Annotated in this window: 191 protein-coding genes, 1 tRNA gene and 9 pseudogenes (2 of these 201 cut by a window edge); 108 read left to right on the top strand and 93 right to left on the bottom strand. The window is 74.1% G+C overall.

Annotated elements, in window-relative coordinates:
* Positions 1-62: the beginning of a dihydroxyacetone kinase subunit DhaK gene (gene dhaK, locus ACFQ9Z_RS01830; protein ID WP_383009564.1), read on the bottom strand. It extends 931 nt beyond the left edge of the window; the window shows 62 of its 993 coding nt (coding positions 1-62); the start codon lies at positions 60-62; its stop codon lies off the left edge, out of view.
* A gap of 278 nt (positions 63-340) precedes the next feature.
* Here dhaK and ACFQ9Z_RS01825 point away from each other — a divergent pair, with 278 nt between their 5' ends.
* Positions 341-1,210 (top strand): NAD(P)H-binding protein, encoded by an 870-nt coding sequence (locus ACFQ9Z_RS01825; protein ID WP_383009562.1) that lies wholly within the window; start codon positions 341-343, stop codon positions 1,208-1,210.
* Between the two features lie 286 nt (positions 1,211-1,496).
* Positions 1,497-1,859, top strand: a complete 363-nt coding sequence (locus ACFQ9Z_RS01820) for a DUF3040 domain-containing protein (protein ID WP_383009560.1) — start codon at positions 1,497-1,499, stop codon at positions 1,857-1,859.
* Between the two features lie 187 nt (positions 1,860-2,046).
* Here ACFQ9Z_RS01820 and ACFQ9Z_RS01815 read toward each other — a convergent pair whose 3' ends face one another.
* Together ACFQ9Z_RS01815 and ACFQ9Z_RS01810 are read right to left on the bottom strand one after the other, a co-directional pair.
* Complete coding sequence (locus ACFQ9Z_RS01815) at positions 2,047-2,610, bottom strand: hemerythrin domain-containing protein (protein WP_383009558.1); 564 nt, start codon at positions 2,608-2,610, stop codon at positions 2,047-2,049.
* Between the two features lie 102 nt (positions 2,611-2,712).
* A complete protein-coding gene (locus ACFQ9Z_RS01810) occupies positions 2,713-3,606 on the bottom strand; it encodes a polysaccharide pyruvyl transferase family protein (protein WP_383009556.1) in 894 nt (297 codons plus the stop codon).
* Between the two features lie 317 nt (positions 3,607-3,923).
* Between ACFQ9Z_RS01810 and ACFQ9Z_RS01805 the strand changes: the two genes are divergently transcribed.
* From ACFQ9Z_RS01805 to ACFQ9Z_RS01730, 16 genes are all read left to right on the top strand, one after another.
* Positions 3,924-4,982 carry an NAD-dependent epimerase/dehydratase family protein gene (locus ACFQ9Z_RS01805; RefSeq protein WP_383009554.1) on the top strand — a complete coding sequence of 353 codons (1,059 nt, stop codon included), beginning with the start codon at positions 3,924-3,926 and terminating at the stop codon, positions 4,980-4,982.
* A 33-nt stretch (positions 4,983-5,015) separates the two neighbouring features.
* Entirely contained in the window at positions 5,016-6,650 is a 1,635-nt protein-coding gene (locus tag ACFQ9Z_RS01800; protein WP_383009552.1) for a carbamoyltransferase, read from the top strand.
* A complete protein-coding gene (locus ACFQ9Z_RS01795; RefSeq protein ID WP_383009550.1) occupies positions 6,647-7,648 on the top strand; it encodes a glycosyltransferase family 2 protein in 1,002 nt (333 codons plus the stop codon). The genes ACFQ9Z_RS01800 and ACFQ9Z_RS01795 overlap by 4 nt, the downstream gene beginning before the upstream one ends.
* On the top strand, positions 7,645-8,220 hold the full coding sequence (locus ACFQ9Z_RS01790) for a D-glycero-alpha-D-manno-heptose-1,7-bisphosphate 7-phosphatase (RefSeq protein WP_383009548.1): 576 nt from the start codon (positions 7,645-7,647) through the stop codon (positions 8,218-8,220). Before ACFQ9Z_RS01795 ends, ACFQ9Z_RS01790 begins: the two co-directional genes overlap by 4 nt.
* Positions 8,217-9,227 (top strand): glycosyltransferase family 9 protein, encoded by a 1,011-nt coding sequence (locus ACFQ9Z_RS01785; RefSeq protein ID WP_383009546.1) that lies wholly within the window; start codon positions 8,217-8,219, stop codon positions 9,225-9,227. Before ACFQ9Z_RS01790 ends, ACFQ9Z_RS01785 begins: the two co-directional genes overlap by 4 nt.
* Positions 9,224-10,186: a glycosyltransferase gene (locus tag ACFQ9Z_RS01780; RefSeq protein ID WP_383009544.1), complete on the top strand. Its 963-nt coding sequence runs from the start codon at positions 9,224-9,226 to the stop codon at positions 10,184-10,186. The genes ACFQ9Z_RS01785 and ACFQ9Z_RS01780 overlap by 4 nt, the downstream gene beginning before the upstream one ends.
* Positions 10,183-11,421 carry a glycosyltransferase gene (locus ACFQ9Z_RS01775; RefSeq protein ID WP_383009542.1) on the top strand — a complete coding sequence of 413 codons (1,239 nt, stop codon included), beginning with the start codon at positions 10,183-10,185 and terminating at the stop codon, positions 11,419-11,421. Before ACFQ9Z_RS01780 ends, ACFQ9Z_RS01775 begins: the two co-directional genes overlap by 4 nt.
* Positions 11,422-11,434: 13 nt before the next feature.
* Positions 11,435-12,220, top strand: a complete 786-nt coding sequence (locus ACFQ9Z_RS01770; RefSeq protein ID WP_383009540.1) for an SIS domain-containing protein — start codon at positions 11,435-11,437, stop codon at positions 12,218-12,220.
* Positions 12,217-13,653, top strand: a complete 1,437-nt coding sequence (locus ACFQ9Z_RS01765; RefSeq protein WP_383009538.1) for a PfkB family carbohydrate kinase — start codon at positions 12,217-12,219, stop codon at positions 13,651-13,653. Before ACFQ9Z_RS01770 ends, ACFQ9Z_RS01765 begins: the two co-directional genes overlap by 4 nt.
* A gap of 37 nt (positions 13,654-13,690) precedes the next feature.
* A complete protein-coding gene (locus ACFQ9Z_RS01760) occupies positions 13,691-14,695 on the top strand; it encodes a glycosyltransferase family 9 protein (protein ID WP_383009536.1) in 1,005 nt (334 codons plus the stop codon).
* A complete protein-coding gene (locus tag ACFQ9Z_RS01755) occupies positions 14,685-15,611 on the top strand; it encodes a glycosyltransferase family 2 protein (protein ID WP_383009534.1) in 927 nt (308 codons plus the stop codon). The genes ACFQ9Z_RS01760 and ACFQ9Z_RS01755 overlap by 11 nt, the downstream gene beginning before the upstream one ends.
* Positions 15,608-16,528 (top strand): glycosyltransferase family 2 protein, encoded by a 921-nt coding sequence (locus ACFQ9Z_RS01750; RefSeq protein WP_383009532.1) that lies wholly within the window; start codon positions 15,608-15,610, stop codon positions 16,526-16,528. Before ACFQ9Z_RS01755 ends, ACFQ9Z_RS01750 begins: the two co-directional genes overlap by 4 nt.
* A gap of 196 nt (positions 16,529-16,724) precedes the next feature.
* Positions 16,725-17,144, top strand: a complete 420-nt coding sequence (locus ACFQ9Z_RS01745) for an STAS domain-containing protein (protein WP_383009530.1) — start codon at positions 16,725-16,727, stop codon at positions 17,142-17,144.
* A gap of 135 nt (positions 17,145-17,279) precedes the next feature.
* On the top strand, positions 17,280-18,530 hold the full coding sequence (locus ACFQ9Z_RS01740) for an ANTAR domain-containing protein (RefSeq protein ID WP_383009528.1): 1,251 nt from the start codon (positions 17,280-17,282) through the stop codon (positions 18,528-18,530).
* Positions 18,531-18,612: 82 nt separating this feature from the next.
* Positions 18,613-18,807: a hypothetical protein gene (locus ACFQ9Z_RS01735; protein WP_383009526.1), complete on the top strand. Its 195-nt coding sequence runs from the start codon at positions 18,613-18,615 to the stop codon at positions 18,805-18,807.
* Positions 18,808-18,997: 190 nt separating this feature from the next.
* Positions 18,998-19,453, top strand: coding sequence for an RpiB/LacA/LacB family sugar-phosphate isomerase (locus ACFQ9Z_RS01730; RefSeq protein WP_383009524.1), 456 nt, complete (start codon positions 18,998-19,000; stop codon positions 19,451-19,453).
* 91 nt (positions 19,454-19,544) lie between these two features.
* Here ACFQ9Z_RS01730 and ACFQ9Z_RS01725 read toward each other — a convergent pair whose 3' ends face one another.
* Positions 19,545-19,910 (bottom strand): DUF6479 family protein, encoded by a 366-nt coding sequence (locus ACFQ9Z_RS01725; protein ID WP_383009522.1) that lies wholly within the window; start codon positions 19,908-19,910, stop codon positions 19,545-19,547.
* Between the two features lie 165 nt (positions 19,911-20,075).
* On the opposite strand from ACFQ9Z_RS01725, the gene ACFQ9Z_RS01720 reads away from it, so the two are divergent.
* From ACFQ9Z_RS01720 to ACFQ9Z_RS01690, 7 genes are all read left to right on the top strand, one after another.
* Positions 20,076-20,447: a ferredoxin gene (locus ACFQ9Z_RS01720; protein ID WP_383009520.1), complete on the top strand. Its 372-nt coding sequence runs from the start codon at positions 20,076-20,078 to the stop codon at positions 20,445-20,447.
* A 331-nt stretch (positions 20,448-20,778) separates the two neighbouring features.
* Complete coding sequence (gene kdpF, locus ACFQ9Z_RS01715) at positions 20,779-20,868, top strand: K(+)-transporting ATPase subunit F (RefSeq protein WP_037775329.1); 90 nt, start codon at positions 20,779-20,781, stop codon at positions 20,866-20,868.
* A gap of 32 nt (positions 20,869-20,900) precedes the next feature.
* Positions 20,901-22,562: a potassium-transporting ATPase subunit KdpA gene (kdpA, locus tag ACFQ9Z_RS01710; RefSeq protein WP_383010289.1), complete on the top strand. Its 1,662-nt coding sequence runs from the start codon at positions 20,901-20,903 to the stop codon at positions 22,560-22,562.
* Positions 22,562-24,697: a potassium-transporting ATPase subunit KdpB gene (gene kdpB / locus ACFQ9Z_RS01705; RefSeq protein ID WP_383009517.1), complete on the top strand. Its 2,136-nt coding sequence runs from the start codon at positions 22,562-22,564 to the stop codon at positions 24,695-24,697. The genes kdpA and kdpB overlap by 1 nt, the downstream gene beginning before the upstream one ends.
* Before the next feature lie 5 nt (positions 24,698-24,702).
* Entirely contained in the window at positions 24,703-25,371 is a 669-nt protein-coding gene (locus ACFQ9Z_RS01700; RefSeq protein ID WP_383009515.1) for a potassium-transporting ATPase subunit C, read from the top strand.
* A gap of 84 nt (positions 25,372-25,455) precedes the next feature.
* Positions 25,456-27,015: a phytoene desaturase family protein gene (locus ACFQ9Z_RS01695; RefSeq protein WP_383009513.1), complete on the top strand. Its 1,560-nt coding sequence runs from the start codon at positions 25,456-25,458 to the stop codon at positions 27,013-27,015.
* A gap of 58 nt (positions 27,016-27,073) precedes the next feature.
* Entirely contained in the window at positions 27,074-28,576 is a 1,503-nt protein-coding gene (locus ACFQ9Z_RS01690; protein WP_383009511.1) for an acyl-CoA synthetase, read from the top strand.
* A gap of 190 nt (positions 28,577-28,766) precedes the next feature.
* Here ACFQ9Z_RS01690 and paaK read toward each other — a convergent pair whose 3' ends face one another.
* Positions 28,767-30,062 carry a phenylacetate--CoA ligase PaaK gene (gene paaK / locus ACFQ9Z_RS01685; protein ID WP_383009509.1) on the bottom strand — a complete coding sequence of 432 codons (1,296 nt, stop codon included), beginning with the start codon at positions 30,060-30,062 and terminating at the stop codon, positions 28,767-28,769.
* Between the two features lie 196 nt (positions 30,063-30,258).
* Here paaK and ACFQ9Z_RS01680 point away from each other — a divergent pair, with 196 nt between their 5' ends.
* From ACFQ9Z_RS01680 to ACFQ9Z_RS01665, 4 genes and pseudogenes are all read left to right on the top strand, one after another.
* On the top strand, positions 30,259-31,167 hold the full coding sequence (locus ACFQ9Z_RS01680; protein WP_383009507.1) for an alpha/beta fold hydrolase: 909 nt from the start codon (positions 30,259-30,261) through the stop codon (positions 31,165-31,167).
* A gap of 37 nt (positions 31,168-31,204) precedes the next feature.
* Positions 31,205-31,447 (top strand): DUF397 domain-containing protein, encoded by a 243-nt coding sequence (locus ACFQ9Z_RS01675; RefSeq protein ID WP_383009505.1) that lies wholly within the window; start codon positions 31,205-31,207, stop codon positions 31,445-31,447.
* A gap of 36 nt (positions 31,448-31,483) precedes the next feature.
* Positions 31,484-31,624: pseudogene (locus ACFQ9Z_RS01670) on the top strand (universal stress protein); the annotation flags it as partial.
* Positions 31,625-31,805: 181 nt separating this feature from the next.
* Positions 31,806-32,303, top strand: coding sequence for a hypothetical protein (locus ACFQ9Z_RS01665; protein WP_143628576.1), 498 nt, complete (start codon positions 31,806-31,808; stop codon positions 32,301-32,303).
* Positions 32,304-32,312: 9 nt separating this feature from the next.
* On the opposite strand, the gene ACFQ9Z_RS01660 is transcribed toward ACFQ9Z_RS01665, so the two are convergent.
* Together ACFQ9Z_RS01660 and ACFQ9Z_RS01655 are read right to left on the bottom strand one after the other, a co-directional pair.
* Positions 32,313-34,283, bottom strand: a complete 1,971-nt coding sequence (locus ACFQ9Z_RS01660) for an N-acetylmuramoyl-L-alanine amidase (RefSeq protein ID WP_383009502.1) — start codon at positions 34,281-34,283, stop codon at positions 32,313-32,315.
* 300 nt (positions 34,284-34,583) lie between these two features.
* A complete protein-coding gene (locus tag ACFQ9Z_RS01655; RefSeq protein ID WP_383009500.1) occupies positions 34,584-35,729 on the bottom strand; it encodes an aminoglycoside phosphotransferase family protein in 1,146 nt (381 codons plus the stop codon).
* Between the two features lie 265 nt (positions 35,730-35,994).
* Here ACFQ9Z_RS01655 and ACFQ9Z_RS01650 point away from each other — a divergent pair, with 265 nt between their 5' ends.
* Positions 35,995-37,488 (top strand): hypothetical protein, encoded by a 1,494-nt coding sequence (locus tag ACFQ9Z_RS01650; RefSeq protein WP_383009498.1) that lies wholly within the window; start codon positions 35,995-35,997, stop codon positions 37,486-37,488.
* 21 nt (positions 37,489-37,509) lie between these two features.
* Here the strand turns inward: ACFQ9Z_RS01650 and ACFQ9Z_RS01645 are convergent, their stop codons facing one another.
* Entirely contained in the window at positions 37,510-38,940 is a 1,431-nt protein-coding gene (locus ACFQ9Z_RS01645) for a PP2C family protein-serine/threonine phosphatase (RefSeq protein ID WP_383009496.1), read from the bottom strand.
* A 352-nt stretch (positions 38,941-39,292) separates the two neighbouring features.
* Here ACFQ9Z_RS01645 and ACFQ9Z_RS01640 point away from each other — a divergent pair, with 352 nt between their 5' ends.
* Positions 39,293-39,706 (top strand): SsgA family sporulation/cell division regulator, encoded by a 414-nt coding sequence (locus ACFQ9Z_RS01640; RefSeq protein ID WP_383009494.1) that lies wholly within the window; start codon positions 39,293-39,295, stop codon positions 39,704-39,706.
* Positions 39,707-39,714: 8 nt separating this feature from the next.
* On the opposite strand, the gene ACFQ9Z_RS01635 is transcribed toward ACFQ9Z_RS01640, so the two are convergent.
* A complete protein-coding gene (locus ACFQ9Z_RS01635; protein WP_383009492.1) occupies positions 39,715-40,740 on the bottom strand; it encodes a Gfo/Idh/MocA family protein in 1,026 nt (341 codons plus the stop codon).
* Between the two features lie 111 nt (positions 40,741-40,851).
* Positions 40,852-41,278: pseudogene (locus ACFQ9Z_RS01630) on the bottom strand (hypothetical protein); the annotation flags it as partial.
* 389 nt (positions 41,279-41,667) lie between these two features.
* Here ACFQ9Z_RS01630 and ACFQ9Z_RS01625 point away from each other — a divergent pair.
* The 5 genes from ACFQ9Z_RS01625 to ACFQ9Z_RS01605 all read left to right on the top strand — a co-directional run bounded on the left by ACFQ9Z_RS01625 (position 41,668) and on the right by ACFQ9Z_RS01605 (position 62,603).
* A complete protein-coding gene (locus ACFQ9Z_RS01625; RefSeq protein WP_383009490.1) occupies positions 41,668-43,389 on the top strand; it encodes a fatty acyl-AMP ligase in 1,722 nt (573 codons plus the stop codon).
* Positions 43,390-43,534: 145 nt separating this feature from the next.
* Entirely contained in the window at positions 43,535-57,892 is a 14,358-nt protein-coding gene (locus ACFQ9Z_RS01620; protein WP_383009488.1) for an SDR family NAD(P)-dependent oxidoreductase, read from the top strand.
* Between the two features lie 33 nt (positions 57,893-57,925).
* Positions 57,926-60,472 carry a thioester reductase domain-containing protein gene (locus tag ACFQ9Z_RS01615; RefSeq protein ID WP_383009486.1) on the top strand — a complete coding sequence of 849 codons (2,547 nt, stop codon included), beginning with the start codon at positions 57,926-57,928 and terminating at the stop codon, positions 60,470-60,472.
* On the top strand, positions 60,469-61,608 hold the full coding sequence (locus ACFQ9Z_RS01610; RefSeq protein ID WP_383009484.1) for an alpha/beta hydrolase: 1,140 nt from the start codon (positions 60,469-60,471) through the stop codon (positions 61,606-61,608). Before ACFQ9Z_RS01615 ends, ACFQ9Z_RS01610 begins: the two co-directional genes overlap by 4 nt.
* Positions 61,609-61,703: 95 nt before the next feature.
* On the top strand, positions 61,704-62,603 hold the full coding sequence (locus ACFQ9Z_RS01605; protein ID WP_383009482.1) for an alpha/beta fold hydrolase: 900 nt from the start codon (positions 61,704-61,706) through the stop codon (positions 62,601-62,603).
* Positions 62,604-62,767: 164 nt separating this feature from the next.
* Here ACFQ9Z_RS01605 and ACFQ9Z_RS01600 read toward each other — a convergent pair whose 3' ends face one another.
* On the bottom strand, positions 62,768-63,286 hold the full coding sequence (locus tag ACFQ9Z_RS01600) for a DUF4232 domain-containing protein (protein WP_383009480.1): 519 nt from the start codon (positions 63,284-63,286) through the stop codon (positions 62,768-62,770).
* A 105-nt stretch (positions 63,287-63,391) separates the two neighbouring features.
* Entirely contained in the window at positions 63,392-65,062 is a 1,671-nt protein-coding gene (locus ACFQ9Z_RS01595; RefSeq protein WP_383009478.1) for an alpha/beta hydrolase, read from the bottom strand.
* 283 nt (positions 65,063-65,345) lie between these two features.
* Between ACFQ9Z_RS01595 and ACFQ9Z_RS01590 the strand changes: the two genes are divergently transcribed.
* Positions 65,346-66,029 carry a chaplin gene (locus tag ACFQ9Z_RS01590; protein WP_383009476.1) on the top strand — a complete coding sequence of 228 codons (684 nt, stop codon included), beginning with the start codon at positions 65,346-65,348 and terminating at the stop codon, positions 66,027-66,029.
* Between the two features lie 211 nt (positions 66,030-66,240).
* Positions 66,241-67,095 (top strand): GNAT family N-acetyltransferase, encoded by an 855-nt coding sequence (locus ACFQ9Z_RS01585; protein WP_383009474.1) that lies wholly within the window; start codon positions 66,241-66,243, stop codon positions 67,093-67,095.
* A gap of 199 nt (positions 67,096-67,294) precedes the next feature.
* On the opposite strand, the gene ACFQ9Z_RS01580 is transcribed toward ACFQ9Z_RS01585, so the two are convergent.
* The gene (locus ACFQ9Z_RS01580; protein ID WP_383009472.1) at positions 67,295-67,777 is read right to left on the bottom strand and encodes a nucleoside deaminase; all 483 of its coding nucleotides are present in this window, start codon (positions 67,775-67,777) and stop codon (positions 67,295-67,297) included.
* Between the two features lie 118 nt (positions 67,778-67,895).
* On the opposite strand from ACFQ9Z_RS01580, the gene ACFQ9Z_RS01575 reads away from it, so the two are divergent.
* Positions 67,896-68,672 (top strand): GNAT family N-acetyltransferase, encoded by a 777-nt coding sequence (locus ACFQ9Z_RS01575; protein ID WP_383009470.1) that lies wholly within the window; start codon positions 67,896-67,898, stop codon positions 68,670-68,672.
* 8 nt (positions 68,673-68,680) lie between these two features.
* On the opposite strand, the gene ACFQ9Z_RS01570 is transcribed toward ACFQ9Z_RS01575, so the two are convergent.
* Positions 68,681-68,944, bottom strand: coding sequence for a GlsB/YeaQ/YmgE family stress response membrane protein (locus ACFQ9Z_RS01570; protein ID WP_383009467.1), 264 nt, complete (start codon positions 68,942-68,944; stop codon positions 68,681-68,683).
* Between the two features lie 214 nt (positions 68,945-69,158).
* Here ACFQ9Z_RS01570 and ACFQ9Z_RS01565 point away from each other — a divergent pair, with 214 nt between their 5' ends.
* Positions 69,159-70,607 carry a hydrolase gene (locus tag ACFQ9Z_RS01565; protein WP_383009465.1) on the top strand — a complete coding sequence of 483 codons (1,449 nt, stop codon included), beginning with the start codon at positions 69,159-69,161 and terminating at the stop codon, positions 70,605-70,607.
* A 39-nt stretch (positions 70,608-70,646) separates the two neighbouring features.
* On the opposite strand, the gene ACFQ9Z_RS01560 is transcribed toward ACFQ9Z_RS01565, so the two are convergent.
* Positions 70,647-73,373: an exo-beta-D-glucosaminidase gene (locus ACFQ9Z_RS01560; RefSeq protein WP_383009463.1), complete on the bottom strand. Its 2,727-nt coding sequence runs from the start codon at positions 73,371-73,373 to the stop codon at positions 70,647-70,649.
* A 241-nt stretch (positions 73,374-73,614) separates the two neighbouring features.
* Here ACFQ9Z_RS01560 and ACFQ9Z_RS01555 point away from each other — a divergent pair, with 241 nt between their 5' ends.
* Positions 73,615-75,078 carry an APC family permease gene (locus tag ACFQ9Z_RS01555; protein WP_383009461.1) on the top strand — a complete coding sequence of 488 codons (1,464 nt, stop codon included), beginning with the start codon at positions 73,615-73,617 and terminating at the stop codon, positions 75,076-75,078.
* Between the two features lie 352 nt (positions 75,079-75,430).
* On the opposite strand, the gene ACFQ9Z_RS01550 is transcribed toward ACFQ9Z_RS01555, so the two are convergent.
* Together ACFQ9Z_RS01550 and ACFQ9Z_RS01545 are read right to left on the bottom strand one after the other, a co-directional pair.
* The gene (locus ACFQ9Z_RS01550) at positions 75,431-76,807 is read right to left on the bottom strand and encodes a cryptochrome/photolyase family protein (protein ID WP_383009459.1); all 1,377 of its coding nucleotides are present in this window, start codon (positions 76,805-76,807) and stop codon (positions 75,431-75,433) included.
* Between the two features lie 85 nt (positions 76,808-76,892).
* A complete protein-coding gene (locus tag ACFQ9Z_RS01545; protein ID WP_383009457.1) occupies positions 76,893-78,425 on the bottom strand; it encodes an SDR family oxidoreductase in 1,533 nt (510 codons plus the stop codon).
* 178 nt (positions 78,426-78,603) lie between these two features.
* Between ACFQ9Z_RS01545 and ACFQ9Z_RS01540 the strand changes: the two genes are divergently transcribed.
* The 6 genes from ACFQ9Z_RS01540 (at position 78,604) to ACFQ9Z_RS01515 (ending at position 82,973) form a co-directional block, all read left to right on the top strand.
* Positions 78,604-78,771: a hypothetical protein gene (locus ACFQ9Z_RS01540; protein WP_383009455.1), complete on the top strand. Its 168-nt coding sequence runs from the start codon at positions 78,604-78,606 to the stop codon at positions 78,769-78,771.
* 227 nt (positions 78,772-78,998) lie between these two features.
* Positions 78,999-79,904: an aldo/keto reductase gene (locus ACFQ9Z_RS01535; RefSeq protein WP_383009453.1), complete on the top strand. Its 906-nt coding sequence runs from the start codon at positions 78,999-79,001 to the stop codon at positions 79,902-79,904.
* A 142-nt stretch (positions 79,905-80,046) separates the two neighbouring features.
* On the top strand, positions 80,047-80,418 hold the full coding sequence (locus ACFQ9Z_RS01530) for a BlaI/MecI/CopY family transcriptional regulator (RefSeq protein ID WP_383009451.1): 372 nt from the start codon (positions 80,047-80,049) through the stop codon (positions 80,416-80,418).
* Positions 80,415-81,344 carry a M48 family metalloprotease gene (locus ACFQ9Z_RS01525; RefSeq protein WP_383009449.1) on the top strand — a complete coding sequence of 310 codons (930 nt, stop codon included), beginning with the start codon at positions 80,415-80,417 and terminating at the stop codon, positions 81,342-81,344. Before ACFQ9Z_RS01530 ends, ACFQ9Z_RS01525 begins: the two co-directional genes overlap by 4 nt.
* Before the next feature lie 119 nt (positions 81,345-81,463).
* Positions 81,464-81,856, top strand: a complete 393-nt coding sequence (locus tag ACFQ9Z_RS01520) for a VOC family protein (RefSeq protein WP_383009447.1) — start codon at positions 81,464-81,466, stop codon at positions 81,854-81,856.
* Between the two features lie 46 nt (positions 81,857-81,902).
* Complete coding sequence (locus tag ACFQ9Z_RS01515) at positions 81,903-82,973, top strand: adenosine deaminase (RefSeq protein ID WP_383009445.1); 1,071 nt, start codon at positions 81,903-81,905, stop codon at positions 82,971-82,973.
* Here the strand turns inward: ACFQ9Z_RS01515 and ACFQ9Z_RS01510 are convergent.
* Positions 82,955-83,470, bottom strand: coding sequence for a DinB family protein (locus ACFQ9Z_RS01510; RefSeq protein ID WP_383009443.1), 516 nt, complete (start codon positions 83,468-83,470; stop codon positions 82,955-82,957). The genes ACFQ9Z_RS01515 and ACFQ9Z_RS01510 overlap by 19 nt on opposite strands.
* 67 nt (positions 83,471-83,537) lie before the next feature.
* Entirely contained in the window at positions 83,538-84,428 is an 891-nt protein-coding gene (locus ACFQ9Z_RS01505; RefSeq protein ID WP_383009441.1) for a LysR substrate-binding domain-containing protein, read from the bottom strand.
* Between the two features lie 111 nt (positions 84,429-84,539).
* On the opposite strand from ACFQ9Z_RS01505, the gene mgrA (ACFQ9Z_RS01500) reads away from it, so the two are divergent.
* The gene (gene mgrA / locus ACFQ9Z_RS01500) at positions 84,540-85,532 is read left to right on the top strand and encodes an L-glyceraldehyde 3-phosphate reductase (protein WP_383009439.1); all 993 of its coding nucleotides are present in this window, start codon (positions 84,540-84,542) and stop codon (positions 85,530-85,532) included.
* A gap of 333 nt (positions 85,533-85,865) precedes the next feature.
* On the opposite strand, the gene ACFQ9Z_RS01495 is transcribed toward mgrA (ACFQ9Z_RS01500), so the two are convergent.
* Entirely contained in the window at positions 85,866-86,258 is a 393-nt protein-coding gene (locus tag ACFQ9Z_RS01495) for a nuclear transport factor 2 family protein (RefSeq protein ID WP_383009437.1), read from the bottom strand.
* Between the two features lie 311 nt (positions 86,259-86,569).
* Between ACFQ9Z_RS01495 and ACFQ9Z_RS01490 the strand changes: the two genes are divergently transcribed.
* Both ACFQ9Z_RS01490 and ACFQ9Z_RS01485 read left to right on the top strand, forming a co-directional pair.
* Complete coding sequence (locus ACFQ9Z_RS01490) at positions 86,570-86,980, top strand: hypothetical protein (protein WP_383009435.1); 411 nt, start codon at positions 86,570-86,572, stop codon at positions 86,978-86,980.
* A 97-nt stretch (positions 86,981-87,077) separates the two neighbouring features.
* Positions 87,078-89,462: an FHA domain-containing protein gene (locus tag ACFQ9Z_RS01485; protein ID WP_383009433.1), complete on the top strand. Its 2,385-nt coding sequence runs from the start codon at positions 87,078-87,080 to the stop codon at positions 89,460-89,462.
* Between the two features lie 4 nt (positions 89,463-89,466).
* Here the strand turns inward: ACFQ9Z_RS01485 and ACFQ9Z_RS01480 are convergent, their stop codons facing one another.
* The gene (locus ACFQ9Z_RS01480) at positions 89,467-90,780 is read right to left on the bottom strand and encodes a streptophobe family protein (RefSeq protein ID WP_383009431.1); all 1,314 of its coding nucleotides are present in this window, start codon (positions 90,778-90,780) and stop codon (positions 89,467-89,469) included.
* Positions 90,781-90,996: 216 nt separating this feature from the next.
* On the opposite strand from ACFQ9Z_RS01480, the gene ACFQ9Z_RS01475 reads away from it, so the two are divergent.
* A complete protein-coding gene (locus ACFQ9Z_RS01475) occupies positions 90,997-91,449 on the top strand; it encodes an ATP-binding protein (RefSeq protein ID WP_383009429.1) in 453 nt (150 codons plus the stop codon).
* Between the two features lie 143 nt (positions 91,450-91,592).
* Here the strand turns inward: ACFQ9Z_RS01475 and ACFQ9Z_RS01470 are convergent, their stop codons facing one another.
* Positions 91,593-92,480 (bottom strand): RNA polymerase sigma factor SigF, encoded by an 888-nt coding sequence (locus ACFQ9Z_RS01470; RefSeq protein ID WP_383009427.1) that lies wholly within the window; start codon positions 92,478-92,480, stop codon positions 91,593-91,595.
* Between the two features lie 228 nt (positions 92,481-92,708).
* Here ACFQ9Z_RS01470 and ACFQ9Z_RS01465 point away from each other — a divergent pair, with 228 nt between their 5' ends.
* Positions 92,709-93,119: a helix-turn-helix domain-containing protein gene (locus tag ACFQ9Z_RS01465; RefSeq protein WP_383009424.1), complete on the top strand. Its 411-nt coding sequence runs from the start codon at positions 92,709-92,711 to the stop codon at positions 93,117-93,119.
* Between the two features lie 29 nt (positions 93,120-93,148).
* Here the strand turns inward: ACFQ9Z_RS01465 and ACFQ9Z_RS01460 are convergent, their stop codons facing one another.
* On the bottom strand, positions 93,149-94,354 hold the full coding sequence (locus ACFQ9Z_RS01460; RefSeq protein WP_383009422.1) for an epoxide hydrolase family protein: 1,206 nt from the start codon (positions 94,352-94,354) through the stop codon (positions 93,149-93,151).
* Between the two features lie 174 nt (positions 94,355-94,528).
* Here ACFQ9Z_RS01460 and ACFQ9Z_RS01455 point away from each other — a divergent pair, with 174 nt between their 5' ends.
* The 3 genes from ACFQ9Z_RS01455 to ACFQ9Z_RS01445 all read left to right on the top strand — a co-directional run bounded on the left by ACFQ9Z_RS01455 (position 94,529) and on the right by ACFQ9Z_RS01445 (position 96,656).
* On the top strand, positions 94,529-95,011 hold the full coding sequence (locus tag ACFQ9Z_RS01455) for a VOC family protein (protein WP_383009420.1): 483 nt from the start codon (positions 94,529-94,531) through the stop codon (positions 95,009-95,011).
* A gap of 105 nt (positions 95,012-95,116) precedes the next feature.
* The gene (locus tag ACFQ9Z_RS01450; RefSeq protein WP_383009417.1) at positions 95,117-95,911 is read left to right on the top strand and encodes a VOC family protein; all 795 of its coding nucleotides are present in this window, start codon (positions 95,117-95,119) and stop codon (positions 95,909-95,911) included.
* Between the two features lie 46 nt (positions 95,912-95,957).
* Positions 95,958-96,656: a ribonuclease H gene (locus ACFQ9Z_RS01445; RefSeq protein WP_383009415.1), complete on the top strand. Its 699-nt coding sequence runs from the start codon at positions 95,958-95,960 to the stop codon at positions 96,654-96,656.
* Between the two features lie 28 nt (positions 96,657-96,684).
* On the opposite strand, the gene ACFQ9Z_RS01440 is transcribed toward ACFQ9Z_RS01445, so the two are convergent.
* Complete coding sequence (locus ACFQ9Z_RS01440; RefSeq protein WP_383009412.1) at positions 96,685-97,515, bottom strand: tyrosinase family protein; 831 nt, start codon at positions 97,513-97,515, stop codon at positions 96,685-96,687.
* A gap of 34 nt (positions 97,516-97,549) precedes the next feature.
* Entirely contained in the window at positions 97,550-97,969 is a 420-nt protein-coding gene (locus tag ACFQ9Z_RS01435) for a tyrosinase cofactor (RefSeq protein ID WP_383009410.1), read from the bottom strand.
* A 343-nt stretch (positions 97,970-98,312) separates the two neighbouring features.
* On the opposite strand from ACFQ9Z_RS01435, the gene ACFQ9Z_RS01430 reads away from it, so the two are divergent.
* The 5 genes from ACFQ9Z_RS01430 to ACFQ9Z_RS01410 all read left to right on the top strand — a co-directional run bounded on the left by ACFQ9Z_RS01430 (position 98,313) and on the right by ACFQ9Z_RS01410 (position 103,388).
* Positions 98,313-99,530 carry an FAD-dependent monooxygenase gene (locus tag ACFQ9Z_RS01430; protein ID WP_383009408.1) on the top strand — a complete coding sequence of 406 codons (1,218 nt, stop codon included), beginning with the start codon at positions 98,313-98,315 and terminating at the stop codon, positions 99,528-99,530.
* Between the two features lie 84 nt (positions 99,531-99,614).
* On the top strand, positions 99,615-101,105 hold the full coding sequence (locus tag ACFQ9Z_RS01425; protein ID WP_383009406.1) for an MFS transporter: 1,491 nt from the start codon (positions 99,615-99,617) through the stop codon (positions 101,103-101,105).
* Positions 101,106-101,181: 76 nt separating this feature from the next.
* The gene (locus ACFQ9Z_RS01420) at positions 101,182-101,754 is read left to right on the top strand and encodes a TetR family transcriptional regulator (protein ID WP_383009404.1); all 573 of its coding nucleotides are present in this window, start codon (positions 101,182-101,184) and stop codon (positions 101,752-101,754) included.
* Between the two features lie 103 nt (positions 101,755-101,857).
* Positions 101,858-102,841 carry an aldo/keto reductase gene (locus ACFQ9Z_RS01415; RefSeq protein ID WP_383009402.1) on the top strand — a complete coding sequence of 328 codons (984 nt, stop codon included), beginning with the start codon at positions 101,858-101,860 and terminating at the stop codon, positions 102,839-102,841.
* Between the two features lie 52 nt (positions 102,842-102,893).
* Entirely contained in the window at positions 102,894-103,388 is a 495-nt protein-coding gene (locus ACFQ9Z_RS01410) for a DUF6328 family protein (protein WP_383009400.1), read from the top strand.
* 29 nt (positions 103,389-103,417) lie between these two features.
* Here the strand turns inward: ACFQ9Z_RS01410 and ACFQ9Z_RS01405 are convergent, their stop codons facing one another.
* The 9 genes from ACFQ9Z_RS01405 to ACFQ9Z_RS01365 form a co-directional block, all read right to left on the bottom strand.
* The gene (locus ACFQ9Z_RS01405; protein WP_383009397.1) at positions 103,418-104,074 is read right to left on the bottom strand and encodes a DUF2238 domain-containing protein; all 657 of its coding nucleotides are present in this window, start codon (positions 104,072-104,074) and stop codon (positions 103,418-103,420) included.
* Between the two features lie 107 nt (positions 104,075-104,181).
* Positions 104,182-104,607 (bottom strand): SsgA family sporulation/cell division regulator, encoded by a 426-nt coding sequence (locus tag ACFQ9Z_RS01400; protein ID WP_383009395.1) that lies wholly within the window; start codon positions 104,605-104,607, stop codon positions 104,182-104,184.
* 114 nt (positions 104,608-104,721) lie between these two features.
* Positions 104,722-105,693, bottom strand: a complete 972-nt coding sequence (locus tag ACFQ9Z_RS01395; RefSeq protein ID WP_383009393.1) for an LLM class F420-dependent oxidoreductase — start codon at positions 105,691-105,693, stop codon at positions 104,722-104,724.
* Positions 105,694-105,741: 48 nt separating this feature from the next.
* On the bottom strand, positions 105,742-107,328 hold the full coding sequence (locus tag ACFQ9Z_RS01390; RefSeq protein ID WP_383009391.1) for a serine/threonine protein kinase: 1,587 nt from the start codon (positions 107,326-107,328) through the stop codon (positions 105,742-105,744).
* 221 nt (positions 107,329-107,549) lie between these two features.
* On the bottom strand, positions 107,550-108,518 hold the full coding sequence (locus ACFQ9Z_RS01385; RefSeq protein WP_383010287.1) for a threonine/serine dehydratase: 969 nt from the start codon (positions 108,516-108,518) through the stop codon (positions 107,550-107,552).
* 87 nt (positions 108,519-108,605) lie between these two features.
* Entirely contained in the window at positions 108,606-109,634 is a 1,029-nt protein-coding gene (locus ACFQ9Z_RS01380) for a polyprenyl synthetase family protein (RefSeq protein WP_383009389.1), read from the bottom strand.
* Positions 109,631-110,671 carry a tetratricopeptide repeat protein gene (locus ACFQ9Z_RS01375; RefSeq protein ID WP_383009387.1) on the bottom strand — a complete coding sequence of 347 codons (1,041 nt, stop codon included), beginning with the start codon at positions 110,669-110,671 and terminating at the stop codon, positions 109,631-109,633. Before ACFQ9Z_RS01375 ends, ACFQ9Z_RS01380 begins: the two co-directional genes overlap by 4 nt.
* Before the next feature lie 152 nt (positions 110,672-110,823).
* The gene (locus ACFQ9Z_RS01370; RefSeq protein WP_383009385.1) at positions 110,824-111,501 is read right to left on the bottom strand and encodes an AIM24 family protein; all 678 of its coding nucleotides are present in this window, start codon (positions 111,499-111,501) and stop codon (positions 110,824-110,826) included.
* A 100-nt stretch (positions 111,502-111,601) separates the two neighbouring features.
* Positions 111,602-112,810, bottom strand: coding sequence for a serine hydrolase domain-containing protein (locus ACFQ9Z_RS01365; RefSeq protein WP_383009383.1), 1,209 nt, complete (start codon positions 112,808-112,810; stop codon positions 111,602-111,604).
* 308 nt (positions 112,811-113,118) lie between these two features.
* Here ACFQ9Z_RS01365 and ACFQ9Z_RS01360 point away from each other — a divergent pair, with 308 nt between their 5' ends.
* On the top strand, positions 113,119-114,903 hold the full coding sequence (locus ACFQ9Z_RS01360; RefSeq protein ID WP_383009381.1) for a M4 family metallopeptidase: 1,785 nt from the start codon (positions 113,119-113,121) through the stop codon (positions 114,901-114,903).
* A gap of 188 nt (positions 114,904-115,091) precedes the next feature.
* On the top strand, positions 115,092-116,327 hold the full coding sequence (locus tag ACFQ9Z_RS01355; RefSeq protein ID WP_383009379.1) for an SGNH/GDSL hydrolase family protein: 1,236 nt from the start codon (positions 115,092-115,094) through the stop codon (positions 116,325-116,327).
* Positions 116,328-116,349: 22 nt separating this feature from the next.
* On the opposite strand, the gene ACFQ9Z_RS01350 is transcribed toward ACFQ9Z_RS01355, so the two are convergent.
* Genes ACFQ9Z_RS01350 through ACFQ9Z_RS01340 form a run of 3 tightly spaced genes read right to left on the bottom strand, consistent with a single transcriptional unit; the run spans position 116,350 to position 119,845 of the window.
* Positions 116,350-116,700, bottom strand: coding sequence for a UBP-type zinc finger domain-containing protein (locus ACFQ9Z_RS01350; protein ID WP_383009377.1), 351 nt, complete (start codon positions 116,698-116,700; stop codon positions 116,350-116,352).
* Positions 116,697-118,172, bottom strand: a complete 1,476-nt coding sequence (locus ACFQ9Z_RS01345) for an ATP-binding protein (RefSeq protein ID WP_383009375.1) — start codon at positions 118,170-118,172, stop codon at positions 116,697-116,699. Before ACFQ9Z_RS01345 ends, ACFQ9Z_RS01350 begins: the two co-directional genes overlap by 4 nt.
* A complete protein-coding gene (locus tag ACFQ9Z_RS01340) occupies positions 118,169-119,845 on the bottom strand; it encodes an FAD-dependent oxidoreductase (protein WP_383009373.1) in 1,677 nt (558 codons plus the stop codon). Before ACFQ9Z_RS01340 ends, ACFQ9Z_RS01345 begins: the two co-directional genes overlap by 4 nt.
* A gap of 234 nt (positions 119,846-120,079) precedes the next feature.
* On the opposite strand from ACFQ9Z_RS01340, the gene ACFQ9Z_RS01335 reads away from it, so the two are divergent.
* Positions 120,080-120,946, top strand: coding sequence for a universal stress protein (locus ACFQ9Z_RS01335; protein WP_383009370.1), 867 nt, complete (start codon positions 120,080-120,082; stop codon positions 120,944-120,946).
* A gap of 1 nt (position 120,947) precedes the next feature.
* Here the strand turns inward: ACFQ9Z_RS01335 and ACFQ9Z_RS01330 are convergent, their stop codons facing one another.
* The gene (locus ACFQ9Z_RS01330; RefSeq protein WP_383009368.1) at positions 120,948-122,183 is read right to left on the bottom strand and encodes a DUF4032 domain-containing protein; all 1,236 of its coding nucleotides are present in this window, start codon (positions 122,181-122,183) and stop codon (positions 120,948-120,950) included.
* A gap of 68 nt (positions 122,184-122,251) precedes the next feature.
* A complete protein-coding gene (locus tag ACFQ9Z_RS01325) occupies positions 122,252-122,881 on the bottom strand; it encodes an alpha-ketoglutarate-dependent dioxygenase AlkB (protein ID WP_383009366.1) in 630 nt (209 codons plus the stop codon).
* Between the two features lie 129 nt (positions 122,882-123,010).
* On the opposite strand from ACFQ9Z_RS01325, the gene ACFQ9Z_RS01320 reads away from it, so the two are divergent.
* Both ACFQ9Z_RS01320 and ACFQ9Z_RS01315 read left to right on the top strand, forming a co-directional pair.
* Complete coding sequence (locus tag ACFQ9Z_RS01320) at positions 123,011-123,652, top strand: TetR/AcrR family transcriptional regulator (protein ID WP_383009364.1); 642 nt, start codon at positions 123,011-123,013, stop codon at positions 123,650-123,652.
* 35 nt (positions 123,653-123,687) lie between these two features.
* On the top strand, positions 123,688-125,361 hold the full coding sequence (locus tag ACFQ9Z_RS01315) for an FAD-binding dehydrogenase (protein WP_383010285.1): 1,674 nt from the start codon (positions 123,688-123,690) through the stop codon (positions 125,359-125,361).
* Positions 125,362-125,393: 32 nt separating this feature from the next.
* Here the strand turns inward: ACFQ9Z_RS01315 and ACFQ9Z_RS01310 are convergent, their stop codons facing one another.
* Positions 125,394-125,744: a DUF488 domain-containing protein gene (locus ACFQ9Z_RS01310; RefSeq protein WP_383009362.1), complete on the bottom strand. Its 351-nt coding sequence runs from the start codon at positions 125,742-125,744 to the stop codon at positions 125,394-125,396.
* 168 nt (positions 125,745-125,912) lie between these two features.
* Here ACFQ9Z_RS01310 and ACFQ9Z_RS01305 point away from each other — a divergent pair, with 168 nt between their 5' ends.
* Positions 125,913-127,340 (top strand): M1 family metallopeptidase, encoded by a 1,428-nt coding sequence (locus tag ACFQ9Z_RS01305; RefSeq protein ID WP_383009360.1) that lies wholly within the window; start codon positions 125,913-125,915, stop codon positions 127,338-127,340.
* Between the two features lie 141 nt (positions 127,341-127,481).
* Here ACFQ9Z_RS01305 and ACFQ9Z_RS01300 read toward each other — a convergent pair whose 3' ends face one another.
* Both ACFQ9Z_RS01300 and ACFQ9Z_RS01295 read right to left on the bottom strand, forming a co-directional pair.
* Positions 127,482-127,733, bottom strand: a complete 252-nt coding sequence (locus tag ACFQ9Z_RS01300; protein ID WP_383009358.1) for a WhiB family transcriptional regulator — start codon at positions 127,731-127,733, stop codon at positions 127,482-127,484.
* 118 nt (positions 127,734-127,851) lie between these two features.
* The gene (locus tag ACFQ9Z_RS01295) at positions 127,852-129,072 is read right to left on the bottom strand and encodes a saccharopine dehydrogenase family protein (protein WP_383009356.1); all 1,221 of its coding nucleotides are present in this window, start codon (positions 129,070-129,072) and stop codon (positions 127,852-127,854) included.
* Between the two features lie 147 nt (positions 129,073-129,219).
* Between ACFQ9Z_RS01295 and ACFQ9Z_RS01290 the strand changes: the two genes are divergently transcribed.
* Complete coding sequence (locus ACFQ9Z_RS01290) at positions 129,220-129,927, top strand: TetR/AcrR family transcriptional regulator (protein WP_383009354.1); 708 nt, start codon at positions 129,220-129,222, stop codon at positions 129,925-129,927.
* Positions 129,928-129,957: 30 nt separating this feature from the next.
* Here the strand turns inward: ACFQ9Z_RS01290 and ACFQ9Z_RS01285 are convergent.
* Positions 129,958-130,446 (bottom strand): annotated as a pseudogene (locus ACFQ9Z_RS01285) (LysR substrate-binding domain-containing protein); the annotation flags it as partial.
* Positions 130,447-130,635: 189 nt separating this feature from the next.
* Here ACFQ9Z_RS01285 and ACFQ9Z_RS01280 point away from each other — a divergent pair.
* A complete protein-coding gene (locus tag ACFQ9Z_RS01280; RefSeq protein WP_383009352.1) occupies positions 130,636-132,009 on the top strand; it encodes an MFS transporter in 1,374 nt (457 codons plus the stop codon).
* A 124-nt stretch (positions 132,010-132,133) separates the two neighbouring features.
* On the opposite strand, the gene ACFQ9Z_RS01275 is transcribed toward ACFQ9Z_RS01280, so the two are convergent.
* Together ACFQ9Z_RS01275 and ACFQ9Z_RS01270 are read right to left on the bottom strand one after the other, a co-directional pair.
* Entirely contained in the window at positions 132,134-132,589 is a 456-nt protein-coding gene (locus ACFQ9Z_RS01275) for a cyclic nucleotide-binding domain-containing protein (protein WP_383009350.1), read from the bottom strand.
* A 257-nt stretch (positions 132,590-132,846) separates the two neighbouring features.
* On the bottom strand, positions 132,847-133,089 hold the full coding sequence (locus ACFQ9Z_RS01270) for a hypothetical protein (RefSeq protein WP_383009348.1): 243 nt from the start codon (positions 133,087-133,089) through the stop codon (positions 132,847-132,849).
* A gap of 120 nt (positions 133,090-133,209) precedes the next feature.
* Here ACFQ9Z_RS01270 and ACFQ9Z_RS01265 point away from each other — a divergent pair, with 120 nt between their 5' ends.
* Both ACFQ9Z_RS01265 and ACFQ9Z_RS01260 read left to right on the top strand, forming a co-directional pair.
* Complete coding sequence (locus ACFQ9Z_RS01265; RefSeq protein ID WP_383009346.1) at positions 133,210-133,644, top strand: ATP-binding protein; 435 nt, start codon at positions 133,210-133,212, stop codon at positions 133,642-133,644.
* A 230-nt stretch (positions 133,645-133,874) separates the two neighbouring features.
* Positions 133,875-134,732 carry a SigB/SigF/SigG family RNA polymerase sigma factor gene (locus tag ACFQ9Z_RS01260; protein ID WP_383009344.1) on the top strand — a complete coding sequence of 286 codons (858 nt, stop codon included), beginning with the start codon at positions 133,875-133,877 and terminating at the stop codon, positions 134,730-134,732.
* 52 nt (positions 134,733-134,784) lie between these two features.
* On the opposite strand, the gene ACFQ9Z_RS01255 is transcribed toward ACFQ9Z_RS01260, so the two are convergent.
* From ACFQ9Z_RS01255 to ACFQ9Z_RS01235, 5 genes are all read right to left on the bottom strand, one after another.
* Positions 134,785-137,001 (bottom strand): FUSC family protein, encoded by a 2,217-nt coding sequence (locus ACFQ9Z_RS01255; RefSeq protein ID WP_383009341.1) that lies wholly within the window; start codon positions 136,999-137,001, stop codon positions 134,785-134,787.
* A 96-nt stretch (positions 137,002-137,097) separates the two neighbouring features.
* Positions 137,098-137,307 carry a DUF4287 domain-containing protein gene (locus ACFQ9Z_RS01250; RefSeq protein WP_383009339.1) on the bottom strand — a complete coding sequence of 70 codons (210 nt, stop codon included), beginning with the start codon at positions 137,305-137,307 and terminating at the stop codon, positions 137,098-137,100.
* Between the two features lie 95 nt (positions 137,308-137,402).
* Positions 137,403-138,773, bottom strand: a complete 1,371-nt coding sequence (locus ACFQ9Z_RS01245) for an NAD(P)/FAD-dependent oxidoreductase (RefSeq protein ID WP_383009337.1) — start codon at positions 138,771-138,773, stop codon at positions 137,403-137,405.
* Positions 138,774-138,978: 205 nt separating this feature from the next.
* Positions 138,979-139,413 carry an ATP-binding protein gene (locus ACFQ9Z_RS01240; protein ID WP_383009335.1) on the bottom strand — a complete coding sequence of 145 codons (435 nt, stop codon included), beginning with the start codon at positions 139,411-139,413 and terminating at the stop codon, positions 138,979-138,981.
* 177 nt (positions 139,414-139,590) lie between these two features.
* Positions 139,591-141,495 carry an AMP-dependent synthetase/ligase gene (locus ACFQ9Z_RS01235; protein ID WP_383009333.1) on the bottom strand — a complete coding sequence of 635 codons (1,905 nt, stop codon included), beginning with the start codon at positions 141,493-141,495 and terminating at the stop codon, positions 139,591-139,593.
* A 151-nt stretch (positions 141,496-141,646) separates the two neighbouring features.
* Between ACFQ9Z_RS01235 and ACFQ9Z_RS01230 the strand changes: the two genes are divergently transcribed.
* The gene (locus ACFQ9Z_RS01230; protein ID WP_383009331.1) at positions 141,647-141,880 is read left to right on the top strand and encodes a DUF6480 family protein; all 234 of its coding nucleotides are present in this window, start codon (positions 141,647-141,649) and stop codon (positions 141,878-141,880) included.
* A 65-nt stretch (positions 141,881-141,945) separates the two neighbouring features.
* On the opposite strand, the gene ACFQ9Z_RS01225 is transcribed toward ACFQ9Z_RS01230, so the two are convergent.
* The 6 genes from ACFQ9Z_RS01225 to ACFQ9Z_RS01200 form a co-directional block, all read right to left on the bottom strand.
* Positions 141,946-143,034 carry a glutamate--cysteine ligase gene (locus ACFQ9Z_RS01225; protein WP_383009329.1) on the bottom strand — a complete coding sequence of 363 codons (1,089 nt, stop codon included), beginning with the start codon at positions 143,032-143,034 and terminating at the stop codon, positions 141,946-141,948.
* A gap of 91 nt (positions 143,035-143,125) precedes the next feature.
* The gene (gene glgB, locus ACFQ9Z_RS01220; RefSeq protein WP_383009327.1) at positions 143,126-145,327 is read right to left on the bottom strand and encodes a 1,4-alpha-glucan branching protein GlgB; all 2,202 of its coding nucleotides are present in this window, start codon (positions 145,325-145,327) and stop codon (positions 143,126-143,128) included.
* A 4-nt stretch (positions 145,328-145,331) separates the two neighbouring features.
* Positions 145,332-146,702: a maltokinase gene (locus tag ACFQ9Z_RS01215; RefSeq protein ID WP_383009325.1), complete on the bottom strand. Its 1,371-nt coding sequence runs from the start codon at positions 146,700-146,702 to the stop codon at positions 145,332-145,334.
* A gap of 31 nt (positions 146,703-146,733) precedes the next feature.
* Complete coding sequence (gene treS / locus ACFQ9Z_RS01210; RefSeq protein ID WP_383009323.1) at positions 146,734-148,452, bottom strand: maltose alpha-D-glucosyltransferase; 1,719 nt, start codon at positions 148,450-148,452, stop codon at positions 146,734-146,736.
* Positions 148,449-150,440 (bottom strand): alpha-1,4-glucan--maltose-1-phosphate maltosyltransferase, encoded by a 1,992-nt coding sequence (locus ACFQ9Z_RS01205; protein ID WP_383009321.1) that lies wholly within the window; start codon positions 150,438-150,440, stop codon positions 148,449-148,451. The genes treS and ACFQ9Z_RS01205 overlap by 4 nt, the downstream gene beginning before the upstream one ends.
* 107 nt (positions 150,441-150,547) lie before the next feature.
* On the bottom strand, positions 150,548-150,847 hold the full coding sequence (locus tag ACFQ9Z_RS01200) for a DUF5133 domain-containing protein (RefSeq protein ID WP_143634047.1): 300 nt from the start codon (positions 150,845-150,847) through the stop codon (positions 150,548-150,550).
* 302 nt (positions 150,848-151,149) lie between these two features.
* Between ACFQ9Z_RS01200 and ACFQ9Z_RS01195 the strand changes: the two genes are divergently transcribed.
* Positions 151,150-151,662, top strand: coding sequence for a pep a2 (locus tag ACFQ9Z_RS01195; protein ID WP_383009318.1), 513 nt, complete (start codon positions 151,150-151,152; stop codon positions 151,660-151,662).
* Positions 151,659-153,803, top strand: coding sequence for a glycogen debranching protein GlgX (gene glgX / locus ACFQ9Z_RS01190; RefSeq protein ID WP_383009316.1), 2,145 nt, complete (start codon positions 151,659-151,661; stop codon positions 153,801-153,803). Before ACFQ9Z_RS01195 ends, glgX begins: the two co-directional genes overlap by 4 nt.
* Before the next feature lie 62 nt (positions 153,804-153,865).
* Here the strand turns inward: glgX and ACFQ9Z_RS01185 are convergent, their stop codons facing one another.
* Positions 153,866-154,675, bottom strand: coding sequence for a VOC family protein (locus tag ACFQ9Z_RS01185; RefSeq protein ID WP_383009314.1), 810 nt, complete (start codon positions 154,673-154,675; stop codon positions 153,866-153,868).
* 127 nt (positions 154,676-154,802) lie between these two features.
* On the opposite strand from ACFQ9Z_RS01185, the gene ACFQ9Z_RS01180 reads away from it, so the two are divergent.
* On the top strand, positions 154,803-155,153 hold the full coding sequence (locus ACFQ9Z_RS01180; protein WP_383009312.1) for an ANTAR domain-containing protein: 351 nt from the start codon (positions 154,803-154,805) through the stop codon (positions 155,151-155,153).
* Between the two features lie 3 nt (positions 155,154-155,156).
* Here the strand turns inward: ACFQ9Z_RS01180 and ACFQ9Z_RS01175 are convergent, their stop codons facing one another.
* Positions 155,157-155,951: an RNA polymerase sigma factor SigF gene (locus tag ACFQ9Z_RS01175; RefSeq protein ID WP_383009310.1), complete on the bottom strand. Its 795-nt coding sequence runs from the start codon at positions 155,949-155,951 to the stop codon at positions 155,157-155,159.
* A gap of 249 nt (positions 155,952-156,200) precedes the next feature.
* Between ACFQ9Z_RS01175 and ACFQ9Z_RS01170 the strand changes: the two genes are divergently transcribed.
* The 4 genes from ACFQ9Z_RS01170 (at position 156,201) to ACFQ9Z_RS01155 (ending at position 159,054) form a co-directional block, all read left to right on the top strand.
* Positions 156,201-156,653 (top strand): MarR family winged helix-turn-helix transcriptional regulator, encoded by a 453-nt coding sequence (locus ACFQ9Z_RS01170; RefSeq protein ID WP_383009308.1) that lies wholly within the window; start codon positions 156,201-156,203, stop codon positions 156,651-156,653.
* The gene (locus ACFQ9Z_RS01165) at positions 156,650-157,495 is read left to right on the top strand and encodes an ABC transporter ATP-binding protein (RefSeq protein WP_383009306.1); all 846 of its coding nucleotides are present in this window, start codon (positions 156,650-156,652) and stop codon (positions 157,493-157,495) included. Before ACFQ9Z_RS01170 ends, ACFQ9Z_RS01165 begins: the two co-directional genes overlap by 4 nt.
* A complete protein-coding gene (locus ACFQ9Z_RS01160; RefSeq protein ID WP_383009304.1) occupies positions 157,455-158,300 on the top strand; it encodes an ABC transporter permease in 846 nt (281 codons plus the stop codon). The genes ACFQ9Z_RS01165 and ACFQ9Z_RS01160 overlap by 41 nt, the downstream gene beginning before the upstream one ends.
* A 229-nt stretch (positions 158,301-158,529) precedes the next feature.
* Positions 158,530-159,054, top strand: a complete 525-nt coding sequence (locus ACFQ9Z_RS01155; RefSeq protein WP_383009302.1) for a hypothetical protein — start codon at positions 158,530-158,532, stop codon at positions 159,052-159,054.
* 6 nt (positions 159,055-159,060) lie between these two features.
* Here ACFQ9Z_RS01155 and hemC read toward each other — a convergent pair whose 3' ends face one another.
* From hemC to ACFQ9Z_RS01135, 4 genes are all read right to left on the bottom strand, one after another.
* Positions 159,061-159,996: a hydroxymethylbilane synthase gene (hemC, locus tag ACFQ9Z_RS01150; protein WP_383009300.1), complete on the bottom strand. Its 936-nt coding sequence runs from the start codon at positions 159,994-159,996 to the stop codon at positions 159,061-159,063.
* A gap of 86 nt (positions 159,997-160,082) precedes the next feature.
* A complete protein-coding gene (locus ACFQ9Z_RS01145; protein ID WP_383009298.1) occupies positions 160,083-160,853 on the bottom strand; it encodes an NPP1 family protein in 771 nt (256 codons plus the stop codon).
* A gap of 112 nt (positions 160,854-160,965) precedes the next feature.
* On the bottom strand, positions 160,966-161,919 hold the full coding sequence (locus ACFQ9Z_RS01140; protein ID WP_383010283.1) for an ATP-dependent DNA ligase: 954 nt from the start codon (positions 161,917-161,919) through the stop codon (positions 160,966-160,968).
* A gap of 122 nt (positions 161,920-162,041) precedes the next feature.
* Positions 162,042-162,284 (bottom strand): hypothetical protein, encoded by a 243-nt coding sequence (locus tag ACFQ9Z_RS01135; protein ID WP_383009296.1) that lies wholly within the window; start codon positions 162,282-162,284, stop codon positions 162,042-162,044.
* A gap of 118 nt (positions 162,285-162,402) precedes the next feature.
* On the opposite strand from ACFQ9Z_RS01135, the gene ACFQ9Z_RS01130 reads away from it, so the two are divergent.
* From ACFQ9Z_RS01130 to ACFQ9Z_RS01120, 3 genes are read left to right on the top strand one after another with little or no spacing between them, the layout of a single operon-like run.
* Positions 162,403-162,783 carry a hypothetical protein gene (locus tag ACFQ9Z_RS01130; RefSeq protein ID WP_383009294.1) on the top strand — a complete coding sequence of 127 codons (381 nt, stop codon included), beginning with the start codon at positions 162,403-162,405 and terminating at the stop codon, positions 162,781-162,783.
* Complete coding sequence (locus ACFQ9Z_RS01125; protein WP_383009292.1) at positions 162,780-163,247, top strand: peroxiredoxin; 468 nt, start codon at positions 162,780-162,782, stop codon at positions 163,245-163,247. The genes ACFQ9Z_RS01130 and ACFQ9Z_RS01125 overlap by 4 nt, the downstream gene beginning before the upstream one ends.
* A gap of 54 nt (positions 163,248-163,301) precedes the next feature.
* On the top strand, positions 163,302-165,638 hold the full coding sequence (locus tag ACFQ9Z_RS01120; RefSeq protein WP_383009290.1) for a SpoIIE family protein phosphatase: 2,337 nt from the start codon (positions 163,302-163,304) through the stop codon (positions 165,636-165,638).
* Here ACFQ9Z_RS01120 and ACFQ9Z_RS01115 read toward each other — a convergent pair whose 3' ends face one another.
* Together ACFQ9Z_RS01115 and ACFQ9Z_RS01110 are read right to left on the bottom strand one after the other, a co-directional pair.
* Entirely contained in the window at positions 165,639-166,073 is a 435-nt protein-coding gene (locus ACFQ9Z_RS01115) for a cupin domain-containing protein (RefSeq protein ID WP_383009288.1), read from the bottom strand.
* Between the two features lie 94 nt (positions 166,074-166,167).
* Positions 166,168-166,701 (bottom strand): DNA polymerase ligase N-terminal domain-containing protein, encoded by a 534-nt coding sequence (locus tag ACFQ9Z_RS01110; RefSeq protein WP_383010281.1) that lies wholly within the window; start codon positions 166,699-166,701, stop codon positions 166,168-166,170.
* A 55-nt stretch (positions 166,702-166,756) separates the two neighbouring features.
* On the opposite strand from ACFQ9Z_RS01110, the gene ACFQ9Z_RS01105 reads away from it, so the two are divergent.
* Both ACFQ9Z_RS01105 and ACFQ9Z_RS01100 read left to right on the top strand, forming a co-directional pair.
* The gene (locus ACFQ9Z_RS01105; RefSeq protein WP_383009286.1) at positions 166,757-167,014 is read left to right on the top strand and encodes a hypothetical protein; all 258 of its coding nucleotides are present in this window, start codon (positions 166,757-166,759) and stop codon (positions 167,012-167,014) included.
* A gap of 142 nt (positions 167,015-167,156) precedes the next feature.
* A complete protein-coding gene (locus ACFQ9Z_RS01100; RefSeq protein WP_383009285.1) occupies positions 167,157-168,140 on the top strand; it encodes a TauD/TfdA dioxygenase family protein in 984 nt (327 codons plus the stop codon).
* A 40-nt stretch (positions 168,141-168,180) separates the two neighbouring features.
* On the opposite strand, the gene ACFQ9Z_RS01095 is transcribed toward ACFQ9Z_RS01100, so the two are convergent.
* Positions 168,181-169,683, bottom strand: a complete 1,503-nt coding sequence (locus ACFQ9Z_RS01095; RefSeq protein ID WP_383009283.1) for a metallophosphoesterase family protein — start codon at positions 169,681-169,683, stop codon at positions 168,181-168,183.
* Between the two features lie 380 nt (positions 169,684-170,063).
* Here ACFQ9Z_RS01095 and ACFQ9Z_RS01090 point away from each other — a divergent pair, with 380 nt between their 5' ends.
* Positions 170,064-172,454, top strand: coding sequence for a M4 family metallopeptidase (locus tag ACFQ9Z_RS01090; RefSeq protein WP_383009281.1), 2,391 nt, complete (start codon positions 170,064-170,066; stop codon positions 172,452-172,454).
* A 60-nt stretch (positions 172,455-172,514) separates the two neighbouring features.
* On the opposite strand, the gene ACFQ9Z_RS01085 is transcribed toward ACFQ9Z_RS01090, so the two are convergent.
* The 3 genes from ACFQ9Z_RS01085 to ACFQ9Z_RS01075 form a co-directional block, all read right to left on the bottom strand.
* Positions 172,515-173,660 (bottom strand): glycoside hydrolase family 64 protein, encoded by a 1,146-nt coding sequence (locus ACFQ9Z_RS01085; protein WP_383010279.1) that lies wholly within the window; start codon positions 173,658-173,660, stop codon positions 172,515-172,517.
* 205 nt (positions 173,661-173,865) lie between these two features.
* A complete protein-coding gene (locus tag ACFQ9Z_RS01080) occupies positions 173,866-174,621 on the bottom strand; it encodes a dienelactone hydrolase family protein (protein ID WP_383009279.1) in 756 nt (251 codons plus the stop codon).
* Between the two features lie 108 nt (positions 174,622-174,729).
* Positions 174,730-175,350, bottom strand: a complete 621-nt coding sequence (locus ACFQ9Z_RS01075) for an L-threonylcarbamoyladenylate synthase (RefSeq protein ID WP_383009277.1) — start codon at positions 175,348-175,350, stop codon at positions 174,730-174,732.
* A gap of 211 nt (positions 175,351-175,561) precedes the next feature.
* Here ACFQ9Z_RS01075 and ACFQ9Z_RS01070 point away from each other — a divergent pair, with 211 nt between their 5' ends.
* Positions 175,562-175,741 carry a hypothetical protein gene (locus ACFQ9Z_RS01070; RefSeq protein ID WP_383009275.1) on the top strand — a complete coding sequence of 60 codons (180 nt, stop codon included), beginning with the start codon at positions 175,562-175,564 and terminating at the stop codon, positions 175,739-175,741.
* Between the two features lie 239 nt (positions 175,742-175,980).
* Positions 175,981-177,510 carry a helix-turn-helix domain-containing protein gene (locus ACFQ9Z_RS01065; protein ID WP_383009273.1) on the top strand — a complete coding sequence of 510 codons (1,530 nt, stop codon included), beginning with the start codon at positions 175,981-175,983 and terminating at the stop codon, positions 177,508-177,510.
* A gap of 133 nt (positions 177,511-177,643) precedes the next feature.
* On the opposite strand, the gene ACFQ9Z_RS01060 is transcribed toward ACFQ9Z_RS01065, so the two are convergent.
* A complete protein-coding gene (locus ACFQ9Z_RS01060; RefSeq protein WP_383009271.1) occupies positions 177,644-178,111 on the bottom strand; it encodes a hypothetical protein in 468 nt (155 codons plus the stop codon).
* Between the two features lie 298 nt (positions 178,112-178,409).
* Here ACFQ9Z_RS01060 and ACFQ9Z_RS01055 point away from each other — a divergent pair, with 298 nt between their 5' ends.
* Together ACFQ9Z_RS01055 and ACFQ9Z_RS01050 are read left to right on the top strand one after the other, a co-directional pair.
* Positions 178,410-179,759, top strand: coding sequence for a transaminase (locus ACFQ9Z_RS01055; protein ID WP_383009269.1), 1,350 nt, complete (start codon positions 178,410-178,412; stop codon positions 179,757-179,759).
* 20 nt (positions 179,760-179,779) lie between these two features.
* The gene (locus tag ACFQ9Z_RS01050) at positions 179,780-180,220 is read left to right on the top strand and encodes an Lrp/AsnC family transcriptional regulator (RefSeq protein ID WP_383009267.1); all 441 of its coding nucleotides are present in this window, start codon (positions 179,780-179,782) and stop codon (positions 180,218-180,220) included.
* A 33-nt stretch (positions 180,221-180,253) separates the two neighbouring features.
* Here ACFQ9Z_RS01050 and ACFQ9Z_RS01045 read toward each other — a convergent pair whose 3' ends face one another.
* The 7 genes from ACFQ9Z_RS01045 to ACFQ9Z_RS01015 all read right to left on the bottom strand — a co-directional run bounded on the left by ACFQ9Z_RS01045 (position 180,254) and on the right by ACFQ9Z_RS01015 (position 187,160).
* Complete coding sequence (locus ACFQ9Z_RS01045) at positions 180,254-181,360, bottom strand: PP2C family protein-serine/threonine phosphatase (RefSeq protein WP_383009265.1); 1,107 nt, start codon at positions 181,358-181,360, stop codon at positions 180,254-180,256.
* A 325-nt stretch (positions 181,361-181,685) separates the two neighbouring features.
* Positions 181,686-182,576: a Gfo/Idh/MocA family protein gene (locus tag ACFQ9Z_RS01040; RefSeq protein ID WP_383010277.1), complete on the bottom strand. Its 891-nt coding sequence runs from the start codon at positions 182,574-182,576 to the stop codon at positions 181,686-181,688.
* A gap of 35 nt (positions 182,577-182,611) precedes the next feature.
* Positions 182,612-183,589, bottom strand: coding sequence for an ATP-grasp ribosomal peptide maturase (gene tgmB / locus ACFQ9Z_RS01035; RefSeq protein ID WP_383009263.1), 978 nt, complete (start codon positions 183,587-183,589; stop codon positions 182,612-182,614).
* Positions 183,590-183,606: 17 nt separating this feature from the next.
* Positions 183,607-183,798 (bottom strand): putative ATP-grasp-modified RiPP, encoded by a 192-nt coding sequence (gene tgmA / locus ACFQ9Z_RS01030; RefSeq protein ID WP_143634121.1) that lies wholly within the window; start codon positions 183,796-183,798, stop codon positions 183,607-183,609.
* A gap of 158 nt (positions 183,799-183,956) precedes the next feature.
* Entirely contained in the window at positions 183,957-184,793 is an 837-nt protein-coding gene (locus tag ACFQ9Z_RS01025) for a fructosamine kinase family protein (RefSeq protein ID WP_383010275.1), read from the bottom strand.
* Positions 184,794-185,153: 360 nt separating this feature from the next.
* The gene (locus ACFQ9Z_RS01020) at positions 185,154-186,029 is read right to left on the bottom strand and encodes a hypothetical protein (protein ID WP_383009260.1); all 876 of its coding nucleotides are present in this window, start codon (positions 186,027-186,029) and stop codon (positions 185,154-185,156) included.
* A 72-nt stretch (positions 186,030-186,101) separates the two neighbouring features.
* Positions 186,102-187,160, bottom strand: coding sequence for a hypothetical protein (locus ACFQ9Z_RS01015; protein ID WP_383009258.1), 1,059 nt, complete (start codon positions 187,158-187,160; stop codon positions 186,102-186,104).
* 345 nt (positions 187,161-187,505) lie between these two features.
* Here ACFQ9Z_RS01015 and ACFQ9Z_RS01010 point away from each other — a divergent pair, with 345 nt between their 5' ends.
* Positions 187,506-188,237 (top strand): hypothetical protein, encoded by a 732-nt coding sequence (locus tag ACFQ9Z_RS01010; RefSeq protein WP_383009256.1) that lies wholly within the window; start codon positions 187,506-187,508, stop codon positions 188,235-188,237.
* Between the two features lie 119 nt (positions 188,238-188,356).
* Positions 188,357-189,082, top strand: a complete 726-nt coding sequence (locus ACFQ9Z_RS01005) for a class F sortase (RefSeq protein ID WP_383009252.1) — start codon at positions 188,357-188,359, stop codon at positions 189,080-189,082.
* Between the two features lie 8 nt (positions 189,083-189,090).
* On the opposite strand, the gene ACFQ9Z_RS01000 is transcribed toward ACFQ9Z_RS01005, so the two are convergent.
* Positions 189,091-190,278 (bottom strand): GDSL-type esterase/lipase family protein, encoded by a 1,188-nt coding sequence (locus ACFQ9Z_RS01000; protein ID WP_383009250.1) that lies wholly within the window; start codon positions 190,276-190,278, stop codon positions 189,091-189,093.
* Between the two features lie 40 nt (positions 190,279-190,318).
* A complete protein-coding gene (locus ACFQ9Z_RS00995; protein ID WP_383009247.1) occupies positions 190,319-190,888 on the bottom strand; it encodes a TetR/AcrR family transcriptional regulator in 570 nt (189 codons plus the stop codon).
* 204 nt (positions 190,889-191,092) lie between these two features.
* On the opposite strand from ACFQ9Z_RS00995, the gene ACFQ9Z_RS00990 reads away from it, so the two are divergent.
* Positions 191,093-192,046 carry a LysR family transcriptional regulator gene (locus ACFQ9Z_RS00990; protein WP_383009245.1) on the top strand — a complete coding sequence of 318 codons (954 nt, stop codon included), beginning with the start codon at positions 191,093-191,095 and terminating at the stop codon, positions 192,044-192,046.
* Between the two features lie 429 nt (positions 192,047-192,475).
* Here the strand turns inward: ACFQ9Z_RS00990 and ACFQ9Z_RS00985 are convergent, their stop codons facing one another.
* On the bottom strand, positions 192,476-193,927 hold the full coding sequence (locus ACFQ9Z_RS00985) for a glyceraldehyde-3-phosphate dehydrogenase (RefSeq protein ID WP_383009243.1): 1,452 nt from the start codon (positions 193,925-193,927) through the stop codon (positions 192,476-192,478).
* Positions 193,928-194,093: 166 nt separating this feature from the next.
* On the opposite strand from ACFQ9Z_RS00985, the gene ACFQ9Z_RS00980 reads away from it, so the two are divergent.
* The 7 genes and pseudogenes from ACFQ9Z_RS00980 to ACFQ9Z_RS00950 form a co-directional block, all read left to right on the top strand.
* Positions 194,094-195,302: a hypothetical protein gene (locus tag ACFQ9Z_RS00980; RefSeq protein WP_383009241.1), complete on the top strand. Its 1,209-nt coding sequence runs from the start codon at positions 194,094-194,096 to the stop codon at positions 195,300-195,302.
* A 79-nt stretch (positions 195,303-195,381) separates the two neighbouring features.
* Positions 195,382-196,074 (top strand): alpha/beta fold hydrolase, encoded by a 693-nt coding sequence (locus ACFQ9Z_RS00975; RefSeq protein WP_383009239.1) that lies wholly within the window; start codon positions 195,382-195,384, stop codon positions 196,072-196,074.
* A gap of 88 nt (positions 196,075-196,162) precedes the next feature.
* The gene (locus tag ACFQ9Z_RS00970) at positions 196,163-196,483 is read left to right on the top strand and encodes a hypothetical protein (RefSeq protein ID WP_383009237.1); all 321 of its coding nucleotides are present in this window, start codon (positions 196,163-196,165) and stop codon (positions 196,481-196,483) included.
* 98 nt (positions 196,484-196,581) lie between these two features.
* A pseudogene (locus ACFQ9Z_RS00965) lies at positions 196,582-197,112 on the top strand (PP2C family protein-serine/threonine phosphatase); the annotation flags it as partial.
* Positions 197,058-197,645, top strand: a pseudogene (locus tag ACFQ9Z_RS00960) (MASE1 domain-containing protein); the annotation flags it as partial. The pseudogenes ACFQ9Z_RS00965 and ACFQ9Z_RS00960, both read left to right, overlap by 55 nt.
* Before the next feature lie 102 nt (positions 197,646-197,747).
* Positions 197,748-199,184 carry an L-seryl-tRNA(Sec) selenium transferase gene (selA, locus tag ACFQ9Z_RS00955; RefSeq protein ID WP_383009235.1) on the top strand — a complete coding sequence of 479 codons (1,437 nt, stop codon included), beginning with the start codon at positions 197,748-197,750 and terminating at the stop codon, positions 199,182-199,184.
* Between the two features lie 5 nt (positions 199,185-199,189).
* Positions 199,190-200,929, top strand: a pseudogene (locus tag ACFQ9Z_RS00950) (SelB C-terminal domain-containing protein); the annotation flags it as partial.
* Positions 200,930-200,964: 35 nt separating this feature from the next.
* Here the strand turns inward: ACFQ9Z_RS00950 and ACFQ9Z_RS00945 are convergent.
* Positions 200,965-201,057, bottom strand: a tRNA-Sec gene (locus ACFQ9Z_RS00945).
* Between the two features lie 35 nt (positions 201,058-201,092).
* On the opposite strand from ACFQ9Z_RS00945, the gene selD reads away from it, so the two are divergent.
* The gene (gene selD, locus ACFQ9Z_RS00940; RefSeq protein ID WP_383009233.1) at positions 201,093-202,103 is read left to right on the top strand and encodes a selenide, water dikinase SelD; all 1,011 of its coding nucleotides are present in this window, start codon (positions 201,093-201,095) and stop codon (positions 202,101-202,103) included.
* 44 nt (positions 202,104-202,147) lie between these two features.
* On the opposite strand, the pseudogene ACFQ9Z_RS00935 reads toward selD, so the two are convergent.
* Positions 202,148-202,363: pseudogene (locus ACFQ9Z_RS00935) on the bottom strand (hypothetical protein); the annotation flags it as partial.
* A 658-nt stretch (positions 202,364-203,021) separates the two neighbouring features.
* Here ACFQ9Z_RS00935 and ACFQ9Z_RS00930 point away from each other — a divergent pair.
* Together ACFQ9Z_RS00930 and ACFQ9Z_RS00925 are read left to right on the top strand one after the other, a co-directional pair.
* Complete coding sequence (locus ACFQ9Z_RS00930; RefSeq protein WP_383009231.1) at positions 203,022-207,272, top strand: HAMP domain-containing protein; 4,251 nt, start codon at positions 203,022-203,024, stop codon at positions 207,270-207,272.
* Between the two features lie 184 nt (positions 207,273-207,456).
* On the top strand, positions 207,457-209,910 hold the full coding sequence (locus ACFQ9Z_RS00925; protein ID WP_383010273.1) for a SpoIIE family protein phosphatase: 2,454 nt from the start codon (positions 207,457-207,459) through the stop codon (positions 209,908-209,910).
* A 47-nt stretch (positions 209,911-209,957) separates the two neighbouring features.
* Here ACFQ9Z_RS00925 and ACFQ9Z_RS00920 read toward each other — a convergent pair whose 3' ends face one another.
* A complete protein-coding gene (locus tag ACFQ9Z_RS00920) occupies positions 209,958-210,407 on the bottom strand; it encodes an ATP-binding protein (protein ID WP_383009229.1) in 450 nt (149 codons plus the stop codon).
* A gap of 182 nt (positions 210,408-210,589) precedes the next feature.
* The gene (locus ACFQ9Z_RS00915) at positions 210,590-210,763 is read right to left on the bottom strand and encodes a CsbD family protein (RefSeq protein WP_383009227.1); all 174 of its coding nucleotides are present in this window, start codon (positions 210,761-210,763) and stop codon (positions 210,590-210,592) included.
* A gap of 318 nt (positions 210,764-211,081) precedes the next feature.
* Between ACFQ9Z_RS00915 and ACFQ9Z_RS00910 the strand changes: the two genes are divergently transcribed.
* Positions 211,082-212,275, top strand: a complete 1,194-nt coding sequence (locus ACFQ9Z_RS00910) for an ANTAR domain-containing protein (RefSeq protein WP_383009225.1) — start codon at positions 211,082-211,084, stop codon at positions 212,273-212,275.
* An 81-nt stretch (positions 212,276-212,356) separates the two neighbouring features.
* On the opposite strand, the gene ACFQ9Z_RS00905 is transcribed toward ACFQ9Z_RS00910, so the two are convergent.
* From ACFQ9Z_RS00905 to mgrA (ACFQ9Z_RS00890), 4 genes are all read right to left on the bottom strand, one after another.
* Positions 212,357-213,607, bottom strand: a complete 1,251-nt coding sequence (locus ACFQ9Z_RS00905; RefSeq protein ID WP_383009222.1) for a cation:proton antiporter — start codon at positions 213,605-213,607, stop codon at positions 212,357-212,359.
* A gap of 5 nt (positions 213,608-213,612) precedes the next feature.
* Positions 213,613-214,098, bottom strand: coding sequence for a cation:proton antiporter regulatory subunit (locus ACFQ9Z_RS00900; RefSeq protein ID WP_383009220.1), 486 nt, complete (start codon positions 214,096-214,098; stop codon positions 213,613-213,615).
* A gap of 113 nt (positions 214,099-214,211) precedes the next feature.
* On the bottom strand, positions 214,212-214,394 hold the full coding sequence (locus ACFQ9Z_RS00895) for a hypothetical protein (protein ID WP_383009218.1): 183 nt from the start codon (positions 214,392-214,394) through the stop codon (positions 214,212-214,214).
* Positions 214,395-214,493: 99 nt separating this feature from the next.
* Positions 214,494-215,537 carry an L-glyceraldehyde 3-phosphate reductase gene (gene mgrA / locus ACFQ9Z_RS00890; RefSeq protein WP_383009216.1) on the bottom strand — a complete coding sequence of 348 codons (1,044 nt, stop codon included), beginning with the start codon at positions 215,535-215,537 and terminating at the stop codon, positions 214,494-214,496.
* A gap of 276 nt (positions 215,538-215,813) precedes the next feature.
* Between mgrA (ACFQ9Z_RS00890) and ACFQ9Z_RS00885 the strand changes: the two genes are divergently transcribed.
* From ACFQ9Z_RS00885 to pgm, 3 genes are all read left to right on the top strand, one after another.
* Complete coding sequence (locus tag ACFQ9Z_RS00885; RefSeq protein WP_383009213.1) at positions 215,814-217,358, top strand: MFS transporter; 1,545 nt, start codon at positions 215,814-215,816, stop codon at positions 217,356-217,358.
* A 208-nt stretch (positions 217,359-217,566) separates the two neighbouring features.
* On the top strand, positions 217,567-218,409 hold the full coding sequence (locus ACFQ9Z_RS00880; RefSeq protein WP_383009211.1) for a chitosanase: 843 nt from the start codon (positions 217,567-217,569) through the stop codon (positions 218,407-218,409).
* Between the two features lie 395 nt (positions 218,410-218,804).
* On the top strand, positions 218,805-220,445 hold the full coding sequence (pgm, locus tag ACFQ9Z_RS00875; protein WP_383009209.1) for a phosphoglucomutase (alpha-D-glucose-1,6-bisphosphate-dependent): 1,641 nt from the start codon (positions 218,805-218,807) through the stop codon (positions 220,443-220,445).
* Between the two features lie 61 nt (positions 220,446-220,506).
* On the opposite strand, the gene ACFQ9Z_RS00870 is transcribed toward pgm, so the two are convergent.
* Both ACFQ9Z_RS00870 and ACFQ9Z_RS00865 read right to left on the bottom strand, forming a co-directional pair.
* Positions 220,507-221,418 carry an SGNH/GDSL hydrolase family protein gene (locus tag ACFQ9Z_RS00870; RefSeq protein ID WP_383009207.1) on the bottom strand — a complete coding sequence of 304 codons (912 nt, stop codon included), beginning with the start codon at positions 221,416-221,418 and terminating at the stop codon, positions 220,507-220,509.
* A gap of 260 nt (positions 221,419-221,678) precedes the next feature.
* A complete protein-coding gene (locus tag ACFQ9Z_RS00865; protein WP_383009204.1) occupies positions 221,679-221,801 on the bottom strand; it encodes a DUF5133 domain-containing protein in 123 nt (40 codons plus the stop codon).
* A gap of 231 nt (positions 221,802-222,032) precedes the next feature.
* Between ACFQ9Z_RS00865 and ACFQ9Z_RS00860 the strand changes: the two are divergent.
* Both ACFQ9Z_RS00860 and ACFQ9Z_RS00855 read left to right on the top strand, forming a co-directional pair.
* Positions 222,033-222,681, top strand: a pseudogene (locus ACFQ9Z_RS00860) (1,4-alpha-glucan branching protein).
* A 107-nt stretch (positions 222,682-222,788) separates the two neighbouring features.
* Positions 222,789-223,595: pseudogene (locus tag ACFQ9Z_RS00855) on the top strand (lysozyme); the annotation flags it as partial.
* On the opposite strand, the gene ACFQ9Z_RS00850 reads toward ACFQ9Z_RS00855, so the two are convergent.
* Complete coding sequence (locus ACFQ9Z_RS00850; RefSeq protein WP_383009202.1) at positions 223,587-224,711, bottom strand: aromatic acid exporter family protein; 1,125 nt, start codon at positions 224,709-224,711, stop codon at positions 223,587-223,589. The pseudogene ACFQ9Z_RS00855 and the gene ACFQ9Z_RS00850 overlap by 9 nt on opposite strands.
* 75 nt (positions 224,712-224,786) lie before the next feature.
* Complete coding sequence (locus tag ACFQ9Z_RS00845) at positions 224,787-225,830, bottom strand: AI-2E family transporter (protein WP_383009200.1); 1,044 nt, start codon at positions 225,828-225,830, stop codon at positions 224,787-224,789.
* A 332-nt stretch (positions 225,831-226,162) separates the two neighbouring features.
* Between ACFQ9Z_RS00845 and ACFQ9Z_RS00840 the strand changes: the two genes are divergently transcribed.
* Positions 226,163-226,324, top strand: a complete 162-nt coding sequence (locus ACFQ9Z_RS00840; protein ID WP_383009198.1) for a hypothetical protein — start codon at positions 226,163-226,165, stop codon at positions 226,322-226,324.
* Positions 226,325-226,409: 85 nt separating this feature from the next.
* On the opposite strand, the gene ACFQ9Z_RS00835 is transcribed toward ACFQ9Z_RS00840, so the two are convergent.
* Together ACFQ9Z_RS00835 and ACFQ9Z_RS00830 are read right to left on the bottom strand one after the other, a co-directional pair.
* Positions 226,410-226,835: a DUF2267 domain-containing protein gene (locus tag ACFQ9Z_RS00835; protein ID WP_383009196.1), complete on the bottom strand. Its 426-nt coding sequence runs from the start codon at positions 226,833-226,835 to the stop codon at positions 226,410-226,412.
* A gap of 56 nt (positions 226,836-226,891) precedes the next feature.
* Positions 226,892-227,185: the 3' portion of a DUF1360 domain-containing protein gene (locus ACFQ9Z_RS00830; protein WP_383009194.1), read on the bottom strand. Its footprint extends 198 nt past the window's final position; only the last 294 of its 492 coding nucleotides appear in the window; its start codon lies beyond the right edge, outside the window; the stop codon is at positions 226,892-226,894.

The following is a 227,185-nucleotide window of genomic DNA, read 5'->3' as shown; positions in this document are numbered from 1 at the left end:
GCCGCCATACCCCGCAGCGCGTCCGCCACGACGGTCTCGGGGACGTTGATCAGCATCCTCATGGGGGTCTCCTCCGGAGCTCGGGGCTGGGGCTCAGGGACTGCGTCTGCTCAGGTCACCGGCGCTGAGAACGGTTTCCGGCCCGGGCGGTCCGGCACGTCCGGGGCGGGGCCGCCCGTCTACTGGAAGTATCGGCCCTGGCGAAGCGGAGGTCACCTCCAGGTACGCCTCCTTCACGGTGTGTAATGCCCTGTCACTCCAGGTGCGCGTCGGCAAAAGGAGACAACAGGTGTCCGGATCGGCTCGTAGCGTCGCGGCGGAAGCCACGAAAGGACGAGGCATGCGTATCGCAGTCACGACGCCGACCGGGAACGTCGGGCGCCACGTCGTCGCCATGCTCCTGCGGGCCGGGATCCGCCCGCGGGTACTGGCACGCGACCCCGGCCGGCTCGACCCCGGGATCCGGCGCGAGGTGGACGCCGTCGCGGTGGACCAGCGCGACGCGGAGGCGGCCGTCGCCGCCACCGCCGGCGTCGACGCCCTGTTCTGGGTCGACCCCCCGTCGGCCGGCCCGGATCCTCTCGCGGACTACGCCGCGGCCACGAAGAGCGTCGCGAGCGCCGTCGCGGCCAACGGCATCGCCCGGACGGTCTTCCTGAGCAGCGTCGGGGCGGAGAAGCGCCGCGGCGCCGGGGAGATCGACGGCCTCGCGGGAACCGAACTCGCGCTGGACGCCCTCGGCGCCACGGTCGCGCACCTGCGCTGCGGCTACTTCTTCACCAACCTGGAGTTCGAGCTCGACGCCATCCGGGCCGGCGTGATCCCCGTGGTCCTGCCCCTCGACCTGCCGCTGGCGTGGGTCGCGCCGCGCGACGTCGCGGAGGTCGCCGTGGCGCGGCTGCTGTCGGGCGGCTGGTCCGGACGCAGTGTCCAGGCCGTCCACGGCCCGGCCGACCTCACCTGGCCGCAGGCGGCCGGCGTCGTGTCGGCCGCCACCGGCCGCCCGTTGCGCGTGGAGCGCGTCGGCGACGACGAGATGCGGGGTCTGCTGCGCCTGTCCGGGATGGCGGACGGCGTGGTGGAGGCGGTCATGGGGATGTCGACCGGGCTGCGGAACGGCTTCGTGCCGGAGCAGCCCCGGACCCTGCGCAGCACCACCCCCACCACGCTGGGCTCGTGGGCCTACGACGCCCTCCGCCCCCGGCTGTGAGGGCGGGCGGCGCGTCGTGCGGGGCGTGCTCGGCCGGTCCGTGCGGCGGGCCGGAGCGTGCTCGGCCGGTCCGTGCGGCGGCCCGGAGCGTGCTCGGCCGGTCCGTGCGGCGGGCCGGAGCGTGCTCGGCCGGTCCGTGCGGCGGCCCGGAGCGTGCTCGGCCGGTCCGTGCGGCGGCCCGGTCCGTGCGGCGGCCGCTTCGGGGCGGCCGCACGGGGAACTCGGCCCCGGCATGAGCCCGGAAGAGGGGGCGGGCCGTCGGCCGGTGCGAGGAGGTGCCGTTTCCGTGGACGACTGGGAGACCCCCGAGGACGTAAGGCTCTCGCCGCGCGAGCGGCTCGCGCTGCTGGAGATCGAGGCCAACCTGCGGCAGGACCGCCGGCTCGCCCACCGCATGCACGCCGCCGCGCGCCGGATGGTGGACCGCCGCGGCACCCGCAGCCGGCGGGGCGTGTGGCTGCCGCTGTCCGTCCTCCTGCTGCTCGTGGCGTCCGCCTTCACGGCCGTCGTGGGGGCTCGCACGCTGCAACCCGCGCCGCTGTGGTGCTTCGCCCTGCTGTGGCCGCTCACCCTGATCCAGGGCTTCCGGCTGCTGTGCCGGATCACCCGCCGTGCGCGGCCCGGCCGCCGGTTCACCCGGTGGCTGTGACTCGGCCGTCGGCTCCGACCGGCCGCTGCCCGGGCCGCCGGGGCCATGGACCGCGCCCCGGAGGCCCGGGGCCGCGGACCGGCGGCGGATCACGGTCCTGCGGCACGGCCGACCTCCTGTGCCCGCCGCCCCCCGGAGGGGCGGCGGGCACAGGAGGTCACGACCGGGCCGGCTGCGGTGAGCCTGCTCAGCTGTCCTTCCCGCGCCCCGACATCGCGTCCCGCAGCCGGTCCACCATGCCCGCGCCGGGCGCCAGCAGCTTGTTGGCCGGGGGCTTGTCCGGAGCCATCGGGTGCGGGCGGGTCGGCGCGGTCTTCTTGGCCTTGCGCACCTTCTCGCCCAGCTCGTTCAGCGCCTCCGGCGAACAGGCCGCCTGGAGCCGCGGGAAGAGGTTCTGCTCCTCGTCGGCCACGTGCGAGCGGATCTCGCTCATCAGGCGGGTGATGAGCGTGTCGAACTTCGGGTCGTCCGCGCCGAGGCCCTCCAGGTCCTTCATGATCCTCTCGGCCTCGGCATGGTCCTCGAGTTCCTTGTCCGCCAGGGCGTCCCCGCCCTCGACGTGCTTGCGCACCGCCGGGTAGAGGTAGGCCTCCTCGGCCACCGAGTGACGTACCAGTTCGATGGTGGCCTGGTCGGCCAGCGTCTTGCGTTCCTCGCTGCCCGGCGGCAGCGCCTCGATCCGGCCGAAGATCTCCTCGACCTCCCGGTGATCCGTCGTCAGCTCCTGGACGACGTTTCCGCCGTGACCCATGTCGTTACCTCCTCGGGATACGTGCGGGGCCGTGCGCGGCCGCCGCTCGTCGCCGCGCCGAGTGCCCCGCCCCCGGTCCGCCACACCGCCCGCCGGCGCCGCTCAGCCCATCGAGTGGCGGTGTGCGGCCGTCCGGCCCGCCCCGGAGAGCGCCCACCCCCACCAGTGGTCCAGGATGCGCGCGGACAGCGCGTCCGCGCCGATCACCGCCGGCCACCCCACCGCCTCCGCCTGGGCGCTCACCTTGGCGCCGCCCGCCACCGGGTCGACGGCGATCACCGGGGTGCCGGTGCGCAGGGCGAGCACCAGGCCGTGCAGCCGGGTGGTGATAACCAGGTCGAGCCGGGAGACCAGGGCCAGGAACTGCTCGGCCGTGGCGCACAGCCGCCAGTCGTCCCTGGCGAGCCGGGTGTCGGCGGGCAGGCGCACGCAGTCCTTGGCGGCGAGCCAGCCGGTGAGGCGTTCGTTCACCCGCTCGTGCCTGCGGCGCTCCCCGTACTCGCCCTGGCCGTGCGACAGCAGCAGGCCGGCCACCGGGGGCAGCGCGCCCACCGGGGCCTCGGCGGCCAGGTCGCGCCGGGCGGGCGCCGGGGTGCCGTCCCGGGGCACGACCTCGTGGAAGCCGGTGACCGCCGGATCCGCCGGGTCGATCACGCTGACCCCGGCCGCGAGTCGCCGACAGCTCCCGAACTCTTGATGCAGCGCGGCGACTTGCGGCCCGTGCAGCGGGCCGCAGACGAACAGGAGGGTGTCGTACGCGCCCGGGTCCGCCGTCTCCAGGGACAGCGCACCCGGCCGGAAGCCGGGGCTCCAGGCGGTGTCGTGCCGGACGCCCGCCCGGTCCAGCACCGCCGACGCGTGCCGCTGCGCCAGGACGTCCCCGGCCGTCGCCTCGCCGTGGAGGAAGCTGAACCAGCCGGTGAGGAGCAGCCGCCGGGGTCGAGGGCTGGGCGGCCGCAGCAGGCGCAGCAGGACGTCCGGTATCTCGTCGTCCATGAGTGTCTCCCGGGGTGGGCGAGCGCTTGAGTCGCGCAAGTACCCGGAATTCAGGACAATAAGGTACAAGGTATGAAGCCAACTGGCACGGGAACACAACTGCCAGTGCCGTCCAGCCAGCGGCGGCCGATGAGGGCGGTCCTCCGGATCAGCGGGGACCCGGCCCCCACCGTCTTCCATCACAGTCCCGCTCGACGAGCCGGCGACGAGGCCGGCCGGGCCGCACACACGCGCCGAACGCCCGTTCCCCCCGGTGGCGTTCCGGGCGCACCGGCGAGCCCGGCGACGCGGATGACGTGGACTAAGGACGAGCCTCCATGACTGGTGAGACCCTCGCGGTGCCCTGGCGCCGTGCCGTCGTGACCGGCGGCGCCGGCTTCCTGGGCTCCCATCTGTGCGAACGGCTGCTGGATTCGGGCGCCGAAGTCGACTGTGCCGACAACCTGGTCTGCGGCCGGCGGGAGAACGTCGCCCACCTGGAGGGCCGGCTCGGGTTCCGCTACGTGCACTGCGACGTCAGCGCGCCCGACTGCCCCCGTCTGCTGCCGGGGCCGTACGACCTGGTCCTGCACTTCGCCTGCCCGGCGTCGCCCGCCGACTACCTGCGGCTGCCGCTGGAGACCCTGGACGCGGGCAGCCTCGGCACCCGCAACGCCCTGGCGATCGCCGGGCGCGACGGCGCCCGTTTCCTGCTGGCCTCCACCTCCGAGGTGTACGGCGACCCGCTGGTGCACCCCCAGCACGAGGGCTACTGGGGCAACGTCAACCCGGTCGGCCCGCGCAGCGTGTACGACGAGTCCAAACGGTTCGCCGAGGCGCTCGTCACCGCGCACGCCGGCGCCCACGGCACCGACGCCGGGATCGTCCGGCTGTTCAACACCTACGGACCGCGCATGCGCGCCCACGACGGACGGGCCGTGCCCACCTTCATCAGCCAGGCCCTGGCGGGTGAACCGCTCACCGTGACCGGCGACGGCAGCCAGACCCGCTCGCTGTGCTACGTCGACGACACCGTCGACGGGGTGCTGAGGGTGGCGGTCAGCCGTTCGGTGCGGCCCGTCAACATCGGCGGCGCCGACGAGATCACCATGGCGGACCTCGCCCGCCGGGTGGTCGCCCTGACCGGATCGCGCTCACCGATCGCGTTCGTCGACCGGCCCGTCGACGACCCCGGCCGGCGCCGCCCCGACACCGCCCTCGCGCGCGAACTGCTCGGCTGGTCGCCCCAGGTGCCCTGGGAGGAGGGCCTGAAGCAGACGATCGCCTACTTCACCGCCCTGTCCCCGGAGGAGCGGGCCCGGCCCCCGCGGGAGTCCGGCCCGCCACCGGGCGGACAGGCCCCGCACCCGGACGAGGAGCCGGCCACGCAGACCTGACCACGCCACCGCACGCCGCCCAGGAGACAGCGCATGCACGTCCTCGGTATCAACGCACTCTTCCACGACCCCGCCGCCGCCCTGGTGACGGACGGCAAGGTCGTGGCGGCGGCGGAGGAGGAACGGTTCTCCCGTCGCAAGCACGGCAAGCGGCCCCTCCCTTTCTCCGCCTGGGAACTGCCCGGTCTCTCGGCCCGCTGGTGCCTGGAACAGGCCGGCCTGACCCCGTCCGACCTGGACGCCGTCGCCTACTCCTACGACCCCTCGCTGGCCCGCCCCGCCGAACAGATGGGCCTGCACGACCCGTGGGACCACCTGCGCCAGGAGTACGCCCGCCGGGCCCCCGGCTTCCTCGCCGAGGCGCTGCCCGGCCTGGACCCGGCCAAGGTCCGCTTCGTCCCGCACCACGTCGCGCACGCGGCCTCCGCCGGACCCGTCTCGCCGTACCCGGACTGCGCCGTACTCGTCCTGGACGGCCGCGGTGAGTGCGGCTCCCACCTCGCCGGCCGCTACACCAACCGCGAGCTGACCGTCCTGGGCGCCCAGGAACTGCCCGACTCCCTCGGCCTGTTCTACGAGGACCTCACCCAGCACCTCGGATTCCTGCGCAGCAGCGACGAGTTCAAGGTGATGGCGCTGGCCTCCTACGGCACCCCGCGCTTCGCCGGGCGGCTGCGCGAGTACGTCGGGGCCGGCGACCGGGGCGGCTTCCGGGCCCGCCCCGTGCCCTGGGCCTCCCTCGTCCCGCCGCGCGAGGCGGGCGGAGCCTTCAGCCAGGACCACGCCGACCTCGCGGCCAGCGCCCAGCTCTGCCTGGAGGAGACCGTGCTCGCCCTGGCCCGGTGGCTGCGCGAACGCACCGGCGAGGACGCCCTCACCATGGCCGGCGGCGTCGCCCTCAACTGCGTCGCCAACACCCGCGTCTGGCGCGAGAGCGGCTTCCGGCACGTGTGGGTGCAGCCCGCCGCCGGGGACGCCGGCACCGCCCTGGGCGCGGCCGCGCACGTGGCCGGCCAGAAGGACACCCTGGAGCCGATGCCGACCGCCGCCCTCGGCCGCGGTTGGAGCGACACCGAACTGCGCGACTGGCTCGAGCGGGCCGCTGTGCCCTACGAGGAGCCCGCCGACATCGCCGAGACGGCCGCCGAGGCGCTGGCCGCCGACGGGATCGTCGCCTGGTTCCAGGGCCGCGCCGAGTACGGTCCCCGCGCGCTCGGCCACCGCTCCCTGCTGGCCCACCCCGGGCACGCAGCCAACGTGGAACGGCTCAACGCGGTCAAGGGACGAGAGGAGTTCCGGCCGGTCGCGCCCATGGTCCTCGCCGAACGCGCCGCGGAACTGTTCGACGGGCCGCTGCCCAGCCCGCACATGCTCTTTGTCCACGAGGTGGCGGCCGGCTGGAGGGACCGCATCCCGGCCGTGGTGCACGTCGACGGCACCGCCCGCATCCAGACCGTGGACCGCGGCCAGGAACCGCTGGTGGCCCGCGTGATCGACGGGTTCGAGCGGCGCACCGGCCTGCCCGTGGTGGTCAACACCAGCCTCAACACCGCCGGGCGGCCGATGGTGGACGACCCCCGGGACGCCCTGGAGTGCTTCGGCTCCGCCCCGGTGGACCTGCTGGTCCTCGGCCCGTTCGCCGTCCGCCGCGGAAAGGCCTTCGCATGAGCGCCGCCCCCGCCTACACCGTCGTCGTCCCGACCATCGGCCGTTCCTGTCTCACCGAGTGCCTGCGCGCGCTGGCCGCGGCCCAGGGCCACCCGCCGCACGAGGTGATCGTCGTGGACGACCGGCCCACCACCGACCCCGACACCGGCCTGCCGCTGGAGGCCGCCGGCCAGCTGCTGGACCGGGTACGGGCCCTGCACACCGGCGGCAAGGGCCCGGCCGCCGCCCGCAACGCCGGATGGCGCACCGTCCGCACCCCCTGGACCGTCTTCCTCGACGACGACGTCCAGGTGCTGCCGGACTGGTCCCGCAGACTCGCCGAGGATCTCCGGGCGGCCGGTGAGCACGTCGGCGGCATCCAGGGGCGGCTGCGCGTCCCGCTGCCGCCGGACCGCCGGCCCACCGACTGGGAGCGCACCACCAAGGGCCTGGAGGACGCGGCCTGGGCCACCGCCGACATGGCGTACCGGACCGCCGCGCTCATCCAGGTCGGCGGCTTCGACGAGCGCTTCCCGCGGGCCTTCCGGGAGGACGCCGACCTCGCCCTGCGCGTCGAGCGGGCCGGCTGGACCCTGCACCGCGGCACCCGCCTCACCCGGCACCCGGTCCGCCCCTCCCAGTGGTGGGCCTCGCTGCCCGCACAGCGCGGCAACGCCGACGACGCCCTGATGAGCCGCCTGCACGGACGCGACTGGTGGGCCCGCGCCCAGGCCCCCCGGGGACGGCTGCCGGGGCACGTCGCCGTGACCGGCGCCGCGCTCGCCTCCGCCGTCCTCGCGCTCGCCGGCCGCCGCCGCGCCGCCGCCGTCTGCGCGGCGCTGTGGACGCTGGGCACGGCCGAGTTCGCCCTCGCCCGGATCCGGCCCGGCCCCCGCACCGCCCGCGAGATAGCCGGGATGCTCGGCACCAGCGTGCTCATCCCCCCGCTCGCGGTACGGCACTGGCTGCGCGGAGCCGTCCGCCACCGGGGCGCCGTCCCCCTGGGAGGCGCCGCGTGAGCACGGCCCGGCCGCCCCTCTGCGCCGTCCTGTTCGACCGCGACGGCACCCTCCTCGCGGACGTCCCCTACAACGGCGATCCCGACCGGGTCCGCCCGCTGCCGGGCGCCGCCGAGGCGGTGGCGCTCGCCCGCCGCGCCGGGCTCGGCACCGCCGTGGTCAGCAACCAGTCCGGCATCGGCCGCGGCCTGCTCACCACGGAGCAGGTCCGCGCCGTCAACGAGCGGGCGGACGAACTCCTCGGCGGGCTCGGCGCCTGGGTGTTCTGCCCGCACGCCCCGGAAGCCGGCTGCGCCTGCCGCAAGCCCCGCCCGGGCCTCGTCCTCGCGGCCGCCGCCCGCCTGGGCGTCCGCCCGGACCGGTGCCTGGTGATCGGCGACATCGCCGCCGACCTGCTGGCCGCCCGGGCGGCGGGCGCGCGCGGCGTGCTGGTGCCCAACGCGGCCACCGCGCCCGCCGAGGTGTGGCGCTTCAGCGCGCAGAGCGCCCCCGACGTCCTCACCGCGGTGCGCGCGGCGCTGGGCACACCGGCGTGCGACGACCACGCCCAGGACGGGAGTCGGTTCTCGTGAAGGCGCTCGTCGTCCGGCTCGACAGCTTCGGGGACGTGCTCCTCGCCGGTCCCGCCGTGCGGGCCGTCGCCGCGCACTGCGCGCACGTGGCCATGCTGTGCGGGCCGCGTGGCGCCGAGGCCGCCCGGCTGCTGCCCGGTGTCGACGAGGTGCTGGTGTGGGAGGCCCCCTGGGAGGGCTTCGACCCGCCCCCGGTCGACGCCGCGGGCATCGGCGCGCTCATCGCGCGGCTGCGGGAGGCCGCCTTCGACGCCGCCCTGATCCTCACCTCCTTCCACCAGAGCCCTCTGCCGACCGCGCTCGTGCTGCGCCTCGCCGGCATCGGGCACATCGGCGCGGACAGCGCCGACCACCCCGGCCGGCTGCTGGACGTCCGCCACCGGCGGCGCCAGGGCCGGCACGAGACCGAGGCGGCCCTGGACACCGCCGCGGCGACGGGCTTCCCGCTCCCGCCCGGCGACGACGGCCGCCCGAGGGTCCTGCCGCCGCCGGACACCGACGCCCTGACCGGGCACGGCCCCTACGTGGTGCTGCACCCGGGCGCGACCGCCCCCGCCCGCGCCTGGAGTCCCCACCGGTGCGAGGAGGCGGTCGCGCTGCTGGCCGACGCCGGGCACCGCGTCGTCGTCACCGGCGGGCCGGACGAGACCGCCCTCACCCGCCGGGTGAGCGCCGGCCTGGCCGTGGACCTCGGCGGCCGGACCACCCCGCGCACCCTGGCCGGCGTGCTGCGCACGGCCGACGTCGTGGTGAGCGCCAACACCGGCCCGGCCCATCTGGCGGCCGCGGTCGGTACCCCCGTCGTGTCGCTGTTCGCGCCCGTGGTCCCGGCCGGCCGCTGGGCGCCCTACGGCGTCCCCGTCATCCTTCTCGGCGACCAGTCGGCGCCGTGCGCGGACACCAGGGCGCTGGTCTGCCCGGTGCCCGGCCACCCCTGCCTGGACGAGGTCACCGGACAGGACGTGGTGCGCGCGGTGCACAAGCTCATCCAGGAGCGGCAGTCATGAACATCCTCGTCTGGCACGTGCACGGATCCTGGCTCACGGCCTTCGTGCAGGGCCCGCACACCTACCTGGTCCCGGTCACCGAGGACCGCGGGCCGGACGGCCTGGGCCGTGCGGTCACCTGGGACTGGCCCGGCACGGTGCTCGAACGGACCCCCCGGGAACTGCGCGACGCCGGCATCGACCTCATGGTGCTGCAGCGTCCGCACGAGATCGACCTCGCCCGGCGGTGGACCGGCCGCCGGGCCGGTGTCGACGTGCCCGCCGTGTACGTCGAGCACAACAGCCCCGACGCCTCCCCGGAGCGCCAGCCCCACCCGCTCGCCGGGCAGACCCGGATCCCCGTCGTCCACGTCACCCACTTCAACCGGCTGATGTGGGACAACGGCAGGGCCCCGACCGAGGTCGTGGAGCACGGCGTCATCGACCCCGGCCACCGCTGGACCGGCACCGAGCGCCGCGCCGCGGTCGTGGTCAACGACCCGGTGCGCCGGGGCCGCACCACCGGAACCGACCTGCTGCCCCGGTTCGCCCGCTCGGCTCCGCTGGACGTCTTCGGGATGCGCACCGAGCCGCTCGCCGGACACCTCGGCCTGCCCGCCGAACGCTGCCGCGCCCGGGACCTGCCCCAGCGCGAACTGCACCGGGAGATGGCCCGCTGCCGGCTGTACCTGCATCCCGTGCGCTGGACCTCGCTCGGCCTGTCCCTGCTGGAGGCCATGTTCCTGGGCATGCCGGTGGTCGCCCTGGACACCACCGAGGTCCGCGAGGCGGTACCCGCCGGCGCCGGCGTGGTCTCCAACCGGCTCGACGTCCTCGAGGACGCCGTACGGACGTTCCTCGCCGAACCCGAGCAGGCCCGCCTGACCGGGCGGGCGGCCCGCGCCGCGGCGCTGGCCCGCTACGGAGAGCGGCGCTTCCTCGACGACTGGGAGCGCCTGATCAAGGAGGTCACCCGATGAGCCGCACACTGCCCCCGGCCGGACGCGTCGCCATGGTCTCGGAGCACGCCAGCCCCCTGGCCGCGCTCGGCGGACCGGACGCGGGCGGCCAGAACGTGTACGTGGCGCAGGTGGCACGGCAGCTCGCCAGGAAGGGGTACCGGGTCACGGTGTACACCCGGCGGGACTCCACCGGCCTGCCGGACCGGATGACCCTCATCGATGGCGTCCAGGTCGTGCATGTGCCCGCCGGACCGCCCGCGCCTGTGCCCAAGGACGAACTGCTGCCCCACATGGCGGAGTTCGGGGCCTTCCTGGCCCGGCAGTGGGCCGCCGACCCGCCCGACGTGGTGCACGCCCACTTCTGGATGTCGGGTCTCGCCGCCCTCACCGGGACCCGGGGCCTGGGCGTCCCCGTCGTGCAGACCTACCACGCCCTCGGCACCGTCAAGAAGCGCTACCAGGGCGCCGACGACACCAGCCCGCCCGAGCGCCTCGCGATCGAGGAGGCCGTCGGCCACGAGTGCGCGCGGATCATCGCCACCTGCTCCGACGAGGTGGCCGAACTGCGGGCCATGGGGCTGCCGGAGGACCGCGTCACGGTCGTGCCCTGCGGAGTGGACCCCGACCAGTTCGCGCCGTCCGACCGCCCGCGGACCCTGCCCGGCGGCCGCCGGCGGCTGCTCGCCGTGGGCCGGCTCGTGCCCCGCAAGGGCTTCGACCGCGCCATCCGCGCCCTCGCCGGGATACCCGACGCCGAACTCCTGGTCGCCGGCGGGCCCGAGGCGGATCTGCTGGGCGCCGAGCCGGAGGCGCGGCGGCTGCACGCCATCGCCGGCGAGTACGGCGTCACCGACCGGGTGACCCTGCTCGGCGGGGTCGGCCGGACCCGGATGCCCCGCCTGATGGCGGGCGCCGACCTGGTGCTGTCCCTGCCCCGCTACGAGCCCTTCGGCATCGTGCCGCTCGAGGCCATGGCCTGCGCCACCCCGGTCGTCGCGACCGCCGTGGGCGGCCAGCTCGACACGGTCGTGGACGGCACGACCGGCGTCCACGTACCGGCCGACGACGACCACCACCACCTCGGCGCCGTCGTCCGCGGGCTGCTGGAGGACCCGGACCGGCTCACCCGCCTCGGCGCCGCGGGCCGCGAGCGGGTGCTGGCCCACTACACCTGGGACCGCGTGGCCGACGGCGTGGCCCGGGCGTACGGCGCCGTGTCCTCGATGCCCTCGCTCTCGGGAGTCGTCCGATGAAGGGAGCCGTCCGATGAAGACCGTCACCGACACCGCTCACTGCGACGACCTGATGAAGGCCCTGGAGACCTTCCGCGACCAGGGCTCCCTCATCGAACGCTGGGGCGCCGAACTGGCCCGGCGGCTGAGCGCGGGCGGCCGGCTGCTCGTCGCGGGCAACGGCGGCAGCGCCGCCCAGGCCCAGCACCTCACCGCCGAGCTCGTGGGCCGCTACCGGGACGACCGCGCACCGTTCTCCGCGCTCGCCCTGCACGCCGACACCTCGTCCACCACCGCGATCGCCAACGACTACGGAGTCCAGGAGGTGTTCGCCCGCCAGACCGCCGCGCACGGCCGTCCCGGCGACGTGCTGATGCTGCTGTCCACCAGCGGAGCCAGCGCCAACCTGCTGGCCGCGGCCGACCGCGCGCACCGGCTCGGCATGACCGTCTGGGCGCTGACCGGCCGGGCCCCGAACCCCCTGCACCTGGCCGCAGACGACTCGCTGTGCGTGGACGCGCCGGTGGCCGCCACCGTGCAGGAGCTGCACCTGGTTGCGGTGCACATGCTCTGCGAGTCGTTCGACCAGGCGGTCGGACGCGGCGAGCCGGCCGCGGCGGAGCGTGCGGCGGACCGCCCGGCAGACGCCCGGGGCGACGGCCGGCCCGGCGCGAAGGGGCGAGTGGGCGGCCGGACGGAAGGCCAGGCGGACGGCGCCCGGCCGGACGGCCCCGGCGGCGCCGCGGCCCGCCCCGCCGGCCTGCCGGTGGGCCCGCGCACCGTGGGTACCCGGCCGCGTCGCGCGGAAGGAGACGCATGAACACCCCCCGCACCCCGCTGGTCGTCGTCGGGGACGCGCTGCTCGACCACGACCTGTGCGGCCGGGCCGAGCGGCTCGCTCCCGACGCGCCCGTGCCGGTGGTGCACGGCACCCGGCGCAGCTCCCGCCCGGGCGGCGCGGCCCTCGCCGCCTGCCTGGCCGCCGCCGACGGACGCCCGGTCACCCTCGTCACCGCCCTCGGCGACGACGGGTCCAGCGGCGTCCTGCGGGACCTGCTGGGCGGGCGCGTCGACCTGGTCGAGGTGCCGCTTGACGGCGAACTCAGCAGCAAGACACGGGTGCTCGCGGGAGACCGGCCGCTGCTCCGCCTCGACGACGGCGACGGACGCGCCCGCGGGGCGACCCGGTCCGCCGCGGCCGCGGTCCGCGCGGCGGGCGCCGTCCTGGTCGCCGACTACGGCCGGGGCACCGCCGACGTCCTGCGGGAGGCGCTGGCCGGCGCCGCCGCGCGGGTGCCCGTGGTGTGGGACCCGCACGTGCGGGGCGGTGCACCGGTCCCCGGCGTGAGGCTCGCCACCCCTTCCGCACCGGAGGCCCGGGTCCTCGCCGGGCGGCTGGACGACGGCGCCGGAGCCGAGCCCGGCGACGGGGGCGTGCTGCGCACCGCCGCCCGGGACGCCGGCGCGCTCGCCCGGGCCTGGCGCGCGCACGCCGTCGCGGTCACCCTGGGCGAACGCGGCGCGCTGCTGTCGCACGGCGAGACCCCCCTGCTGGTGCCGGCCCCGGCCACCGCGGCGGGCGACCCCTGCGGGGCCGGGGACCGGTTCGCCGCGGCCGCCGCCGGGCTGCTCGCCGACGGCGCGCTCACCGAGGCGGCCGTGCAGGCCGCCGTGCACGCCGCCACCCGGTACGTCGCCGAGGGCGGCGCCCGCGCGGTCGCCGTGCCCGAGGCGCCGGACACGCCACCGGAGCGGCCGGCCGGCGAGGATCCCGGGGCCGACGCCCGGCGCACCGCCGCGCGGGTGCGGGCCGCGGGCGGCACCGTGGTCGCCGCTGGCGGCTGCTTCGACCTGCTGCACGCCGGCCATGTAGCCCTGCTCCAGGCCGCGCGCCGGGCCGGCGACTGCCTGATCGTCTGCGTCAACTCCGACGACTCGGTGCGCCGGCGCAAGGGCGGCGGCCGCCCCCTGGTCCCGGTGGCCGACCGGGTCCGCGTGCTGACCGCGCTGGAGTGCGTCGACGCGGTCGCCGTCTTCGACGAGGACACGCCGGAACGCGTACTAGGCGAGCTGCGTCCGCACATCTGGGCCAAGGGCGGCGACTACGCCCGCACCCGGCTGCCCGAGCAGCCGCTGGTGGAGAGCTGGGGCGGCCAGGTCCTGCTGCTGCCCTACCTCGACGGCCGTTCCACCACCGGCCTGGCACGTCGCGCGGCCCTGGCGCCCGCCCGCACCGCGGGGCCCGCCCGGTGACCCGCGCGCCACGCCCGCCGTCCGGGGGGTCGCTCCGGTGAGCGCCGCCCCGTGCCCCCCGTCCGTGCTGGTGCTGCGCGCCCTGGGACTCGGCGATCTGCTCGCCGGGGTGCCCGCGCTGCGCGGCATCCGGCGGGGCTTCCCCGGGCACCGGGTGGTCCTCGCGCTGCCGCCCGGGCTGACCGGCATCGCCCTGTCCACCGGGGCGGTCGACGAGGTCTTCCCGGCCGAGGCGCCGGGCCGGGCGGTGCCGTCCCTCGCGCACTGGCCGGGGCCGCCCCCGGACGTCGCGGTCGACCTGCACGGCAACGGCCCCGAGAGCCGTGACGCGCTGGCCGCCCTGCGCCCGCGCCGCCTGCTCGCCCACGCCCTGCCGGACGCCCCGCCCTGGCAGCCGCACGTCCACGAACGGGACCGCTGGTGCGGCTTCCTGCGGGCCCACGGCATCCCGGCCGACCCCCTCGACCTGCGTCTGCCCGCTCCGGCCACGCCGTCCCCGGCACCCGGCGCGGTCGTGGTGCACCCCGGGGCCGCGTCCGGCTCGCGCCGCTGGCCGGGGGAGCGGTTCGCCGCCGTCGTACGGTGCCTGCGCGCGACCGGGCACCGCGTGGTGCTGACCGGCGGCCCGGGGGAGGACGCCCTAGTGCGGTACGTCGCCGAGCGCGGTGGCCGTCCCGCGTCCGACGTGCTGGCCGGCGGTCTGCCGCCGGCCGAGTTGTCGGCGCTGGTCGCCGGAGCGTCCCTGGTGCTCAGCGGCGACACCGGCATCGCCCACCTCGCGGTGGCCCACGGCACCCCGTCGGTCACTCTGTTCGGGCCCGTCTCCCCGCGGCTGTGGGGGCCGCCGCCCGGCGGCCCGCACCTGGCCCTGTGGAAACCGGGCCCGCCCGGAGACCCGCACGGCCGGAGCCCGGACGCCCGGCTGCTGCGCATCCACACCGGCGAGGTCGCCGCCGCCTGCCTGCTGCGGCTGCGCGGCCGGCCGGCCGGCGCCGCGGCGCCGGGAGCCTTCGGGACGGGGGTGACGGCGCGTGTGCGCTGACCGGGCCACCGAACCCACCCGCCGGACCACCGCCGGAGCGGACCCCAGGACCACGGTCGCCGTCATCACGCGCGACCGGTCCGAGAGCCTGCTGCGCACCCTGGACGCCCTGGCCGCCCTGCCCGAACGGCCGCCCGTGATCGTCGTGGACAACTCGAGCGACGACACCACCCGCAGGGCGGTGCACGGCCACCCCGCGGTCAGCCGCCTGCTGCGGCCGGCCGCCAACACCGGCGCCCTCGGCCGCAACCTGGCCGTCCGGTACGCCCGCACCCCCTACGTCGCCTTCAGCGACGACGACTCCTGGTGGACGGCGGGCTCCCTGCGGCACGCGGCCGACCTGCTCGACCGGCACCCTCGGCTCGGCCTGCTCGCCGCCCGCACCCTGGTCGGCGAGCGGGGCGCCGAGGACCCGCTGAACGCCGTGCTCGCCGCCTCGCCCCTGCCCCGCGAACCGGACCTGCCCGGCCGCCCGGTGCTCGGCTTCCTCGGCTGCGCCTGCGTCGTGCGCCGGGAGGCCTTCCTGCGCGCCGGCGGCTACCACCCGCTGCTCTTCTTCGGCGGCGAGGAGACCCTGCTCGCCTACGACCTCGCGGCCGACGGCTGGGGCCTCGTCTACGAACCCGCCCTGTGCGCCCGCCACCACCCCGGCCCCGAGGGACGCGACGGCCGCGCCGGCCTCGTACGGCGCAACCACGTGCTCACCACCTGCCTGCGCCGCCCGTGGCCCGTCGCCCTGCGCGCCGGGGCCGACCTGGCGCTGGCCGCCGTCGCCGCCCGGCCCGGCGCCCGCCGTGCCCTGCGGGAGACCCTCGCCCGGCTCCCCGCCGCCGTCGCCCGGCGCCACCCTCTGCCCCCGCACGTCGAACACGCCGCGCGCCTGCTCGACCGGCACCCCGACGGAGGGCCCCGATGACCAGCGCACACCCGCAGGAGGGCCCGGACGGCCGTACGACCGTGGTCCTGATCACCCACGACCGCCGCGAGGAACTCCTGCGCACCCTCACCCGCCTCCGGCGGCTCCCGGAGCGGCCCCGGGTGATCGTCACCGACAACGCCTCGGCCGACGGCACCGCCGAAGCCGTCGCACGCCACTTCCCGGAGATGACCCTGCTGCGGCCCGGCCGCAATCTCGGGGCCGTCGGCCGCAACCTGGCGGTGCGCCACGTCCGCACGCCCTACGTCGCCTTCTGCGACGACGACTCCTGGTGGGAGCCGGGCAGCCTGCGCCGGGCCGCCGACCTGCTCGACACCCGGCCGGGCCTCGCGGCCGTCACCGCGCGGATCGTCGTCCAGCCGGACGGCACCGAGGACCCCGTCGTGCGCGAGCTGCGCGAGTCGCCGCTGACCGGCCCCGGCTGGCTGCCGGGACCGGCGCTCGGCTCGTTCCTCGCCGCCGCCACCGTGCTGCGCACCGACGCCTTCCGGGCCGGGGGCGGCTTCCACCCCGGGCTGTGGCTCGGCGGCGAGGAGGAACTGCTCGCCTGCGACCTGCTCCGGCAGGGCTGGTGGCTCGCCTACGCCGAGGAACTCACCGTCCACCACCAGGCGTCCCGGCTGCGCGACAGCACCGCGCGCCGCGTCCTCGGGATCCGCAACACGCTGTGGTTCACCTGGCTGCGCCGTCCCCTGCCGTCGGCTCTGCGCCGCACCGCGCACCTGATGCGCACGGTGCCCCGCGACGCCGCCTCCGCACGCGCGTTCGCCCGCGCCACCGCCGGGCTGCCCTGGGTGCTGCGCCAGCGCGACCCGGTGCCGCCGGAACTGGAGCACCGGCTCGCCGCGCTGGAGCGGGCACGCCGGACGTCACCGGCCCGGCGGTATGTCGGATAGGCCCCGAGGCGGACGGGCGGGGACCGCGCGGGCGGTCCGGCAGGGGCGCCGGCGAGCACGGCGGCCCGCAGGCCCGGCGGGCTGCGACACGCCCGGGGAAGCGTCGTTGCTTCGGGCAACCCGGGGCGGCACAGTGGTCCCCTCCCCGGTCAAGAAGCGGCTGGCCGAGCCCTCCCTCCCAGGAAGTGCCCCGCGCATGGAAAAAGGCCAGCTCCCCGCTGCCCCGCTGCTGCTCCGAGCCGTCCGCGACACCCGCCCCGAGTCCGGCCCGATCACCCTCCTCAAGGCGCGCGGCACGGTCGACGCGTCCAACGCCACGGAGTTCTCCGAAGCCCTGGCCGAGCACCTGCGCCGGTCCGACCGCGCCGGGGAACACCTCATCCTGGACATGACCGAGGTGTACCTGGCCAGCGCCGTCGCGGTGCGCTCGCTGGACCGGGCCACCGGCGGACTCGCCCTGTCCGGCCGCTGCCTGCCGATCGTGCAGCCCCGGCCCCATGTGCGCGAGGCGCTGCGGCTGGCCGGGCTGCCGGGCGTCCGGGTGCACGCCACGACGGCGTCCGCCCTGGACTCCCTCCCGGCGGGCGAACCGGCCCGGCCCGGCGGCCCCCGCTGAGGCGAATCCCGGTCCCCGGCCTCCGCGCGGTGCGGTTGAGGGCCGGGCACCGAGCGTGCAAGGTGGTGGTCCAAGGTCAGAAAGAGGCCTTTGCGGATATTTCGAGGCTTTGTGACGTCCTGGTGTGGTGATGCCGTGAAATCCTCCTCCGCCCGCCCGGGCGCACCGGCCCCTCTCGTCATCGAGTCGTCCCTGGTGGAGGGGCTGCCCGCCGAGGGCGCCCTGCTCCTGCGCATGTCCGGCAGCCTGAGCCCGGACGGCGCCGAGGCCTGGGCGGACGAGCTGCGCGGCCACCTGGAAGAGGCCGACCGCGCCGGACTGCGGCCGGTTCTCGACATGGCCCACGTGCAACTCGGCGGCGCCGCCGTCCTGCACGCGCTGAGCGAGACCACCCGGGTCCGCGCCGGACGCCCCGACCTGATCATCATCCGGGCCCGTCCCGGCGTGCGCGAGGCCGTGCACCTCGCCCGCCTCGACGGCGTGCGCCTGTACGCCACCCTCGACGAGGCGCTGCGGGACCTGGCGCGGGCCACCTCGCCGGTCGAGGACCTGCCGGCCTGGCGCTCGCAGATGTCCGACCCGTGGCGCCCGTCGTACGAGGACCTGCACAAGGAGGTGCGGGCGCTGCGGGCCCGGGTGCGCACCGCTCCGGTCATCGGCATGGCGCAGGGCACCCTGATGGCCCGCTACGGCCTGCCCGACTCCGGCAGCGCCTTCCGGGTGCTGCGCGAGGCCTCCCAGCGGTTCAACGTGCCGCTGCGCGTGCTGGTGTCCGCCGTCGTGGTGGCCCGGCCCCCGGGCGGCGAGGTGTGGTTCCCCGGTCGCCGTCCACTGCCCGTGCCGCAGTTGCGGATCCTCGCCCGCGAAGGCCGGGACCCGCGTTGCCGGCGCCAGATGATCGACGCGGTGCTGCACGAGGCGCTGGCCGTCGGCCGGGCCACCGCCGGGTACGTGCGGTTCGTGGACCCCGCGGTGAACGCCCTGACGCTGGAGACGCACTACGGCTGTGACGAAAGGTTTCTGGACCACCTCGTCCGGGGCCAGGACGAGGGCATGGCCGACACCGTCGCCCGGAGCCGGGGCCGCCGGGTGAGCGTGCCCGACGTGGCGGCGGAGCAGCTGCTGTCCGACGAGGTCAGGCGCGCCCTGCTGGCCACGGACACCCGCGCCCTGCACAGCGTTCCCGTCGTCTCCGCCGCCGGGTCCTGCACTGGCGTGATCACCCTGCACTGGCCGGAGGCCGGTCACCTGCCGGCCGGCGCCCGCGCCGAGACCCTCGACGTGCTGGCCGCCGACACGGCCGCCTGGCTGAGCTGGTACCACCGCTCGGTGCTCCTGGACGCCCTGGAGCACCTGCACAGACTCCTGACCCGCCGCGCGCCCTGAACCGGCGGGGTGTGCGTCACCCGTGGACCCCTGGGAACCCGGACCCCGCACACAGCACCTACACCCGGAGGGAGCCCGGCGCATGTCCAATCCGCAGCAGCCAGAACAGCGGCGCAGTGACAAGGGGGGCGGCACCCCGCAGGACAGCGGCGAACTGAAGGCCCGCCAGTCGGCCGGACGCGGCGCGGGTGCCCGCCCGCACGGCTCGGACAAGGGCCGCAAGGGCGGAGGAGAGGGCGGCGGGGTGCCCCCGGCGCAGCGGCCCCAGCACCCCTGATCCTCCGCGAGCCCGCGAACCGTCCATCCGGCCCCGGAGGCGTCGCCGGACGCCTCCGGGGCCGCTTCCCGATCGGGGCCGTTCCCCGGCCGGGGCCGCTTCCCGATCGGGGCCGTTCCCCGGCCGGGGCCGCTTCCCGGCCGGGCTCGTCCCGGTGACCGCCGGGCCGGCAGCCGTTAGGCTCCGGAACATGCGGATCTCCGTCTCCTCCGACATGGACGAACCCGTGGCCCGCCACCTCGTCGAGGAGCTGCGCCGGCGCGGCCACGAGGTGCGGGAGCACGGCGCGCTGCGTCCCGGCGCCGACCCGCAGTGGGCGGTCTGCTCCGAGGCCGCCGCCCGGGACGTCGCCGACGGCACGGCCGATCAGGCGGTGGTGTGCTGCTGGACCGGCACCGGCGCCTCCATCGCGGCCAACAAGGTGCCGGGCGTCCGCGCGGCGCTGTGCACGGACGCGGGTACGGCTGAGGGGGCGCGGCGCTGGAACGACGCCAACGTTCTGGCGCTCGGCCTGCGGCTCACCTCCGCGCCGGTGCTGGGCGAGATCCTCGACGCCTGGTTCGCGGCCGAGCCCAGCCGGCACCCCGATGACCTGCGCAACGTGGCCCGCGTCGGCCGCCTTGACGCCGCCAGGAAGGACTCCTAGCGGCGGGTACGGCGGCCCGGCGCGGGCCACGTGCGGGGGAATCCGGTCGGGTGGGCGGATGTCGGGTCGGGTCCGGTGGTGCGGTGCGGTGTCAGTGGGCGCCCAGCCCGCCGCCGCCGAAGGAACCGCTCGACCCCTTGCTCCAGCGCGGGCGGTCCTTGGCTTCGCTCGGCCTGGTGTCGAGGTTGCTCAGTTCGTACGGTGTGAGCGGGCGGCCGCCCGGGGGAGTGACGGGAACCTCCTGCGATTCCCGGTTCTCCCGGATCTCGTGCACCGCGCCCTCGGGCGGCAGGTGCGGTTGCTCCTCGGGACGCGGCCGGGGGGACTCGCGGTACTTCACCCGGGAGTTCATCCAGAAGCCGCCGGCGAGCAGCGCGAGCAGGCCCACGGCTATGAGGAAGAGCACCAGGCTCATCAGGCCGCTCGCCGCGGCCAGCTGCATCTGTGCGGTGTCCATAGCCGAGAGATACCCACCCAGAACGGAACGAACCGGACACCTTGGGTGGCCGCCCGTCACCCTCGGCGACCCGTCCGCGCCGACGCCTCGCAACCCTTGCCGTACAGCCTCGCAACCCTTGCCGTACAAGGGTTTGCCCGCTCGGGGCCCGGCTACCCGCCGGGTGTGACGTCGCCTACGCAGCAGCAGCTCTACCGGTTCCTCGAGGACCGGTTCACGTGCGCCCAGGCGTGCGCGGAGTGCGCCAGGACCAGTGCGGTGCGCGCGAGCCTGCTGGACCCGGACGGCACCGAGCAGCAGGAACGCGTACGGCGGCTGGGGATCATGTGCGCCGAGGTGTGCGACGCGACGTGCCGCACCCTGTCCGAGCAGAACCCCCAGGACGAGGACGGGATCAGGGTGCAGCTCGAGTGGTGCCGCTCGGTCTGCCTGGAGTGCGCCCACGCCTTCGGGCGGCACCCCGGCGCCGAGTCGGCCGCGGCGGTGTGCCGCGCCTGCGCCGTTGCGTGCACCGACTTCATGGTGGCGCTCGACTGAGCCGGAGCGGCCCCGCGGCCGCTCCCGGGCGCGGCGACGCCCCTCCCGGCGCCGGTGCCGGCGCCTCCGCCCTCCGGCCCCGCCCCGTCACCGCGGGCCACGACGCGAACTCCGGAATCCAGGGCCGTCAGGGTCCCGTCAAAGCGGGACGCACTGCCGTAAGAGAGCCGTCAACGGCGGCCGCGGACGACCGCGGAGGCGGTTTCCTCTAAGCGTCCGACGCAAGACGCACCTCACTCCAGGAGTTCGCGATGGCCGATCTGGCCTTCGTCCTCACCGTGCTCGCGGGTTTCGCGCTGGTGGCCCTCGTGGCAAAGGGGGTCACGAAGCTGTGACCGCCGAGAACACGGTCGGCCTCGTCGTGGCCGTAGCCCTGCTGGGATACCTCGTCCTCGCCCTGATCTTCCCGGAGAGGTTCTGACGGTGACACCGGCTGTTGTCGCAGCGGGCGCCATGGGTCCCGTACCGGCAGGCGTGCTCCAGCTGCTCGCCCTGACGGGGGCGCTGGCGCTCGTCCACATTCCCTTCGGCACCTACATGGCCCGGGTCTACTCCTCGAAGAAGCACCTCCGGGTGGAGAAGTGGATCCACAAGGGCGTCGGCGCCGACCCCGACACCGAGATGACCTGGCCCGCGTATCTGCGCGCGGTCCTCGCCTTCTCGGCCGTCGGCGTCCTCTTCCTCTACCTGCTGCAGCGACTGCAGGGCGTCCTGCCCGGCTCGCTCGGCTTCTCCTCCGTCGGCCCGGCGCAGTCGTTCAATACCGCCGTGTCGTTCGTCACCAACACCAACTGGCAGTCGTACTACGGCGAGCAGACCATGGGGCACGTCGTGCAGACGGCCGGTCTCGCCGTGCAGAACTTCGTCTCCGCGGCCGTCGGCATGGCCGTCGCCGTGGCGCTCGTCCGCGGGTTCACCGGATCCCGCACCGGTCAACTCGGCAACTTCTGGTCCGACCTGGTGCGCGGCACCCTGCGGATCCTGGTGCCGGTGGCCGCCCTCGCTGCGGTGGTACTGGTGGCCTGCGGCGCGGTCCAGAACTTCTCGGGCATCCACGAGGTCGGCCAGTTCATGGGCGGCTCGCAGCAGTGGAACGGCGGCGCGGTCGCCTCCCAGGAGGCCATCAAGGAACTGGGCACGAACGGCGGCGGCTACTTCAACGCCAACTCCGCCCACCCCTTCGAGAACCCGACCCCGTTCACCAACCTCTTCGAGATCTTCCTGATCCTGGTCATCCCGTTCTCGCTGACCCGCACCTTCGGCGTGATGGCCGGCAGCGCCAGGCAGGGCCACGCCCTCCTCGCCACGATGGCCGCCATCTGGCTCGGCTTCACCGCCCTGATGATGTGGACCGAATTCGCGCACCACGGACCTGCGTCGCAGGCGGCCGGCGCAGCGATGGAGGGCAAGGAGGTGCGTTTCGGCGTCGGCGGCTCCTCGATCTTCGCGGTGGCGACCACGCTCACCTCGACCGGTGCGGTGGACTCCTTCCACTCCTCCTTCACCGGCCTCGGCGGCGGCATCGCCATGCTCGGCATGATGCTGGGCGAGATCGCGCCCGGCGGCACCGGCACCGGCCTCTACGGCATGCTGATCATGGCCGTGATCGCGGTGTTTATCGCCGGTCTCATGGTCGGCCGCACACCCGAGTACCTGGGCAAGAAGATCGGGGGCCGCGAGATGAAGCTCGCCGCCTGCTACATCCTCGTCACCCCCGCCCTGGTGCTGGTCCTCACCGCCGCCTCCATGGCCCTGCCGACCCCGCGGCACTCGATGCTCAACCCGGGCGCGCACGGGTTCTCCGAGGTGCTGTACGCGTTCACGTCGGCGGCGAACAACAACGGTTCGGCCTTCGCGGGCCTGAACGCGAACACCGACTGGTTCAACACCACGACCGGGCTCGCGATGCTGCTCGGCCGATTCCTGCCCATGGTGTTCGTCCTCGCGCTGGCCGGCTCCCTCGCCGGGCAGCGGCCGGTGCCGGTCACCGCGGGCACCCTGCGCACCGAGAAGCCGCTGTTCGCCGGTCTGCTGGTGGGCGCGATCCTGATCATCACCGGTCTCACCTACTTCCCGGCCCTGGCGCTCGGCCCGCTCGCGGAAGGGCTCGCGTGATGACCACCGGCACGAAGAAGTCAGAGGACCCGATGTCCACCGTCACACCCGCCCGGGCGCCGCACAGCGACCTGCCCACCCCGCACGAGCCCGGCGCGGGCCGCGTCGGAGCGGGCCTGTTCGAACCCGGGCAGTTGGTCAGGTCGCTGCCGGAGGCGCTTCGCAAGCTGCATCCGCGGGTGATGGTCAAGTCGCCGGTGATGTTCGTGGTGTGGACCGGCTCCGTGCTGACCACGGTCTTCTCCTTCACGGACCCGGCCGGCTGGTTCGGCTGGACGATCAGCGCCTGGCTGTGGCTGACCGTGGTCTTCGCCAACCTCGCGGAGGCGGTCGCCGAGGGCCGGGGCAAGGCCCAGGCCGACACTCTGCGCAAGGCCAAGACCGACACGGTCGCGCGCCGGCTCCTCGGCGACGGCGCGGAGGAACGCGTCCCGGGCGCCGCGCTCACCGTCGGCGATCTCGTCGTGTGCGAGGCCGGTGACGTCGTCCCTGGTGACGGTGACGTCGTCGAGGGCGTGGCCTCCGTGGACGAGTCGGCGATCACCGGCGAGTCAGCCCCGGTGATCCGCGAGTCCGGCGGCGACCGGTCTGCGGTGACCGGCGGGACGAAGGTGCTCTCCGACCGGATCACCGTCAGGATCACGACGAAGCCGGGCGAGACCTTCATCGACCGGATGATCAACCTGGTCGAGGGCGCCGCCCGGCAGAAGACGCCCAACGAGGTCGCGCTGAACATCCTGCTGGCCTCGCTGACGATCGTCTTCCTGCTGGCCTGCGCCACCCTGCCGCCGTTCGCCGACCGCGCGGGCGCGCACCTGACGACGGTGGTCCTGGTGGCCCTGCTGGTCTGCCTGATCCCGACCACCATCGGCGCGCTGCTCTCCGCGATCGGCATCGCGGGCATGGACCGGCTGGTGCAGCGCAACGTCCTGGCGATGTCCGGGCGTGCGGTCGAGGCGGCCGGTGACGTCTCCACCCTGCTGCTGGACAAGACCGGCACCATCACCCTCGGCAACCGGCAGGCCGCCGAGTTCGTGCCCGTCCAGGGCGCCACCGAGGCCGAGGTCGCCGACGCGGCCCAGCTGTCCTCGCTGGCCGACGAGACGCCGGAGGGCCGTTCCGTCGTCGTCCTCGCCAAGGAGAGGTACGGACTGCGCGAACGCCACCAGGGCGAGCTGGCGCACGCCGAGTGGATCGCGTTCACCGCCCAGACCCGGATGTCGGGCGTCGACGTGGGCGGACGCAGGGTCCGCAAGGGCGCCACCGCCTCGGTCATGGCCTGGGTCGAGGAACGGGGCGGCAGGACCGCCACGGACGCGGCCGCCGTCGCCGACCGCATCTCCGCGGCGGGCGGCACGCCGCTCCTGGTCGCGGTCGACGACGAGCGGGGCGCCCGCGTCCTCGGTGTCGTCCACCTGAAGGACGTCGTCAAGGAGGGCATGCGGGAGCGGTTCGCGGAACTGCGCCGCATGGGCATCAGGACGGTCATGATCACGGGTGACAACCCGCTGACCGCGAAGGCGATAGCCGAGGAGGCGGGCGTCGACGACTTCCTCGCCGAGGCCACCCCCGAGGACAAGATGGCCCTCATCAAACGGGAGCAGGCCGGCGGCAAGCTGGTCGCCATGACCGGCGACGGCACCAACGACGCGCCCGCGCTGGCCCAGGCGGACGTCGGCGTGGCGATGAACACGGGGACGTCGGCCGCCAAGGAGGCCGGCAACATGGTCGACCTCGACTCCAACCCGACCAAGCTGATCGAGATCGTCGAGATCGGCAAGCAACTCCTCATCACCCGGGGTGCGTTGACGACGTTCTCCATAGCCAACGACGTCGCGAAGTACTTCGCGATCATCCCGGCGCTGTTCGCCTCGGTCTACCCGGGCCTGGACAGGCTGAACGTCATGCGGCTGTCCTCGCCCGACTCCGCGATCCTGTCCGCCGTCGTCTTCAACGCGCTGATCATCGTCGCGCTGGTGCCGCTCTCCCTGAAGGGCGTGCGGTACCGGCCGGTCGGCGCCGACCGCATGCTGCGCCGCAACCTCGCCGTCTACGGCGTCGGCGGCCTCGTGGCGCCGTTCATCGGCATCAAGCTCATCGACCTGCTCATCTCCCTCATCCCCGGAATCGGCTGACCGCCATGACCAACTCCCTCGTGAACACCGCCCGGTTGCTGGGCGCGGGCCTGCGTGCGCTGCTCGTGCTGACCCTGGTCACCGGCGTCGTCTACCCGCTGGCCGTCACCGGCGTCGCCCAGGGTCTCTTCCGCGGCGCGGCGAACGGCTCCGAGATCGAGGCGGACGGCAGGGTCGTCGGCTCGTCCCTGATCGGGCAGTCCTACGACCTGCCGCCGAAGAAGGGCCAGGAGACCCCGGAACCGGACCTGAGATGGTTCCAGGGCCGCCCGGCCGACGGGCTCGGCGTCAACACCCTCAACACCCGGTACAAGCTGATCCTCTCCGGCGCGACCAACCTGGCCGCCGACAACAAGGTCCTGGCCGAGCGGGTCGAGGACGCCAAGGCGGCCGTCGTGAAGGACAACTCGGTCCCCGGGTACACCGTGGACCCGGCGGACGTCCCCGCGGACGCGGTGACCTCCTCCGGCTCCGGCCTGGACCCGGCCGTCTCCCCGCGGTACGCCGAACTCCAGGTCCACCGGGTCGCCGCTAGGAACGGCCTGCCGGTCGCGCGCGTCGAGAGACTGGTCGAGGACCACACCCGGGGCCGCACCCTGGGCTTCATCGGGGAACCCCGGGTGAACGTCCTGGAGCTCAACGTCGCGCTGCGGGAGCTGACGGCGAACCGGTGACGGCGGCATGCGGCCGGTGCCGGGCCCGGAACACCCGGTCGCACGCCTCTGGCCCCTGTTGATCATCGCGTGCTACCAAGGACCATGCCTGTCGACGAGGGAACCCGCAGCTACGACGCCGTCATCGTCGGCGGTGGCCACAACGGGCTGGTCGCCGCCGCCTACCTGGCCCGGGCCGGACGGTCCGTGCTGGTGCTGGAGCGGCTCGGCCACACCGGAGGCGCCGCCGTCTCGACGCGTCCGTTCGCCGGGGTGGACGCCCGGCTGTCGCGCTACTCCTACCTGGTCAGCCTGTTGCCGCGGAAGATCGTGCGCGACCTCGGGCTCCGCTTCCAGGTCCGCGGGCGCACCGTCTCCTCGTACACGCCCACCGAACGCGGCGGGCGGGCCACCGGACTGCTCGTCGGCGGCGGGGAGCGGCGCACCCGGGAGGCGTTCGCCCGGCTGACCGGCGGCGAGCGCGAGTACGCGGCCTGGCAGCGCTTCTACGGCATGACGGGCCGCGTGGCCGAGCGGGTGTTCCCCACGCTCACCGAACCGCTGCCCGGGCGCGACGAACTGCGCCGCCGCATCGACGACGACACCGCCTGGCGGGCGCTGTTCGAGGAGCCGATCGGGGCGGCCGTGGAGGAGAACTTCACCGACGACCTGGTGCGGGGCGTAGTCCTCACCGACGCGCTCATCGGCACCTTCGCCGACGCCCACGACCCCTCCCTGGTCCAGAACCGCTGCTTCCTCTACCACGTCATCGGCGGCGGCACCGGCGCCTGGGACGTGCCCGTCGGCGGCATGGGCGCCCTCACCGACGCGCTGGCCGCAGCCGCCCGAACGGCCGGCGCGGTGATCGCGACCGGGCACGAGGCGGTCCGCGTCGACACCGACGGGCGCACCGCCGAGGTCACCTACCGCACCGCCGACGGCGAGGGCGTCGCCGCCGCCCGGCACGTCCTGGTCAACGCCTCCCCGCAGGAGCTGGCCGCCCTCCTGGGAGACCCGCCGCCGGAGCCGGCCGAGGGCGCCCAGCTCAAGGTCAACATGCTGCTCACCCGGCTCCCCCGGCTCCGCGACGACGCGGTCGACCCGCGCGAGGCCTTCGCCGGCACCTTCCACATCGCCGAGGGATACCGGCAACTGGCCACCGCCCACGCCCAGGCGGCCGCCGGGGAACTCCCCGCCGCGCCGCCCTCGGAGATCTACTGCCACTCCCTGACCGACCCCACCATCCTCGGCCCCGGCCTGGCCGGACGCGGCTACCAGACCCTCACCCTCTTCGGACTGCACACCCCCGCCCGGCTGTTCGCCCGGGACAACGACGCCGTCCGCGAGGAGCTGCTGAGGGCCACCCTCGCGCAGCTCGACGCCCATCTCGCCGAACCCCTCGCCGACTGCCTCGCCACCGACGCCGACGGCCGCCCCTGCATCGAGGCGAAGACCCCGCTCGACCTCGAACGGGACCTGCGCCTGCCCGGCGGCAACATCTTCCACCGCGCCCTGTCCTGGCCCTACGCCCAGGAGGGCACCGGGCGCTGGGGCGTGGAGACCGGGCACCCGGGCGTCCTGCTGTGCGGCGCGGGCGCCGTGCGCGGGGGAGGGGTGAGCGGAGTGCCGGGGCACAACGCGGCGATGGCGGTGCTGGAGGCGTAACGAACGGGCGGCCACGGGTTCTTGACCCGCCCGTCCGGCGCACCGAGGATCGGCTGTCATGACCCAGGGACACGGCAGCACGGTCGACGGGGTGCTGCGGCGCAGCGCCCGCCGCACCCCGGCACGCATCGCACTGGAGTACGGCGAACGCGGCTGGACCTACGAGGCGCTGGACGACGCCGTCACACGCGCGGCGGGGCTGCTCCGCGCCCAGGGCCTCGCCCCCGGGGACCGGGTCGCCGCCTACGGGCACAACTCCGACGCCTACCTCATCGCCTTCCTGGCCTGCGCCCGCGCCGGCCTGGTCCACGTGCCGGTCAACCAGAACCTGACCGGCGACGACCTGGCGTACATCGTCGGCCAGTCGGGCAGCGCCCTGGTGCTCGCCGACCCGGACCTCGCCGGCCGGCTCCCGGACGGAACCCGGGTGCTGTCCCTGCGGGACGCCGACGGCTCCCTGCTCGCCCGGCTGGCGGACGCGCCGCCGTACGACGGCCCCGAGCCGCGCACCGAGGACCTGGTGCAACTGCTGTACACCTCCGGCACCACCGCCTCGCCCAAGGGCGCGATGATGACGCACCGCGCGCTGGTGCACGAGTACCTGAGCGCGATCACCGCCCTGGACCTGAGCGCCGGCGACCGGCCGGCCCACGCGCTGCCGCTCTACCACTCGGCGCAGATGCACGTGTTCCTGCTGCCGTACCTCGCGGTCGGCGCCACCAGCGTCCTGCTGGACGCGCCGGACGGGGACCGGCTCCTCGACCTGATCGAACAGGGCCGCGTGGACAGCCTGTTCGCACCGCCGACCGTGTGGATCGGCCTGGCCAACCGGCCCGACTTCGCCGTCCGCGACCTCGGCGGCCTGCGCAAGGCCTACTACGGCGCCTCCATCATGCCCGTGCCGGTGCTCCAGCGACTGCGCGAACGGCTGCCGGGGCTCGCCTTCTACAACTGCTTCGGGCAGAGCGAGATCGGCCCGCTCGCCACCGTGCTCGCCCCCGACGAGCACGACGGCCGGCCGGACTCCTGCGGCCGGCCCGTGCTCTTCGTGGACGCCCGCGTGGTGGACGAACGCGGCGAGGAGGTGCCCGACGGCACGCCCGGTGAGATCGTCTACCGCTCACCGCAGTTGTGCGAGGGCTACTGGGACAGGCCCGAGGAGACCGCCGAGGCCTTCCGGGACGGCTGGTTCCACTCCGGCGACCTCGCGGTGCGCGACGCCGAGGGCTACTACACGATCGTCGACCGGGTGAAGGACGTCATCAACTCCGGCGGCGTGCTCGTCGCCTCCCGCCAGGTGGAGGACGCCCTCTACACACACGAGGCCGTCGCCGAGGCCGCCGTCATCGGCCTGCCCGACGAACGCTGGATCGAGGCCGTCACGGCGGTCGTCGTCGCGCGCGGCGAGGTGACGGCGGACCAGCTCACCGAGCACGTACGACAGAAGCTCGCCCCCTTCAAGGCGCCCAAGCGGGTGCTGTTCGTGGACGAGCTGCCCCGCAACGCCAGTGGAAAGGTCCTCAAGCGCGAACTGCGCGACCGCTTCGGCGGCGGCTCGTAGGCCCCGCCGTCCCGACCGGGCCGGCCTGGGGCCTGTCTGACGATTCCCGCCGGGCCCGCGACGTCTGGCACCGCACCGCGCCGCGTTGCCGGTTGCGCCCAGGTGCGTCCAGTACGAGGACGGCCCTCCGCCTTGCGATGCACGGCACCGGACGCCGCGGGCTGATCCGACGCGAATGGTCGGACAGGCCCTAGCGCGGGCGCAGATCCACGATCCGGCGGATCTTGCCCACGGACCGCTCGAGCGACTCGGGCTCCACGATCTCCACGCCCACGGACACACCGACCCCGTCCTTCACGGCCGCCGTGATCGACCGGACCGCCGCCTCCCGGGCCTCGGGCGTGGCGCCGGGCCGCGCCTCGGCGCGCACCGTGAGCGCGTCGAGCCGGCCCTCCCGGGTGAGGCGCAGCTGGAAGTGCGGCGCCACACCCGGGGTGCGCAGCACGATCTCCTCGATCTGCGTGGGGAACAGGTTCACCCCGCGCAGGATCACCATGTCGTCGCTGCGCCCGGTGACCTTCTCCATCCGCCGGAACACCCGGGCCGTACCGGGCAGCAGCCGGGTCAGGTCGCGCGTCCGGTACCGGATGACCGGCATGGCCTCCTTGGTGAGCGAGGTGAACACCAGCTCGCCGCGCTCACCCTCCGGCAGCACCTCACCGGTGACCGGGTCGACGACCTCCGGGTAGAAGTGGTCCTCCCACACGTGGAGGCCGTCCTTGGTCTCGACGCACTCCTGCGCGACCCCCGGGCCCATCACCTCGGACAGGCCGTAGATGTCGACGGCGTCGATCGCGAACCGCTCCTCGATCTCGCGCCGCATGTGCTCGGTCCACGGCTCGGCGCCGAAGACGCCCACCCGCAGCGAGGTGCCGCGCGGGTCGACGCCCTGCCGCTCGAACTCGTCCAGCAGCGTCAGCATGTAGGACGGGGTGACCATGATGACCCCCGGCTCCAGGTCCTGGATGAGCCGGACCTGGCGGGCCGTCATGCCGCCGGACGCCGGGATCACCGTGCAGCCCAGGCGCTCGGCGCCGTAGTGGGCGCCCAGACCACCGGTGAACAGGCCGTAGCCGTAGGCGACGTGCACGGTGTCGCCGGCGCGCGCGCCCGCCGCCCGCAGCGAACGCGCGACCATGTCCGACCACACCGACAGGTCGCCGTCGGTGTACCCGACCACCGTGGGCAGCCCTGTGGTGCCGCTGGAGGCGTGCAGCCGGCGCACGCGCTCGCGGGGCACGGCGAACATGCCGAACGGGTACTGCTCGCGCAGGTCGGTCTTGGTGGTGAAGGGGAAGTGGGCCAGGTCGCCGAGCGAGCGGCAGTCCTCCGGGCGGACGCCCGCCTCGTCGAAGGCCGCGCGGTAGAACGGCACGTGCTCGTAGGCGTGCCGCAGCGAGGCCCGCAGCCGCTCCAGCTGCAGCACCCGCAGCTCCTCGGGTCCGAGCCGCTCGCCCGCGTCGAGCAGGTCCGTCGCGTCCGCCATCGGCACTTCTCCCTCGTCAGCAGCACACATTACGGACGACCGATCATTCGGTCGAGTGATGTCAGGCCAGTAATTCAGGCCGTCCGGCCCGCGGGCAAGAGGCGAGCGGGAATTTTCCGCGCGAGGCCGTGCCCCGGGGTCCGGGCGCCGGTCGGACGCGTTGCCGCAGAGCCGCGCGGGCTGGGATGATCCCGGCATGCCGACCTTCGCCGCAGCCGACGGGACAGTGCTCGCCTACCACCTCAGGGGTGACGGCCCGGCCCTCGCCGTCCTGCCCGGCGGGCCCATGCGCGCCTCCGCCTACCTGGGGGACCTGGGCGGACTCGCCGCGCACCGCCGGCTGGCCCTGCTCGACCTGCGGGGCACCGGCGACTCCGGGGTCCCGGCCGACCCGGAGACCTACCGCTGCGACCGCATGGTCGACGACGTGGAGCGGTGGCGGACCCATCTGGGCCTGGAGCGGATGGACCTGCTCGCCCACTCGGCGGCCGGCAGCCTGGCACTGCTGTACGCGGCCCGCCACCCCGGCCGGGTCCGGCGGCTGGCGCTGATCACCCCCAACCCCTCGGCCCTCGGCATGCGGGCCACGCCCGGCGACCGGCTCGCCGCCGCCCGGCTGCGGGCGGACGAGCCGTGGTTCGGGCACGCCCTCCCCGCCTTCGAGGCCTGGCTCGCGGGCGACACCGGCTTCGACGAGGTCTTCCTGCCCTTCTTCTACGGCCGCTGGGACGACACGGCCCGGGCGCACGCGGAGAACGAGGAGGCGCAGACCAACGACGAGGCGGCCGAGCGGTACTTCGCCGAGGGCGCCTTCACCCCGGACGCCACCCGGGCCGCGCTCGCCGCCCTGACCGCCCCCGTCCTGATCCACGCGGGCGAGTACGACGGCGGGCCCAGCCCCGCCCTGGCCCGGCGCGTCGCCGAGGCCCTCCCGAACGCCGAGGTGAGCGTCCAGCCCGGCGCCGGCCACTACCCATGGCTGGACGACCCCGGGCACTTCGTCCGGCGCGTCCTCGCCTTCCTCGGGGACGACGGTCTCCCGTCCCGGCAGGAGACCCCAAAGTCCTCCCCACGTGGCCTGTCCGCCGTGCGAACCGGTCGCTAGGCTGACTCGCGGACGACGAACCGGGAGGAGCACGGACGTGGCCGAGACCATCACCCAGCAGCAGCCGCTCATGGGCTGGAACAAGCCGGAGCTGGACCTCAGCGGGGCCGAGTGGCAGTCCAGCAGCCGAGGACTGGGCGATGTGCAGATCGCCTTCGTCGAGGGATTCATCGCGATGCGCAACAGCGGCCGCCCGGAGAGCCCGTCCCTGATCTTCACGCCCGCGGAATGGGGCGCCTTCGTCTCCGGCGCGCGCGAGGGGGAGTTCGACCTCACCTGAGCCCGCGGTCCACCGCACGCCGATCCGGGGGCCGGGGACGCCGCCCCGGTCGTCGTCGGCCGCCACCGGCGGCGTCTGCTCGCGCCCACCCGCATGATGGGCTCCGTCACCCAGGCCGTACTGCTCCACGCGGCCTGCCCGATCGCGGTCGTCCCGCCGGCCCCGCGGAAGGAGTGAGGCCCGCTCCCGCGCCACCCGCTCCCAGGGCCTGCCAGAAAGGGGCCGCCCCCCCCCGGGCGACGAGGCCGCATCCCCGGCAGGCCCTGAACGGAGGATCCAGGCCGGGCGGGGGAATCCGGGCGCTGCCGGGGATGCGCCCGCACGGCGGCGGACGCACGCGGGCACGTACCATTGCGGCATGTCGTTCCTCCGCCGCCGCAGCGCCACCCCCGCCGGTCCCGACTTCGACGTGCTGGCCATGGACCCGGGCGACTGGCCGGGCAACCTCGGCGCGGGCCTGCTGCCCGCCCCCGACGGCTCCTGCCAGGGCGTCTTCCTGCGCTACGACCTCTTCGGCGGACGCGGCCCCGCCATGATCATCGGCAATCTGCCGGAGGGCTCCCCGGCCCGCGAGGTGGCCGAGGGCGAGATCCCCTTCGAGGTGGCCCAGCTCCTGCTGGCGCTGGAGAACGACGAGGAGGTCACGGTCGTCGGCACCGAGGACACCCCGGTCCTCCAGGGCGACAACCTGCTGATCGTGCGGCGTCTGAAGCTCTCCGAGAGCCGGATCTCCTGCGTCCAGTTCGACCGCAGCGACGGCGTCCTGGTGACCATCGCCGCCTGGGACCGCCCCATCACCGACGACCTGTACGCCCTGCTGAAACCGCTCCCGGCGGAGCTGTTCCAGCAGGGCTGAGGACCGGGCCTAGCGGGCCGCTCCCGACACGGTGACGTCCGCGGCGCGCACGAACGCCACCCGGTGGCCGTACTGGATCTCGTAGTACAGGTCCTTGCCGACCACGACCCGGTGCGAGTCGGGCGTGAAGGTGACCGCGTAGTAGTACTCGCCGGGCATCAGGTCACCGACCGCGTACTTCTGCCCCGCCGGGATCGTGTACTTCAGCGGCACCACCGACTGCGCCGGCACGCCCGCCGGGTAGGCCTCCTTCTCCGGGTACGCCCTGCCGTACACCGGGATGCTCGCCGCGCCGTCCTTCGGAGTGACCACGAGACCGGAGGCGCTCACCGCCGTGGGCTGCTTGCGCGGGTCGTGGAACCAGGCCTTCTGCCCGAGGTACCAGATCGCCGTCCAGTCGCCCCAGCGGTCGGCGACGGCGAACCGCTGGCCGGTGGAGACCCGCGACGACAGGTCGTTGACCCCGTCGGTGGGTGTCGTGCCGAGGCCGACGTCCTTGATCAGCGGCGCGCTCTCGTCGTGGTCGGAGTACAGCCGCACCTCGCTGGAGCCGTGCGCGGCGCAGGGCTCGCCCTTGGTGGCGCAGCCCGTGTAGACCGGCTGGTTGGCGGCGTAGTCCGGCAGGATCGTCACCAGAGCCGAGTGCTTGCCGCCGGTGCGCTTGAAGGGGTGGCCGAGCAGCTGGAAGTAGTGCCGCCAGTCCCAGTACGGGCCCGGGTCGGTGTGCATGCCGGGGACCGAGGCGGCCGTCGGGCCGGGCACGTTGTCGTGGCCCAGGATGTGCTGCCGGTCCAGCGGGATGCCGTAGCTGCGGGACAGGTACCTCACCAGCCGCGCCGAGGACCGGTACATCGCCTCCGTGTACCAGGCGTCCGGCGAGGTCAGGAAGCCCTCGTGCTCGATGCCCACGGACCGGGCGTTGATGTCCCAGTTGCCCGCGTGCCAGGCCACGTCCTTCGCCTTCACATGCTGGGCGATCAGACCGTCGGTGGAGCGGATGGTGTAGTTCCAGGACACATAGGTCGGGTCCTGGATCAGGTTCATGACCCCGTCCCAGGAACCCTCGGTGTCATGGATGACGATGTACTTGATGCGCTGTGACTGCGGGCGGTCGCCCAGGTCGTGGTTGCCGTAGTCGTTGTCGCCGAACTCCTCGTACGGCGCCGGGACCGACTCGCAGGACACCGACTTCGGGCACTCGACGTCGTCCGCCTCGGCCGTGCGCAGTCCGGTCCGCTCCAACTGGGCCGTGTCGGGCCTCAGTCGGGGCTGGGCGGCGAGCGTCACCCGCAGGCCCTGGTCGGTGACGCGATCCTCGCCCGTGCGCAGCACGTCGTAGACGTCGTTCGCGTACGCCCCCGCGGTCGCCGTGTCGTCGGCGCCGGAGAAGCGGGCCACCGCGCCGTACCAGCCGGCCGGATCGGCGCCGAGCGGCTCGCCCAGCTCCTTCTGCGCGGCGGCGAGCAGCGCGGCACCGCCGGCGATGTTCGCCGCCGGGTCGGTGCGCAGCTCGGCCGCCGGCAGACCGGTCAGCTCGGCGGCCCTGGGCAGCGTCCGCAGACGGGCCGGCGGATTCGCGGCCGAGGGCACCCGGGCGTCGGGGCGCAGGGCCGGGCGGGCACTGTCGCCGCGAGCGTCCTCGGTGCCGTCGGCGAAGTGCTCGGACGTGGCGAGCGCGGTACGCGCGTCGGTGAGGTGCATCGGGCCGTAGCCACCGGTCACGCTGGGCGCGCCGTCGTGCGTGTCCCAGCGGGACTGGAGGTAGGAGACGGCCAGCAGGACGCTCTGCGGCACGTGGTACTCGGCGGCCGCGGTGGCGAACGCGCTCTGCAGCTCGCCTGCGGAGGACGCCGGGGCGCTCTGGGCCGGGCCCGCGCCGAGCAGCGGCAGCAGCAGGGCCGCGGAGGCCAGGGTGACGGCGGCGCGCCGCAGATGTCTGTGGCCGGGCGTGGGCGTGGGTACGGTGGCGGATCCTCGCAATGCGGACTCCTGTGACAGGCGGGTCTTGGCGGGGCGTGCGGGGCCGAGCTTGGTCAGTGGTACCGGCTTGCCGACGATCCGTCAATGATGCCTTCGGCAGGGAGATTTCCCATGTCACGGCCGGGTTCCGGCGAGTTTCGCAGCGATGGCGCACGGGCCTGCGGGGCGTCAGTGGCGTACACCAGTGGAGTGTCCCGTCGGGCCGGGGCCGCCCGCGGACAAGGCCCCGGGCGGGGGCCGGACGCGCGGAGGTCCGCGGTACGCCCGGTCACCCGGGCGCACCGCGGACCTCCGGTCCCGTCAGCGGGTGCCGACCGCCGCGCGCACGGCCCGGCGGGCCAGCTGGCAGTCGTCGTGCAGCCGTCTGAGCAGCAGCCGCTGCTCCTCGCCGGACGGCACGGCGCCCGGAAGGGCCGTGGCCGGCGCCGCCGGGGCGGCTTCGTGCATCGCGCGCTGCACCGCCGTCTCGTACGTGCGGATCTCCCGGGTCAGCAGGAGCATCAGGTTCACAAGGAAGGCGTCCCGCGCGGCGGGACCCGCCGACTGGGCGATCTGGCTGATCTGACGCCGCGCCACCGGCGCGTCCCCGAGCACCAGCCACAGCGTCGCCAGGTCGTACCCCGGCAGGTACCAGCCCGCGTGCTCCCAGTCCACCAGCACCGGACCGGTCGGTGAGAGCAGGACGTTCGACAGCAGGGCGTCGCCGTGGCAGAACTGGCCCATCCCTTGGCGGCCCGCCGCGTGCGCGATGCCGTGCAGCAGCTTCTGCAGGTCGCCCAGATCCCGGTCGGTCAGCAGGCCCAGCTCGTGGTAGCGGGCGATGCGGGCCGCGTAGTCCAGCGGGGCGTCGAACGTGCCCGCCGGCGGCCGCCAGGCGTTCAGCCGGCAGATCGCGCCGAGCGCCGCCCGGATGTCCGGCCGGGGCGGGGCCTCCACCGGATGCCGCTGGAGCGCGGCCACCCGGCCCGGCATGCGCTCGATCACCAGGGTGCAGTTGTCCGGGTCCGCCGCGATCAGCCTCGGCACCCGCACGGGCGGGCGGTGCCGGACGAACGAGCGGTATGCGGCTATTTCGTGGCGGAACCGCTCGGCCCAGGCCGGTGACTGGTCCAGCAGACACTTGGCCACGGCCGTGCTGCGTCCCGTCGTCCCGACCAGGAGCACCGAGCGTCCGCTGCGGCGCAGCACCTGCACCGGGGCGAACTCCGGGCAGATCCGCTGCACCGAGGCGAGCGCGGTGCGCAGTTGCGCGCCCTGCGGACCGGAGAGGTCCAGTCTGCCGCTGAGCGGCTGGGAACCGGGCTGCCCGGGAACGCGCCGCGGCCGGCCCGCGCCCAGCACGGGAGCCGCCGGCCGCGCCGCCGGGTCGAGGTAGGGTCCGCCGCCCGCCGGGCGGGGACGCAGCGGCCGGGGCGGAGCGGACACGGAGGACGATGCTGCGTACATGGGAGATACAGATCCCTTCGTGTGCCTGCGGTGCCTGCCTGTACTTCCACGCTGTGCTGCGCCGACCCGGCCCGGCCGCCCGGGCACACCCTGGGGAGTGGGCCCGCTCTGGATGGTGACGACCGGGGCGGGGTGGCGCGTTCCTACTCGACACCCGGCGCCCAGTGGCACACCATCTGGCGCACCCTGGCGAACCGTGGCGAATAGTCGCCCGGCAACCGGCACGGGGCTACTGTCAAGTCAGCCGAGAACCTGGGGGCTTGACGTGAGCGGACAACCCAACACCCGCCTTGCGGACCTGTTCGGCCTGGCCGGCTGGTCGAAGGGCGAACTCGCGAGGCTGGTCAACAAGCAGGCGGCGGCCATGGGCCACCCTCAGCTGTCGACCGACACCTCCCGGGTGCGGCGTTGGATCGACACGGGAGAGATCCCGCGCGATCCCGTACCGCGGGTGCTGGCGGCCCTGTTCACCGAGCGTCTCGGCCGTGTCGTGACCATCGAGGACCTCGGTCTGGTACGGCACGGGCGCGCGGGAAGACGGCAGGGCGACGGGATCGACGAACATCCCGACGGCATGCCGTGGGCGCCCGAACGGACCGCCGCGGTCCTCACCGAATTCACGGGAATGGACCTCATGCTCAACCGACGCGGCTTGGTGGGCGCGGGTGCCGCGCTCGCCGCGGGATCCACACTCAGCAGCGCCATGTACGACTGGCTGCACACCGACCCTGTCCTGAAGGCCGACGCCCCCGTCGCCGACGTTCCCCTGCACGCCGACCCCGCTGGGTTCGACCGCTACGAGGCCGCCCCCATCGGGTCGCAGGAGATCGAGGAACTGGAGCGCTCCGTAGAGGTGTTCCGGGCGTGGGACGCGGCCCGCGGCGGCGGGCTGCAGCGCAAGGCGGTCGTGGGCCAGCTCAACGAGGTGGGCGGCATACTCGCCTACCACCACCCACCCCATCTGCAGCGGCGCCTGTGGGGCGTCGCCGCCAACCTCGCCGTCCTGGCGGGCTGGATGTCGCACGACGTCGGCCTCGAGCCCACGGCCCAGAAGTACTTCGTCATCGCCGCGCACGCCGCCCGCGAGGGCGGTGACCGGCCCCGCGCCGGGGAGGCGCTGTCCCGGGCGGCCCGCCAGATGGTGCACCTCGGCCGGCCCGACGACGCGCTGGACCTGATGAAGCTCGCCCAGTCCGGGGCGGGGGAGCGGCTCCAGCCGCGCACGAAGGCGATGTTCCACACCATCGAGGCCTGGGCGCAGGCGTCGATGGGCAAGGGCCAGGCGATGCGCCGCACGCTAGGCCGGGCGGAGGACCTGTTCGTCTCCGACCGGCAGGACGTCGAACCGCCGGGCTGGATGCAGACCTTCAAGGACGAGGACCTGTACGGCATGCAGGCCCTCGCCTACCGCACCCTCGCCGAGTTCGACCCGGACGCGGCCGTGCACGCACAGCACTACGCGGAGAAGGCGCTGGCCCTCCGGGTGGACGGCCGGGAGCGGTCGAAGATCTTCGACCATCTCTCCATGGCCTCGGCCTGCTTCATCGCCGACGATCCCGAACAGGCCGACCGCTACGCACGGCTGGCCCTGATGTCGATGGGCTCGAACTCCTCCCGGCGCACCTGGGACCGGTTGCGCGAGATGTACCGGCTCACCGCCGAGTACGCCGGATACCCGAAGATCCACCAACTGCGGGAGGAGATCGAGCTCGCCCTGCCGAAGCCCCGGGGCAGAGGCGACGCCGGCGCACCGGCGTGAGGCGCGGCCCCCCGCGTCCGGTCAGCCGGTCACCCTGGCCACGAGTACACAGGCGTCGTCCTCGCGCTCGGCCGCGCCGAACTCCTCCATGACCGTGCGCACACAGTCCTGGGCGGTGCGCGCCGTGCCGAACCGGGGCGCGAGGCCGAGCAGACGGTCCACGGCGCTCGTGGAGCCGTGGCCCGCCACGAGTCCGTCGGTGTGCAGCAGTACGAGGTCGCCGGGCTCCAGGGTGACTTCGGCCTGCCCGTAGGTGGCGCCCGTGGTGGCGCCGAGCAGGACGCCGTCCGGTGCGTTCAGCGAGCGCCCCGTCCCGTCGCGGTAGAGCAGCGGGGCGGGGTGTCCGGCCTGCGCCCACACCAGGGAGCGGTCCTCGGGCCGGTAGCGGCAGCAGACGGCGCTGCCCAGGGCCGGTTGCACGGTGGCGTCCAGTAACTGGTTGAGCATGGTGAGGAGTTCACCGGGCCGGGTGCCGGCCATCGCCATACCGCGCACCGCGCCGAGCAGCGTCGCCATGCCTGAGGTGACCGCGACACCGTGCCCGGTGAGGTCGCCGACGCTGAGGAGGGTGGCGCCGTCGGACAGTTCGAGCGCGTCGTACCAGTCGCCGCCGATCAGCGCGCCGGTCGTGGCGGGCAGGTAGTGGGCGGCCAGGTCGAGGGTGCGCGGCCCCTGGTGCGGGAGGCGCAGCGAGCCCCGCCAGGGCGGCAGCACTGCCTCCTGCAGTTCGACCGCCAGCCGGCGCTCGGTCTGCGCCCGCCTGCGGTGGTGCCGCAGCGAGTCGTGGCTCTCCCGTACCGTCCGCCGGTGCCGGCGGAGTTCGCTGACGTCCCGCAGCACGGCCCACATCGAGGTGGTGCCGCCGTCGGGGCCGAGCACGGGCTCGCCCATCATGTGCACGGTCCGCACCGAGCCGTCCGGCCGTACGACGCGGAACTCGCCGTCGATGGGCCGCGCGTCCACCAGGCAGTCGGTCACCATCGCGGTCAGTTTCGGCCGGTCCTCGTCCAGGACCAGGGAGGGCAGCTCGTCCAGGGTGAGCGCCGGCGCGGCCGGATCGCGGCCCAGGATCTCGTACAGCTCACCGGACCAACTCGCCTCGTCGGTGAGGAAGTTCCACTCCGCGCTGCCGACGCGGCTGAGCAGCGAGCCGGGCGTGGCGCCGGGCGGTGCGGGCCGCGGGGCCGGGACCTCGGCCGGCTCCGCCTCGGCGGTCTCCGGCCCGTCCCGGAGCTGGGCCAGGTGCGCGTCCAGGTCGTCGAGCTGGTGCAGCGCGAGGTCGTACAGCGCTCGCTGCCAGCGGTCCTGGGGGTCCGATCCGTCGTCGTGCGTGTCCCGCCGCACGGCGACCACGTCGCCCTTGAGCCGCCGCGTCTGCTTGATCAACGCCTCGACCGAGCCGCGTCCTGGCGGCTGGGCGGCTGAGCGGTCCGCGGAGACTGGGGACGGCATGACGCACTCCGATGGGGAGGGGACGGTACGGCCGGGTAGGACGGAGGGACCGTTACGACTGTTGCACAGCCCGCGACGCCCTGTAAGGGATTTGGCAACACACGATACGGTGGTGCTTCCGGCATATGCCAGAGTCTTCCGGGAGTGTTCCGGGGGTATGCGGCGCGTACCCGAACGGGAGCCCAAGTCGTAGGCGGGCTACGGTATTTGCGGCATGGCGGCGGGTTCCCGGGTCGCGCTCATCCGTGTGTTCGACGTTCTGGTGTCCCATCGCGGCGCACGCTGTTCGACGCGCATCAATTCTGTCCGGAATTGACGTCCTGTGAAAGTCCTTCGCGGACTCCTTAATTGCATGGACCTCATCGTCGAACAGCCCGCCCACGCCCGTCTCATCACCGCCGAGGACCGGGAACTGCCGGTGTCGGCCACCCTGCGCTACACGGCGGACGATCCACTGGCCGTCTTCGTGGACTTCCCGCCGGAGGCCACCCTGGCGGGCGACGAGGTCACCTGGACCTTCGCGCGTGCGCTGCTGGAGCAGGGGCTGCGGGCCCCGGCGGGCCACGGCGACGTACGGATATGGCCGCACGGCCGCGGCCGGACGGTGCTGGAGTTCCACTCGCCGAGCGGCCTCGCCCTGGTGCAGTTCCCGACCTCGGCGCTGCGCCGCTTCCTGCTGGACAGCCACGCCCTGGTGCCGGCCGGACAGGAGGACCTGGCGGCGGTCGTGGAGCGGGGACTGAGCAGCCTGTTCGACGGGGTCTGAACGCCGGGTCAGCGGCCGGCGCCGGCGTACAGGGCCGGGCGCGGGGCGAGCCGGACGGCCACCCGGCCACCGGTCTCCAGCGCCCGCACCCCGGCCTCGGCGACGGCGGAGGCCGCGTAGCCGTCCCAGGCGTCCGGACCCGTGACCTCGCCGCGCCGGGCGGCGTCCACCCACGCCTGCACCTCGCGGTCGTAGGCGCCGGCGAACCGGACCAGGTAGTCCTGCGCCACCTCCTCGCCCGCCGCGCCCCGGGTGGTGACGACCATGGTGTGCTCGTCGCCGATCCGGGCGCTGCCCGCCTCGCACACGGCCTCGCAGCGCACCTGGTAACCGAAGCCGCAGTTGACGAACACCTCGACGTCGACCAGCGCGCCGCGCTCGGTCTCGAAGATCACGAACTGCGGATCGGCCAGTCCCACGGGCGCGCCCGCCGAAGGCGCCGGACGCAGCACGGTCACCGCCGTCAGCTCCTGCCCGAGCAGCCAGCGGGCCGCGTCGATCTCGTGCGACACGGAGCTGTTGATCAGCATGGCGCTGGTGAAATGGCCGGGCGAGGAGACGTTGCGGTGCGTGCAGTGCAGCATCAGCAAACGGCCCAGGGAGCCGCCGTCGAGGAGCGACTTCAGCCGCAGGTACTCGGCGTCGTAGCGGCGCATGAAGCCGATCTGCGCCAGCCGGCGGCCGAGCCGGGCCTCGGCCTCGGCCACCCGCAGCGCACCCGCCGGATCCGGGACCATGGGCTTCTCGCACAGCACCGGCAGTCCCCGCCGGAAGGCGGCCAGCAGCGCCTCCTCGTGCGCGGGCCCGGGGGAGGCGATCAGCACGGCGTCGACGCCGGGCGCGTCCAGGACCCCCGCCGGGTCCGTGTGCACGGTGACGCCGTCGATGCCGGCGACCGCATCCCGCGCCCGCTCGGCATCGGGATCGGCCACGGCGGCCACCCTGGCGCCGCTGACCACTCGGTCCAGTCGCCGTATATGGTCGGCGCCCATGTGCCCGGCGCCCAGTACGGCCACACCCAGCAGGTCCCCCATGCGCGCGCTCCCTGTCGCCGGCGATCACGCCGTAGCGTACGCCGCCTGATGAGCGCTGTCCGGGGCGCCCTGGCGCCCCGGCACCGCCTCGGTACCGCAGCACCGCCCTCGGTACCGCGGCACCCCCGCGATCCCGTCGGCCTCGCCCAGCGTGCCGTCGGGGACGAAGCGCACGTCGGCCCCGGTCTCCAGGCACTGCTCGACGATCTCGTCGACGATGTCGTCACGGGAGTCCAGGTCGCCGGGCTCGGCCGGGACGAGGTGGTCGCCGTCGTCGCGGACGATCGTGCGGTAGTTCTCCTCCGCCGCGAGGAGCCGCACGCGGCCCGGCGTGCGCCGGATCCACTTCCGCCGGCGCACGGTCGAATCGGGCCACGACCTCGGCGCGCCGCTCCCGGGTGACCGAGCGATCGGCTTCCAGCCGCTTCTTGGCCTCTGCGGCCATGTTGCGCAGCCGGACCGGATCCTGGCCGTTCTCGGGTTCGCGGCGGTGCGTCGGCGTCAGGACGGACACCGCCGGGTAGGGACGCGCGCGGATCGTGAGGGACCCTCGTCGCCGGCCGCTCCGCTCCGCGGGGCGGGGAGGCCGTGCGGAACCCGTGCCGCGTCGCGGTGGCGGCACGGCCCTCCAGGGGTGTCCGTTCACGCGGTCGTCGCCGCCGCCGTCCCGGCGGACGGGCTTCGATACGAAGCGTTTACGCACAGTCGGCATTTCGGCCGAACAGACTTGCTATGGTGCAACTCGTCGGTAGCAACTGCTGCGGGGGGACCGCGAGGAGCCGTCGGACCGCGGCGGCCTGTGCGGAGGATCGAGCTCAACGACACGGCAACGGCGCCGGGTTGTAGCGAGCTCTCGGACGTGCGCGTGATGCCGCGCGCCGAACTCCTGTCTCCTCGCCACCTATTCAGACAGGTGAGACTCGTCCCATGGCACGATCCCTGGTCGAATTGCTGACCACGCACGCCTCGAACCACCCGGAGCGCACCGCCTACCGTCACCTCGTCACCGGTGACTGCGACGGAGAGATCCAGGAACTCACCTATCGCCGGCTGGCCGTACGCTCCCACGCCGTCGCCGCCTGGCTCCAGGAGCGCCGACTGGCCGGCTCGCGGGCCATGCTGCTGTACCCGCCCGGCCTCGACTTCGTCAGCGCGTACCTGGGGTGCCTCGCCGCCGGCGTGATCGCCGTACCCGGAGTGCCCCCGCAGGGCCGCGCGCAGAACCACCGGGCGCTGACCCGGATGAAGCGCCTGATGGCGGACGCGGACGCCAAGGTCGTGCTGGGCGACCGCGGCGTGCTCGCCGCCCTCGACGGCATGGCGGAGCACCTGCCCGAGCTCGGCCGGATCGCCCGCGTCGCCACCGAGGACATCCCCGACGAGCTGGCGGCCGGCTGGCGCGAACCCGAACTCACCCCGGACACCGTCGCGTTCCTCCAGTACACGTCCGGTTCGACCTCCGCGCCCCGCGGGGTCGCCGTCACCCACGGCAACCTTCTGGACAACGAGGCGGTCATCACCGAGTGCATGGGCCACACGCCCGAGGCGATGACCGCTCACGACCACGAGCTGTTCGTGAGCTGGCTGCCGGTCTACCACGACATGGGCCTGATCGGACCCGTCCTGAACACGTTCTACCTGGGAGCCACCGCCACCCTGTTCTCGCCGCTGCACTTCCTGCAGCGGCCGGCCCGCTGGCTCACCGCCGTCAGCCGCTACCGCCCGCACACCAGCGGCGGCCCCAACTTCGCCTACGAACTCGCCCTGAAGCACGCGGACCCTGAGCTGCTCGACGGCCTGGACCTCAGCTCGTGGAAGGTCGCCTTCAACGGCGCCGAACCGGTGCGCGCCGCCACCCTGCGCCGGTTCGCCGACACCTTCGGCGCGGCCGGCTTCCGCCGTGAGTCCCTCTACCCCTGCTACGGCCTGGCCGAGGCCACCCTGATGGTCACCGGCGCCACCGCGGGCACCGCGCCGACCCTGCTCGCCGCCGCCGACGGAGCCCCGAACGCGGGCGAGGCGGACGCCGCCGCCGTCGGCTGCGGCCGGCCCGGCCCCGGAGTGACCATGGTGATCGTCCACCCCGAGAGCGGGCAGGAGCTGCCCGAGGGCGAGACGGGCGAGATCTGGGTCGGCGGGGCCAGCGTCGCCAAGGGCTACTGGCGCAACGCCCTCGCCACCCGCCAGACCTTCCGGGCCGAACTCGCGGGACGCGAGGGCTGGTTCCTGCGCACCGGGGACCTCGGGTTCCAGCGCGGCGGCGAGCTGTTCGTCACCGGCCGGCTGAAGGACCTCATCGTCATCGACGGCCGCAACCACTACCCACAGGACCTCGAGCTGACCGCCGAACTCACCCACCCGGCGCTGCGCCCCGGATGCACCGCCGCGTTCTCCGTGGACGCCGGGACGGACGGCGAACGGCCCGTGATCGTCGCCGAGATAGCCCCGGACGACGCCGAAGAGTCGGAGAAGATCACCGATGTGATCCGCGGCGCCGTCGGCGAGGCCCACGGCGTGTCGCTGCGCGACGTCGTGCTGGTCCGGCCCGGCACCATCCCCAAGACGTCCAGCGGGAAGATCCAGCGCCGCGCCACCCGGGCGGCGTACCTCGAGGGCACGCTCGCCGTGGTGCCCCGGCCCGCCGTGTGACACCGCCCGCCGCCGGCGCGCCCACAGCGGCGCCGGCGGCCCGGCACGCCGCCGGCCGCGCCCTTCCGCACCCTTCGCCGTACCGCGCACATGGCGCCGGTACGGAGCCCAGCCTGAGCCCGAGTTCACGAGGACACCTGCCCAGATGCCTGCGAACGAGTCCCCGAAGCACACCCCCGAGCCGTCCCTGACGACCTCCGAGGGCGTCCGGGCCTGGCTGGTGTCGGCCGTCGCCGAGGCCGCCGGGACCGACCCGGCCCACCTCGACCCGCACCGGCCGCTCGCCGAACTCGGCCTGGGATCCCGGCACCTGGTCACCCTGGCCGCCGAACTCGGCGCGCTGACCGGCCGGCCCCTGGAACCGTCCCTCGTCTTCAACCACCCCACGATCGACGCCGTGGCGGCGGCCGTCTTCGCGGCGCCCGGGGCACACCCGGCGGCCCCGGACGCCGCCCCGGGCCCCGACCGCACCGGTTCCGGCGACGACGTGGCCATCGTCGCCATGGCCTGCCGCTTCCCCGGCGGCGCCGACGACCCCGAGGCCCTGTGGCGGCTGCTGGACGCCGGCCGGGACGCCGTCGGCGAGGTGCCGCCGGGCCGCTGGGACACCAGCGGCCTGCACGACCCCGACCCGGAGGCCGCCGGCAAGGCCTACACCCTGCGCGGCGGCTTCCTCGACGGCGGCATCGACCGCTTCGACGCGGCCTTCTTCGGCATCTCCCCGCGTGAGGCCGCCGCCATGGACCCCCAGCAGCGGCTGCTCCTGCAGACCGCCTGGGAGACGTTCGAACGCGCCGGCATCGTGCCGGAGTCCCTGAACGGCAGCTCCACCGGCGTCTACCTCGGGCTGTACGACAGCGGCTACCTCGCCACCGCCTCGCTGGGCCAGCTCGACGGACACGTCGGCACCGGCACGGCGGCCAGCGTGGCCTCCGGGCGCATCGCCTACACCCTCGGCCTGCAGGGGCCCGCGGTGACCGTGGACACCGCCTGCTCCTCCTCGCTGGTCGCCCTGCACCTGGCGGCGCGCGCCCTGGCGAGCGGGGAGTGCGACCTCGCCCTGGCCGGCGGCGCCACCCTCCTGGTCACCCCGCGCGGGCACGTCGAGTTCAGCCGGCTGCGCGGGTTGTCACCGTCCGGGCGGTGCAGCCCCTTCTCCGCCGACGCGGACGGCGTGGTGTGGGCCGAGGGCTGCGGACTCGTGCTGCTCAAGCGGCTCGCCGACGCACGCCGGGACGGCGACCGGATCCTGGCCGTGGTCAAGGGCTCGGCGATCAACCAGGACGGCCGCAGCCAGGGCCTGTCCGCGCCCAACGGCCCGGCGCAGGAACGGGTGTTGCGAGCGGCCCTGCACGCCGCCGGACTCGGCCCGCACGACCTGGACTACGTGGAGGCCCACGGCACCGGCACCCGGCTCGGCGACCCCATCGAACTCAGGGCGCTGGCCAACGTGTTCGGCCCGGACCGGCCGGCCGGACGGCCGCTCGGCATCGGCTCGCTGAAGTCCAACATCGGCCACACCCAGGCGGCCGCGGGCATCGGCGGCGTCATCAAGACCGTCCTCGCGCTGGGCCACGAGCACATACCGGCGTCCCTGCACGCCGAGCGGCCCACCGACCACATCGACTGGTCCGGCACCGGGCTGCGGGTCCCGGCCGAGGGGCTCGCCTGGCCGCGCGACGCGGACCGGGTACGCCGGGCGGGCGTCAGCGCCTTCGGGATCAGCGGCACCAACGCGCACGTGATCATCGAGGAGGCGCCGCACACCCCGGCCGTTCCGGCCGGTTCCGCCGACGCCGCCTCGGCTGATCCGGCGGGCTCCGCCTCGGCCGATCGTGCCGGTTCCGCCGCGGTGGATGCGGCCGGTTCCAACGCCCCCGCCCCGGCTGATCCCGCCTCGGCTGATTCGCTCGGTCCCGTCGCGGTCGATCCCGCCGGTTCTGTCTCGGCCGAACCCGCGGCCCCCGCCTCGGCCGATCCCGCCGGTTCCGCTTCGGCTGATCCGGCGGGCTCGGCCCTTGCAGACCACCGTGCCGGTTCCGCCGCGGTGGATGCGGCCGGTTCCAACGCCCCCGCCCCGGCTGATCCCGCCTCGGCTGATTCGCGCGGTCCCGTCGCGGTCGATCCCGCCGGTTCTGTCTCGGCCGAACCCGCCGCCCCCGCCCCGGCCGATCCCGCCTCGGCTGAGCCGGCCGCTTCCGCCACGCCCGATCCGGCCGGTTCCGTCGCCCCCGCCTCGCCCGATCCGGCCGGATCCAACCCGGCCGATCCGCTCGGTTCCGCTTCGGCTGATCCGGTGGGCTCCGCCCCGGCCGATCCGCTCGGTTCCGCCCCGGCCGGACAGGCCGCCCCCGCCTCGCCCGGCCCCGCCACCCCCGCCGAGCGCCTCGCGCCCGTCCTCTTCCCCCTCTCCGCCCGCAGCCCGTCCGCCCTTCGGGGACAGGCCGCCCGGTTGCTGGAAGCCCTCGAAGCGCGGCCCGGGCTGTCCCTGTCCGAGGTCGCCGCGACCCTCGCCCACCACCGCACCCACTTCGAGCACCGCGCCGTGCTCCACGCGCCCGACCGCGCCGGACTCCTCGACGGCCTGCGCGCCCTCGCCGGCGGTCGGCCCGACCCCGACCGGGTCATGGGACCCGGGCAGGCCGCTCCCGGCGGCAAGCTGGCCTTCGTCTTCCCCGGGCAGGGCAGCCAGTGGAGCGGGATGGCCCGCGACCTGCTGGACCGGGACCCCGTGTTCGCCGACGAACTCGACCGCTGCGACGCCGCCCTGCGCCCCTTCACCGACTGGTCGGTGACGGCCGTGCTGCGGGGCGACCCGGGCGCCCCGCCGCTGGACCGCGTGGACGTCGTCCAGCCCGCCCTGTTCGCCGTGATGGTGTCGCTGGCCGCCGTGTGGCGGGCCCGGGGCGTGCTCCCGGACGCCGTGATCGGGCACAGCCAGGGCGAGGTCGCCGCGGCCTGCGTCGCCGGCGCCCTGAGCCTCAACGACGCGGCCGCCGTGGTCGCCCTGCGCAGCCAGGCCCTTACCGGCCTGGCCGGCACCGGCGGCATGGCCGTCGTCGCGCTGCCCCACACCGAGGTGGAGCCCCTGCTCGGCGACGGGGTCTCGGTCGCCGCCGTCAACAGCGGCCGGGCGACCGTGGTCGCCGGCGCCGTGGAACCGCTCGAGACCCTGCTCACCGGACTCGAGGCACGCCAGGTGTTCGTCCGCCGCCTCGACGTCGACTACGCCTCGCACAGCGACCGGGTCGAGCCCGTCCGCGAGCGGATCCTCGACGAACTCGACGGCGTCGTCACCTGCCCGACGGACATCGCCTGGTACTCCACCGTCACCGCCGAACCGGTCACCGACGAACTGGAGGCCGGCTACTGGTACACCAACCTGCGCGAGACGGTCCGCTTCGCACCCGCCGTCGAACGCATGCTCGCCGACGGCTACCGCCACTTCGTCGAACTCAGCCCCCACCCCGCCCTGCTCACCGCGCTGCGCACCCTCGGCGAGGACACCGGCCGGGAACCGGCCGCCGTCGGTTCGCTGCGCCGTGACGAGGACGGCCCCGCCTGCCTGGACCGGGCCGCCGCCGAACTCCACGTCCACGGACGCCGGATCGACTGGCGCCGCCTGGTCCCCGACGGCGCCGGCGCCGACCTGCCCACCTACGCCTGGGACCTGCTGCGCCACTGGACCGAGCCGGAGTCCGGCGCCGGCGGTCCCCTCCTGTTCGACCGCGCCGCGCACCCGTTGCTCGGGGTACAGCTCCAGTCCGCCGACGAGACCCGCTGGACCTTCCGCGGCGAGTGGTCCCCGGCCACCGCCGACTGGCTGCCCGACCACACCGTCTTCGGCCGTACCGTGGTCTCCGGCACCACCCTGCTGGAGCTGTGCCGTGCCGCGCTCGCGGTGGCCCGCCCGGACGAGCCCGCCGACATCACCGACCTGCTGCTGGTCGGCCCGCTCGTCCTGCCCGGCACCGGCACGGTCGAGGTCTCCGTCGAGGTCGTCACCGACGGACCGGTGCCCGAGATCACCGTGCACAGCCGCCCGCGCGGCCAGGACGCCCCCGGCTGGACCCCGCACGCCACCGCGTCCGCCGCCCCCTCGGCCCCGCTCACCCCGGAGCGGCCGCCCACGTGGCCGGAGACCGCCGAAGAGGCCTGGACCGAGGGGACCTACGACCGGCTGGCCGGGCTCGGCCTCGGCTACGGGCCCGCCTTCCAGGGCGTACGGTCGGCGGTCGTCACCGGCGACGGGGAACTCCTGGCCCGTCTGTCGCTGCCGGCCGACGCCCGTGACGCCGCCGACCCCTACCCCGTGCACCCTGCCCTGCTGGACGCCGCCCTGCAGGTGACGGCCGCGCTCGGCCCGGCCGGACGACGCGCCCTGCTCCCGGTCGCCGTGGGCCGCTGCACCCTGCCGGCCGCACCCGCCGGCGACCTCACCGCGCGGGTGCGGCGCACCGGCGGCACCGGCACCGACGTCACCCTGGACGTCACCCTGTGGGACGCCGACGGCCTGCCCGCCGGACGCCTCGAGGCCGTACGCCTGCGCGCCGCCGACCCCGCCGACCTCGACGCCGGCTCGGAGAACGCGCGGCACCTGTACGAGGTGGCGTGGACGGCCGCCGGCGAGCAGCCAGCCGAGCCGCCGGGCCTCACCTGGGCCGTGGCCGGCGACCCCGCCGACCCGCAGGCCGAGGCCGCCCGGCACGCCCTGCCCGGCACCGAGGAACGCGCCCACCTCGCCGTACGCTTCTGGCCGCGCCCCGCGCCGGACGCCGAACCGGTCGCCGTCGCACACGAGACGGCCGCCCGCGCCCTCGCGGAGCTGCGCCGGCTCATCACGCTCCCGCAGAGCGAGGCGCCCGCGCGGACCGTGTGGGTGACCCGCGGCGCCATCGCCGCCGCCGACGGCGACCCGGTGCCCGGGTACGCCCAGTCGGTGCTGTGGGGCATGGTCCGCAGCGCGCGCGCCGAACACCCGGACCTGGGACTGACCCTGCTCGACCTCGGCCTCGACGACGCAGCCGACCCCGCACCCGCGCTCAGGGCCGCCGCCGCTCTCGCCGACGAGCCGGAAATCGCCTGGCGGGACGGCGAGTTGCTCACGCCCCGGCTGGTCCGGGCGCGCCTGGCCGGCCCCGGGCGTCGGCCGGACGAGGGCGCGCGGGCACCGGGCCGGGACCGGACCGCCGCGGTGCCCACCGACGGAACCGTCCTCGTCACCGGCGGCCTGGGCGCCGTCGGCGGCCACATCGCCCGGCTCCTCGCCGAACGCGGTGTGCCGAGGCTGCTGTTGACGGCACGGGGCGGCGCCGGGGACCCGCGCGCCGAGGAGGCCGTCGCCGCGCTGACCGCGCTCGGCGCGCGGGCCGAGGTCGTCGCCTGCGACGTCACCGACCCGGCGGCGATCGCCGGCGTGCTCGACGCGGTGGGCGAGGAGTTCCCGCTGCGCGGTGTCGTCCACTGCGCCGGCGTCCTCGACGACGGCGTGATCGGCGAGCTGACCCCGGAACGGCTGGAGCGGGTGCTGCGCCCCAAGGCCGACGGCGCCGCCCATCTGCACCGGCTCACCGCCGGCGCCCGTCTCGACCTGTTCCTGCTGGTGTCCTCGGCCGCCGGTGTCGTGGGCAACCCGGGCCAGGGCAACTACGCGGCCGCCAACGTCTTCCTCGACCAGCTCGCCCACCACCGGCGGGCCTCGGGCCTGCCCGGCCTCTCCCTCTCCTTCGGCGCCTGGGCCGGCCAGGGCCTCGCCGCCGCCCACGCCGACCTGGACCGCATGGCCCGCCTCGGACACCGCGCCCTCACCCCGGAACAGGGCCGCGACCTGGCGGCACTGGCCCTGCGCGGCGACACCCCGCACCTGGTCGCCTGGGCTCTGGACCTGCCCCGCCTGCGCACGACGGAGGCCGCGGGCACCGCCCTGTGGCGCTCGCTGCTGCCCGCGCCCCGCACCGGCGCCGCGGCGGGCGGCGCCCTGGCCGGCCGGCTGGCCGGGTTGCCCGCACCCGAGCGGGCCGAACGCGTGCTGGCCCTGGTCCGCGAGGAGGCGGCCCGCGCCCTCGGACTGCGCTCCGCCGAGTCCGTGCACCCCGGCCGGCCGCTGCGCGACCTCGGCATGGACTCCGTCACCGCCGTCGAACTGCGCAACCGCCTCGCCGCCCGGCTGGGCGTCCGGCTGCCCGCCACCCTGCTCTTCGACCACCCGACCGCCGACCGGCTGGCCGAGTACCTGCTGGCCCACGCGCTCGGCGACGCCGCCACGGGCCCGGCGCCGGCCCCGGCGCGGACGCACCGGACCGCACCGGCCACCGGCGAACCCGTCGCGATCGTGGCCATGGCCTGCCGGCTCCCCGGCTCGGTGACCGACCCGGAGGGCCTGTGGCAGCTTGTCGCCGAAGGCCGGGACGCGGTCGGCCCGTTCCCGGCGGGACGCTGGGACGTCGACGCGCTGTACGACCCCGACCCGGACGCCCCCGGCAAGTCCTACGCCCGCGAGGGCGGCTTCCTGGACGACATCGAGTCCTTCGACGCAGGCTTCTTCGGCATCACCCCGAAGGAGGCCGCCGCCATGGACCCCCAGCAGCGGCTGCTGCTGGAGACGGCCTGGGAGGCGCTGGAGCGGGCCGGCATCGTGCCCGCCCGGCTCGCGGGCAGCACCACCGGCGTCTACGTCGGCATGTTCGGCAGCGACTACCTGGCCGGCTCCCGCCTCGACCAGCTCGACGGCTACGTGGGCACCGGTTCGGCGCTCAGCGTCGCCTCCGGCCGCCTGGCGTACGCGCTCGGCCTGCACGGCCCGGCGCTCACCGTGGACACGGCCTGCTCCTCCTCACTGGTCGCGACCCACCTCGCCGCCCAGGCACTGCGCGCGGGCGAGTGCGACCTGGCGCTGGCCGGCGGGGTGACCCTGATGGTGACCCCGCAGACCTTCGTGGAGTTCAGCCGGCTGCGCGGGCTCTCCCCGACCGGGCGCTGCCGCGCCTTCTCCGACGACGCCGACGGCGCCATCTGGGCCGAGGGCGCGGGCATGCTCGTCCTCAAGCGGCTCGGCGACGCCCGCCGGGACGGCGACGAGGTGCTGGCCGTGCTGCGCGGCACGGCGGTCGGCCAGGACGGCCGCAGCCAGGGCCTGTCCGCGCCCAACGGACCGGCCCAGGTACAGGTCGTGCGCCGCGCGCTGGAACAGTCCGGACTCGGCCCCGCCGACATCGACTACGTCGAGGCCCACGGCACCGGCACCAGCCTCGGCGACCCGATCGAGGCCAACGCACTCGCCGAGGTCTTCGCCGGGTCCCGGCCCGGCGGCCGCCCGCTGTACCTGGGATCGCTGAAGTCCAACATCGGTCACGTACAGGCCGCTTCGGGCGTCGCCGGACTCATCAAGGTCGTGCAGGCGCTGCGGCACCGGACCCTGCCGCCCACCCTGCACGCCGGCACCCCCAGCCGGCACGTGGAGTGGGAGGACAGCGGACTGCGGCTGCTCCAGGAGCCGGTGGCCTGGCCGGAGGCGGAGGGGCGGGTGCGGCGGGCCGGTGTCAGCGCCTTCGGGATCAGCGGCACCAACGCCCATGTCATCGTGGAGGAGGCACCCGCCCGTCCCGCGGAGGAACCGGAGGACCCGGACGGCAGGCGGCTGTTCGTGCTCTCCGGGCGCAGCGAGGCCGGGCTGCGCGGACAGGCCGCCCGGCTCGCCCGGTACGTCGCCGCCGGCGCCGCCCTCCCGGACGTCGCCCACACCCTGGCCCGGCACCGCAGCCACTTCGAGTGGCGCGCGGCGGTCGTCGCGGACGGCCGGGAGGAGCTGCTCTCCTCGCTCAGGGCACTGGGCGGCGGCCGCAAGCCGGTGCCCGCGCCGCGCGAGGACCAGTCCGGCAAGGTCGCCTTCGTCTTCGCCGGACACGGCGGCCAGTGGACGGGTATGGGCCTGGGGCTGATGTCCCGGTCGGAGGCCTTCCGGACCGAGCTGACCCGGATCGACGCCGCCGTCGAACGGCAGGCCGGCTGGTCGGTGCTCAACGTGCTGCGCGCACCGGAGGAGTTCTCCCCGCTCGACCGCACCGAGTACCTCCAGCCGGTCCTGTTCGCCGTGAACGCGGCCCTCGCCGCCGCCTGGCGCGAACTCGGCGTCACCCCGGACGCTGTGGCCGGACATAGCCTCGGGGAGATCGCCGCCGCCTACAGCGCGGGCGCCCTCGCCCTGGAGGAGGCCGTGACCGCGGTGACCGGCCGGGCCCAGGCGGTCGTGCCGCTCGTCGGCCGCGGCGGCATGCTCGCCGTGGAACTGCCGCCCGCCGACGTCGAGGACCTGCTGCGGCCCCACGCCGGGAAGCTGTTCGTCGCGGCGGTCAACGGCCCCGCCGCCACCGCCGTCTCCGGCGAGTCGCAGGCGCTCACCGCGCTGCGCGGGGAACTCGCCGGACGAGGCGTCGCCACCCGGGTGCTGACCACGCCGTTCGCCTCCCACACCCCGCTCGTGGAACCCCTGCGCGCGGAACTCCTCGACCGCTTCGCCGGCGTCCGCGGCACCCTCGCGCCCACCCCCTTCTACTCGTCGGTGCTGGCCGAACCGGTCCCCGGCGACCGCCTGGACGCCGCCTACTGGTACGACAACTTGAGCCGGCCGGTCCGCTTCGCGGACACGATCAGGCGGATGCTGGACGACGGCTACCGCCACTTCGTCGAACTCAGCCCGCACCCCTCGCTCACCGCGGCGATCGAGTCGGTCGCGGCCGAGGCCGGCGTCGACGCGTCCGGCATCGGCTCGCTGCGCCGCGGCCGGGACGGGGACGACGTACTCCTCGGCAGGCTCGGGGAGTTGTACACGGCCGGGCACGACCCCGACTGGACCGCGCTGCACCCGCGCGGCCGCCGCGCCGACCTGCCCACCTACGCCTTCGCCCGGGAACGCCACTGGCTCGCCCCGGTCCGGTCGGACGCCGCCTCGGGCGGCTCACCGCTGCTCGGCGCCCACGTCCAGGCCAGCGACGAGCCGGGCCGGGACCTCTTCCAGACCGAGATCGACCTGAACGACGGGCGCTTCGCCTACCTGACCGACCACCGCGTCACCGGCGAGGTGTGGCTGCCGGGCGCCGCCCTGCTGGACATGGTGCTGGAGGCCGCGACCGGCCTCGAGGCCGAGGACGACGACGTGCGACTGACCGACGTCCGCTTCGTCCAGCCGCTGCGGCTGGACGCCGGCCGGCCCGTACGCCTGCAACTCGCGCTGCGCCCGGCCGAGGACGGCCACCGCGACTTCACGGTCTCCTCCGCCCCGGCCGGACGGCGGCAGTGGCAGCGGCACGTCACCGGCCGCCTCGTCCTCGCCCCGGAAACCGCCCCGGAATCCGCCCCGGCCGACGGTCCCGGACTCGCCGCGCTGCGCGACCGGTGCACCGAGCGGGTCGACGTGAGCGCCCTCTACGCGGGCCTCGCCGCCCTGGGCATCGAGTACGGGCCCGCCTTCCGCGGCCTGGAGGACGGCCGCCGGGACGGCGGCACGGCAGCCCTCGCCCGTCTTGCCGCCCGGCCCGCCGCAGGGCACCTGCTGCACCCGGCCACCCTGGACGCCTCCTTCCACAGCGCGGCCCTGCCCGCCGCGGCGCCCGCCGGCCGGGCCTTCGTCCCCGCCGGAGCCGGCCTCGTGCACCACAGCGGTACGCGGACCGCGCCCGCCTGGGTGAGCTGCGACCTGCGCTCGGTCGACGGCGACACGGCCACCCTGGACCTGCGCCTGTGGGACGAGGACGGCCGACTCGTCCTGGCCGTCGACGAGTTCCGGCTCGCCGCGCTGTCCCCGCTGGACGGCGCCCTCTTCGAGACCCGTTGGCAGCCCCGCCCCGAGGCGCAGGAACCGCCCGGCGAGGGCGGCTGGCTGATCCTCGCCGACGACGGCGGAACGGCCGGCGAACTCGCCTCCCGGCTGGACGGCCGGGTGCCCTTCGTCGTCGCCCGCCGCGGCGCCGAGTACGCCGTCGAGGCCCCCGGCCGCCACGTCCTGGACCCGGCCGACCCCGCGCAGCTCGCCCGGCTCCTGGACGAGGCCTTCGGGGGCGCGCCGCCCGAGCGGATCGTCCAGCTCTCCGCGCTCGACGCCCCGCCGGTCACGGACGGCCGCGACGCCGAGGAAGCGGCCCGGCTGTGCTGCCTGACCACACTGCACCTGGTCCGGGCCGTCACCGGCCGCGACCGCCCGCGGGGCGGCACACCGCGCCTGTTCGTCGTCGTACGCGGCAGCCAGGCCGCCGGTGACAGCACCGCCGTGACCCACCCGGAGCAGGCCCTCGCCTGGGGGTTCGCCCTCGCCGTGGCCCAGGAGCACCCGGAACTCGCCACCACCGTCGTCGACCTGCCCGCCGAAGGCGGCGCCGACCGGCTGTGGACGCAGTTGTGGCACGCGGACGACGAACGCCTGGTCGCCCTGCGCGACACCGGCCGGCTCGTGCCGCGGCTGACCCGCACCCGGCCCGACGACGACGGCCACCGCGGACAGCCGGACGGCGTACACCTGGTCACCGGTGGCCTCGGCGGGCTCGGCCGGGTCGTCGCCGAACGCCTGGTCGGCCGGGGCGTCCGGCGGATCGCCCTGCTCGGCCGTGGCACCCCGGACGCGGCCGCCCGTGCCTGGATCGCCGGCCTCGAACAGCGCGGGGCCGTGGTCCACCTGGCACGCGCCGACGTCGCCGACCGCGACGGGCTCACCGCCGCCCTGGACGCCGTACGCCGCGAGGCCGGCCCGATCACCGCCGTGGTGCACACGGCCGGTGTCCTCGACGACGCCACCCTGGCGAACCTCACGGAGGAACGCGTCCTGCGCGTCCTCGCGCCCAAGGTGCTCGGCACCGCCCTGCTCACCGAACTCGTCCCCGAGGCCGGCAGCCTGGTGCTGTTCGCCTCCGCCGCGGGGCTGCTCGGCTCGGCGGGACAGAGCCCGTACTCGGCGGCCAACGCCTTCCTCGACGCCTGGGCGCACCACCTCTCCCGCAGCGGCCGGCGGGCGCTCAGCCTGGACTGGGGCGCCTGGAGCGGGGTCGGCATGGTCGCCGGGTCCGGCACCCGGGCCGCCGAGACCGGCCGCTCGGGCCTCATCGCCTTCTCCCCGCAGGACGGAGGCGAACTGTTCGACCGGGTGCTGGACACCGGCCGCCGCCAACTCGCCCCCATGGCACTCGACATGGAACTGCTCGCGCTGGACCCGGACGCCGCCCGCGGCCGGCCACTGCTCGCCGACCTGGTGACCGTCCCGGCCACCGGCGCGGACGGCGACGACCTCGTGCGGCGGGTGTTCGCGGCCGCCACCGAGGAGGAGCGCGCCGAGTGGCTCGAGACCTACGTACGGGCCCGGGTCGGCGAGGTCTCCGGCGGCGCCGTGGACGTCTTCGCCACCACCGCCCTGAAGGAACTCGGCCTCGACTCGCTGATGCTGGTCCGGCTGCGCAACGCCTTCGCCCGCGAGCTGGGCGTCGAACTCCCCGCCGCCGACGTGTTCTCCGCCGCCGACATCCGCGGCCTCGCCCGCGCCCTCGGCGAAGGACTGCCCGAGCGCACCGCACCGGCCGGCGCGGAACAGGGCGCCGCCGCGCGGCCGGTGCCGGAGACCGAACTGCGGCCCGCCACCCGGGACGTCGTACGCCTCCTGCGCAGCGCCCAGCCCGGCATGCCGCACGCGGCCCACGGCGTCGGCCTCGCCGTGCGCCTCACCACCCCGGTCACCCGGGAGCGCCTCACCGGCATCGTCGACCGCCTCGTAGCCCGGCACGCCGCCCTGCGCACGGCCGTCGTGACCGGCGCCGAGGGCGGCCGGCAGCTCCGCGTGGACCGGGAACTGCCCGCGCCGCCGCTGCGCTGGACCGAGGGCACGGACATCGACGCAGCCGAGCGGCTGCGGCTGCTGCTGGAACCCCGGTTCGACCTGGCGGCCCCGCCGCTGTGGCGGTTCGAGCTGGCCGACGGCGGCCCGCACGACCAGGTCCTGCTGTTCGGCGCCCACCACGCGGTCAGCGATCTGCAGTCCCTGCTGCTGGTGGCCGCCGAGATCGACGCCGAGCTGTCCGGCGGCCCGCTGGACGGCACCGTCACCAACCGGGACGTGGACCTGCTGATCGAGGCCCAGCAGGGTGGCGGGGAGGGCCCCGGCGACGAGTGGCGCGCCGCCTTCCGGGGCGCCGAACGGCTCGACCTGACCCTCGCTCGTCCGCGCCCGGACACCCGCTCGTACCGGTCCGGCAGCGTCACCGTGACCGTCCCCGACGGGCTCATGCGGCGCGTCGCGGACGCCTCCGGCGGCCTGGGCGTCACCCCCGCCGCCTACTGCCTCGGCACCCTCACCGTGCTGCTGGCCCGGATGCGGGAGCGGGAGCGGTTCGTGCTCGCGGTGCCGGTGGACACCCGCATCCACGCCGACGCCTTCGGCGCGGTGGGCTTCTTCGGCGTCCCCGTGCCGTTCCCCGCGCAGGCGGAGGCGGGGGAGCGGATCGCGGACGTGCTGCTGCGCACCGACCGCCGGCTGCGGCAGATCCTGGCGAAGGGCGCCATGTTCTCCGACACGCTCGCCACCCTCGCCCGGCAGGGCCTGCACCGGCCCAACGCGCCGCTCGTCGAGGTCTACTTCAACTACGTGCGCTTCTCCGGCGAGTTGAAGCACCTGGAGGTGCTGCCCGCCGGTGTCGGGCACACCGACCTGGATCTGATGATCACCATGACCCCGGACGCGGGCACCGTACGCCTCGACCACAACCTCGACATCCTGGACGCGGACACGGCGGCCCGGCTGGGCGAGGACTTCCTCCGCCTGCTCGCCCGGAACACCGAGGACGCCACCGGCCCCGTCCGCGAGCGGCGGCCCGAACCGCCGCGCGAGAACCGGCCCGAGCCGCGGCGCGAGAAGGGGACCGAGCCGGTGCGCGGGCGCGAGTCCGAGCCGCCCGCCGGACCCCGTATCGCCCTGGCCGCCACCTTCGCGCTCGGCCATCTGCCCCTGATGTGCGAGGCGGCCCTGGAGGAGGAGCGGGCGAGTGCCGCCGAGGCGCCGTACCACCAGGTGCTGGCCGCCCTGCAGGACCCGTCGGGCGTCCTCGCCGACCCGGCCACCGCGGTGGGCGTCGTCCTGCTGCGGGCCGCCGACCTGGAACGCTTCGGCCCGGTGGACGACACCCTCCTCGCCGAACTGCGCCACGCCTACCCGGCCGCCCTGAAGTCCCTCGCCGAGCGCACCCGCCGGCCCCTCGTCGTCGGCATCCTGCCCAGCGCCCGCGGCACCGACCGGCTCCTCGACTGGGAACGCGGCGTCGCCGCCGACCTGGCCGAGTCGCCGGGGATCGCGGTCCTCGGGCCCGACGAGTGGACCCGTGACCACGCCGTCGAGCGACGCTTCGACGAGCGCACCGAACGGCTCGCCCACCTGCCCTTCACCCCTGACTTCCAGGCCGCGGTCGCCCTGCGCCTCGCGGAGGTGGTACGGGTCGCCCTGCGGCCCGCGCCCAAGGTGATCGCCGTGGACGGCGACGAGACCCTGTGGGGCGGCGTGGCGGGCGAGACCGGCCCGGACGCGGTGGACCTCACCGGCCCCCGCGCGGTGCTCGCCCGCAGGCTGCTGCGGTGGCGGGCGTCGGGCGCCCTGCTGGTCCTGGTCAGCAACAACGACGAGGCCACCGTCCGCGCGGTCCTGGACCGGCCCGAAAGCCCGCTCAAGGCCGAGCACTTCAGCGTGATCTCGGCCGCCTGGGAGCCCAAGCCCGCCCGCCTCGCCGACGCGGCCCGCACCCTGAGTCTCGGTCTTGACGGCTTCCTGTTCCTCGACGACAACCCGGCCGAGATCGCCAGGATGCGCTCGGCACTCCCGCAGGTGCTGTCGGTGACCTGCCCGCCGGCCGGTGAACTCGCGGCGTTCCTCGACCGGTTGTGGCCCCTTGTCCCGGCCGCGGCGACGGCGGAGGACACGCTCAGGGCCGGGTTCTACGAGGCCGAACGCGTCAGGGACGCCGTCCGCGCGGGCGCCGGGTTCGAGGAGTTCCTGGACCGGCTGGACCTGGAGGTCGACATCCGCGAACTCACCGAGGCCGACGTCGAACGCGGCGAACAACTGGTGCGCCGTACCAACCAGTTCACCCTGCGCGCCCGCTCCGCCGACGGCGGGGATCTCACCCGGTGGCGCGAACGGGGCGAGGTGTGGACGGCGGCGGCCCGTGACCGGTTCGGCGACTACGGCCAGATCGCGCTGCTCGCGGTCGCCGTCGACGGCGACCTGCTCGACGTCCTCGCCTGGCCGATGAGCTGCCGCGCCCTCGGCCGCGGGGTCGAGGAACGGCTGCTCGCCTGGCTCGCCGACCGGGCCGGCGAGCTGGGCTGCGCCAAGGTCCGCCTCACCGCGGAGCGCACCCCGCGCAACGCACCCGCCCGACGGCTGCTCGCCGCACTCGGCGGCGGCGACCCCGACGACGCACGGCTGGACGTCGTCGTCACGCCCGAGCATCTGCGGGCGTTCCGCTCCTGGGAGCAGCAGTGAGCGACAAGACCGAGCACAACGCGAAGGGCTCTCATGCGTGACGTGAACGAGGCGATCGCCGAGTCGATCGAGCGGGGCGGCGGCGGACTCGACGTGCCCGGCCTGCTGGCCAAGGTGCGCGCGGCGGGCGCCGGGTCCGAGCCGCCGCCGGCCCCGGCGCCGGACCTGGACGGTCTGACCGCCACCGTCGCCACCGCGGCCGGCCGCCATCTGCCCGCCGGCCGGCTGGACCCGGACGCCGACTTCTTCGACGCGGGCGGCACCAGCGTGGACGCGGTGGAACTGATCGCCGAACTCGAGGGCGAACTGGGCATCGAGGTCGACCTCGACGAGGTCTTCGCCGACGCCCGCCCGCGCAGCCTGGCCCGCCGATGGCTGCCGCTCCTCGGCACCGCGCCCACAGCACCGCCCTCCGCCGAAGCCCCCGGCAGCGCGCCGGTCGCCCCCGCACCGGCACCCGGCGCGCAAGCCGCCGAACCCCCCGCGCCGGGTACGCCCTCCGGTGACGCGGAGTCCCCGGGCCCCGCCGCCGGACCCGTGGTCGACCCCGGCGCCGCGCCCGCCGGGGCCGCCCCTTCCGCCGCCGCCTCCGAGGCCACCCGCACCGCACGCGCGGCCGCGCCGAGCACGGTTGCCGGGACCGCGCCGGCCCGCACGCCCGCCCACCGCCCGCTGCCCGTCCCGGCGCACCGGACCCCGCCCGCCCTGCCCGGCGGCGGGTACCGCGCCGACGGCGACCGGTACTCCCGCGCGCGTCCGGAGGACCTCGAGCAGATACTCGCCGACCTCGCCCTCGCCGACCGGCTGCCGTTCACCGACGTACCCGAGCCGGTGCCGCCCCGCCGGGTCCTGCTGACCGGAGCGACCGGGTTCCTCGGCAGCCACATGCTGCTCGACCTGCTGCGGCACAGCGACGCCCACGTGTACTGCCTGGTCCGCGCGGAGGACGAGGCGGCGGCCACCGCACGGCTCGGCGAGCAACTGCGCGGCTACCGGCTGCCGTGGTCGTCCGAGGTCCGCCGCCGGATCACCGTGCTGCCCGGCGACATCCGCCGTCCGCGCCTCGGCCTCACCGACGAGCGCTGGCACACCCTCGCGCACGAACTCGACAGCGTCGTCGGCGTCGCGGCCGCCGTGGACTTCCTGCGCGGCTACCAGTCGCTGCGCGGCAGCAACGTCCTCGGCGCGCTCACCCTCGCCGAACTCGCCGCGACCGGACGCCCCAAGCCGCTGCACCACATCTCGTCGATCGCGGTGTTCAACGAGGTGGGCATCACCTCGATGGGCGAGGACGACCCGCTCGCCCACATCGACCGGCTCGTCTCCGGCTACGACCAGTCCAAGTGGGCCGCCGAGGTCGCCCTGCGCCGGGCCCGCGACCACGGCCTGGTCGTCACCGCGCTCCGCCCCGGCGGTATCGGCGGCCACACGAAGACCGGCGCCTACAACGCGCAGGACCTCAGCAGCGGCCTGATATCGGCCTTCGGCCGCTTCCGCACCGTGCCGGCGTTCCGCCACCTCAACGCCGCCCCGGTGGACTGGGTCAGCCGGGTCGCCGTCGCCGCGGTCTGCGAACCCGACGCGTGGGGCTTCGACTACAATCTCACCGGCGTGCCCAACACCCTCGACGACGTCGTACGGGACATGGCCTTCGGCGGCATGCACGTACGCGTCCAGGACTGGGACGAGTGGCGCACCGCCACCCTCGCCCGCCTCCAGGCCGAGCCCGTACCCGAACTCGGCTTCCTCTCCCGGGTGCTGCAGAGCCCCACCGCCCTGAAACTGTGCGAAGCCACCCTGAAGGGCCCGGCCGCCGAGGCCCCCCGCACCGACGCCCTGGTCGCCGCCCTCGGCCTCGCACCCGCCGCCCGCTACGACGCGCAGGATCAGTTGAAGACCTTCGAGAAGCTCGCCGGCGACGGCCTCGCCCGGCTGCCGCACAAGGACGACCAGCCCTACCTGTGGTTCTCCGAGACCACCGAGGGCACCGTCGGACCGGTCGGCGCCAGCGCCGCCACCCCCTGCTCGATGGCGCTCACGCTGTCCATCGCGAGCATGTACCAGCTGGTGAAGGAGCGCCGGGTGGACGTCACCGGACAGGTGACCTGCCCCGCCCTGCACCCCGAACCGCTCACCGTGGAACGCGGCGACCTGTGGGTGCGCCCCGAGGAGGGCATCCCGCAGCAGCACGGCATGCGGCACCAGCTCCTGCGCTACCGGCTCAGGCTGCGCGACGCGGACGGCGGCCGGTGGTGGCTCGAGGGCCGCAAGTACGCGCGCGCCCGCCGGGACCTGTGGCGGCAGACCCGGGCGCTGACCGTGGAGATCGGCCGCGAGGGCGAGGCGGCGAGTCTGCTCGGCGAGGTCGTCGTGCCCGCCGACTCCTACGTCCGCGACCAGATCGACGGCATCCGCGTCGACCCTCGCCTGACCGGCCAGGAGAAGCGGGCCGCCAAGCTCACCTGGCTCGCCTGGTTCGGCCTTGAGATGGGCCGCGGGCTCGTCGCCCCGTTCGCCCGGGCCGCCGCCGACCTGCTCGACCTGCGCCGGACCCCGACCCCCACGGAGCACAACCGATGATCTTCAGGACCACCACCGCCAAGGCGGCCCGCCCGGCGCTCCGCAAGGTCCGCACCGGCGCGGCGCCGCGCCCGCTGCGCCACCGCCTCGACCCGGCCCACGTCGAGGAGATCCCGTTCCGCGCCGGCGACGGCGTCCGGCTCGGTCTGACCCGGATCGGTCCCGGCGACCCGGGCCGGCCCGCCGTTCTGCTGCTGCACGGGCACACCGCCTCCGCCGACATGTTCCTGCTGCCCGAGACCCGCAACCTCGTCGACGTCCTGCTCGACGAGGGCTACGAGCCCTGGCTGCTGGACTGGCGGGGAAGCTGCCGGCTCCCGTACAACGAGACCGGGGGCCGCTACACCTACGACGACGTGGCCCTGTACGACATCCCCGGGGCCGTCGCCCGCGTACGTGAACGCATCGGCGACCGGCCGCTGTTCGTGGTCGCGCACTGCATCGGCTCGCTGACCCTGTCGATGAGCATGGCGGCCGGCCTCGTGCCGGGGCTGGCCGGAGTGGTGTCGCAGGGGGTCTTCCTCACGCCCAAGCTGGCCGGGCGCACCTCGCTGCGGATGTCCGTGGCGGGGGAACTGCTGAAGACCCGGATCGACCACATCCCCGTCGACATCCGCAAGGTCGGTCTGTGGTCGAAGTACACCCCGCTGTTCGCGCTCGCCTCGCGCAAGGCGGCCTGCCCGGACCCGACCTGCCAGATCCTGCACAACTCGGCCTGGGGAACCGGCGCCTCCCTCTTCGTCCACGAGAACCTCGACCCGGCCACCCACGACCGGCTCGCCGAGCTGCTCGGCCCCGCCCCCCTGTGGATCCTGCCCCACCTGCGCCGGATCGAGCTGGCCCGCACCGTCGTCCGCTGGCACGACACCGACCACCGCTACCGGGCGCTGCCGCCCAACGCGCTGGACGCGGCCGGCCGCATCGACACCCCGGTGCTGCTGCTCTCGGGCAGCGAGAACGGGCTGTGGCTGGACTCCCAGAAGCTCTGCCATGAGGTGCTGTCCCGGCGGCAGCCGCAACTCGACGTCTCCTACACCGAGATCCCCGGCTACGGCCACCTCGACCCGTTCCTGGGCCGCGGCGCCGCGCTGGACGTCTTCGGGCACGTCCTGGAGTTCCTGGGCGCACACCGCTGACATTCACCCGGGAAGGGCGGTGACGGCGGACGGCACGGCCGGTTACCGTACCCGTCAGTAACCGACTCGCCCCGACCGCGCCCCAGGAGGCCCCCATGCCGCAGCTCGACGTCGCCGGCGCCGTACTGACGTACGACGACGACGGACCCCGCGACGGCGCGGACGTGCCCCTCGTGTTCGTGCACGGCTGGACCGCGGACCGGCACCGCTGGGACCACCAGGTGGCGCACTTCTCGCCCGGCCGGCGGGTGATCCGGCTGGACCTGCGCGGGCACGGGGAGAGCACCGGCGCCGGGGTGCGGACGGTCGCGGAGCTGGCGGCGGACGTCCTGGCGCTCCTCGACCACCTCGGGGTCGGGCGGTTCGTGCTGGTCGGCCACTCCATGGGCGGGATGATCTCCCAGACGATCGCCCTGTCCCACCCCGAGCGGGTGGAGCGGATGGTGCTGGTCAACTCCATCGGCAGGATGAAGTACAGCCGTGGCCGGGGACTGCTGATGGCGGCCTCCACGCTGGCGCCGTACAAGCTGTTCATCGCCGCCAACATCCAGCGGGCCTTCGCGCCCGGCCATCCGCGCGAGGAGGTCCGCGAGTACATCCGCGCCTCCGCCGCGACCCCGCGCGAGGTCGTCATGACGCTGTACGGCGCCATGCGCGACTTCGACGTCCTGGACCGCGCCGGCGAGATCCGCACGCCCACCCTGATGGTGCACGGCTACCACGACATCCAGCTTCCCGTGCGGCAGATGCTGCGGCTGGCGAAGGCCTACCCGGACGCGGTCGTCCGCATCATCGACGCGGGCCACGAACTGCCCGTGGAGAAGCCCGCCGAACTCACCGCGGCCCTGGACCGGTTCCTGACCCCGAACCCGGAGCGGAACCCGCGTCCCGCGGAGTCCCCGGGGCAGGGGGAGCCGGAGGGGCCCGCCGAGCCGGCGGAATCCCCGGCGCCCGAAAGCACCGCGAAGCCCGCGAAGTCCGCCAAGCCCGCCTAGTCCCCGGAGCCCGGAGCTGGGAGCCGGGAGCCCGGAGCCGGGAGCCCGGAGCCGGGCGCCCGGAGCCCGGAGCCCGGAGCTCGGGGGCGCGGCGCGGGCGCCGGGGCCGGGGCGGTGACGCGGTCGTGGTGTCACCGCGTGGCGGGCGTGCGCCCGGACCGGGCTCAGCCGACGCCGAGGGCGCGGTCGGCGGCCTCGGCCGTCCGCTGCCACCACGTCGTCACCGGCTCCCACACCAGCACCTCGCCGCCGGTGCCGAGCTGGGCGGCGGTGAAGGAGCGGCCCCAGTGCGAGGCCGAGGCGGCCACCGACACCGAGCCCGTCCGGCGGGCCTCGGGGTCGGCGGAGTCGGCGATCGTGCGCACGGCCGCGTAGGCCGTCCCGCCCGCCTTGAGCGCGTAGGCGCCGCTGCCGCCGCCGGGCACCGGCAGCGCGGCCCCGTCCAGATCACCGAACGTGACGGTGGGCACCCGGTCGACCGCACAGGCACGGCCGCCGCGGTTGGTCACGGACACCCGCAGCACGGAGGGATCGGCCGGCGCGGCCTTCGCCCGCACGGTCAGAACCCGTTCCGTGCAACGGGCGGGCCCGGCCTGGCGGGCGGCCGCCTGGCTCGGCGGCGCGGCGCACAGCAGCGCGGCGGCGGCGCAGACGGCGGGTACGGCGGCGGCTCGGATGCGCATGGCGGGTTCCCCTGTCGTGGTCGGGCGCGGGCACGGCGGGCCGGGGCCCGCCTCGTCGGATGTGACGGCCCGTGGGGCCGGGAGGTTGCGCCCGGACCGCCCCTGTCACCCGTTCGCCGCGTGTCCGCCGTCACCGGGCGGCCCCGGCGTGGAGGTGCGGACTCGCCGGTCCGCCGGGCAGGAACTGCCGTCGGCCGGCAGCGAGCCGTACAGCAGGAAGTCGTCGACCTTGCGGTGGACGCACCTGGACGACGAGTAACCGGTGTGCCCGTCGCTCCTGTTGTCCAGCACGACGGCCGCCGCACCGAGCCGCCGGGCGGTCTCCTCGGTCCAGCGGTACGGCGTCGCAGGGTCGCCGCGCGTGCCGACCAGCAGCATCTTCGAGGTGTCGACGTCCTTCACGCGGTCGCGGATGTAGGACGTGCCCTTCGGACGGCCGTAGCACATCAGCAGCTGGGTGAGCTTGAACCGGCCGAAGACCGGCGAGGCCTGGTCGTAGGCGGCCCGCAGGCTCTTCAGATCCTTGGTGAGCTGTGCGTCGGAGGGCCGGTCGGGGTCGTCCGCGCAGTTGATCGCCAGCAGCGCGGCCGGCAGGTTGTCGGCCGGCACGTCGGCGGAGTCCACGAGGCCGCCGTGCCGGCCGCCCGTCTGCCGCACGTCCCCGCCGGGCCGCCGGACAGGCGGGGTGATGCCGCCGCCCGGCCAGTAGGCGCCGGCGGAGAAGCCGAGCACGCCCCGGGTGTCGCCGTCGTCCACCAGCGAGGCGAGCGCGCGCTCCAGGGTGGGCCACAGCTCCTCGCTGTAGAGGGCCGAACCGATGGCCCCCGCCAGATCCTGCCCGGAGAAGGAGCCGCCGAAGTCCGTGGGCACCGGGTCCTGGTCCAGCGAGCGCACCAGCCGGACCACCTGGTTCCCGGCCATGCGCCGGTCCCGTCCGAACGGACAGGCGATGTCCGTCGTGCACCAGTCCAGGAAGTCGTCCAGGGCCGTCTGCAGCCCCTCGGCGCCCGCCACGCCCTGTTCGGACAGCGGTTCGGTCAGCGTGTCGACACCGTCCAGGGCCATCCGGCCGACCCGGTGCGGGAACTGCGCCGCGTACACCGCGCCGAGCCGCGTCCCGTACGAGAACCCCAGGTAGTTGAGCTTGCTGTCGCCGAGCGCCTGGCGCATCACGTCCAGGTCGCGGGCGGCGTCCACGGTGCCTATGTGCGCGAGCACCGGGCCGGAGTTGCGGGCGCACTGGTCGGCGGCCTGCCGCAGCCGCTTCAGCAGCGGCAGGGGCCGGCTGATGTCGAGGTTCTGACCCGTCGCCACCGAGGTCTGGTCCCCGCCCTCGCCGCAGCTCACGGGGGAGGAGCGGCCGACGCCCCGCGGGTCGAAGGTGACGATGTCGTAGCCGTTGGTCAGGTCCATGAACTGCTTGCCGCCCGTCGCGAGTTCGTGGACGCCGGAGCCGCCCGGGCCGCCGAAGTTCAGCAGCACCGAGCCCCGCGAGGCGCCCGTCGCCCGGTAGCGGGCCATGGCCAGGTCGAGGGTGCCGGCGCCGGGGTGGGCGTAGTCGAGCGGAACGGTCACCTTCCCGCACTGCAGGTCTCGCGGCATGCCCGCGCCGTCGCAGGCCGCCCACGCGACCTTCTGACCGTAGAAGCGGGACAGCCCGGGCCGCGGCTCGTCGGCCGCCGCCACGGGCAGCCCGGACCCGAGCAGCGTCAGGGTCAGCGCGCCGGCGCCCGCGCACTTGCGCACGGCGGGCCGGGCGGACAGCTTGGCCAGCATCGTTCGCCTCCCGGGGGCGGACCCGACGGGGACCGGGCGGCGCCCTCGCTCACCATAAGCGGGGTACGGGAGGGCCGCCTCCGGGCGAGCGGCACGACTGTCGATGATCTATTATTCGCACTTTTCGCGGCGATCGATGCCCATTCGAAACTTTACGTGTGACTCGAAAGATCATGTCGCTCAATGGGGTGAAAGACTGATACGCCATAACCCCGATGGTTCGGCTGCGTTCTATCCGGTGTGGGCAAGTGCCCGCGACGATGTCTAGAAAGCAGGGAAATCCATGAGACGGGCTACCCGAAACGGTGTGATCGCTGTCGTTGCCGCCTCCGGTGCGATGGCCGTGGCGATGCCGGTGTCCGCTGCGTTCGCGGCCGACGGGGCCTCCGCCGACGGTGCGGCGACCGGCTCGCCCGGGGTGATCTCCGGCAACGCCATCCAGGTCCCGGTGCACATCCCGCTGAACGTGTGCGGCAACACCGTGAACGTCGTGGGGCTGCTCAACCCCTCGGCGGGCAACGCCTGCAGGAACGGCGGAGACGCGGACGACCGGGGCTCGGACCGGGCCGGTTCCTCCAGGTCCAGGGGCGGCGCCTACGCGCACGGCGGCAGCAAGGACTCGCCGGGCGTGATCTCCGGCAACACCATCCAGCTCCCCGTGCACGTGCCGGTGAACGTCAGCGGCAACTCGGTGAACGTGGTGGGCGTGGGCAACCCGGTGGGGGGCAACCGCTCCACCAACCACCACTCGGACACCCCGGCGGCCAGCACGCCGGAGCCGACCCGCACCACCCCGGCCAAGTCCCACCCGGCGCCGCACACCCGGCAGGCCACCCCGGCGCAGTCCGTGGCCACCCTGGCCCACACCGGAGCGGACATGACGGCACCCGCGGTCGCCGGCAGCGCGGCCCTGCTGCTCACCGGGACGGTCCTGTACCGCCGCTTCCGGCCGAGCCGCATGCGCTGACCCCAGCGGCAGGCATGCCCCACCGGACGCCGGCCCGGTGGGGCTCACCGCTGTCCCGGCCCGACCGCCGCTGTCCGAAAGCGTGTCGGGAACCCCGCACCGGCCGGTCCCGGCATGGCGCCGGCCCGGGGCGATGGGCAAGGATGCCCGGTGCGCGGCCGAGCACCGCGCCGTACGGCAGCCCGAACCTCACGGACAGTGGAGCGCACCGATGACCTCACCGGCCCCGCAGGACCTCGTCGTCACCCAGGCCACGCTCGCCGACTGGCCGGTGATCAGCGGGTGGGCGGCGGCCGAGGGCTGGAACCCCGGGCTGTCCGACGGGCCCGCCTTCTTCGCCCAGGACCCCGAGGGCTTCTTCCTCGGCCGGATCGACGGGGAGCCCGTGTCGGCCGTCTCCGTCGTCAACCACGGCCCCGACTACGCCTTCCTCGGCTGCTACCTCGTCCGCCCGGACCTGCGCGGCCACGGTCACGGCCTGACCACCTGGAAGACCGCCCTCGCCCATGCCGGGAACCGCACCGTCGGCCTGGACGGAGTCGTCGCCCAGCAGGACAACTACCGTCAGTCCGGCTTCGAACCCGCCCATCGCACCGTCCGGTTCACCGGCGTCGCGCCCGGCACCGGATCAGCGGCCGGCGTCCGCCCCGCGGGCCCCGCCGACCTGCCCGCCGTCACCGCGTACGACGCCCTCTGCACGCCCGCCGACCGCCCCCGTTTCCTCGCCGAGTGGCTCACCGGTCCCGGCCACCGCGCGTTCGTCCGCCACGACGGCGAGCGGCTCACCGGCTACGGAGTGATCCGCCCCGGCCACGACACCCTGCGCATCGGCCCGCTGTTCGCCGACACCGCCGACGACGCCCGGGCGCTGTTCGCCGCCCTCACCGCCGGCGCCGCCGGCCTGGAGGTCGCCGTCGACGTGCCCGAGCCGAACACGGCGGCGCTCGCGCTGGTGGAGGAGGCCGGCTTCAGCCCCTCGTTCGAGACGGCCCGCATGTACACCGGCCCGGTCCGCGCCCACGCCCAGGAACGCGTGTTCGGCGTGACCACTCTGGAACTGGGCTGACCCAAGGCCCCGCCCGGCACTCCCGGCCGACGCGGCGCCCGTCCCGCGCGGCGCCTGCCGCCGCGTCACGCGGGCTCGTGGGGGACGCAGACCCGCGCGGGACGCTGCCGACGCGGCACCGGTCCCGGCGCCCTCCGCCCGCCCCTCAGCGGCGCCCGCCCGCGCGCGGCACCGGGCGCGGGCGCCGCGGCGGCCCGGCTCAGCCGCGTGCGGCGTGGAAACGGTGGTGGAGTTCGCGGACCTCGTCGGCCAGTTCGGGTACCGGTCCCTCGACCACGACCTCCGGGGCGACCTCCCGCACCGGCAGCGCCCGTACCGGCGGCGCGGGTACGCCGAGGCCGGCCGGCCAGGAGGTGAGCTGCTCGGGCGAGGCGACGTAGACGATGCGGCCGAGCCCCACCCAGGCGTGCGCGGCCGCGCACATCGGGCAGTGCTCCCCCGAGGTGTAGACCGTCGCCGCCGCGCGCTCCGCCGGGCTCATCCGGGCGGCCGCCCAGCGGGCCAGTTCGAACTCCGGAGGACGCGTGCGGTCGCCGGAGGCCACCCGGTTGTGGTCCTCGGCGAGCACCGTGCCGTCCGCCGCGACGAGCACCGAACCGAACGGCTCGTCACCGGACTCCAGCGCCTCGCGCGCCAGTTCCACACAGCGGCGCAGATGGCGCAGCTCACTCTCCTTCACCATGACCCTCCCGACCTCCTGTGCCGACAGCCCCCGGCGTCGCAGGCTACGGGCCGCGCCGCTGCCGGGCGAACGGAAAACCCCGTTGCCCCGGGGTGAGGGCCGATGCTGGACTGAGGTCATGGATCACGCCGAGGTGCTCGCCCTGTACGACCGGGACATGCGCGAGGGCGCCCGCCCCGACGGGCCGGGGACCCGGATCGAACGGGTCGGCGCCGTGGTGCGCCAGACCGGCGACGCGCACGCCTGGAACGGAGTGCTGTGGTCCGCCCTGGACGAGACGACGGCGGACCGGGTGATCGGCGAGCAGATCGCCCACTTCACCGGCCTGGGCCTGGACTTCGAATGGAAGCTGTACGGCCACGACGGGCCGGCGGATCTCGGCGCCCGCCTCACCGCGGCGGGCCTGCGCGCCGAGCCGGAGGAGACGCTGCTGGTCGCCGAGACCGGCCGGCTGGCGCCGGACCCCGGCGCACCCGAGGGGATCGAGATCGCCGAGGCCACCGACGCGGCCGGCGTGGACCTCGTCGTCCAGGCGCACGAGTCGGCCTTCGGCACCGACGGCACCCGGCTGCGCCACCGCCTGCTGGCCCGGCTGGCCGACGCCCCCGGCACGGTCGTCGCCGTGGTGGCGCTCGCCGGGTCCGAGCCGGTCGCCTCGGCCCGCATGGAACTGCTCCCCGGCGCTCGCTTCGCCGGCCTGTGGGGCGGCGGCACCGTGGCGGCCTGGCGGGGCCGGGGCGTCTACCGCGCCCTGGTCGCCCACCGGGCCCGCGTAGCCGCCGCCCACGGCTGCCGCTACCTCCAGGTCGACGCCTCGCCGATGAGCCGCCCGATCCTGGAGCGCCTCGGCTTCCACGCGCTCACCACCACGACGCCCTATCCGTACGGGGGCTGACCCGCCGCTCAGCGACGCGCCATCGCCCGGTCCAGCGCGGCCACGCCCACGGCCGCCAGGGCGATCTGGATGAGCCACTCGATCCAGTCCGGCCCCTTGGTGTCCGCGACCCCGATCCCGGCGGCGATCGCCGAGCCCACCAGCGCGGCGACGATGCCCACCGCGATGGTCCACAGGATGCCGATGTGCTGCCGACCGGGTACGACCAGCCGGCCCAGCACGCCGATGATGACGCCGATGACGATGGCACTGAGGACGCCTGAGATCTCCATGTCAACCCCTCCGGTTCTCGCCCCCGCCGAAGGGCCGTCTGCCCGCTGCGGGCCGATGCACGCCGGGACCGTCATTGCCTGGACTTTCTGTTCACCCGGCCTTTGTGCCATGTACCTTTCAATCGATCGACGCGTGTAGAACCCTCATGCGTGCTCCAAGCGCGCAGACAAGGCGCCCCCACCGCCTCTCCCCACTCCCATGGAGGTTCGCCGGATGTTCGGATCGAGGAGATCCCTCCGCCCGCTCACCACCGCCCTGGCCGGACTCGGACTGCTCGTCACCGCCGCGGCCTGGCAGATCGGCGCCGCGCCCGCCCCCGCCCACGCGGCCACCACGCACCGGATCCTGTTCGACAACGCCCATGCCGAGACGGCGGGCAACGCGGACTGGATCATCTCCACCAGCCAGCCCGACCCGCTCGGCCAGGACGCCACCCCGTCCGCCGAGACGGACTGGACCGGCGCCCTGTCCTCCTGGGGCGTGGCCCTGCAGAAAGCCGGCGGCTACAGCCTGAAGACACTGCCTTCCGGCTCCAGCCTGAGCTACGGCGGGTCGTCGGCCACCGACCTGTCGAACTTCGACACCCTGGTGCTGCCCGAGCCCAACACGCTGTTCACCACCGCCGAGAAGACGGCGATCATGAACTTCGTGAAGAACGGCGGCGGCCTGTTCATGATCTCCGATCACACCGGCGCCGACCGCAACAACGACGGCCAGGACGCGGTCGAGATCCTCAACGACCTGATGACCGACAACAGCGTCGACTCCACCGACCCGTTCGGTTTCTCCATCGACTCGCTGAGCATCAGCTCCGACTACCCCTCGGCGATCAGCGACAGCACCAACGCCGTCCTGCACGGCTCGTTCGGCACGGTCAGCAAGAGCCTGATCGCCAGCGGCACGACGGCCACCCTCAAGCCCGCCGACAACACGGGCGTCAAGGGCCTGCTCTACCGCACCGGTTACTCCGGCAACACCGGTGCCTTCTTTGTCACCAGCACCTTCGGCAGCGGCCGGGTCGCCTTCTGGGGCGACAGCTCGCCCATCGACGACGGAACCGGCCAGTCGGGGAACACCCTCTACGACGGCTGGAACGACACCGGCGCCACCAACGCGGCCCTCGCCCTCAACGCCACGGCCTGGCTCGCCGGTTCCGGCACCAGCGGAGGCGGAGGCGGCACCGGCACCTGCACCGCCGCCCAGCTCCTCGGCAACAACGGCTTCGAGTCCGGCGCCACCTCCTGGACCGCGTCCAGCGGCGTCATCACCAACGACTCCGCCGAGGCCGCCCGTACCGGCTCCTACAAGGCCTGGCTGGGCGGCTACGGCTCCGCGCACACCGACACCCTCGCGCAGACGGTGACCATCCCCGCCGGATGCGCGAACGCCACCCTGAGCCTCTACCTCCACATCGACACCGCCGAGACCACCACCTCCACGGCCTACGACACCCTGAAGGCCCAGGTCCTCAACAGCGGTGGCACCGTGCTCTCCACCCTCGCCACCTACTCGAACCTGAACGCGGCGAGCGGCTACACCCGGCGCAGCTTCGACCTCGCCGGCTACGCGGGCCAGACGGTCAAGCTCCAGTTCACCGGCACCGAAGGTGCCACCAAGCAGACGTCGTTCGTCATCGACGACACCGCGCTCGACGTGAGCTGAACCCCGGGGGGCGGGCCCGTCCGGGCCCGCCCCGTCCGGTCAGCCGGCCGGCAGCGTCCGCTCCGGGGTGTTCCAGCCCGACACCCGCACACGCGGCGCCGAGCCGTGCAGGTCCGCGGTCCGGTAGACGGCGGTCAGCGTCACCGACTCGCCCGGCCACAGGCCGACCTCGTTGTCCGACCACCGCACCGGCAGCACGGGCCGGCCCCGGTCGTCCACCAGGTGGACGTCCGTGAACAGGGACGGCGTCCGTCCGCTTCCCGGGTGCCGCAGGGTCACCGTCGTCGTGGACGTGCCGCCGGACGACGTCGTCGCCGCCGTCGCCTCCACCGGCGTCCGCCCCATCGAGGCGAGCCCCTTGAGGTCGGCGTAGCGGGTGGTCGGCGTGTGGTACCAGTCGGTGTGCGCCCAGTCGAGCGTGTCCGGTGCCGTGGAGAGCCAGTAGACGTTCCGGCTCACCTCCCGGCCGCCCCCGTCGGTCAGGGTCAGCCTGAGCAGATACGTCCGGGGCAGGCCGCTCACCGACTCGGGCAGGGTGAACGCGGTGCGGCGCGCGCCGTCGCCGTCCACCGACACGTCGCCCGCGGACCGGTCGTACCTCTGCGTGCCGTCGGGGTCGAACAGGGTGGCCCGGGCGGTGAGCCGGCCCGCCGGGCCGTGCCGGCCGTTGACGACCACTACCGAGCGGTCGTCGTAGGAGTACTGGACGTGCAGCGGCTCGTTCGCCTTCTTCGCGCCGAAGTAGGCGCCGTTCTGGTCCAGGTAACGGTCCGTCAACTGCCAGTGCAGGGACGTCCAGCCGCTGTTGAACATCCAGTAGACCACCCCGGTGGCGGGCTTGTCCGCGTCCGTGGCGTTGCGCGCGTAGGCCTCGTACTGGGCGCGGACGTTCTCGTACTGGGCGAGCTGTGCCTTGCGGACGTAGTCGGCCAGGTCCTTCGGTGCGCCGTAGCGGCCGGTGAGGGCGGCGTCGTAGATCTTCAGGGTGCCGAAGACGGAGGAGGGCGAGCGGTGGTACTGCCGGGCGCCCGGGTCCTTCCAGAGGGTGTCCAGCTCGGCCGGGGTCATCATCCGGCGAAGGGTGTCGAGCGTCGGGATGTCGGGGCCCGCGCTGGTCTCGGAGTTGAAGCCGGTGGCCCCGCCCTCGCGCTTGGCGTACCAGTAGCCGGGCGGGACCCAGTCGTACGGCCCGGTCATCTTCATCCCCGAGCGGCCGAGTCGCGGTGAGGAGTTCTCGGAGGCGGCCGGGATCACCGGGTCGGGCCAGTCGGCCGCCTCCAGGGCGTCCAGATACTCCCGCTCGATCGTCGCGTCGGGAGCCGCGTCGCTGCCGATCAGGAACGAGATCACGCTCGGGTGGCCGCGCAGCCGGGCGGCCTCCGCGGCCATGGACGCCTTGGCGACCCGGTGGTCCGCCTCGGTCCACTTCTCGCCGGAGCCGTCCTCGTTGACGTTCCCCTCCCACTTGTCGCAGCACTCCCAGCCCGGCAGCGTGAGCAGGCCCTTGCGGTCGGCGAGGCCGAAGAACTCGTCGGGCTCGATGTGGCCCTCCAGGCGGAGGGTGTTCAGCCCGAGGTCGAGGGCCTGGTCGAGCCGGTCCGCCACGTAGGCGGGGTCCCAGCGCAGGAACTCGTCCGGGGACCAGCCGCCTCCCCTGATCAGCAGCCGGCGGCCGTTGATCCGGTACTCGCGGGCGCCGTCGGCGTCGAGCGGGGCCTTCACGTCGCGGATGCCGAAGGTCTCGTGGGCGGTGTCCGAGGCCGTGCCGGACACCGACGCGGTGAGGTCCAGGTCGTACAGGGGCTGGCCGCCCATGCCGGCGGGCCACCACACGCGCGGGGAGGACAGGCGCAGCCCGGGGGTGTCGGCGGGGGAGAAGGTGACGGTCTTCGTCTCGTGCGGGGCGAGCGGCACGCTCCGGGTGAGGACCGCCCCGGCGACGCGTCCGGTCACCTCGGCGGTGACCGCCTCGGCGGAGTCGTTGCGGGCCCGCGCCTTCACGGTCAGGTCGGCGGAGGCGAGGGACGGCACGTCCAGCCGGGTCACCACGTGCGCGTCGCGCAGCGCCACCGGGCCGCCGCGGCGGACCAGGACGTCACGCACGATGCCCATGTTCCGGTCGGGCGGCGGCTGGAGCCAGTCCAGCCAGCCCATGGTGAGGTCGGCGTCCGGATCGTTGGGCCGGATCCGGAACGCGACCGTGTTGGCGCCGGGCCGCACCAGCGAGGTGATGTCCAGCTCGTGGCGGGTGTAGGCGCCGGTCACGTCCGCCGCCGCGGCCACCGCGTGGCCGTTGACGTACACGTCGGCCGCCGAGACGACCCCGCTGAAGTCCAGGTGGGTGCGGTGGGCGGTGTCCTCGACGGTGAAATCGGACCGGTACCACCAGGGGACGTCGAAGTCCTTCCGCGGGATCTTCCGCAGATTCGTGGAGTGGAAGGGGTCCGGGTACACGCCGTCGGCGAGCAGGGCGGCCAGCACCGTGGAACGGGGGCCCGCCGGGTGCCAGCCGGCCGCCGGGTAGCCGGGGGAGGAGACGGCCGCCGCCGGGTCGCTCACCTTCGCCGTCGACTGGATCGCGTACCCGGCGAGCGGGGTGGCGGAGCCGGCCGCCGAGGGCACCGGGGTGACCGCGGCCGGCGGCTCGTGCGGCGCCGGGCTGCGGTCCGCCGCCGCGGCCCGCGCGCCGGGCGGCAGCAGGGCGACGAGGCTCAGCAGCACGGCCGCCGCGACCGGGCGGCGTCCGGGGGCGGGGCGAGGGAACACGGCGGTCTCCAGCCTCGTGAAGTCAGGAGCCCGGTGAGGAAACGTCACTAACCTGGCTCGAGGTCGTGCGCGGCACGGGCCGCGTCGACGACCGTAGGCCCCGCCCGCCCCGACGGGCGGCACGAACCGCTCGGCTGTCGCCCGTCCGGCGTCGCGGGGCCGCACAACTTCATCCGCCGGCCGGCCCGGCCGGGCGGACCGCTGCCGTGCGGCCCGCACGCCCGTCGCGTCAGGAGTCCCCATGTCCGGTAGTCCGCGGCCCCCTGGCGGCTTCGTCCGCCGTGTCGGTCCGTTCCAGGCCACGGCCATCAACATGAGCCAGATGTGCGGCATCGGGCCGTTCGTGACCATCCCGCTGATGGTGAGCGCGTTCGGCGGACCCCAGGCGGTCCTCGGCTTCGTCGCCGGTGCGGTGCTGGCGCTGTGCGACGGGCTGGTCTGGGCCGAACTGGGCGCCGCCATGCCGGGCTCGGGCGGCACGTACGTCTACCTCCGCCAGGCCTTCCGCCACCGCACCGGCCGGCTGCTGCCGTTCCTGTTCGTCTGGACGGCGATGCTCTTCGTCCCGCTGATCATGTCCACCGGTGTGGTGGGCTTCGTCCAGTACCTCGGCTACCTCGCCCCCGGCCTCAGCCAGACCTCCGGCGACCTCGTGGGCCTCGGCGTCATCGCCCTGGTCGTGGCCCTGCTCTGGCGCGGCATCGAGCACATCGCCCGCATCACCGCCGTGATGTGGGCCGTGATGATCGCCTCGGTGCTCCTGGTGATCACCGCCGCGGCCACCGGCTTCAGCCCGCACCTCGCCTTCACCTATCCGGCGCACGCCCTCGACGTCACCTCCGGCCACTTCTGGCCGGGCTTCGCCGCGGGCCTGACCATCGGCATCTACGACTACCTCGGCTACAACACCACCGCCTACATGGGCGCCGAGATCAAGGACCCCGGCCGGACCCTGCCGCGCTCCATCGTCCTGTCGATCCTCGGCATCATGGCGATCTACCTGCTGCTGCAGATCGGCACCCTGGGCGTCGTCGACTGGCACCGCATGACCGACCCGCACGACATCGCCTCGACCTCCGTGGCCTCCGCCGTGCTGGAGCGGACCTGGGGCAGGGGGGCCGCCGACGCCGTCACCGTGCTGATCCTCGTCACGGCCTTCGCGTCGGTCTTCACCGGCCTGCTGGGCGGCTCCCGGGTGCCCTGCGACGCCGCCCGCGACCGGGTCTTCTTCCGGCCGTACGCGAGGCTGCACGCCCGGCACCGGTTCCCGGCGCTGGGTCTGGCGACCATGGGCGTGATCACCGCGATCGGCTTCCTGATCGGCCGGCACACCGACCTAGCGACGCTGATCCAGCTCCTCACCACGGTGATGGTCATCGTCCAGGCGCTGGCCCAGATCATCGCCCTGGCCGTGCTGCGCAGACGCCGGCCCGCCCTGAGCCGCCCCTACCGGATGTGGCTCTACCCGCTGCCCGCCGCCATCGCCTTCACGGGCTGGTGCGTCATCTACGGCTACGCCGACGAGAACTCCCCGGGCCGCCACCCCATCGAATGGTCCCTGGCGTGGCTGGCCCTCGGCTGCGTCGCCTTCCTCGTCTGGGCACGGCTGGAGCGGGCGTGGCCGTTCGGGCCCCAGGAGACCCAGAAGACCCAGGAGGCCGCGGAGCGGACCGCCGAGGAGCGCAGGGCCCTCGACGGGGGCTGAAACCCACCCGGCGGCGCTAGCTGCCGGTGGCACGGGGAGGCCGGTCCGCCCGGGCGGACCGGCCCCGCATTCTCGTGTCCTTCGCTTTTCGCCTGGTCCTCCTTCCCTCGCGTCCGTACTCGGGAACTCTTCTCCCAACGGCCGGTCTCTCGGTGGCCGGCCTCTCTACACTCGCGGGGCGCTCCTCGCGGCCGTACCGGCACCCGTCGCCACGAGGAAGACCGCCGGCGCGTCGATCACACGAGGTTCACGACCGTGCCCCGGTCGATATACGCCACTCCTTCGCATTCTGCCCCCGTTTTCTCCTTATGTGTAGGGTCTGCACGCACCGGACCCGGCGGCCGCCGCGCCCTCAGCCCTCACGGCCGCGGGCCCGCCTGAACCTGGCCAGGCCCTCGGAGAGATCGACGACCGGGTCCGGGTAGTCCAGCGCGGCCCGGTCCGGCCCGGTCAGCTTCCACGGCTCGTGCACCGACGGCCCGTGCAGCGGGCCGAGTTCGGGCACCCAGCGGCGCACGTACGCCCCGTCGGGGTCGTACCGCTTGCCCTGGGTGACCGGGTTGAGGACGCGGTTGGGACGGGTGTCCGTGCCGGTGCCCGCCATCCACTGCCAGTTGAGCTGGTTGTTGGCCACGTCCCCGTCGACCAGCAGCGCGAGGAAGTGCCGGGCGCCCACCCTCCAGTCGACGTAGAGCGTCTTGACCAGGAAGCTGGCGGCCAGCAGCCGGCCGCGGTTGTGCATCCACCCCTCGTGCCGGAGCTGTCGCATCGCGGCGTCGACGATCGGAAAACCCGTACGCCCCTCCCGCCAAGCCTCGATGTCCTCCCGTGCCGTCCGCTCGGTGCGCCAGCGGTCGTGCTTGGTGCGATAGTCGGCGGTTGAGGCGGCCGGCCGGGCCGCCAGCACCTGGCGGTGGAAGTCGCGCCAGGCGAGCTGCCGTACGAACGCCTCGGCGCCCGGCCCGCCCGTCCGGCGGGCGCGGTGCACCAGTTCCACGGGGGAGAGGGTGCCGAAGTGCAGGTGCGGGGAGAGCCGGCTCGTCCCGTCACCGGCCAGGTCGTCGTGCCGGTCCTCGTACCGCTCGACACCGCGGCGCAGCCAGGCGGTGACCAGCTTGCGGCCGAGCACCTCCCCGCCCTCGGCCAGCCCCTCGGAGACGCCCGCCACCTGCGCCCGGGCGAACAGCTCCTCGGACCCGACGCCCTCCGGCACCCGGATCGAGCGCGGCGCGCCGAGCGGGTCGCGCAGCCGCGCCTTCGACCACTGCCGGAAGTACGGCGTGAACACCGCGAAATGGTCCGAGGAGGCGGGCGTCACCGCGCCCGGGGTCAGCGCCGTGGTCACCGTGTCGTGCACGTGCAGCCGGCGTCCGTCGGCCTCCAGGGCCCGGCGCAGCCGCTCCTCCCGGCGGTGCGCGTAGGCGCTCACGTCGGCGGCCATGTGCACCTCGTCGGCGTCGGCCTCGGTGACCACCTTGCACACCTCCTCGACCAGGTCGCCGGAGCGCAGCACCAGCCGGCCGCCCCGCAGGCGCAGCCCCGCGTCCAGGTCGCGCAGGCAGTCGGCGAGGAACGCCAGCCGGTTGGGCGCCGCGTATCCGGCCTCGTCCACTCCCCGGTCCCGCACGAACAGCGGCACCACGTGCCGGGTGCCGTCCAGCGCCGCCCGCAGCGGCGGATGGTCGTGCAGGCGCAGGTCGGCGGTGAACAGGACGACCGAGACGTTCATGGTGCGGCTCCGGGGCGTCGGGGCGTGGGGTCGGGCGCTGGACGCTGATTGCTTCCGTTCCGCGGCGCCCGGTGGATGCGGGGCGTCAGCGCGCGGCCGTACGCTCCCGCCGCCGGGGGAGCGGGACCGTGGTGGCGGCGGCGCGGGCGATGTTGCGCGCCATCCCGCCGAACACCACGGCGTGGAACGGGGAGACGCCCCACCAGTAGGCCTGGCCGAGCAGCCCGTGCGGATGGAACAGCGCGCGCTGCCGGTACCGGCTGCGTCCGGCGCCCTCCGGCTCCACGTACATCTCCAGCCAGGCCAGCCCCGGCAGCCGCATCTCGGCGCGCAGCCGCAGCAGGCGCCCCGGCTCGATCTCCTCCACTCGCCAGAAGTCCAGGGAGTCGCCGACCCGCAGCCGCTGCGCGTCCCGGCGGCCGCGGCGCAGTCCGACCCCGCCCGCCAACCGGTCCAGCCAGCCGCGCAGCGCCCAGGCGAGCGGGAAGGAGTACCAGCCGTTCTCCCCGCCCACCCCCTCGACGACCCGCCACAGCGCCTCCGGCGGGGCGTCCACCTCGGTCTCGCGGACGTCCGTATACAGGCTGCCGCCCGCCCAGTCGGGGTCGGTCGGCAGCGGGTCGCTCGGCGCTCCCGGCACCGAGGCCGACGTCCAGCGGGTCACCACCTGGGCGTCGCGCACCCGCTGCAGCGCGAGCCGTACGGCCTCGTCGAAGGGGAGCGGCCGCCCCGGCGGGTACGGCAGGTACCCCTCGATGTCGCGCTCGTGGCAGACCACCTCGTGGCGCAGCGACTCCGCCAGCGGCCGGGCGATGGAGGCGGGCACCGGTGTGACGAGGCCGACCCAGTGGCTGGACAGCGTCGGGGTGAGGACCGGCACGGGCAGGATCACCCGGCGCGGCAGCCCCGCGATCTCCGCGTAGCGGACCATCATCTCCCGGTACGTGAGGACGTCGGGGCCGCCGATGTCGAAGGTCCGGTTCACGTCCGCGGGCAGATTCGCGCTGCCGACCAGGAGGCGCAGCACGTCCCGTACGGCTATGGGCTGGATGCGGGTGTGCACCCAGCTCGGGGTGACCATGACGGGCAGCCGCTCGGTGAGGTAGCGCAGCATCTCGAACGAGGCCGAGCCGGAGCCGATGATCACGGCCGCGCGCAGCACCGCGGTGGGCACCCCGCAGTCCATGAGGATGCGGCCGACCTCGGCGCGGGACCGCAGGTGCGGGGAGAGCTCGTGCTCCGGCACGCCTCGGGGGGTCAGCCCGCCCAGGTAGACGATGCGCTTCACGCCGGCCGCCCGGGCCTGTTCGCCGAAGATCCGGGCCGCCTCGCGGTCGGTCTCCTCGAAGCCGTCGCCGGTGACGAGGGCGTGGACCAGGTAGTAGGCCACGTCGACGTCCCGCATGGCCTCCGCGACGACGTCGGCGTCGGTGACGTCCCCGTGCGTCACCTCAATGTCGCCGGCCCAGGGATGGTCGCGCAGCTTGCCCGGGGAGCGGGCGAGGCAGCGGACCCGGTACCCGGCGGCGAGGAGTTCCGGGACGAGCCGGCCGCCGATGTACCCCGTGCCGCCCGTCACCAGGCAGCGCGCACCGCCCTTCACGTCGTCGCCGTCCATTCGTCTCCGCCCTTCGTGCCGCCGGTCGGGGGTGCTGCCGAGTTCCCCCCGTCCGGCTCTTCGACGCGGAGGTGCCGCGCGGATGCGCGGACATGAGGGCGGCCGTCCCGGGCAGGCGCAGAGTACGGGCCGCTGACGGGGCCCGGGCCGGGTCCCGACGCAGGAGGTGTGAGCCGCCATGAGCGCGCAGGTACTGGAGCGATTTCCCGCTGGAGCCCCCCGTGGATCGTGGCCCGCGGAGGAGTACGCGGCAGCGCGCCGCGCCCAGGGCGAGGCCGCGACCGTGGTGATGGACCTGAAGTCGGACGCCTTCCTGGTCGTGGTGCCGGGCCAGGACGAGGACTGACGCGGGCCGCCCGCCGCGGCCGTCCGCGGCGGGCGCCGGGCGCATGGCCGCCGGCCCGTTCGGCGACCGCGGATCGCCCGTTCGGCGGGACCGCGGACCGCGGACTTCGTCATACGGCGGTCGCGGACGCGGCGACATACGGCGGGTCGCGGACGCGGCGACGGGCCCCGGGGCGGTGGAACGAATTCGCGGTGACCACGGAGCCTGCCGCGTGCGAGACTCCGCCGATGACCTCCGAAACGATCACCGCCGACGCCGCGGGCACCTTCCGCCTGGGCGACCTGCCCGTCCACCGCATCGGCCTCGGCGCGATGCGCCTGACGGGCAGCGCCGCCTTCCACCACGGCACCCCGAGCGAGCGGGAGCGTTCGCTCGCCGTGCTGCGCGGGGCGGTCGAACTGGGTGTGAACCACATCGACACGGCGGCCTTCTACTTCTCCGCCCTGCGCTCCGCGAACGAGCTGATCAACACCGCGCTGTCCCCGTACCCCGAGGATCTGGTCGTCGTCACCAAGGTCGGCCCGCACCGCGACCAGCAGGGTGAGTGGGGCACCGCGGCCCGCCCCGACCAGCTGCGCGGTCAGGTGGAGGAGAACCTGCGCCAGCTCGGCCGGGACCACCTCGACGTGGTCAACTACCGCCGCCAGAGCCAGGACTCGATCGCCGAGCACTTCGGCGCCCTCGCCGAACTGCGCGAGGCGGGACTGGTCCGGCACCTGGGCGTCTCCGACGTCCAGCCGCGGCACCTCGCCGAGGCCCTGGAGATCGCCCCGGTGGTGTGCGTGCAGAACCGGTACGCGGTGGACCGGCCCGACCCCGTCGGCGACGAGGTGCTGCGGCTGTGCGGCGAGCGCGGTATCGCCTTCGTCCCGTTCTACGCGGTCGCCGGCGCGGCGGGCGAGCACGGCGCGACCGCCGCCCACGACGACGCGGTCCTCTCCACCGCCCGGGCGCACGGCGTGAGCCCCGCCCAGATCCGCATCGCCTGGACCCTGCACCAGGGCCCGCACGTCCTGGCGATCCCCGGCACCGGCGATCCCGCCCACCTCGTGCAGAACGTCGCCGCCGGCGCGCTGCGCCTCACCGGGGAGCAGGCCGCCCGGCTCGGCGCGGCCCGTGACCGGACCGCCTGACCGCCGCACCCGCCGCCGGCGCCCCGGCACCGGTGGCGGCGGCCGCGTGCGGGCGGCCACGGTACGGGTGCGGAGGCCGTTGACTACAATGACGTCGCCGGTCCTGTGGGCCGCGGAGGAGGACGGGGTGAGGAACGTTCCGATGACCGACGCCAGGGACGCGCGCAGGCCGGCCGGCGAACTCGAAGCGAGCGTGATGGCCGCCCTCTGGGCCGCCGGCACGCCCCAGACCCCCGGCCAGGTGCAGCGCGGCCTCGGTACCGACCTCGCCCGCACGACGGTCACCACGATCCTGACCCGGCTGCACGACAAGGGCGTCGTCGCCCGGCACCGCCAGGGGCGCGGCTACGCCTACTTCCCGGTGCAGGACGCCCAGGGCCTCACCGCGCGCCGCATGCACACCGAACTCGACCGGGACAGCGACCGGGAGACCGTCCTCGCCCGCTTCGTCGCCCAGCTCAGCCCCGACGACGAACGCATCCTGCGGGACCTGCTCGAACCCGGCGAGCGATGACCGTACTGCTCCTGCTTCCCCTGCTGCTGCCGTTCGCCCTGCCGGCCCTCGCCCGGCGGGCGCTGGACCGGCTCGCCCCCGTCGCCGCGCTGTGGGCGGTCACCGCGTCCGCGGTCGTCCTCGCGGGCTGCTCGGTGGGCGCGCTCGGCCTCTTCCTGCTGACCGGCCTGCTCAAGCTGCCGCTGTTCGCCGCGCTCGGCGAGCTGATCCACCCCCTGCGCACCGCCTCGGACCTCGTGGTCCTGCCCGCCGCCGCGCTCTCCGTCGGCGCCCTCGCCGTGTGCGCCCACAGCCTGGCCCGCTCCGTGCTGCGGCAGACACGCGCCTTCCGGGCCGCCCGCACCGAGGCCGGCCGCGGGCCCGCGGCGGGCGACCTGTGCGTGGTGGACTCCGTCCGCCCCGACGCCTACGCGCTGCCCGGCCGCCCGCACCGCATCGTCGTCACCACCGCCATGCTGCGCTGCCTCGACGCCCCCGAGCGCGAGGCGCTGTTCGCGCACGAGCGCGCGCACAACGAGGGCGGCCACCACTACTTCCTGGCCGCCGCCGAGCTCGCGGCACACTGCCACCCCGCCCTGCGCCCGGTCCGCGAGTCCATCCGGCTCGCCGCCGAGCGCGCCGCCGACGAGGCCGCCGCGGTCCGGGTCGGGGACCGGCGGCTGATCGCCCGTGCCATCGCCCGCGCCGCCCTCGCCGGCCAGACCGGCCGCTCCGAGCGTCCCGCCTTCGCCGCGGGCGCGACCGCGGGACCCGTCCCGCAGCGGGTCCGGGCCCTGCTGGCCGGCGCGCGCGCTCCCGGCCGGGCCGGCCGCTCGGTCGCCGCGCTGCTCCTCGCCTGCACCGCCGTCTCCTGCGTGGCCTCGGCGGCCGGCCTGGCCGACGTCCACCACCGGGTCGAGGTCGCCCAGGGCGATCAGAGCCCGTAACCGCACCGCCGGCCGGCGGTCCCGCCGGGCAGTGTCCCCCCACCTGTGCGACGGTGACTGGCGTTCGCTGGGTTTTACGTATAACCTCACCCGCCAGTCCACCCCACCGGAAGGCCCCGATGCGACGCGTTGCCCTGGTCACCCTCGTCGTGGACGACTACGACGAGGCCATCCGCTTCTACACCGGCGCCCTCGGGTTCCGGCTGGCCGAGGACGAGCCCCGGCCGGACGGCTCCCGCTGGGTCGTCATGGAGCCGGACGCGCCGGGTCGGGGCACCGGTCTGCTGCTGGCCCGGGCCAGGGGCGAGCAGCAGCGCGCCCGGATCGGGGACCAGACCGGCGGCCGTGTCGGCTTCTTCCTGCACACCGACGACTTCGCCCGCGACCACGCCAGGATGGCCGCCGCCGGCGTCACCTTCCTGGAGCAGCCGCGGCACGAGCCGTACGGCACGGTCGCCGTCTTCCAGGACCTGTACGGCAACCGCTGGGACCTGCTGCAGCCCGCCGGCTGACCGGCCTCCCGGTACTTCGAACCATCCGCCCGAGGAAAGAACCACCATGACCGCTACGCGCGTAGACGCCGACGTCATTCGCCGCCTGCCCAAGGCCGTCCTGCACGACCACCTGGACGGCGGCCTGCGCCCCGCCACCGTCGTGGAACTCGCCGCCGCGGTCGGCCACACCCTGCCCGCCACCGACCCCGACGAGCTGGCAGCCTGGTACTTCGAGGCCGCCAACTCCGGCGACCTGGTCCGCTACATCGCCACCTTCGAGCACACCCTCGCAGTCATGCAGAACCGCGAGGGCCTGCTGCGGGTCGCCGAGGAGTACGTCCTCGACCTCGCCGCCGACGGCGTCGTGTACGCCGAGGTCCGCTACGCCCCCGAGCTGAACACCAGGGGCGGGCTGTCGCTGAGCGAGGTCGTGGAGGCGGTCCAGGAGGGCCTCGCCGCGGGCATGGCCAAGGCGGCCGCGGCGGGCACCCCGGTGCGCGTCGGCACGCTGCTCTGCGGCATGCGGATGTTCGACCGCGTCCGCGAGGCCGCCGACCTCGCCGTCGCCTACCGCGACGCCGGTGTCGTCGGCTTCGACATCGCCGGCGCCGAGGACGGCTTTCCGCCCGCCGACCACCTGGACGCCTTCGAGCACCTGCGCCGCGAGAGCGTCCCGTTCACCATCCACGCCGGCGAGGCCCACGGCCTGCCCAGCATCCACCAGGCCCTTCAGGTGTGCGGCGCCCAGCGCATCGGGCACGGCGTGCGCATCACCGAGGACATCGTGGACGGCAAGCTCGGCCGGCTGGCCGGCTGGGTGCGCGACCGGCGGATCCCGCTGGAGATGTGCCCGACCTCCAACCTGCAGACCGGCGCCGCCGCCTCGATCGCCGAGCACCCGATCACCGCGCTGAAGGACCTCGGCTTCCGGGTCACCCTGAACACCGACAACCGGCTGGTGTCGGGGACGACGATGACCCGGGAGATGTCCCTGCTGGTCGAGGAGGCCGGCTGGACGGTGGAGGACCTGCGCACGGTCACGGTGAACGCCGTCAAGAGCGCGTTCATCCCGTTCGACGAGCGCAGGGCACTCATCGAGGACGTGGTCCTGCCCGGTTACGCCGCCGCGCTCTGACTCAGTCCCCGCAGGTAGGCGGCCTGTCCGACGTGCTGGAGATCGTCGGACAGGACGCTCACCAGGCGCGCGCCCAGGGTGACCGGCGGGTCCCAGCGCTCGTCCACGATCCGGTCCAGGTCCTTCGCGGCCAGGCCGCGCAGGGCGCCGAGCGTCTGCTCGTGCACGGCGTCGTGGTACTCGGTGAGCAATCCGGGCGACTCGACCCGCACCTTCCCGACCTCCGCCGGGCCGTGGCCGTAACCGGTGTCGTGGGCGGGCAGGTCGAGGCCGAAGCGCTTCTCGAAGCCCTGGGAGAGCCAGACCTGGTCGAGGCCGAAGGCGTCGGCGACGTGGTCGTCCTGCACCCGGGTGAGGTGCCAGACGAGCCAGGCCGCGGAGTTGGCGTCGGGCGCGGGGCGGAAGTGCAGCTCGTCGGGTCCCAGCCCCTCGATGGCGGCGTGGACTTCTTCCTGGATGCGGCCGTAGCCGTCGATGAGGATGTCCTTGGCATGCATGACGTCCACCATCGCGCATCGCGTGCGTCCACGCGTCCGCAACCGGCCGGGCACCGGCCCGCCGCCCTCAGGAAGTCTCGCCGTCCGGCTCCAGGAGGGCGACCAGGGCGCGGGCCGCCGGGCTGGTGGCCCGCTCCGGCGGCAGCAGCGCGACGGTCTCGTACTCGGCCACGACCGCCCCCTTGACCGGCAGCGCCGCGAGCGAGGGGCGCTTGTGCCGGAAGTGCCGTGGCACGACGGCTATGCCGAGGTTCTCGTCGACCAGGTCCAGCAGGCTGTGCACGTCGTTGACCTCCAGCGCGACCGTGCGCCGGACACCCGCGGCGGTGAAGGCGGCCTCCGTGGTGCGGCGCGGGCCCCAGTCCGGATGGAAGTCCACGAAGACCTCGCCGGCCAGGTCCTCGGGAGCGAGCACCGCGCCCGCCGTGGCGAGCCGGTGGCTCGGGTGGCACAGCACCGTCATGGGCTCACTGGTCAGCGACACCGAGCGGAGCTGGTCGCTGTCCGCCTGGGTGCGGTAGGCGAAGGCCAGGTCCAGCCGCCCGGCGGCCACCTCCTCGGCCAGCGCCCCCGAGCCCGCCTGCCGCAGCCGGATCTCCACGTCCGGGTGCCGGCGCCGGAAGGCCGCCAGCAGCCCCGCCACGTGCACCCCGGCGATGCACTGCTCGGTGCCCAGCGCCAGGGTGCCGCGCAGCACACCCTGCACCGCCGCCACCGCCTCGTGCGCCGAGCGCACCTGCGCGAGGATCCGCTCGGCCTCCGCCAGCAGCGCACGCCCCGCCTCGGTGAGCGTCACCCGGCGGGTGGTCCGCACGAACAGCGGCGCCCGCAGCTCCCGCTCCAGCGCCCGGATCGAGGCCGACAGGCCGGACTGGGAGACCATGAGCCGCTCGGCGGCCCGCGTGAAGTGCTGGTCCTCGGCGACCGCGACGAAGTGCTGGAGATGGCGCAGTTCCATGATTGAGAACCCTATCCGCTGAATAGCATCGGATTCTTCTGTTGGACCGCTGCCCGCCGTTCGGTGAAGAGTGGAACTGGTAGATCTTGTGCCAACCCCTCTGGAGTCGCGTTGTACACCGCACACCCCGACCGCTACGCCGACATGCCCTACCGGCGCACGGGACGCAGCGGCCTGAAGCTCCCCGCGCTGTCGCTCGGCCTGTGGCACAACTTCGGGCCCGGCCGGCCCGCCGAGACCCAGCGCGCCATCCTGCGCCGCGCCTTCGACCTGGGCGTCACCCACTTCGACCTGGCCAACAACTACGGCCCGCCGCCCGGCGCCGCCGAGTCGGCGCTCGGCGAGGCCCTGAAGGCCGACTTCACCCCGTACCGCGACGAGCTGGTGATCTCCACCAAGGCCGGCTACCTGATGTGGCCCGGCCCGTACGGCGAATGGGGCTCACGCAAGTACCTGCTGTCCTCGCTCGACCAGAGCCTGAAGCGCATGGGCCTGGACTACGTCGACATCTTCTACTCGCACCGCTTCGACCCGGACACTCCGCTGGAGGAGACGATGGGCGCCCTGCACACCGCGGTGCAGCAGGGCAAGGCGCTCTACGTCGGCGTCTCCAACTACTCCGCCGAGCAGACCCGTGAGGCCGCCCGGATCCTCGCCGGCCTCGGCACCCCGCTCCTCGTCCACCAGCCGCGTTACTCGATGCTCGACCGGCGCCCCGAGGACGAGGGCCTGCTGGACGCGCTGGACGAACTCCAGGCCGGCTCCGTCGCCTACTCCCCGCTGGAGCAGGGCCTGCTCACCGGGCGCTACCTCGACGGCATCCCGGAGGACTCCAGGGCCGCGAGCGACAGCCCGTTCCTGAACTCTGACGCCGTCACCGAGGACCTGGTGGGCCGGCTGCGCGCCCTGGACGAGATCGCCAGGTCCCGCGGCCAGACCCTGGCCCAGCTCGCCCTGGCCTGGGTGCTGCGCGGCGGCCGGGTCACCTCAGCGCTGGTCGGCGCCAGCAGCCCCGGGCAGCTCGAGGACAGTGTCGGGGCGGTGCGCCGTCTCGACTTCGACGACGAGGAACTGGCGCGCATCGACGCTCTGACGAAGGGCTGAGAACAGCCGTTCACCACGGCTGAGGACAGCCGCGGTGAACGGCTGAAGACCGCTGTGGTGAACGGCTGAAGACCGCTGTGGTGAACGGCTGAAGACCGCTGTGATGAACGGCTGAGGACCGCTGTGGTGAACGGCTGAAGACCGCTGTGGTGAACGGCTGAAGACCGCTGTGATGAACGGCTGAGGACCACTGTGGTCAACGGCTGTGAACGCCGGAAGCGGCGGCCGGACCTGATGGGTCCGGCCGCCGCTTCCGCGCTTTTCGCGCACGCTGACGCGGCGCCCGTGAATTCCGAACACGGAATTCCGCTTGCCGTCGTGACCGGCCCCGTCTCAAGCCATCGGCGGTACCCGGTCCAGGAATCCCAGCACCTGCCGGATGCGCCCCTCGCCGTCCAGGGTGATCACGTCGAACCCGGCCACCGGGGCCGAGCCCTGCCCCTCGGTGGCGCCCTCGGCCTCGTCGACCAGCTCCCAGCCGAAGCGGGCGATGTCGTGGTGCCCGTCCACCGCGCCGAGCGGACGGAACACGAAACCGGGGAACTGCTCGTGGACCGCGTCGATCACGGCCGCGATCCCCTCGTGGCCGCGCACCTCGGCCAGCGGATCGGTGTAGCCGCCGTCCTCCGTCCAGGCCGCGGCGACCGCCTTCCGCAGCGCCTCCGGCTCGGTGGCGTTCCAGGCCTCGAAGTAACGGGCGACGGCGCTCTCGTAGTTCGCGGACATGGTGAATCAGCCTCCATCGAGGTCGTAATCGCTGGTCAGGAATCAGATCCGGGATTCGCCGACCCGGTGTGACCACCATGCCCGAGCGGCGCGGGGCGGGTCGATTACCCGCGGGGTAATGACGAGCCTTCGTATACCCGGGGTATTTCGGCCAGAGAACGCGGTGAATATGCCAGGAGACTGGCCGGAAAGTAATGGTGACAGTGTTTCGCCAGTGGCGATACTCGAATGTCAGGGGCACTTCACCGCACAGGAGCCGCACGGAGAGCGAGGGCCGGCCGGCACACCAGCGAGGCGACGGGGGAGTGATCGTGCACGACGAATTCCTGTGCCATGTCACCGCGTACGGCATCTGCGACGGGCGGCGCATCGGCGTCCCGCTCGGCACCTATCGCGCGCCGACTCTGGCACTGGCCCTGTGGTGGCTGCGGGACCGGGCGTCCTGGATCGCCGAGCGGCTCGACCCGAGCCCCCAGGACTCCGCCTTCCCGGCCGCCGCGCTGGTCCCCGTGGCGGACACGGTGGCCGACGTCCCGGCCCTGCTGCGCGCCTGGTGCGCCGACGACGCGCGCCAGGAGGTGATCGCGGACGAGCTGGCGGGCGGGCGGCTGGTGCGGATCGCCGCCAGCGACGACACCACCGAGTACGAGCTGCTCGCCGAGTCGGTGGACGCGCTGCGGATGCAGCGCACCCTCCCGGCGCTCGTCATGCCCGTCGCCTGACACGTGCCACGGCGCCCGTCGGTGGGCCGCCGGCCGCCCGGGCCGACGAGGTGGGTCGCCCGGGCATACGGATGGGCTAATCGGTACAATTCTGGGCATGGCGGAGCGGCCAATCGCCCCGGCGGCACCCGAACTCGTGCTCGAGACCGACGCGGGCTCCACGGTGATGAAACCGGGTCAGGACTACCACGTCGGGCGCGACCCGCTGAGCGACATCGTGTTCGACGACGAACGGGTCTCGTGGCACCACGCGGTGCTCCACTGCGACCGCGACCGCTGGACGCTGCGGGACGCGCAGAGCACCAACGGCACCTTCGCCGACGGCCGCCGCATCGAGGAGTGGGACGTCCGCCCCGGCACCGTCATCCGCTTCGGCAACCCCTCCGACGGCCCCCGCGCGGTCCCCGTGGGCCCGCCCGAGCACACCGCGTATCCCGGGCACGACGAGCACGACAAGCACGGCCCCGCCACCGTGTCGCACCCCGAGCTGACCCACACCTACCGCGCCCCGAGCAGTGTCCGTCCGCTGCCCGTGCGCACCATCCGCATCGGCCGGGGCGAGGACAACGACCTCGTCGTCGACGACCTGACCGTCTCCCGCCACCACGCCGAGCTGCGTCACCACACCGACGGCAGCTACGAGATCGCCGACCTCGGCAGCCACAACGGCACCTACCTCAACGGCACCCCGGTCACCCGCGCCACGATCGGCCCCGGCGACCTCGTCGGCATCGGCCACGTCACCTACTGCCTGGTCGACCACGAACTGCAGGAGTACGTCGACACCGGTGAGGTCTCGCTCGACGTGCAGGACCTCACGGTCACGGTCACCGTCGACCGCGGCGGCAAGGTCATCCTCGACCACGTCTCCTTCCCCGTGGGGGAGAAGTGCCTGCTCGCGGTGGTCGGGCCCAGCGGCTCCGGCAAGTCGACGCTGCTCGGCGCGCTCACCGGGCAGCGGCCCGCTGACCACGGCACCGTGCTCTACGACGGCCGCGACCTCTACCACGACTACGCGGAACTGTGCCGGCGCATAGGCCTTGTCCCGCAGGACGACATCCTGCACTCCCAGCTCACCGTGCGCGCCGCCCTGTCCTACGCCGCCGAGCTGCGCTTCCCCGGGGACACCGCGCCGGCCGAACGACGGGCCCGGGTGGACGAGGTGATCCGGGAGCTGAGCCTGGAGAAGCGGGCCGATCAGTCGGTGCACAGCCTGTCCGGCGGTCAGCGCAAGCGGGTCAGCGTGGCACTGGAGCTGCTGACCAAACCGTCGCTGCTCTTCCTCGACGAGCCGACCTCCGGACTTGACCCGGGTATGGACCGGTCGGTCATGCACATGCTGCGCGGCCTCGCCGACGACGGCCGCACCGTCATCGTCGTCACGCACAGCGTGCTCAGCCTCGACGTCTGCGACCGCCTGCTGGTGCTCGCCCCCGGTGGCCGGGTCGCCTACTACGGCCGGCCCGCGGACGCCCTCGCCTTCTTCGGCTTCGAGCAGTGGCCGGAGGCCTTCGAGGCCTTCGACCGCGACCAGGACCGCGACTGGGCGGGGGAGTACGGCGGCTCCCCGTTCCACCGGCAGTACGTCACCGACGCCGCCCCCCAGCCCCCGCTGCCGTCCGCCGCACCGGCCATACCCGTGCCCGGGCTCCACCCGCGCAGCTGGGGCGCCCAGTTGCGCACCCTGGTGCGCCGCTACACCGCCGTCCTCGCCGCCGACCGCACCTTCCTCGCCGTGATGATCGCGCTGCCGTTCGTCATGGGCGCCATGGCCCGGGCGCTGGCGGGCGGCCGGCTGACCCGCGACACCGCGGTGAACACGCTGCTCATCCTGTGCGTCGGCGCCGTCCTCACCGGGGCCGCCAACGCGGTGCGCGAACTCGTCAAGGAACGGGCGGTGTACCGGCGCGAACGCGCCGTCGGCCTGCCCAGGACGGCCTACCTGATGTCCAAGGTGGTGGTACTCGGCACGGTCGCGGTGGTCCAGGCCGTCGTCCTCACCCAGGTCGCCCTGCTCGGCGTCGACCTGAACGCCCCCGGCGGCCGGGGCGTCCTGCTGCCACCGCTCGCCGAGATCACCGTCGCCGTCGCGCTGCTGGCCTTCGCGGCGATGATGCTCGGCCTGCTGATCTCCGCACTGGTGCGCAAGGAGGAGGTGACGATGCCGCTGCTGGTGCTGCTCGCCATCGTCCAGGTCGTCTTCTGCGGCGCCCTGCTGCCGCTGCACGGGGTGCTCGGTCTCGATGAACTGTCCTGGCTGGTGCCCGCCCGCTGGGCGCTCGGCGCCATGGCCGGCACGCTCGGGCTGGCCCGGATCGCGCCCGGCACCGCCACCTCCGACCCGCTGTTCCGGCACTCCACCGGGATATGGCTGCTGGACCTGTGCATGCTGCTGGTGCTCTCCACCGCGTACGGCGTGGTGGTCGCCCTGCTGCTGCGCCGGCAGGAACCCGCCGTGATGCGCAAGGGGGCGGCCCGATGACCGGCTACGGCGGTCCCGGCTCCGGCGAGGCGCTCGGTCCGGCGGACTTCCCGGGCGTGTCGACCAGGCCCCGCCGGGCCGTCCGCCGGGCGGCCAGAGCGCCCAGGAAGCCGAGCACCACCCCCCACAGGGCGCCCAGGCCCACCGCCTGCCACAGCCGGGGTCTGAGGAGCAGTTCCCCGGACAGGCCGCCGCCCAGATCCCCGATGCCGAGCAGCGACAGGCCGTAGTGCGCCGAGATCCGGCAGAGCAGGCAGACCATCAGGACCGTAAGGGCCAGGGCGACGGCCAGCCGCACCGCGTGCTGCCAGGCCCGGACCCCGGCCGGGCACCGTGCCGCCATCACGACGGCCACCGCCGAGGTCAGCACCACCTGGGCGACCAGCAGCCACCACATACCGCTGTCGTACCCGGTGAGGGTGCGCAGGTTCAGCGTGGCGATGTCCGGCGTGCGCAGGACGTGGTCCAGCACCGGGGGCATCGGCAGCCCGAACGGGCCGTCCACCCGCCCGTGCCAGGTGGCGCCCTGACCCAGGGTGAGGGCGAGCCAGGCCAGGTTGGGCAGGCCGAGCAGGATCACCGCGAACGTCTCGGCGGGATGCCCGCGCGTCGCCGCCGACACCAGAGCCACCACGAGCGCCACGGCGACGTACCCGAGCAGCAGCAGGATCATGGCGTGGGCGGCCGGGCGCACCGGTCCGCGCAGCCGCAGCAGCCGAGCGGGCAGCGGCGCGCCGGGTGAGACCAGCAGGGCGAGCAGCAGCACGCCGGCCAGCCACAGCAATCCGAACAGCACGGTCAGCGGCACGTTCGCGGCGAACCCGATCGTCGGCGCCCCGCCGAACAGATCGGTGAGGTCGCTGAGCACGCCGTTGCCCACGTTCACGGCGAAGGTCTGGCGGGCGGCGAGGCCGAGGCCGATCAGCGCGAGCAGCCACAGCACCGCGAGCCGGGCGGCCCAGCCGGCCAGCTCCCTGGCCGAGGCGACCGCCCGGTGCCGCAGCGGACGCAGGAACCCGGCGCCGATCAGCAGGGCGCCGGCCAGGGTCACGGAGAGCGGCATGACGGTGAGGCCAGCCCGGGTCCGCGCCAGCGGGCCCGCGTCACCGGTGAGGTCGAGGGTGCCGCCGACCGCGGTCACCACGGTCGCGACGACGACCCGCGCGAAAGCGCCGTCGGGCAGGCCCGAGGCGCCGGCCGCCCACAGCCCGAGCGCCGCGAGGACGAACATGACGGCCAGCCCGGACAGCACCGTCAGCAGGGCCCGCAGCCAGCCGTGCCGGGCGGCGGGCGCTGCGTCGGCGGTCACAGGGCTCACCCTTGCCAGGCTAGGCACGACCGCCCCGCTCCGCCCGCCGGATGAGCCGTCCGGCACCCCGACGGCCGTCGGGGCCCGGGGCGGTGGTGTGATCAGCGGGCATGACAGGCTGTGCGCGGTGGGCGAACGCATCCGGGGGACTGCCGGGCCCGGCTCCGGGTACGAGGACAGGTGCACCATTGACCGGCCGGATCGGGCCTTCCGAGAGAGACATGCATGACCGAGCACCTGGGCGGGGCAGTGATACCGACTGGTTTCGACGTACCCGTGGAGCCGCTGAGACGCGCGGCGCACTACACCGGCGAACCCGGCTGCATCGCAGAGGCCCGCGCCTTCGCGGCCCAGTTCCTGGAACAGCTCAGGCACGAGTGGTGCGCGGGCATCGACGGCCGCACCGACGGTGAGCTGCTCCTCGTCGTGAGCGAGCTGGTCACCAACGCCGACCGGCACAGCAGCGGCCCGTACATCCTGGAGCTGGAGGGCACGGACGCGGCGGTCACGGTGGCGGTCTACGACAGCAGCGCGACGCTTCCCCGGCGTTATCCGAAGAACCCCGAGCGCGTCGGCCGGCACGGTCTGGAGATCGTGCACGCGGTGGCGGCGCAGGTCACCGTGGAGCGCGTACCCGTCGGCAAGCGGGTGTGCGCGCGGGTCGAGCTGAAGCGGTGAACCCTCCGGCGGCCCCCGGCACGGACCTCCGGACCCCCGGAGCGCACCCTCGGACACGGGCCCCCGCGACGGACCCGACGGCGGACGGCATACGTGAGCCCGGGCGCCAGGCGCCCGGGCTCACGTCGTCTCGTGGCGTGCCGTCAGGCGCAGCCGAGTTCGCCGAGCATCCCCTGGCGCAGCCGGGTGATGATCCGCTTGATCAGCCGGGAGACGTGCATCTGGGAGCAGCCCAGCCGTTCCCCGATCTCCGCCTGGGTCGCCTCCTCGACGAACCTCATGTGGATGATCTGCCGGTCCCGGTCGCTGAGCTGGTGCATGAGCGGGGCCAGCGCGTGGAAGTCCTCGACGAGCCGCAGGCCCTCCTCCTCGACGCCGATGAAGTCGGCGAGCACGGCCTCGCCGTCCTCCGGTCCGTCGCCGGTGAGCGCGGCGTCCAGGGAGGCGGAGTTGTACCCGTTGGAGGCGAGCTGGGCCTCGACCACCTGGTCCTCGGAGATGTTCATGAGAGTGGCCAGCTCGGCGACCGTCGGGTCCCGGTCCAGCCGGCTCGACAGCTCCTCGCGGGCCCGCGCCAGCTCGACGCGCATCTCCTGCAGCCGCCGCGGGACGTGCACCGCCCAGGTGGTGTCCCGGAAGAATCGCTTGATCTCGCCCACGATGTAGGGCAGCGCGAAGGAGGTGAACTCGACCTCGCGCGCGAGCTCGAACCGGTCGATGGCCTTGATCAGGCCGATCATGCCGGTCTGGACGATGTCCTCCATGTCGTCGCCGCGGTTGCGGAAACGGCCCGCCGCGAACCGCACGAGCGACATGTTCATCTCGATGAGGGTGTTGCGCGCGTACTGATACTCGTGCGTGCCCTCCTCCAGCTCCGTCAGCCGGCGGAAGAACTGGCGGGACAGCTCCCGGGCGTCACGGGGCGCGACGGAAGCGGGGTCCTCGATACCGGGCAGCGACCCCTCTGTCGTCCTGTCCTGCTCGGTCCTCTCGACGGCCTCTGCCTCCGACCGGATCCCGGCGGTTTTCATTACCTCTCCCCACGTCAGTCACGGTTCGAGCCTGCCGCATCGGACGTCGTCCGATCCCTGCCCATGTGGCGTCTCCCCCGCATACCCGGATCCCGGGGACGCATGCCTGCTCACGCCGCGGGTACCCCCGGATGCCGGATGCATGCCTGCCGAATGCCGGGATTTCGCCCCTGGGGGAATCGGTGCGAGTCCGGCCGCGCGGACCGCGGCGGCCCCTAGTCTGACCGGGTGAGCGACAAGGTGAGCGACGAAGCACGCGTGATCCCCCTCCGCCCCGGACCCGGCCGCGCCGGGCCCGGCAGCCCGGAGCCCGCCCGCCCCGGCGCGCCGCGGTCGACGCCCGCGGAACCTCTGTGGCGCGACCTCGTCGGGGACGTGCTGCGCCGCGAGCGGCAGGCCCAGGAGCGCACGCTCAGGGACGTCGCCGACGCCGCCCGCATCTCGCTGCCCTACCTCTCCGAGATCGAGCGCGGCCGCAAGGAGGCCTCCTCCGAGGTCCTCGCGGCCGCCGCCCGCGCCCTGGGCCTCGACCTCGGCGACCTCCTGTCGCGCACCCGGTCCGAGCTCGTCCGCCGGACGGGCGCGACGCCCCGCACCGCGCACCGGGCGCCGCGCGCCGGGCTCCTGCTCGCGGCCTGACCGAACCGCCCGGGGCCCGGCCGGCCCGGTCAGCCGGCCGGCTGTTCCCGCAGCTGCCGGAAGAACGCCCGGACGTCGTCCACGAGCAGGTCCGGTTCCTCCATGGCGGCGAAGTGCCCGCCCCGGTCGAACTCCGTCCACCGCACGATGTTCTCGGTCCGGTCCGCCCGGTGGCGCAGCGGGATCTGGGGTTCGGCCGGGAACAGCGCCACGGCCGTCGGCACCGGGGACGGTTCGGCGGGCCGGGCGGCACGGCCGGTGGCGTGCGCGCGCTCGTAGTAGATACGGGCGGACGAACCGGCCGTACCGGTCAGCCAGTACAGCATCACGTTGGTCAGCAGCCGGTCCCGGTCGACCGCCTCCTCCGGCAGGTCCCGGGAATCGGTCCACTCACGGAACTTCTCCACGATCCAGGCCAGCTGGCCGACCGGGGAGTCCGTCAGGGCGTAGGCGAGGGTGTGCGGGCGCGTCGACTGGAGCGCGACGTATCCCGTGCCCTCCCGCGTCCAGTCCTCCCAGCGGCGCCAGGACCTGAGCGCTTTCTCCCGCTCCCGCGGCCCGAGCGCGCCGAGTTCCTCCTCGCCCGGCCGGGTGGTCGCGTGGGCGCCGGGGAGCAGGTTGAGGTGGACGCCGGTCACCCGGTCCGGGTGCGCCCGGCCCAGCTCGCGGGAGACGGCGGCGCCCCAGTCGCCGCCCTGGGCGCCGAACCGCTCGTAGCCGAGCCGCCGCATCAGCTCCGCCCAGGCGTCCGCCACCCGCCCGGCCTCCCAGCCCGGCTCCGTGGTGGGCCCGGACAGCCCGAAGCCGGGCAGGCTGGGCACGACGACGTGGAAGGCGTCGGCCGCGTCGCCGCCGTGGGCCACCGGGTCGGCGAGCGGCCCGGCCACGTCGAGGAACTCCACGATGGAGCCCGGCCACCCGTGGGTCAGGATCAGCGCGGTGGCGTCCGGCTCCGGCGAGCGCAGGTGCGCGAAGTGGATCCGGGCGCCGTCGACGACGGTGGTGAACTGCGGCCACTCGTTCAGCCGCGCCTCGGCGGCCCGCCAGTCGTACTTGTGCCGCCAGTACTCGGCCAGCTCCCGCAGATAGCCGGCCGGGACCCCGTACTCCCAGCCAGAGGCCGGCGGCTCGGCGGGCCAGCGGGTGCGGTCCAGGCGGTCGTGCAGGTCGTCCAGGTCGCTCTGCGGGACCGACAGGCTGAAGGGCCGGATGCTCTCGGCGGGCGAGGAGGTCATGATCGGGATGCTAGGCGCGGCTCCCGTCCGGTCCCGCGGATCGCGGGCCACGTTCACCCGGGCGGACCACGGTCTCCGTTCACCCGCAGGGGTGGTCCCACCGCGCCGCCGATGAGTTCCGCGCGGCGCACCGGTCGTTACGGGTGACCGCGTTCCACACCCCGGGAGGTACCCATGAACACCGACGGACTCGTCACCTGTCTCTGGTTCGACGGCCAGGCCGAGGAGGCGGCCGAGTTCTACGTCTCGGTCTTCAAGAACTCGAGCGTCGGCCGGATCAGCCGCTACCCCGAGGGCAGCCCCGGACAGGCCGGGGCTGTGATGACCGTGGAGTTCACGGCCAACGGGCAGCGGTTCGTCGCGCTCAACGGCGGACCCCAGTTCACCTTCAACGAGGCGATCTCGTTCCAGCTCCACTGCTCCGACCAGCAGGAGATCGACCACTACTGGAGCCGGCTCACCGAGAACGGCGGCGAGGGCGGTCCCTGCGGCTGGCTCAAGGACCGCTACGGCGTCTCCTGGCAGGTCGTCTACGACCGGCTGATCGACATGGTCTGCGAACCGGACACGGAGAAGGCCGAGCGCGTCACCCGCGCCATGATGAGCATGGGCAAACTGGACGTCGCCGCGCTGGAGAAGGCGTACGCGGGGGAGTAGGCCGGCCGGTGTCCCGCGCCCGGCGAGCGCGCCGGGCGCGGGATGACTAGCGTTCTGTGCAGGGGCGGACCGGCGCCGACCGGCCGAGCGGAGAGGGCTGCGACCATGGCCGTGCAACCTGAGGGAACGCCCTGCTGGGCCGATGCCATGTTCGGCGACCTGGAGCGCGCCCGGACCTTCTACGGCGAGGTCCTCGGCTGGACCTTCGGCGAGTCGTCGCCCACGTACGGCAACTACACCCAGGCCTACGCCGACGACCAGGCGGTGGCCGCGGTGGTGCCGCCCATGCCGGGCCAGGAGGGCCAGCCCCAGTGGTGCCTGTACTTCGCCTCGCCGGACGCCGCCGCCACCGCGGAGCGGATCCGGGACAACGGCGGAGAGGTGCTGATGGAGCCGATGCGGGTCGGTGAGTTCGGCACCATGTGCCTGGCCCGCGAGCCCAGCGGCGCCGTGTTCGGTGTGTGGCAGGCGGGCAGCCACGAGGGCTTCGACGCCACGGCGGTGCCCGGCGCCTACTGCTGGGCGGAGGTCTTCACCCGCGACCCCGAGCGTACGGACGCCTTCCTGACCGCCGTCTTCCCGTACCGGGCGAAGCGGATCGCGGACGACGCGATCGACTTCCGCACGTTCGACCTCGGCGAGGAGACCGTCCTCGGCCGGATGCGGATGACCGACGACTTCCCGCCCGAGGTGCCCTCCTACATCAACGTCTACTGGACCGTCGCCGACTGCGACGCGGCCGTGGCCCGGGCGGTCGATCTCGGCGCCGTCCTGCACTTCGGGCCCATGACGAGCCCCTTCGGCCGGTTCGCGTCGCTCAGCGACCCGCAGGGCGCCAACTTCTCGGTGATCGACATCCGGACCACCGAGGGCGAGATGCCGGGGTTCGACGACGACTGACCCGCGGCCGGGAGGGACCCGGTCCGGTGGTGACCGCGGCCGTGGCATGATCGGCCGTATGCGTGAACGTGTGGTGGCCGCGTGCGACGGGGCTTCGAAGGGAAACCCGGGACCGGCCGGATGGGCGTGGGTGGTCTCCGACGACGAGCGGACCGCCGCCCGCTGGGAGTCCGGCCCGCTCGGCCGGGCCACCAACAACGTCGCCGAGCTGACCGCTCTGGAGCGGCTTCTCACCGCCGTCGACCCGGACGTGCCGCTGGAGGTCCGGATGGACTCCCAGTACGCGATGAAGGCCGTCACCACCTGGCTGCCGGGCTGGAAGCGCAACGGCTGGAAGACCGCGGCGGGCAAGCCGGTCGCCAACCAGGAGCTCGTGGTGCGCATCGACGCACTGCTCGACGGCCGGTCGGTCGAGTTCCGCTACGTCCCCGCCCACCAGGTGGACGGGGACCCGCTGAACGACTTCGCCGACCGTGCCGCCAGCCAGGCCGCCACCGTGCAGGAGGCGGCCGGCAGCGCCCTCGGCTCGCCCGAGCCCCCGCCCTCGCCCGACACGCCGGCGGCCGGGGCCGCGCGGAAGAAGGCGCCCCGCCGCGCCGGCGCCGCCGCCCGTTCCTCCTCCCGCACGATCAAGGCGAAGTTCCCCGGCCGCTGCCCGTGCGGCCGCTCCTACGCGGCCGGCGAGTCCATCGCCAAGAACGCGCAGGGCTGGGGGCACCCGGAGTGCCGCACCGCGGACGCCTGACCGGCGGCCCCGCGGCCCGCGCCGGACGTCAGCGGTCGAGCGTGTCGAAGGTGTAGAACCGCGTGTGGTCCAGCAGGTCCGCCGGACGCACGTCGTTCCAGGGCTTCATCGTCTCGTTCAGGTCGACGACGTCCGGCGTTCCGCCCGCCGGCACGTATCCGGCGTCCGGGTGCCTGCGCTGCCACTGGGCCCACAGCTTGTCGACATAGGCGTGGTGCAGCCAGAACACCGGGTCGTTGGGGGAGACACCGGTGCCCATCTGGCCGCCGACCCACACATGCACCCGGTTGTGCAGGTTCACCCCGCGCCACCCCTCCAGGTGGTTGCGGAAGCCGTCCGAGGCGCTGTTGTACGGCATCGCGTCGTACGCCGTCATCGACAGCACGGACTCCACCTCCGCGCGCGTCGGCAGCTCCCGCACGCCGGTGCCGAGCGAGCGGCGCAGGAACGTACGGCCGTCCACCCGCACGCTGATCGGCCAGTCGCCGGTGGCGGCGGCGAACGGGCCGTCCATCACCCGGCCGTCCGAGCCGCGCCCGGTCCCCCCGAGGAAGTCCGGCGCCCACAGCGAGGCGCGCACCGTGCGGTCGGTGCTCCAGTCCCAGTACGGCAGCGCCACCGAGGGATCGACCGACTGCAGGGCGCGCTCGAAGTCCAGCAGGAATCTGCGGTGCCAGGGCAGGAAGGACGGGGAGCGGTGGCCGGTCCGCTCGCCCGTGTCGGTGTCGGACATGATGAAGCCGTTGTGCGTGCGGACGAACTCGTCGTAGCGTCCGCCGCGCTTGAGTTCGAGGACGGCGCCGACGAAGCGGCGCTTGTCGTCGGCGGTGAGATCGGCCTGGTTCTTGCGTACGGTCATGTGCGCGGTGCTCCGGGTGTTCCTGCGGGGGCGGTCAGTTGGCGGGGAAGGGCAGCAGCGCGGCGCCCCGCAGCTCGTCCACCGCGGCGCGGGCGGCGGCGCGCGGGGTGGGCACCGGGGCGTAGTGGCTGACCACGCTGATCCAGGTCCCGTCGGCGTTGCGCATCACGTGCAGCTCCACGCCGTCGACGAACACCGCGTAGCCGCCGCCGTGTTCGTGGTGGGCGCCGCCGCCGTCCGAGGGACGGCCCTGTATCCGCCGGCCCTTGTAGACCTCGTCGAAGGACTCCGGCGCGCCGTGGTGGTGTTCGGCGGCTTGCGCGGCTTGCGCGGCTTGCGCGGCTTGCGCGGCGGGCACGGCGAGTGCGGCGGCCGGGGGCGCGGCGGCGAGGCCGGCCGCAGTGGTGAGGCCGGCCGCCGTGGTGAGCGCGCGGCGCCGGGTGAGTTCGGGCATGCGGGTCCTCCTGCGAGGGGGTGAGTGGTGACCCCGCATGCCTATCGGGCCCCGCGCGCGAGGGAGAAATCATCCGTAAGTGGTTGGCTGTGATCAGGACAATTGGTTACACATCGTGCAAGGTTGAACCAAGGTGATCTTGCTGTCGCGGCTAGCCGTCCCATCGCGGAACGGGTAATTCCTTGCGGCCGCGACTGGAATCGCGGTGTTCCTTGCTGTGAGTGGGCCGCCAGAGTGGCGCGCGTCACCGCGCCAGGCTGACGCGATCCGCGAACCCGCCCGTGCGGGCGGGCTCCTGCTACCCTCCGGTGTCGTCCGAGCACGTTGAGTGATCGTCAGGGGTGTGCGCGTGAAGGTCGTCTGTGTCGGAGGCGGGCCCGCGGGCCTGTACCTCGCCATCCTGCTCAAGCGGCAGCACCCGTCCCACGACGTCACCGTCCACGAGCGCGACCCGGAGGGATCGACCTACGGCTGGGGCGTCACCTACTGGCGCGGGCTGCTCGACCGGCTGCAGGCCCACGACCCCGAGTCCGCGGCGGCGATCGAGGAGAGCTCGGTGCGCTGGAACGAGGGCGTGGCCCACATCCGCGGCCGGACCGCCCGGCAGCCCGGCGACGAGGGGCACGGGATCGGGCGCCACCGCCTGCTCGAGATCCTCGCCGGGCGCGCCCGCTCCCTGGGCGTGCGGCTGGAGTACACCAGCGAGGTCCCGGCCGCCGCCCTGCCGGAGGCCGATCTGGTCGTGGCGGCCGACGGCGTCCACAGCGCGCTGCGCACCCGGCACGCCGGCCACTTCGGCACCCGGCTCGAAGAGGGCCGCAACCGCTACGTCTGGCTCGGCACCACCAAGGTCTTCGACGCCTTCACCTTCGCCTTCGTGGAGACCGGGCACGGCTGGATCTGGGCCTACGGCTACAAGTACAGCGACGACCACAGCACCTGCGTCGTGGAGTGCGCCCCGGACACCCTCACCGGGCTCGGCCTGGACCGGGCGGACCGGGGCGAGGGGCTCGCGCTGCTGGAGAAGCTCTTCGCCGGCGTGCTCGACGGCCACCCCCTCATCGACCGCGCCCCGGCCGGCGGCGGCGCGCCGTGGCCGGCCTTCCGCACCCTCACCAACCGCACCTGGCACCACGGCAACGTCGTGCTGCTCGGCGACGCCGCGCACACCACGCACTACTCCATCGGCGCGGGCACCACCCTCGCACTGGAGGACGCCATGTGCCTCGCCGGCTCCCTGCGCCGGCACGCCTCGCTGTCCGAGGCGCTGACCGCCTACGAACGCCAGCGCAGGTCCGAACTGCTCTCGGCGCAGAGCGCCGCCCGCTACAGCGCCCAGTGGTACGAGAACCTGCCGCGCTACGTCCAGTTGCCCCCGCACCGGATGTTCGCCCTGCTCGGCCAGCGTCACTCCCCGCTGCTGCCCCATGTGCCGCCGCAGCTCTACTACGGCATCGACAAGGCGGCCGGCCAACTGGAGGTGCTGCGCAGGCTCAAGCGCTGGCTGGGCCCCCGGGCCGCCCGCGCCCTGCACGCCAGGGCGGTGGCCGACCGGCGCTGAGCCGCAGACGTTGGTGAATGGCCATTCACTCGATAAGGTGAATTGTCATTCACCAACGTCCTCACGCTGCCCGCAGGAGCGCCGATGGCCCAGTCAGCACCGACGTCCCGGTCCGGCACCGGCGGGGCGCCGCCCCGGCTGCGGGACCGGCTCACCATCCCCGTGCTGGCCTCGGGCGGCATCCTCATGGCCGTCATGCAGACGGTCGTCGTCCCGCTGCTGCCCGACCTGCCGCGGCTCACCGGGGCGTCGGCGGCCTCCGTCTCCTGGATGGTCACCGCCACCCTGCTCTCCGGGGCGGTGCTCACCCCCGTGCTCGGCCGGGCGGGCGACATGTACGGCAAGCGCCGGGTGCTCATCGGCGCGCTCGCCCTGATGACCGCCGGCTCCGTGATGTGCGCCCTGTCCGCCGACATCGGCGTGCTCATCGCGGCCCGCGCGCTCCAGGGCGCCGCCGCCTCCGTCGTACCGCTGTCCATCAGCATCCTGCGCGACGAACTGCCGCCGGAGCGCCGCGGCTCGGCGGTGGCGCTGATGAGCTCAACCGTCGGCATCGGCGCCGCGCTCGGCCTCCCGCTGGCCGCGCTGGTGGTGCAGTACGCCGACTGGCACACCATGTTCTGGCTGACCAGTGTCCTCGGCGCGCTCGGTGTGACCGCGACCTGGTGGGCGGTCAAGGAGTCCCCGGTGCGCGAGGCGGGCCGCTTCGACGTCCTCGGCGCACTGGGCCTGGCCGCCGGTCTGGTGAGCCTGCTCCTCGGTGTGTCGCAGGGCGGCCAGTGGGGGTGGGGCAGCCCCCGCGTCCTCGGACTGTTCCTCGCCGCCGCCGCGATCCTCGTCCTGTGGTGGTGGTGGCAGTTGCGGACCGCCGAGCCGCTGGTCGACCTGCGCCTGGTCACCCGGCCCCGGGTGGGCCTGTCCCATGTGGCGGCCGTGCTGACCGGGTTCGCCTTCTACGCCAACTCGCTGGTGACGGCCCAGCTCGTACAGGCGCCGAAGGCCACCGGCTACGGCCTCGGCCTGTCGATCGTCGCCACCGGCCTGTGCCTGCTGCCCGGTGGCGTCACCATGCTGCTCTTCTCGCCGCTGTCCGCCCGCATCTCGGCCTCCCGCGGACCGCGCGTCACCCTCGCCCTCGGCACGGCCGTCATCGCTTGCGGATACGCGCTGCGCATCGCCGACAGCCGCGACCTGTGGATGATCATCCTCGGCGCCACGGTGGTCGCCACCGGCACCACACTCGCCTACTCCGCGCTGCCGACCCTCATCCTGCGCGCCGTCCCGGCCGCCCAGACGGCCTCCGCGAACGGCGTCAACGTCCTGATGCGCACCATCGGCCAGGCCACCTCCAGCGCCGCCGTCGCCGCCGTCCTGGTCCACCACACCAGCCTCGTCGGCGGTGTCCCGGTGGCCACCCTGCACGGCTACCTGCTGGCGTTCACGATGGCCGGCGCCGTCGCCCTGGTCGCCTGCGCGGCCGCCCTGTCCATACCCGGCGACGGGCCCTCCGCCGGCATCCGGCGCGCCCGCGGCGCCACCCGGGGCGCCCGCGACGGAGCTATGGAGGGAGCATGAGGGCGTGAGCACCTCATCCGGCCCCCGGGCAGCCGCCCCCGCACCGCGCGGAACCGCCCCCGCGCCCCGCGGACCCGTGTCCGCAGCGAGTGAGGCCGCGCCCGCGCGGCGTGACGCCGAGGCCACCAGGACGGCCATCCTCAAGGCCGCCCGGTACCTCCTCGCCCGGCACGCGCACGCCGACATCACCCTCCGGGCGGTCGCCGAGCGGGCCGGGGTCAGCCCGCCGCTGATCCTCAAGTACTTCGGCAACAAGGACGCCCTGTTCGCCCGCGTCATGTCCTTCGACACCGACGCCGACGACCTGCTCGACGCGCCCCTGGAGGAACTGGGCCGGCACATGGTCCGGCACGTCCTGGCCAGCCAGCGCGACCGCGGCGCCGACCCGCTGCTGCGGATCGCCTTCGCCCCCCTGCACGGCGACCACGGCGAGGTGCTGCGCGCCAACTTCCGCGCCCAGGTGACCGGACGCCTCGCCGCCCGGCTCACCGGCCCGGACCCGGGGCTGCGCGCCGAACTCGCCGTCGCGGGCCTGCTGGGCCTGGGCGTGATGTACGGCGTCGCCCGCGGCCCGCATCTGCGCGGAACCGACCTCGACGCCGTCGCCGACCGCTACGGCCCCCTCGTCCAGGCCCAGTTGACGCCCTGACCCCACCGGCCCGCCACCCCCGGCGGCCCGGCGGGGCCGGCCCCGGCCCCGCCGGAACCACCCGGTCCGCCGGTCCGCCGGGCCGGATGACAGACTGGACGGTATGGACGAACGCGTAATCGACAGGTCGGGACAGTGGGCGTCGGTCGTCGGACTCGGCACCTGGCAGCTCGGTGCGGACTGGGGCGAGGTGGACGACAAGGAGGCCCTTTCCGTCCTGGAGACGGCGGCCGAGTCCGGGGTCACCTTCTTCGACACGGCCGACGTGTACGGGGACGGACGCAGCGAGGAGACCATCGCCGGCTTCCTGCGCGGCCGGCCCGACCTGCATGTGCTCGTGGCCACCAAGATGGGCCGCCGGCTGGAGCAGACGCCCGAGAACTACGTGCTGGACAACTTCCGCGCCTGGAACGACCGGTCCCGCCGCAACCTCGGCGTCGACCGCATCGACCTGGTCCAGCTCCACTGCCCGCCGACCGCCGTGTACTCCTCCGACGCGGTGTACGACGCCCTCGACACGCTGGTGGCGGAGGAGCGCGTCGCGGCGTACGGCGTGAGCGTGGAGACCTGCGCCGAGGCGCTCGCCGCGATCGCCCGGCCGAACGTGGCGAGCGTGCAGATCATCCTCAACCCGTTCCGCATGAAGCCCCTCCTGGAGGTGCTCCCGGCGGCCCGCGAGGCGGGCGTCGGCATCATCGCGCGGGTGCCGCTCGCCTCCGGCCTGCTGTCCGGCAAGTACACCAAGGACACGGTCTTCGCCGCCGACGACCACCGCACCTACAACCGGCACGGCGAGGCCTTCGACCAGGGCGAGACCTTCTCCGGCGTCGACTACGCGACCGGCGTCGAGGCGGCCGCCGAGTTCGCCGCGCTCGCCCCCGAGGGCTTCACCCCGGCCCAGCTCGCCCTGCGCTGGATCATCGAGCAGCCCGGCGTGACCACGGTCATCCCCGGCGCCCGCAACCCGGAGCAGGCCCGCGCCAACGCGGCCGCCGCCAAGCTGCCGGCGCTCTCCGCAGAGACGCACGCGGCGATCCGCGACCTGTACGACCGCCGGATCCGGGAGCAGGTCGAACACCGCTGGTAGTCGCCGCGAAACCGTCCGTTTGAGCGGACGTTCACCCGGATAAACGGATCGCATGAAACCGGACGGACGGCGTACCGGCCGCGACGAGACCGAGGAGGAGCGGGCCGACCGGATGTGGGGTGAACTCATCCAGGAGGTCCGCGTCGCCCAGACCGGCGTGCAGATCCTCTTCGGTTTCCTGCTCACCGTGGTCTTCCAGCAGAAGTACGCCGCGCTCGCCCACGCCGACCAGGTCATCTACATCGTGACGGTCGTCCTGGGCGCCTGCGCGACCGGCGCCCTCATCGGGCCGGTGTCGCTGCACCGCCTGGTCTCCGGCCGGCGGGTCAAGCCGCAGGCGGTGCGGATCGCCTCCCGGCTGACCTTCGTCGGCCTGGTCCTGCTGCTCCTGACGATGACCTCGTCGCTGCTGCTGATCCTCCGGGTCGCCACCCACAACGGCTACGTGCCCTACCTCGTCGCCGGCGTGGTCGCCTGGTACCTGGTGTGCTGGTACGGGCTGCCCCTGTGGGTGCGCCGCCGGCACACCAGGCGCATCGACGGCTGACCGGTCCACCGCCGCTCACCCGCCGCCGCTCACCCGCCCGTCGTCCGCGCCTGGAGGGCCGCCAGCCGGCGGTCGTGCACCCCGCTGAGCAGCAGCAGCGACAGCACCGCCCCGACCAGGGCGCAGAACATGTCCCACTGGGTGTCCCAGAGGTCGCCCTGGGTGGCGAGGAATGCGTCCGCGCCGTGCCCGCCGATCCCGGCGGCCGCCCACTCCAGCAGTTCGAAGGACGCGCTGAAGGCGAGACAGGCGCACACGGTGAGCGGGGCCAGCCAGCGGCTGCCGCGCAGCGGTGAGGTGCGGACGAGGAGTTCGCGCACCAGGACGGCCGGGACGAAGCCCTGCATCAGGTGGCCGAAACGGTCGTACGGGTTGCGGGAGAGACCGAAGCCGTCCCGGACCCAGTCGCCCAGCGGCACCCGCGCGTAGGTGTAGTGGCCGCCGACGGCGAGCACCAGGGCGTGCGCGGTGAGCAGCCCGCAGAGCAGACCGGTCAGCGGGAAGCGCCGCCAGGCCAGCACCACCAGGGGCAGCCCGGCCAGCACCCAGAACGTCTCCAGCAGCCAGGTGGTGCGGTCGCGCACGTCCCACGCCGACGCGGCGAGTCCCACGGCCACCACGCCCGCGTACAGGGCGGGCGGCACACGGCGTGGCGAGGGGATCGGGGCGGGGCGCACTGCGGTCATGGCGGGGCTCCTTGCCGGGGCAGGTGGCGGTCGAAGGAGCCCCATCGTGCGGCCGGCGGGCGGGCGCGGACATGAGTACGGCTACTCACGGCGCCCCGGCCCGCCACTCAGCCCGTGGAGAGGATCTCCGCCAGCAAGTCGTCCACCCGGACCTCCTCCTGACCGCGCGCCACCACCTCGTGGGTCTGCCGCAGGAACGCGTGGAGCGCGGGCGCCCAGGCGTACACGACCGCGTGGTGGCGGCCGCCGTCGGCCCGGTAGTCGCCGAGGAACTCCATGCGCAGCTCGCGCCACCGTCCGGTGGAGACCGGCCGCAGCCGCACGTCGCCGATGCCGACCGGGCCGGCCAGCCCGTCGAGGAGCATCTCCCGGTCGAGCCGCCACCGGGCCAGCACCCGGCCGTCGTGGCCGAACGCGGCGGTGACGGCGAACGGGTCCTCGGCGTCGTAGCTCAGGTGGGCGAGCACCGGACACCGGGCGGTACCCTCCGCCTGGAGCTGCACCACCAGGGTCTTGTGCACGAAGCGGTTCACGCAAGGTCCTCCGGAAGCGATGGGCGTAGGGACCTCTAGTACCCCGTACGGGCCGGAAATGCTCATCCGTCCGGCTGAATCCCCGCCGCCCCCCTCGTGTCCGCCCGTGCCGTGTCAGCCGAACGCCTCGCGCAGGGCGGGCAGCAGGGTCTTCGCCGACCAGTCGAGGAACTCGGGCTGTGAGTCGCCCCCGATCTGCACCAGGGCGATCTCCCCGAACCCCGCCTCGGCGTACGGCCGTACCGCCTCCACGAAGGCGTCCGGGTCGTCGCCGCACGGGATGGCGGAGGAGACGTCGTCCTGGGTCACGAACTGGGTCGCGGCCTCGAAGGAGTCCGGGTGCGGCAGCTCGGCGTTCACCTTCCAGCCCAGGCCGAACCAGCGGAACTGGGCGTGCGCCCGCTTGACCGCGGCGTCCCGGTCGGGGTCGTAGCACACCGGGAGCTGGCCCACCCGGGGCTTGCCCGCGCCGCCGTGCCGGTCGAAGGCCTCCAGCAGCCCCTTCTTCGGCTCGGTGGCGATGACCAGGTCGGCGAGGTCCCCGGCGAGCTTGCAGGACTGCTCGCCGGAGACCGCGACACCGATCGGCGGCGCCTGCTCCGGCAGGTCCCACACCCGCGCCGACTCCACGTCGTAGTGCGTGCCGTGGTGGGTGACGTGGCCGCCCTCCAGCAGCGAGCGGATGATCTCCACCGCCTCCCGCAGCATCTCGTGGCGCACGTCCGCCGGGGGCCAGCCGCCGCCCACCACGTGCTCGTTGAGGTTCTCGCCGGCGCCGAGCCCGAGCCGGAACCTGCCCTCGGACAGCAGCTGCATGGTCGCCGCCTTCTGCGCCACCACGGCGGGGTGGTAGCGCAGCAGCGGGCAGGTCACGTAGGTCATCAGCGGGATCCGCGAGGTGGCCTGCGCCGCGGCGCCGAGCACGCTCCACGCGTACGGGGCGTGGCCCTGGGCGCGCAGCCAGGGGAAGTAGTGGTCCGAGGTCACCGAGAAGTCGAAGCCCGCCTCCTCGGCCCGTACCACGTGGTCCACCAGGTCCCGGGGGCCGGCCTGCTCGGTCATCATCGTGTATCCGATTTGCACCATAGGACGCGAGTCCCCGGGCCGGCGGACGGAAAACTGCCCTGGCGCCGGTCAGTGCCCCGGTTCGCGGAAGGTCCGCAGGAACGTCCTTAGCGCTGTGGTGCCCGCGGAGTCGCCCCAGGCCCTGGCCGGCGCGGTGTACCGCAGCGAGAAGCCGCGCCCGCCGCCCAGCAGGAAACCCCGTCCCAGGGTGTGCGTCCGGGCCGCGCCGGAGCCGGCCAGCCACTCCAGATCGGCGGCCCGGTGCGTCCGGTAGGTGAGGGCCCGCACCGCGCCGACGCGGCGGTAGCCGGGGAGCCGTGCCAGCTCGGGTTCGACCTGGTCGCGCCAGACGGCGACCGGGTCCGGGCCGACGCGCTCGCTGTAGGTGACGGCGAGGGTGGGGGAGGCGCCGCCCGCGGGGGAGTCGCCGGCGCCGAAGGTGACGCGGTAGGCGTGGTCGGCCGCGCGTGCGGTGGTCAGCCGTCTCCAGCCGTGCGGCAGGGCCACCGAGAAGCCCTCCGGCGCGGTGTAGGGACGGTACCCGGCGGGCAGGGCGGGCGACCGGGTGGGGCCGGGGCTCGCGGCGCCGCCGGGAGTGCCGTCACCGGCGCGGCCGGGCGGCGGGGCGGCCGTGGCGGTGGTGCGGGAGGGCGCGGCCGCGGTGGGGGCGCCGGGCAGCCGGTGGGTCGCGGCCAGCACGCCGACCGCGATGGTGACGACGGCCAGGGCCGTACCGGCCATCAGCAGCCGTCTGCCGGGCGACGGCGCGGCGTGCCGTACGGCCGCGCAGGCGTCGCGCAGCCAAGGCGTGGGCGCGGGGCGCCGGTCGGCCTCGCAGTCCGCGTCGAGGGCCCGCGTCAGGGCGTTTCGGACCACGGCCCGGTTCAGCCGGTCCCGGGAGTTCTTGCGCAACAGCCCCTGGACGGCCTGGGTCAGCGGGCCGGCGCGCAGCGGCGTGCGCAGCGGCAGCCGGTCCACGGCCTTCAGGGTGGCGTCGGGCCGGCCGCGGTCGCGGAACGGCGGACGCCCCTCGACCATCGTGTAGAGGAGCGCGCCCAGCGCCCACAGGTCGGCGGCCGGTCCGACGCGCTCGTCGCGGGCCTGTTCCGGCGAGGCGTACGACGGCGCCGTCAGCCGCGGGGCCGGCGTCGCGCCTGCCAGGCCGAACCCGGCCACCAGGACCGGACCGCTGTCCCGGACGAAGACCTGACCGGGGCTCAGTTCGCCGTGGGTGATGCCCTCGTCGTGCGCCGACTGCAGCACGTCGAGGATCTCCAGGCCCAGTCGCGCCGCCCGGACCGGGTGCAACGGGCCCTCCCGGTCCAGGAGTTCGCCGAGCGGCGTGCCCTCGATCCGGTCCGTGACCGTCCACAGGGCGCCCGCCTCCACGACGGCGTCGACGACCGCGGCGACCCGCCCGGGGCACAGCAGCCGCATGATCTCGGAAGTGCGCACCACCCGGGCCGCCACGCGGCGTGCGGTGTCCGCGCCGACGGTCTCCGGCAGCTCGGTGCGGGCCATCAGCCGGGGCCGGCCGGTCGTCATGTCCTCGGCGTACCACCACAGGCGGTTCGTCTCGCGGGCGAGGACGTCCAGGAGCCGGTACCGGCCGGCGACCGGCTCGTGTGCGAAGACGTGCGCCTCGACCATCGTCATACCTCGCTGGGACCCCGACTCGACTTGCCCAGAGGTACGCGGGGCGCGCCGGGGTGCGTTCAAAGGATCCGCTACTCCGGCTCCTTTCCTGCCTTTTATTCAACGTGCCGACAGGGCCGGCGGCTTTGCGAAGGCGGGCCGTGCCCGGGCGTCGACCTGTGGGTTACCGAAGGTAGACGCCCGGGTGTCCAGCGCGTTCACCGGCTGAGCCGGGACGTGCTTCAGAGCAGCCCGAGGCGGTCCGCCCAGCCGAACAGTTCCCCGGGCGCCGAGTTGCCCCCGCACACCACGAGCCCGAGCCGGGCCCCGTCGCCGACGCGGGCCAGCACCCGCCGGGCCGCCGGCAGCAGACAGCCGGCGGCCGGCTCGGTCCACAGCTTGGCCCGGTCGGCGAGGTCGAGGCAGCCCTGCACCGCCTCCCGGTCCGGCACCACCAGGACCTCCTCCACGAGCGCCGACACATGGTCGTAGGTCAGCCGGGACACGGACGGCGCGCTCAGCGTGGTGACGAGCGAGGACACCGGCACCTGCCGGGGCCCGCCCGCCCGGAGCGCGCCGGACATGGCCTCGGCGCCCTCCGTCTCCACGCCCCACACCCGCACCCCCGGACAGCGGGCGCGCAGCGCGGCCGCCACCCCGGCGATCAGACCGCCGCCTCCCACGCTGACCAGGACGTCCGTCGGCCCGTCGGCGCCCTGGGCGTCCTCGGCCAGTTCGAGCCCCACGGTGCCCTGCCCGGCGATCACGACCGGGTCGTCGAACGGGTGGACCAGCGTCAGCCCCTCGTCCCGCAACTCCATCACCAGCTCGAAGGCGCTGTCCATGCCGTCGGTCAGCCGCACCGACGCCCCCGCGTCCTCGGCCAGAGCGATGGAGCGCGCCGGCGCGGTGCGGGGCATGACCACGGTCGCCTTCACGTCCAGCGCCGCCGCCATCTCCGCGACCGCGATGCCGTGGTTGCCGCCGCTGACCGCCACCACGCCGGCCGCGCGCTCGGCCTCGCCCAGCGACAGCAGCTTGGCCGTCGCGCCGCGTGCCTTGAACGAGCCGGTGCGCTGGAGCAGTTCGAGCTTCGCGGTGACCGGGGCGCCGAGCAGGTCCGCGAGCCCGGGGCTGGGCACGGTCGGCGTCCGCACGACGTGGCCGGCGATCCGCCGTGCGGCGGCTTCGATCTCCGGGAGACCGATCAGGCTGGTCAAGGTCGTTCACCCTCCCGGCGCGGGGCTTGGGACCGCGCCGTGGGAACCCTGACCCGCGCACGCACGCGCGGTCAACCCTCACAGGTCGCGGTCCACCAGGTGGTCCAGCAGGCCGAGCAGTTCCCCGGCGGCCCCGGTCCCGGGGAGCCCGGTGATCAGCTCCCGCGCGAGCGCCGTGCGGGCCCGGGCCTCGGCCAGCGCCGCCGTCCGGCCGCCCGCCTCCTCGATCAGCGCGGCCGCCTCCTCGGCGCACCCCGCGGGACCGAGCAGCGCGGGCAGGCGGCTGGCCGCGGGGGAGCCGAGGGCGAACAGCACCGGGAAGGTCTTCTTGCCCTCGCGCAGATCACCGCCCACGGGCTTGCCGGTGACCTCCGGGTCGCCCCAGATACCCAGCACGTCGTCCACGAGCTGGAAGGCCACGCCCAGGTGCCGTCCCGCCCGGTCCAGCGCGGTGACGGCCGACTGCCCGGCCCCGCCGAGCGCGGCCCCCAGCGCGGCGGCGCAGCCGAGCAGCGCGCCCGTCTTGTGTTCCGCCATCGTCCGGTACTCCCCGGGTGTCACCCGCTCCGGGCCGGCGCAGGGCCGGGCGGTGAACAGCAGGTCGTCGGCCTGCCCGCGCACCAGGTCGGCCAGGGCGGCGGAGAGCAGCCGCACTCCGCCGGGGCCGCCGGGCGCGGCGGCCAGCGTCTCCACGGCGAGCGCGAACAGCGCGTCCCCGGCGAGCACCGCCGGTCCGGTGCCGTACGCCTTCCACACCGCGGGGCGGCGGCGCCGGGTGGCGTCGCCGTCCATGATGTCGTCGTGCAGCAGCGAGAAGGCGTGCACCAGTTCCACCGCGACCGCCGCCGGGATCCCGGCCCGCCCGTCGGCGCCCGCCGACTCCGCGCCGAGCACCGCGAGCGCCTGCCGCACCCCCTTGCCGCCCGGTGCGGCGGCGGGTGCGCCGCCGACCTCGCACCAGCCGAAGGAGTACGCGGCCATCTCGGCCATCCAGGGGTGCAGCCGCTCCACCGCCGCCGCGAGGGCCGGCCGCACCAGCTCCCGGCAGCGGTGGAGGGTGTCCAGGGCCGGGGGAGGAGCCTGCACCGCCGGGGGGAGCGCGCTCATCGCGCGGCCGCCGCGTCCACGCCGAACTCCCGCTGCGCCCGGGCCACCATCTCCCGCGCGTGCCGGAGTCCGGCCCGCTCCAGCACCCGGGCCAGATCGGCGAGTTCGGCCGCCGTCTCGGCGCGGTCGCGGCCCAGCCGGGCCAGCGACTTGGCGAGGCCGAGCCGGGACAGCGCCTCGCCGCGCGGCTCGCTCATCGCCCGGAACTCCTCCAGGGCCAGCTCGTACAGCTCCCGCGCCTCGGAGTAACGGCCCGCACGGTAGAGGACGTTGCCGCGCATCTTGTGGTTGTAGGCGAGCGCGCTGGAGAGGTTCATCGCCCGGCAGGCGGTCTCCGCCCGCGTCAGCAGTTCCAGTGCCCGCCCGGTGTCGCCGTCGCGGACCGAGACGATGTCGGCCAGACCGCGCAGCGCCCAGGCGTGGCCGCGCCGGTCCTCGGCCCGCTCGGCTATCTCCGCCGCCTCCTCGAACAGCGCGTACGCCCGGTCGTGCTCACCGGTGTTGCGGTGCATCTGCGCGATGCCCTCCAGCGCCCACACGGTGTGCCGGGCCTCCCCGCGCCTGCGGGCCTCGGCGAGCAGTTGCTCGTGCAGCCGGCCGACCGCCTCGTAGTCGCCCTGGATGCGCCCGGTCTCCGCGAGACCGGCCAGCGAGTAACCCCGGACCACGACGTCGCCGCCTCGCTCGCCGAGTTCGGCGGCGAGCCCGAGCAGGCGCCAGGCCAGCGGGAACGCCCCGCGCTGCCGGGCCAGGGTGCCGCCGCTCCACAGCGCCCACGCCATCGCGGCGGTGTCGCCCGCGTCCCGCGCGGCGCGGTAGCTCGCCTTCCAGGCCCGATCGGCCTCCTGTACCCGGCCCAGCCGCCGGTGCGCCTCGGCGACGGCCAGCCCGCAGCGGGCCACCTCGCCCGGAAGGCCGGACCGCTCGGCCTCGCGCAGCCGCTCGGTGCCCTCGGCCAGCACGTCGACGAGCGAGGAGTTCACGGAAAGGGTGGTCAGGGAGCCCTGGTACTCCGGGGCGAAGGCCTTGCCGTACATGTGTGCCCTTCTATACACGAAGTGTATACACGGGGTGTATAGCACATCGGAAAGGTGCCCCGGCCCGCAGGCCGGGGCACGGTCTGTCGTGGGTCAAGACGCCGGCGCCGAGGATCGGGTTGCCCGTGCGGCGAAGATCACTCGACGGGGCGTCAGTGCTGCTGCGCCTTCTGCGGCGTCGCCTCGCTCGGCCGCACCACGACGAACCCCTCGCCCTGGAGCATCAGTTGCACCGCCTCGCCCGAACCGCCGCGCAGCATCGAGCCGATGGACTGCGAGCGGTGCAGCGAGGTCTGCAGGTGTGCGGACCAGCCGACCACCGCGTCGGTGTCGACGTACACCGGGTACTGCGCCGAGACGGGTATAACCAGCGGGTTGCCCTCGCAGACCAGGCCGAGCCGGCCCTGTCCGCTGAACACGCTGTTGAACAGGCCGCCGCCGGTGACGCCCGAGCCCTTCACGGTCTTGATCTCGTACGCCAGCGAGGCGTCGAAGCACAGCACGTTGCGGCCGTTGACGGTGAACTGGTCGCCCGGCTCGACCTCGACGATGAAGCAGTTCTGCGCCTCGTGCGCGAACCAGACCTCGCCACGGCCGCGTACCGCCATCAGCGGCAGTCCCTCGCCGGTGACCGCGCGCTTGAGCATCCCGCCGACGCCCTGGCCCTTGCGCTCGAACTGGAGGCTGCCCCGGTAGGCGATCATCGCGCCCTGGCGGGCGTGCATCTCGCCGTCGACCGCGTACTTGATGCACTTGGCGTTCTCGACGGTCATGCCGGCCTCGACGGCCGGCTGTACCACGTGCTCACTGGAAAAGAGGGAACCCTTCATGCCGGGCATGGTGTCCCGGACGAAGTCGTTCCGCCAAGATCACCGAACGTGCCCGCCCGGCAACGGGTTCCCTCGCCAGCCGCTTCCGGCGCCCGGCCCCTCACTGCCGCGAGTCCCGCTCCCCGGCGGCCGGGGCGCGCGCCGCCCTGCCCTTGGCGGCGCCCTCGCCGCAGAACGCCGACTCCAGCGCGCCCGCCAGAGTGCCCAGCACCTTCGCGTTGTTGGAGGTGTTGGCGGCGGCCGTGAGGCTCCGGCTGCCGTCCTTCGAGGCGAACGCGTAGGTGTAGAAGCCCTGCACGGCGCCGGTGTGCCCGTACACCGAGACGCCGCAGGAGAGGTCGCGGCGGCGCAGCCCGAGCCCGTACGACGTGGTGCCGTCGACCCGGATGAAGCGCTCCATCTCCGCCAGCCGGGCGGCGGACAGCAGCCTGCCGCGCAGCAGCGCGGAGTAGAAGGTGTTCAGGTCCCTGGCGCTGGAGATGAGCGCCCCCGCGCTCTGCGCCCAGGAGGCCGTCTGGTCGGTCGCGTCGACCAGTTCCGCGCCGGCGGCGTCCGGGGTGAGGTAGCCGTGGGCGTGGCGGCCCGGAATCCTCGTGTCCGGGTGCACGTAGAACGTGTCGCGCAGCCCGAGCGGGGTGATGAGCCGCTTCTCGTAGGCGTCGCGCACGGGTTTCCCGGTGAGCTTCTCGATCAGCAGGCCGGCCACGACGTAGTTGGTGTTCGAGTACGAGTAGGCGGCGCCGGGCGCGTTGGTGCGGGGCTTGTCCAGCGACAGGGCGATCAGGTCGCGGTAGCCGAAGACCTTGTTCCGGACCGCCTCGAAGCCGGAGACGCTGCTGGCGAACATGTCGTTGCTGTAGTCGTACAGGCCGCTGCGGTGGCTCAGCACGTGCCGGACCGTGATCCGGTCGTCCGGCAGCAGCTTCGGCAGGTACCGGTTCACCGGGGCGTCCAGGTCCAGCTTGTGCTCGTCGGCCAGCTGCAGCAGGACGACGGCCGAGAAGGACTTGGTGACGCTGCCGATGCGGAACCGGTCGGCGGCGCCGATGGCCTGACGGGTGCTCCGGTCGGCGAAGCCCCGGGTCACCAGGTACGAGTCGCCGCCGTCGTCGACGCGCGCCAGTGCGCCGGGGGCGCCCTGGTCCACCACCGAGTGCAGCACCGAGTCCAGGCCCGAGACGTCGGGTGCGGGCAGCGCCGCGGCCGCGTGGGCGTCCGCACCGGAGGTCGCGGCCCGGGCCGGGACCGTGAGCAGCGAGAGCGCGACCGCTCCGAGCACCGCACCCCTGCCCACGCTTGCTGGGACCATCCGGCTCACTCCCGTCCTCGCGGCTCGCGATGCGACATCGGTCACATTCCGCCCTGCAACCTAGGGGATTGCGGCAGCGTCTCCACAGTCGACACACAGCGGGCCCCTCGCGATCACCCTGTGGCAGGCATTCGTAAAGGATTGTCATAGAAGACCGCGAAATGGATCATTCCGCCTTTACGTGCGCATGACTGATCCGCAAGGGTTGCTGCACGGGGCCCGACCAGCCCCCCGTGGCGCTCAACTGCGCCACGCCTCAGGGCGGTTGGGGACACCTGCCGCCTTCGAACGAAGGAACCCTGATCAGATTGCGTAGACCGCACATACGCACCGCGGCAGTCGCCGTCGCGGTGGCGACCGCCGCCACAGGTCTGGCCGGCACGGCCTTCGCGGGTCCCTCCGCCTCCGTGGAGCGCTCCGCCGCGTCCTCCGCCACCACCGCCGCGGCGGTGGTGAAGGCGGCGAACGCCGCGGCCTTCGCGCACTCCGCGGCCACGGGGGTCGCGCAGGGCGACGAACTCCACGCCCAGGACGTGCTCGTCGACCCCGAGGGCGCGCGCCACGTCCGTTTCGTCCGCACGCACGACGGGATGCCGGTGCTCGGCGGCGACCTCGTCGTCCACCTCGACCGGCGGCTCGCCTACACGGGGGTCACCAGCGCGGCCACGCACGCCGTCAAGCCGGCCGCCGCCGAGCCGCGGCTGACCGCGGCTCAGGCCGCGGCCAAGGCCGCCCGCGCCGCCAAGGGCGAGGCCGGCGGCGCCGAGCTGGTGGTGGACGCCCGCGGCGGCTCCGCCGCCCTCGCCTACCAGGTCACCGTCACCGACGACGACAGCGCGAGCACCGTCGTCGTCGACGCCGTCACCGGCAAGGTGCGCAGCAACACGCCCGTCGCCGACGAGTTCCTGTCGCCGAAGCTGCTCGCCAAGCTGCGCAGGAGCGGCCAGAGCGCCGACCCGGCCACCGGCATCGGCTCCTCCACCGGGGCCGGCCTGCTCGGCTCGGGCGTCTCCGGCGTCACGCGCTACCCGGCGACCGCCAGGGGCACCGGCAAGACCCTCTTCGTGGGCAGCGTCGGCCTGACCACCACGGCCACCTCGCGCGGGCACTACCAGCTCAAGGACCCGAACCGGTACGGCACCGAGACCCGCGACGCCAAGGGCAGGTACACCGAGTCCTTCGGCGCGGGCACGAAGTTCACCAACACCACCAACGTGTGGGGCAACGGCAAGACCACCAGCCGGGCCAGCGCCGCGGCCGACGCGCAGTACGGCATAACCAAGACGCTGGACTTCTACAAGAAGACCTTCAACCGCAAGGGCATAGCCAACAACTCCAAGGCCGCCCGCGGAATGGTCCACTGGGGCAACAAGGTCGCCAACGCCTTCTGGGACCCGACCTGCAACTGCATGCTGTACGGCGACGGCGACGGCCAGATGTTCAAGAAGCCGCTCGTCGTCCTCGACGTCACCGGTCACGAGCTGACCCACGGCGTGGTGGAGGCGACCGCCGACCTGCAGCCGACCTACGTCGACGCCGACGGCAACCAGTACGGCGAGCCCGGCTCGCTGAACGAGTCGCTCGCCGACATCTTCGGCTCCAACGTCGAGTTCTACGCCAACAACGCCAAGGACACGCCGGACTACCTGGTCGGCGAGAAGCTGGGCCTGGACCAGAAGTTCCTGCGCCGCCTCGACCACCCCTCGCTCGACAAGCTCGAGGGCACGATCGACTACTGGTCGCAGGACACCTACTTCACCGAGGTGCACGCCGGCTCCGGCGTCTCCTCGCACGCCTACTACCTCCTCGCGGAGGGCAGCGGCAAGAAGAAGATCGGCACCGTCACGTACGACTCGCCGACCTACGACGGCTCCACGGTCAAGGGCATCGGCCGCACCAAGGCCACCGCCATCTTCTACCGTGCGCTGACCCGCTACATGGTCTCCACCACCGACTTCCACGGCGCGCGCGTCGCGACGCTGAAGGCGGCCAAGGACCTGTACGGCTCGACCAGCACCGAGTACAAGACGGTGAACAAGGCGTGGGCCGCGGTCAACGTGACCGCCGCCAACACCCCGGCCGCCCGCCGCTGACGGACGTCCGCACCGCGCACCACCGGATGCCCCGCCCCGCGCGGGGCATCCGCACGTCCGGGCTCCCGCCCGCCGCGGTGGCGGAGCGCCGGCAGCGGCGGGACCATGACAATCGTGGTACCCGCAGACACCTCCCGGCCGCTGCGCCCGGAGCCCGGCGGGCCCGCCGGGGCGAAGGACCGGGTCCGGTGACCGGCCGGTCCGCCCGCGTCCGGCGCCTGGCGGCCGCGGCGCTGCTCACCCTCGCCTGCCAGTGGGCGCCCGCGCGGGCGGCGACCGGGCCGCCCGAGCCCGCCGGACGGGACGCCCAGGTGGTCACCTGGGCGGCGAGCGCCGGCCGCCTCGGCGAGGGCACGGCCGGCCGCGGCTACCGGCTGATCGTGCGCACCAGCGTCGCCGGCAGCGGGCTGCGCGTGCGCCTGTCCAACGCCTTCGGCGACCGCCCCCTGGCCCTGGACAGCGTGCGCGCGGGCCTGCGGAGCACGGGCGCGGCGCTGGTGCCGGGCAGCGACCGGCCGCTCACCTTCGGCGGCGCCCGCACCGTCACCCTGCCCGCTGGCGCGGTCGCCTGGAGCGACCCGCTGCCCGGCTCCGTCCCGGCCGGGGCCGACCTCGCCGTCAGCCTGCACACCCCCGGCGCGGCCGGCCCGGCCACCGGGCACGCCCTGGCGATGCAGACGTCGTACGTCACCCAGGGCGACCACACCGCCGAGACGAGCGGGGCCAACTGGGCCCGGCACACCGGCTCCTGGTGGTACCTGGACGCGGTCTCCGCGCGCCCCGCGGACCCCGCCACCGGCGCTGTGGTGGTGCTCGGCGACTCCCTCACCGACGGCCGGCAGTCCACCCCCGGGCTCGACCGGCGCTGGACCGACTACCTCGCCCGGCGCCTGCACCAGGCCGCGACGCACGTCAAGGGCGTGGCCAACGAGGGGATGTCCGGCAACAAGGTGCTCAGCGACGGCGCCGGGCCCGGAGCCCTGCACCGGCTGGAGCGCGACGTGCTGTCCCAGCCCGGCGCGCGCACCCTCCTGCTGTTCGAGGGCGTGAACGACCTCAGGGCTCACACCGGGGTCACCGCCGCCGGGCTGATCGCCGGATACCGGACGATCCTGCGGCGGGCCCACGCGGCCGGGCTGTGCGTGGTCGGCGCGACCATCGGACCGTTCGCGGGCCGGCCCGAGTGGGACCCGGCCGCCGAGGCGGTGCGCCAGGACGTCAACCGGTTCGTCCGCACCGGCGGGGAGTTCGACGCGGTCGTCGACTTCGACCGCGTCCTGCGCGACCCCCGCGCGCCCGGGCACCTGCTCCCCGCCTTCGACGACGGCGACCATCTGCACCTGAACGACGCGGGCATGCGGGCCCTGGCCGACGCCGTCGGCCCGCACACCCTCGACTGCGCGCGCGGACCCCGGCCCGGCTGACCCGGGCCCCGCCGCGGGGGGTTCAGCGCAGCGTCTCGGCCCAGTCGGCCGGCACCCGTCCCGCCGGACCCGGCACCGGCTGGTCGGCCGGGTGCGCGGCCGGCGGCGCGAGTTCGGGACCGTCCGTGTACAGCTCGCCCGTGTCGTAGTTCCAGAACCAGCCCTCGCCCGGCTCGAAGCTGCGGATCACCGGATGCCCGGTCGCCTCGTGGTGGGCGGTGGCGTGCTTGGAGGGGGAGTCGTCGCAGCAGCCGATGTGCCCGCAGGCCGCGCACCGGCGCAGGTGGAACCACCAGCCGCCGTCCGCGTCGCACTCCACACAGCCGGTGCCGCTCGGCGGGACGTTCGGGTCGATGGCGGACTCGCCGCTCATGCTGTCTCCTCGGGGTTCGTCAGGGCGGACCGCTCCTCGGGTGTGGCGGCGGTCAGCGGCAGCAGCACCTGGAAACGGGTGTCGCCGGGCTCGGACTCGACGCGCAGGGTGCCGTGGTGCTTGTTCACCACGATCCGCCAGGAGATGTCCAGGCCGAGCCCGGTGCCCTGGCCGACCGGCTTGGTGGTGAAGAACGGGTCGAAGATCCGGCTCCTGATCTCCGGAGGCACCCCGGGCCCGGTGTCCCGGAACTCCACCAGCGCCTGCTCGCCGTCCAGCGCGGTCCGCACGGTCAGCGTGCCCTGCCCGCCGGCGCCGTTCATGGCGCACACGGCGTTGTCGATCAGGTTGGTCCACACCTGGTTCAGCTCCGCCGGATAGCCGGGGACCTGCGGCAGCGCGGGGTCGTACGCCTTGACGACCTCGATGTGCGGACCGATCTTGCCCGACAGCATCAGCAGCGTGCTGTCGAGGAGTTCGTGCACGTCGACGACCCGGTAGGGGGCCCGGTCGAGCTGCGAGTACTGCTTGGCGGCGTCCACGAGGTGCGAGATCCGGGTGGTGGAGTCCTCGATCTCGCTCATCAGCAGCTCGGTCTCGACCGTGTAGTTGAGCCAGCCGACCGCCCCGGGCAGGATCTCCGCGTCCACGGCCGCCGCGACCTGCTCCAGCCAGTCCACGTCCAGCCCGGCCTGGACGAAGGTGGGCGCGAGCTGCCAGCCGTGGTCGATGCCGTGGTCCTCCAGCCAGTCGCCGAGCGCGTCCTCGCGGTCGGAGGCCTCCAGCGGGCTGAGCGCCGGCGCCTTGGCGACGCGCTCCGCGGTGCGTTCCTGGATCTCGATCAGGCTCGCCAGCGCGTCCCGGGAGAACGGGCCCTCGGCGATCACCGCGAGCTTGCGCCGCATCTTCGCGACCCGCTCGCGCAGCGTCGAGGTGGCCCGGACGGCGGCCGCGGCGGGATTGTTCAGCTCGTGCGTGAGCCCGGCCGACAAGGAGCCGAGCGCCAGCAGCCGTTCGCGCTGCCCGATGGCCGCCTGAGTGCTCTTGGAGCCGAAGAACAGGCCCTCCAGCAGATGCGTGGCCATCGGGAACCACTCGCTCATGATCTCGGCGAAGACGTCCGCCGGCAGCACGAAGAACCGCGTCGGCTCCGTCACCCGCATCGAGTTGTTGTACGCCTGCCGCACCCGGTCGCCCAGGTACGCCTGCATGGCGCCCGCGTACACCCCGCGCTGCGAGGTACGCGACACCTCCACGTCGTCGCCGCCGACCCGCCGCGAGAGCACGACCGTGCCCTCCAGCATCACGTAGAAGCAGGTGGCGGGGTCGCCCTCGGTGTAGACCGGACCGGGCTGGAACAGCTCCACCCGGCCCTCGCGGCACAGCCGGCCGAGCTGTTCGGGCGCCAGCTTCTCGAACAGGAACAGGGAGCCGATCTCCCGAGGGCTGCACGGCACCGGCTGCCCGCTCACGACTGCTCCAGGTACCGGTGGACGAGCATGACGGCCATGGCTCCCTCTCCGACGGCGGACGCGACCCGCTTGGCGGACTCGGCGCGGGCGTCGCCCGCCACGAACACGCCGGGGACGCTGGTCTCCAGGTGGTACGGCGCCCGGTCCAGCTCCCAGCCGGCCGGCGGGCGCCCGTCGGCGGTCAGGTCGGGCCCGGCCAGGATGAACCCGCGTTCGTCGCGCAGCACCGTCCCGTCCAGCCAGTCGGTCAGCGGGGCGGCCCCTATGAACACGAACATCCACTGGGCGTCGACGCGTTCGGTCTCCCCGCTGGTCATGTGACGCAGGGTCAGCTGCTCCAGCCGGCCGGAGCCGTGCGCGGCGTCCACGACCGTGTGGCCGCGCACCGAGATGTTCGGCGCCTCGCCGATCTGCTGGATCAGGTAGTGCGACATCGACGCCGACAGGTCGGGCCCGCGCACCAGCAGCGTCACCGACTTGGCGAACCGGGACAGGTACATCGCCGCCTGGCCCGCCGAGTTGGCGCCGCCGACGATGTACACGTCGTGTCCCTGGCAGGAGGAGGCCTCGGTCAGCGCGGAGCCGTAGAACACCCCGCAGCCGGTCAGGTCGGCGCAACCCTCGGCCTGCAGCCGCCGGTACTGCACGCCCGTCGCCAGGATGACGCTGTGCGCCGCGATCGCCGAGCCGTCCGCGAACCGCACCACCCGGGCCGCCCCGTTGACCTCCAGCCCCGTCACCTCGCGCGTGGTGAGGATCTCGGCGCCGAACTTGGCCGCCTGCCGCCGCGCCCGGTCGGTGAGCTGGGCGCCGGAGACCCCGTCGGGGAAGCCCAGGTAGTTCTCGATCCGGGAGCTCTGCCCGGCCTGCCCGCCGGTCGCGGACCGCTCCACGAGCACCGTCCGCAGGCCCTCCGAGGCCCCGTACACGGCGGCCCCGAGCCCGGCCGGGCCGCCGCCGATCACCACCAGGTCGTAGAAGTCGGCGGTCGGCGTCGTCGCCAGGCCCACCCGCGCGGCCAGCTCGGGCGCCTCGGGCTCGATGAGGACCGTCCCGTCGGGAGTGATCACCAGTGGCAGCCGCTGCCCGTCCTGCCCGGCCGCGGTCAGCAGCCGCCGCCCCTCGGGCTCCTCCACCGAGTACCAGCGGTAGGGCACCTGGTTGCGGGCCAGGAACTCCCGTACGTCCGAGGACCGGGCCGACCAGCGGTGCCCCACGACCTTGGTGCTGGGCACCGGCTTGTAGGCGCTGGTCCGCCAGGCCTGGAGCAGGTCGTCCAGGACCGGGTAGAGCTTCTCCTCCGGCGGGTCCCACGGCTTGAGCAGGTAGTGGTCCAGGTCGACGACGTTGATCGCGTCGATCGCCGCGTTGGTGTCCGCGTACGCGGTCAGCAGCACCCGCCGGGCCCCCGGATACACGTCCAGTGCCTGTTCCAGGAAATCGATGCCGTTCATCTGCGGCATCCGGTAGTCGGCCAGGATCACCGCCACCAGGTCCCCGCGCAGCTTCAGCTCGCGCAGCGCCTCGAGCGCCGACTCGCCGGACTCCGCGCGCACGATGCGGTACGACTCGCCGTAGCGCCGCCTGAGGTCGCGGGCGACGGCGCGGGAGACCCCCGGATCGTCGTCGACTGTCAGGATGACGGTCCGCGCTGCGTCGGCGGCCTGTGCCATGCCTCTCCCACCCCGTGGTCGGATCACCGGGACCGCGTCGCTTCGCCCGCCGCACCGGTTCCCGCCCATCGTATGTTCGATCGCCCGGGTTCGCCGCGCCGTACGGCGGGGACCGCCCGGACCCGGCGGGAGCGCCCATCGACCGCCCTTGCGCGGGCAGGGGCGGGACATGATCAGCAGGTGGGGGAGACTGGACCCGCGGACGAGGAAGCGGACGACGAGGAGGCCCGAGGCATGACACGCCCGATCACGGCAGGGGTGGACGGTACGCAGGAGAGCCTGGCCGCGCTGGACTGGGCGGCCAGGGAGGCGGTGCGCCGGGAGCTGCCGCTGCGCGTGGTGCACGCCTGGCACTACGCCGAGGCGCTCGCCACGGCCGACCGGGACACCCAGCACGGCTGGGTCTCGGAAGGGCTGCGGGAGTCCGTGCGCGCGGTCTCCGGCAGGCACCCGGAGCTACAGGTGGACGTGGATCTGCTCGAGGGCGGCGTCGCGGAGGCGCTGACCGACGCGGCCGCCAAGTCCGAGCTGCTGGTGCTGGGTTCGCGCGGGCACGGCGCGGTGATGGGCTTCCTGCTGGGCTCGGTCGGGCGGCAGGTGATCGCCGAGACGGCCCGGCCCGTGGTCCTGGTACGGGCCGGTGACCAGCCGGCGGCGGAGGCCGCCGGGCGCGACGTCGTGGTCGGCCAGCACGGCGGCCCGGAGGACAGCGCCGCCGCGCTGCGGTTCGCGTTCGAGACGGCGGCCCTGCGCGGGGCCACCGTCCGGGCGGTCCGCGCCTGGACGCTGCCGCCGGTCTTCGCCTACAGCCCGGGCTCGCTGAAGCTCCTGGACGAGGCGGGCGGCCTGGAGCCGTACGAGAAGCAGGCCCTGGCCGACGCACTGCGTCCGTGGCGCGAGCGCTTCCCGCAGGTGCCCGTCGCGGAGCACGTCGAGATGGGCAGCGCGGGGCAGGTGCTGCTGTCGGTGGCCGGCCGGGCCCAGCTGATGGTGGTCGGCCGGCGGGCCCGCCGCAGCGCCGTGGGCGCCCGGATCGGCTCGGTCGCGCACGGCGTGCTGCACCACGCCGAGTGCCCGGTGGCCGTGGTCCCGCACGAGTGACCTACTCCGGCGTCGTCGGCTCCAGGGTCGTACGGGCCCTGGGCAGGACGTTCGCGATGTAGTCCGCGACGGCGGTGTCCAGCCCGATGTCGTGCTGGGCCCGCTCCGACAGGTACCAGCGGTGCTCCAGGAGCTCGTGGTAGATCTCGGCCGGGTCCATGGAGCCGCGCAGCTCCGGCGGCACGGCGCGCACGGTGGGCCGGAACACGTCCCTGACCCAGCGGTGGGCCAGCACCTCGGGGCGGGCGGCGAGGGGGTCGCCGGGCGCGTAGTCGTCCTGGGTGGCCATCCAGCTCTCCAGGTCGTTGAGCAGCCGCCGCGCCTGGTTCTCCTCGGCGTCGAGGCCGGTCAGCCGCAGCAACTGGCGCTGGTGGTGGCCGGCGTCGACGACCTTGGGCACGAAGGTCACCGTGTCGCCGGCCGCGGAGTGCTCGATCTGCATCTCGGCCACGTCGAAGCCGAGGTCGTTGAGGCGGCGTATCCGGCGTTCTATGTAGTGGTACTTGCCCGCCGGGTACACCGAGGTGCGGGTCAGCTCCTGCCACAGCCCGGCGTAGCGGGTGCAGATCTCGTGCCCGAACTCGACCGGGTCCACGGAGGGGTGCAGCGCCCCGGAGGCCTCCAGGTCCAGCAGCTCTCCGCTGATGTTCACCCGGGCCAGCTCCAGGTCGTAGTCCCGCTGCCCGGGGCTGAGCCGCGGGTGCAGGTCGCCGGTCTCGGCGTCCACCAGGTACGCGGCGTAGGCGCCCGCGTCCCGCCGGAACAGGGTGTTGGAGAGCGAGCAGTCGCCCCAGGCGAACCCGCTCAGGTGGAGCCGGACCAGCAGCACCGCGAGGGCGTCCATCAGCCGGTGCATGGTCGCCGGGCGCATGGTGGTCTCGAACATCGAGCGGTACGGCATCGAGCCGCGCAGGTGCCGGGTGACCAGCACCGGCTCCAGCGGGTCGCCGGCGCCGTCGGTGCGGCCGGTGACCACGGCGAGCGGGTCCACGGCCGGGATGCCCAGCCGGTCGAGGTCGCGCAGCAGCCCGTACTCGCGCAGCGCGGGCCGCTCGGCCAGCTCCTTGACGGCGATCACCTCGTCGCCGGCGCGCGCGTAGCGCACGACGTGCCGGGAGATGCCCCGGGGGAGCGGTACGAGGTACTCCTCGGGCCACTTCTCCAGGGGTACGTCCCAGGGCAGTTCGAGCAGGACCGCCGGGTGCTCCGGGTTCGTGGCGCTGATCTGCAATGCCATGGGAGGAACCCTAAGGCCCGCTTCCGCGCCCATGGCCGGAAGAACGGTGCGGGGACCCGCCGGACGCGTCACCGCACCCCGTGCGGCCGGAACTGGACGCTGATCCGCGGGCCCGCCGCGTGGGCGGTCTTGGGCACGCAGTGCTCCCAGGTGCGCTGGCAGGATCCGCCCATCACGATGAGGTCGCCGTGCCCGAGCGGGCGCCGGACGGCCGGGCCGCCGCCCGCGACGGGCCGCAGCAGCAGGTCCCGGGGCGCGCCGACGGACAGGATCGCGACCATCGTGTCCTGGCGGGCGCCGCGCCCGATCCGGTCGCCGTGCCAGGCGACGCTGTCCCGGCCGTCGCGGTAGAAGCAGAGCCCGGCGGTGGCGAACGGCTCGCCGAGCTCCTCGGCGTAGCGGGCGGACAGGGCGTCCCGAGCCTCGCCGAGCACGGGGTGCGGCAGCGGGTCGTGCGCGGCGTAGAAGGCGAGCAGCCGCGGGACGGCCACCACGTTGTCGTACATCTTGCGGCGCTCCGCCCGCCAGGGGACCTCGGCCGCCAGCTCTTCGAACAGGGCGTCCGCGCCGCTCAGCCAGCCCGGCAGCACGTCGATCCAGGCGCCGTGGCCCAGCTCGGTACGGCGCAGCCCGTCGAGCGGGCCGAGCCGTAGCTCGTCGGTCTGGTCGAACAGGGAGCCCTGGAGGTGCGTGGCCATGGGTACAGCGTACTCCGGAATCGAAAATGTGTTCCAAGGCAGGCCGGGCGCGGCCGGTCCTGGCTCCCGGGCCCCTTTCCATACATCGGTGTATCGGATACGTTCCCGTATCGAAACGGAGGTCCCGTCATGACGGCCAAGGACGATCCGGCCCCGCGCGTCACCAGACGGCGGGCCCGGACCCGGGCGAACCTGCTCGACGCGGCCTTCGCGGTCTTCGCCGCCAAGGGGTTCGGGCGCGTCTCCATCGAGGAGGTCTGCGAGGCCGCCGGCTACAGCCGGGGCGCCTTCTACTCCAACTTCGCCACCCTGGACGAGCTGTTCTTCGCCCTCTACCGGGAGCGGGCCGACCTCATCGCCGGCCAGGTGGCCGAGGCGCTCGCCCAGGACGGGCCCGGCCTGGACGTGCCGGCCTCGGCGGACCGGGTCACCGAGGTGCTGCTGCTCGACGTGGACTGGCTGCTGGTCAAGACCGATTTCCTGGTCCACGCGGCCCGCGAGCCGGCCGTGGCCCAGGCGCTCCTCGACCACCGGACCCGGCTGCGCGAGGCCGTCGCCGACCGGCTCGGCCGGGCCGGGGGCCACACCGAACTGCCCGCCGCGCTCGGTGGAGCCGAGGGCGCAGCCCGCGCGGTGGTCGCGGCCTACGACGGCGTCACCACCCAGCTCCTGCTGGACAAGGACGTCGACGCCGCACGCCGCTGGCTGAAACAACTGCTCACCGCCCTGCTGACCGACGGCGGCGGCACCGGAGGACGAGTACCCGAATGAGTCGCGGACGGAAGGACAAGGACGCAATGGCCGCCATGGACGCGGACGTCATCGTCGTCGGAGCGGGCCTCGCCGGCCTGGTCGCGGCGCACGAACTCACCAGCCGGGGCAGGCGGGTCGCCCTGGTCGACCAGGAGAACGCCCACAACCTGGGCGGACAGGCGTTCTGGTCCTTCGGCGGCCTGTTCCTGGTCGACTCCCCGGAGCAGCGCCGCCTGGGCATCAAGGACTCGTTGGAGCTGGCCTGGAGCGACTGGCAGGGCAGCGCGCGGTTCGACCGCCTGGAGGACGAGGACTCCTGGGGCGCGCGCTGGGCCCGCGCCTACGTGGAGTTCGCGGCCGGCGAGAAGCGCTCCTGGCTCGCCGGGCACGGCATCTCGCTGCTGCCCACCGTCGGCTGGGCCGAGCGCGGCGACCTGCGGGCGGGCGGGCACGGAAACTCCGTGCCCCGCTTCCACATCGCCTGGGGCACCGGCACCGGCGTGGTCGAACCCTTCGTCCGCTACGCCCGGCAGGCCGCCCGGGACGGGCTGCTCACCTTCCACCACCGCCACCGGGTCGACGAGCTGGTGATCGAGGGCGGCGCCGCGCGCGGTGTGCGCGGCACGGTCCTCGCCGACGACGACTCCCCGCGCGGCGTCGCCTCCAGCCGCGAGGCGGCGGGAGAGTTCGAACTCGCCGCCCAGGCCGTGGTCGTCACCTCCGGAGGCATCGGCGCCGACCACGACATCGTGCGCCGCTACTGGCCGGAACGGCTCGGCACCCCGCCCGCCGAGATGGTCACCGGTGTGCCCGCCTACGTCGACGGCCGGATGCTGGACATCAGCGCGGCCGCCGGGGTCCGCCTGGTCAACCGCGACCGGATGTGGCACTACACCGAGGGCATCCGGAACTGGGACCCGGTCTGGCCCGGCCACGGCATCCGCATCCTGCCCGGCCCGTCCTCCCTCTGGTTCGACGCGCTCGGCCGCCGGCTGCCCGACCCGTGCCTGCCCGGCTACGACACCCTCGGCACGCTGAGGCACCTGCGCACCACCGAGGACCTCGCGGGCCACGACCACTCCTGGTTCATCCTCACCCGGAAGATCGTGGAGAAGGAGTTCGCGCTCTCGGGCTCCGAGCAGAACCCCGACATCACCGCCAAGGACCGCAAGGCGGTGCTGCGGGACCGGCTGCTCGGCAAGGGCGCCCCGGCGCCGGTGCGGGCGTTCCTGCGCAACGGCGCCGACTTCGTGACCGCGGACACCCTGGAACAGCTCGTCGAGAAGATGAACGGGCTCACCGGCGAACCGCTGCTCGACGCAGCCCTGGTGCGCCGCCAGATCGAGGACCGCGACCTCCAGCTCGCCAACCCCTACAGCAAGGACTCGCAGGTCCAGGGCATCCGCAACGCCCGCCGCTACATCGGCGACCGCCTTGGCCGGGTCGCCGCCCCGCACCGGATCCTCGATCCCGGGGCGGGTCCGCTGATCGGCGTCAAGCTGCACGTCCTCACCCGCAAGACCCTCGGCGGCATCCAGACCGACCTCGACTCCCGGGCGCTCGGCGCCGACGGCGCACCGGTCGAGGGGCTGTACGCGGCGGGCGAGGTGGCGGGCTTCGGCGGCGGCGGCGTGCACGGCTACAACGCCCTGGAAGGCACCTTCCTCGGCGGCTGCCTCTTCTCGGGCCGCGCGGCGGGGCGGGCGGCGGCGAAGCAGACGGGCTGAGGAGGAGCAGGCGGACGCCGCGGGGCCGGGTCTCAGCCCCGCAGCAACTCCGCCAGCACGCAGGCGTGGCTCCGCTCCGGCGCCTTGGACGCCGTGAGCAGCGTCATCCTCCCCTCGCGCGCCGACCGCCGCAGCCCGTCGAGGAGTCCGGCTGCCTCGGGAGCGGCGAGTTCGGCCTCGTAGCGGCTGCGGAACTCCTCGAAGGAGCCTTGCGAGGAGTGGAACCACTTGCGCAGTTCGTTCGAGGGCGTGAGCCCCTTCGGCCACTCGTCCACCCGGGCCTCGTCCTTGGACACTCCGCGCGGCCACAGCCGGTCCACCAGGACCCGCAGCCCGTCGTCCGCCTCGGGCGGTTCGTAGATCCGGCGCACGCGCACGCTCACGGTGGGGCCCCTCTCGGGTCGCGGACGGTGCTGCGAGAGTACTGCCGCGGGCGCGGCCCACCGGGCGGCGACGCGGCGTGACTTGACCGGAAAGAGGGCGAAACCGGGTCGGCCCCGCGCCTAGTCTTTGGCGAAACGATCATTCGTCACCCCCCTGGAGGAGCGCCCGTGACGCCACCGCGCAGACAGGTCCCCGGCCGACGCACCGCAGTTCTCCGCCGCGAGGCGGTCCTCGCCACCGTCCCCGTCGCCGTGGCGGCGCTGCTCGGGGCGGCCGGCCCCGCGGCGGCCGGCACGACCGGCGCAGCCGGCGCGGGCGACCCCTACTTCCCGCTCAGCGGCAACGGCGGCTACCACGTGGGCCACTACGACCTGACGCTCCGTTACGACCCTGCTTCCCGGCGCCTGGACGGCAAGGCCGCCCTCACCGCACGGGCCACACAGCGGCTCACCCGCTTCGACCTCGACCTCTCGGGCCTGAAGGTCACCGGCGTCACCGTCGGCGGCCACTCCGCCGGCTTCCGCCGCGACGGCCAGGAACTCGTCGTCACCCCGGGGCACGCCCTGCGCGCGGGCCAGGAGTTCCGGGTCGCGGTCTCCTACCACGGCACGCCCGGGCCGGTCACCGACCCGGACGGCTCCGCGGACGGCTGGATCCCCACCGACGACGGGGCGTTCGTCGCCGGCGAGCCGCAGGGCGCGATGACCTGGTTCCCGGCGAATAACCACCCCAAGGACAAGTCGTCGTACGACTTCACGATCACGGTCCCCGAGGGACGCACCGCCGTCGCCAACGGCGTCCTGCGCGGCACGCGCACCGCGCACGGCCGCACCACCTTCCGCTGGCACCAGGCCGAGCCGATGGCCGCCTACCTCGCCACCGCCACTGTCGGGAAGTTCCAGGTCGAGCGGTACACCACGCACGACGGCATCCAGGTGTACAACGCCGTCGACCCGCGTGAGGCGCGCGCGGCGGCGCCCGTGCTGAAGAAGCTGCCCTCCGTGCTGGAGTGGGAGAGCAGGCTGTTCGGGCCCTACCCGTTCAAGGCCGCCGGTTCGCTCGTCGACCACGCGCCCGACGTCGGCTACGCCCTGGAGACCCAGAGCCGGCCCCTCTACGACTCGGCGCCCGACGTGAGCACCCTGGTCCACGAGAACGCCCACCAGTGGTTCGGCGACTCGGTCTCGCTGACCGCGTGGAAGGACATCTGGCTCAACGAGGGCTTCGCCACCTACGCCGAGTGGCTCTACGCGGAACAGCACGGCGGCGACAGCGCGCAGAAGGCGTTCGACGACCTCTACGCCCGCCCGGCGAGCAACCGCCTGTGGGCCTTCCCGCCCGGCGACCCGGGCAGCGGGGAGAACATCTTCGACACACCCGTCTACGCCCGCGGCGCGATGACCCTGCACGAACTGCGCCGGGCCGTCGGCGACCGGGACTTCTTCCGGATCCTGCGCGCCTGGGCGGCCGGCCACCGCGCCGGGCACGGCACCACGGCCCAGTTCACCCGGCTCGCCGAGCGGCTGTCCGGCAAGGACCTGGACCCGCTGTTCCGCACCTGGCTGTACGAGCCGGGCAAGCCGGCCCGACCCTAGCGGCCGGACCACCGGGGCGGGTTCGTCCCCGGACGACCGGGCCCGCCCCGCCGCACGACGAGGCCCCGGCGTCCGCCGCCGGGCCTTGGGGGACCGGGGGCGGACGCCGGGGCCCGGAGCGGCCGGGGCGGGGCGGTCGGCTCAGCCGGAGCGCTGCCGGGAACGCACGCGGCGCTTGAGCGCGCGCCGCTCCACCTCGGTGGTGCCGCCCCAGATGCCGATGCTCTGGCCCGTGTCCAAGGCCCAGTCCAGGCACTGCTCCCGCACCGGGCAGCGACCGCACACCGCCTTCGCCTGCTGTGCCTGCACCTGCGAAGGACCGGTGGTGCCGATGGGGAAGAACAGGTCGGGGTCCTCATGACGGCACGCGGCATGTTCGCGCCAGTTGTACATCGAAGTCTCCTCCGGTCGTAGTCGTCCGTGCCAGTCGAATGCGTGCTTTTTCGGGTGACCGGTCAGGACGGCATGAAACCGGGAGGTTGCGCGGGACTTGGCGCGGGCCGCGTTCCGGTCACTGCTCGCGCATGCCCCACGGGGAGCCGTACGCGGTCAGCAGGTCGAGGAACGGGCCTGCGGGGAAGGCCTCCGGACCGAGGACGCCCGTCCCCGACCAGGCGCCGGTGGCGAGGAGTTCGAGGGCGACGACCGGATTGACCGCCGTCTGCCACACCACCGCCTGGCAGCCGTACTCCGCCATGGACCACTGGTTGTCGACCACGTGGTACAGGTACACCTCGCGCGGCGCCCCGTCCTTCGTGCCGCGCACCCAGGTGCCCGCACAGGTCTTGCCGTGCATCCGCTCGCCCAGCGTCGCCGGGTCGGGCAGGCACGCGGCGACCACGTCGCGCGGCGAGACGGCGACCGGTCCGTCCGGGCCCGGCACCGTCACCGGCTCGGTGCGGTCAAGCCCCAGGCGGTGCAGGGTCTTCAGCGTCTCGACGAACTCCCGGCCCAGCCCGTACTTGAACGTGACGCGGTCGGCGCCGACCCAGCGAGGCATCAGCAGCACCTCCTCGTGCTCCACGTTCACGCACTCCACCGGCCCGATCCCCTCAGGGAAGTCGAACACCTCGGGCTCGCTGAACGGCGCGGTGGTGAACCAGCCCCGCCCGCGCTCGTACACCACCGGCGGGTTCAGACACTCCTCGATGGTGGTCCAGATGCTGAACGAGGGGGCGAAGTCGTAGCCGTCCACGGTGAGATCGGCGCCGTCGCGGACGCCGATCTCCTCAATGGTGTCGAAGAGTTCGTCGGCGGCGTAGCGGGCGAACACGTCCGACAGACCGGGTTCCACGCCCATGCCCACCAGGGCGAGCGCGCCCGCCTCCGCCCACTCCCCGGCCAGGTCGAACTGCTCGTCGCCCAGCTTGACCCCGCACTCCTCGTACGGCCGCTCGGGGTGCGGACGGGACAGCGACATCGCCATGTCGAGGTAGGTCGCCCCGGCCGAGCGCGCCGCCCGGAACAGCGGCATGACGAACCGCGGATCGGTGGCGTTGAGCAGCACGTCGCAGCCGTGCCGGGCGAGCAGCGCGGCGACCCCGGCCTCGTCGCCCGCGTCCACCCGCTCGGCGCGGAAGCGGTCCCCGGCCGCGCCGAGGGCCGCGACCGCCGCCTCGGCCCGGGCGGGGTCGTAGTCGGCCACCACCATCAGGTCGAGGAACGGACGGCGGGCCGCGATCCGGGTGACGGCGGTGCCGACACCCCCGGCTCCCACGAGCAGTACACGCATGACGGGAAACTCCTGCCTGACACGAAGAACGGTCACGAACGGAACGGGACATCGAGGCAGGCGCGCCTTGCCCGGAATCCAACGCCGGAGGGTGGCGTAAGGTCAATGGCGTTGGCATAAGCCGCGCGGAGGCAGGAGGGAAGCACCGTGCCCAAGCCCGTCGTGCCCGAGGAGAGGCGCCGCAGGCGCCGTCCGACCCGCGGCGGCACCGTGCTGTCCGAGGAACTGATCGTCGCTGCCGCGCTCCGGCTGCTGCGCGAGCACGGCAGCACCGGGCTCACCGCCCGCCGCCTCGGGCTCGCCCTGGACTGCGACCCCAGCACGCTGTACCGGTACTTCCGGGGCATGGACGACCTGACCCTGGCCATCGGCGACGCGCTCATCGGCGAGGCGCTGGCCGGCTGGCGGCCGACCGGCGAGTGGCGGGCCGACCTGCGGACGATCGGACTGCGCATCCACGGCGGCTACGTCGCGCACCCGCAGGCCGCGCTGCTCACCGCCAGCCGGGTCACCGGCCGCGCCCACGAACTGGCCGCCGACGAGGCCGTGCTGGGCGTGCTGCGCTCGGCCGGGTTCTCCCTGGCCGAGACGGTCCGCGTCTACCACGCGTTCATCGACCAGACCCTGGCCTTCGCCGCCCTGGACTCCGCGTCACTGGCCCTGCCCAGCGCCTCCCAGCGCGCCGACGAGGACAAGTGGCACTCCACCTACGCCCGCCTGCCCCGCGCCACCCACCCCCGCATCGCCGAGGCGGCCCCGCTGCTTGCGAGGCGCATGGTCACCAGCGCCTACCCGACCGCGCTGGAGATGCTGCTGGACAGCGCGGCCGGACGGCTCGGCGGACCGCGGCCCTGAGGACCCGCGGCGCGTCCGCCGGCACCCGGATCACCGGCGCAGCGCCCGGGCCGCCGTCCCCGCCACCGCATCGGCCAGCGCCGCCAGGGCGGGGGAGTCGAGCCTCCACTGCTGCCAGTACAGGGTGACGTCCACGCTCCGGTCCGGCGCGAGCAGGACGAGGCGGCCCGCGGCCAGCAGCGGACCGGCCTGGACCTCCGGGAGCATGCCCCAGCCCAGCCCCGCGGCGACCGCGTCGGTGAAGCCCTCGGAGGTGGGCACGTGGTGCCGCAGCGGGCTGGCGGCCACGCCGCCCAGCCGTCTGACGAACCCGTCCTGGAAGTCGTCCTTGCGGTCGAAGACCACCACGGGCGCCCCGGGCAGCAGATCAGGCAGGGGACCGTCCAGGTACCGGGCGGCGAACTCCGGCGCGGCGGCCGGCAGGTAGCGCATCCGGCCCAGCGGGCGGACCGAGCAGCCCGGCACCGGGTCCGGCGAGGAGGTCACCGCCGCCATCACCAGCCCCTCGCGCAGCAGCGCCGTTGGCGGGTCCTGGACGGCCTGGTCGCGCTCACCATGCTGGTGCTCGGCGCCGCCCTGCTCCTCGGCGCCTGAGCACGGTGGCGGGGAGGTGTCGGACAGCCCGGGAGTTCCTGCGATAGTTGCCCTCGCATCGAAAGATGTATCGAGCAACCTCTCAACGACCCCCGACGAGCGACCAGGAACCCCGTGGACACGAGCGAAAGCAGCGGCACCGAACCGAGGACCGACGGCGCAGGGCCGGCGAGCGACGGCGCCGGACCGAGGAACACCGGCGCCGGCCCCGGCGCCACCGGCAGTGACACCCCGGCCGCGCCGGCCCCGCCCGGGCGCGGCTGGCGCCGCTGGGCCATGGACACCCGGCCGCTGCGCATACCGGCGTTCCGGCGCCTGTGGTCGTCGACCATCGTCACGGCCGTCGGCAGCCAGCTGACCGCCGTCGCCGTGCCGAAGCAGATCTACGACATCACGCACTCCTCGGCCTGGGTCGGCTACGCCAGCCTCGCCGGTCTCGTGCCCATGGTGCTGTTCGCGCTGTGGGGCGGCGCGGTCGCCGACACCGTGGACCGGCGCAAGCTGCTGCTGGTCACCAACACCGGCATCGCCGTGACCTCGGTGCTGTTCTGGGCGCAGGCCGTCACGGGCCTGGACTCCGTGGTGGTGCTCATGCTGCTGCTCGCCCTGCAGCAGGCCTTCTTCGGCCTCAACTCCCCGGCCCGCAACGCCTCCATCGCCCGTCTGGTGCCGGCCGCCGAACTGCCCGCCGCGAACGCGCTCGGCTCGACCGTGATGCAGACCGGCCTGGTCGCGGGACCGCTGCTGGCCGGCGTGCTCATCCCGGTCATCGGGCTGCCCGAGCTGTACCTGATCGACGCGCTGGCCCTGTGCGTCACCGTCTGGGCGGTGTTCCGGCTGCCCGCACTGCCCCCGCTCGGCGATCGGCCCGCCCGGCGCGCGGGCGTGCGCGAGATCGCGGCCGGCTTCCGCTACATCTCCGGGCACAAGGTGCTGCTGCTGTCCTTCCTGGCCGACATCGTGGCCATGGTCCTCGGCATGCCCCGGGCCCTGTTCCCGCAGCTCGCCGCGGAGACCTACGCCTCCTGGGGCGAGGGCCTGGCGCTCGGCGTGCTCTTCGCGGGCATCCCGGTCGGCGCGGTCCTGGGCGGACTGTTCTCCGGCGTCTTCTCGCGGGCGCGGCGGCACGGCTGGATGGTCATCGGCGCGGTCGTCGCCTGGGGGGCGGCCATCGCCGGGGTCGGGCTGAGCGGCGACCTCTGGGTGGCCGTCGCCTTCCTCGCCCTCGCCGGTCTCGCCGACATGATCTCCATGGTCTTCCGCGGGGCCATCCTGCTGTCCGCCGCCACCGACGACATGCGCGGCCGGATGCAGGGCGTGTTCACGGTGGTGGTCGCGGGCGGCCCGCGCCTGGCCGACGTGCTGCACGGCACCGCCGGCTCGGCGTTCGGCCCCAGAGCCGCGGTGGCGGGCGGCGGCGCGCTGGTGGTCGTGGTCATGCTGGCGCTGGCCGCCGCGATGCCGGCCCTGCGCCGCTACCGGATCTGACGCGGCGGGCCCGGGCGGCCCCCCGGCCGCCCGCCCGGCGTCTCGGCAGCGGTCCGCGCCTGCGGGCGGCTCACAGCGGTCCGCGCCTGCGGGCGGCTCACAGCGGTCCGCGCCTGCGGGCGGCTCACAGCGGTCCGCGCCTGCGGACCGCGTACTGGTCCATCAGCTTGCCGCGGGTGGTCTCCAGCCGGTGCGCGAGGATCTCCGCGACCGTCCGCACCAGTGACAGCCCGAGCAGCGGGTCCTCCACGCTCAGCGCGAGCACGGAGGGACCGTCGAACTCGTAGGCGCGCACGTTGCTGAAGGCCACCGCGCCGAAGTCCCACCGGTACGGCGGGAACAGCCAGGACCAGCCGAGCATGTCGCCCGCGCCCAGCGTGGCGACGGTGACCCGCTGCCGGGACGTGACCTGCTGGTCCAGATGGACCGCGCCCGACCGGATCACCCAGAAGCGGTCCGCGGTGCCGCCCGCTTCGAAGATCCGGGAGTCCTCCGGGAAGGAGACCTCCTTGGCCAGCTCCATCAGCCGCTCACGCTGCGCGTGCGGCAGGGCGGTCAGCAGTTTTATCGCTTTGGTCATGGCGCGGGACTCCTCGCCGGCGACGGTCGGGGTGTGTTCCCCAAGTTCATTTCAGCCGCTGCCGCCGCCCCGGGCACCTCGAAGGAACGGATCCCGGCCGGGTGCCGTGCTTCCGGGCATGAAAAAGCCCTGGCTGGACGGGGGAGGCCAGCCAGGGCCGTACGCGGTGGTGATGGAGGACGGTTCCGGTCGACCCCGTCACCACGTATGTGTGAACGATAAACCATCTCCGCGTCATTCACCCAATCCGGAGCGGGTCAGGTGACCTGTCTCACCCCCGGCCGCTCCGCCGGCGCTCCGCCCGGGTCGACGATCTCCTCCAGCACCCGCAGCACCGCCTCGTACGCACCGGCCCGGACGGACGCCTCCCGCGCCCCCTCCGGATCGGTCGCCGTGAGGCCCTGCGCCTGTTCCCGCCAGGCCCGTTCCTGTTCGGCGGCCCGGTCCCTGCCCCGCCTGATCCGCCGCAGCAGTTCGTCCGCGTCCACGACATCCGTCATACCGTCCACGTACCCGGCACGCGCCGGGTGATGACAACGCCACCGAGGGTGTTTGAGCGCTCTCGCAGGGGTGAGCCGGAACAAGAGACCCGTTCCGGGCAGCACCGAGGGAGGGAAGGGATGCGCGAGACGTACAGGACGGACTCCCCGGCGGGACTTCGTCAGCCGTGCCGGCCGGTTCCGTGCCGGCCGGCGGACGCCCGCAGAACCGTCCAGCGCGTGGTGGCCGAGCGGTGCAGGACCCGCGCCATCCGCTGCGACGACGTCGCGCTCGACGACGTCCTGCTGGTCACCTCCGAACTCGCCACCAACGCCATCCTGCACGGCGGCGGCATCACCGGCTTCGACGTCGACGTCGACAGCGGCGGGGTGAGGGTGTCGGTCAGCGACCGCAGCGACGACGTTCCGGTGGTCGAGGCCCCCGTGGACGAGCGGGGCCGCAACCGGCTCGGCGGCCGCGGCTGGCCCATCGTGTGCCTGCTGGCCCGCGACGTCAGCGTGGCCGGCCTGCCCCGCGGAGGCAAGCGGATAACCGCCGTCGTACCGCTCCACTGAGAACGGTAGGAGAAGTTCCGTTAGCGGCGTTTGCCATACATGGGCAGGGGCAGACGGAACCTCGTGCTTCGGACCGGAGGCGCGCGCCCGGCGGGATGAGATCGCCGCAGGCCCCCTCCGGAGGGCCGGACACCCATCCCGCGGCGAACCCTGACAGCACCGTTCGGGCCAGGACTCGGGAACCGCGGTTCCGTCCCTTGCCCTGAAACCACGTTCAGGAGCGATTCCGCATGCTGACCGACATGTCGACAAGTCCTTCCGGCACGCCCGGCACCGCCGCCGCCACCGCGACCTCCGCGTCCGGGCGGCGGACCCACGACGACGCCCCCGACACCGCGGCCCTCTTCGCCCGGCTGGCGGAGCTGGAGGAGGGGCCCGACCGGGACGCGGTGCGCGACGAGCTGGTGACCGCCTGGCTGCCCATGGCCCACCGGATAGCGGGCCGGTTCCGCGACCGCGGAGAGGCCGTCGAGGACCTGCGGCAGGTGGCCGCACTCGGACTGGTCAAGGCCATCGACCGGTTCGACCCGTCCCGTGGGGCCTTCGAGAGCTACGCCGTGCCGACCATCACCGGCGAGGTGAAGCGGCACTTCCGGGACCGGATGTGGGCGCTCAGGGTGCCCCGCCGGGTGCAGGAGCTGCGCAACCGGGTCCGGGTGGCCCGCCGCGAGCTCACCCAGAACCCCGGCACCCCCGAGCCGACCCCCGCCGACATCGCCGCCCACACCGGCCTCACCGAGGAGGAGGTCGCCGCGGGCATGGAGGCGCTGGAGAGCTTCAGCACCCTCTCCCTGGACGCCGAACTGTCCAGCGGCGACGACGGCTACAGCCTCGCCGACACGCTCGGAGCGTCGGACGGCGCGTTCGACGTCGTCGTGGACCGCGAGGCCGCCAAGGAGGGACTGCGCCGGCTGCCCGAACGGGAGCGGGCCATCCTCTACATGCGTTTCTTCGAGGACATGACGCAGAGCCGGATCGCCGACCGGCTCGGCATCTCCCAGATGCACGTCTCCCGGCTCATCAGCCGCAGCTGCGCCCGGGTACGCGACGAGGTGCTGGGCCAGCGGGGCGTGCGGAAGCAGCGGTGACCCCCCGGTCCGGACCGGGCCCGCGCCGACGGGCCCGGTCCCGGCGCGCCGGTCACCGCCCGCGGGGCTCCGGCGTGACGCCGAGCGGGCGGGCGAGGCCGGACACCGCCTCGTCGAGCCGCTGCAGATGACGCAGCACCCGGTCCGTCACCCGGCCGTAGCGCGGACTGCGCAGGGTGCCCGGTTCCAGCAGCGACGCGATGCTGGGGCCGGTCTCCACCGTCGCCGCGGACCGCGGGTCCACCACGTGGGCGGCGATCGCGTCGATGTTCGCCACGATCCGCCGGCCGGCCGTGCGCAGCCGCGGATCCGCCGCGATGGACGGGTGCGTGGGCAGCAGCTCGGCGGTGGCCGCGAGGGAACGGGCGTGGTAGGCGCAGGTCTCCAGCAGTGCCATGACGTACCGGGCGGTGTCGCGGCGGGAGCGCATCGAGGTCACCGGGTGGGTCAGCGGCTGGCTGGCGGCCCGCAGGTCCGCCAGCGCCTGGTCCAGCTCACGGGCCTTGTCGACCAGGTCCACCGGCGGACCGCCGCTGAGCTGGTCGGCGGCGGCGCGGGTGACCTCCGCCAGCTTCTCCAGGACGTCGACGAGCAGGTCGTTGGTGCGCCGGTCGGTGTGGATCGGCAGGACCACCGCCGCCGCGATCACCCCGCAGGCCGCGCCCAGCGCCGTCTCCTCCACCCGCAGCACCAGGACCGACAGGCTGTAGGAGTTCAGCAGCGTGTACAGCAGTCCCAGCATCGCCGTGACGAAGAACGACATCAGCGTGTAGGACAGGGGCGCGGTGTAGAACATCGCGAACACGAACAGCAGCACCAGCGCGAACGCCGTCCACGTGTGGTTCCCGACCAGGCCGGCGAGCACGATGCCGGCCACCACGCCGAGCACCGTGCCGAGCAGCCGGCGGTAGCCCTTGACCAGGATCTCGCCGGTGGAGGAGGTGTTGATGAACACGATCCAGCACGTCAGCACCGCCCAGTACCAGCGCTGGCTGGACAGCAGCTCGCCGCCGGCGATGGCGATCGCGGAACCGACCGCGACCTGTACGGCGGCCCTGGTCGTGGGCCGCCCCAGCCCGTCCGGCTCCGGCTTCTCCGCCTCGGCCTCCTCGCTGCCCCCGATGGCCGCGTCCTCGGCGTCCAGCTCCTCGCGGGAGCGGGCCGTCGCCGGTGAGTCGTCGGACTCGTCCTGCGGCCCGTCCAGGGCGATCCGCAGTCCGAGCACGGCCCGCCCGGCCTCGCCGACGCCCCGGAAGACGTCCTGCACGGCCGGTGAGGCCTTCGGCAGGTTCTCCTCCTCGCGGTAGCCGAGCAGCCGGTTGCGCACATGCGCCAGCGCCGTGCCCGACGCCTCCCCGGCCGGCCGCAGCACCAGCAGGCGCAGCGCCGCCAGGTCCCGGCGCAACTGCGCCGTGGCCCCGTCCCGCACCGGCAGTTCGCCGCCGGACGGCAGGGGAGCTCCGGGCAGGTGCAGGGTCAGGGTGTCGGTCCGCTCGGCGCTGCGCGCGGTCAGCAGCAGCAGCCCGAGCCGCTCGGCGGCGATCTCGGCGTCGGCGATCCGGCGCTGCAGCAGCCGCGCCGTCGCCTCGTCGGAGGCGCCGTCCGTCAGCCGGCCCTGGATCAGCAGCGCCGTCTCCTGCAGCCGCGCGGTACGCGTGCGCAGTTCCCCGAGCACCTTGTCCACGTCGTCGGGGCCGGCGTCCAGGAGTTCCAGCTGGGTGCCGAAGAGCTGGCCCAGCCGGGCGCGGAAGGCGCGCCGCAGCCGGTCCAGGGTTCCGGCCGGGGTCTGCGGCAGCAGGACGAAGCGGGCCATGGCGGCGCAGCCGAACGCCACGCAGATCACCGCGTACAGCGCGGGCAGCGCGCCCGGGGTCGCGTGCACGAACAGCGACATGAAGTAGACCTGGAAGCCGACCAGGCCCAGCGCCGTGCCCCGGTCGCCGAACCTGCGGCTGTAGACGGCGCAGAAGATCAGTACGACGAAGAACAGGTCGCCCTCGACGACCCGCTGGCTGAGCAGCGCACCCAGCGAGACGGAGGCGAGCGCCACCGGCAGTCCCAGCGCGAGGGTGACGGCCTGCTGGGAGCGCTGCTTCTCCCGGATGGCGAAGGTCGCGACCATCGCCGCGATGGCCCCGGCGACGAGCTGCGGCACCGGGACCCCGAACACGCCGAGCACCGCGAGGGTCAGGGCGATGGCGGTCACCGTGCGCAGGCCCGCGGTGAGCCGGAGCAGTCCCGGGTCGGACGCGGCCAGCCGGTCCCACATGCCTGCCCACCCCGACCGAACCGCTCGCCTCACGCCGCCGCGCTCTCTCCCGTGCCAGAACTTGATCTACGGACCAGCATGGCACGAGGACCTGGACTACTCGCCCCCGGCCAGCGTGTGCGCGACAAGCGCGTTGGCGTGGCCGTGCCCGAGACCGTGCTCGTCCTTCAGCCAGGCGACCAGTTCCATGTGCCTCTTCAGCGGCGAGGAGCGGATCAGCTCCTGCCACTCGCCGACCGGACGGCCGTACTTCCGCTCGATGGCGGGGAAGTAGCTCGCCGGGCCCTTCACGGTCTTCTCGGTCATGCCGCCGGTGTCCCTCCGTCGATGTCTCCTGATCACCGTGTGAGACCGCCGACCCGCTGGGGAATGATCGGCGGCCCACGGTGATCCCGGTCACATCAGGAGCTCGCGGTCTGACCCTCGACCCGGGCGCGGACCTGCTCCGGGGTCAGATAGGAATCCGTGTACTCGAAGTCCTTCAGCCGGGCCGGCTTGCGCGCCTGGAAGCCGGTGCGCACGAAGTCGTCGCCGGCGATCGCGTTGAGCAGCCAGTTGGTCACCACTCGTGTCTTGGCGACATTGGTGCGCAGCGCGGCGAGGTGGTAGCCGCGGGCCACCGCCTGGGCCGGGACACCGCGCAGCTCGACGCCCAGCGGCTTGGACACGGCGTCCTTGCCGCCCAGGTCGACGACGAGACCCAGGTCCTTGTGGACGTAGGGCTCGAGCGGCTGGTTGCGCAGCGCGGCGATGACGTTGTCGGCGACCTTGCGGCCCTGGCGCTGCGCGTGCTGGGCGGTGGGCGGGCAGACCGCGCCGCCGCCCTTGGCCAGGTCGGGGACGGCGGCCGAGTCGCCGAGCGCGAACACCCCGTCCTGACCGGGCAGGTTCATCTCGGCGTTGACCGCCAGCCGGCCCCGGACCGTCTCCGCGCCGAGCGTGGCGATGAGCGGACTGGCGACCACACCGGCCGTCCAGATCAGGGTGTGGGTGGGCACCACCCGGCCGTCGGTGAAGGTGACCTCCTCCGGACCGGCCTTGGCGATCGACACGCCCAGCGAGACGTCGATGCCGCGCCGCTTGAGGATCTCCTGGGCGCTGCGGCCGAGCTTGTCGCCCAGCTCCGGCATCAGCTTCGGCGCGATGTCGATCAGGTGCCACTTGATCAGGCCCGGGTCCAGGCGCGGGTAGCGCTGCACGGCCGCGTGCGTGAGCCGCTGCAGACAGGCCGCGGTCTCGGTGCCCGCGTAGCCGCCGCCGACCACCACGAACTGCAGCCGAGCCGCCCGTTCGGCCGGGTCGTCGCTGGCGTCCGCGAGGTCGAGCTGCGAGATGACGTGGTCGCGGATGTAGGCGGCCTCGGCGAGGGTCTTCATCCCGAAGGCGTAGTCGGTCAGCCCCGGGATGTCGAAGGTACGGGTCACACTGCCCGGCGCCAGCACGATGTAGTCGTACCGCTCGTCGACGATCTTGTCCGTGATGGTGCGGACGACGCAGACCTTCGACTTCAGGTCGACGCCGATCGCGCCGCCCGGGATGATCCGGGTGCGGTACTTCCGGCTGCGGCGCAGCGACAGGGCGATCGACTGCGGCGTGAGCACGCCGGAGGCGACCTGGGGCAGCAATGGGAGGTAGAGCTGGTAGGAGAACGGCGTCACCAGGGTGACGTCGGCCTCGTCGGGGGTGAGCTTCCGCTCCAGGCGGCGGACGCACTCGACTCCTGCGAAGCCTGCGCCAACCACCAGGATCCTGGGTCGTGTCACGGTGTCCATCCCTCTCTGCGGCTCCAGGCGGTTCGACCTGACGTCGTTCGCCTGCCCCGGATCGCTGTCACCATCGCGATCCCATCGCGACTCGGGCCGTTCCGCCAGCCGGGTGCGGCAGGCAGACGAACGAGTGGGGGCACCGGCGCCCCGCGGAGCCGGAGTATCCGGATGGCGCGCGGTTACACGTCGCGCCCGTCAACCGGTGCGGCCGTCACCAGGGCAGGAAGACGTGGATGTCCTTGCCGCGGTCCTGGACCACGACGCTCACCTGGTCGCACAGCGTGTGCACCAGGTGCCAGCCGATGCCGCCGCCGCCCGCGTCCGGATGGAAGGGCCGCGGCTCGGGCCGGGTGGTGCTGGTGTCGTGCATCGTCACGTGCACCCCGTCGAAGGTGCGGCGCATGTGCAGGCCGAACGGCCCGGGAGCGTACTGGATGACGTTGGCCGCCAGCTCCGTGACGACCAGGAGGATGTCGTCCCAGTACTCCGGCGCGGCCGGCGGGGCGTGCCGTGCCAGGTCGCACAGGAACTCCTCGGCCGCGAGCCGGGCGCCCGTGACGTTGCGCAGCTCACCCGGGAAGGAGTAGGTGCGTTCGCAGCTCTCCTCCGAGGGCGGTGTGTCGTCCCAACGCGGCTCCGTCGACATCTCGAAATCCCCGGGCCCCGGCGGACGGGGCCTCGGCTCCGTCCGACCGGCGCGATCGTAGTCCTGGTCGGTCCCTGCTGCGGGTTCCCTCGGCACGGCGGGATATCCGTCCCTCTGTTCGCCCGGCGTCACGCGGGCACCTTCCGCCCTGCCGGACCCGCGGGCGGACCGCGCACTCTAGCGGAAGACGCTGTCCGGCTCGTCCCAGTCGGCCGGCTCCTGCACGGACGGCCGCCGCGCCGCCCGGGACCGTGCCTCGTACATCGCGTCGATCTCGGCGGCGTAGTGCCGCACGATGGCGTCGCGGCGCAGCTTCAGCGACGGCGTCAGCAGACCGTTGTCCGGGGCGAACGACTCCGGAAGCACACGGTAGACCCTGATGGACTCAGCGCGGGACACCGCGCTGTTGGCCGAGGCGACGGCCCGCGCGATCTCCTCCATCAGCGCGTTCTCCTCGCGTGCCTCCCGGCCCGGCGCGTCGCCCTGCGGGGCCATCGCCGCCCGCCAGTGCGCGAGGAACTCCGGATCCAGGGTGATCAGAGCCCCCACGCAGGGCCGGTCCTCACCCACCACCACCGCCTGGTGGATCAGCGGATGCAGCCGCAGCCGCTCCTCCAGCGGCTGCGGCGCCACGCTCTTGCCGCCGCTGGTGACGAGGATGTCCTTCTTGCGGCCGGTGATCGCCAGATACCCCTCGGAGTCCAGCCGGCCGATGTCCCCGGTGGCCAGCCAGCCGCCGCGCAGCGCGCCCCGGGTACGTCCCTCGTCGCCGACGTAGCCCTGGAACACCGACGGGCCGCGCACCAGGATCTCCCCGTCGTCGGCGATCCGGACCTCGGTCCCCGGCAGCGGACGGCCCACGGTCCCGGACTTCTCCCGGCCGAGCGGCTGCATGGTGATCCCGCCGGAACACTCGGTGAGACCGTAGCCGTCGTGGATGCGCAGGCCGATGCCCTCGTAGAACAGGGACAGCTCGCGGCTGAGCGACGAGCCGCCCGAGCTGCCCCGCAGCACCCGGCCGCCGAGCGCGTCGCGGAGCCCGCGGTACACCGTCCGCTCGTACAGGGCGTGCTGCAGCCGCAGGTCGAGACCCGGGCCCGGCCCGCGGCCGAGCCGCTTGCGCTCCTGGGCCGCGGCGAAGTCCCGCGCGGTCTGCGCCGCCCGTTCGAACAGGGCGCCGCGGCCCGACTGATGGGCCGTCCGCAGGAACGTCTTGTACAGCTTCTCGAACACCGACGGGACGCCGTAGAGGTACGTCGGCCGGAAGGTGCGCAGCGCCGAGGCGAGGGCGGCCCCGGTCATGTCGGGCTCGTGCCCCATCAGCACCCCGCCGCGCAGGCACACGAGCTGGATCATGATGCCGTACACGTGGGAGAAGGGCAGGAAGGCGAGGACCGACGGCTGTTCCCCCGGCGGCGCGGCGGTGTGCAGCCAGCCGGCCAGCAGCGTGTCGCACGGGTAGGCCAGATTCCGGTGGCTCAGCGCGCAGCCCAGCGGCCGGCCCGAGGTGCCCGAGGTGTAGGCGACGGCCGCCGTCGCGTCCGGCAGCACGATCCGGCGCAGCGACTCCACCGTGGTCAGCGGTACCGGCGCGCCCTGCTCGGACAACCGGCCAAGGGCGCCCGCGTCGAGCTGCCAGACGTGCCGCAGCCGCGGCAGCCCCGCGCACACGGTCCCGACCGTCATCGCGCCCTGTTCGTCCTCCACCACGACCGCCACGCAGTCGGCGTCCCGCAGGATCCACTCCACCTGCTCCCGGGACGACGTCGGATGCACCGGCACGACTTCCGCGCCGACGGTCCACAGCGCGTGGGAGAAGACCGTCCACTCGTACCGGGTGCGGGCCATCACGGCCACCCGGTGCCCGGGCGAGATCCCGGCCGCCACCAGGCCCTTGGCCAGGTCGGTCACCTCGTCCCGCAGCTCGACCGCCGTCACCTCCTCCCAGCCGCCGGGCGCCGCGTCCGAACGGCGGGCCAGGACCGGCAGGGCCGGGGTGCGCTCCGCGGTCTCGAAGACGCTGTCGGCGAGCCCGCCGGTCAGCGGGCGTGCGGCTGCTTGAGCGAGGGCGTCGTCGCGCATGCGCTGCTCCCGGGGTTCACGGAGGGTGACTGCGCCGGTCGGCTCGGTGCCGGCGGTGCTCGAATGTAGCCCAGGGAAGCCGTTTCGGGGCCCGGAACAGGCAAGTCGTGATCGGGTGATGATCTGGGCGTGTCCGGGGGACTCGGCGGACATGACTCATGTGAACCCCGATCCGGAGCCCGAGCGGACCACCGGGCTGGAGCCCGGAGGCGGAGTCCAGCCGGGCGAGACGCCGCCCGCCGAGAGCAGCATGCCGGAGGCCGGGCCCCGGGAGACGCACAGCACGGCCAGGGGCTGGGGCAAGGCGCCGCTGACGCTGATCCTCGTCCTCGTCGTCCTGATCGCGGCCTTCTTCCTGGCCTACGCGCTCACCCTGATCTTCTGACCGACCGGAGGACGGGCGGCGCCGGGCCCGGGGCGGGCGCCGCCCGCCCCGGGCCCGGCGCCTGCTCAGTCCTGCGTGCGGCGCACGCACTCGGTGACGACGTCCCGCAGGCTGCCGCCGCGCTCCATCAGCAGCCGCTGCTCGCGGGCTCCGTTGCCCCGGCGCAGCAGCCCGGCGACGGCTTCCTCGGCGCGGTCCGCGTCCCCGCTCTCGGTGAGCGCGTCCGAGGTGTGCTCCAGCAGCGCGTGCAGCACCTCGGCGGCGGGGCGGGGCCGCAGGGTGCGGGGGTCGAGCAGGTTCTCGTCCAGGCCGGACCGGGCGGCCTGCCAGGCGGCCAGCCGCAGCAGGCTCACACTGTGGTCGGCCGGGGGCCGGCCCTCCCGCCACTCGCGCGCCGCCGTCTCCACCAGGCCGCGGGTCAGCGTGGCGACCAGGACGGCGGTGTCCGCGCGCAGGCACACGTCCGCCACCCGCACCTCCACGGTCGGGTAGTTCGCGGAGACCCGGGCGTCGAAGTAGACCATGCCCTCGTCGAGGATGACCCCGGTCTCCACCATGTCCCGCACCCGGCGGTGGTACCGCTCGGCCGAGCCGAACAGCTCCGTCGGCCCCGCCGACGGCCAGCGCCCCCAGACCTGGCTGCGGTACCCGGCGTACCCGGTGTCCCGTCCCTGCCAGTAGGGCGAGTTGGCACTCAGCGCGGTCAGCGCCGGCAGCCACGGCCGGATGCGGTCCAGGACCGCGACGCCCTCCTCGTCGGACTCCACCGACACGTGCACGTGGCAGCCGCACACCAGTTGTTCCCGGGTGGCGATGCCGTACTGCCCGGCCATCCACTGGTAGCGGTCGTTCATGCTGATCGACGGGCTGACCGGGAGCGGGGAGGTGGCGAGCGCGGCGACCGCGCAGCCGATCTCCCCGGCGTGCCGCCCCGCCTCCTTGCGGCAGCGCACGATCTCCTCGCCCAGAGCCGCCATGTCCGACTGCGGATGCGTGGCGAACTCCAGCATCTGCCCGTACAGCTCCTTCTCGAAGACGTCCTGTCCGGGATCGTCCTGAGCGGCCCGGGCGAGGACGGCTGCCGACAAGGCCCTTGGCTCGCCGCTGTCCGGGTCCACAAGGAGGAGTTCCTCCTCCACTCCCACCGTGCGCAAGGCCGTGCCGTCCTTCCGTCCGCGCCCCAGGGGCGGTCGCTGAGTCTGTACGACCCCGACTGCCCCTGGGGCGGCGGTCGACACCTGCCGGTCAGCGCTCGGGGCGCAGCCAGACCGTGGCGAGCGGCGGCAGGGTGAGGCGCAGGGACCCCTCCTCGGGCTTGAGCGCCCCGGGGGCGCCGATGCCCACGCCGCCGCCGCCGTAGCGGGCGTCGTCGGTGTTGAGCGCCTCCGACCAGGCCGGGACCTCCTCGGGCACCCACAGGCGGTAGTCGTGCCGGACGACCGGGGAGAGGTTCGACACCGACAGCAGCGGGGACCCGTCCGCGTCGAACCGCAGGAACGCGAAGACGTTGTCGTCGGCCGCGTCGCACAGCACCCAGCGGAAGCCGCCCGGGTCGGTGTCCCGGCGCCACAGCGCGGGGGTGTCCCGGTACAGGGTGTTCAGGTCCCGCACCAGGTCCTGCACACCGCGGTGGTCACCGGCCGCGCAGTACTCCGGGTCCAGCAGCCACCACTCGGGCCCGTGCTCCTCGGAGAACTCGCCGCCCTGCGCGAACTCCTGTCCCATGAAGAGCAGTTGCTTTCCGGGGTGGGCCCACATGAAGCCGAGGTAGGCGCGGTGGTTGGCCCGCCGCTGCCACCAGTCGCCCGGCATCTTCGACACCAGCGCCTGCTTGCCGTGCACGACCTCGTCGTGCGAGATGGGCAGCACGTAGTTCTCGGTGTAGGCGTACACCATCGAGAACGTCATCTCGTTGTGGTGGTACTTGCGGTGCACCGGCTCCTTCTGGATGTACTCCAGCGAGTCGTGCATCCAGCCCATGTTCCACTTCAGCCCGAAGCCGAGCCCGCCGCTGTCCGTCGGCCGGGTCACCCCGTCCCAGGCGGTGGACTCCTCGGCGATGGTCACCACGCCGGGGCAGCGCCGGTAGACGGTCGCGTTCATCTCCTGCAGGAAGGCGACCGCGTCCAGGTCCTCCCGCCCGCCGAAGACGTTCGGCGTCCACTGCCCGGAGTCACGTGAGTAGTCCAGGTAGAGCATGGAGGCGACGGCGTCCACCCGGAGCCCGTCGATGTGGAACTCCTCGCACCAGTACACCGCGTTGGCGACCAGGAAGTTGCGCACCTCGGTGCGCCCGTAGTCGAAGACGAAGGTGCCCCAGTCCGGGTGCGTGGCGCGCTGGTCGTTGCCGGGCTCGTACAGCGGGTCCCCGTCGAAGGCGGCCAGCGCCCAGTCGTCCTTCGGGAAGTGCGCCGGCACCCAGTCCATGATCACGCCGATCCCGGCCCGGTGGCAGGCGTCCACGAAGTACCGGAAGTCGTCCGGGGTGCCGAGCCGGGCGGTCGGGGCGTAGTAGGAGGTGACCTGGTAGCCCCAGGAGGGGCCGTAGGGGTGCTCCATGACCGGCATCAGCTCGACGTGGGTGAAGCCCATGTCGCTGACGTAGGCCGGGAGCTGCTCGGCCAGCTCGCGGTAGGTCAGCCCCTTGCGCCAGGACGGCAGGTGGACCTCGTACACCGAGAACGGCGCCTGGTGCACCGGGGTGCCGGCGCGCCGCGCCATCCAGTCCCCGTCGCCCCACTCGTGGTGCGCGGCCGTCACCACGGAGGCGGTGTCAGGCGGCGCCTCGGTGCGGCGCGCCATCGGGTCGGCCTTGAGGAACCGGGCGCCGTACCGCGAGGTGATCTCGAACTTGTACCGGGCCCCCTCGCCGATGCCGGGCAGGAACAGCTCCCACACGCCGGACGCGCCGAGCGAGCGCATCGGGTACTGCGTGCCGTCCCAGTACGTGAAGTCCCCGGCGACCCGCACGCCCTGGGCGTTCGGCGCCCAGACGGTGAAGCGGGTGCCCGCCACGTCCTGGTGGGTCATGGGCTCGGCGCCGAGCGCCTGCCACAGGTGCTCGTGCCGGCCCTCGCGGATCAGATGGAGGTCCAGCTCCCCGAGCGCGGGCAGGAAGCGGTACGGATCGTGCACCTCCTGCTCGCCGTCGTCGTAGACCACCCGCAGTGTGTAGGACGGGATCTTTTCGAAGGGCAGCACGGCGGCGAACAGCCCGCCGCCCTCCGAGGCGAGGTCCCGCCGCTCGCCGTCCACGACGACGCTCACGGTGCGGGCGTTCGGGCGCAGCGCCCGGAACAGGACGCCGCCCGGCACCGGGTGGGCGCCCAGCAGGGCGTGCGGATCGTGGTGCGCGCCGCCCAGCAGCCGGTCGCGCTCCGCGGGGTCGATCGGCGGGGCCGTGACGGGCCCGGCGGACTCGGGGGGCACGGTGTCGCGCAGTGCCATGACGTCAGCCTCCCCACACGGCGAGCCGCTTGATCGCCGCCATCGGTACCGGCAGCCAGTCCGGCCGGTGTCTCGCCTCGTACAGCACCTCGTAGACCGCCCTGTCCGTCTCGTGCGCGCGCAGCAGCGCGTGCTTCTTGCGTGGGTCCCAGCCGGCGCGGGCCGCGTAGCCCGCGCAGAACGCCTCCCGGCAGCGGCGCGCCCACTCGGGACGCCAGGGGCGGCGCTGCCGGGCCGCGTAGTCGAAGGAGCGCAGCATCCCGGCCACGTCCCGCACCGGGGACTGCGCGGCCCGCCGCTCGGCGAGCGGCCGGGACGGCTCCCCCTCGAAGTCGATGACGAACCAGTCGCGTCCGGCGCGCAGCACCTGCCCGAGGTGCAGGTCGCCGTGGATGCGCTGGGCGGGCGGCCCGGTGTCGCAGGTGGCCAGCGCGCCGAACGCGGCCCGCAGCCCGGGGACGTAGGGCCGCAGGCCCGGCACGGCGTGCGCGGCGGCGTCCAGCCGGGCGCACATCGCCTCGGCCGTGCGCCCGTTCTCGCCCGGACCGGCGGGCGGAAAGGCCTCGGCCAGCGCCAGGTGCACCTCGGCCATGGCCCGGCCCAGTTCGCGGGCCTCGGCGGTGAAGTCGTCGTCGGCCGCGAGTGCGCGCAGGGCCAGCGTCCAGCCGTCGGTCGCGTCGGGCAGGAACGGCTGCAGCACGCCCAGCGTGGCCGGCCGGGGCGCGGTCGTGCTGAACCAGGCGACCGGCGCCGGCACCCGCGCGCAGCCCTGCGCGGCCAGCGCGCCGGGCACCTCCAGATCGGGGTTGACGCCCGGCTGGATGCGGCGGAACAGCTTCAGGATGTACGCGTCGCCGTAGACGATCGACGAGTTGGACTGCTCGGCGTCCAGCAGCCGCGGCGGCAGCGCGCCGGGCAGCTCGAGCGCGGGGGCGGTCTCGAAGCACAGCGGACCCGCCGACCCGGGGTGGCGCAGCCGCTCCAGCAGCAGATGGGCGGAGCGCGGGTCGTGCAGGGCGTCGTAGACGGCGAGACCGGCCAGCGGTCCCTCCCCGGCCCGGCCGATGAACGCCCGCTCCAGCCGCGGTGTGACGTGCTCGCGCATCCCGAGCAGCAGCTGGTAGCAGTCGCCGGGCGGGGGAGTGCCGCCCGGCGTGGGCAACGGGGCGTGCGAGGCGTGCACCAGCAGGTGCAGGCACCCGGGGAACAGCTCGGTCACCGACAGCACCGACAGATCGGTGACGGGCCGGTCCTTGCCGGCGAACCAGCGTTGCTCGGGGAGCCATTCGCGCAGCAGCCCGCCCAGCGAGGCCAGCGGTCGGTCGGCGCCGGACCCGGCCGCGATTCTCGGTCGGAGGGTGATGGTCTTCGGCATGGTGACGCGTCCTTTCCTCGGCGCCGGGCGCTCAGCGGCGGCGGCCGATGCGGGATGCGACTCGGGTGAGCCGGAACCAGTAGAAGCCGTGGCCCGCGAGGGTCAGCAGGTACGGCAGTTCACCGATGGCCGGGAACCGCACCCCGCCGATCAGCTCCACGGGGTGCCGTCCGTCGAAGGCCCGCAGGTCGAGTTCGGTGGGCTGCGCGAACCGCGAGAAGTTGTGCACACACAGCACGAGGTCGTCGCCGTACTCGCGCAGGAACGCCAGGACCGCGGGGTTGGACGACTGCAGTTCGGTGTAGGAGCCGAGTCCGAACGCGGGGTTCTGCTTGCGGATCTCGATCATGCGGCGCGTCCAGTGGAGCAGGCTGGACGGCGACGACATGGACGCCTCGACGTTGGTGACCTGGTAGCCGTAGACCGGGTCCATGATCGTGGGCAGGAAGAGGCGTCCGGGGTCGGAGGAGGAGAAGCCGGCGTTGCGGTCGGGGGTCCACTGCATGGGGGTGCGGACGGCGTCGCGGTCGCCGAGCCAGATGTTGTCGCCCATGCCGATCTCGTCGCCGTAGTACAGGATCGGGCTTCCGGGCAGGGACAGCAGCAGCGCGGTGAACAGTTCGATCTGGTTGCGGTCGTTGTCGAGCAGCGGCGCGAGCCGGCGGCGGATGCCGATGTTGGCGCGCATGCGGGGGTCCTTGGCGTACTCCGCCCACATGTAGTCGCGTTCCTCGTCGGTGACCATCTCCAGGGTCAGTTCGTCGTGGTTGCGCAGGAAGATGCCCCACTGGCAGTTCGACGGGATGGCCGGGGTCTTGGCGAGGATCTCGGAGACCGGGTAGCGGGACTCGCGGCGCACGGCCATGAAGATGCGCGGCATGACGGGGAAGTGGAAGGCCATGTGGCACTCGTCGCCGCCGGAGGCGTAGTCGCCGAAGTAGTCGACGACGTCCTCGGGCCACTGGTTGGCCTCGGCGAGCAGCACGGTGTCGGGGTACTGGGCGTCGATCTCCTTGCGGACCCGCTTCAGGAACTGGTGCGTCGCCGGCAGGTTCTCGCAGTTGGTGCCCTCCTCCGCGTAGAGGTAGGGGACCGCGTCGAGACGGAACCCGTCGATGCCGAGGTCCAGCCAGAACTTCAGGGCGGCCAGGATCTCCTCCTGGACGGCCGGGTTCTCGTAGTTGAGGTCCGGCTGGTGCGAGAAGAAGCGGTGGAAGTAGTACTGACCGCGCACCGGGTCGAAGGTCCAGTTGGAGGCCTCGGTGTCGACGAAGATGATCCGTGCTTCCTCGTAACCCTTGTCGTGGTCGGCCCACATGTAGTAGTCGCCGTAGGGACCGCCGGGATCCTTGCGGGACTCCTGGAACCACGGGTGCTGGTCGCTGGTGTGGTTCATGACGAAGTCGATGATGACGCGCATGCCGCGCTGGTGCGCCGCGTCGACGAACTCCACGAAGTCGGCCAGGTCGCCGAACTCGGGCAGTACGGCGGTGTAGTCGGCGACGTCGTAACCGCCGTCCCGCAGGGGGGACTTGAAGAAGGGCGGCAGCCAGAGACAGTCGACGCCGAGCCACTGGAGGTAGTCGAGCTTGGCGGTCAGGCCCTTGAGGTCGCCGATGCCGTCGCCGTCACTGTCGTGGAACGAGCGGACGAGGACCTCGTAGAAGACGGCGCTCTTGAACCAATCCGGATGCCGGTCCTTGGCGGGAGTGTCCTCGAAGGTGTCCGGCACGGGGTCGTTGACAGTCATGACGCTGAGGGCCCTCCGATCTGGGGCGTCGATCGCCCGACGTGGAGCACGTGCGCCGGCGTCCGGCCGGGCGTCAGGCGCACGTAGTTGGTCCTGCCCCAGTGATAGCTCTCACCTGTCAGTTCGTCGTGCACGGACAGGGCGGCGTTCCAGTCCAGGCCGAGTTGCGGCATGTCCAACGAGACCGTGGCCTCCTGGGTGTGGTGCGGGTCGAGGTTGACGACCACGATGACCGTGTCCGGGCCCGTGCTCTTGCTGTAGGCGAGCACGTTGTCGTTGTCGGTCCGGTGGAAGCGGAGGTTCCGCAGACGCTGTAGCGCGGGGTGCTGCCGCCGGATGGCGTTGAGGCGGGTGATGAGGGGGGCGATGGTGCGGCCCTCGCGTGCGGCGGCTTCCCAGTCGCGGGGTTTGAGCTGGTACTTCTCGGAGTCGAGGTACTCCTCGCTGCCTTCCCTGAGCGGGGTGTTCTCGCACAGTTCGTAGCCGCTGTAGACACCCCAGGAGGGGGAGAGGGTCGCGGCGAGGACGGCGCGGACCTCGAAGGCGGGCCGGCCGCCGTCCTGGAGGTAACCGTGCAGGATGTCGGGGGTGTTGGTGAAGAAGTTCGGCCGCATCCAGGCCGCCGCCTCGCCCGACAGCTCGGTCAGGTACTCCGTCAGCTCCTGCTTGGTGTTGCGCCAGGTGAAGTACGTGTACGACTGCTGGAAACCGATCTGGGCCAGGGTGTGCATCATCGCGGGCCGGGTGAAGGCCTCGGCGAGGAAGATCACGTCCGGGTCGGCGCGGTTGATCTCGCCGATCACCCGCTCCCAGAACACGACCGGCTTGGTGTGCGGGTTGTCCACCCGGAAGATCCGCACGCCCTGGTCCATCCAGTGCCGCAGGACCCGGACCGTCTCGGCGACCAGGCCGTCCATGTCCCGGTCGAAGGCGATGGGGTAGATGTCCTGGTACTTCTTCGGCGGGTTCTCCGCGTAGGCGATCGTCCCGTCGGGCCGGTGGTGGAACCACTCCGGGTGCTTGTGCACCCACGGGTGGTCCGGCGAGCACTGCAGGGCGAAGTCGAGGGCGACCTCCAGGCCCAGTTCCCGGGCGCGGCCGACGAAGTGACCGAAGTCCTCCAGCGTGCCCAGGTCGGGGTGGACGGCGTCGTGGCCGCCCTCCGGGGAGCCGATCGCCCAGGGAACCCCGACGTCTTGCGGGCCCGCGGTCAGGGTGTTGTTCGGGCCCTTGCGGAACGTCGTGCCGATCGGATGGACCGGCGGCAGGTAGACCACGTCGAAGCCCATCTCCGCGATCGCCTCCAGCCGCCGCTCGGCACTGCGGAACGTGCCGTGCGGCCGCTCCGCCGTCCCCTCCGAACGCGGGAAGAACTCGTACCACGACCCGTACAGCGCCCGCTCCCGCTCCACCAGCAGCGGCATCGGCTCCGACGCGGTCACCAGGTCCCGCACCGGATACCGCGTCAGCACCGCCTCCACCCCGGGAGACAGCGCGGGCTTCAGCCGGTGGTGGACGGAGAGGGTGTCGTCGCCGAGCGCGTTCGCGGCGTCCATGACCAGGTCCCGCTCCGGGCCCCTGGGCACCTCGGCGGCGGCACGCTCGTAGAGTTCGGCGCCCTCCTCCAGGACCAGGCCGGTGTCGATGCCCGCCGGGATCTTGACGGAGGCGGTGTGCCGCCAGGTCGCCAGCGGATCGCTCCACGCCTCCACCCGGTACGTCCAGCGCCCGGTGGCGTCCGGGGTGATCTCCGCACCCCACAGGTCGCTGCCGGGGGCCAGCTCCCGCATCGGCGTCCAGGGGCCGCGACGGCCCTTCGGATCCCGCAGGACCACGTTGGCGCCCACCGCGTCGTGCCCCTCCCGGAACACGGTGGCCGTGACCTGGAAGGTCTCCCCGGCCACCGCCTTCGCCGGGCGCCTGCCGCACTCCACGGCCGGCCGCACGTCACGTACCGGTACGCGGCCGATGGCCGGGGTCCTGCGCATGGTTCTCACCTCCGCCGTGCGCGAAGCCGGGCCACGGGCCCGGCTTCGCGGTCCGATGCACGTCCGGCTGCTGCCGGTCCGTGGGGAACGCCATGTACGGTGCCAGGTCATGGGCTTGGCGCCGTGGAACGCCGCTCCGAAGGCGGCGCGCGCCGCGCCGCCCGGCCCGGCTGGGGCCGGCCGTCCTGCTCGCGCAGGTAGCCGGCCAGGGTGGAGCGCAGGTAGCGCTCCGCCGCGTCCGCTGCCTCCCGGGCGCAGCGTTTTCCCATCAGCACGCACAAGGTGTAGCCCGAGTCCTCGAAGGTTGCCCGGACCGTGCGGTCGTGGGGCGAGGCGAGCATCACGCGCTCCCAGGCCCGGTAACGCCGCAACTGCCTGGCCACTTCGGCCTTGGCGGGTAGCAGCATGACCCTCTTCACCTTCCACGCTCTCGACTGGGCGCGTTCCCGACGGTCGGGTGGTTTCCGCGCAGGGGTGGGCGCGGAACCGTTACGGCGATCGAGGCTTTCACTCATGGTGCACGTACAGGCACGCACCGTCCTGTTGGAACTTCAACCATCGGCCGTTAGGGCGGCTCGTGTTGCACGAATGGCGTAGCGACCTCACTGTGGAAGGTGACTCAGGAGCGAACATTGCTCACGCTCGGTGTCCGGGACCCTCCCGGACGGGGTGAGGGAGCGAGAGCCTCGCCGGTGAGGAGCAAGCGACGATGAAGACCGCAGTGCCCTGCTACTACCACATCGACGTGGAAGTCAGCCCGGAACGGGTGGGACAGGTCAGCCGCATACTGGGCGCCCACCTACGCTACTGGGACCTCGACAACCTCGTGGCCCCCGTCCGCCGCGGCGCCGAACTGCTGCTGCGGGCGATCGGCGAACACGCCACGGACAAGACCATGTCGATCGAGATGTGGTGGAACGGCCAGCATCTGATCACTGCGGTCGGTGGCGTCGACCGCGACCTGCGCCCCGGGCAGGACCTGCGGGCCTGCCTGGCGGACATCGCCGCCATGAGCGACGGGTGGGGCTGCTGCGCCACCGAGACCGGAAGCATGATCATCTGGTTCTCGCAGCGGGCCCGGGCCGGCGAGCGCGTCCCGCTGGTCCCGACCGCCCCGGAGCCGAGCCTCACCGAGGGCCTGCAGGTGCCGCGCGAGCTGCGGGTGGCCGCGCTCGCCGCGCCGGCGACCGCCGCGGAAGAGGTCCTGGAGGGCGCCCGGTGACGGCACGAAAGTCCCGGAAGGGGGTGTCCGTGTGGAGCGGGCACCCCTATCCGCTGGGCGCCGTCTTCGACGGCGAGGGCACCAACTTCGCCCTGTTCAGCGAGGTCGCCGAGCGGGTCGAGCTGATCCTGGTCGATGACGCGGGCGGCGAGACGCCCGTCCCGCTGCACGAGGTCGACGGCTTCGTCTGGCACGCCTACCTGCCCGGCGTGGGCCCCGGCCGGCGCTACGGCTACCGCGTGCACGGACCCTGGCAGCCGTCCTTCGGCCACCGCTGCAACCCGGCGAAGCTGCTGCTCGACCCCTACGCCCGGGCGGTCGACGGCCAGATCGACAACCATCCCTCCCTGTACGAGCGTTCGCCCGACGGCCCCGCCCCGGACGACAGCGCCGGACACTCGATGCTGGGCGTGGTCACCGACCTGTACTTCGACTGGGGCGACGACCGTCCGCCGCGCCGCCCGTACGCGGACTCCGTCATCTACGAGGCGCATGTGCGCGGCCTGACCCGCACCCACCCGGACGTGCCCGAGCGGCTGCGCGGCACCTACGCCGGCCTCGCGCACCCCGCGGTCATCGAGCACCTGACCTCGCTCGGCGTCACCGCGGTGGAGCTGATGCCCGTCCACCAGTTCATCCACGACGGAGTCCTGCAGGACCGGGGCCTCGCCAACTACTGGGGCTACAACACCATCGGCTTCTTCGCCCCGCACAACGCCTACGCCGCCTTCGGCAGCCTGGGCCAGCAGGTCAACGAGTTCAAGGCGATGGTGAAGGCGCTGCACGCGGCCGGCCTGGAGGTCATCCTCGACGTGGTCTACAACCACACCGCCGAGGGCAACGAGCTCGGCCCCACACTGTCGTTCCGGGGCATCGACAACGCCTCGTACTACCGGCTGGTCGACGGGGACTGGGCGCACTACTACGACACCACCGGCACCGGCAACAGCCTGCTGATGCGCCACCCCTACGTGCTCCAGCTCATCATGGACTCGCTGCGGTACTGGGTGACCGAGATGCACGTCGACGGCTTCCGCTTCGACCTCGCCGCCACACTGGCCCGGCAGTTCCACGAGGTGGACCGCTTGTCCGCGTTCTTCGACCTGATCCAGCAGGACCCGGTGATCAGCCGGGTCAAACTGATCGCCGAACCGTGGGACGTGGGCGAGGGCGGCTACCAGGTGGGCAACTTCCCACCGCTGTGGTCGGAGTGGAACGGCCGTTACCGGGACGCCGTGCGGGACTTCTGGCGCGGGGAGCCGGGGTCGATGGGGGAGTTCGCCTCCCGGCTGACCGGATCGTCCGACCTCTACCAGCACAGCCGCCGCACGCCGCGCGCCAGCGTCAACTTCGTGACCGCGCACGACGGTTTCACCCTGCGCGACCTGGTGTCGTACAACGACAAGCACAACGAGGCCAACGGCGAGGAGAACCGGGACGGCGAGAGCCACAACCGGTCCTGGAACTGCGGGGCGGAGGGTGACACCGACGACCCGGCCGTGCTGGAACTGCGCGCCCGCCAGCAGCGCAACATGCTGGCCACGCTGCTGCTGTCGCAGGGCATCCCGATGCTCTGCCACGGCGACGAACTCGGCCGGACCCAGGGCGGCAACAACAACGCCTACTGCCAGGACAACGAGGTCTCCTGGGTCGACTGGGAGACGACGGACGAGCAGCGCTCGCTCACCGCGTTCACCCGACACGTGATCGGTCTGCGCGCCCGGCACCCCGTGCTGCGCAGACGCCGCTTCTTCCGCGGCGAGACCCCGACCAACGCCAGGCAGCCGCTGCCCGACGTGATGTGGCTGCGGCCCGACGCCCGCGAGATGACCGAGCGCGACTGGCATCGCGAGGACGCGCACTCGATGGGCGTCTTCCTCAACGGCGACGCCATCGCCGAACGCGACCCGCACGGCCGCCGGGTGGTCGACGACTCGTTCCTGCTGCTGCTCAACGGCTACTGGGAACCGGTCGTCTTCCGCCTGCCCGACGTCTCCTTCGGCGAGCGCTGGACGACCCTGATCGACACCGCCGACCCGGACGGCATCCCCGACGAGCGGGAACGCAAGGCCGGCACCCGGCTGCGGGTGGAGCCGCGCAGCCTGGTCCTGCTCTCCCGTCCGGCACGCGGCGCCCGCTGATCCCGCCCGACCGTTTCGAGGCGCCCACCGGACCGGCGGGCGCCTCGAAACGGTCGGGCGGGTCAGCGCGGATAGCGGGAGGTCACCGTGAACTGGGCGCCGTCCGGGTCGCGCAGGACCGCCTCCTGCTCGTCCTCGCTGAGCACGCTGCCGCCGTGCTTCTCCGCGGTGCGGGCGCAGCCCGTCACGTCGTCCACCGCGAAGTGGATCTGCCAGTGCGGCCGCAGGGACGGGTCCGGGGCCGCCTCCACCGCGCCCGAGTCGATGCGCGCCACCACGTCGCCCCGGAAGCGCAGCACCACCTCGCCGCCCTCGTACTCCACCTCGCAGCAGCCCGACGTGCCGGACGCCCAGCCGAGGATCTCGCCGTAGAAGATCGCCGAGTCGAAGGCGTTGCGGGTGTGCAGCCGGATGAAGGTCGGAGCCGCCCGGCGCCACGCCTCCCAGTTGCCGACCAGCTCGCCCTGCCAGATGCCGAAGGTGGCGCCGTCGCGGTCGGCGAGCAGCGCCGCCCGTCCCGGCGGGAACGACAGCGGCCCGACCGCCGTCGTGCCGCCGCGCTCCCGGGCCCGGGCGACGGCCACGTCCGCGTCCGGCACCGCGAAGTACGGCGTCCAGGCAACCGCCATCTGCCACATCGAGGCGACCGCGGCGATCCCCGCCACCGGCACCCCGTTGGCCAGGGCGATGCGGAAGTGCTCGCCGAGCTTGGCGCCGCGCCACCGCCAGCCCAGCAGGGCCGAGTAGAACTCCTGGGTCGCTCCCAGGTCGCGGCTGGTCAGGCTCACCCAGCACGGGGCGCCGAAGACGGAGTGCGTGGAGAGGGCCTCGCGCGTCCTCGTGCCACCGCCGGCAGGCTTGTCATCGTTCATGGCTGTCGCGTCCTGAGTCTCGGGGCCCGGCGGCCACCGCTCACGCACCAGTGTCCAACCGGAAGGGCCTCATGTGCGCGTCGAGTACCCCGGTGCCGATCGTCCAGGCGGGTGACACGATGGAGGCATGACGCACAGCGACGCGGACCGGATCCTCGAGTTGGAGGCCGAGGTCGGCCAGCTCAAGGAAGCCATGGCCTCCCACGCGGTCGTCGACCAGGCCATCGGGATGATGGTCGCGTTCGGCAGGGTGACCCCGGACCGGGGCTGGGAGGTGCTGAAGGACGTCTCCCAGCACACCAACATCAAGCTGCGCAACGTGGCGGAGCTGATCCTGATCTGGGGCCGCCGGGGCGAGATCCCCGCCGACATCGGCGCGGCGCTGGAGGAGTCCCTGGACCGCTACGGGCCCACCCAGGTACCGGGCATGGGACCGGAGCCCGGGCCGGCGCAGGGGCCGCGGACCGGGCAGGGCTGACCCTCAGCCCGCCTCGGCGAGCAGTTCCTCGCGCAGCCGGTCGAAGCAGCCGCTCAGCAGCCGCGAGACGTGCATCTGCGATATGCCGAGCTGCTCGGCGATCCGGCTCTGCGTCATCCCGGCGAAGAACCGCAGGTAGAGGATGGTGCGCTCGCGTTCGGGCAGTGCCTCGATGCACGGCTTCACCGCGGCGCGGTCGATGACGAGGTCGAAGCCGGGGTCCGGGGCGCCCAGGGAGTCCCCGAGCGCGTAACCCTCCGTGCCGGCCACCTCGGCGTCCAGGGAGAGCGCGGAGAAGCACTCCAGCGCCTCCATGCCGGTGCGCACCTCGTCCTCGCTGAGCCGCGTGTGGGCGGCGATCTCGGCGACCGTCGGCGCCCGGCCGGGCGTGGTCTGGGCGAGTTCCTTGACGGCGCCGCGCACCCGGTTGCGCAGGTCCTGCACCCGGCGCGGCACGTGCAGGGTCCACATGTGGTCGCGGAAGTGGCGCTTGATCTCGCCGGTGATGGTGGGGACCGCGTACGCCTCGAAGGCCCGGCCACGGTCCGGGTCGAAGTGGTCGACGGCCTTGACCAGGCCGAGTGCGGCCACCTGGTAGAGGTCCTCGAGGGACTCCCCGCGGCCGCGGAACCGCACGGCGATCCGCTCGGCCATGGGGAGCCAGAGCCGGACCAGTTCGTCGCGCAGCGACTGCCGTTCGGGGCCCTCGGGCAGACCCGCGAGCCGCTGGAACGACCTGCCCGTGTCGGGGGCGTCGTCGTGGGGGTGAGGCCTGGTGCTGCTGCCAGTGACAGGCATCGCGCGCACCTCTCTCATCAGGTGCTGATCGACAGACACCGTGGGAGGGCGCGCTCGGCTGCTGGAAGGGACACCGGGGCGCCCGGCCGCAGCCGGCTCCCACGGACGTGCCTCCTGTCCGAAGCACTCAGTACGCATTCCCTCGGTCGGTCATATCAAAACAAATAGGACATTCAGTGTCTCATGCGGACTCTTTCTTGACCGCTCCATGGGGCTCATTACCTCTGTGACAGAGGTAATCTCCGAGACGTGGAAGCCGAACTCTCCGAGGAGCTGGCCGACACGCTCGTGCGGATCCAGCGGCTGATCCGGCGCCGGCTGCGCGGCGGTCTCACCGGGCCCCGGCTGCGCGGCGCCGAGGTGGAGCTGCTGCGACTGGTCGAGGGCCGGCCCGGCATCGGGGTCTCGGACGCCGCCAGGGCGCTGCATCTCGCCGGAAACTCCGTGTCGACCCTGGTCAACCACCTCGTACGCGACGGCTATCTGATCCGCGAGACCGACCCCGCCGACCGGCGGGCCGCCCGCCTGCTGCTCACCGAGGCCGCCGTGCGGCGGCTGCGGGACTGGCGGCACCGCCGGGCCGAACTGGTGGGCCGGCACGTGGCCCGGCTCGGCGAAGCCGACCGGGACGCCCTGCGCGCGGCGCTCCCGGCGCTGCGCGAACTCGCCGCGACCCTGCACGAGGAGGCCGAGGAGACATGACCGGCGACACCCCAGCCGCCCCCGTCGAGGCCGTCACCTGCACGGGTCTCGGATACGCCTTCGGGGACAACCGCGCGGTCGACGGACTCGACCTGGCCGTCCACCAGGGCGAGGTGTTCGGGCTGCTCGGCCCCAACGGCGCCGGCAAGACGACCGCCATCCGCTGCGTCACCACGCTGCTGCCCGTTCCGGCCGGCACGGTCCGGGTGTTCGGGCGCGACGCCGCCCGGGAGCGCATGGCGGTACGCCGCCTGCTCGGCTACGTCCCCCAGCAGCTCTCCGCCGACAGCGGGCTCACCGGACGGGAGAACGTCGCCCTGTTCGCCCGGGTCTTCGACGTGCCGCGCCGCGAACGCGCCGGACGCGTCGGCCGGGCCCTGTCCGCCGTCGGCCTCGCCGACGCCGCCGACCGCCTCGCCGGCACCTACTCCGGCGGCATGATCCGCCGTCTCGAACTCGCCCAGGCCCTGGTCAGCGCGCCCCGGCTGCTGATCCTGGACGAGCCCACCATCGGCCTGGACCCGATCGCCCGCACCGGCGTCTGGGAGCACATCAACGCCGTCCGCGCCGCCACCGGGATGACCGTCCTGGTCACCACCCACTACATGGACGAGGCCGACCAGTACTGCGACCGGGTCGGACTGATGCACCGCGGCCGCGTCCGCGCCCTGGGCACCCCGGCGGAGCTGCGCCGGGGCCTCGCCGAACGTGAGGGCGCGGACACCCTGCCCACGCTGGAGGACGTCTTCCGGGACGTCGCCGGCAGTGGCCTCGACGACCACTCCGGAGGAGGTTTCCGCGATGTCCGGAGCACCCGCCGCACCGCGCGCCGCGTCGGCTGACGGCACGGACCCGCTGCTCACGCCGCCCCGGCCGCGCCCGGGCTGGCGGCTGCTGCCCGCCCGGGTCGGCGCGATGTGCGCCGTCGAGCTGCAGAAGCTGCGGCACGACCGCACCGAGCTGTACACCCGGGCGGTGCAGCCCGCCCTGTGGCTGCTGATCTTCGGTCAGACCTTCACCCGCATCCGGGCGATCCCGACCGGCGGCATCCCCTACATCGACTACCTCGCGCCCGGCATCATCGCCCAGTCGGCGATGTTCATCGCCATCTTCTACGGCATCCAGATCATCTGGGAGCGGGACGCGGGCATCCTGAACAAGCTGCTCGTCACGCCGACCCCGCGCTCGGCGCTGGTCACCGGCAAGGCGTTCGCGGCCGGGGTGAAGTCGCTCGTCCAGGCCGTCGTGGTCGTCGTCATCGCGGCCGTCCTCGGGGTCGCCCTCACCTGGAACCCGCTGAAGCTGCTCGGAGTGGCCTGCGCCGTGGTCCTGGCCGCCGTCTTCTTCTCCTGCCTGTCGATGACCATCGCGGGCGTCGTGCTCAACCGCGACCGGCTGATGGGCATCGGGCAGGCGATCACCATGCCGTTGTTCTTCGGCTCCAACGCCCTCTACCCGGTCTCCGTGATGCCCGGCTGGCTCCAGGCCGTCAGCAAGGTCAACCCGCTCAGCTACCAGGTCGACGCGCTGCGCGGCCTGCTGCTCGGCACGCCCGCGCACCTCGCCGCCGACTTCGGCGTCCTCGCCGCGGCCGCCGCGCTCGGCATCGCCGCGGCCTCCTCGCTCCTGGGCCGGCTGGCCCGCTGAGCCTTCCGCGGACCGCCCGGCGCCCCCGGCCCTCCGGTCCCGCCCGCGGACGTGATGTGCGGCACGCGTCCGGACCCCGCCCGGGACCCCGCCGGAGGGATTTCTCCTGGGCAGCGCTTGATCACCGATCAAAGCGGGCGAACCCGCTGGCCACAGCGCATTCCGCTCATTTGACAGTGCGCTCGGCACACAGATAGACAGCAGCTCTCGAAAGGTGGAGAGGGGCATTGTGTACGAGCCGAACGTGGTCGGGGACTGGCAGGAGTACGACGAGCATGCCGGTCTGCGGGTCCGCGTCCACCGCCTGGAAGCGGCCGAGCCGCCGCGCGGACGCGACGACGCCGCCGCGGGGCTGACGTACTTCAGTGTCCGGGTGACGGTCGAGAACCGCGGCCCGCGGCACTACGGCATCCACCTCGAGGACGGCCAGATCGACGTCCGGGTCGGCCCGGACGGCGAGGGCGCCTTCATCGACTGGCGCAACTCCCAGTTCATCGAGGGCTTCGACGTCTATCCGCTGCGCCGGGCCACCGCCGTGCTCTACGCGGCCGGTCCCGAGGCCTCCCTGACGCACGTGGACGTCCAGGTGCAGCTCCGGGTGGACGAGGAGTGGACCGAGCGCCGGCTGTGGGCGGGCGGCATCGGCGTGCTGGAGGGCAGCGCGCCCGCCGCCCCGGCGGCCGGCGGGCAGAGCAGCCTGGCCCACCAGGTGAGCGCCTTCCTCAAGGAGCAGACGGAGCCCGGCGGCGCCTGAGCCGGGTCAGTGCGGGATGCCGTCGATGATCTCCCGCGCCCCCTGCCGCAGCAGCGACACCGCGACCGAGGTGCCGAGCGTGGCCGCGTCCAGCCGGCCGGCCCACTCGTGGGCGTTCAGCCGGGTCTTGCCGTCCGGGGTGAACACACAGGCGCGCAACGACAGTTCACCGCCGCGGTCCACGCGCGCGTAGCCGGCGATCGGGCTGTTGCAGTGGCCCTGCAGCACGTGCAGGAACATCCGTTCGGCCGTGGCCTCCCGGTGCGTGTCCGGATCGCCGAGAGCGCTGACCGCGTCGATCAGCTCGGTGTCGCCCTCGCGGCACTGCAGGGCGAGGACGCCCGCGCCGATCGGCGGCATCATCGTCTCCGTCGACAGCACCTCGCTGATCACGTCCTGGCGGCCGATCCGCTCCAGACCGGACACCGCCAGCAGCAGCGCGTCCGCCTCACCGCCGGCCAGCTTGGCCAGCCGGCGGTTGGCGTTGCCGCGGAACGGCACGCACTCCAGGTGCGGGTGCGACGCGGCGAGCTGGGCCACCCGGCGCACCGCCGAGGTGCCGATCCGGGTGCCCTCGGGCAGCTCGTCCAGGGTGAGGCCGCCCGGGTGGACCAGCGCGTCCCGGATGTCGTCGCGCTTCAGGAACGCGGCGAACACCGTGCCCGCGGGCAGCGGCCGGTCGGCGGGCACGTCCTTGACGCAGTGCACCGCGAGGTCCGCCTCCCCGGCCAGCAGGGCCGCGTCCACCTCCTTCGTGAACGCGCCCTTGCCCTCGACCCTGGACAGGTCGCCGAGCCACTTGTCACCGGTGGTCTTCACCGGGACCACCTCGGTGCGCACCCCCGGATGCAGTACGCCCAGCTCGGCGCGTACGCGCTCGACCTGCGCGAGGGCCATCGGCGAGTCGCGGGAGACGATACGGATCAACTCGGGCACGGACATGGTGGACACCATAGACCCTCACGGACGCCTCGTCCGACGCCGCCCCGGGGGGACGGCCGGGAGCCGGCCGTGACGGCCGCGACGCGTCAGGCGTTCGGGTCGAAGGGGATGCCGGAGGGCTTCGCCGAAGCCAGGTGGGAGGTGAAACTCGCGTCCTTCAGGCCGAAGTTGGCGCTGCCGAAGTCATAGGCGCTGAGCTTCTCGCGCAGTCCCGCCGGATAGCCGTCCCAGCCGACCAGCGGTGGGTACTGCCAGGTGTGCTTGTGGTTCTCGGGCGGCTCGTCGTTGGAGTTGGCCAGCCGGAAGCAGTGCGTGCCGATGCCGTCCTTGTGGTAGACGACCTTGGGGTGGCCGCCGTCGAAGCGGACCTCGGAGACCGGGTGCACGGTGAACGAGCCGTGGTTGGACGTCGACACGTACCGCACCTGCCCGTCCTGCACCCACACCACCACGTGCTCCCAGTCGTGCCGGTGCCCGCCGATGCTGGTGCCGGCCAGCGCCTGGTCCTTCTCGAAGTACAGGCCGTAGAGGTAGCCGCACCAGCCGTTGTTGCACTTGAAGCGCGAGTAGCTGTTGGTGTTGTCCAGGTCGGAGGCGTCGTGGCAGTTGCCGTTGAGCGCGCCCGTCGGCTTGAGACCGCCGTTGACCGTGCCGTCCGGCCCGATGGCGGGCGTCGGGTAGCAGCCGTCGGTGTCGTAGTCGAAGGCCGGCTGGTACGCCAGTTCGGCGGCCTCGGCGTTGCGGGGCAGCGCCGCGGGCGGCGCGGCGAAGGCGGCGGAGGGGAAGGCCACGACGAGCGCCGCTGCGCCGGCCAGCGTGCCGAGCCAGCGCCGGGTACGGATGCGCGACAAGGGCATAGGGGACCTCCAACTGCGGTGGGGGGCAGGGGAGTTCAGCATCCCGGCCGCACGCGGCGCTGCCAAGGGGGCACAGGCGTCACAGAGGTGAAGGGCCGTGGAACAGGGGCGTCTAGCCGAAGTCCTCCGGCAGGTCCGCCGACGACTGCTCGGCGGTCAGGTCGGGGCGCAGCCGCTGCCACGAGGGCTGGCGCAGCATCCCGGCCCGGGTGCGGGTGCTGTAGCTGACCTCGCCGACCAGCCGGGGCAGCACCCAGTGGGCGCCCGCGACACGCGGTACGGGGTAGAAGGGGCACCGGGCGCTCGCCACGGCCCGCAGGCGCCCGGCCAGCTCCGCCCGCTCCGCCTCGCTCCAGCCGGTGCCCACCCCGCCGACGTAGCGCAGCCGGCCGCCGGCGCGCTGGCCGACGAGCACGGCGCCGGGCAGCCCGGTCAGCCGTCCCCTGCCGGGCAGCCAGCCGCCGATGATCACGTCCTCGCTGCGCATGTTCCGGATCTTGATCCAGGAGCGGGAGCGCACCCCCGGCTCGTACACCGAGTCGAGCCGCTTGCACACCAGGCCCTCGAGGCCGTGCTCCCGGGTCGCCCGCAGGGCCTGGGCGCCGTGCCCGGTCACCGCGGCCGGCGTCGACCAGTGGGCACCGGTCAGGCCCAGCTCCACCAGCCGCGCCCGCCGCCGGGTGTAGGGCAGCCGGAGCAGGGGCCGTTCGAGGTGCGGGACGTCGAACAGCACCAGGTGGACCGGCACCTGGGCGGCGCGCCGGGCCGCCCGGGCGGGGGAGTGCGCGAGGCCCATCCGGCTCTGCAGCAACTGGAAGTCGGAGCGGCCCAGTTCGTCCAGGGCCAGCACCTCGCCGTCCAGCACCGCGGGCGTGCCGCCCAGGGCGGCGCCGAGCGGCCTGAGTTCGGGGTAGGCGCCGGTGATGTCCTCGCCGGAGCGGGCGCGCAGCACGATGCTGCCGTCGCCGGGCAGGTAGACCATCACCCGCTGGCCGTCCTGCTTGGTCTCGTACGCCCACCGCTCGTCCTGGGCCGCGGGCGGCAGCGGGCCGGGGACGGCGAGCATGGGCGCGACGAGCGGCAGGGTCACGGCGTTCACGGCTGAAGGTGTCGACCGCCGCGGCCGCCCTCACGCGCCTTCCGGCCCCGGTTCCCCTGAACGGGTAGCGGGGCCGGCGGGTGCCGTCCTCAGCAGACCGGCTCGGCCGACGGCGCCCCGGTGGCCGCCGGGGCCGCCACCGGGTCCGCCGGGCGGTGGCGGGGCAGGAAGGCGGCGAGCAGGAAGGCCAGGACGGCGGAGCCCGCGCCGAGCGCCAGGACGACCTTGGAGCCGTTCCCGCACGGCAGCGCGCGGCCGCCGAGGCTGGTCGTCATCTGGGCGAGGGCCACACCGGCACCCGCGCCGGCCACCGAGGCGCCGGTGGACCGCATCAGCGTGTCGGGACTTCGTGCGGCGCGCGGGCGACGCGATCGCCCCGCTCGCCCGAAGCGGCCCCGACGGTGACTACTGTCGAGTAATATCCGGCGGCAGGTCACCAGAGGAGGAACCGTGCCCCGGTCCGAACGCTCGCCCCTGCTGCTCGCCGGCCTGCTGGCCGCCGCGGGGGTCGCCCACTTCGCCGCGCCCCGCCAGTTCGACCACCTCGTCCCCCGGGCGCTGCCCGGCTCGCCCCGGGCCTGGACGTACGGCAGCGGGGCCGTGGAGCTGGCCCTGGCGGTCGGTGTCGCCACGCGCCGGACGCGCCCCCTGGCCGCCAGGGCCGCCGCCGCCTTCTTCGTCGGGGTGTTCCCCGCCAACGTGAAGATGGCCGTCGACTGGCGGCACCGGCCCGCGCCGCAGCGCAACGCGGCCCTGGCCCGGCTGCCGCTGCAGGTGCCCCTGGTGCTGTGGGCCCGTGGCGTGGCCCGGAACGGGGAGGGACGGGCGTGACCGGACGTGTCGAGGTGGGCGACAAGGTCGAGGACTTCGCGCTGCCGGACGAGACCGGCGCTCTGCGCAGCCTCGGCGAACTGCTGGCGGAGGGCCCGGTCGTGCTGTTCTTCTACCCCGCGGCCCTGACGCCCGGCTGCACCGTCGAGGCCTGCCACTTCCGCGATCTCGCCGCCGAGTTCGCGGCCGTCGGCGCCCGCCCGGTCGGAATCAGCGGCGACAGCGTCGAACGCCAGCAGGAGTTCGCCGGCCGGCACACCCTCGGCATGCCGCTGCTGTCGGACGCCGACGGCGCGGTGCGCGAGAGGTTCGGGGTGCGCCGGGGCTTCGCCCTCGCGCCGACCAAGCGGGTCACCTTCGTGATCGGCACGGACCGCACGGTCCTGGAGGTGGTGCGCAGCGAACTGCGCATGAACACCCACGCCGACCGGGCCCTGGCGGTGCTGCGGACCACCGGGGGCTGAGCCGGGCCGCTGCCGCGCTTGATGGACCGGAGCATTCGGATCATCCTGGGGCATATGGAGCGAGTCGCGGCCGCTGTGGTCATCGACGCCCAGGGCAGGGTGACCGGGTGGAGCCAGGGCGCGCGGCTGCTCACGGGCCGTGCGGCGGACGAGGTCGTCGGCCGGCCGGTGGCCGAGCTGCTCGCCGGGGAACCGCCCGGCGGCGTCCTCGCCGCCGGGGCCGGCACCGTCACCCTGCGCCACCGCGAGGGTCACCCGGTCGAGGTGGCCGTGACCGTCTGCCGGATCCTGGGTCCCGACGGCGCGCCGGCCGGGCACGTGATCACCGCGGGTCGGTCCCCGGAGGGCCCGGTGCTGGTCGGCGAAGCCTTCCGGCAGGCCTCCGTGGCGATGTCCGTCCTCGACCTCGAACAGCGCTACCTGTACGTCAACGCCAACGCCTGCCGGCTGATGGGGACCCCCGAGGAGTCTCTGGTCGGCCGCTTCTACGGGGACACGGCGGAGGACGGCGAGCACGCCCGGGGCTTCCTGCGCCACCTGCGCGAGGTGGCCGAGACCGGCCGGCCGGTCCGGTACGAAAGCTTCACCGCCGCCTCCGCCGTGCCCGGCGCGCACGCCCTGAGCATCGAGATGTGGCCCTTGCGCGACGTGTCGGGCACGCCGACCGCGGTGGCCCTGGCCGCCTTCGACAGCAGCGAGCAGTACTGGGCCCGGCGCCGCCTCGCCCTGCTCAACGAGGCCGCCACCCGCATCGGCACCACGCTGGACGTGGTCCGCACCGCCGAGGAACTGATCGAGCTCCTGGTCCCGCAGTACGCCGACTTCGCCACCGTCGACCTGCTGGACTGGGTCCTCGGCGCGGACGAGCCGCCGGCGGCCCCCGCGAGCGCCACCGAACTGCGGCGCGTCGCCCACCGCTCGGTCGTCGAGGGCAACCGGGACGCGGCGCTGAAGCCGGGAGAGTCGGAGGAGTACCGGCCGTCGACCCCGCCGGCCGTCGCCCTCCGCGAGGGCCGGGCGGTACTGGCCCAGGCCGGCGAGGCGGCGTTCGACCAGTGGCTCGCGGACCGCGACGCGCGCTCCCCGGAGGGCCGTCGCCACCGCGAGGGCGTGCACTCGATGATCGCGGTGCCGCTGCGCGCCCGGGGCATCACCCTCGGCGCCGCGGTCTGCGTGCGCAAGTACCACCCGGACGCCTACGGCCCCGACGACGCCGTCTTCGCCGAGGAGCTCGCCAGCCGGGCAGCCGTCTGCGTCGACAACGCCCGCCGCTTCGCCCGCGAGCGCGACACCGCCCACGCCCTCCAGCACAGCCTGCTGCCGAGCGGGCTGCCGGGGCAGGCCGCGGTCGAGGTGGCCCACCGGTATCTGCCGTGCGGATCGCTGGCCGGCATCGGCGGCGACTGGTTCGACGTGATCCCGCTCTCCGGCAGCCGGGTGGGGCTGGTCGTCGGCGACGTCGTCGGCCACGGCATCCAGTCCTCCGCGACCATGGGCCGGCTGCGCACGGCGGTGCGGACCCTGGCCGACGTCGACCTGCCCCCGGACGAGCTGCTCACCCATCTGGACGACCTGGTCAGCCATCTGGCCACCGGCGGCACCGGCGAGGAGGCCGCCGAGCTCGGCGCCACCTGCCTCTACGCCGTCTACGACCCCGTCTCCCGCCGGCTCAGCCTGGCCGCGGCCGGCCACCCGGCCCCGGCCGTCATCCTGCCGGGCGGCGCCGCCGAGTTCGTGCCCATGAGCGCCGGACCGCCCCTCGGGGTCGGCGGGCTGCCCTTCGAGGCGACGGAACTGGAACTCCCCGAGGGATCGGTCGTCGCCCTCTACACCGACGGGCTGGTCGAGGACCGCGACCGGGACGTGGACCGCGCCACCGAGGAACTGCGCCGCGCCCTCGGCGCACCGGCAGGCTCCCTAGAGGCCCTCGGCGACGACGTCCTCAAGGCGGTGATGCCCGAGCAGCCCACCGACGACGTCGCCCTGCTCCTGGTCCGCACCCGCGCCCTGGGCGCCGACCGGGTGGCCACCTGGGACGTCCCGTCCGACCCGGCAGCGGTGGCCGCCTTCCGGCAGGCGGCCACCGAACGGCTGACGGCCTGGGGCCTGGAGGAGATCGCGTTCGTCACCGAGCTCGTCGTCAGCGAGCTGGTCACCAACGCCATCCGCTACGGCGATCCGCCGGTCCTGCTCCGGCTGATCCGGGACGGCGCGCTCATCTGCGAGGTGTCCGACGCCAGTTCCACCTCGCCGCACCTGCGCCGGGCGCACGCCTACGACGAGGGCGGCCGCGGACTGCTGCTGGTCGCCCAGCTCACCCAGCGCTGGGGCAGCAGGCAGACGGGCAGCGGCAAGACCATCTGGGCGCAGCAGCCGCTGCCCGCCGGCTGATCACCCGAAGGAGCAGCCCGGGTTCGGCGCGTCCTCGGAGAACGGGGCGTCGTGCGGCAGCACGTAGAGCACCTCGAGGACGACCGGGGTGGTGCCGAGGTTGCGGCCTATGTGGACGTGGCCCGGACCGGCCGGCTCCTGGATCGCCGAGCCCTTGCGGTACACGCCGTCAGAGGCGCAGCCGGAGTCGAAGTGGCTGAGGGTGCCCTGCTTCACCACGCCGTACAGCGGACCGTCGTGGTAGTGCCAGCCGGTGCCCTGGCCGGGCGGGACGGTGATCTCGCGCAGGGTGTAGTCGGTGCCGCCGACCGTCGTCCGGGCGAGCGTCCGGGCCGTCACCCCGGGGCCCGGCGGGGTGGCCCCCGCGGTGCCGCAGGTGAGGAACGCGGCGGCGGTCACCACGCCGACGAGGGCGGTGCGAAGTACATTGCGCATGCGGGAGCCTCCAGGGTCGCGAGCGGTTGCCGACCGCGAACCTAGAGGCACCAGCCGGGTGTTGGGGGCGGAACCAGGTGATCCGGTCAATCGGTCACGTCCCGCCGGCGTCGGCTGCGACCTGGGCCAGGGTGCGTCCGGTGCGCACCGAGCGGGCCCGCCGCGGGTCGGGGGTGCCGTGCCCGTCCGGCCGCGCGGGGCCCTTGCGCACCAGCAGCCAGGACTCCTCCTCGTCCGGGCCGCCGCGGAACCGGGTGAGGGCCCACTCGCCGCGCAGCTTGGCCCCGTTCAGCCGGAACGTGGCATGCCCGCGCTCCAGCGACTCGGCGAAGTCCAGCGGACGCTCCCGGCGGTCGTGGCTGAGCGGCTCGTACGTGCCGTGCTGCCACACGATCACCGTGCCCCCGCCGTACTCGCCCTTCGGGATCACGCCCTCGAAGTCCTCGTACTCCAGCGGATGGTCCTCGGTGGGCACGGCCAGCCGTCTGTCCCCGGGGTCAGTCGACGGCCCCTTGGGAACCGACCACGACTTCAGCACGTCCCCCACCTGGAGCCGGAAGTCGAAGTGCATGCGGCGCGCGTCGTGGATCTGCACCACGAAACGCGGCCGCTCGCCCGCGTCGCCCATCCGGGTCAGGGTCGGACCGTCCGCGGGGGTTACCGTGCCGCCGAGCCGTGCGGTCATGTCGTGCCTCTCGTACCGTTCGACGAGCCGCCCGTCCGGCGGCTCCCCTCCACCCTGCGTCCGGCGCGCCCGGCACCCGCAGGTCGGCGACCTGGACCTGCACTCGGAGAAGCTGACGGCGGACGGCACCGGCGGACTCACCCTGGTGGTCTTCCACGCCGAGCCCGGCAGCCGCAGCGCCGAGCTGCTGGACATCCTCGGCAGCCTGGCCGCGCCCCGCTCGGACGCGGCGCGGGCACCCGCCGAGGAGCCGTAGCCCGGGGAGGGACGAACGGCCGTTCGCGGGGGAGCCCGGTGGACCGGCCCGGCCGAACCGGCGGCGCGGGCCGCTCGCGGCGGACGGGGCCCGGGTGTCACGATCGGTCGTGGAGCCGGTTCGGACGACCAACGGAGCGCGCATGACGACACACAGGCCCACGGCGGAGCACACCGGGCAGGAGGAGCGCACCGGGGACGTGCGGGTGCGCCCGGTCGCCGGGCACATCGGCGCGGAGATCACCGGCGTCGATCTCGCCGGTCCGCTGGACGACGCGGCGGTCGCCTCGATCCGGGCGGCGGTGCTGCGCTGGAAGGTGGTGTTCTTCCGGGGGCAGGAACTGGACCACGCCGCACACGTGGCCTTCGCCCGCCGGTTCGGCGAGCCGGTCGTCCTCGGCCGGCGGGGCAGCGCCTCCCCGGCGGGCTTCCCCGAGGTGGAGACCACCGCCGACCGGCTGGAGCTGGGCGGGCGCTTCGGCATGGAGCACGAGGAGTGGCTGCGGCGGCGCCGGCACAGCCTGCTGCGCGGCTGGCACTGCGACCACGGCGCCCGTGTCGACCCGCCGGCCGCGACCGTCCTGCGCGCCGAGACCGTGCCGCCGTACGGCGGCGACACCACCTGGGCCAATCTGGCCGCCGCCTACGCCGGGCTCTCGGCACCGGTACGCGCCTTCGTGGACGGGCTGCGCGCCGAGCACCGGCTCGGCGTCGGCTACCAGCCGCGGCCCGGCGACGACGCCTACCTGCGCCACCTGCTGGACCATCAGGTCGCCTCCGTCCACCCGCTGGTGCGGGTGCACCCGGAGACGGGGGAGCGGGTGCTGTACGTCAACGGCTACTACCTGGAGCAGATCGCCGGGGTGTCCCGGCCGGAGAGCGCGGCCCTGCTGGAGATGCTGCTCGAGCAGGCGGCGCGCCCCGAGTACACGGTCCGCTTCCGCTGGGAGCCCGGGAGCGTCGCCTTCTGGGACAACCGGGCCACCATGCACCTGGCGCCGAGCGACAGCGCCCATCTCGGCTTCCCCCGGATCATGCACCGGGTGATGCTCGCGGGCGACGTCCCGGTGGGCGTGGACGGCAGGCCCTCGGAGCCGGTCACCGGTACGGAGGCGGGCCGCTGGTGAGCCGGGGGCCGGCCGTCCGGCGGGCGCCGGCCGCCGTCGCTCACGTCAGCGGGATCGTGACCTCGTCCTCGACCGGCGGATCCAGTTCCTGGGCGCGGTTGCCGGTGGCGGCGAAGCAGCGCAGCCGCACCGCCTCCGGGGTGACGTCCAGGCGCAGGAAGGACTTGAAGAACGGCGGGTCGTAGGTGACCGAACCCGGCGAGAAGAGCTGGGTGTAGAGCTTGCGCACGGGCAGCCGGAACCGGGCGGTGCGGTCGGGGCGGCGCCCCGCGCCCAGCAGACTCGCGACCAGCCGCATCCGCCGGGTGAGCCGGGTGTCCGGGCCGGGCGCCCGGGTGGGCTCGATGCCGAGCCGCTCGGCCACGACCGCGGTCGCCTGGTCCTCGGTGAGGGTGAAGAAGCGGCGCAGCCGCAGCCGCCGGGCGTACACCCCGCTGTAGAAGGCGAGCGAGTCACCGCGCAGGGGATAGCAGCGGAACTCCCGCTCGGTGACGTTCGCCACGGACACCCGGGGGATGGTGTGCGTGGCGTGCATGAACGCGCCACCGCCGCCCGAGACCACGTACTGGACGGTGCGGCCGTCCACGTCGACCGGATAGCGCTGGTAGTTGTGGATGTCACCGCCGATCGCGGCCACGTAGTGGTGCTCCGGGTCGCGCACGACGTCGTCGACCGTGCCGCCGCCCTCGATGGCGCACGGGTGGTGCTCGCCGTCCACGTACAGCGGGGAGCCGGTGATCAGGATCTTGCGCTGCGGCCCCCGGGACACCTCCCGCAGCCACGCGCCCTGCTCGGCGTCGATCGTGCCCAGCAGCCCGGTGTCGATGCCGACGATCCGCACCGGCCCGGCGTCGATCGCCCAGTACGGCCCCGGCTGCACGGCCCGCTGTCCCGGCGCCGACCGCAGCGCCCTCGCCTCGGCCAGACGCCGGCCGTCCCCCGGGCGGGCCCGGTGCCAGAGCAGGGTGCGCCACCAGGCACGGGTGAGCGGGCGGGGCCGGGGTGCGGGCGGCAGCGGGGGAGCGTCGGCGCAGAAGACCCGCATGAACGCGCCGAGGTCCTCGTACCAGTCGTGGTTGCCCGGTACCGCGTAGACGGGTGCGGGATAGTCCTTGTACGGCCGGAAGAACTTGGCGCCGTAGTCGTCGGCGCTGCCGACGGGGTAGATGACGTCGCTCGCGATCACCGCGAACTCCGTGTCCCGGCCGGCTTCGAGCAGACCGGGGACGGTGGCGTACTGGGAGGCGCCGCCCTCGCCGGTGTCCCCGACGACCATGAAGGAGAAGTGGTCCGGCACGTCCCGCCGCACCACCTTGTCCGCGGGCGCCCCGGCCGCCTCCTGCTCGGCCACCAGGCGGCTGCGGGTGCGGCCGGTCGGGTCGCCGAACCACGACGCGAGCACCCCGTTGCGGGCGGCCCACAGGACCCTCGGGTCGAGCCAGGACAGCTTCTGCACACGGCCGGGCATCAGCCGCCGGTAGACGCCGGGTTCGGACGGGCCCCAGCCGGCGCCCCGGGCGGTATCGCGTGAGGATTCAGACACGCGGTGCACCGTAACAACGGCCCCGTGCATGGCCGGAGGGTGGGCCCCGGCGTCAAGTGCTGGTAAAATCACAGCACTTCGTCGTCCGGTGCCGCCGCGGCCGCGTCGACCGTGCCCTGCGCCGAACCATGCGCCGGCCCGGCGCGGCAGGAGCATCCGTCCCGCCCTGCCGTCGCAGGGGTCAGGGTAGGGAAAACCCTCGAATTGCCTCTGCCGCTGCTGACATGCGCGAGTCAAGGCTGTCATTCTCCCCCAGCACGCAGTCGGATCCGCGTGAACGCTCCATGCTCCCCACACAGTTGAGCTCGTCCCGGACAGCACACCCGTCTGCCCGGGTCTTCACCGGCCGCTACCCGGCGGCCGCAGCAGGAGGAAATCGAGTGAGTCGTCTTCCCCACAGACGGGCCTTGGCCGGAGCCGCACTGGTCTCCACCGCGGCCTTCCTCGCCGTCGGCATCCAGTCGGTGCCGGCCGCCGCCAAGCCCTCCGCGCCCCACGCCGGCCACCTGCGCACCGGCGGTCTGGAGGCGAAGCTCTCCCCGGCCCAGCACGCGGCGCTGATCAGGAGCGCCCAGCAGAAGACCGCCTCGACCGCCCGCTCCCTCGGCCTCGGCGCCAAGGAGAAGCTGGTCGTCAAGGACGTCGTCAAGGACAACGACGGCACCGTCCACACCCGTTACGAGCGGACCTACGCCGGGCTGCCCGTCCTCGGCGGCGACCTCGTGGTGCACACCCCGCCGGCCTCCGTGGCCAAGGGCACGGTGAGCACCACCTTCAACAACAAGCGCACGGTCAAGGTCGCCTCCACCACCGCGACCTTCGCCAAGTCCGCCGCCGAGACCAAGGCCCTCAAGGCCGCGAAGGCCCTCGACGCCAAGCAGCCCGCCACCGACAGCGCCCGCAAGGTGATCTGGGCCGGCGACGGCACCCCGAAGCTCGCCTGGGAGACGGTGGTCAGCGGCCTCCAGGACGACGGCACGCCCAGCCGGCTGCACGTCATCACGGACGCCGCCACCGGCAAGGAGCTGAACCGCTACCAGGCCATCGAGACCGGTACCGGCAACACCCAGTACAGCGGCTCGGTCAGCCTCAGCACCACGCTGTCCGGCTCGACGTACCAGCTCTACGACACCACGCGCGGTGGCCACAAGACCTACTCCCTCAACGGCGGGACGTCCGGCACCGGCACCCTGATGACGGACTCGGACGACGTCTGGGGCACCGGCTCGGGCTCCAACACCCAGACCGCCGGCGCCGACGCCGCCTACGGCGCCCAGGAGACCTGGGACTTCTACAAGAACACCTTCGGCCGCAGCGGCATCCGCAACGACGGTGTCGCCGCCTACAGCCGGGTCCACTACAGCAGCGGCTACGTCAACGCCTTCTGGGACGACAGCTGCTTCTGCATGACCTACGGCGACGGCACGTCCAACACCCACGCGCTGACGTCGCTGGACGTGGCCGGCCACGAGATGAGCCACGGTGTCACCTCCAACACCGCGGGCCTCAACTACAGCGGCGAGTCCGGCGGCCTGAACGAGGCGACCTCCGACATCTTCGGCACGGGCGTGGAGTTCTACGCGAACAACTCCACCGACGTCGGCGACTACCTCATCGGCGAGAAGATCAACATCAACGGCGACGGCACCCCGCTGCGCTACATGGACAAGCCCAGCAAGGACGGCGGCTCCGCCGACAGCTGGTACTCCGGCGTCGGCAACCTGGACGTGCACTACTCCTCGGGCCCCGCGAACCACATGTTCTACCTGCTGTCCGAGGGCAGCGGCAGCAAGGTCATCAACGGCGTCACCTACAACAGCCCGACCTCGGACGGCGTCGCCGTCGCCGGCATCGGCCGCGCCAAGGCGCTGCAGATCTGGTACAAGGCGCTGACCACGTACATGACGTCGAGCACCAACTACGCCGGCGCCCGCACCGCCGCCCTGAACGCGGCCGCCTCGCTGTACGGCACCAACTCCGCCGAGTACGCCGGGGTGGGCAACGCCTTCGCCGGCATCAACGTCGGCAGCCACATCAACCCGCCGAGCAGCGGTGTGACGGTCACCAACCCGGGCAGCCAGAGCGCCACCGTCGGCACCGCGGTCAGCCTGCAGATCCAGGCGAGCAGCACCAACAGCGGCGCCCTCACCTACAGCGCCACCGGTCTGCCGGCCGGCCTGTCGATCAACAGCTCGACCGGTCTGATCTCCGGCACGCCCACCACCGCCGGCACCTCCAGCACCACGGTGACGGTGAAGGACTCCACCGGCGCGACCGGCACGGCGACCTTCGGCTGGACGGTCAGCACCACCGGCGGCGGCTGCTCCTCGTCCCAGCTGCTGGCCAACCCGGGCTTCGAGTCGGGCAGCACCGGCTGGACGGCGACGAGCGGCGCCATCACCAACGACACCGGTGAGGCGGCGCACGGCGGCTCGTACAAGGCCTGGCTCGACGGCTACGGCACCTCGCACACCGACACCGTGTCCCAGTCGGTGACGATCCCCGCGGGCTGCAAGGCGACTCTGACCTTCTACCTGCACATCGACACCGCGGAGAGCGGCACCACCGCGTACGACAAGCTGACGGTGACCGCCGGTTCGAAGACCCTGGCCACCTACTCGAACGCCAACGCTGCCTCCGGGTACAGCCAGAAGTCCTTCGACCTGTCCTCGCTGGCCGGCCAGACGGTCACGCTGAAGTTCAACGGCGTCGAGGACTCCTCCCTGCAGACCAGCTTCGTCGTGGACGACACCGCCCTGACGACCGGCTGATCACAAGCACGCAGCGGTCCCGCACCCCGGAGCAGCTCCGGGGTGCGGGACCGTCCCGCGTCAGCTCAGCGGATCCAGCGTCAGGTACGCCTGCTGCGGACTCCCGTCGTGCACCAGGGACTCCTGGTTGCCGACGTCGTCGAAGGCGAACGCGTACGCCTTGCCGTCGGCCATCTGGGCGTGGACGGCGCGCGCGTACTGGTTGGTCACGCCGTCCTGGTAGAAGTTCGCCGCCGAGGTGTCCGGCTGGCTGGGGTTGCTCAGCAGCGTGGAGCGGTTGAAACCGGCGCACAGCGTGCGGGAGATGGGGCCGCGCACCTGGTCGTTGGGCGCGTCCAGCAGCTTGTGGCAGCCGAAGATGCTGGAGGCGTCCGGCTTCTGGAAGCTGGTGACCACAGCGCCGGAGGAGTTGGTGAAGTTCATGACGTTGCCCGACACCCGGCCGAAGTACTTGGTGTTCGGCTGGTCGGTGAAGGGCGTGACGGTCAGCGTCGACGCCGAGTACTTCTGCCACACCCGGTTGACGTAGTCGTCCATCACGTTCGCCGGCAGGGCCCCGGTCTCCACCCCGTACAGCGGGGAGAGCGCGCGCAGCACGGTGCCGTCGGAGCGGGTCTGCACCAGGCCGGACCAGCCGCCCGACTGGCCGCGCAGCGCGTTGAACACCGCGTTGTAGCCGCCGGCCTTCAGGTGGCCGGTGGTGCTCACGCTGCCGTCCGCGCGCTGCACGCCGACCGCGTACGGCGCCGAGAACATGTCCACCTGGGTGCTGTTGAGCCACAGGCCGGAGTCGTTCAGCGTGTACTCCGACCAGTTGAACAGGATGTCGCGGTTCGGGTCGGAGGGGTTCTGCACGGCCGGCTGCACCAGGCCGCCGGTGGTCAGCCGGAAGTCGAGCTTCTGGCCGTAGGAGAAGTAGATCCGCCCGGAGAACTTGGGTATCCGGATGGTCTTCGACTGTCCCGCCGCCGGGCCGGTGATCGCCGCGTCCGGCGCCGGGGTCGGCGGGTTGCCGCCGGCGGGCCAGGCGTGGAACGCGCCGCTCTCGTCGGCCCAGCCCTGCCGTCCCGAGGAGAGCTGGGTGCCGAGGTCGTACACGTACACGGGTCCGGAACGGCCCGAGTTGTTCGTGATCTTCAGGGGGATGGTGTCCGCGACGGCGGCGCCGGCGGGGTCCGGCGTGCCCAGCACGAGCACACCGCCCATCAGGGCCGCCGCGGCCGCCAGGGGCAGCACGGGACGCGTGTAACCGGGGAGCAACTCTCCACCTCCGTGTGGGGTCGGGGTGGCACGGGCTTGGTCCGTACCTGTTCTGAGAGCGCTCTCAGAGTTGCGGTCGATCGCGTGCATGTCAATGAGTTGAACAGGATCCGCCGGGGCGTCCGCGCCGGGGCGGACGCCGCCGGGAGCCTCAGAAGGCGCGCTTCAGCAGGGCGAGCAGGGCGGCCCAGTGCCGCTCGTCGGCCTCCCGGTCGTAGGCGGTGGTGTCCGCCTGCGTGTAGCCGTGGCCGGCGCCCGGGTAGACCTCGGAGGTGTGCCGTACGCCGGCGGCGGTGAGCGCGTCCGTCAGGCGCCGGATCTGCTCCTCGGGCATGGACCGGTCCTGGTCGGCGTGGCCGAAGTACAGCTCGGCCGTGATGTGTCCGGCGCCGAGGTGCGGACTGTCGGGGGCGTCGGTGGCGAGCCGCCCGCCGTGGAAGCCGGCCGCCGCCGCGACCCGGTCGGGGTGGGTGGCCGCGGTCCGCAGGGCCAGCCGCGCGCCCATGCAGTAGCCCGTCAGTGCCACCGGGCCGTCGGCGACCAGCGGACTGGCGGCGAGCCAGTCCAGGTAGGCGTCCGCGTCCCGCCGGGTACGGTCCGGGGTGAGGGAGGCCATCACCGGGCCGATGCGCTCCCAGATGGTCGGATCGGCCGCGGTGTCGATGAACTCCGGGACCTCTCCGATCGGGGTGCGGCCGTGCCGGTAGAAGACGTTGGGCACCAGCACCGTGTAGCCCGCGGCCGCGAGCCGGTCGGCCATCGAGCGCAGCCAGGGGCGCAGCCCGTACGCGTCCTGGTAGAGGAGGACCCCGGGCCGCGGCCGGCCGTCGGCGGGATGGGCGAGATAGGCGTCCGCGACGCCGTCGGCGGTGGGGATGTCGACGTCGGTTCCCTGTACGTCGGTCATGGTGTGGAGCCTCCCGGTGGATCGGCCGGGGGACACCGGTGCCCGCCGGCCACGCGTGCGCGCCTCATGCTGCCACGCATGATCCACCCGGCCGCGCCGGCCCTGCCGTCACTCGAAGCGTGAGGTGTCCCCCGCGCCCCGCCGGACGATCTCGGCCTCACCGCCGGAGAAGTCCACCACCGTGGTCGGCTCGGTGCCGCACTCCCCGGAGTCGACCACCGCGTCCACCACGTGGTCGAGCCGGTCCTTGATCTCCCAGCCCTGGGTCAGCGGCTCCTCCTCGTCCGGCAGCAGCAGGGTGCTGGACAGCAGCGGCTCGCCCAGCTCGGCCAGCAGGGCCTGGGTGACCACGTGGTCGGGGATGCGCACGCCCACCGTCTTCTTCTTCGGGTGCAGCAGCTTGCGCGGCACCTCGCGGGTGGCCGGGAGGATGAAGGTGTAACTGCCTGGGGTCGACGCCTTGATCGCCCGGAACACGTCGTTGTCGACGCGCACGAACTGGCCGAGCTGCGCGAAGTCCCTGCACATCAGCGTGAAGTGGTGCCGGTCGTCCAGGTGGCGGATCGAACGGATCCGCTCCATGCCGTCCCGGCTGCCGATCTGGCAGCCCAGCGCGTAGCAGGAGTCGGTCGGGTATGCGATGAGCGCCCCCGAGCGCACCGCGCCGACGATCTGGCCGATGCTGCGCGGCTGCGGGTTCTCGGGGTGCACGTCGAAGTACTTCGCCATCCGCCGAGCTTAATGCCCCTGCCCGGATGCCGCGGACGCGGCCGGGCCGCACCCGCCGCGGCACCTCCGTGCTGGTCTCCGCCACCAGCGCCCGGGTGGGCGCCACGCTCCGCGCCGAGCCGGCCGGCGCCGGTGTTCCGCAGGCCCTCGCCGGGAAGCAGGCCGGGGCCGAGGACGCCGTGGCGATGGGCGTCGCCCCGTCTCCGGCGGCATGCCGGAGACGCTGCGGGCGGCCGTGGTGACGGGCAGCGAGCGGGCGTTCACGAACGGGCTGCACACGTCCGCCGCGGTCACCGGTGTGCTCTGCCTGCTGGGCGCCCTCCTCGCGGCGGCCGGGATGCGTCCGTCACGGGCCGCCGGCGGCGCCGGCCGGACCCCGGCCGGCGACTGACCGGCCCGCGCCTGAAGTCCGCAGAAATCGCCGGGTGTAGGACCCGAATCAGGGGGCATGCGAGGGAAGAGCCGCCCGGGGCCTCCCCCCGCCACCGGGCTGCGGCGCCTCCGCCGGCGGTCCATCCCCCCCGGACCGCCGGCGGAGCCATGTCCACGGCACCGCCGGCGGCGCGAAACGGCCAATCGGGTAACGTCCACGTCCCCCGAGGTCAACGCGAGAACGAGGAGGGGCGCGACGTGGCCGGCCGAGCCGACGAGGGCCCCCGCGCCGAGGAGCCGTACACCGCCGACTGGGCGGAGCAGCTCCTCGACCACCTGCGCCCCGCCGCCCGTGACCCGCACCGGGTCGCCGGCTGGCTCGGGCGGGTCCTGCGGGCGGAGGTGTGCCTCCAGGACGCCGACGGCGGGCTCCTCGCGGGCGAGCCGCTGCCCCTGGACGGCGCCGTGCTCGCCGACATGGGCGGCGGCCGGATCTCCGCGGCCGCCCTGGACGACGGTGAGCACCACGTGCGCATGGTCGCGGTACGCCACCGCGAACAGGGGCCGGCCGCCGTACTGGCCGTGTCCCGCCCGGACCCCTTCGACCGGCGCGCGGCCGAGCTCGTGACCCGCGCCGCCGGCGTGCTCGAACTCCTGCTGCGGCACCGGGAGCTGACCCGTGCCGGACGCCGGCTGCGCCGGGCCACGGCGGATCTGCGGCTCGCCATCCTGCAGTTGCTGATGGTCGAGGACATCGTCTCCGCCCGCAGGGTCGCCGCGGGTCTGTGGCCGGGCCTGCTGGAGGCGGACACCGCCCGGGTGTACGTGGTCGAGGTCGCCCCCGCCGAACGGGACGCGCTCGCGGACGCCTGCGCCGAGGCCACCCGCGGCCGGGCGCTCGTCGTGCGCTGCCCCGCGGTGGACGGTCATGTCATCGTCGTCAGTCCCGAACCCGCGGCGGGGCAGCGGCTGCGGTCCCTGCTCGACGGCCGGCCCGGCACCTTCCTCGGCGGCAGCCTGCGCCAGGGCCTCGCCCGTACCGCCACCGCCTACGGCCAGGCCGTCAGCGCCCTCGCGGTCGCCCGCTTCCGCCCCGACCAGACGGCCGTCTACGCCGAACGCACCCACCCCGAGCGGCTCATGGACCCGGACGCGCTGCGCGCGTGGTCCGCCGCGGTGCTGCGCCCCCTCGACACGCTGCCCCACCACACCCGCGCCGAACTCCTCGCCACCACGCGGCTCGGTCTGGAGTTCACCGCGGTGAGCGCGGCCAAGGTGCTCGGCGTCAGCCGCAACACCGTCCGCGCCCGCATGGACCGGGTGGAGACGCTGACCGGCACGGACTTCGCCGGCCTCACCACCCGGGCCGCCGTCCGGCTCGCGCTCGACTCGGAGGCGGCACGCGGGCCGTACGACCCCGGCGGCACCGAGCCGGACCCGCCGGGCGGCGTCCGGTTCGGCGACCTGCTCACTCCGCCGGCGCTGCGCGGCTGGGCAGCGGACCTCCTGGGCCGCCTGGACGGCGACGGCCGGGATCTGCGCCGCACCCTGCGCGCCTGGCTCGCCGCCGACGCCAACGCCGAACGCGCGGCACGGGAACTCGGGGTCCACGCGCAGACCGTGCGCGAACACGTCCGGGCCGCCGAACCCGTGCTGGAACGCCAGTTGCTGGCCGGCGGCGGCGACCTGTACGAGGTCGTCCTCGCCCACCTGGCCACCGGCGCCCTCACCGTTCCCGGTCTCGGCGGGGCGAACCGGGGTCAACCGGACTCGGCTGTGCACGAGTGAGTCCCCGGCGCCGCGGGACGCGCACGGACGCGGTACCCGTCGCCGGTTCCCGCGCGTAACGTCGGAGGTCCGCGGGGCACGACCGGCACGGGGGACCGGTCGGTGCCCCGCTCCCGTTCCCGCGGGCGGTCCGCTACCGCCCGCACATCGGGGCCGTGACCGCCAGCGTGCCGTTGGCCTGCCGCAGCGCCGCCTCCAGGGTGCCGGGCGGGTGCAGCGCGCCGGTGCCGTCGGGCGGAACCAGCCACTCCAGGGAACGGGCGGGCCGGTACGGCGGTGGTACGGCGACCCAGGACCCCTTGCTCGCGTACCGCAGCCCGGCGCCGACCCAGCCGCCGGCCGGATCGGGCGGCAGGAAGAACCCGATCCGTCCGGCGGCGGTGTCCACCAGGGTCGGGCCGGGCACGGGCAGCGAGGGCCGCCACAGCAGGTCGAGGGCGAGCAGGCCGAGCCGGTCGGGCACGCTCAGCACGTCCCAGAAGCGGCCCGCCTCCAGGACCGAGATGCCGTCGCCGTGGTCCCACTGCCACTTGCAGGCGCGCGGATCGGCCGCCGCCGCGGCGAGCCATTCCACGCCCCGCATCCACATCGCGTTCCTCATGCACTGCTCCGGGTGCTCCGCGCTCGACCGCCCCCGGCGCGGGAAACGGTCATGACCGGGCACTCGGTGCGTCCGCACGTCAACCCGGCATATGCATGTTGGTAGATATTTCTATCTGGCGGAAGGGGTGGCGCGGCCTGGCGTTTGACGCTGTGTGCTCGCCATCCCCCTGCCGCATCATCGGCCGACAGCTGAATCGATTGCCGGGACGATCGATTCGAGCGTCCCACCTTGCTGAAGTTCTTCTTCCGGTCGTACGCTCACGCTGTTCCGTCGCCCAGCTCGTACGAGGTACTTCATGGACCGCACGCGTCTGCACGCCCTCCTGGCCCGCGAGAGCGCCGAGGCCGAACGCCGCAACCCGCGCTCACGGGCCGCCTACGCCGGAGCGGACCACCTCTTCGGCCGGGTTCCGATGACCTGGATGAACAAGACCGCCGGCGCCTTCCCCCGCTACCTCGCCGGGGCGCGCGGGGCCAGGGTCACCGACGTGGACGGGCACGAGTACATCGACTTCTGCCTCGGTGACACGGGCGCCATGGCCGGTCACTCGCCGGCCCCGGTCACCGAGGCGGTCCAGCACCGGTACGCGACGCTGGGCGGCGCCACCGCCATGCTGCCCACGGAGGACGCCGAGTGGGTCGGCGCCGAGCTGACCCGCCGCTTCGGCCTGGCCCGCTGGAGCTTCTCGCTGACCGCGACCGACGCCAACCGGTGGGCGATCCGGCTCGCCCGGGCCGTCACCGGGCGCCCGAAGATCCTGGTCAACAGCTACTGCTACCACGGCAGCGTCGACGAGTCGCTGATCGTCGTCGGCCCCGACGGCCGGGGCGCGGACCGCCCCGGCAACGTCGGCGCGCCGTGCGACGTCACCCTGACCAGCCGGGTCGCCGAGTTCAACGACCTGGAGGGACTGGAACGCGAGCTGGCCCACGGCGACGTCGCCGCCGTCCTCATGGAACCCGCGCTCACCAACATCGGCATCGTGCTGCCCGAGCCCGGCTACCTCGCCGGCGTCCGCGAGCTGACCCGGCGCCACGGCGTGCTGCTGATCAACGACGAGACCCACACCTTCTCCGCCGGCCCCGGCGGCTGCACGGCCGCCTGGGGCCTCGAACCCGACCTGCTGACCATCGGCAAGGCGATCGGCGGCGGCATCCCGGCCGGCGCGTACGGCCTCTCCGCCGAGCTGGCCGACCGGCTGCTGGGCCGCGACGACCTCGACCTGGTGGACATGGGCGGCGTCGGCGGCACCCTCGCCGGGAACGCCCTGTCGGTCGCCGCGACCCGCGCCACCCTGGAACACGTGCTCACCGACGAGGCCTTCGCCCGTATGACGGCGCTCTGCGAACGCTTCGAGGCGGGCGTCCGGACCGGCATCGAGGCCCACCGGCTGCCCTGGTCGGTCAGCCGGCTCGGCGCCCGCACCGAGTACCGTTTCGCCGCACCGGCGCCCCGCACCGGCACCGAGTCCGCGGGCGCCGCCGACCCGGAGCTGGAGGACTTCCTGCACCTGTACCTCGCCAACCGGGGCATCCTGCTGACCCCGTTCCACAACATGGCGCTCATGTGCCCCGACACCACGGAGCAGGACGTCGACACCCACACCGAGGTCTTCGCCGCGGCCCTGGCCGAACTGGCGGAGTGAGAGAGGACGGCCGGCACCCGATGGACGAGATCGACCGCGCCATCCTGCGCGAGCTGCAGACCGACGGCCGCATCGCCTACGCCGACCTCGGCCCGAGGGTCGGCCTGTCCGCCTCCGCGGCCCGGCAGCGACTGCAGCGCCTGCTGGACTCCAAGGCCGTCCAGGTCGTCGGCGTCACCGACCCGATGGCCATGGGCGGGCAGGCGATGGCCCTGCTCGGCATCGGCGTCGACGGCGACCCGCGCACCGTCGCCGACGCGCTCGCCGCCCGCCCGGAGGTGGTCTACTCGGTGCTCACCTCGGGCGGCTTCGACCTGTTCGCCGAGGTGGTGGCGCCCGGCCCCAAGGACCTGCTGGACTTCGTCAACGACGTGGTCCGGCCCGTCGAGGGCGTCCGCGAGATCCAGTCCTTCCCGTACTTCGGGATCCACACCCACCGGTTCCTGTGGGACGTGGGCTGACCGGCGCGACGCGGCACGGCGCCGCCCGGCCGGTCAGGCGGGCGGACGCCGGGGCGTCAGCACCAGCATGGTGACGTCGTCGCGTACCTCGTAGCCCAGCCGGACCAGGTCCGCCCACACCGCCCCGGGCAGTTCGGCCGGGCCGGCGCCGGCGAGGCGGGCGAGCCGCTCGGGCAGCGGGTAGAAGGCGCCCGAGGCGTTCCGCGCCTCCCACACCCCGTCGGAGGCCAGCAGCAGCCGGTCGCCCGGCGCGAGGACGAGCGTGACCTCCTTCGGCGGATCGAGACCGACCAGCCCGATGCCGAGCGGCGGCCCCGGGGTCACCGTCACCTCGCGGGCCTGTCCCGCGTGCAGCAGCACGGGCGGCGGATGACCGCAGGCCACCGCCCGCACGGCGCCGCCGTCACCGGTGAACTCCAGCAGCACGGCGGTGGCGAACACCTCCGTCTGCCCGTCGCCCGCCGAGTCGACCGCGAGCCGGCGGTCCATCCGGGCCGCGACCCCCTCGAGGTCAGGCTGGTCGAGGGCCGCCTCCCGGAACGCGCCCATCAGCGACACCACCGTCGCCATCGCCGCCAGGCCGTGCCCCCGGACGTCGCCCATCACCGCGCGGACACCGCCGGGGCCGTCCCGCACGTCGAAGAAGTCACCGCCCACCAGCGTCCCGTCCTGCGCGGCCCGGTAGAAGCCGGTGCACCCGATCCGCCCGACCCGCTCCGGCAGCGGCGGCATCACCGCCCGCTGCACGGCCTCCCCGATCGCCCGCTCCACGGCGAGCTGGGCGTCCCGGTGACTGCGCACGTAGGACACGAACACGCTCAGCAGGGCGACGAAGGCGATGGTGAGCAGGTCGGTGTTGCCGGGGCGGTTCAGATGCGTGGCCGGCACGTTCAGCACCACCACCACCGCGCCGCCGAGCGCGGCCGTGGCCCACGGCCCGTACGACAGGACCGCGAGCGGCGGGATGGCGCCCAGCAGGAACCCGACATCCCGCGCCTCCGGCGTGGCGAGCGTGGCCGCGGTCACCGCCACCAGCAGCGCCACCGGCAGCATCCGCACCCACCGCGGCGGCGGCGCACCCCGCAGCCAGCCACGATCCTCCGCGTCCCGACGCGACGCCCCGCCGTGCACCGAAGTCACGTTCCCACGCTACGCCGCCCCCAGGGCCCCCACCTCCCTCCGCGACCGCGCACCGGGCGCGCCGCCCCAGCGGGTCGACCCGTCACCACCGGCCCGCCGCACCCCGTCACCACCGGCCGGCCGCACCCCCGTCACCACCGGCTCACCGCACCTGGCTGCCGTCGGCTCACCGGACCTGGCTGCCGTCGGCTCACCCCCCGTCACCACCGGCTCACCGGACCTGGCTGCCGTCGGCTCACCGCACCCAGCCCACCGCACCCGGCCGCGACCGGCCCGCCGCACCCCGCCGCCACCAGCTCACCGCACCCGCCGGCCCCGGTGGCTACTAGTCGGGGAGCGGGTCGGTCAGGCGGGACTCGGCCGAGGCGAGGATCTCGGTGACGCGGAGGCCGAAGGCGGCGTCGCAGGGGTGGGGGCGGCCGGTGCGGGCCGCGGTGAGCAGGGCGTCGGCGGCGCGGGCGAGGGCGGGGACCGCGCCCTCGGAGCTCCTCGGGAGCACCGCCGTCCCGGCCTCGCCGCGCAGTTCGAGGTCGGCCCCGGCCGCCGCGGGCGGGGCCGACAGGCTCAGGGTGAGCGTGCTCGTCGCGCCCGTCGCGTGTTCGAGGACCAGGTGCACGGTGCCGGCGGGGCCGTGGGCCGCGGCCGCCACCTGCCGGACATCGCCGAGCACCGGCAGCAGCAGGGAGAGCGCGTGCGGTCCCACGTCCCACAGCGCGCCCTTCTCCCGCCGCCAGGGAGAGTTCGCGAACGGGCTGTCACCGGTGAACACCGCCCCCAGCCACTGCCCCCGCGCCGTGAACCAGCCCGTCGTGGCGGCCTGCTCCTCGATCCACGCCTCCGGCTCCTTCTGGAAGCGGGTGGTGAAGAACACCACGGAGGCCACCCGGGCCCGCTGCGCCGCCTCCACGACGGCCCGCCCCGCGGCCACCCCCGCCGCCAGCGGCTTGTCCAGCAGCAGATGGCGGCCCGCCCGCGCGGCCCGCACCGCCAGCTCCGCCTGCACGGACGGGGGCAGCGCCAGCGCGACCGCGTCCACGTCGGCGAGCAGCGAGTCCACGTCGTCGTACGCCCGCACGCCGTACCGGGCCGCCAGTCCCGCTGCCGCCTCCGGGCGGCGGCCCCACACCCCGGCGAAGTCCAGGCCGGGGTGCCCGGCGAGGGCCGGGGCGTGGGCCGCCTCGGCCCAGGGGCCCGTTCCCAGCAGTCCGATGCGCATGCTGTCCTCCATCCTCCGGACGGTACTCCGCGCCGTCACGACGCGGCGTCCCGGTCACCGCCCGGGTCCGGCGCCGCCGCCCCGCCCGCCAGCCAGCGCGCGATGGTCTCGGCGATCGGCTGGCCGGTGTCCATCTCGACGAAGCCGAACTGGCCCGACTGGTTGCACTCCAGGAACCACCAGATCCCGTCCGCGTCCTCGGCGAAGTCGAAAGCGCCGTAAGCGAGTTCGGCGTCCTTCATATAGCGGTGGACGGCCTCGGCGACCCGCGGCGGCACCTCCGCCGGCAGCCAAGGCGAGACCGAGGGCGCGAAGCGCACGTCCACGTCGTCGGGGTGGCCGTCGGGATCGGCGGGCTTGCGTGCGGCGAGCAGCCGGTCGCCGACGACGGTGAGCCGGATGTCGGCCCGCTTGGGTATCCGCCGCTGCAGCAGCGTCGGGCCGAAGGCGACGGCCGTGAAGTCGGCGTCCGGCGCGACCCGGCTGGTGGGCACCGCCCGGGGCGGTTCCTGCGGGTGCGCGCCGGAGACCGGCTTGACCACCAGGTCCGGGAAGCGCTCGGCGAACTCCCGGGCCGCCTGCGGAAAGGTCGTGATCAGCGTCGCCGGCACGGCCAGGCCGCAGACCTGCGCGAGCCGCAGCTGCCACGGCTTGTGCCGGGCGCGGCGGGCCGCGTCCGGATGGTTCATCCAGCGTGCGCCGGTGGAGCGCAGCATGCCGTACAGCGCCTGGGCGGATTCCTCCGTCAGCCATGCGGACGGCTGGGCGGCGCGGGCGGCCGCTTCCCCGGGCCTGCGCACCCAGACGGAGCGCAGGCCGCTCAGGCTCACCAGGCGCCCGCCGACGGACAGGTGCCCGCGACTGGCGCCGTGCACGAACTCCCCCGACAGGGAGACCCCGTTGGTGAGGTCGGCGGGGTCCAGCCGGACCACCGGCACGCCGGCCTCGCCCAGCCGGAGCACCACCATGTCCGCCGTCACGTCCTCTTCACTGGTCAGGATGAGCACGGTCATCTTCGGTGGGCCCGCGGTCAGTCGTCGAAGTGCGTCTTGGACCCCGCCGTGGAGGTCGTCGTCCCCAGCGCTCTCAGGGTGGCGTGGTCGGCGGCGGCGATCCGCCCGTCCGGGAGGACGTTCAACTGCAGTCCGGAGTCGTACGCGTACGGAGTGGTGACGTCCAACTGCACAGCGGGGCGCGCGTAGTTGAGCGTGAACGGTTGCATTGGTCTCTCCCTGATTCGGCTTTCACGTCCTTATACGAATCGAACGGGTGATTGGTTTCCTTACGCTCCGTAACCACGGTCAGGAGCAGGGCCGTTCGCAGGCGTCAGCTACTAGGACGCCAGCCGGGGCCGCGGGGCTGCGCCCAGGCGCCGCCGATTCATCCGGCCAGGGCCCCGCGCGCCGCGGCGACGGCCTGTCCGGCGTATCCGCGTCCGAACAGCACCACGTGCACCAGCAACGGGAAGAGCTGGTGCAGGGCGATCCGCTCCCGCCAGCCGTCCGCCAGGGGCGCGGCCTCCGTGTAGCCGGCCAGCACCCGGTCCAGCCGGGGGCAGCCGAACAGCCGGAGCATCGCCAGGTCGGTCTCGCGGTGCCCGCCGTGCGCGGCCGGGTCGATGAGCCGTACCTCCCCGTCCGCGCCCCACAGCACATTGCCGTTCCACAGGTCGCCGTGCAGCCGGGCGGGCGGCTCGGCCGGCCCCGCCAGGTCCGGCAGCCGCGCGCAGACCCGCTCGATCACCGCGGCCTCCTCGTGCCGCAGGCCGCCGGCGTCGACCGCGGCACGCAGGTACGGCAGCACCCGCTGCCCGGCATACCACTCCGGCCAGCGGACCGCCGGCGTGTTGCGCATGGGTGCGGCGCCGATGCGGGCCTCCTCGGGCCCGCCGGGCGGCGGCGCGCCGAACGCGGGCGCTCCGGCGGCGTGCAGGGCGGCCAGGGCGCGGCCGAAACGCAGCGCCGCCTTGTCGTCCGGCCGCCCGGCCGGCACCCGCTCGGTCACCATCCACCGCTCGTCGTGGCCGAGCACCGCCGGCACCCGCACCGCGCCCGCCTCGTCCAGCCAGCGCAGCCCGGCCACCTCGGCGCGCACGGCGCCGGGGGCGTCACCGCGCTTGACCATCACCACCGTCCCGTCCTCGAGCGTGACCTCGGCCGGCGACCCGGACCCCGCCCGCGCAGCCGTGACCCGGCGCCCGGTGAGCCGGGACACCACCCGCCCTGGATCCTCGTCTCGGTCGACCACGGACTCAGCGTACGACCGTTCCGTGAGGCTCTTCTGAGGACGCTTCGGCCGATGTACCGGCGGTTTCAGCCGGTTCCGGGGGGCGTCGGCCCTCGGACTCCCGCGCCGTCGCGCCGTCATCCGGTGGCGGTCACCGGCCCGCGTACTTGCGTGCGGTCGTCCGGTGGCGGTCACCGGCCCGCGTACTGGCGTGCGGACGTCCGGTGGCCGGCGGCGCCCGGTGGACCTTCGTGCGGTCGCCCGGCGGCGGTCAGCGGCCTGTGGGCTTCTACACGGTCACGGGACGGCCGTCACCGGCCCGTGTACCCCCGCGGAGTCGTCCGGCGGCCGTCACCGGCCCACGGCCTCCCGCACCGTCAGTCCCACCGGGTTCCCGGGCGGCAGCAGCCCCGACTCCCCGACGGCGCGGGCCAGCGGCTCCAGCAGTCCGGCGAGCCGCGCGGTGCGCTCGGCGCCGAGCGCGCGCCACGGCCGCTCGGCCGCCTCGTCCGTCCGCCGCTCGACGAGCGCGCGGACCGCGGCGCCCTCGCCGGTGAGCGCACCGTCCGCGGTGAGGAACCCCCGCTCGCTCAGCGCCTGTTCGGCGGCCGCCCAGTCCGCCGGCTCCCACTTGCGGGTCTCGCGCAGGAACGCCCCGTCCGATTCCCCGGCGGCCGCCTTGAGCACCATGGCCTCCACCGGGCCGATGCCCAGGCTCACCAGCACCGCGACATGCCCGTCGCCCCGGTGTTCCCGCAGCGTCGTCAGCGCCTGCCACAGCCGGGCGGTCGCCCGTCCGGGCCGGCGGAGCGCCTGGTTCGCCGCCGCCAGCACCCGGCCCGTGGTGTCCGCCGCTGCCGCCGCCTCCCACGCGAGGTCGGCCGCCTCGGCGAACGTCCCGGACCGGGTCGCCTCCACCCCGAACAGGCGGGTCATCGCCTCGTCCATGGCCTCCTGGCGCGCCGTCAGCACCTCCGCGGGGCCCGCGTACCCCCAGGCGTCGGGCAGCGCCCGGGTGACCCGGGCGGGGTGGAAGACGTAGAAGGAACTCGTCACCACGCAGGGGGCCACCGGACCCAGCGGGGCAGCGCGCAGCGCGAAGTACCCCATCCAGTAACCGCGCATCCCGAGCCCGTCCGCCGCCCGCCGCGCCTCGGGGGCGAAGTACACCAGGTCGTGCACCGGCTCGAACCGCTGCCACATCCCCCGCGCCGTCCCGTCCGTCACCGCTGCCTCCCGCCGCGTCGCCGCCGGGCCGCCGTCCGCCCGGCCGTGGCCCAGCCTGCTCCATGACGCCGGTCATAACAAGGGGCCTCCGGGCGTCCGCGCCGGCACGGGCCCACGCCCGCGACGGGGTCGGCGTGGCAGGACCCCGACCCGTCCCACGGCGTTGCCGAGAAGTTCGGTGAACCACACGCCGCCGTCGGGACCCGCGGTGACGCGGAACGGCACCCCGTCGGCGCCGCCGGGCACCGGGAAGGTGGTGATCGTGCCGGCCGGGTCGATCCGTGCGATCCGGCCGGCCTGGTCGGCGTACCACACCCGGCCGTCGGGCCCGCGCGTGACGCCGGCCGGGCCGCTGTCCGGCTCGGGCGGCCGGAACCAGGTGAGCCGGCCGGAGGGGTCGATCCGGCCGACCGGGTCCCGGCCGGACGCGGTGAACCACATGCCGCCGGGCCCGGCGACGATCGCGTCGGGGAAACCGGCGTCGCGGGGGAGCGGGAACTCGGTGATCCGCCCGGTGACGCCGATCCGCCCGATCCTGCCGCCGGCCGCCTCGGTGAACCACAGCGCGCCGTCGGCGCCGGCCGCGATGGAGCGCACGGAGGCGTCCCGGGTCGGCACCGGGTACTCGGTGATCCGGCCGGAGGTGGTGATCCGGCCGATCCGATTGCCGTTCTGCTCGGTGAACCACAGGGCGCCGTCCGGCCCGGGCGCGATGCCCGCCGGGAAGGCGTCCGGCGTCGGCACCGGGAACCGCGTGAGCCGGCCGGCGGTGGTGATCCGGCCGATCCGGTTCGCCCTTGCCTCGGTGAACCACAGCGCCCGGTCGGGGCCGGCCGTGATGTCGAGGGGAAGGCTGTCCGGGCCCGAGGCGGGGAAGTCGGTGACCTCGCCCGCGGTGCTGACCCGCCCGATGCGGCCGGTCCCCGACCCGGCGAACCACAGCGCCCCGTCCGGCCCCGCGGTGATGCCGGCCGGGTACGTGCCGGCGGTGGTCGTGATCGGATGCACCGTCACATCGCCCACGTCGGCCCGGGCCGGCGCCGCGACCGCGGCGGCCCCGGTCAGCGCGCCCAGCGCGGCCGCGAGAAGGCGGTGGGCCGGGCGCCGGCCGGACGGGGTGACGCGGGGCATGGCGTGGCCCCCTTCTCGGCGGACCGGGCAGCGGCGCTCCCGCCGTCATGTGATGGGTCGTCGGGTCACCGACATGCATGCCACCGCCGCCGGGGCCCGGATCGGCCCGGAAGGGGGACGGCGGCGCCGGCCCGGCGGGCCGGCCTGCCCGCGGCCGGATGACGCGCACTGGCCCGGACGGGGGGTGCTCCGGCGTGTCGCTGGGGCAGACGGGTGGCTCGATGACCCGGCTGGGCCGCCCGGATGGTGCGCGGCAAGAGCCTGACTGACGGTGGTTCATGTCGAGGCCGGGTCCATTCAGCTGATGACGTATCCGCTGCCCGGTCACGGCGGAAGGACACCGATATGCGCTCTGCCCGCATTCTTCTCGCCACGGCGGCCGCCTCCGCCGCCCTGGCCTTCGCCACGCCCGGCGCCGCTCTGGCGGCCCCGGCCGCGGACGGCGGCGGCCGGGACGACTCCTCGTACAGCAGGGAGCACGACAGCGACTCCGACAGCGGCCACGACAAGGGTTCCGGCCGGGACCGCGACAGGGGATCCGGCAAGGGTTCCGGCAAGGACTACGACAACGACTACAGCAGCGAGGACGACGGTGGCCGCCGCCACGGCGGCCCGCGTGGCGGAATGCACACGGGCGGCGGTGCGCTCGCCACGGTCCGGGGCGGTGACGACTGGGGCTCGGGCGGCGACAGCAGGTTCGACCCCGAGACCTACCGGGACAAGGACAAGGGCGGCGACAAGGAGGACGGCGGCAGGGAGGACGGCGGGCGGGACGGCGGCGGCAGGGAGGACGGCGGCAGGGAGGACGGCGGCAGGGAGGACGGTGGCCGGGACGGCGGCCGGGAGGACGGCGGCAGGGAGGACGGCGGCCGGGAGGACGGCGGCCGGGAGGACGGCGGCCGGGACGGTGGCGGCAGGGAAGGCGGCGACCACGGCAAGCCGCACGGCGGCATGCACACCGGAGGCGGCGCCCTCGCCTCTTCCGGGGTCACCGCGGGCGGTCTGGCCGTGCTCGCCGTAGGCGCCACCGGGCTGTACGCGATGCGCCGCAGGAAGGCCACCGGGCCGGCGTCCTGACCGGCCACCTCTCCTCCCAGGGCCGCGACGCCGCCGGCGTGCCCAGCGCCGGCGGCCCGCGCCCACCGAGGAGCCAGACCCGACGCCCGTGCTGCCGTGCCCGAGTGAGGTGATGTCCGATGGCAGCAGACCCCTCTTCCCCGGACTCCTCCTCCCCGGCGCCACCGGCCCCCGCCGGACAGGCCCCGGCCGCGCAGGGCGCCGGCCGCGGCGGGCGGCTGACCCTGTGGGGCGTGCTGATCGTCTTCATCGCCGTGAGCGTGTTCGGCGGCCACCGCGGCGACGGCGACGTCCCGCAGGCGCCCGGCGGCACCAAGGTGAGTGCCGGCGCGCCGGCCGGCACCGAGCAGCCGGACCCGGAGCCCACCGGCACGGACGAGGCCGACCGCGCGCTGCCCCGCGCCACGCCGACCCGTCTGGTCATCCCGAAGATCTCCGTGGACGCCCCCTTCGTCCCCCTCGCGCTCGCCTCCAACGGTCAGCTCCGGCCGCCGCCGGCGGCCGACACCAACCTGGTCGGCTGGTACGCCGACGGCGTCACGCCCGGCGAGAAGGGCACCGCGATCCTCGCCGGTCACGTGGACACGGTGACGTCGGCGGCCGTCTTCGCCAACCTCTACGAGCTGGGGCGCGGCGACCGCTTCAGCGTCGACCGGGCGGACGGGCGGAAGGCGGAGTTCGTCGTGTACGACACGGAGACCTACGCCAAGGACGCCTTCCCCAGCGACCGCGTGTACGCCGACGCCGACCGCCCCGAGGTCCGGCTCATCACCTGCGCCGGGGACTACGACCACACGGTCCGGGACTACAAGGACAACCTGGTCGTCTTCGCCCATCTGGTGTGAGGCGCCGGTCAGCCGGTCCCGCGTCCGAGCGGGCCGCCGGGGGCGAGGGCGAGCGCGGCGAAGCGTTCGCCGATCCGGCGGTGGGCGGCGGCGTCCGGGTGGAGGCCGTCGGGCAGCGGCAGTTCGGCGAAGTCGGCCTCTCCGTACAGCTCACGGCCGTCGAGGTAGTGCAGCTGCGGGTCGTCGGCGGCCCGCTCCCGCACGATCCGGGCCAGTTCCTCCCGGACGACGCGCAGGGTGAGCTTGCCCTGCCCGACCTCCGCCGGGTCCCCGGCGGCACGGAACCGCAGCCGTCCCGAACTCAGGGCGGACAGGTCGGGCAGGCTCGGGCCCGGCGTGTCCTCGTGGATGGGGCACAGGACCGGCGAGACCACGAGCAGCGGGGTGCCCGGGTGCCCCTCCCGGACGGTGTCGAGGAAGCCGTGGACGGCCGGCCCGAAGGCCCGCAGCCGCATCAGATCCGTGTTGACCAGGTTGACGCCGAGCTTGACGCTGATCAGATCGGCGGACGTGTCGCGCAGTGCGCGTGCGGTGAACGGATCGAGCAGAGCGCTGCCGCCGAGGCCCAGGTTGATCAGCTCCACCCCGCCGAGCGAGGCGGCCAGCGCCGGCCAGGTGGTGGTGGGGGTCGCGGCGTCCGAGCCGTGGCTGATCGAGCTGCCGTGATGCAGCCACACCGCGCGGCCCCGGTCGGGCGCCGGTTCGACGGGCGCGTCGGTGCGCAGCGCGACCAGTTCGGTGGTCTCGTTGTGCGGCAGCCAGATCTCGACGTCCTTGACCTCGTCCGGGAGGCCGGTGAAGCGCACGGTGGCGACCGGACCGGGCCGCCGCTCGGTCGCGCCGGTGGCCATGTCGACCGTCAGGGTGTCGCCGCCGGCGGCGATGGCGCGGCCGGCCGGGCGCCCGTCCACGAGCAGGTCGTACACGCCGTCCGGGCGCGGCGGGGCACCGGTGTAGACGCGTTTGGTGGGCAGGGTGTCGAGTTCGACGGCCGTGGCGCGGGTGCGCAGCGCCAGCCGTACGCCGGAGGGCTGAGACTCCGCCATGTGAAGCTGCGGATCGGCGCACTGGGCCCGGGCCCGGGCGGGCAGCCGGTGCGGCAGCAGTCCGCGCTCGGTGCGTTCCAGGTCGAGGGCGCCGCGCACGAGGCCGGCGGTGAGCGGGGTGGTGATCCAGTCGGACGTGGTGGAGGTCATCGCGGGAGCCTTGTCGTACTCGTCGTACCGGGAGTGGGGTTCAGGGGGTCGGCCAGTCGCGCAGCAGCGCGTCGAGGGCGTCCAGGATCCGGGTCCATGACTGCTGGGAGTCGGGGGCGCTGTGGCTGAAGCCGCCGGCCGCCTCCAGATCGACGTAGCCGTGGAAAACGCTGCCGAGCAGCCGGACCGCGTGGGTCTGGTCCGGCTCCGTCAGGTCGTAGCCGCGCAGGATCGCCCGCGTCATCTGCGCGTGCCGGCCGCCGGCGCTCGCGGCGGCCGTCTCCGGGTCTAGCCGGAAGCGCGCCGCCTGGTAGCGGCCGGGGTGCTCGCGGGCGTAGTCGCGGTAGGCGTCCGCGAAGGCGCGCAGGGCGTCCTTGCCGGCCCGGCCGGCCAGCGCCTCGGCTGCCCGGTCGGCGAGTTCCTCGAGCGCGAGCAGGGCGATACGGGTCTTCAGGTCCTGGGAGCTCTTCAGGTGCGAGTACAGGCTGGCCACCTTGACGTCGAAGCGCCGGGCCAGCGCCGACACCGTCACCCGGTCGAAGCCGACCTCGTCGGCCAGCTCCGCCCCCGCCCGGACCAGACGCTCCGTGGTCAGACCTGCGCGCACCATCAGCTTCCTCCTCTTCGCCTGAATGGATTATGGCTGGGCCTAATATGTTTAGGCAAACGGGTAACGCCTGTGGCCGAGGGTCGGCGCGGGCGGCCGCGGGTCGCGGGATGCGGTGGGCCCGGGTCGGGGGAGGTGGTGGGCGCCCCGGTCCGGCGGGGTGGACAATCGAGCGGGCCGGGTCGAGGGTGGGACGGGAGTGGGCCGATGGAGCTGGAGCTTCGGCACCTGCGGGTGCTGTGCGCGGTCGCGGACGCGGGCAGCGTGGGCCGCGCCGCCACGCAGCTCGGCTACTCGCAGCCCGCCGTCAGCACCCAGCTCCGGCGCATCGAGCGCCACCTGGGCGAGCCGCTCTTCGAGCGCGGGGCCGGCGGGGTGCGGCCCACCCCGTACGGCGCCGAGGTGGTCGCCCAGGCCCGGGACGTCCTGGCGCGCGCCGACGCCATCGGCCACCGGCCGCCCGCCGCCCGGCCGGCCCGGACCCTGCGCGTCGCCGCGACCAACTCGCCCATGCTCTCGGGCACCGTGTCCCGGGTCCGCACCCGGCTGCCGGACCTGTCCGTCGCCCTCACCAGCGTCTACGCCTCGTCGCGGATCGTGGAGCTGCTGGAGGAGGGAACGGTCGACGCGGCCATAGCCGCCGACTACCCGGGCCGGGAACTGGCGCACTCGCCCGCCGTGCGCCACCGGGGCATCGTCACCGAGCCGACGTTCGTCGCGCTGCCCGCGCGGCACCGCCTGCGTCAGAGCGCCCAGGTGCAGCTCGCCGACCTGGCCGAGGACCCGTGGTTCGTCACCCCGGACGACGGGGCCGGCTGGCCCGGGGTGTTCTACGACGCCTGCGCCGCGGCCGGGTTCGCACCCGTCACCGTGCACGAGTTCCTCGGGGACCAGACGCAGCTGCAGAGCATGATCGCCGACGGGCTCGGCGTGTCCCTGGTGCAGCCCACCCTGCGCCCGATCCCGCACGTCGCGGTGAAGCCGCTGGCGGGGTCGCCGCTGTGGTGCCGCTATGTGCTGGCCTGGCGCGCCGAGGCGGTCGGGGACGACACCGTGGAGGTGCTGATGCAGTCGGCCACCGGCGCCTATCGCGAACTCGTCGCGGGAGCACCGCACTTGAGGGCGTGGGCCGCACGCACCTGGAGCATCGCCGGGGGCTAGGGCCTGTCTGACGATTCGCGTCGGATCAGCCCGCGGCGTCTGGTGCCGTGCATCGCAAGGCGGAGGGTCGCCCTCGTACTGGTGGATGTACCTGGGCGTACCCGACGACGCGGCGAGGTGCGGTGTCAGGCGTCGCGGGCCCGGCGGGAATCGTCGGACAGGCCCCAGCGGCGGGGCGGGGCGGGTGCCGCTCCGAGGCGCCGGGAGGTCATGGGCACGCGGCGCCGTGCGCCGCGCCACAAGCCGTCGCCGCCAGGGGCGGTGCGCCGGGACTGCTTCCCGCGCCTGGACACCCCCCTGCAGCGCACCGGCTCACCGCGTGCGCCGCGGGCCGAGCGCACGTGCCCGGCCCCCGACGGCCTGACCGCGAGCGCACGGCGGGCGCCGACCGGGGTGCCGGCCGGCGCCCGCCGGGCGCTCGCTCGGGCGTCAGACCGCCGTCGCCGGGTACGTCGGGTACTCCACGCCCGAGACGTGCTGGACGACCCGCACGACTTGGCAGGAGTAGCCGAACTCGTTGTCGTACCAGAGGTACAGGATCGCGTTGTCGCCGTCGACCTTGAGCGCGCCGGCGTCCACGATCGAGGCGTGGCGCGAGCCGATGAAGTCGCTGGAGACCGCGTCGGGCGCCGTGGTGAAGTCGATCTGGCGCTTGAGCGGCGAGGTCAGCGACACCTCCCGCAGGTAGTCGTGGACGTCCTCGCGGGTGGTCTCGCGGGCGAGCCGCAGGTTGAGGATCGCGATCGACACGTCCGGCACCGGGACGCGGATCGAGCTGCCGGTGATCGGCGCCTTGAGGTCGGGCAGCGCCTTCGCCACGGCCGAGGCTGCACCGGTCTCGGTGATCACCATGTTGAGCGGTGCGGAGCGGCCGCGGCGCTCGGCCTTGTGGTAGTTGTCCAGCAGGTTCTGGTCGTTGGTGAACGAGTGGACGGTCTCCACGTGGCCGCGCAGCACGCCGTACTCGTCGTCCATGGCCTTCAGCGGCGGGACGATCGCGTTGGTGGTGCAGGACGCGCAGGACAGGATCTGCTCGTCGGGCTTGATGGTGTCGTGGTTGACGCCGTGCACGATGTTCGGGACGTCGCCCTTGCCGGGCGCGGTCAGCACGACCTTGTCGATGCCGGGGCGCAAGTGCTTGGACAGGCCCTCGCGGTCGCGCCACTTGCCGGTGTTGTCGATGAGGATGGCGTCCCGGATGCCGTACTCGGTGTAGTCGACGTGCGACGGGTCGTCGGCGTAGATGACCTTGATCGCGTTGCCGTTGGCCACGATCGTGCTGCCGGCCTCGTCCACCGTGATGGTGCCCTGGAACTGGCCGTGGATGGAGTCGCGGCGCAGCAGCGAGGCGCGCTTGACGAGATCCCCGGCGGCACAGCCGCCGCCGCGCACGACGATGGCACGCAGCCGCAGACCGTTGCCGGAGCCGGCCTTCTCGATCAGCAGCCGGGCGACGAGGCGGCCGATGCGGCCGAAGCCGTACAGGACGACGTCGCGCGGCTCGCGGCGCTCGATCTTGTCGGCGCCGGTGGCGCCGGCGACCGCCTCCGCGGTGAACTCCGCCACGCTCAGGCCGCGGTCGTCGGCCTTGTAGGTGGCGGCCAGCATGCCGAGATCGATCTGGGAGGGCCCGAGGTCGAGGGTGGTCAGGGCCTGGAGGAACGGCATGGTCTCGGTGACCGACAGCTCCTCGCCGGCTATCTGCCGGGCGAAGCGGTGCGTCTTCAGGATGCTGACCACCGACTTGTTCACCAGGGAGCGGCTGTGCAGCAGGACGGTCACGTCCCGCTCGCGGTGCAGCTTTCCGATGATCGGGATCATGGACTCCGCGATTTCCTCGCGGTGCATCCAGTTGGTGAACGAGTCGTCGTTGACAGTCACAGATCTATCTTTCGAGCTAGGCAGCGCTCATATGGTAACCACACCCTACTTCGATCTCTCCGGGGCCCCGGACGGGGCCCTCCACGGTTCCTGAATCAGGGTGGAACAGGCCGGGACACGCGGGTCGCGCTTTGCACCCCCGTACCGGGGTGACCAAGGTCGGGGCGTGAGCACGTCTTCCGTCCCCCGGCCCGAGCCGGCCGCGCCGTCCGGTCCCGTCCGCGGAACGCGGCTGCCCCTGGCGGTCCGGCACCGGATGCCCGAGGGCGCCCCCGCCGCCCTCGCGCTGTTCGCGGCGGTCAGGTTCGCCGGGATCCTCGTCGTGATAACCGCCGACCACCTCGCCGGACACCCCCTGACCAGGAGCCTGGCCCACTCCTGGGACTCCCGCTGGTACCTGCACATCGCCGCCCACGGCTACGGGCGCCTGATCTGGATCAGTCCGGCCGGCGCCGTGCAGACCGACTGGGCCTTCTTCCCCCTGTACCCGTGGCTGGTGCGGGCCGCGCTCACGGTGCTGCCGTGCACCCCCGGGCAGGCCGCGCTGACGGTCGCCTGGGCCGCCGCGGGCGTGGCCGCGTACGGCCTCTACCTGATCGGCCACCACCTCTACGGCCGTACCGCCGCCACCGCCCTGGTCGCCCTGTGGGCCGTCCTGCCGCACTCCGTCGAGCTGACCATCGCCTACACCGAGTCCCTGTTCGCCGCGCTCGCTGTCTGGTCCCTGTACTGCGTGCTCAAGGGCCGCTGGCTGTGGGCCGGTTCGCTCGCCGCGCTGGCCGGACTGTCCCGGCCGACCGGGTTCGCCGTGGCCGCGGCCGTGGGCGTCGCCGCCGCGCTCGAACTGCTGCGGCGGCGCGGACGGGTGCCGCTCACCCTCTGGGCCGGCGCCCTTCTCGCCCCACTGGGCTGGCTCGGCTACGTGCTGTGGGTGGGCGCCCGGACCGGCGACCTGTTCCGGGGCTACTTCACGGTCCAGAGCGCCTGGGACTCGCGCTTCGACTTCGGCGCCGGCGCCGTGCGCTTCCTCCGGATGCTGTTCCGGTACGGCGGAGGCGTCGTCTACCCCGTCGCGCTGATGCTCGTGCTGACCGGCGTCGTGCTGTTCGGGCTGCTCTGCCTGGACCGGGCCCCGCTGGTCCTGGTGGTGTTCGCCGGGGTCCTGGTGCTGCTGGTGCTGGGCGGCTCGGGCTCCTTCTCCTCCAAGCCCCGCTTCCTGCTGCCGGCCTTCCCGCTGCTGATCCCGCCCGCCCGCGCCCTCGCCCGCACCTGGCGGGTGCGACCCGCCCGCGCCCTGCTGGTGGGCGGCGCCCTGACCGTCGTGTCGCTGCTCTACGGCGCCTACGTGACCGTGATGGCGCACTCCCCGCTGTGAGCCGCGCCGGCCGGCGCGGTGGATCGGGCGCCGGTTCGGTGGCAGGATCCTGCGGCGCCCGGACGAGAGAGGCCAGCCGATGAGACTGCACACCCGCGAGTGGGGGACCGGAGAGCGGATCGCGGTCCTGATCCACGGGATCATGTCCGACCACCGGACCTGGCGCCGGGTCGCGCCGGTGCTCGCTGACCGGGGCTACCGGGTCATCGGCGTCGACCTGCGCGGGCACGGCGCGAGCGGCCGGGGTGAGTACGGAGCCGGTCCGTGGGCGGACGACCTGGTGGAGACATTGCCGGACCGCCCCGAGCTGGCGATCGGCCACTCGCTCGGCGGTATGGCCCTCGCCCTCGCCGTGGAGCGGCTGGCGCCGAAGCGGGCCGTCTACTGCGATCCGGCGTGGGAGCTCGGCGGGCACGCGGTGTCGGCCGCCGCCCACTTCGCCGACTTCAAGCACGTCACCCGCACCGTCATCAGGGGTTTCAACCCGCGCTGGGAGGAGGCCGACGTGGACGTGGAGCTGGCGACCATCGCCGACTGGGACGCGGCCACCGCCCAGGCCCTGCCCGACACCTACGCGGTCAGCCGCACCCCGGCGCGCCCGGTGGTGCCGTCGCTGGTGGTGCTGGCCGGCGCCGACAGCCTCGTACCGCCCGCGATGGAAGGCGAGCTGACGCGGCGGGGCTTCGAGGTGCGCAGGGTGCCGGGCGCCGGGCACACCCTCTACCGGGACGACTTCGAGGGTTTCATGACCGCCCTGGACGGATGGGTCTGACTTCGGTCCGCCGCCGGCGGAGGGGGCGGCGCGCCGTGCGAAGCCCCGGAATCGGGGTAGGCGGGGTAGGTCCGAGGAAAGGATCGTCATGACGACCTACGTCATCACCGTGCCCGGTACCTTCACGACGGGAGTCGGGGACGAGGCCCGTGCGCGGCTGAGCAGGCAGCTCCGGCCCGCCGATCCGCACACCACGCGGATGGGCAGTACCGAGGATCTGGACATGCTCAACGTCAACGAGGACAACACCTTCACCCTCCGTCTGACCGTCGAGGCCGATTCCGGGCCGCACGCCGAGGAGGAGGCCCGCCGGATGGCGGACTCCGCGCTGCGCGGCGCGGGCCTGGACGAGCGGACGGCGCCGCTGGGACCCGCGGTCGTCACGGGTATCGACTCCGAGGTCCGCTGACGGTGCGGACCGGGCGGCCCCTGCCCTGCGGCGAACCGCCACGAAAGGGTAAAATCTAGGTATTCTGCCTAAGGGTGCCGCCCAGCCGGATGTGATCGATGTTCCGTAAGCCCTCCACGGACGACGGCGACGAACTGCTGGTCCGGCTCGGGATGCTCACCGCCCAGGCGCGCGAGCGCGCGGAGCTGCGGCGCGCCCAGGTCGAACTGGCCATCGCCCTGCAGCGCGGCATGCTCTCGCCGGACCTGCCCACCGCACCCGGCCCGCACCTGGCCGTGCGCTACACACCCGCCTGCCACGGTCTCAACGTGGGCGGCGACTGGTACGACGCCTTCGTCCTGCCCGACGGCGGCATCGGGCTGTCCATCGGCGACGTGCAGGGCCACAACATCGAGGCCGCCGCCTTCATGGGCCAGGCGCGGACCGCGCTGCGGGCCCTCGCCTCCGTCAGCACCGAGCCGGCCGAGGTCCTCGCCCGGACCATCGGGCTGCTGCTCTCGCTGGGCGTCGAGCTCTTCGCCACCTGCAGCTTCATGCGGCTCGACCCGGTCACCGGTGTCATGGAGAGCGCGCGGGCCGGCTCGTCCTCACCGGCGAACTGGCCCCGCACGGGTTCTGGGCGGTATGGCTGGCCTGGTGGGTGGGCGACGCCATGGGCGTCGTGATCGTCACCCCGTTCCTGCTGCTTCTGCGCACCCGCTGGTCGCCGTCGCTGGGACGCTGGAAGGAGGCCACCGCGCTCGCCCTGGTGGCCTGCACCATCGTGCCGCTGGCCACGTACAGCTCGATCAGCCTGCTCTTCCTCGTCTGTCCGCTGATCATCTGGGCCGCGCTGCGCTTCCAGCTCGTGGGCGGCATGCTGTGCGTCCTGCTCACGTCCGTGCTCGCCACCGTCGCGGCGACGGACGCCGTCGGCGCCTTCGCGGGGCTGAACCGCATCGAGGTCATGGCGAAACTCCAGGCCTTCAACGGGGCGACGGCGCTCACCGCGCTGCTGCTGTCCGCCGTGATCACCGAACAGCGCAACACCCGGCGCTCCGTCGAACAGGCCTGCCGGGAACTGGTCGAGGTGCTGGCGCACCTCACCGCGGGCGACGCGCCGCCGCCCCGGCCGCCCCCGCACGCCGGCGACCGGCCGCGGGAACCCGGCGGCGACCGGTGACACGGCCGGCTCCGCCCGGCGTGTCGAGCGGCCGGGCGAGGGCACTGGGAGACGATGGAGAGGCCGGCACGGGCACGGCAGGGCCTGAGGAACAGGGGCGGCATGGAACGACGGGTGGCACCCGGCACGGACGACCGGAACCCGGACCCGAGCGGGCACGGCTCCGGTGTCCCGGCCGGTCCCCCCGGACGCCCGGACGCGCCCGCACCGGCGGCCTCGGCCGGACCCCGGGGTGGCGGCGATGCGCGGCGCCGGATCCCGCGTACCGATGTGCTGCTGCGCGACCCGCTGCTCGCCGGGGCCGCGCGGCGGCTCGGGGACGATGTGGTCAAAGGGGCGATCCGGCGGGCGCAGGACCGGGCGCGGGAAGGCGGCATCGCCCCGGAGCGGGTGCTGGACACCGCCGTCGCCCTGCTCCCCGGCACGGCCGGCGGGCTCCGCCCGGTGATCAACGCGACCGGTGTCCTGCTGCACACCAACCTCGGCCGGGCGCCGCTGTCGCAGGCGGCCCGCCAGGCCGTGGCGGCGGCCGCCGGACCCACGGACGTCGAACTCGACCTGGCGACCGGCGTGCGGGCCCGGCGCGGCCGTTCCGCCCTGGCCGCCCTGGCCGCCCGCGTGCCCGACGCCGGCGGCGTGCACGTCGTCAACAACGGCGCCGCCGCGCTCGCGCTCGCCGCCACCGCCCTGGCGGCCGGCCGGGAGATCGTCGTCAGCCGGGGCGAGATGGTGGAGATCGGCGACGGCTTCCGCCTGCCCGACCTGCTCGTCTCCACCGGCGCCCGGCTCCGTGAGGTCGGCACCACCAACCGCACCACCGCCGCCGACTACGCCGCCGCTACGGGACCGGAGACCGGCTTCATCCTGAAGGTGCACCCGTCCAACTTCCGCGTCACCGGGTTCACCCGTGCAGCGGAGGTCGGCGAACTCGCCGGGCTGGGCGTGCCCGTGGTCGTCGACATCGGCTCAGGACTGCTCGCCCCGCACCCCGGCCTGCCCGAGGAACCGGACGCCGCGACGGCCCTGCGCGCCGGGGCCGCCCTGGTCACCGCGAGCGGCGACAAACTGCTCGGCGGCCCCCAGTGCGGCCTGCTGCTGGGCCGGACGGACCTGGTGCGCGCCCTGGCCCGGCACCCGCTGGCCCGCGCCCTGCGCGTCGACAAACTCACCCTGGCCGCCCTGGAGGCCACGCTCACCGGCCCGCCCACCCCCACGGCCGCCGCCCTCACCGCCGACCCGGACCGGCTCGGGGACCGCGCCGCCCGGCTCGCCGCCGCCCTTGCCGCCGACGGGATCGACGCGCGGGCCGTCGCCGGCACCGCCACGGTCGGCGGGGGAGGGGCGCCCGGAGTCACCCTGCCCAGCGCCGCGCTGTCGCTGCCCGAGCCGTACGCCGTGGCGCTGCGCACCGGCCGGGTGCCGGTGGTCGGCCGGCTGGAGGGCGGGCGCTGCCTGCTCGACCTGCGGGCCGTGCCACCGGAGGACGACGAGCCGCTGGCCGGTGCCGTGCGGGCGGCCCGCCCGGCCGCGGAGAGGTAGACGGCATGCACGTCCTCGCCACCGCCGGCCACGTCGACCACGGCAAGTCGACCCTGGTACGGGCGCTCACCGGCATGGAACCCGACCGCTACGCGGAGGAGCGCCGCCGGGGCCTGACCCTCGACCTCGGCTTCGTGTGGACGCGGTTCGAACCGGCCGGGGAGCACCTCGCCTTCGTCGACGTGCCCGGGCACGAGCGCTTCGTCGCGACCATGCTCGCCGGCGCCGGCCCGGTGCCCGCCGTGCTGTTCGTCGTCGCCGCCGACCAGGGCTGGCAGCCCCAGTCGCAGGAGCACCTGGCGATCCTCGACGCGCTCGGCGTCCGGCACGCCGTCCTCGCGGTCACCCGCGGCGACCTCGCCGACCCCGAACCGGTCCGCGCGGACGCCGTCGGACGGCTCGCCGCCACCTCCCTCGGCAAGGTGCCGTCCGTGGCGGTCAGCGCCGTCACCGGCGCCGGACTGGACGACCTGCGCGCCGAACTGGTCCGGCTGGCCGCCGCGCTGCCCGTCCCCGACGCCGAGGCCGACGTACGCCTGTGGCTGGACCGTGCGTTCACAGTGCGCGGGCACGGCACCGTGGTCACCGGCACGCTCGGCGCGGGCACCCTGCGCCTCGGCGACCGGCTGGTCACCGGGGACGGGGACGTACTGCGGGTGCGCGGCCTGCAGACCCTGCACGAGGAGCGGGCGGAGGCCGGCGCGGTGGCCCGGGTTGCCGTCAACGTGCACGGCCCGGCGGCCGGCCGGCTGGGGCGCGGGCAGGCGCTGCTGACCCCGGACCGCTGGCTCACGACCGGCGTCGCGGACGTCCGGGTCGCGGGCGAGCCCGTCGGCGACCTGCCCCGTTCGGTCACCCTGCACATCGGCACGGCCGCCGTCCCGGTGACGGTCCGTCCGCTGGGCGAGGACACCGCCCGGCTCACCCTGCACCGTGAACTGCCCCTGCGGATCGGCGACCGCGCGGTGCTCCGCGAACCCGGCGGCAGCCGCGTCCCCTGCGGCGTCACGGTCCTCGACGTGCGCCCGCCCCGGCTGAACCGGCGCGGCGCCGGCCGGGCCCGCGCGGCCGAGCTGGCCGGGATGACCGGGCGCCCCGACGGCGCCGCCGAACTGCGCCGCCGGGGGCTCGTCCGGGGTGGTGACCTGCTCGCCATGGGCGCCCCGCTCCCGGCCGGGCCCGTCGCCGGTGACTGGCTCGCCGACGGCACGCACTGGAAGGCCCTCGGGGACCGGCTGGCCGCCGAGGTCGCCCGGCACGCCCGCTCGCACCCGCTGGAACCCGGCCTGCCCGCCGAGGCGGCCCGCCGGCTGCTGGGCCTGCCCGACCGCGCCCTGGTGGACGCCCTCGTGCGGGCCGCGCCCGGGCTCCGCGACCACCAGGGGCGGCTGTACGGCACCGAGGGCACCCGGCCCGTCCTGCCCCCGGCCGTGCGGGCGGCCGTCGACGCCGTGCGCGGGGACCTGGAACGAACGCCCTTCCGCGCGCCCGAGGCCGACCGGCTGACCGGGCTCGGCCTGACCCGCAAGCCGCTGGCCGCCGCCGTTGCCGCGGGCGCCCTGCTGCGGATCGCCGACGGGATCGTGCTGCTGCCCGGGGCGGACACCGAGGCCGCGGCCGTACTGCGCCGGCTGCCGCAGCCGTTCACGCTGAGCCAGGCCCGGCAGGCCCTGGACACCACGCGCAGGGTCGCCGTGCCGCTGCTGGAGTACCTGGACGCCCAGGGGCACACGGAACGCGTCGACGACCAGCGACGCCGCTGCCGGCCCGGGCGGGGGAGCGGAGGCGGACGGGAATCGAACCCGCCTGCCCGAGATCCTCGGGCACCTCGGTTTTGAAGACCGGGAGGGCCACCAGGCACCCACACGCCTCCACCGCCCGACCAGGCTAGTGCCCCAGGAGACACGTATGACGCCGACCCGCCAAGCCTCCGTACGCCTCACGCAGTTCGCCCACGGCGGCGGCTGCGCCTGCAAGATCCCGCCGGGTGAGCTGGAGGAGGTCGTCAGCGGCCTCGGCGCGCCGCTGTCCGGCGGCGACAGCCCGCTGCTGGTGGGCCTCGCCACCGGGGACGACGGGGCCGTCGTCACGCTCCCCGGGCAGGACACGGCCATGGTGTGCACCGCCGACTTCTTCACCCCCGTCGTCGACGACCCCTACGACTGGGGGCGCATCGCCGCCGCCAACGCGCTGTCCGACGTCTACGCCATGGGCGGCCGGCCGGTCCTCGCCGTCAACCTGCTGGCCTGGCCCCGCGACCGGCTCCCCTTCGAGCTGGCCCGCGAGGTGCTGCGCGGCGGTCTGGACATCGCCACCGAGGCCGGCTGCCACGTCGGCGGCGGGCACAGCGTGGACGACCCGGAACCCAAGTACGGCATGGCCGTCACCGGTCTCGCCGACCCCGCCCGGCTGCTGCGCAACGACGCCGGCCGCCCCGGCGTGCCGCTGTCGCTGACCAAACCGCTCGGCCTGGGAGTGCTGAACAACCGGCACAAGGCGACCGGGGAGCGGTTCGAGCAGGCGATCGCCACCATGACGGCGCTGAACCGGGACGCCGCCGCCGCCGCCCTGGCCGCCGGGGCGACCTGCGCCACCGACGTCACCGGCTTCGGGCTCCTCGGCCATCTGCACAAGCTCGCCCGGGCCTCGGACGTGACCGCAGTGCTGGACACGGCCGCGGTGCCGTACCTGGACGGCGCCCGGGAGGCCGTGCGGGACGGCTACGTCAGCGGCGGGACCCGGCGCAACCTGGAGTGGGTCGCGCCGCACACCGACTTCGGCGCGACGGACGCGGACACCCGGCTGCTGCTGGCGGACGCCCAGACCTCGGGCGGACTGCTCGTCGCGGGCGAGGTGCCCGGAGCACCGGTGGTGGGGGAGCTGGTGCCCCGCGGCGACCACTCGATCGTGCTCCGCTGAGCCGCCCGCCGGGGCCCGCCTGCCCGCCGCGGCCCCCGGCCGTCCTACGGCTCGGTCCCGGTGTGCTCGTCGATGCCCGCCCGGGCCCGGTAGGGCCGCACCAGCTCCAGCGACGCCGGACCCCGCGGACGGGGCCCCGGCCGGATGTCCACGGCGAACGCCTTCGTCTCGTGGATGTGCGTGTTCGGGTCCAGGGACAGGTGCAGCAGCTCGTTCGCGGCGTCCCCGGTGCTGTAGCCGTTCGGACCCCAGCGTCGTGGCCGTTGATCCCGGCCAGCACGGCCTCGGCGTCGGGCTCGGCGATCGGGCCCTTCGTCGGGTAGTCCCAGGCCAGGTCGAGCACGGGCCGGTCCATCTCGTCGGTGGAGCCGGCGAGCTTCCGCCGGACGAGCCGCCCCAGGTGGTACGTGCCCGCTGGGGGCCGTACAGCAGATGCCCGTGCGACGCTCCTGCGCCCGTCGTGCCGTCGTGGTCCGGAGTCATGGCGCAGCCTCTCCTCGGTCAGCCCTCGCCCCGCTGACGGCGCGGGCGCGGAGGCGGGCCGGGCTCTGGTGTGCCCTGTCTCGAGCGTGGCACGGTTGCCCTCCTTCGGAGCGCCCGAAACGGCCCCCCGACGGCCGTGGCACCTCGCGCGAGCGCCGCCGGCAGGCGCCGGTAAGAGGTGTGCCGAACTCCTCCGGATACCCCGGTTCGCATGCCCTACACCCGGGCGGGCGCATCCGTTCGCGAAGTCACGGCGGCCGGCCGCCTGCTTTGTCGGAGGGCGCAGAAGTGGGTTAGCCTTCGGCGTATTTTTCTCATCAGGCAAATCCGTGAACTGCGGAAATGCGCACACCAAGGGCCGGGTCAGGCCGCGTGCCCGGCGGTGGTTCCGAGCCCTCTGCCCGAGGGCTCCTGGGGAGCGGAACGAGGGTGAACATGGCCGGCAAGGCGACTGGGGCGATTGACGCGGTCCCGGGCGAACAGGAACTGAGACGTCTCCTCGCGGGGCTGACGGCCGTCCGCGACGGCGACTTCGGTACGCGTCTGCCGGACGACTCCAGTGGACTGATGGGCGACATCGCCACCGTCTTCAACGGCATGGTCGACCAGTTGTCCGTGTTCACCTCGGAAGTGACCCGGGTGGCCCGCGAGGTGGGCACCGAGGGCACCCTCGGGGGCCAGGCGGAGGTGCCGGGGGTATCGGGCACCTGGGCCGACCTCACCGACTCCGTCAACGCGATGGCGGGCAACCTCACCACCCAGGTGCGCGACATCGCCCAGGTCGCCACCGCCGTGGCCAAGGGAGACCTCTCCCAGAAGATCGACGTGCCCGCGCGCGGCGAGATCCTCCAGCTGAAGGAGACCGTCAACACGATGGTCGACCAGCTCTCGGCGTTCGCGGACGAGGTGACCCGGGTGGCCCGCGAGGTCGGCACCGAGGGGCGCCTCGGGGGGCAGGCGCAGGTGCCCGGGGTGGCCGGTGTCTGGCGGGACCTCACGGATTCGGTCAATTTCATGGCCGGAAATCTCACCGCCCAGGTGCGCAACGTCGCCCAGGTGACGACGGCGGTCGCGCAGGGCGACCTGTCGCAGAAGATCACCGTGGACGCGCGGGGCGAGATCCTGGAGCTGAAGAGCACCATCAACACGATGGTGGACCAGCTCTCGGCGTTCGCCGACGAGGTCACGCGTGTGGCCCGCGAGGTGGGCACCGAGGGCCGGCTCGGCGGCCAGGCTGACGTCAAGGGCGTCAAGGGCACCTGGCGCGACCTCACGGACTCGGTCAACTTCATGGCCGGGAACCTCACCGCCCAGGTGCGCAACGTCGCCCAGGTGGCCACCGCGGTCGCGCAGGGCGACCTGTCGCAGAAGATCACCGTCGACGCGCGGGGCGAGATCCTGGAGCTGAAGAACACCATCAACACGATGGTGGACCAGCTCTCCGCGTTCGCCGACGAGGTGACCCGGGTGGCCCGCGAGGTCGGCACCGCCGGCAACCTCGGCGGACAGGCCACCGTCCGCGGTGTCTCGGGCACCTGGAAGGACCTCACCGACAACGTCAACGTGATGGCGTCCAACCTGACCGGGCAGGTCCGCTCCATCGCCCAGGTCGCCACGGCGGTCGCCAAGGGCGACCTGTCGCAGAAGATCACCGTCGAGGCCAAGGGCGAGGTCGCCGCGCTCGCCGACGTCATCAACACCATGGTCGACACGCTCTCGGCGTTCGCCGACGAGGTGACCCGGGTGGCCCGCGAGGTGGGCACCGAGGGCCGGCTCGGCGGCCAGGCGCACGTGCCCAACGTGGCCGGCACCTGGAAGGACCTCACCGACAACGTCAACTCCATGGCCAACAACCTCACCGGCCAGGTGCGCAACATCGCGCTGGTGACCACCGCCGTGGCCAAGGGCGACCTGTCCAAGAAGATCGACGTCGACGCGCGCGGCGAGATCCTCGAACTGAAGACGACCATCAACACGATGGTGGACCAGCTCTCGGCGTTCGCCGACGAGGTCACGCGTGTGGCCCGCGAGGTCGGGACCGAGGGCCGGCTCGGTGGCCAGGCCGAGGTCGAGGGCGTCTCCGGCACCTGGAAGCGCCTCACCGAGAACGTCAACGAACTCGCCGGCAACCTCACCCGGCAGGTGCGCGCCATCGCCGACGTGGCCAGCGCCGTCGCCGAGGGCGACCTGACCCGGTCGATCACCGTAGACGCCTCCGGCGAGGTCGCCGACCTCAAGGACAACATCAACTCCATGGTGGAGTCGCTGCGCGAGACCACCCGGGCCAACCAGGAACAGGACTGGCTCAAGACCAACCTCGCCCGTATCTCCGCCCTGATGCAGGGCCACCGCGACCTGCCGGTCGTGGCGGAGCTGATCATGGACGAGCTGGTGCCCCAGGTCTCCGCCCAGTACGGCGCCTTCTACCTCGCCGAGGACGGCGAGAGCGGTCCCGAACTGCGGCTCGTCGGCGCCTACGGCAGGCCCGAGGAGGACGACCGGCCCGCCCGCATCCCGTTCGGCCGGTCCCTGGTCGGCCAGGCCGCGCGCAGCCGCCGCACCATCGCCGTGGACGAGCTGCCGCCCGGCTACGTCACCATCTCCTCCGGACTCGGACAGGTCGAGCCCACCGCGCTGCTGCTGCTGCCCATCGTCTTCGAGGAGCAGGTCCTCGGCGTCATCGAGCTGGCCTCGGTCACTCGGTTCACCCCCGTCCAGCGGGACTTCCTGCAGCAGCTCGTGGACACCATCGGCGTCAACGTGAACACGATCGTCGCCAACGCCCGCACCGACGAACTGCTGGAGGAGTCCCAGCGCCTCACCAGCGAACTGCGCTCGCGCTCCGCCGAGTTGCAGGCCCGTCAGGAGGAACTGCAGCAGTCCAACGCGGAACTGGAGGACAAGGCCTCCCTGCTGGCCGACCAGAACCGGGACATCGAGGCCAAGAACCTGCAGATCGAGCAGGCCCGGCAGGAACTCGAGGCCCGCGCCCAGCAGTTGTCGCTCGCCTCCCGGTACAAGTCCGAGTTCCTCGCCAACATGAGCCACGAGCTGCGCACCCCGCTCAACAGCCTGCTCATCCTGGCCCAGCTGCTGGCCCAGAACCCCTCCCGCAACCTCACCCCGAAGCAGGTCGAGTACGCGGGCATCATCCACTCCGCGGGCTCCGACCTGCTGCAGCTCATCAACGACATCCTCGACCTGTCCAAGGTCGAGGCCGGGAAGATGGACGTCACCCCGGAGCGGGTCCCGCTGCGGCAGCTCATCGAGTACGTCGAGGCCACCTTCCGCCCGATGACCTCGCAGAAGAGCCTCGACTTCACCGTCACCACCGCGCCCGGCGCCCCCGCCGACCTGATCACCGACGACTCCCGGCTGCGGCAGATCCTGCGCAACCTGCTCTCCAACGCGGTGAAGTTCACCGAGCAGGGCAGCGTGGAACTGCGCATCGAACCCGCCGCCGACGACGAGGTGCCCGACGGCGTGGTGCGGGGCGGGGCCATCGTGGCCTTCCGGGTGAAGGACACCGGCATCGGCATCCCCGAGCAGCAGCGGGAGACCATCTTCGGCGCCTTCCAGCAGGCGGACGGCACCACCAGCCGCAAGTACGGCGGCACCGGCCTCGGCCTGTCCATCACCCGGGAGATCGCCCACCTCCTCGGCGGCTCCGTCACCGTGACCAGCACGCCGGGCAAGGGCAGCACCTTCTCCCTCTTCCTGCCCGTCGCCCGGGTGGACTTCGAGGAGCTGCTGCGCAGCGCCCCGAAGCCGCCCGAGCTGACGCCGGCCGGCACGTCGCCCGCGACCGAGGCCCCGGACGGCGCTCCCCAGGCCGTCGCCAGGCGGGAGCGCCCGCGCCGGCTGCTGGTGGTGGAGGAGCGGCCGCGCGGCCTGCTCACGCTCGTCGCCGAGAGCGTCGTCGGCGACCTGGCGCACACCCGCGCCGAGGGCGCCACCGTCGACATCATCGCCGCGGTCGGCGCACACGAGGCGGCCGGCGCCCTCGCCGCCGAACCCTGCCACTGCGTCGTCGTCGAACTCGGCGCTCCGGACGGGGAGTCGGCGCGCTTCCTGCGGGCGCTGCGCGGCGACTCCGCGCTGGCGAGCGTCCCGGTCCTGGTGCACAGCTCGCACCGCACCGAGCACCTCGCCGAGGACACCGCGGGCGGCTCGCTGGAGTACCTGTACAGCCTGGACGAGCTGCGCGAGCGGATCGCCCTGCACCTGTCCGCCGAGGAGCCCGGTGAGGTGCTCACCCTGGTCCGCGGCGAGGAGCCGCAGGTCACGGCGCCCCAGCCGGTGGACGAGCGGACCCGCGGCCGCACGGTCCTCGTCGTCGACGACGACGCCCGGAACCTGTTCGCGCTCAGCGGCATCCTCGAACTGCACGGTTTCCGGGTGCTGCACGCGGAGAACGGCCGCAAGGGCATCGACACGCTGGTGAACAACCCGGACGTCGAACTCGTCCTGATGGACGTGATGATGCCCGAGATGGACGGCTACACCGCCACGGCCGAGATCCGCCGGATGCCCCGGTACGCCGACCTGCCGGTCATCGCCGTGACCGCCAAGGCCATGCAGGGCGACCGGGAGAAGAGCCTCGCGTCCGGAGCCAGTGACTACGTCACCAAGCCGGTGGACACCCAGGACCTCATCGCCTGCGTCCGGCGCTGGCTGCCCGCATGAGGAGGCGACGCGTGACCGCGGCCGAGGAGAGTGTCCGTTGAACGACTACGAACCGCTGCCCGAGGCGGCCGGCCTGGTCCCGGGCGCCCACGGCGCCGGCCAGCCCGCCGTACCCGGCCCGTCCACGGCCGTGGAACCGGCGGACGGGCCCGGGGACGTGGAACCGGCGTACCCGCCCGGGGCCGTGGAGCCGTCCGCCCTGACGGGCGTCGCGGAGCCGTCCGCCCTGACGGGCGTCGCGGAGCCGTCCGGCCCGTCGGGGGCCGGCGAGTTCCCCGGCGCGACGCAGGAGACGGGGCCCGGCGCTCCCGTCACCACGCCCGTCGGCAGGCTCGCCGCCACCGTCGAGCGGCTGCGCGGGGAGGTACGGGCGGCGCAGGCCGAGGCCGAGGGCCGGGCGCTGCTGGAACTGGCCAAGGGCATCCTGGTCGAGCGCCTGGGCTGCGGCCCGGCCCAGGCCGCCCGCCAGCTCGCCGAGCTGACCGAGCAGGCCCGGATGACCCCGCTGGAGTTCGCGGTCGAGGTCATCAACCAGGCCGCCCGCGACCGGGTCTCGGAGGTCGCCAAGGCCTTCCTGGCCGCCACCGCGGACCCGGTCGCGGCGGAGGAGGACTCCGCCGCCGTACGGCTGCGCGCAGCCGAGAGCGGCGCCTTGGCCGCGGACGACACCCAGGCGGTGGCCGACTCGCTCCTCCAGCACGCCCTGCGGCCGCTCGGCGCGGTCGCCGTCGCCGTCTGGGCCGCCGGATCCGACGGCTCGCTCACCCTCGCCGGCAGCGCGGGGTTCCCGCAGACCGAGGCGGACCGCTGGCGCTACGTGCCGCCGGACGTGGCCACCGTGGCCCGGCGCGGCCTGACCGAACCGGGCGGCCAGTGGCTCACCTCCCTCGCCGAGTCCGGGCTGCCCACCATCGGCCGCCGGGACTTCGCGGAGGGCGCCCGGGTCGCCTTGCCGGCGGGCGCGGGCGGCCGTATCCACGGCGTCCTGGAGATCGCCTGGCCCGGCCCCGAGGGCCCGCGGCCGCCCCAGGTGGTCCGCCAGCTCGAGGCACTCGCCGAGCTGTGCGCGCACACCCTGGAGTCGCACCCGCTGCTGCCCGGCCCCCAGGACACCCGGGTGCTGCCGGACGTGGTGGAACTGATGGACCTGGCGGACGGGCTGCACGACCCGGCGCTCGTCCTGGTGCCGCACCTCGACGAGACCGGCCGGCTCGTCGACTTCCGCATCCAGCACGTCAACAGCCGCTTCCTGGACCCCGCGGGCCGGCCGCGGGCCGTGGTCGGCGGCGCCCTGCTGCTGGAGGCCTACCCGATGGCCGCCGGGTCCAACGAGCTGTTCCAGCGGGTGGAGCGGGTGTACGCCACCGGCGAGCCGTTCCGCGCCCAGCGCATGCGGCTCACCGCCCTGGTCGACCAGGTGCCGCTGTCGGCCTTCGCGGACATCAGCATCAGCCGGCACGGCACCAGCGTGCTGCTGATCTGGCGGATCGAGGACGAGACGGCGCGCCTGGCCAGCCTGCTCCAGCACGCCCAGCGGCTCGGCCGTATCGGCGGCTTCGAGGAGAACCTGCTGACCGCCGAGATCACCTGGAACGGGCAGCTCTTCGACCTGTACGGCCGCCCGCCCACCAGCCCGCCCGTCCCGCTGGAGGACCTGGCCGCGCATGCGCACCCCGACGACGCCGTCGGCATCGGCCGGTTCCTGCGCACCCTCGTGCACCAGCGGCGCCCGGCCTCCGTCGCCTTCCGGCTGCAGCGGCCGGAGGGGGCCACCCGGCACGTGCGGGTGGTGGCCGAACCGGTCCTGGACACCGACGGCCAGCTACTGATGGTGCGCGGCGCCTACCAGGACATCTCGGCCCAGCACTGGACCGAGGTCGCCCTGGCCGCCACCCGTGACCAGCTCGCCCACACCGAGCAGCAGGCCGACGAGCGCAACCGGCTGGCCCTGCAGCTCCAGCACGCCATCATGCCCCCGGCCCAGGCCCCCCTGGAGGTGCCGGACCTGCAGGTGGCCGTGCGGTACCGGCCCGCGGAGACGGAGCACCTGGTCGGCGGCGACTGGTACGACGCGGTGGTGCTGCCCTCGGGCCTCGTGCTGCTGTGCGTGGGGGACGTGGCCGGGCACGGCATAGAGGCGGCGACCAGCATGGTGGTGCTCCGCAACGCCCTGCGCGGCCTGGCCGTGACCGGCGCCGGACCGGCGCAGCTGCTGTCCTGGCTGAACATCGTCGCCCACCATCTGACCGGGGCCGTCACCGCCACCGCGGTGTGCGGTCTGTACGACGGCGAGCGGCGGACCCTGCGCTGGGCCCGGGCGGGGCATCTGCCGCCGGTTCTGGTGCGGGACGCGGAGGCCAGCGCCATGCCCACGCTGAAGGGGCTGCTGCTGGGCGCCGTACCGGACGCGGTGTACGAGGAGACGGAGGTGCAACTGGCGGCCGGGGACACCCTGCTGATGTACACCGACGGGCTGATCGAGCGACGGGACCGCTCCGTCCAGGAGTCCCTGTCGCATCTGCTGTCCATGGCCCGCTCCGCACCCGGCGGCCTGGACCAGCACCTGGACCGGCTGCTCACGCACAGCAGGTCGGACACGGACGACGACACCTGCATCGTGGGGCTGAGGCTTGCCTGAGCCGAACGCCCGGGCCGGCCGGAGCCGTGCGGCGTCGTCGCCCCGCGTCACCCGCCCGGTCGGGGGTGCAGGGCGACGGTGGCGGTGACGCGCTTGCCGCGCGGCAGCGGGGTGACCCCGAGGCCGCCGCTGAGCATGTTCACCAGGAGCAGCCCGTGGCCGCCCACCCGGCCCGGGTCGGGCGGGGGCTGCCGGGGCAGCTCCGGGGAGGTGTCGACGACCGTGATGCTCAGCGCCGAGGCGTCGGGCGCCAGCTCCAGCAGGAGCGCGCACGGGCCCGGTGCGTGTTTGACGGCGTTGGTGACGAGCTCGCTGGCGACCAGCTGGGCGTCCTGGAGAGCGCGCCGGCCCGGTGCGGGCCGGGTCTGCTCCAGGAGGGCGCCTACCGCGTCCCTCGCCTCGGCGATGCAGGGCGCGCCGTAGTCCCAGGTGCGGCTGTACCGCAGGGTGGGGGGACGGTCCTGCGTGACCGTGTGAGTCGACAGTTGGATGTCCATACCTCGTTGCCCTCTTCCTCCGGGGGTCGGGGTCCCTTCCTGATCGGGGAGGCGCGTGCCGTCCCTGTCGCGGTTACCCACTGGAGGGTCGATCAAGTGCACGCGAACCGGGGCAGGCCGCGGAGATCAGGTCTAACGATCCCCGCGGCCTGCCCCGGCGTGCTGCTCCGGTGCAGAACTCGTCAGTGCTTGAAGACGTCCTTGCCCTTCTCCTTGGCCTCCCGGGCGTCGCCCCGCGCGCCTTCCATGCGGCCCTCGGCCTCCAGGCGCTCGTTGCCGACGGTACGGCCGACGGCCTCCTTGGCCTTGCCCTTGGCCTGCTCCGCCTTGGCCTTCGCCTTCTGGTTGCCTGCCATCGGGTAGTCACATCCCAACGTCGTTCCGGTGTGCGGTCGACATCCGGTTTGCCGTTCTGTCCCGGTCCAAACCCCCGAGCCCCGCGGCCTGCCCCTCGGCGTGCCGTGCCCGGCGCTCCCGCCGGGCACGGGGCCGGTGCCGCTGGGCCGGCCGGGGAGCGTCGCCCGTGTCGTCACGCCCGCGCGGCCCGCGTCTGCTTGCCTTTTCCCGGTGACCGGGAACAGGGTGGTGGAAGGAGCCCGCCGGGCGGCGGACGGTGGTCCGCGCGCGGCGGGGGCGGACATGTGCGCGCACACGAACCCACTCGACGGCGCACCGTGACCACGGGCGCCTCGCTGACCGTGCTGCCGGTGGCCGACCGCGCGGTGGTACTGCGGCTGTCCGGTGCCTGGGACCGCCACGGCGCCGGCCGGGCCCTGAGCCGCGAACTGGAACCGCGGCTGGCGAGTGCCGGCCGGCGCGGGCTCTTCCTCGTCCTGGACGTCTCCGGGGTCAGCGGGACGAGCACCGAGTTCCGGGACGCCCTGTACGCCCTCACCCGTCACCTCGGGGCCGAGCCGGTCCTGGTCAGCGGCGCGTGCCCCCCGGTGCGCGCGGTGCTCACGGCCGCCGAGCTGCCAGGTGTGCGGTTGTGTCCCACCCTTGAGGAGGCCCTGGCCGTCGTGTGCCGGGCGGCCGCCGCGGGGCCGCGGCCAGAAGCGGCGCGGGCGGTGCCGGAGGACGTGCGCAGCGAGGTGTTCGGGCTGCGGGCGAAGGCGCGCACCAGCGGGCTCATCGGGATCGCCCAGGGCATGCTGCTCGCCCGCTACGGCCTGCCGGGCCCCGAGGAGGCGTTCGCCCTGCTGCGGGCCGGCTCCCAGCACCACAACGTGCCGCTGCGCGTGCTGGCCGCGGCGGTGGTGAGCGCGCCGGCGCCGCGGGCGCCGCAGGAGTGGTTCCCCGGACGCCGTCACCTTCCGCCGCCCGTCCTCGACCTCGCGCCGCGCGCCGCGGTGGACGTACGAGACCGCCGGCAGGTCCTCAGGGCCGCCGTGTACACGGCGGTGACCGTGACCGACGCGGACGCGGCGGAGATCCACCTGACCGACCACACCCGTGAGGCCCTCGTCCTGGAGGCCCACCACGCGCTGGACGCCGCCTACCGCGACTGCCTCGCCCTGGTCTGCGGTCCGCCCGCGGTGTGCGCCCGGGCCCAGGCGGCCGGCAAGCCGGTGACCGTCTCCGACGTGGCCGCCGACCCGGACCTCGCCGGGCACCCCGTCGGCCGGGCCACGCTCGCCGCGGGCAGCCGCGCCGTGCACAGCACCCCGATGATGACCACCGAGGGCAAATGCAAAGGCGTGGTGTCCGTGCACCGGGCGGAACCGGGCGCCTGGCCGGCGGCGGGACAGGAGACCGCCCTCGGGGAACTGGCCGGCGACCTCGCCGCCTGGCGCTCGTGGTACCGCCGCACCGTCGTGCTCGACGCCCTGGAGTACCTGCACGCCCGCGGCACCGGGTGGGCGGACTGAGGGGGACCGGCCGGCGGCAGGCGGAGCTGGTCCCAAGCCGGGCGGCCGAGGGGTGCGGGTCCTCGGCCGGCCGGCGCGGGGTCAGGAGCGGCCGACGGGGTCCTGGTCCAGCAGCGCCGACTCGTCGTCCTCGGCCGGTGAGGGGCCGCCGGCGGCCGGTGCCGTGCGGCGGCCGGCGAGGCCGGCCAGCCGGCGGGCGACCGGTTCGGTGTAGCGGGCGGTGAGCGGACCGAGGACCACCAGGATGAGGACGTACGCCGTGGCCAGCGGGCCGAGGTCGGAGTCGATGCCGGCGGTCACCGCCAGACCGGCGATGACGATGGAGAACTCGCCGCGGGCCACCAGCGTGCCGCCGGCCCGCCACCTGCCCTTGGCGGATATGCCCGCCCGGCGCGCCGCCCAGTAACCCGTCGCGATCTTGGTGAGCGTGGTGACGACCGCCAGGGCGAGCGCGGGCAGCAGCACCGGCGGGATGCTGGCCGGATCGGTGTGCAGGCCGAAGAACACGAAGAACACCGCGGCGAAGAGGTCCCGCAGCGGCGCGAGCAGGTTGTGCGCGCCCTCGGCGACCTCACCGGAGAGCGCGATGCCGACCAGGAACGCGCCCACCGCCGCCGAGACCTGCAGCTGCTGGGCCACGCCGGCCACCAGCAGGGTCAGTCCCAGCACGACGAGCAGCAGCTTCTCGGGGTCGTCGCTGGAGACGAAGCGGGAGATGTGCCGCCCGAACCGCACCGCCGGCAGCAGGACGAGACCGGCGACGCCGAGGGCCACGGCCAGTGTCACGCTGCCCGCGGCGAGCCCGGTCCCGGCCAGCAGGGCGGTGACGACGGGAAGGTAGACCGCCATCGACAGGTCCTCGAGCACCAGGATGCTGAGGATCACCGGGGTCTCCCGGTTGCCTATCCGGCCCAGGTCTCCCAGGACCTTGGCGATGACGCCGGAGGAGGAGATCCAGGTGATGCCGGCGAGGACGACGGCGGCGATGGGACCCCAGCCGAGCAGCAGCGCCATCACGGCGCCCGGCAGGGCGTTGAGGGTGGCGTCGACGATCCCGGCGGGGTACTGGGTCCTGAGGTTGGAGACCAGGTCGCTGGCCGTGTACTCCAGGCCCAGCATGAGCAGCAGCAGGACTACGCCGATCTCGGCGCCGATCGCCACGAACTCCTCGCTGGCGCCGAGCGGCAGCAGCCCGCCCTCGCCGAAGGCCAGCCCGGCCAGCAGGTACAGGGGGATGGGGGAGAAGCTCAGGCGCGCGGCGAGCCGGCCCAGCAGCCCGAGGCCGAGGATGATCGCACCGAACTCGATCAGGAAGACCGCGGAGGAGTGCATCCGCATCACTCCCGGCCGAGGATCGCGGCGGCCGCGTCGACGCCCTCGCGGGTGCCGATCACGATGAGCGTGTCCCCGCCGGCCAGCCGGAAGCCGGGCCCGGGGGAGGGGATCGCCTCGGCGCGCCGCAGCACGGCCACGATGGAGACCCCGGTCTCCGTGCGCATCCGGGTGTCGCCGAGCAGCCGGCCGTTCCAGTGCGAGACCGCGGACAGCTCGATCCGCTCGGCGACCAGGCCCAGCTCCGTGGTGGAGAGCAGGTTCGGGCTGTGGTGCGTCGGCTGGAGGGCCTCGGCCAGCGCCTGCGCCTCGCCGCCGGTGAGCCGCGCGGACAGGGCGCAGGCGTCGGGATCGTCACCCTGGTACGCGCTGAGCGTCCTCGCGCCGTCGCGGTGGGCCACCACCGAGAGCCGTTGCCGCTCCCGTGTCGTCAGGTCGTACCGCACACCGATTCCCGGCAACGGCGTGCTGCTGGTGCGCGCTGCGCCCATGACCGCCCCCCTGCTCGACTTGAAGGTTTCTTGAGGAAACCATTACCGGGATCTTAACCCCTTGCGTGGCAAGGCCACGCAGTGGTTCCGGTTCGAGGAGGGCGGGACGGCACTCAGGGGGTGGAGCCGGGGCCGGTCTCTCCGTCGCGCGGGTCGGGCTGGCAGGTCCGGCAGAGTTCGTGCCCGCCGTCGCGGGTGACGACGGTTCCCCAGCCGAGGCAGTGCTCGCAGTCGCGGGCCAGACCGAGGTCGGGGCGGGGCGGCGGGAAGGGGCTGTGGTGCGCTCCGTAGGCCATACGGGGGGCGGCTCCTCGAGTCGCGGTCACGGTCCGGATGGCCCCATTATGTCTGACTTTTTACTTATGTCCAAATCTGACGGCGCTCGGTGCCAGGTGTCAGCCGAGGGTTCCCTGGCGTGCCTCCCGCCACAGGTCCACGCCGCCGTCGGTGGCGTACTTGTCGATCTCGGCCAGTTCTTCGGCGCTGAACTCGAGGTTCTCCAGCGCGGCGACGTTCTGTTCGAGCTGCTCGGTGCGGGAGGCGCCGATGACCAGCGAGGTGACCCGCTCGTCACGCAGTGCCCAGGCCAGTGCCAGCTGCGCGAGGCTCTGCCCGCGCCGCGCGGCGATGTCGTTCAGGGCGCGCAGGCGGCCGCGCATGTCCTCGGTCAGCCAGGCCGGGTCGAACGACTTGCCCGCCGCGGCCCGCGAGTCCCGCGGCACGCCCTCCAGGTAGCGGCCGGTCAGCAGCCCCTGGGCGAGGGCGGTGAAGCCGATGACCCCGAAGCCCTCCTCCTCGGCCGCGTCCAGCAGGCCGTCGGTCTCGATCCAGCGGTTGAGCATGCTGTACGACGGCTGGTGGATCAGCAGCGGCGTGCCCAGCTCGCGCAGGATCGCGGCGGCCTGCCGGCTGCGCTCGGTGTCGTAGGAGGAGATGCCGACGTACAGGGCCTTGCCCTGGCGGACGGCGGTGTCCAGCGCGCCCATCGTCTCCTCCAGCGGCGTGGTCGCGTCCAGCCGGTGGGAGTAGAAGACGTCCACGTAGTCCACGCCCATGCGCCTGAGCGACTGGTCCAGCGAGGCCAGCACGTACTTGCGGGAGCCGCCGCCCTGCCCGTAGGGGCCCGGCCACATGTCCCAGCCCGCCTTGGTGGAGATCACCAGCTCGTCCCGGTACGGCGCGAGGTCCCGCCGCAGCAGCCGGCCGAAGTTGATCTCCGCGGAGCCGTACGGCGGGCCGTAGTTGTTCGCCAGGTCGTGGTGGGTGATCCCGAGGTCGAAGGCGCGCAGCGCGATCTCGCGCTGGGTCTCGAAGGGGCGGTCGTCGCCGAAGTTGTGCCAGTAGCCCAGGGACAGGAGCGGGAGGTCCAGTCCCGAGCGGCCGGTGCGCCGGTAGCGCATGGTGCCGTCGTAGCGAGCGGGGTTCGCGACGTGGTTCATCGGGTCGTCTCCGGGTGGTGCCGTAGGGGTGCCAGTCGTGTGCGAGAGGGCACGTCCACCCTGCGCCTCCATGATTCGTAAGTCCAACCGCCGCCCGTCATGGCATTGAGCGGTCCGGTTTCTGAATCGGCCGCGGCGCGGCGCCCAGGTGCCCTGCGGGACGTGCGGCCGCTTTGCAGTGTGGCGGGTGCGAAGCAGGGCAGATGGGTGGGGCACGTGGTGACAAGGGCCCGGGCGCCCGGGGACGGGCCGGCGGGCAGTGGAAGGGAGACGCCCATGAGCGGGGTCACGCCTGACGGTGGACACCGGGCCGGCGCAGGGCCGAGGACTCCGCGGGCCGTCGCGGAGCTGCCGCGCCAGGTCCGCGAGGAACTGGCCCGCAGGCTCCGCCGCAACCGGCGCGCCTTCCGAAAGGACGACGTCCAGGTCGTCGAACCGCCGCTGCTCAGGCGCGCCGTGGGCGCCTCGGCACTGGGCAACTGCATGGAGTGGTTCGACTTCGGCGTCTACAGCTACCTCGCGGCCACCATAGGCAAGGTCTTCTTCCCCGGCGCCTCCCCGGCGGCCCAGGTGATCTCGTCGTTCGCGACCTTCGCCGCCGCCTTCGTCGTGCGGCCCCTCGGCGGCCTGGTCTTCGGGCCGCTCGGCGACCGGATCGGCCGCCAGAAGGTGCTCGCCACCACCATGATCATGATGGCGGTGGGAACCTTCGCCATCGGAATCATCCCCGGTTACGCCACCATCGGCATCGCCGCTCCGGTGCTGCTCCTGCTGGCCCGTATGGTGCAGGGCTTCTCCACCGGCGGCGAGTACGGCGGCGCCACCACGTTCGTCGCCGAGTACTCACCGGACCGCAGGCGCGGATTCCTCTCGAGCTGGCTCGACTTCGGCACCTTCGTCGGTTACGCGCTCGGCTCGGCCCTGGTGACCGCGCTGAACCTGATGCTGACCGACGCCCAGATGCTCTCCTGGGGCTGGCGGGTCCCCTTCCTGATCGCCGGGCCGCTCGGCGTGATCGGCCTCTACATGCGGCTCAAGCTGGAGGAGTCCCCGGCCTTCCAGCAGCAACTGGACGAGCACGAGAAGAGCCTGGCGCAGGAGTCGGCGGGCGGCGAGTTCAAGGAGATCGTCAGGAAGCACTGGCCCGCCCTGCTCATCTGCATGGGCCTGGTGCTGCTCTACAACGTCACCAACTACATGGTCACCGGCTACCTGCCGACCTACCAGACCGAGGCGCTCCACCGCTCCAGCGGCTCCGCCGACGTCCTGGTGCTGATCGGCATGGTGTGGATCGTCCTGCTGATCACCTTCCTCGGCCGGCTCAGCGACCGCGTCGGCCGGCGCCCCCTCTACGCCATCGCCGCGGCCGCGATGATCGTGCTGGCCGTTCCCGCGTTCCTGCTGATCAAGGCGGCGGGGACCTGGCAGCCGATCCTCGGCGTACTGCTGCTGTCCACCCTGCTGGCCTGCTTCGCCGCGCCCAGCGCGGCCACGCTGCCCGCGCTGTTCCCGACCGCCGTCCGGTACGCGGCCATGGGCATCGGCTTCAACCTCGCCGTCGCCGCGTTCGGCGGCACCACACCGCTGGTCACCGCCGCGCTCGTCGGCGCCACCGGCGACGACCTGATGCCGGCCTACTACCTGATGCTGGCCGGCGCCATCGGCCTGCTGACGGTGAAGTTCCTGCCGGAGAGCGCCCAGGTGCCGCTCAACGGCTCGCAGCCGATGGTCGGTTCGCAGGAGGAGCGGCGGGAGCTGATCACCACCTCGAAGGAGCTGTACGACTTCGCGCGGGAGCGGGTCGGCACGCCGCACGCGTGATCCCGGCGGCGGGCGGGAGCCCGGCGCCGCGCGGCCGCCCTTCGGGTGCCGAGGCCACTCGCCGGACGGGTCCGGGGGAGCGCACTGTTCGATCCTACGAACTTCGCGCGGTACGGGTTACGGGCCGTCGCCGAAAGCGATAGGAAACTTTCCTATCAGTTCGGCACGGAACCCAACTCCCAACCCCCCACATCCCCTTGGAGTCCCTGTGGCCTACACAGACCGCCGGCCCGCGGCCCACACCGCCCTGTCCCGCCGTACCGCCGTCGCCCTGCTGGGCGCCGCCGCCACCGGCACCCTGCTCGCCGGGCTCCCGCGTACCGCGCGGGCCGCGGCCGCCGCCCCCGGCCTCGACGACCCGGCGAAGAAGGAGATCGCCATGCAGCTGGTCTCCAGTGCGGAGAACTCCTCGCTCGACTGGAAGGCCCAGTACAAGTACATCGAGGACATCGGCGACGGGCGCGGCTACACCGCAGGCATCATCGGCTTCTGCTCCGGCACCGGCGACATGCTCGACCTCGTCCAGCTCTACACCGACCGCAGCCCCGGCAACGTCCTGGCCCGGTACCTGCCGGCCCTGCGCCGGGTCGACGGCACCGACTCGCACGACGGCCTGGACCCCGACTACCCCCGGGACTGGCGCCGCGCCGCCCAGGACCCGGCCTTCCAGCAGGCGCAGAACGACGAACGCGACCGGGTCTACTTCGGCCCCGCCGTCGCCCAGGGCAAGGCGGACGGGCTGCGCGCGCTCGGCCAGTTCGCCTACTACGACGCCATCGTCATGCACGGCGACGGCGACGACCCCACCAGCTTCCGCAACATCCGGCGCCGTGCCCTGCGCAGCGCCAAGCCGCCGGCGCAGGGCGGCGGCGAGACGGCGTACCTGAACGCCTTCCTCGACGCGCGGGTGTGGGCCATGAAGCAGGAGGAGGCCCACAGCGACACCAGCAGGGTCGACACCGCGCAGCGGGTCTTCCTGCGCAAGGGCAACCTCGACCTGAACACGCCGCTGGACTGGAAGGTGTACGGCGACAGTTACCACATCGGCTGACGCCCGGGCCCGGAGACGCCACGGCGGGCGCGGCAGCCTCACGGCGCCCGGGACCGGGAGCACCGGACCCGGCGCGCGGCCTGCCGCGCAGTGAGCCGTGACCCGCCGGCCCACGGGGGCCGGGGGCGCCGTCCGGCGCGCCCCCGGCCCCCGGCCGGCAGCGACAGGGCGAGACGTCCGGCCAGGGGCCACGAAGGCGGGTCCGGACACGGACGGTTACCCGCCTGCGGCAAGGGCACACTGGAGCTGGCGACAAGTGATCGCCGGGGAAGCGGATCACCGCGGAGCCCGTGGCCGACGCGCCCCTACAGGTGCGGGCGCACTCGCACGCCCCGGCCCCGACGGGGAAAGATGACCCCGAGCGATCGATCACACCGATGCGGAGGAGCGGACTCATGCCGCACGAGCGAGCGGGACGGCCGGCCGGTCCCGAGGACCTCATCGACGTGGCCCGGCTGGTCACGGCGTACTACGCGCTGCGACCCGACCCGGCCGACCCCGGCCAGCGGGTGGCGTTCGGCACGTCGGGGCACCGCGGTTCGTCCCTGGCGGCCGCCTTCAACGACGACCACATCGCCGCCACCAGCCAGGCCATCTGCGAGTACCGCACGGCCCAGGGCACCGACGGGCCGCTGTTCCTCGGCGCCGACACGCACGCCCTGTCCGAGCCCGCCCGGGTCACCGCGCTGGAGGTGTTCGCGGCCAACGACGTGACCGTGCTCATCGACAGCGCGGACGGCTACACCCCGACCCCGGCTGTCTCGCACGCCATCCTCACCCACAACCGGGGCCGCGACACCGGACTCGCCGACGGCGTCGTCGTCACCCCCTCGCACAACCCGCCCGCCGACGGCGGCTTCAAGTACAACCCGCCCAGCGGCGGCCCCGCGGCCTCCGACGCGACGTCCTGGATCCAGGACCGCGCCAACCAGATCATCACGGGCGGCATGAAGGAGGTACGGCGGCTGCCGTACGCCCGCGCGCTCGCCGCCGGGACCACCCAGCGGTACGACTTCCTCGGCGCCTACGTCGGCGACCTGCCGAGCGTCCTGGACCTCGACGCGATCCGCGCGGCCGGGGTGCGCATCGGCGCCGACCCGCTCGGCGGGGCGTCCGTCGCCTACTGGGGCCGCATCGCGGAGCAGCACCGCCTCGACCTCACCGTGGTCAACCCGCACACCGATCCCACCTGGCGGTTCATGACGCTGGACTGGGACGGCAAGATCCGCATGGACTGCTCGTCGCCCTACGCGATGGCCTCGCTGATCGAGCAGAGCGACCGGTTCCGCATCGCCACCGGCAACGACGCCGACGCCGACCGCCACGGGATCGTCACCCCGGACGGGGGCCTGATGAACCCCAACCACTACCTCGCCGTCGCCATCTCCTACCTGTTCCGGCACCGCGAGCGGTGGCCCGCGGGCACCGGCATCGGCAAGACCCTGGTCTCCTCGACGATGATCGACCGGGTCGCCGCCGACCTGGACCGGCGGCTGGTCGAAGTACCGGTCGGCTTCAAGTGGTTCGTGGACGGGCTGGCCGGCGGCACCATCGGCTTCGGCGGCGAGGAGTCGGCCGGGGCGTCCTTCCTGCGCCGGGACGGCTCGGTGTGGACCACCGACAAGGACGGCATCCTGCTGGCGCTCCTCGCCTCCGAGATCACGGCGGTCACCGACCGGACGCCGTCGGAGCACTACGCCGGCCTGACCGCCCGCTTCGGCGCACCCGCCTACGCCCGTATCGACGCCCCGGCGACCCGCGAGGAGAAGGCCCTGCTCGCCAAGCTGTCCCCGGCCCAGGTCACCGCCGACACCCTGGCGGGCGAGGCGGTCACCGGCGTCCTCACCGAGGCGCCCGGCAACGGCGCCGCAATCGGCGGGATCAAGGTCACCACCGACAACGCCTGGTTCGCGGCCCGCCCTTCGGGCACCGAGGACGTCTACAAGATCTACGCCGAGTCGTTCCTCGGCCACGAGCACCTCGCCCGGGTTCAGGAGGAGGCCAAGGGCGTGGTCCGGGCCGCGCTCGGCGGCTGACCCGGACCGGCGGCACGACGGCTCCGGCGCGCCCGCGCCGGAGCCGTCGTGCGCGCGGTGCTCAGCCGCGCCCGTGCTCCAGCCGGCCGAGCACGGCCCGCGCCATGGCCTCCTCGCCGCGCGCGTTGGGATGCGCGGGAGCCGCGGGCGAGGCCGGCTGCAGCGGCTCGATCCAGCGGTCGGCCGGCGCCTTGCACATGTCGTGGCCCACCGTGGGCCCGTAGGTGTCGACGTACTCGGCCCGGTTCCACGCGGCGACCGTGCGCAGCATCAGGTTCAGCCGCTTCTCCGTGTCCCGGAGGTAGGGGAAGTCCTTAGCCGCGAACGGCACCGAGGGGAAGCAGCCCACGCCGTCGTCGGGGAGCAGGTCCGGGTAGCCGACGAGGAGGACCCGCGCGTGCGGTGCGCGCCGGTGCACGGCCCGCAGCACCTGGTCGACCTTCGGCGCGGTGCGCAGGACGTTCAGCGCGAGCTGGTCGAACCCGGCGGCCTTGTACGAGCGTTCGCAGGGGTTGCCGGCCGGCTCCTGGGCGCCGAGACGGGCGCAGGTGCTGATGATCGAGCCGAACCCGACGTCGTTGCCGCCGATCTGGACCGTCACCAGGTCGGTGTTCCGGTCCAGCGCGCCGAGCTGGGCCGCGTTGCCCCCCTGCGGCTGCCACATCTCGTTCGTCGTCGCACCGGCGCAGCTCACGTCCTTGAAGGTGCTCACCCCCCGCCACGAGGCCAGCAGCGAGGGGTAGTTCCGGTCGGACCGGGCGCAGCCGGCGTCCACCTGCCGCGGGATGAGCGGACCCGAGGTGTAGGAGTCCCCGAGGGAGACGTAGGTGACGTCGTGGCCGGGACCGGAGGGGCGGGCGGCGGCGGGCACCGCGGCGGCGGCGACGAGGGCACAGCCCCCGAGCGCCGTCCCCAGTACGGCGGTCCGCCGCCGGCCTCTCGCTCCGTCGGCCGCGCGGGTGTCGTTCGCCATGGTTCCTCCCCCAGAGGCAGGGCACGCGGCCCGCCCCGAGCGGCGGTCCGCGCTTCAACTGGCTCTGTATACCGCCCGGTAGGCGGCCCGGGCCAGAAGCGGGGAGGAACATTCGCGGGCGCCGGGGCGGCCCGGGCGGCGCCTTCCGTCGCGGCGGTGGGGGCCAGGAGCGAGTCGTCCTCGGGGCGCACCCCGGACAGGCGGTGACGGGCGGCTGTCAGCGCCGTGTCGACGTCCTTGGTGCCCGTGGCCACACACAGTCAGTAGGAGACGTCCGCCAGCCGCTGGCGGGCCTGCGAGGAGCTCTCCCCGGCCCCGAGCAGCGCGAGGGTCTCGTACCGGGCGATCAGGTCCTTCAGTACCGCGGGGTGCGCAATCGGCATGAGATCCGCCTTCCTGGTGCGAAACCGAGGTCGATCAAGTCGGCAGCCCACTGCCCCCGCCCGGGCCCGGCATGCTCCCCCCAACCGCGCACCGGACCCGCGGCACCGTTCCGCTCCCGCGGCCGCCGCTCCCGTGCCCGCCGCGCCCGGCGCGACCGAGCCGATCACGCCGTGGCCGCATGTGAAAGGCTTGGTGCGCCCATGTCCTCGCGGCCCAGGAGGAGTTGCCGCATGGCCGTCATCCACCGCACCACCCTCACGCCGACCAAACTGGAACACCTCGCCGCGTGGCTGCCCACCCGCCCGTGGTACCGCGGCGGACCCGCCCCCGAACTGGAGAGGTCCGGTGGCTTCCGGCTGGACGACCCCGCGGGCGAGGTCGGCGTCGAGTTCCTGGTGACCACCGACACCTCCGGCCCCGAACCGGTCTCCTACCTCATCCCGCTCACCTACCGCGGCGCCCCGCGTCCCGGCGCCGAGCCCGCGCTGATCGGCACCTCGGAGCACGGCGTGCTGGGCGAGCGCTGGATCTACGACGGCTGCCACGACCCGGTGCTCTTCACCGAGCTGCTCGCCCTGATCGAGGGCCGGGCCCCGGCCATGGCGCAGAGCATCACCGACACACCCGACCGGGAGGTGACCCGCGCCTACACCGGCGAGCCGTTCCCCCGCGGAGAACTCACCCCGCGCCCCGTCGACGACGCACACGGCACCCGCCTTCCCGCACCGCACGGGACCACCCTCCACGTCCACCGCGTCCTCCACCCCGTGCCGGGGAACCCGCCGCCGCGCCGGCGCGGCCGGCCATGTCGCGGGCGGCTGGCCGGGACCGGACGGCGTCCGGCTCGGCGCCGTCCTCATGACCCTGGACGCCGGCTGAGCACCGCACCCGCTCGGCCCAACGTCCGGCCGGAGTGACGCCGCACGGCGGTATCCGGCGTGCGGCGCGGCCCGACACCGGGTCAGATGGATCCCGTGCGAAGCCTCATGACCCTTGACCGACGCCGCTCACGCTGGTCCGTCACCGGCGCTCTGACCGGCCTCCTGCTGTCCCTGACGACGCCCGCGGCCGTGCCCTCGCCGGCCGGCGGGTCCACGCCCGAGCGCGGCAGCGCCTACATGGGCATCGGAGTACTGACCCACGACGGCACCGGACCCATGGACGAGTCCACGCCCACGGTTCCCCGGGCGACGCAGACCGAGGGCGTCGACGTCGCCAGCTACCAGGGCAACGTCGCCTGGCCGACCCTGTGGAACAGCGGGGTCCGCTGGGCCTACACCAAGGCCTCGGAGGGCACGTATTACACGAACCCCTACTTCACCCAGCAGTACACCGGGTCCCACGACGCCGGCATGATCCGCGGCGCCTACCACTTCGCGACCCCCGACACCACCAACGGCGCCACCCAGGCCGACTACTTCGTCGACCACGGCGGCGGCTGGTCCAAGGACGGCAAGACCCTGCCCGGCGTGCTCGACATCGAGTGGAACCCGTACGGCGACGACTGCTACGGGAAGTCGAAGAGCGGGATGGTCACCTGGATCCGCGACTTCCTCAACCGCTACAAGACCCGCACCGGCCGCCACGCCGTCATCTACACGGCGACGAGCTGGTGGACCCAGTGCACCGGCAACCACGCCGGCTTCGGCGCGACCAACCCGCTCTGGATCGCCCGGTACGCCTCGTCGGCGGGGACGCTGCCGGCGGGCTGGTCGGCGTACACGATGTGGCAGTACACCTCGACCGGGCCGACCGTCGGCGACCACGACCGGTTCGACGGCGCGTCAGGCCGGGACTGTCAGGTGGTCGGCCAGCCGGTGCGCCTGGGTGAGCAGCGCCCCGTAGGTGGCGATGTCGTCGGGATCGTCCGTCGTCGAACGGGCCAGGTCCCGGCGCAGTTCCTCGAGCGTGGCGCGCATTTCCGCCACGGCCTCCCGCAGTCCGTCCTCGCTCGACTGGCCGAACCGGCTGCGGCTGTAGAGCCGCAGGGCGTGGGCGGTCTGGCAAAGGAACGTCGCGTAGCGGCGGGCGAGTTCCGGGTGCGGCCGGGGCGCCGGACGCTCCTGCGCCGCGGCCTCAAGCACCGTGCGGGTCACGCCCGCGGTGTGCACCGCCGCGTAGTCCAGCACCAGCACCGCGTCGTCGTACCCCTTGCCGGGCGGCGCCCCGGCCCCGTTCCGGCGGCGCGGGTTGGCCCGCAGGCTCTCCCGGCCCAGGTTCAGCGCGGCATGGGCCTGCTGCACCCGGGAGTGCAGGCGCAGCGCCCGTTCGTGCCGGTCGCCGGCCTCCTCGGCGTCCCAGCGGCCCTCGGCCAGCCCGTCGGCCACGTCGCGCAGGATGTCGTGGGCCTCGTCGGTCGCCTCCCGCAGCACCGTACGGGTGTCGCGCAGGTACAGCGGCGGCCGGATCAGCGCGTTGACGGCGATGCCGACCAGCGCGCCGAAGAGGGCCTCGCCGAGCCGCGCCGCCGAGGTGGCGACCGACACGGATCCGCCGGTCAGGACGAACAGGGCGCCGGTGGCGGCGTAGATGCCCTGGCTGCCCAGGCGCCGCCAGTACCCCAGCAGCATCGCCGCGGGCAGCACGACCGCCATCGCGGCCATCGTGTCGTCCAGCAGCAGCCCGACCGCGGTGGCGACGACCGTGCCCGCCGCGATCGCCCCGAGCTGCTGCAGCCCGCGCGCGATGGACCGGTACACGGTCGACTCCACCAGGACCACCGCCACCCAGGGCGCGACGAACGCCACCGGCGCCTTCAGCCACCAGCCCGCCACCGCCCAGGCCACCCAGGCGGCCAGGGCGGCCTTCAGCGCCTGCACGACCAGATCCCGCTCCCGGCCGGGGGCCGCGGCGGCCCGGCGCACCGCCGCCACCGCCTCCGACACGTCCCGCCTCACCGCTTGCCACATCACTCGCATTCCACGCACAGCGCAGCGAGTGCCACCCGCCGCGGGTGGTCATGCCACCTCGTTCCGGCCCGGTGGTCAGGGCGGATCGGTCCGCAGCGCCCGCAGCACCGCCCAGACCACCGAGACGAACGGGACGGCGACGACCGCTCCGATCACCCCGCCGACGATGCTGCCCGCGAGGACGGACACGGCGACGGCCAGCGGATGCAGCTGGACCGCCCAGCTCAGCACCAGCGGGTGCAGCACATGCCCCTCGAACTGGCCGATGACGACGATGAGCGCCAGCACGGCCAGCGCGGTCAGCGGCCCCCGCCCGGCCAGGGCCACCACGGTGGCCACCGCGAGCGCCACCGGCGAGCCGACCAGGGGCACGAACGCGGCGAAGAACTCCAGCAGTGCCAGGGGCAGCGCCAGCGGCACCCGGAGCACGAGCAGGGCGATGCCGACGAGCACCGCGTTGGTGGCCGCGACGATGATGATCCCCCGGGTGTACCCGGCGAACGTCCGCCAGGCCGTGCTCCCGGCCTTGTCCCAGGCCTGCCGGGCTCCGCTCGGCACGAGCTGGTCGCGCGCCCAGGCCCACAGGCGCTCCCCGGAGTGGATGAAGAACACCGAGGCGAAGAGCGCGAGCGCGCCGCCCGTGACCAGCTCCACCACCCTGCCGAGCTGCGTCACCGCGCTGCTGAGCAGCCTGGAACGGTGGGAGTCGAGGTAGTTCGTCACCTGGTTCTCCAGTGCGGAGAGCCGGCCCGGGCTGAGGCGGAACGGCGGGTGCTGCAGCCACAGCTCGATACGGTGCACCCCGCCGCGGAACTCGCCCGCCAGCGTGGCCGACTCGCTGGCCACCGCGTTGCCCACGAGCGCGAACAGCGACAGCAGCGCCAGCAGGCTGCCGACCAGCGCGGCGGCGACGCTCAGCGGCCTGGGCAGGACGCGGCCGAGCAGATCGGCGAGCGGACGCAGGACGGAGGTGACGACGAGGGCGAGGAACAGGGCCACGGCGATGAGCTGGAAGAGGCCGAGCACGGTGAAGACGCCGTACACCACGGCGCCGACCAGGATGAGCCGCCAGGCGTAGGCCGCCGTGATCCGCAGCCACGGCACGATCCGCACGGCCACCGCGGCGTCCGGCCCGGGCCGGGCACCAGCCGGGAGCCCCCGGGGGTGCGGTGGACGGCTGCCCAGCGCGGTCCGGCGCCGCCGGCCCGCTCGTCGTCCCGGCCCGCCCACCCGGCCTCCCGCACTCTCCGTCTCGGTCGTGTGACTTTCGGTCACCCCTGAGAACGTTACGGGCAGCAGGGCGCCGGGATGGCACAACGCGCCCGTGCCCGCCCGGCGCCGTCCGCGCCGCCTCCGCGCCGGGGTGTCACAGAGCCTTCACGTCCCTGGGTGTTGGGGCGGCGGGGGCCGGGGGGGCTCGCCTCCCGCACCCGCAGGGAGGAGCCCCTCCGGTGGTCATCGCCGCACTTCTGCTGCTGCCCGCGCTCGGCGTGCCGCTCCTCGGCCTCGACCAGGTCGAGGACCGCCGGGTGACCCGGCCGGCCGGCGCGCGGCACGCCCGGCGGCGGCCCTTCTTCCGGCGCACCTGGGTGCGGATGCCGCACCGGCGGTGACGGACGGCCGGGGCACGCTGCGGAAGCGGCCGTCCTTCGTGCGACTGGGCCACTTGCGCAACGGGGCCCAGGCCGCGTGCCCGCCTCACTCCTCGCGGTCGCCCGTGGCGCGCTCCACGGGCAGCAGTTCCCGGATGTCCGAGGGGAGCGCCCCCGCCATCCGCTCGGTCAGCTCCGGGGCGAGCGCGGCGTCGAGCACCTCCAGGACGGCGGCGGCCTCCCTCAGGGCCGTGTCCTCGTCGGTGCCGGCCCGGTCTGCGATCCGTCCGGCGAACACCGCCAGACCGAACCGCTCACCCGCGTGGCCCGAGTCGGCGCCTGCCTCGTCGGCCGCCCGGCGCATGGCGGCCGCCAGGTCCGGCGGGAGCTGGGCGGCCACATGACGGGCCAGTCCGGACGGCAGCCGCTCCGACAGCGTGCTCACCACCGCCCGCGTCGCCCGCTCCGCCGTGCCGCTGTCCGGCAGCCGGGCCAGCGTCCGCACCTTGCCGATCATCTCGTCGTGATGCATGAGGCCGCTCCCTTCCTCGCGGGCGACGGCGCGGCCGCCCGGCCCGGCGTCCGGCTTCAGCCCTCGGCCGTCCGCTGGGTCCACGTCCACGCGTACTGCAGCCCGTCCGCCACCGTCAGCGCGCCGAAACCCCCGCCGATCAGCCGGGTCAGCCGGGGTGAGGCGGTGTAGGAACACATCAGCGCCGCCGCCACCCAGGCCGAGGTGCAGAACGGGCACGCCAGCAGATCGCCCACCGCCCTGCGCACGCCGGTGCCCCGCGGTTCGTCCATGACCTCGCCGGCCTCGCCCTCGTCGGCGCGGCGGGTGAACGGGGCGCGCAGGAAACTTGTGATCTTGTCCTTGGTCAG

Source organism: Streptomyces sp. NPDC056580, assembly GCF_042793175.1.
Lineage (GTDB): Bacteria > Actinomycetota > Actinomycetes > Streptomycetales > Streptomycetaceae > Streptomyces.
Note: the sequence above shows the minus strand (reverse complement) of the source record. Positions and strands in the feature narration are given on the sequence as shown.

Coding starts and splice junctions, on each gene's coding strand:
- ACFQ9Z_RS01825 (WP_383009562.1), top strand. CDS start 341: ATGCGTATCGCAGTCACGACGCCGACCGGGAACGTCGGGCGCCACGTC.
- ACFQ9Z_RS01815 (WP_383009558.1), bottom strand. CDS start 2,610: ATGGGTCACGGCGGAAACGTCGTCCAGGAGCTGACGACGGATCACCGG.
- ACFQ9Z_RS01810 (WP_383009556.1), bottom strand. CDS start 3,606: ATGGACGACGAGATACCGGACGTCCTGCTGCGCCTGCTGCGGCCGCCC.
- ACFQ9Z_RS01805 (WP_383009554.1), top strand. CDS start 3,924: ATGACTGGTGAGACCCTCGCGGTGCCCTGGCGCCGTGCCGTCGTGACC.
- ACFQ9Z_RS01800 (WP_383009552.1), top strand. CDS start 5,016: ATGCACGTCCTCGGTATCAACGCACTCTTCCACGACCCCGCCGCCGCC.
- ACFQ9Z_RS01795 (WP_383009550.1), top strand. CDS start 6,647: ATGAGCGCCGCCCCCGCCTACACCGTCGTCGTCCCGACCATCGGCCGT.
- ACFQ9Z_RS01780 (WP_383009544.1), top strand. CDS start 9,224: ATGAACATCCTCGTCTGGCACGTGCACGGATCCTGGCTCACGGCCTTC.
- ACFQ9Z_RS01775 (WP_383009542.1), top strand. CDS start 10,183: ATGAGCCGCACACTGCCCCCGGCCGGACGCGTCGCCATGGTCTCGGAG.
- ACFQ9Z_RS01770 (WP_383009540.1), top strand. CDS start 11,435: ATGAAGACCGTCACCGACACCGCTCACTGCGACGACCTGATGAAGGCC.
- ACFQ9Z_RS01765 (WP_383009538.1), top strand. CDS start 12,217: ATGAACACCCCCCGCACCCCGCTGGTCGTCGTCGGGGACGCGCTGCTC.
- ACFQ9Z_RS01750 (WP_383009532.1), top strand. CDS start 15,608: ATGACCAGCGCACACCCGCAGGAGGGCCCGGACGGCCGTACGACCGTG.
- ACFQ9Z_RS01745 (WP_383009530.1), top strand. CDS start 16,725: ATGGAAAAAGGCCAGCTCCCCGCTGCCCCGCTGCTGCTCCGAGCCGTC.
- ACFQ9Z_RS01735 (WP_383009526.1), top strand. CDS start 18,613: ATGTCCAATCCGCAGCAGCCAGAACAGCGGCGCAGTGACAAGGGGGGC.
- ACFQ9Z_RS01730 (WP_383009524.1), top strand. CDS start 18,998: ATGCGGATCTCCGTCTCCTCCGACATGGACGAACCCGTGGCCCGCCAC.
- ACFQ9Z_RS01725 (WP_383009522.1), bottom strand. CDS start 19,910: ATGGACACCGCACAGATGCAGCTGGCCGCGGCGAGCGGCCTGATGAGC.
- kdpA (WP_383010289.1), top strand. CDS start 20,901: ATGGGTCCCGTACCGGCAGGCGTGCTCCAGCTGCTCGCCCTGACGGGG.
- kdpB (WP_383009517.1), top strand. CDS start 22,562: ATGACCACCGGCACGAAGAAGTCAGAGGACCCGATGTCCACCGTCACA.
- ACFQ9Z_RS01700 (WP_383009515.1), top strand. CDS start 24,703: ATGACCAACTCCCTCGTGAACACCGCCCGGTTGCTGGGCGCGGGCCTG.
- ACFQ9Z_RS01695 (WP_383009513.1), top strand. CDS start 25,456: ATGCCTGTCGACGAGGGAACCCGCAGCTACGACGCCGTCATCGTCGGC.
- ACFQ9Z_RS01690 (WP_383009511.1), top strand. CDS start 27,074: ATGACCCAGGGACACGGCAGCACGGTCGACGGGGTGCTGCGGCGCAGC.
- paaK (WP_383009509.1), bottom strand. CDS start 30,062: ATGGCGGACGCGACGGACCTGCTCGACGCGGGCGAGCGGCTCGGACCC.
- ACFQ9Z_RS01680 (WP_383009507.1), top strand. CDS start 30,259: ATGCCGACCTTCGCCGCAGCCGACGGGACAGTGCTCGCCTACCACCTC.
- ACFQ9Z_RS01665 (WP_143628576.1), top strand. CDS start 31,806: ATGTCGTTCCTCCGCCGCCGCAGCGCCACCCCCGCCGGTCCCGACTTC.
- ACFQ9Z_RS01655 (WP_383009500.1), bottom strand. CDS start 35,729: ATGTACGCAGCATCGTCCTCCGTGTCCGCTCCGCCCCGGCCGCTGCGT.
- ACFQ9Z_RS01645 (WP_383009496.1), bottom strand. CDS start 38,940: ATGCCGTCCCCAGTCTCCGCGGACCGCTCAGCCGCCCAGCCGCCAGGA.
- ACFQ9Z_RS01640 (WP_383009494.1), top strand. CDS start 39,293: ATGGACCTCATCGTCGAACAGCCCGCCCACGCCCGTCTCATCACCGCC.
- ACFQ9Z_RS01635 (WP_383009492.1), bottom strand. CDS start 40,740: ATGGGGGACCTGCTGGGTGTGGCCGTACTGGGCGCCGGGCACATGGGC.
- ACFQ9Z_RS01625 (WP_383009490.1), top strand. CDS start 41,668: ATGGCACGATCCCTGGTCGAATTGCTGACCACGCACGCCTCGAACCAC.
- ACFQ9Z_RS01620 (WP_383009488.1), top strand. CDS start 43,535: ATGCCTGCGAACGAGTCCCCGAAGCACACCCCCGAGCCGTCCCTGACG.
- ACFQ9Z_RS01615 (WP_383009486.1), top strand. CDS start 57,926: ATGCGTGACGTGAACGAGGCGATCGCCGAGTCGATCGAGCGGGGCGGC.
- ACFQ9Z_RS01610 (WP_383009484.1), top strand. CDS start 60,469: ATGATCTTCAGGACCACCACCGCCAAGGCGGCCCGCCCGGCGCTCCGC.
- ACFQ9Z_RS01605 (WP_383009482.1), top strand. CDS start 61,704: ATGCCGCAGCTCGACGTCGCCGGCGCCGTACTGACGTACGACGACGAC.
- ACFQ9Z_RS01600 (WP_383009480.1), bottom strand. CDS start 63,286: ATGCGCATCCGAGCCGCCGCCGTACCCGCCGTCTGCGCCGCCGCCGCG.
- ACFQ9Z_RS01595 (WP_383009478.1), bottom strand. CDS start 65,062: ATGCTGGCCAAGCTGTCCGCCCGGCCCGCCGTGCGCAAGTGCGCGGGC.
- ACFQ9Z_RS01590 (WP_383009476.1), top strand. CDS start 65,346: ATGAGACGGGCTACCCGAAACGGTGTGATCGCTGTCGTTGCCGCCTCC.
- ACFQ9Z_RS01585 (WP_383009474.1), top strand. CDS start 66,241: ATGACCTCACCGGCCCCGCAGGACCTCGTCGTCACCCAGGCCACGCTC.
- ACFQ9Z_RS01580 (WP_383009472.1), bottom strand. CDS start 67,777: ATGGTGAAGGAGAGTGAGCTGCGCCATCTGCGCCGCTGTGTGGAACTG.
- ACFQ9Z_RS01575 (WP_383009470.1), top strand. CDS start 67,896: ATGGATCACGCCGAGGTGCTCGCCCTGTACGACCGGGACATGCGCGAG.
- ACFQ9Z_RS01570 (WP_383009467.1), bottom strand. CDS start 68,944: ATGGAGATCTCAGGCGTCCTCAGTGCCATCGTCATCGGCGTCATCATC.
- ACFQ9Z_RS01565 (WP_383009465.1), top strand. CDS start 69,159: ATGTTCGGATCGAGGAGATCCCTCCGCCCGCTCACCACCGCCCTGGCC.
- ACFQ9Z_RS01555 (WP_383009461.1), top strand. CDS start 73,615: ATGTCCGGTAGTCCGCGGCCCCCTGGCGGCTTCGTCCGCCGTGTCGGT.
- ACFQ9Z_RS01550 (WP_383009459.1), bottom strand. CDS start 76,807: ATGAACGTCTCGGTCGTCCTGTTCACCGCCGACCTGCGCCTGCACGAC.
- ACFQ9Z_RS01545 (WP_383009457.1), bottom strand. CDS start 78,425: ATGGACGGCGACGACGTGAAGGGCGGTGCGCGCTGCCTGGTGACGGGC.
- ACFQ9Z_RS01540 (WP_383009455.1), top strand. CDS start 78,604: ATGAGCGCGCAGGTACTGGAGCGATTTCCCGCTGGAGCCCCCCGTGGA.
- ACFQ9Z_RS01535 (WP_383009453.1), top strand. CDS start 78,999: ATGACCTCCGAAACGATCACCGCCGACGCCGCGGGCACCTTCCGCCTG.
- ACFQ9Z_RS01530 (WP_383009451.1), top strand. CDS start 80,047: ATGACCGACGCCAGGGACGCGCGCAGGCCGGCCGGCGAACTCGAAGCG.
- ACFQ9Z_RS01525 (WP_383009449.1), top strand. CDS start 80,415: ATGACCGTACTGCTCCTGCTTCCCCTGCTGCTGCCGTTCGCCCTGCCG.
- ACFQ9Z_RS01520 (WP_383009447.1), top strand. CDS start 81,464: ATGCGACGCGTTGCCCTGGTCACCCTCGTCGTGGACGACTACGACGAG.
- ACFQ9Z_RS01515 (WP_383009445.1), top strand. CDS start 81,903: ATGACCGCTACGCGCGTAGACGCCGACGTCATTCGCCGCCTGCCCAAG.
- ACFQ9Z_RS01510 (WP_383009443.1), bottom strand. CDS start 83,470: ATGCATGCCAAGGACATCCTCATCGACGGCTACGGCCGCATCCAGGAA.
- ACFQ9Z_RS01505 (WP_383009441.1), bottom strand. CDS start 84,428: ATGGAACTGCGCCATCTCCAGCACTTCGTCGCGGTCGCCGAGGACCAG.
- ACFQ9Z_RS01495 (WP_383009437.1), bottom strand. CDS start 86,258: ATGTCCGCGAACTACGAGAGCGCCGTCGCCCGTTACTTCGAGGCCTGG.
- ACFQ9Z_RS01485 (WP_383009433.1), top strand. CDS start 87,078: ATGGCGGAGCGGCCAATCGCCCCGGCGGCACCCGAACTCGTGCTCGAG.
- ACFQ9Z_RS01475 (WP_383009429.1), top strand. CDS start 90,997: ATGACCGAGCACCTGGGCGGGGCAGTGATACCGACTGGTTTCGACGTA.
- ACFQ9Z_RS01470 (WP_383009427.1), bottom strand. CDS start 92,480: ATGAAAACCGCCGGGATCCGGTCGGAGGCAGAGGCCGTCGAGAGGACC.
- ACFQ9Z_RS01460 (WP_383009422.1), bottom strand. CDS start 94,354: ATGACCTCCTCGCCCGCCGAGAGCATCCGGCCCTTCAGCCTGTCGGTC.
- ACFQ9Z_RS01455 (WP_383009420.1), top strand. CDS start 94,529: ATGAACACCGACGGACTCGTCACCTGTCTCTGGTTCGACGGCCAGGCC.
- ACFQ9Z_RS01450 (WP_383009417.1), top strand. CDS start 95,117: ATGGCCGTGCAACCTGAGGGAACGCCCTGCTGGGCCGATGCCATGTTC.
- ACFQ9Z_RS01445 (WP_383009415.1), top strand. CDS start 95,958: ATGATCGGCCGTATGCGTGAACGTGTGGTGGCCGCGTGCGACGGGGCT.
- ACFQ9Z_RS01440 (WP_383009412.1), bottom strand. CDS start 97,515: ATGACCGTACGCAAGAACCAGGCCGATCTCACCGCCGACGACAAGCGC.
- ACFQ9Z_RS01435 (WP_383009410.1), bottom strand. CDS start 97,969: ATGCCCGAACTCACCCGGCGCCGCGCGCTCACCACGGCGGCCGGCCTC.
- ACFQ9Z_RS01425 (WP_383009406.1), top strand. CDS start 99,615: ATGGCCCAGTCAGCACCGACGTCCCGGTCCGGCACCGGCGGGGCGCCG.
- ACFQ9Z_RS01415 (WP_383009402.1), top strand. CDS start 101,858: ATGGACGAACGCGTAATCGACAGGTCGGGACAGTGGGCGTCGGTCGTC.
- ACFQ9Z_RS01410 (WP_383009400.1), top strand. CDS start 102,894: ATGAAACCGGACGGACGGCGTACCGGCCGCGACGAGACCGAGGAGGAG.
- ACFQ9Z_RS01405 (WP_383009397.1), bottom strand. CDS start 104,074: ATGACCGCAGTGCGCCCCGCCCCGATCCCCTCGCCACGCCGTGTGCCG.
- ACFQ9Z_RS01395 (WP_383009393.1), bottom strand. CDS start 105,693: ATGGTGCAAATCGGATACACGATGATGACCGAGCAGGCCGGCCCCCGG.
- ACFQ9Z_RS01390 (WP_383009391.1), bottom strand. CDS start 107,328: ATGACGATGGTCGAGGCGCACGTCTTCGCACACGAGCCGGTCGCCGGC.
- ACFQ9Z_RS01380 (WP_383009389.1), bottom strand. CDS start 109,634: ATGAGCGCGCTCCCCCCGGCGGTGCAGGCTCCTCCCCCGGCCCTGGAC.
- ACFQ9Z_RS01375 (WP_383009387.1), bottom strand. CDS start 110,671: ATGTACGGCAAGGCCTTCGCCCCGGAGTACCAGGGCTCCCTGACCACC.
- ACFQ9Z_RS01370 (WP_383009385.1), bottom strand. CDS start 111,501: ATGAAGGGTTCCCTCTTTTCCAGTGAGCACGTGGTACAGCCGGCCGTC.
- ACFQ9Z_RS01365 (WP_383009383.1), bottom strand. CDS start 112,810: ATGGTCCCAGCAAGCGTGGGCAGGGGTGCGGTGCTCGGAGCGGTCGCG.
- ACFQ9Z_RS01350 (WP_383009377.1), bottom strand. CDS start 116,700: ATGAGCGGCGAGTCCGCCATCGACCCGAACGTCCCGCCGAGCGGCACC.
- ACFQ9Z_RS01340 (WP_383009373.1), bottom strand. CDS start 119,845: ATGGCACAGGCCGCCGACGCAGCGCGGACCGTCATCCTGACAGTCGAC.
- ACFQ9Z_RS01335 (WP_383009370.1), top strand. CDS start 120,080: ATGACACGCCCGATCACGGCAGGGGTGGACGGTACGCAGGAGAGCCTG.
- ACFQ9Z_RS01330 (WP_383009368.1), bottom strand. CDS start 122,183: ATGGCATTGCAGATCAGCGCCACGAACCCGGAGCACCCGGCGGTCCTG.
- ACFQ9Z_RS01325 (WP_383009366.1), bottom strand. CDS start 122,881: ATGGCCACGCACCTCCAGGGCTCCCTGTTCGACCAGACCGACGAGCTA.
- ACFQ9Z_RS01320 (WP_383009364.1), top strand. CDS start 123,011: ATGACGGCCAAGGACGATCCGGCCCCGCGCGTCACCAGACGGCGGGCC.
- ACFQ9Z_RS01315 (WP_383010285.1), top strand. CDS start 123,688: ATGGACGCGGACGTCATCGTCGTCGGAGCGGGCCTCGCCGGCCTGGTC.
- ACFQ9Z_RS01300 (WP_383009358.1), bottom strand. CDS start 127,733: ATGTACAACTGGCGCGAACATGCCGCGTGCCGTCATGAGGACCCCGAC.
- ACFQ9Z_RS01295 (WP_383009356.1), bottom strand. CDS start 129,072: ATGCGTGTACTGCTCGTGGGAGCCGGGGGTGTCGGCACCGCCGTCACC.
- ACFQ9Z_RS01275 (WP_383009350.1), bottom strand. CDS start 132,589: ATGACCAAAGCGATAAAACTGCTGACCGCCCTGCCGCACGCGCAGCGT.
- ACFQ9Z_RS01270 (WP_383009348.1), bottom strand. CDS start 133,089: ATGACGGATGTCGTGGACGCGGACGAACTGCTGCGGCGGATCAGGCGG.
- ACFQ9Z_RS01265 (WP_383009346.1), top strand. CDS start 133,210: ATGCGCGAGACGTACAGGACGGACTCCCCGGCGGGACTTCGTCAGCCG.
- ACFQ9Z_RS01260 (WP_383009344.1), top strand. CDS start 133,875: ATGCTGACCGACATGTCGACAAGTCCTTCCGGCACGCCCGGCACCGCC.
- ACFQ9Z_RS01255 (WP_383009341.1), bottom strand. CDS start 137,001: ATGTGGGACCGGCTGGCCGCGTCCGACCCGGGACTGCTCCGGCTCACC.
- ACFQ9Z_RS01250 (WP_383009339.1), bottom strand. CDS start 137,307: ATGACCGAGAAGACCGTGAAGGGCCCGGCGAGCTACTTCCCCGCCATC.
- ACFQ9Z_RS01245 (WP_383009337.1), bottom strand. CDS start 138,773: ATGGACACCGTGACACGACCCAGGATCCTGGTGGTTGGCGCAGGCTTC.
- ACFQ9Z_RS01240 (WP_383009335.1), bottom strand. CDS start 139,413: ATGTCGACGGAGCCGCGTTGGGACGACACACCGCCCTCGGAGGAGAGC.
- ACFQ9Z_RS01235 (WP_383009333.1), bottom strand. CDS start 141,495: ATGCGCGACGACGCCCTCGCTCAAGCAGCCGCACGCCCGCTGACCGGC.
- ACFQ9Z_RS01230 (WP_383009331.1), top strand. CDS start 141,647: ATGACTCATGTGAACCCCGATCCGGAGCCCGAGCGGACCACCGGGCTG.
- glgB (WP_383009327.1), bottom strand. CDS start 145,327: ATGGCACTGCGCGACACCGTGCCCCCCGAGTCCGCCGGGCCCGTCACG.
- ACFQ9Z_RS01215 (WP_383009325.1), bottom strand. CDS start 146,702: ATGCCGAAGACCATCACCCTCCGACCGAGAATCGCGGCCGGGTCCGGC.
- treS (WP_383009323.1), bottom strand. CDS start 148,452: ATGACTGTCAACGACCCCGTGCCGGACACCTTCGAGGACACTCCCGCC.
- ACFQ9Z_RS01205 (WP_383009321.1), bottom strand. CDS start 150,440: ATGCGCAGGACCCCGGCCATCGGCCGCGTACCGGTACGTGACGTGCGG.
- ACFQ9Z_RS01200 (WP_143634047.1), bottom strand. CDS start 150,847: ATGCTGCTACCCGCCAAGGCCGAAGTGGCCAGGCAGTTGCGGCGTTAC.
- ACFQ9Z_RS01195 (WP_383009318.1), top strand. CDS start 151,150: ATGAAGACCGCAGTGCCCTGCTACTACCACATCGACGTGGAAGTCAGC.
- ACFQ9Z_RS01185 (WP_383009314.1), bottom strand. CDS start 154,675: ATGAACGATGACAAGCCTGCCGGCGGTGGCACGAGGACGCGCGAGGCC.
- ACFQ9Z_RS01180 (WP_383009312.1), top strand. CDS start 154,803: ATGACGCACAGCGACGCGGACCGGATCCTCGAGTTGGAGGCCGAGGTC.
- ACFQ9Z_RS01175 (WP_383009310.1), bottom strand. CDS start 155,951: ATGCCTGTCACTGGCAGCAGCACCAGGCCTCACCCCCACGACGACGCC.
- ACFQ9Z_RS01165 (WP_383009306.1), top strand. CDS start 156,650: ATGACCGGCGACACCCCAGCCGCCCCCGTCGAGGCCGTCACCTGCACG.
- ACFQ9Z_RS01160 (WP_383009304.1), top strand. CDS start 157,455: ATGTCCGGAGCACCCGCCGCACCGCGCGCCGCGTCGGCTGACGGCACG.
- hemC (WP_383009300.1), bottom strand. CDS start 159,996: ATGTCCGTGCCCGAGTTGATCCGTATCGTCTCCCGCGACTCGCCGATG.
- ACFQ9Z_RS01145 (WP_383009298.1), bottom strand. CDS start 160,853: ATGCCCTTGTCGCGCATCCGTACCCGGCGCTGGCTCGGCACGCTGGCC.
- ACFQ9Z_RS01140 (WP_383010283.1), bottom strand. CDS start 161,919: ATGCTCGCCGTCCCCGGCCCGCTGCCGCCCGCGGCCCAGGACGAGCGG.
- ACFQ9Z_RS01135 (WP_383009296.1), bottom strand. CDS start 162,284: ATGCGGTCCACCGGCGCCTCGGTGGCCGGCGCGGGTGCCGGTGTGGCC.
- ACFQ9Z_RS01120 (WP_383009290.1), top strand. CDS start 163,302: ATGGAGCGAGTCGCGGCCGCTGTGGTCATCGACGCCCAGGGCAGGGTG.
- ACFQ9Z_RS01115 (WP_383009288.1), bottom strand. CDS start 166,073: ATGCGCAATGTACTTCGCACCGCCCTCGTCGGCGTGGTGACCGCCGCC.
- ACFQ9Z_RS01110 (WP_383010281.1), bottom strand. CDS start 166,701: ATGGGCGACGCGGGCGAGCGGCCGCGTTTCGTGGTGCAGATCCACGAC.
- ACFQ9Z_RS01105 (WP_383009286.1), top strand. CDS start 166,757: ATGTCGTGCCTCTCGTACCGTTCGACGAGCCGCCCGTCCGGCGGCTCC.
- ACFQ9Z_RS01100 (WP_383009285.1), top strand. CDS start 167,157: ATGACGACACACAGGCCCACGGCGGAGCACACCGGGCAGGAGGAGCGC.
- ACFQ9Z_RS01085 (WP_383010279.1), bottom strand. CDS start 173,660: ATGGGCGGTGTGCTCGTGCTGGGCACGCCGGACCCCGCCGGCGCCGCC.
- ACFQ9Z_RS01080 (WP_383009279.1), bottom strand. CDS start 174,621: ATGACCGACGTACAGGGAACCGACGTCGACATCCCCACCGCCGACGGC.
- ACFQ9Z_RS01075 (WP_383009277.1), bottom strand. CDS start 175,350: ATGGCGAAGTACTTCGACGTGCACCCCGAGAACCCGCAGCCGCGCAGC.
- ACFQ9Z_RS01070 (WP_383009275.1), top strand. CDS start 175,562: ATGCCGGAGACGCTGCGGGCGGCCGTGGTGACGGGCAGCGAGCGGGCG.
- ACFQ9Z_RS01060 (WP_383009271.1), bottom strand. CDS start 178,111: ATGAGGAACGCGATGTGGATGCGGGGCGTGGAATGGCTCGCCGCGGCG.
- ACFQ9Z_RS01055 (WP_383009269.1), top strand. CDS start 178,410: ATGGACCGCACGCGTCTGCACGCCCTCCTGGCCCGCGAGAGCGCCGAG.
- ACFQ9Z_RS01050 (WP_383009267.1), top strand. CDS start 179,780: ATGGACGAGATCGACCGCGCCATCCTGCGCGAGCTGCAGACCGACGGC.
- ACFQ9Z_RS01040 (WP_383010277.1), bottom strand. CDS start 182,576: ATGCGCATCGGACTGCTGGGAACGGGCCCCTGGGCCGAGGCGGCCCAC.
- tgmB (WP_383009263.1), bottom strand. CDS start 183,589: ATGACCGTGCTCATCCTGACCAGTGAAGAGGACGTGACGGCGGACATG.
- tgmA (WP_143634121.1), bottom strand. CDS start 183,798: ATGCAACCGTTCACGCTCAACTACGCGCGCCCCGCTGTGCAGTTGGAC.
- ACFQ9Z_RS01015 (WP_383009258.1), bottom strand. CDS start 187,160: ATGCCCCGCGTCACCCCGTCCGGCCGGCGCCCGGCCCACCGCCTTCTC.
- ACFQ9Z_RS01010 (WP_383009256.1), top strand. CDS start 187,506: ATGCGCTCTGCCCGCATTCTTCTCGCCACGGCGGCCGCCTCCGCCGCC.
- ACFQ9Z_RS01005 (WP_383009252.1), top strand. CDS start 188,357: ATGGCAGCAGACCCCTCTTCCCCGGACTCCTCCTCCCCGGCGCCACCG.
- ACFQ9Z_RS01000 (WP_383009250.1), bottom strand. CDS start 190,278: ATGACCTCCACCACGTCCGACTGGATCACCACCCCGCTCACCGCCGGC.
- ACFQ9Z_RS00995 (WP_383009247.1), bottom strand. CDS start 190,888: ATGGTGCGCGCAGGTCTGACCACGGAGCGTCTGGTCCGGGCGGGGGCG.
- ACFQ9Z_RS00990 (WP_383009245.1), top strand. CDS start 191,093: ATGGAGCTGGAGCTTCGGCACCTGCGGGTGCTGTGCGCGGTCGCGGAC.
- ACFQ9Z_RS00975 (WP_383009239.1), top strand. CDS start 195,382: ATGAGACTGCACACCCGCGAGTGGGGGACCGGAGAGCGGATCGCGGTC.
- ACFQ9Z_RS00970 (WP_383009237.1), top strand. CDS start 196,163: ATGACGACCTACGTCATCACCGTGCCCGGTACCTTCACGACGGGAGTC.
- selA (WP_383009235.1), top strand. CDS start 197,748: ATGGAACGACGGGTGGCACCCGGCACGGACGACCGGAACCCGGACCCG.
- selD (WP_383009233.1), top strand. CDS start 201,093: ATGACGCCGACCCGCCAAGCCTCCGTACGCCTCACGCAGTTCGCCCAC.
- ACFQ9Z_RS00930 (WP_383009231.1), top strand. CDS start 203,022: ATGGCCGGCAAGGCGACTGGGGCGATTGACGCGGTCCCGGGCGAACAG.
- ACFQ9Z_RS00920 (WP_383009229.1), bottom strand. CDS start 210,407: ATGGACATCCAACTGTCGACTCACACGGTCACGCAGGACCGTCCCCCC.
- ACFQ9Z_RS00915 (WP_383009227.1), bottom strand. CDS start 210,763: ATGGCAGGCAACCAGAAGGCGAAGGCCAAGGCGGAGCAGGCCAAGGGC.
- ACFQ9Z_RS00905 (WP_383009222.1), bottom strand. CDS start 213,607: ATGCACTCCTCCGCGGTCTTCCTGATCGAGTTCGGTGCGATCATCCTC.
- ACFQ9Z_RS00900 (WP_383009220.1), bottom strand. CDS start 214,098: ATGGGCGCAGCGCGCACCAGCAGCACGCCGTTGCCGGGAATCGGTGTG.
- ACFQ9Z_RS00895 (WP_383009218.1), bottom strand. CDS start 214,394: ATGGCCTACGGAGCGCACCACAGCCCCTTCCCGCCGCCCCGCCCCGAC.
- mgrA (WP_383009216.1), bottom strand. CDS start 215,537: ATGAACCACGTCGCGAACCCCGCTCGCTACGACGGCACCATGCGCTAC.
- ACFQ9Z_RS00885 (WP_383009213.1), top strand. CDS start 215,814: ATGAGCGGGGTCACGCCTGACGGTGGACACCGGGCCGGCGCAGGGCCG.
- pgm (WP_383009209.1), top strand. CDS start 218,805: ATGCCGCACGAGCGAGCGGGACGGCCGGCCGGTCCCGAGGACCTCATC.
- ACFQ9Z_RS00870 (WP_383009207.1), bottom strand. CDS start 221,418: ATGGCGAACGACACCCGCGCGGCCGACGGAGCGAGAGGCCGGCGGCGG.
- ACFQ9Z_RS00865 (WP_383009204.1), bottom strand. CDS start 221,801: ATGCCGATTGCGCACCCCGCGGTACTGAAGGACCTGATCGCCCGGTAC.
- ACFQ9Z_RS00850 (WP_383009202.1), bottom strand. CDS start 224,711: ATGTGGCAAGCGGTGAGGCGGGACGTGTCGGAGGCGGTGGCGGCGGTG.
- ACFQ9Z_RS00835 (WP_383009196.1), bottom strand. CDS start 226,835: ATGCATCACGACGAGATGATCGGCAAGGTGCGGACGCTGGCCCGGCTG.